This is a genomic window from Bradyrhizobium sp. YCK136 (genome assembly GCF_044570075.1).
GTDB lineage: Bacteria > Pseudomonadota > Alphaproteobacteria > Rhizobiales > Xanthobacteraceae > Bradyrhizobium > Bradyrhizobium diazoefficiens.
This window is the reverse complement of the sequence record NZ_CP172424.1, coordinates 5761787-5992472: the sequence shown is the minus strand read 5'-3', so window position 1 is coordinate 5992472 and position 230686 is coordinate 5761787. Positions and strand designations below refer to the sequence as shown.

Here is a 230686-nt window from a genome sequence, read left to right as displayed (position 1 = left end):
GGCAGGCGCTGCGCAATTGGGATCTCAAGGGGCTCGCCTGGATCACCGGATCCGTGATCCTGTTCGGCGCCTTGCTGTTTCCGCTCGGTCTGGTCGGCGCCCTCTTCGTCCTGATCATGGTGTCGAGCCGGGCCAGCCCCGAGTTCACCTGGATGGGCGCGCTGACAAACGCTGCGGTGCTCATCGCGCTGTGTCTGGCCGTATTCGTCTACGGTCTCGGGCTGCAACTGCCCGTCTGGCCGTCTCTCCTCAACTGAACGAGCCGATCGATGGATCTCTTCCACAATCTGGCGATTGGCTTTGCGACGGCAGCCCAGCCCGCCAACCTGCTCTATGCCTTCCTCGGCTGCCTGCTCGGCACCTTGATCGGCGTGCTTCCCGGCCTCGGCCCGCTCGCGACCATCGCGATGCTGCTGCCGATCACCTATGCGCTGCAACCGGACGCCGCGCTGATCATGCTCGCCGGGATCTATTACGGCGCGCAGTATGGCGGCTCGACCACGGCGATCGTGGTCAATCTGCCTGGGGAGTCTTCGTCGGTCGTGACCACGATCGACGGCTACCAGATGGCGAAGCAGGGGCGCGCCGGCGTGGCGCTCGCGACCGCTGCCATCGGCTCGTTCTTCGCCGGATGCGTGGCAACGCTCGCCTTGGCGGCCCTTGCGGGCCCGCTGACCACGACCGCCTTGCTGTTCGGCCCGAAGGAATTCTTCGCGCTCATGATCCTGGGGCTGATCCTCGCCTCGGTGCTGTCGAGCGGGCCGTTCATCGAGGGCATCGGCATGGTCGTGCTCGGCATGCTCCTGAGCCTCGTCGGCACCGACCTGAACAGCGGCAGCCAGCGTTTTGCCTTCGGCGTTCCCCAGCTCTTCGACGGTCTCGATTTCGTGCCGCTGGCGATGGGCATCTTCGGCTTCGCCGAGATCGTCGAGAATCTCGAGCAGGACGACAAGCTGTCGCTGGTCACCCAGAAGATCACCAATCTGTTTCCGACGCGCGACGACTTCCGTCGGATGGTGCCGGCGATGCTGCGCGGCACGGCGCTGGGGACGCTGCTGGGAGTCCTGCCCGGCGGCGGCGCCGTGCTCTCGTCCTTCGCGTCCTATACGCTGGAGAAGAAGCTGTCGCGACATCCCGAGCAGTTCGGCAAGGGCGCCATCGAGGGCGTTGCAGGCCCGGAGTCCGCGAACAACGCCGGCGCCCAGACCTCGTTCATTCCGCTGCTGACGCTCGGGGTTCCCTCCAATGTCGTGATGGCCCTGATGGTGGGCGCCATGAACATTCACAACATCCACCCGGGTCCGGAGGTGATGACGAAGAATCCGACCCTGTTCTGGGGCCTGATCGTCTCGATGTGGGTCGGCAATCTGATGCTGCTGATCCTCAATCTTCCGCTCGTCGGGCTGTGGGTGAAGCTGCTCACCATTCCCTACCGCTATCTGTTTCCCGCGATCATGGTGTTCTGCTCGATCGGCGTCTATTCCATCAACAGCGGAACGTTCGAGGTCTACGAGGCGGCCGTGTTCTGTGTGTTCGGCTACGTTCTGATCAAGCTGCAACTTCCGGCGGCGCCGCTGCTGTTGGGCCTGGTTCTGGGTCCGGCCATCGAGGAGAATTTCCGCCGCGCCATGGTGCTCTCGCGCGGCGACGCCACCGTGCTGCTGACTTCGCCGCTCTCGGCGAGCCTGCTGGCCGCGGCCGCCATCGCGATCCTCCTGATCATGTTGCCGACGATCCGGGCGCGGCGAGAGGAAGCGCTCCAGTATTGATACACCGCGATTCCCATGCAGGCAGGTTCGCCCTGATCATGCCCGACGTCAGCCGATCAGATCGCCGTATCCGCTCGGGTACTTGATCCAGATCAAGATCGCAACGCTAAAGCGCCGACTACGCTGCCTTTGGACTAGATCTGGACACGGCCTTGAAGACACTTCGCCAGCTTCTCACCGGAGAGGACGTGATCCAGCTCGTGATCAGGCTCGGATTGCTCGCTCTGTTGATCTTCTGGACTTTGTATCTGATCCGCCCGTTCGTTACGATTCTGGTCTGGGCCCTCGTGCTCGCAGTTGCGTTCAATCCGATCTTCCTCGTGCTCGCCAAAATCCTGGGAGGCAGGGCGAAACTCGCGGCGGGGCTTCTCACCGCGATTAATCTCGCCATTGTCATCGGGCCGGCGGCTTGGCTAGGTCTCGGTGCGGTGGACGGGATCAGGGACTTCGCCGGTGAACTGGCCGCGGGCGATCTGGTCATCCCTTCACCGCCCGCAGCGATCAAGACCTGGCCGCTGATCGGAACGCCGCTCTACGAGTTCTGGGATCAAGCCTCGACCAATCTCCGTTCGGTCGTGCAACGGATTGCGCCGTATCTGAAGCCGTTCGCGGGTACGCTCCTTGGCATCGCGGGCGATGCCGGTGTGGGCACCATCAAGTTCCTGCTGTCAGTCGTCGTCGCCGGCTGCCTGTTTCCCTATGGACCGCAGCTCGTGGCGGCGGGCAGGAGCTTCCTGTCGCGGATCGTGCCCGAGCAGAGCGAGCACTTCCTGGATCTCGCGGGCGCGACCATCCGTGCGGTAGCCCAAGGTGTGATCGGCATCGCCGTCGTTCAGGCGCTGCTGGCCGGTATCGGCTTCAAGTTGGCGGGCATTCCGATCGCCGGCTTGCTTGCGCTCCTGGTGCTGTTGCTCTCCATCGTGCAGATCGGCGGAGCCATCATCATGCTCCCCGTGATGATCTGGATCTGGACCGACAAGGATGTCACTGTCGCAGTGCTGCTGACATTGTTCCTCGGAATCGTCAGCATTCTCGACAACATACTGAAACCGTTGGTGATGGGACGCGGCCTGACGACGCCGGCGCTCGTCATCCTGATCGGCGTGATCGGCGGAACGCTGGGCCACGGAATAGTCGGCCTTTTCATCGGACCTATTGTCCTGTCGGTGGCTTGGGAGCTCACCGTGGCCTGGATCAGGACCGATCGCGCCAGCGCGGCGTCGCAGGCGACCATCGACCGTTGACCTAAATCAATGTCGGACGCCTCGGAGCGCCTTGGATGGCGTCGCGCGACGACGAGGTCGGAACATGTCAATGGAAAATCCCAACCTGCCGGGCGGCCCCTTGTCCGGACTTGTCGCTTCGGCCGTGGAATACATGGTCGACGCGAGCCAGCGGAGTGTGCTGTTCCTGGACATCATGCGCCAGCGCGGCGATCAATACCGGGAGCACGTTGCACAGACGGCGCCGCATGTCCTGCAATACGCTGCGGAACTGATTATGGACGGCCGCAAGCTGGACGAGCCGGTCAACTACGCGCTGGTCCGTATCATCCCGCCCAAGGACGTGGAGATTGATCTCAAGCGACGGCCGTTTGTCGTGATCGATCCGCGCGCGGGCCATGGCCCGGGCATCGGTGGCTTCAAGGCCGATAGCGAGATCGGCGTCGCGATGAAGGCCGGGCATCCCTGTTACTTCATCGGCTTCCTGCCGGAGCCGATGCCCGGTCAGACCATCGAACGCATCGCGCGCGCCGAAGCCATTTTCATCGAAAAGGTCATCAGCCGTCATCCGGACGCGGACGGAAAGCCTTGCGTGATCGGCAATTGTCAGGCCGGCTGGGCCGTCATGATCCTGGCGTCACTGCGGCCGGAACTGTTCGGGCCGCTGATCATCGCGGGGGCGCCGCTTGCCTATTGGGCGGGCGTGCACGGCAAGTATCCGATGCGTTATTCCGGCGGCCTTTTGGGTGGAAGCTGGCTCACCGCGCTGACCAGCGATCTCGGCGCCGGAAAGTTCGACGGTGCCTGGCTGGTGCAGAACTTCGAGAACCAGAATCCATCGAACACCCTGTGGACCAAGCAGTACAACGTCTATTCCAAGGTCGATACCGAGGCGAACCGCTATCTCGAGTTCGAGCGATGGTGGGGCGGGCATGTCAACCTGAATGCCGAGGAAATCCAGTTCATCGTCGACGAGCTCTTCATCGGCAATAATCTCGCCGCCGGCAAGATCGAGATGTCCGACGGCCGCAGGGTGGATTTGCGCAATATTCAGTCGCCGATCGTGGTGTTCTGCTCGGAGGGCGACAACGTCACGCCGCCGCAACAGGCGCTGGACTGGATTCTGGATTGCTATGCGGACGTCGATGAGATCAGGGCCTATGGGCAGACGATCGTCTATACCGTCCACAAGAGCATTGGGCATCTCGGTATCTTCGTGTCCGGCGGCGTCGCCAAGAAAGAGCACGCTGAGTTCTCGAGTAACATCGACCTGATCGACGTGCTGCCGCCGGGGCTCTATGAGGCGACATTCGAGGCCAAGGGTGAGGAGACAACGAGTTCCGATCTCGTGGTCGGCCAGTGGGTGATGCGCTGCGAGGCGCGGACGCTCGACGACATCCGCGCCATGGGTGGCAATTCGCCCGAGGACGAGCGGCGCTTCGCTGCCGCCAAACGCGTCTCGGAGCTTAACCTTGCCGCCTACCAGAAGTTCGTGCAGCCCTGGATCAAGACGCTGGTCACGCCGCAGATGGCAGAGACGATGCGCAACCTGCATCCCCTGCGGCTGCAGTACGAGGCGCTCAGCAGCCAAAATCCGTGGATGACGGCGGTGAAGTCGGCCGCGGAGGACATCGAGGACAATCGCAGGCCGGTCGCCCAAGACAATCCGTTCCTTGCGTTTCAGGAGCAGATGTCCAAGCAGATCGTTCACGCACTCGACAGCTGGCGTGACGCACAGGAGGCATTGAGCGAAGCGATCTTTCTCAACCTCTATGGCTCGCCAGCGGTGCAGACTGCGCTCGGGATCGATCCGAAGTCCGAGCCGTCGCGCCGGCGCGAAATGTCAGCCGAGCATCGCGCCATGCTGGAGAAGCGGGTCGCGCAGCTGAAATCCGGGATCGGCGAGGGCGGCCTGCGCGAGGCGGCCATTCGCAGTCTGCTTTACATCGGGTCGGCGCGGGGAATGGTTGATGAGCGTAGCATTGAGGCGCTGCGCCGGATCCGTCGCGACTACAGTGGACAGCGAATGACGCTTCCGAAGTTCAAGATGCTGGTCCGCGAGCAGTTCTTCATGCTGCTGATCGATCGGGAAGGTGCCTTGGCAGCCATTCAGAAGCTGTTGCCCGAGGATGTCAACCAGCGGCGTGCGGCCTTCGCGGCGATACGCGAGGTGCTCTCCGCAAGCAACGAGATCGCGGGGGAACGCGCAAGTCGCCTGCGGCGCGTCGCCACGTTGTTCGGCGTCGATACAGGTGAAGGGGAATCGAACGTCGCCCCTTTCGATCCAAAGGCGAAGGCATCGTAGGTCTGTCTGGAGGGATTGGGAGCGAGATCATGTCAACCGAAGGAAGGCAAACGCAGTCTCCCAGCAAGTATGACCGGTTGATTGCGGCAGCAAAGGCGGTGCCGCCGGTTCCGACTGTCGTGGTGCATCCTTGCGATGAAACCTCGCTGCGCGGCGCCGTTGAGAGTGCTGAGGCCGGCATCATCCGGCCGATTCTGGTCGGGCCCGCGAGCAAGATCGGCGATCTCGCGCGCAGGTGTGGCCTCGACATCTCCGGCTTCGAGATCGTCAACGCCGCACATAGCGAAGAGGCAGCCGCCAAAGGTGTCGAGCTGATCCACGCAGCCAAGGGCGAAATGCTCATGAAGGGCAGTCTTCACACCGACGAGTTGATGCGCGCGGTGACCGCAAAAGTCGGCGGCCTGCGCACCGAACGCCGTATCAGCCATGTGTTCGTGATGGACGTGCCCGCCTATGCCGAAACCCTGCTTGTGACGGATGCCGCGATCAACATCTTTCCCGATCTCGACGCCAAGCGCGACATCATCCAGAACGCCATCGATCTCTACAACGAGGCCGGATTCGGCAAGACGCCGCGGGTGGCAATCCTTTCGGCGGTGGAGACCGTGACGTCCAAGATTCCCTCGACGATCGAGGCGGCCGCGCTCTGCAAGATGGCTGATCGCGGGCAGATCACCGGCGGCGTGCTCGACGGCCCGCTCGCGTTCGACAATGCCATTGATCCCGAAGCCGCGCGCATCAAGGGCATCAAGTCCGAGGTCGCCGGCCGGGCTCAGATCCTCGTCGTTCCCGACCTCGAATCGGGCAATATGCTGGCGAAAAATCTGGCCTACTTTGCCGAGGCCGACGGCGCCGGCATCGTGCTCGGCGCCCGGGTGCCCGTCGTGCTGACGTCACGGGCGGACTCGCCGCGGGCGCGCATGGCATCCTGCGCGGTGGCGTCGCTCTATGCCAATGCCCGGCGTCAACACGCCCCGACAGTTGCTGCGTGACCATCATGGATACGATCCTCGTCGTCAACGCGGGCTCCTCGAGCGTCAAGTTCCAGGTCTTTTCGGTCGAGGGAGAGGGCAGGCTGCGGCGGCAGCTCAAGGGCCAGATGGACGGCATCGGCAGCCGCCCACGGTTGAGGGCGAGCGGCGCGAATGGCGATCCGCTCGCCGACCGCGCCTACCCGATCGAGACGGTCCCCGATGTTCCGGCCGCGATGGGCGTCGCCGGGGAATGGTTGCGGGACGAGCTTCGTATTCACCCCATCGCCGTCGGACATCGTGTCGTGCATGGCGGTCCCGAGTATGACCGGCCGGTGCTGATCGACCACGGCGTCGTCGCCCGCCTGGAACGGTTCGTCAGCCTCGCACCGCTGCATCAACCGCACAACCTGTCGCCGATCCGCTCGATCCTCGCGGGCTTCCCGACCTTGCCGCAGGTCGCCTGCTTCGACACCGCCTTTCACCGCACGCATAGTGCAGTTGCAGATCACTATGCGATCCCGCATCAGCTTCACGCCGAGGGCGTGCGGCGCTACGGTTTTCACGGGCTGTCCTACGAATACATCGCGAAGACCCTGCCGCAGACCGCGCCCGGCGTTGCGAAGGGCAGGGTGATCGTCGCCCATCTCGGTAGCGGCGCCTCGATGTGCGCGCTGAAGGGAGGACAGAGCGTCGAAAGTACCATGGGCTTCACGGCGCTGGACGGGCTTCCGATGGGAACGCGCCCCGGCCAGATCGATCCCGGGGTCGTGCTCTATCTGATCTCGGAAAGGGGAATGTCGGCATCGAACGTGCAGAACTTCCTCTATCGCGACTGTGGACTGAAGGGACTGTCCGGCGTCAGCAACGATATGCGGGAGCTCGAGGCCAGCCAGGATGCCAAGGCGAAACTGGCGATCGACTATTTCGTGTATCGGATCGGCCTCAACGCCGGCATGCTTGCTGCTGCGTTGCAGGGCCTGGATGCCTTCGTTTTCACCGCCGGCATCGGCGAGAATTCCGCGAGCATACGCGCCCGCGTGGCCGAGCAGCTCGGTTGGTTCGGTGTCAAGCTGGATCCGACCGAGAATTCCCGCAACGCGCGGCTGATATCGCGTCCCGACAGTCTCATTCCCGTCTATGTCGTGCCGACCGACGAGGAACTGATGATCGCACAGCACACGCTGGCGCTGCTGGTCAACGCGCCATCGACCAACCCCAGACAAGAGAGGGTGTCATGATTCCCGTGTTCCCGGATACCAAGGTTGCCCTGAAGGGGAAAAAAGGCCTCATCGTCGGTGTCGCCAACGACCAGTCCATCGCCTGGGGATGCGCCAGGGCGTTTCGTGGGCTCGGGGCTGAACTCGCCGTCACCTATCTGAACGACCGCGCCAGAAGGCACGTCGAACCGCTCGCGCAGGCGCTGGAAGCGCCGATCTTCATGCCGCTCGACGTCATGGTGGAGGGGCAGACCGAGGCGGTGTTCGAGCGGATCGGGAGGGAATGGGGCCAGCTCGATTTCCTGCTGCACTCGATCGCCTTCTCGCCGAAGGAGGCGCTGCACGGCCGCGTGGTGGATGTCGGCCGCGACGGATTCCTGAAGACGATGGACGTCTCCTGCTGGTCGTTCCTGCGCATGGCGCATCTCGCCGAGCCGCTGATGAAGAACGGCGGCACGATGTTCACCATGACGTACTATGGCAGCCAGATGGTCGTGGAGAACTACAACATCATGGGCGTGGCCAAGGCGGCGCTTGAAGCAGCCGTTCGCTATGCCGCCGCCGAATTGGGGCCGAAGGGCATCCGCGTGCACGCGATTTCGCCGGGACCGCTCGCCACCCGCGCGGCGTCGGGCATCCCGGAGTTCGACGAGCTGATGGACAAGGCTCAATCGAAGGCGCCGGTGCGCAGCCTCGTCAGCATCGACGATGTCGGTAATGCCACGGCGTTTCTGGCACTCGACGGCGCCAAGCTGATCACCGGTGGCGTGCTCTATATCGACGGTGGATATCACATCATCGACTGAACGAAAACGACGGGCGCCTCGTGCGCCGCTCAGCGATAGTGCAGTGCGATCAGCTCGGCGACGCAGGCCGGCTTCTTGCCGCCTTCGATCTCGATCACGAGATGGTAGTTCACGCGCAGGCCGTCGGGTGGAACGTCCTCGGCCTCGGCGACGGTGACACGACCGCGCAGCTTCGAGCCCGCTGGCACCGGTGCCAGATATCTTATCCGGTCTGCGCCGTAATTCAGGGTGTTGCGTAAGCCCTTGAGGCCCATCACCGATCGAATGAAGAGCGGTGCAAGTGCAAGCGACAACAGGCCGTGGGCGATGGTGGTGCCGCCGGGCGATTCCTTCCTGGCGCGCTCCTGATCGACATGGATCCACTGCTGGTCGCAGGTCGCCTCGGCAAACTGGTTGATGCGATCCTGCGTCACCTCGACCCAGTCGCTGACGCCGATCTCGGTGCCGACGGCAGATTTGATTTCGCTGAAGTCGCTGAATATCCGCATGTCGGTCACCTGCTCAGATCTTCATTTCCGGGATATTGTCGTGTACGACAAGTTCGGCGTCCGTCACCGCCATGACCTCGCCGACACTGATGCCGGGCGCGGTCTCCAGCAGGGTGGCCCTGCCGTCGGGGAACGCGATCACCGCCATGTCGGTCACGACCAGGTGCACCGGTCGCGCCGATGTCAGGGGCAGAGAGCATTTGGCGACGATCTTGGACTTGCCCTTTGCCGCGTGCTGCATGGCGACGATGACCCGCCTGGCGCCGCTGACGAGATCCATGGCCCCACCCATGCCCGGCACCATCTTGCCGGGGATCATCCAGTTGGCGAGGTGGCCCTGCGCATCGACTTGCAGGCCGCCAAGGACGGTGACGTCGACATGGCCGCCGCGGATCAACCCGAACGACATCGCGCTGTCGAACGTGCTGGCACCTGGCAGCGCACTGATCGGGCGCCCGCCCGCGTCCGTCAGCAGGGGATGGCTCAACCCCTGCTCGGGGATTGGTCCGGTGCCGATCAAACCGTTTTCCGACTGAAAGAACACCTTGAGATCAAGCGAAACGTAGTTGGCGACCAGCGTTGGGATGCCGATCCCCAGATTCACGAGGTCGCCGGAATGAAGCTCCTGCGCGACGCGCCGGGCGATGATCTCCTGTGCGTCCATGTTTCACCCGTTCGGGTTCGTAATGAGGTAGTCGACGAGCGGCGCCGGTGTCAGCACGTGGTCGGGTGCGATGACGCCGACGGGCACGATGTGCTCCGCTGTCACGATCACGGTGTCGGCCGCCATCGCCATGACCGGATTGAAGTTGCGTGCCGTGAGCGCGTAGGAGAGGTTGCCGAGATAGTCGGCGAGGAAAGCGTGGACCAGAGCGAACTGCGCCCGCAGTGCGGTCTCGAGCAGGAACGGCCTGCCGTCGATCTCGATCTGGCGCTTGCCTTCGGCGACCAGGGTGCCCACACCTGTCGGTGTGAGCACGCCGCCGAGGCCGCACCCGCCTGCGCGAATGCGCTCGGCGAAGGTGCCTTGCGGGATGAGATCGACGGCGATCTGATTGGCCAGCATTTGCTGCTGCGCCTTCGGATTGAGGCCAATATGGGTCGCAATGAGGCGCGAGACGAGAGCCGCGTCGAACAGCTTGCCGACACCTTTTCCGGGCGTCGCCGCGTCGTTGCTGATAACCGAGAGACCGGTCTTGTGTTGTCGCACAACCTCGTCGAGCAGGCGCTCCGGCGTTCCGACGCCCATGAAGCCGCCGACCATGATGCTCGCACCGGACGGGATCATCGCAACGGCTTCTTCGACGGAAACGGCCCTCATGATGGGAACTCCAGTCAGCAAAGGCGATCAAACGAAGGCGACGGTGAGACGATGTTGGCGCGCGGTCGGCGCACTCCTTTGATCTGCGTCAAGGCTTCTCATCGTCCCCACGTCAGGTGGTGATGCCGATGCTCTCAAGGACTTCCGCCCATAGTCTTCGGACTTCCGCGTGGCGCCGCTCAAGCGCCGTGTTGACGGCGTCTCGAAACGGCACGAGGCTCTCGCCTTTCAGGAAGAGAATTTGCGCCTGCAACAGCCGGCCGCTCTCGAATTCGATGCGGCGCAATGCCGACACGAAGGGATCGTCGGCATTGGCGCCTAGCGGCAGCAGGGCCGCCGGGCGGATTCCTGCGTGAACGGCGTGGGCCAGCGTCGCAAGATCGATCGGTAGGGCCAAAGGTAGATTGGTTATCCCCTCGATCGGCTTGGGAAACCAGGCCGTTTCCCAGGAGGCCGCCATGTAGCCCAAGGCGATGTCGGGCACCCAGGAGGCCGTGCGCTGCAGGAGCGAGACTATCTCGGACTCCCGATAGAATTGCGCGTTCAACTCGGTCTGCCAGGCAGCCTCGATGCGCATGGGCAAGGCCATTGCGAACTGCCGCGCCAAGGCGCCGTGCGCCGAGATCAGGAATGCGGCTACGCGTGTCTGCTGGTGCGACGGCACGCGGCCTTCGGAATCGAGCGGTCCGAGAAATCTGCTCATGGCGGCGCTGCCCGAACCGGGATGGCCCGCAAATGATCATAGCCGGCGGGAAATGGCGTGAGCTCGCCGCCGGCTTCCTCCGGCGCAATCCAGACGGCCTTGTTGCCCTGCCAGCGTCCGGCCAGCACGTCGTCCGCAAAGCGCGCGAGTAGGTCGGCGGTGAGCGCGCCCTTCTCGAGCGTGAAGGCATGATAGGCCTTGGGAATGATCACGAGCGAACTATCCGGGATTTCGGCGCGCAGAGTCTCGTGCAAGGCCCGCGGCGTCAGGAAGTCGAACTCGCCGTTCAGGATCATTGTCGGCACGGCGATCGAGGACAGGCGCGGCGTCAATGGCTGGAAATCGAGGAACGATTCCATCAGGTTCTGAAGCGCGTACAGGTCGTTGACCAGCCAGCCCTGCCGCTTGACGCTGTCGAGCTTGTCGAGCAGCGGCTTCAGCCAGTGATCGGACAGGTTCATCGGCAGCAGGAGATCCTGGAGATAGCCGGTGCCGCCGAGGATCAGCCCGGTTCGCAGCGCATTGCCGAGCAGAAGGAGCTGCGGCGACAGCTCCGCAAAGCAGCTCATCGGCGCAAGGCCGGAGAGACGTTCGCCGTGCTCGATGGCGTAGCGCAGCGCAATCAGCCCGCCGAAGCTGATGCCGCTGAGGAAAATGGGGCCGTCGCCGAGCTCGCCGATCAACAGGTGGAGCGCGGTTACCTGGTCGTCCTGGCTGATGAAAAGGGCCGGCTTGTCGGAGGCGCCCTGGCCGAGCAGATCGAAAGTCGCGACGCGGAAGCGGCGCGCCACCAAGGCCTCACGATAGGCATTCCAAAGCTCGGCATATTGCGTGAGCCCGTTGACCAGCACATAGACCGGCGCGCCAGCGGGTCCGTCGAGCTCGTAGCGGATCCGGTACGGACCGTGGGTGAGGAAGGGCATTTGCGCGAGCTGGCTGGTAATTCGGTGCGCAGATATCCTCCGCCGGAGTTTCGGAATTCCGTTGAGTTATATCAATGGATGCGTCGCCCCTGCTCCTAGCGTTCGATCAAAATCACCGGAGGAACGCGCCATGATCGGCCGATACGCCATTCGGCGATACGTCATCAGCCTGCTCTTGCTGCTGATCGGCACCTCGCTCGCGGTTGCACAACCCTTCACTCGCCGCTCCTCGCAAGTGAAGCATGACGAGTTGAAAAAGACGTACGAGATCGCCAACTTCCGTCTTGGCGGCAAGTACGACCTCAACAATCCCTCCAAATGGGAGAATGGCGGGGAGGGCGGCGTCACCCTGGAATCACTCGGTGCCGGCAAGCTGCGTACCGCCTATATCGCGATCGGCAATGCGCGGCGCAACGCCGCCGGCGAGATCACCAACGCGGTCGTGATCAATTCCTACTATTCTGGTGATTCCACCGACATGTACGAGCAGTGGGTCGTCGGTGCTCCGCTGTCCGGCAGCGTGCCGATCATCGGTCCGAGCCGGCCAATCGATACCGACAAGTACTACGTCATCATGGTCGATCCGCTGGGCACTTGGGGTGCCAGCAAGCCGTCGGACGGCCTCGGCATCAAGTTTCCTCAGTACAGCTACTACGACATGGTCCAGGCCAACTACCGCCTGCTGCGCGACGGGCTGAAGGTTGCGCGTGTGGCACTTGTCGCCGGCGTCTCGATGGGCGGCACGCAGACCTATGTCTGGGGCGTGATGCATCCGGAATATGTGAGCGCCTTGATGCCGATCGGCGGCACCACGCAGTCGGACGGCGATGACCCCGTCGGCAACTGGACGTTCCAGATGATGACGGCTGCGATCGAGTCCGATCCCGTCTGGCAGGCGACCAAGGGCGACTACTACAAGCAGCCCAAGGAGAAGCATCCGGTGCCGGGCGTTGCCTTCGGCTGGTCGATTCTGGGCATGACGGGCTACGACTTTTCCTATCGCACGACCCAGAACTGGGCCGCAGTGCAGCCTGAGATCTTCTACTGGGATTCCCCGAACGAGAAAGCCGGTTTGAACGTCGTCAATCGCGCCAAGCTCTATGACGCCGTCGACCTCGTCTGGCGCAACCGGGTCGGCGAGACCCACAACATCAATCCCTATCTCGGCCGCATCCAGGCGCGCACGCTGGTGATGCACATCACCAACGATCTCTGGCTGAACTTCAAGCTGGCGCAGAAGGCCGTCGATCGCGTGCCCGGCGCGGACCTGATCGCCCAGGAGAGTCCGGTCGCACACTACGGGGTGTTCCCGATCATCAACCAGCGCAAGAACGATCCGAAGTTCGTCGCCTTCATGGACGACGTCGCGGCGCTCGATCGCGCGCAAAAATTCGTTGACAAGAACTATCGCGTACCCGGCGTTGCAGAGAAAATCGATCCGAACAAATCCTTCTGGAAGGATTTTGTGACCTATCCCTACCCGGTCAAATACGCCAATGCCAAGGACGCGCGCGGCACCACCTGGCAGATCGGCTACATGGATGAGTATGCCGGCACCGACAGGGATCCGAAGGTGCTCGTCATCATCCACGGCAAGGGTGCGTTCGGTGGGCACTACGGCAACGTTATGCAGTATGCCCTGCGCAGCGGCCTGCGCGTGATCGTGCCTGACCTGCCGCACTACGGCATGTCCGGTCCCGGCAATCTCGACAAAAGTCCGGCACGCACCATGCAGGACATGCGCGAGGTGATCTATGACCTCGTGGTCAATCAGCTTGGCGTCAAGAAGGCCTATTATCACGGCCACTCACTCGGCGGTCAGTTCGTGGTGGGTTATGCCCTGACCTGGCCCGACGCGGTGCAAGGCCTCGCGCTCGAGGCGCCGTCAGGCCTCGAGGAATATCCGCGCGAGATCACCATCGCCAAGGACAAGAAGGCGCCGCTGTTCGAGCAGGGCCTCGGCCGCGACTTCGACAAGTGGAAGGAGGTCTGGGACCAGACCGGTATCCTGGCCGCGGAGAAGGCCCGCAGCGAGCAGAACATCCGCGACTTCTTCTACTTCAAGAAGCGTGACGCTGACACCGGCGCGGTGTCGGCGGCCAAGAGCGGCTATTTCTTCAGCGACAGTGAATACGCCCGCTTACACACCGAGCAGCGCGTCGGGCTCACCAAGGGCAATCCGAAGGAGCTCGATCAGTGGTGCAACATCTTCATCTTCGACATCTACACGATCGGGGCGGAACTGCAGCAGAATGACCCGAAGAACCTGTACGAGCGCGTCACCCAGATCAAGGCGCCGATCTTCCTGGCGTTCGGCGATAAGGAGCCGTTTATCCCGACGCCCGCATTCAACGGGCTGACGGATCTCGGACGCGACGTCATCACGCCGTTCATGACGCGTATGACCAACGCCGGCAACCGGCCCATGCTCAAGATCTATCCGGAGACCGGACACTTCATCCATACGGACAATCCGGTGGAATACTCCGCTGACGTCGTGGACTTCGTCACCAAGGGAACGGTCGACACCTCATCGCCGCTCGGCACCGATCGCATGATCAAGGGCGCCGTGGCATCGGCCATCCCGGTCGCCCCGACGCCGCCGGGTGCGGCGCCGACGGCCGGTCTCAACAAGTAGGGTCGGTTCATGCCAAGGGTGCGGGCGGGCGAAGTCGAGCTGGGCTGGCGGGAGTGGGGACGAGGCGACGTTACCGTCGTCTTCATCCATGGCAATCTCGCCAGCAAGGACTGGATTGAGCTTGCCGCGCCTATGTTTCCGAGCGGGCTGCGGGTGATCGGGATCGACTGGCGCGGCTGCGGCGAAAGCGACCGGCCAAAGCCCGCCGCAGACTACTCCAACTATTCGATGCAGCGGCACGCGCACGACATGCTGACGGCGCTCGATACGCTGGACATCGGATTTTGCCATCTGGCAACCCACTCCACCGGTGGCATCATCACCGCCCGTATGCTGTTGATGCAGCCGCAACGGTTCGGGCGGGTGTTCGCGCTCGATCCGGTGACGCCGCTTGGCATGTCCTTCAATGCCGACCAGATCGGCCTCTTCCGGGCGATGATGGCAAGCAAGGAGCTGACGCGGACCGTGATGGCGACAGCCGCGTCCTCGCTGTTCGTGCCGGATAGCATGGCCCCGAACGCGATCCCGCGCTTCCGTGAAGGGCTCGGCGAAATCGAGGCGCTGTTCGACCGGGTCATCGAGCAGACCTTTGGCGTCTCCGAAGGCATCTGGATCGGAACGCCGGTCAATCTCACCCGAGAGCGGGAGAGCAGGGAATTGGAGCGCCGTATGTCGGAGATCCGGCATCCGCATCTGGTGCTGTGGGGGGAAAGGGACGGTTGGATCCCGCCCGCCGACCTGCGCGCCATGGCCGAGGCGATGCCGGATTGCCGGCTCGTGGTCGTCCCAAACATCGGACATTCGATGAACCTGGAAGTGCCGGCCCTCTACGCCGGCTATTTCGGCGCCTGGTTCGGGGGGCTCGCGGCATAATCAGAGGGAGTAACGTCATGGCAGAGATCAATCCATCCGCCGAGAACATCCGCGGTATGCTCACCGAAGCGCTTGTGCGGTTGCGAAAGGCCAATGCGGAGTATTTTGAGCTGCTGGAGAGGGGACTCAGTTCCTCGCCGCTACCGATCGCGGACCAGGCCAAGCAGTTTTGCAGTTTCATGCAGCGCAACGCCAGCGCGACGTTCGACTTTGGCGACAAGCTCGTTCAAGCCAAGGACGTTCAGGACGCGCTCAAGCTTCAGTCCGAATTCTTTCAGGGGCAGATGCAGGCCTTGACCGATCAGGCCAGGAGCATGGGCGAGTCGGCCATGAAGGCGGCGACGGGCGCGTTCACGCCCAAAAACTGAATGGACTGAACCCAGGCGTGAGGCGATGAACAGCCGTCCGCCTTGCCCATGCGAGCACAATGGCGCTTCAATTCATCGTCGGCGCGATCGTCAGCGTCATCAACATCATGATCCACGCCCTGGTGACGGTGGGAGCCATCGGTATCGCCCGCACAGCCGGGCTGCGGCATGATGCGTGGCCGCGGCTGCATCTGATGGCCGTCATGGTCGCAACAGCGTCGGCGCTGATGGTGGCGCACACGATGGAGGTTCTGGTCTGGGCGCTGGCCTATGCCTTGGTCGGTGCCGCGCCTGCGGGCAGCGACCTGATCTATTTCGCCTTCGTCAACTACACCACGCTGGGCTACGGCGACATCACGCCCATACAGGCGTGGCGGCTGACGGGTCCGATGACCGCGATGAACGGCATCTTGATGTTCGGCTGGTCGACCGCAGTCCTGTTCGAGGTCTTGCGCAAGACGCTCGACGATCTCGGAGTGACGAGGCTGCCGGACGGCAGGTGATCTGATGCTGACGAATGGCAGTTCCATGGATCGACTGCAACATTGGCGCTAGCCAGTGTGGTGTGCAGCTTTTACCGCTTGCCGACAAGGCCACTCTGCGGCAGCCAAGACGCAGGTAAGTGCCCGCTCTCAGGCGCTCAGTGTTGCAGGTCGAGACTGGCGAGCTGCTGCCGGTTGAGCAGCACGATCTGGCGCTGGGTATTGCCGATGAAGCCGAGGACGCCGAGATCATGAAGGTGCGATATCGCCCGCGAGACGGTCTCCAGCGTCAAGCCGAGGTAATCGGCAATATCGCGCCGGGACATCGGAAGTGCCATGACATTGACCCCGGAGAGCCGCTTGTCCATTTCGAGCAGGAAAGCGGCGACGCGCTCCAAGGACGTCTTCCGGCCGAGCAGGAGCATGTGGTCCTCTGCGTGTTGCAGGTTGCTGGTCGTCATGTTGAGCAAGTTGCGCGCGACCATCGCGTCGCTCTCCGCCACCAGCTCCAGGCTTTGCCGCTTGATCAGCCGGACGGTGGTATCCACGATCGCCTCGGCGGTGAACCGATGCTCGCTGCCGTTCTCAAGTCCGAAAATGTCTCCGGCGAGGTGGAAGGCGCCGATCTGCCGGCGACCGTCCGACAGGAGTTTATAGCTTCGCACTGCACCAGACTTGACCTGGTAGACGTAATCTGCAGGTTCCTTCTCGCCGTAGATCTCAGTGCCCTTTTTATATGTAAATTCGTTTAAACTGACGATTGGATTTGAATCGCTCGTCATGCCGAGGTCTTTGAGCGAATTGGGGCGGGGAGACGCGTCTGTCGTGATGCGAACAAACATAGGCCCAACTCCTCAACTGATCGCTGAATTGGTCTGCCAGGCTGATATTTCGCCAGGAGAGGTGCCGCCGATGTCGCACTCCGGCTCGGGTCGGTTTACGACTAACGGCGTATTCTTCACCATTGTCTCATGGTTCATTGTACCAAGGGACAGGTCGGTGGGATGGATGCGCGGAATGAGAAGAGCGGGCTCCTGCGTCGGATCAAGCTTCGCGCCACAAACTCCGGCCTGCGAAACCTTCGGCATTAACGGGATGGCTAGAGCTCAAGCCCATCCAGGTGTTAGGTAAGCGGTTAAAGCAGATTGCAGGAAGCAGAGAGGGTCCATTGCCCGGCCTTGTTCACGTGGTCGACGACGATGCCTCGTTTCGAACAGCGATCGAGCGTCGGCTTAAACTTGCGGGCTACGACGTCGCGACCTATGCATCCTCGCAGGACCTGCTCGATCATCTGCCCCGCGATGAGCTGCCGAGCTGCATCCTCCTCGATGTGCAGATGCCGGGCCTGAGCGGACCGGATCTACAGAAACGTCTTAGTGAGCTTGGATCGACCGTCCCGATCGTGTTTCTCACCGGACACGCCGATACCGCGACGACTGTGCGGGCGATCAAGGCCGGCGCCGAGGATTTCTTGACCAAGCCGGTATCGTCGGGGCAACTGATTGAAGCGATCGAGCGGGCCTTGTCACAACAGGAGACCGCGCGCGGGCTGCGCAGCCGGCTCGATTCGCGTCGCGCTCATGTCGCGTCGCTGACGCCACGCGAGCGGCAGGTGTTTGACCTCATTGTGCGTGGGAAGATCAACAAGCAGATCGCGTATGAATTGGGAACGACCGAACGCACGGTCAAAGCACATCGACACCAGGTGATGGAGAAGATGCAGGTGAGCTCGCTCGCGGAACTGGTTTCAACGGCGCAGCTGCTTGGTATGCTGGATCCCGAGAGCGGCTCACACGGCTAGGCGATAACTAGTTCGCAGGTTCCCCCTGTGACTTGCACCAAAGGTCAATGGAAATCTCCCTGAGAGGGGTATTTCAACAAGCCGACGTGTTGGCTCCCCGGGAGACGAAGAACCGCGAGGCGCTTGACGCGTTCACGCAAGTCCATCGTGTTCTGCCAAGCTTTCCCTGTATGGAGTTGAGCCACTTGCAGCGCCGCAAGTCCATTTTCGTTGTCGATGATGACCCTTCCATGCGCAGGAGCATGAAGCGGCTGCTGCAGGAGCACGGCTTCGAGGCAAAGCTGTTCGAATCCGCCGAGGCGCTGGTAAATCATGGCAACTTTCAGCAGGCATTCTGTATCATTCTGGATATCAATCTGGATGGAGAATCTGGAATTGATTTGCGACGCTGGCTTGCGGAACAGCAGGTCCAGGTTCCGATTGTCTTTGTCACCGGCAACGACACTCACGAAAGCCGCGCGGCGGCAATTGCATCGGGATGCATCGCCTATTTGACCAAGCCCTTTGCCGCGGCCTCGCTCATCGATGTGTGGAGAGAGCCTGGGGCAGCTAGGCTGGACAAGTCAGCTGCGCGCTATTCGTCGATCTGCTGGTCGAACGTTTGGGCCGGCGGCCCCTTGTGAGCAGATGCGAACTGAGCAAGTGGCAGGGAGGCGGTAACCGACAGCATGTTGGGGTCGACAACCTCCAGCGCGAGCGTCTTGCCCGTTTCCATCTCCCTTATCAGGCCGGGTTTTGCCACATCGGCGGCTATGCAGGCGTTGTTCAGGCACCATGTGTACGGTACGGCATAGGTGTTGCCTTTGTCGACCGTGAGCTTGACGGGCACCTGGACAAACATGCCGACCGGCACGAACATCTGGAGCCGTGCCGTGCGGTCGCCCTCACGTTCGATCAAGTCCAACCGAACCGCCGTCTGCCCCGTGTCGAACGTGCCGGTGATCGAGGTCCGGCACACGGTCTTGGCGCCGCCCGGCTTGAAGCATAGTTTTCGCCAGTCGCCGTATTTGATATCATTCGCCATGCGCTGCCCCCGCGGTGAAATCTCGGCGGAGGCCGGCATGGTGGTGGTGGCGACGAGCAGCAGAAGCGCGAACTGCGCGGTCGCGTGATTGCGTGTCATCCGGATGGATTGACGATGTGAGCGTGCCATTGTGTCGCCTCCGGAAATCGAGCGCGTCGTCTATTTGATTTCGTCGAGAAATCTGCTCACGAGTGGCGACCAGATCGGAATGGCATCCGGCGAGCCGACGAAGAAATGCCCCTCATCGCCGAACGGCGGAACCAGATGGTATTGCGCCTTGCCCCCGGCCGAGGTGAAGGCCTCATGCATCCGCTTCGACAACGCGGGGCCGAAGAACGTGTCATTTTCGATATAGATCCACAGCATCGGCACCCGGGAGGTGCGACCGAAATCCATCGTCGCCTCGACCAGTTTATCCGGGGCGCAATTATTGTTCGGCTTGCCGCCGACACGCCCACCGCGGCCAGCGGCAAAGGTGATGATCGCTCCGATCTGCGGCGGGTTCATGCTGGAAAGCGCGATGGATGCCCAGCCGCCCGCAGACTGACCGACAACGACGACATCCTTCGGTGTGATGCGTTTTTCGGCAGCCAGGAAATCGATGATCCAGAGGTCGACCTGTGCCACCGCGAGGCCGGCGTCATGGAAATTGGGATTGGAGCACTTGCCGACCTTGGAAAAGAACGGTCCATAGAGTCCGCGTTCGGGAATATCGATGGCTGAGGCGCCGTAACCGGTGCCGACGGGAGCGACCACGAAGTAGCCGCGCCTTGCGAACCATTTCGCCGCGTCGCGGAACTCGACGAGTGGAAAGAAGCTGCGCTGTTTAGGGTCGAGCGATACGCCGTGGTTCATGATTGCGAGCGGGAACGGGCCATCGCCGACGGGTCGAACGACATAGGCGAACATCGGCAACGGTAACGGCAATGCCCACACTTCCTCCTGGATGCGGCGCGACGCGGCCTCATTGTCGGCCCATGACGGTGCAATCAAGGAGGACGCAAGCAGCTGCACGACCACCAGTAGCGGCTGGATCCATGTCCGTGGCTGCATTTCGTCCTCCCTCAGCCAACAAAGGTGCAAGCTACGATAATCGGCCCGAGCACGGTCAGAACCACATTGCCGACGGCGTAAGGCACGGCAACGCCGAGCACCGGCGTCTGGCTCTCGGCGATCTCGCAAGCCCCGGTCACGGCTGCATCGACCGTCATGGCGCCGGCGAGGGCTCCACAGGTGATGACCGGGTTCATGCGCAGGACGTGATAGGCAAACAGCGTCGCGACGACCAGCGGCACCAGTGTGACCACGAGGCCCATGCCGACCAGCAACAGGCCGTGCGCCTGGATCGCGACCCAGGCGGCGTGACCGTTGGCCAGGCCGATCGCCGCGATGAATCCACCGAGGCCGAGATCGCTCAGCGTCTGCTGCGCGGCCGGCGGCATTGCGCCCATCGTCGGCCGGCGCGAGCGCAGCCAGCCACAGAGGAGACCCGCGATCAGTGCGCCGCCACCGCCGCCGAGCGTCAGCGCGATGCCGCCGACCTTGAAGCTGACGAGCCCGGCCAGCAGCCCGGCGGCAATACCCGCCGCAAGGAAGGCAATGTCAGTACGGTCGCCGGAGCGTACGATCTGCCCGACCTGCTTCGCCGCGCGCTCGATGTTGCGGGTGCTGCCGACCAGCGTCATGACGTCACCGACATAGACACGCGTGTCCGCGCTCAGCGGGGCTTCGCGCCCATGCCGCGTCAGGGCGCGCAAAAACACACCGCGTGCATCGCCGCCGATGCGATCGGCCACATCCCGGATGGATCGGCCGTGGAGGTTGCGGTTGTCCACCAGCACGTCAAGCACATTGCCGGGGATCGCCTTCAGGATCTCGTCGGCATCGATCTCGGTGCCGATGATCGGCTTGGCGGCGACAATGGCGGCAGTTCGACCGGCGATGACGATGTCGTCGCCAGCCTCGAGCACGGTGTCCAGACGCGGTTCGATATCGGCGCCCTGGCGCACGATCCGTTCGATCACCGTGCGGCTGCCGATGTCCTCCTCGATCGCCTTGACGGTTCGGCCGGCCGCAGCCGTGACGCGATAGGCGCGAGCCTGGAACTTGCGATAGGATAGGTTCTCGGTCTTCGGCGGCGCGCCACCTGAAAGCTCGACCTCGAGCTTTTTCGCCTCGTCCTTGAGATTGACCCCCATCAGTTTCGGCGCCGCGAAGGGGACGTAGAGCAGTGTCAGAATGTAGCCGAGCACATAGGTGACGGCATATCCCGCTGCGATATTCGCTTCCTGTTGCTCCAGCACGGTCTTCGGCAATCCGAGCTGCGCCAGCGCGCCCGAGGCCGTGCCGATCACGGAAGACTGCGTCAGCGCGCCAGCCGCAAGCCCGGATGCCGTGCCGGGATCGAGCTTGAAGGCGAACGCAAAGGCCAGCACGATCACGAGACCAGTCCCGCCGAGCACGAGCGCCATGGCAACTTGGGCCAGGGTGCGGACACTCAACGAGGCGAAAAACTCCGGTCCGGATTTGTAACCGATCGTGAATACGAAGAGACTGAACAGCACGATCCTCAGCAGCGCGGGGAACGTAAAGGTGCCGAGTTGTCCGATCAGGACGGACGCGATCAGGATGCAGGCCGTGGTGCCGATCGCGAAGCCGTGGATCTTGACGCGTCCAAGCATGGTGCCAATGGCAACCGCAAGCAGCAGGAAGATCTCCGGAGCGGTGGAAATGATCCACCTGACAGTATCCATGATCGCAAATTCCCGGGCGCAATGATTGATGTCGAATTCGCGCCCGGGAACCGGGCGACTGCTTGATTTAGATCAATCCCAAGCCATCCTCGCTGCGGCGTCTTTTGGCCGATGCAGGATCTGCGACATCCGAAGTCCGCGCCATGAGCACTCTGGATCTAGCTGCGAGCGCATCGTTGCGGCGCAATGAGGCGCTTGAGGTCGCGCTGCTGCTCGCCTTCGCCGACGGCTATCTCGACGCCTACACATGGATGATCCACGGCGTCATGGCGAATGCCCAGACCGCCAATCTGGTCCTGCTCTGGGTCTATGGTTCGGTGGGCAATTGGGCCGCGGCGCTCCATTTCGTGCCGCCGATCCTGTCATTTGCGATCGGTGTCCTGGTTGCGGCATGGCTGCGCCACGCGACGGGAGATCGGGCCAGTGTCATCAGCACGCTGATCGAGATACTGCTTCTGATCGCAATCGGAATTCTGCACAACCGGCTGCCCGATCTTGCGGGCACGCTGGGCATTTCCTTTGTCGCGGCGATGCAGACCGCAATTTTCACCAAGGTCGAAGGCGTGGTCTACAGTTCGGTGATGATCACCGGTAACATGCGCCAGGCGATTGAGGGCGCGTTTGCGGCGGTCGTCGGCGGAGGTCCGCCGGGACCGCTTCGCCGCTCGGGCATGTTTGCAGCGCTGTGCGTCATGTTCGGCGTGGGAGCGGCGGTCGGGGCCTTCGCGACAAAGTCCTTTCCGAACCTGGCGCTCGGCATGCCCGTGATCGCCTTGCTGATCGTGTTGCTGCGCTGCGAGGTGGATCGCAGCGAGGCCCGCGCATGAGCGCCCCGTCTGGGCTGCAGGGGAGCTGGTTGCGGTACTTTCCGCCGTCGAGCTGGCTTGCGACCTATCGCAGGTCGTGGTTGCCATCGGATGCTGTCGCCGGCGTCACGCTTGCCGCTTACGCAATTCCGGTATCGCTGGCCTACGCCGCGCTGGCCGGGCTGCCGCCGCAGGTCGGGATCTACGGCTACATGCTCGGCGGCTTCGGTTACGCCTTGTTGGGCTCGTCGCGCCAGCTTGCGGTCGGCCCGACTTCGGCAATCTCGCTGATGATCGTGGGCACGGTAGGGCCGCTCGCCGCGGGCGATCCGGTGCGTTATGGGCAAATTGCAAGTCTTGCTGCCTTCGCGGTCGCGGTGTTGTGCCTCATCGCCTGGCTGTGCAAGCTCAGCGTCCTCGTCCGTCTGGTCAGCGACAGCATTCTCGTCGGCTTCAAGGCTGGCGCCGGGCTCACCATCATCATGAGCCAGCTGCCGAGCCTGTTCGGTGTTGCCGGTGGAGGCCATGACTTCTTCGAACGCGGCATTGAGCTCGCCGGGCAGCTCGGTGACGTGAATCCGCTGGTGCTCGCCGTCGGTCTGGTGGCATTCCTGCTTCTGCTGACCGGCGAGCGGCTGCTCCCCGGTAGGCCGGTCGGGATCGCGGTTGTGGCGCTGGCGATCGCGGTGGCAACCGCGCTCGGTCTGCCGGCTCTCGGCGTGCCCGTGACGGGAAGAATCCCCCAGGGCCTGCCGGTGCCTGGCTTGCCCACGTTCGGCCTGCTGGAGTTCGACGATCTCTTTCCGCTTGCCGCCGGATGTGTGCTGCTCGCCTACATAGAGGGTGTTTCGGCGGCTCGGAGCTTCGCCGCCAAGCATGGTGACAGCCTTGACGTCAGGCAGGAGTTCTTGGGCCTCGGTGCGGCCAATCTCGCTACGGCCTTAGGTCATGGCTATCCTGTGGCTGGCGGGTTGTCGCAATCCGCCGTCAACGACAGCGCGGGTGCCCGCACACCGTTGGCGCTGGTCATTTGCTCTGGGACGCTGGCGCTGTGTCTCTTGTTCTTCACAGGGCTACTGACCAATCTGCCCAAGGCGGTGCTGGCCGCCATCGTCTTTGCCGCCGTGTACCGGCTCGTCGACATCCGTACGTTGGCGCGGATGTGGCGCGTCAGCCGCATCGATTTCTACGCGGCGGTGATCGCATTGGTATCCGTCCTGCTGCTCGGCATCCTGCAAGGTGTCCTGCTGGCGTCGATCGCCTCCATCTTCCTGCTGCTGGCGCGCGCGTCACAGCCGAATGTGGCATTTCTCGGCAGGCTCCCGGGCAGCGGCCGGTACTCCGACAGCGCCAGGCACGAGGACGTGGAGCCGCTGGTTGGAATCATCGCGTTCCGCCCCGAAGCCTCGCTGCTCTATATTAATGCCGAGATGATCCTGGACGTCGTTCTGAATGCGCTCCAGAGGTCGTCGGATGTCAGGCTCGTTGCCTGCGACCTCTCGGCGTCGCCCTACATCGATCTGGCCGGCGCGCATATGCTCCGGAATCTCCACGACGAACTTGCGTCACGCCATGTCGCGTTCTGCATCGCCGGCGCGCATGCGCAATTGCGCGATTTGCTGCGCGCCGAGGGGCTCGCCGAGAGGACCGACAGCGGGCAATGGTTGCGCTCGCTCGACAACGTGCTCGGCGACAACCAGGCCAGATAGCGCCCGGGACATTTGCCGATCTCCGGCGCGACTTTCGTTCAGTCGCGCGTCCGTGTTGCATCGCGAAGCGTGCACGCTGCTCGCAGGCCGACTGATTTCATGCGCGACCGTTGACTTGGATCAATGGAGCTCTCCCGCGCGATACCCACGATCCGCCATCACCTTCGCCTCAAGAGCCAAGGATGGGGAGAGACATGCCCAAGGACGCCAAGCCTGCGCAGCAGCGCATCGATCAGTTCTTCTCCGGGCCCGGCGGACGGGCGGACAATTGGCGCGATCTGGTCGACGCGGCCAAAGCATGGTCCCGTGGCGGAGACCGTGCGAAGTATGACGCTGCGCTGGCCGATCTCTCCGTGACGGAGGAATTTCACGGCTATCCTGGCTTGCAGCTCATGGCAGCCTTGCGGGAGGCAGCCACGACTGGTGATGCGGCGACTTCGCTGGCGCTCGCAACACGGTTGGCGCAGGCTCTGACGACGAGATCGTTCCGTCAGCATGCGGGCGACTGGAATACGAATGACGAAGGCAACGGCGAGACGCCCGATCTGGTGCCGCAGATGTTCGGTCCGCACGCGGCGCGCCGTCCCTATTTCGAGACGTTGATCGTCACCGGCCTCACGTCCGGAAGTTGGCCCGCGCTCGCCAACGAATGGCGCAAGCTTCGGCGTCCGGTTGATCAGTTTGCCTATGAACCGGTTATCGTCGGCAGCCTCGAAGACGCTTTTTGCGCCGCTATGCTGAACCCCAATCTTGCAGCCGTCGTCATCAACGAAGGCTTTGCACTGCGCTCGCGCCATGACGCGCCCGTACTCCGCGCGATGACCGCGTCGGCCGGATTGAAAGACGAGTCCGATGCCTCGGCGCTGCGGCTCGCCCATATCATCAAGCGGGTCCGCCCCGAGCTCGACCTCTACCTGATGTCCAATCGCAATGTCGAGGAGATGGCCGGAAATCCCGAGGCCGACGTCGTCCGCCGGATCTTCTATTCGGTCGAGGAGCTGCTCGAACTGCATCTCTCGATCCTTGAAGGGGTGCAGGATCGCTATGACACGCCGTTCTTCGACAATCTCAAGAAATATGCACAGCGTCCGATCGGAACGTTCCATGCGCTGCCGATCGCGCGCGGCAAATCGGTCTTCAAGTCGGACTGGATCCGAGACATGGGCGAGTTCTACGGCCTGAACCTGTTCCTGGCCGAAAGCAGCGCGACCACCGGCGGCCTGGACAGCCTGTTGGAGCCGACCGGCAACATCAAGAAGGCGCAGGACAAGGCCGCACGCGCACTTGGCGCCGATCGCGTGTTCTTCGTGACCAACGGCACCTCGACGTCGAACAAGATGGCGGTGCAGGCGCTGATCGGACCGGGCGACATCGCCATCGTCGATCGCAATTGCCACAAATCGCATCACTACGGGATGGTGCTGGCCGGCGCGCAGCCGCTCTATGTCGAAGCCTTCCCGATGACGGAATATTCGATGTACGGCGCCGTGCCGCTGAAGACCATCAAGCAGGCTTTGTTGAGCGCCAAGGCCGACGGCCGGCTCGACCGCGTCAAGCTGCTGGATCTGACCAACTGCACCTTCGACGGTCATATCTACAATACCCGCCGGGTGATGGAGGAGTGCCTCGCCATCAAGCCCGACCTGATCTTCCTGTGGGACGAGGCCTGGTTCGGCTTCGCGCGCTTCTCGCCGTTCCTGCGACGGCGCACCGCGATGGGCGCCGCTAGCGAGATCGAAGCCTGGATGCACGACCCGAAATCGGTTACGGCCTACGAGGCGCAGCAGGCCGAGCTCGGCAAGAATCCGTCGGACCAGGTGCTGCTCAAGACCCGGCTGATCCCCGATCCGCGCCAGATTCGTCTTCGCGTGTACCAGACCAATTCGACCCACAAGTCGATGTCGGCGATCCGGCAGGGCTCGATGCTGGCGGTCAAGGACGTCGAATTCCACACGGTGGAGCAGCAGTTCAAGGAAGCCGTGTTCACGCACGCCTCCACCAGTCCGAACCAGCAGCTGATCGCGAGCCTGGACGTCTCGCGGCGCCAGATGGAGCTCGAGGGTTACGGTCTCGTGGCCAATGCGATCGAGATCGCGCTCGCCATCCGACAGGCAGTCAACACCAATCCGCTCATCTCGAGATATTTCCGTATCCTCGGTGCCGACGCCATGGTGCCGGCACAATACCGGCAAAGCGGGTTTACCGACTATTTGGCGGCCGGAACGAACTGGGCGAGTGCCCTGAAGAGCCTGGACGATGACGAGTTTTGCCTCGATCCAACCCGCATGACGCTGGTGTGCGGCACGGCCGGCTTCGACGGCACGCAGTTCAAGGGCATCCTCGCGAACGACCACAACATCCAGGTCAACAAGACCTCGCGCAACTCGGTGCTGCTCCAGTCCAACATCAACAACACGCGCAGCGACGTGGCACATCTTGTCAGGGTGCTGGCGGAGATCGCCGGTGAGGTCGACCGTGGCCTGACCCAAGGCGGAGCCAATGCGAAGAAGACCTTCGAGGCGCGGGTGAAGAGCCTGATGACCGACGTGCCCGACTTGCCGAACTTCTCGCATTTCCACCAGAGTTTCCGCGGCGATGCCGGCGCCAAAACCAACGAAGGTGATATCCGCAGTGGCTTCTACGCGGCCTATGACGCGGCAGGATGCGAGTACATCCGGCTCGCCGATCCCGAGATCGACCGGCGCCTGAAGGCCGGTCCCGACCTGGTCTCCGCTAGTTTCGTGATTCCTTATCCTCCGGGCTTCCCGATCATGGTGCCGGGTCAGGTCATCACCCAGGAAACCATCGACTTCATGCGCAAGCTCGATGTGAAGGAAATCCATGGCTATGACGCCAAGGAAGGCCTGAAGCTCGTGCGGACCGAAGCCTTGGCGAAGATCGGCAGGCCCAAGCCCGGCGCGCAGCCGAAGTTGAAGGCCGCCTCATAAACAGGGGACGAACATGCAGGGCTTTTTTACCTTCCTGCAGCAGAATCCGTATCTGCTGCTGTTCTTCGTCGTCGGCGTCGCAGTCTACATCGGGCGGGCGAGCATCAAGGGTTACGGCCTCGGCATGGTCGCCGGCGCCATCGTGGTCGGCGCGGGACTGTCGGTATGGGCCTCGACTTACGGCGTCAAGCTCGAGTTGAACAATTTCGCCAAGAGCCTTTTCTACTATCTCTTCATGTATGGAGTCGGCCTGCGGGTGGGACCGTCCTTCATCAACAGTCTGAAGGGTGACGGGCTCAAATTCTGCATTCTGGCGGTGGTGTCGAGCGTGATCGGACTGACGCTTGTCGTGCTCGGAGCGAAATTGTTCGCATTGCCGACCGGAGCGGCCGGCGGCATGCTGGCGGGTTCTCAGACCATGTCGGCCGCGATCGGTTCGGCCGAACAGGCGATCACCTCCGGTGTGGTCAAGCTGCCTGAGGGCATGAAGCCCGAAGAGGCGTCCGGCATGATCGCGCTGTCCTATGGCATCACCTACATCTGGGGCACCGTCGGAATCATCCTGATCTGCAAGTATCTGCCGCGCTGGTGGGGTGTCGACGCCAAGGCCGCAGCCAAGAAGTACGAGCAGGATTTTGGCGTCAAGGATCTCGAGGGCGGAGGCCTCACTGGCTATCGGCAGTTCGGACTGCGCGCCTACCGGCTCGAAAACTCGGCGCAATTCGGCACGAGCATCGCCAAATTCCGCAAGGTCAATCCCGAGTACCGCATCGTCAACGTGGCGCGTGGCGGCGAATTGTTGGGAGCCGATCCCGACCTCGTGCTGCAGAAGGGCGACGTCGTCGCGCTCGGCGGCTCGACCGAGCATCTGACCGACAAGATGGGCTTGATCGGGCCGGAGGTTGCGGATGCCAAGGTGCTGGGCATTCCCATGGATCAGGCGGACATTCTCATCACCAACAAGAACATGGTCGGACGGACCTTCGAATCCTTCCGCGAGACGGCGATCGCTGGGCAGTTGCAGGTCACCAAGGTCGAGCGTGGTGGCGTTGCAATCCCGGCCGGTCTGAAGACCGAGCTCCAGCGGATGGATATCGTCTCGGTGGTCGGCCTGAAGTCCGCCGTCAACGAGCTCGGCGAGATGTGGGGGCGCATTGCGCGGACCAACACCTCGACCGACCTCCTGACGCTCGCCGTCGGCATGATCATCGGCTTCTTGATCGGCATGATCGAGTTTCCGGCCTTCGGCGCCAAGATCGGCCTCGGCAATGCCGGCGGCCTCCTGCTGTCAGGCGTGATCGTCTCCTCCTTGGTCTCCCGGTTGCGCTTCTTTGGCAACACGCCGAATGCGGCGCGGAATGTGCTCGAGGACCTCGGCCTCGTCGTCTTCGTCGCCATTGTCGGCGTTAATGCAGGCGCGGGCTTGCTGGCCCAGCTTACGGGCGCGGTGGCGCTGAAGATCTTCATCGTCGGATTTATCGCCTGTACGATCCCGCCTTTCATCGTCTGGGCGATCGGCTTCCACGTTTTCAAGATCAACCCGGCCGTGCTGATGGGCGGCGTCGCCGGTGCTCGTTCGCATTCGGGGCCGTGTCGCGAGGCTGCGGTCGAGATCCAGAGCTCAGTGCCCTGGATTGGCTTCCCGGTCGGTTACGCCGTCTCGGGCATCCTGCTCACGGTATTCGGTTACTTCGCGATGATCCTGGCGCAATAGCGCGGCATCTTCATTCAAGGGACAACAGACATGAAAAGACTTGCTGCTTGCGCCGCGCTCGCCACTCTCCTTTCCGGAGCCCTCGGTTCCAGCACGCCGACGCATGCCGAGACCGGGCAGGTGGCAGTCGTCTTCACCAAGGGTGGCTTCATCGTCGGCGTCGGCGGTGGCGAAGGTGTTCTGCTCCTTCGGGGTAAGAAATATCCCTTTACCGTATCCGGCATGAGCGTCGGCTTCACGATCGGCGCCTCGACCACCAAGCTGGTTGGCCGCGCCCTCAATTTGAGGGGACCGGCATCCATCGAGGGCTCTTACGCGGTGGGCGGAGCGGGCGGCGCCATTGCGGCGGGTGCGGGAGCCGTTCAACTGCAGAACGCCAACGGCGTGATCCTACAGCTCAGCGGTCCGAAGGTCGGCGCCGAAGTGTCAGCTGCCGTGGGTGGTGTGACCATACGTTTGAAATAGACGCGGAGCGATCGGGCCGCCTCAGCGCGGCGCGATGCGCGCGGTCGAGGGGCGGCGTCCCTCCTGATCGAGGTCGAGCCAGGGAGTCGCCGGACATATTGCCATTTGGGTGCCGTCCGCGATTTCGCGAGGCATCGTCGAAGGGCGGATCACGGCACCCTAATATCGAGGGAGGACTAGCCATGCTTCGTTATCTTCTCGCAGCTGTTGCGGCGTTCGTTCTTCTCACCGCTACTCTCATCCCCGATGATGCCTACGCCCGTCGTGGCGGCGGTGGTGGCGGTTATCGCGGCGGTGGAGGAGGCATGCGGGCCGGTGGCTTTCACGGTGGCGGCTATCGTGGCGGCGCGGTTCACGCCGGACGGATCCACGGCGGTGGCGGGCGCGGCTATCGCGTCGGAGGCCCACGACCGAGCCATCCGATCGCCGGTCGTCCGGGCCGTCCAGGTTACCCCGTTGCCGGTCGGCCAGGCCGCCCGGTCGCCGGTTATCCCCGCTACGGCTACCGCGGCGCAGCCTACGGTGCCGCCGCCGGGGCCGCCGCAATCGGAGCCTATGGATACTACAACAACAACTACAACAATGGCTGTTATCAGGACACCTACGGCAATTGGGTCTGTCCGCAGTATCCTAACCAGTATCGATACTGAGAACGCGCTGCTGACGGTCGGGACGGTGGTCCGTCAGCGGTGAGGGTTCCGGCGTCGAGCGATCGGGCCGCATCATCGCGCGGCCCGATCCTCGTCAATATCGTTCAGCGACGAAATTCATCCCGCGCAAGCTTGCCTGGTCATTGTAGCGGCCCTTGTCCGAGCGCCTCGGCAATTTGACCTTGTCCTTCTTGATGCGCTTGCAGGGAATTGACTTCAGCACATGTGCGATACAATTCAGCCTTGCGCGGCGTTTGTCGTCGGAGCGGATGATGTACCATGGCGCGTGCTTGGTGCTCGTCTTCCTGAGCATCAGGTCGCGGGCCCGCGAATAGTCGTACCAGCGCCGATAGGATTCCAGATCCATCGGGCTCAACTTCCATTGCCGCACCGGATCGTCGATGCGGGCCCTGAAACGGCGCTCCTGCTCGTCCATCCCCACTTCCAGCCAGATCTTGATCAGGATGATGCCGCCGTCGATGACGTATTTCTCCATCTGCGGACAGAGCGAGAGAAAGCGCTCGTGCTCGGCGGGCGTGCAGAACCCCATCACATACTCGACGCCGGCGCGGTTGTACCAGCTCCGGTCGAAGATCACGATCTCGCCGCCGGCGGGAAACTGCTGCATGTAGCGCTGGAAGAAGAGCTGCGTCTTCTCTCGGTCGGATGGCGCCGGCAATGCAACCACGCGGAACACGCGCGGGCTGACTTTTTCGGTGATGGCCTTGATCGTACCGCCCTTGCCGGCGGCGTCGCGGCCTTCGAACAGGATGATGACCCGTAGCTTGTTCGCTCGGACATAGTCCTGGAGATGACACAGCTCGACCTGGAGCTTCTCCAATTCCTTCTCGTAGTCCTTGCGCTTCATCCGCTCGGCAGGCTTGTCCTTGGCCATGCTCGCCCTTTCGCCGTCAGGTCTCAGCTGGCGGTCCCGCGCTCAATCACCCCAGGAAATCGTGATGCCGATGTCCCCCGGCACGCCGCCGGGAAAATCGATGATCTGGTAGGCGATGCGATAGCCACGTGGCTTCAGATGGTCGGTCCAGAGTTGGAAGATTTCCTTCGGGATGCCGGTCAACGTGCTTTCCCAGCCCTTCTCCATCTGATTGATGGCGCGGCCCTTGTCGGTGCATAGCGTGTTGGGGAAGCGATAGACCTGAACCTCGGTCAAGCCATTTCGCACCGCACGCTGGATGATGGTCGAGGCGAGCTTGACCTTCTCCTCTTCGGTCTTGCCAGAAGGCTTGCTGAGGCGTTCAATCAGGGCCCGCTTCTCGGCTTCGGCGGCGGCGGCAAGCCGCGCATATTCGTCCGCCTTCTCGGCCTCCTTGACGGCTGCTTCCTTGCGGATCTGCGTGGCACTGGGGATGAGGTCATCGATGCCGGGCATGGCGGGCGGCTCCTGTTGGGCTGTTGCGCGTCGGCTTTCAGGCGAGGCTAGGTAGGGCCGCTCCAGGTCCGTTGATTCAGATCAAGCAATTGCGAGACCCGGTACCGACACTGCATTCGCCGCATTGACGTGAACACGCGGGCCGAAAGGGAGAGACCGTTGAGCGAGCAGCTTCATCCGATGGCCCCGCATCATCTGCCGTTCTATCTCGCGCCGGGAAGCGGGGTGGACACGCTGATGGTCGTGATGGGCATCTTCCTGATCGGTACCGTGCTCTGGGTTGGCACGCTTTATTGGAAACTGCACAGCCTGCCCGAGCGGATGGCACACAAGTCACAGAAGCTGCAATTCGAATTCGTAGCCGTGCTCGGCCTGATCTCGCTCTTTACCCATATGCATATCTTCTGGGTGGCGGGCCTGTTGCTTGCGCTGATTGATCTCCCCGATTTCGGCACGCCGCTGCGCAGCATTGCCGGCTCCGTTGAGAGGATTGCTGACGCAACGCCGGGCGAAGCAGGCGACGTGGTGGCCGAGTCCCGATCGGACGCCGGGGCCGGTATACCGCCGACGGGGAAATCCGGTCCCGCGAAGGAGAAGGAGCACAGCCATGTTTGAGCTCATGTTCTGCTCTCTCCTCACGATCCTGCCCGACTATCTCTACCGCCGCTATGCCCAGGGCAAGCGCTTCGGCAAGGAGATCACCTTCTTCTCAATCTGGTACGAGCTGAGATGGGGCATCACGGGCTGCCTGATGCTGACGGTGTCGCTCATCACCATGATCTTCTACTTCCATCCTTCCACTACGTCGGCCGCGCTCTATTTCCGCACCGTGCCGATCCTGCCCGAAGGGGCGGGGCGGGTGGCCGAGGTCAAGGTTGGTTTCAGCGAACCGGTGAAGCAGGGTGACGTGCTGTTTACGCTCGACAGCTCCAGGCAGCGGGCCGCGTTCGAGACCGCCGCGCGCAAGGTCGCCGAGGTCGACGCGTCCATGTTGGCGGCGCAATCCGACGTGGTCAGGGCCGAAGCTCAGATCCAGGAGGCCAAAGCCAATTATCAGCAAGCCAGGGATGAGCTCGACACCAAGTCCGACCTTCAGCGCCGCAATCCCGGCATCGTGCCGCAGCGCGACATCGAGAAGCTTCAGGTGCTGGTCGATCAGCGCCAGGCCGGCGTTGACGCGGCGACAGCCGTAAAGCAATCGGCGGCCTTGCAGGTCTCGACGCTCATTCCGGCGCAGAAGGCGAGCGCCGAAGCGGCGTTGGCTCAGGCCCAGGTCGATCTCGACAAAACCGTCGTTCGCGCCGGCGTAGACGGCCGTGTCGAGCAGTTCCTGGTTCGCACCGGCGACGTCGTCAACCAGTTGATGCGGCCGGCCGGCGTGCTGATCCCGGAAGGCGCCGGCCGCGGGGCCCTACAGGCGGGCTTCGGCCAGATCGAGGCGCAGGTGATGAAGGAAGGCATGCTGGCCGAAGCCACCTGCATCTCGAAGCCCTGGGTGATCATCCCGATGGTTGTGACGACGGTGCAGGACTACATCGCGGCCGGACAGTTCCGCTCCGGCGAACAGTTGATCGATCCGCAGAACATCGCGCGGCCCGGCACCATCCTGGTTTATCTCGAGCCGCTCTACAACGGCGGCCTTGATGGCGTGACGGCGGGCAGCAGCTGCATTGTCAACGCCTATACCAGCAATCACGAGGAGATCAGCGCAAAGGACACAGGCACCTTCCGCAAGATCGCGCTGCATGTGGTCGATGGCGTCGGCCTTGTGCACGCGCTGCTGCTACGTATCCAGGCGCTGCTGCTGCCGATCAAGACGCTCGTTCTGAGCGGACATTGATGCGGCGAGCCCCCCGCGGGCGCCAGCAAGGTCGACCTTGACTCCGCTGCCATGGCCGATTTCGACGAAATTACACCGGGCACACCGTCAGGAGCGAAGAAATGACCCAGTCGCGCAAATTCATCGTTTGCGCGTCCGCGGCACTCGCCCTTGCCGCGGGATTGTCCATGAATGGGACAAACCGTCTCGCTGACGGCGCCCTCTTCTCAGAGGCGCAGGCAAGAGTAGGGTGGCCGCTGACCCCCATGAGCTATGCCGGGATGGCCCGTCGAACGACCCGACTGGCGGTGGCTGTTGCGCAGCGGCGGGTGCGGCGGGAGCCTATTATGGCTCGTCCTGCGTGCAGGTCGTGGACGCCTACGCCCGGGTCACAACGCGCTGCTGATGCGATGGCGCGAGGAAGATTGGCGCCTGCACGATTTGCGCTAGAGTGTGGCCGGGAGGCGGTTACTCTCGTGGAGAAAGCATGAGCGGGCGCATCGCTATGGCCCCGATCAAGTCAAGCTGGCCGATCATCGTTGCACGTCTCAGTCTGTGTTTGCTGGTCTGGGGCGCAATGGTGCCGGCGGCCCTTGCCGCCGATCGCAACGAGCCAAAACGGCTCCTGCTGCTCCATTCCTTCGGCCGGGATTTTCGTCCTTGGAGCGAATATGCCCGGAGCATCAAGGCCGAGTTCGAACAGCAATCCTCGTTTGCGCTGGACATCCAAGAGCACACGCTTCTCTCAGCGCGGTTCAACAGTCCCGGACCGGAGGCGCCGTTCGTCGATTATCTGCGCTCGCTTTACCGGGCCAGTCCGCCCGACCTCGTGATGAGCCTCGGAGCGCCGGCGGCGCGGTTCGTTCAGAAATATCGCGAGCAGCTCTTCCCGGATACACCGCTGGTGATGACGGCGGTCGAGCAGCGGCTGGTGAACCGGGGGGCACTGACCCAAAACGATGTCGTCATTCCGGTTCGCAACGACTTCACAGCATTCTTCGGCAGCATTCTTCAGGTGTTGCCGGAAACCCGGACCGTTGCCGTCGTCATTGGCGCCTCGCCGCTGGAGAAGTTCTGGCTCGACGAAGTCAAACGGGAGGCTAAGCCCTTCGAGGACCGGTTCGAATTAATCTGGTACGCAGACCTGTCGTTTGAGGAGATATTGAAGCGCGCCTCCACGCTGCCTCCACATACGGTGCTGTTCTGGCAACTGATGTCGGTCGATGGTGTCGGCGTCGCCCACGAAGGTGATCTAGCATTGCGCCGGCTGCACGCGGTCGCCAACGGGCCGATCTTCTCCTATCAGGAAGCATTTTTTGGCCGCGAGACCGTCGGCGGCCCGATGCACTCGATATCCGAGTCCAGCAAGGCGACTGTCAGCGCGGCGCTTCGCATCTTCGCGGGCGAAAAGCCGGGCGACATCAAGATCGAACCGATCGGATTTGCCGCGCCGAGATACGACTGGCGCGAGATGCAGCGTTGGGGCATCAGCGAGAGCGATTTGCCGACGGGAAGCGAGGTTCTATTTCGCGAGCGGGGGCTCTGGGAAAGATATCGTTGGCAAATGGCAATGATCGCAGCAGCGTTCCTAGTCCAGGCCGGGCTGATCAGCGGGCTACTCCACGAACGTCGCCGGCGCCGTCTGGCGGACGTCGAGTCGCGGCAGCGCCTGGCGGAGCTCGCGCATCTCAGCCGCTATGCGGCCGCCGGGGAGATGACGACCTCCATCGCGCACGAGCTGAACCAGCCGCTCGGCTCGATCCTGACCAACGCCGAGACGGCGGAGCTCATGCTGAAGAGCGCCTCGCCGAACCTCGATGAACTCAGAGCCATCCTGGCCGACATCAGGCGCGACGATCAGCGGGCAAGCGAAGTGATTCGACGGCTGCGCAGCATGCTGAAAAAAACGCCCTTTGAAATTCGAGACATTGAACTAAACAATACCGTGCGGGATGTCATCGGGTTCGTCGCAGATGTGGCCAAGGGACGCGGCGTCGTGTTGAACTACCTTCCGGCGACGGCCGAACTTCGTGTCCGGGGCGATCCGATTCACCTGCAACAGGTTGTTCTCAATCTCGTTGTCAACGCCTTGGACGCGATGTCCGAAATTCAGACAGGCAAACGCGAAATCAACGTAACGACGAACGTTTCCGGTGCTTGGGCGGAGATCCGGGTTGGCGACACCGGCGCCGGCATTGCGACGGATGATCTCAAGAGCATTTTCAATCCATTTTTCACCACCAAGCCGCAGGGCATGGGCATGGGCCTGGCCATAGCCCGCACCATCGTCGAGGCGCACCACGGCACGATTTCCGCCGCGAACGCGCCCTCCGGCGGGACGCTGTTCAAGATCAAGCTCCCGATCGCGCGCCAGGCTTTCGCGTTGCAGCAGCACGATTAGCGCAGCCGGGACGCAGCCATTTCCCTTGATCTTTGTCAAAGAACGGTCGGGCCGCGGACCGATCCTCCAAATTGTGACTCCGATGGAGGATGTGATGCTTCGCTGTGCCAGGACCGTGATCGCGCTTGCGCTGTTGATGGCCATCCCGTCCGTCGCCTCGGCGCAGACGGCCGACAAACCTGCTGCTCCAACCGCTCAGCCGCAAGCGGCAAGCCAGGCGCCAAGCGCCGAGCTCCTGAAGCCCGAGCAGCTCGAAGCACTGGTGGCGCCGATCGCGCTCTATCCTGACGAGCTGCTGGCCAATGTGCTGGCCGCGTCGACCTATCCGCTGGAAGTGGTGCAGGCCGATCGCTGGCTCAAGGAACACAAGTCGCTGAAGGGCGATGCGCTCAAGACCGAGGTCGAGAAGCAGGCCTGGGACGACAGCGTCAAGGCGCTCGCCAGCACGGCGGACGTTCTGACGATGATGAGTGACAAGCTCGATTGGACCAAGAGCCTGGGTGATGCCGTGCTCGCGCAGCAGCCGGACGTGATGGATGCGATCCAGCGATTGCGCACCAAGGCCTATGACAACAAGAAGCTCGTTACGACCAAACAGCAGAAGGTCAGTGTTCAGACGCAGGAAAACAAGCAGGTGGTCGTCATCGAGCCGGCCGAGCCGGGAACGATGTACGTGCCGTACTACGAGCCGGCCACCGTTTACGGGGCCTGGCCCTACGCGGACTACCCACCTTATTACTTCGGGTATCCGTCCTATATCGGCGCAGGCGTGATCGCGGGGGGGCTCGCTTTTGGGACCGCCTGGGCGATCGGACGCTGGGGCAATTACTGGGGCGGCGGCTGCAACTGGGGCAACCGCAACGTCTATGTCAATCACCGGACCACCAACATCGGAAATGGCTGGCAGCACAATCCGGCGCACCGCCAGGGCGTGCGTTACAACAACACCAATGTTCAGCAGCGTTTTGGCAACAACAATCTGAAGGCGGGCGCCGCGGACCGGATGGATTTTCGCGGCCGCGACGGCCAGCCGGTACTCAAGGATCGTCCGGGCGCCGGTGCCGCTGATCGTGCAGGAGATCGAGCGGGTGACCGCACCGGCGACCGCGCGGGTACGCGGGACCGGCCCGGTGGCGGCGATCGCGCCGGCGCTGCGGACCGCGCCAAGGGGAGTGCGAAGGGCGGAGGCGATCGAGCCAAGGGCGGTGGTGACCGCGCCAAGGCCGCCAACCGCGGCGGCGCTGGTGCCGGCAACCGCGCAGCGTCTGCCAATCGCGGTGGTGGAGGTAGCCGCGGCGGTGCCATGAACGTTTCCTCTGGCCGGGCGGCTGCAGCGGCCTCCGCCCGCGGGCGGTCGAGTATGGCGAGCATGCCCCGCGGTGGCGGTGGGGCGAGCTTCGCCGGGCGTGGCGGTGGCGGCATGTCTGCCGGAGGCGGCTTCCGAGGAGGCGGCGGCGGACGGGGAGGCGGCGGCGGCCGGCGCTCCGACATTGCGCTGAAGCACGATGTCGTCTTGCTCGGCTATCTCGCCAACGGCCTCGGCTATTACCGCTTCAGCTATCTCGGCAGCCACAAGGCCTATGTCGGTGTCATGGCGCAGGAGGTCGAACGCGTGAAGCCGGAGGCGGTGACCCGCGGCAACGACGGTTATCTGCTTGTCCACTACGACAAGCTCGGATTGAAATTCCGAACCTACAGCGATTGGCTCGCCCGTGGTGCGAGGATCCCTGCGGAGGTCGCGCCATGAATGTTCTGAAGTCACTTCATCGCGCGGCGTTGCCAGGCATCATGGCGCTGGTACTGCTGAGTTCGACGGCGCCCGCGCAGCAATCCTTTTCTACGCCCGAGGATGCAGCGGCAGCGCTTGCCTCTGCGGTCAAGGGAGGTCCGGCCGATATTCTCAAGGTGCTCGGCAGGGCTGCTGACGACATCGTCTCGTCCGGCGACGAGGTCGCCGATGCAGACATACGCCAGCGCTTCACGTCGATGTATGATGCCAAGCATTCGATCAAGGCGGAAGGCAACAAGAAGGCCACGCTGATGCTGGGGCCGGACGACTTCCCGTTCCCAATTCCACTCGTCAATGCAAAGAGCGGCTGGGAGTTCGACACGGCCGAGGGACGGATCGAGGTTCTCTATCGTCGCATCGGCCGCAACGAGCTCGACGCGATCCAGACTGCGCTCGCCTATGTCGATGCCCAGAATGAATATGCCGACAAGGATCGCGGCGAGGGCGTGGGCGTCTACGCGCAACGCATCGTCAGCAGCCCGGGCAAGAAGGACGGCCTGTTCTGGCGCGACGATAGCGACCCGAGCCCACTCGGTGCACTGGCGGCGGAAGCCTCGGCCGAAGGCTATAAGGCCGGAAGTGTAGAGCCGAGCCCATATCATGGATACTATTTCCGTATCCTGAAGGGGCAAGGGGCGGATGCGCCCGGCGGTGCTCTCAACTACGTCGTCAAGGGCAAGATGATCGGTGGCTTCGCCCTGATCGCCTGGCCAGCCGAATACGGCAATTCCGGCGTCATGACCTTCCTGGTCAATCACGCTGGTACCGTCTACCAGAAGGACTTGGGAGAGCGCACCGAATCTATCGCCCAGCGCACGACGCTGTTCGATCCGGACCAGACCTGGAAGAAGGTCGATGCCGCAAAACCCTGAGAGCAGCAGGCGAGCGTGGCTGCGTTGGATTGCCCGGTACCTGGCAGCAATCGCGTTGCTCGCGTTCATCATTCCCGCCACGCCGTCACATGCGCAAGCTAGTGGTCACGTCGAGGTCAAAATCGTGAAGGCGGGATTGCTGATCGGCGGTGGCGCCGGCAGCGGGGTACTGACCTATCGAGGGCGCGTCTATCCCTTCAGGGTGTCGGGCCTGAGCTTCGGCATCACCGCCGGCGCAACCGTCGGGCGACTGGCGGGGCGGGCGTCAGGCATCAGAGAGGTGCGCGATTTCGCCGGCACCTACACCTCCGTCGGCGGCGGAGCCGCCCTCGTCGGCGGCATCAACGGCGCTCACCTGCGCAACGAAAAGGGCGTCACGATCGTGCTGCAAGGTCCCAAGGCGGGCATGGAATTCGCCGCCAATCTCAGCGCAATCACGATTACGATGAGATGAGGCGGTTTTGAAATGGTGCTGTCGCCGGTCCTGCGCAAGACCGGATCACATCTCGCGTCATGTCGCGATCGGACTTGCGAGCGTCTTTGGGAGCAGTCAGGATAAGCGAGCTACGGTAATCAATTCCAAACCGGAAGACGCTGATGCGAACACTCTTTCCATTCTGTGTCGCCCTGGCCTGTCTCTGGGCAGCGATGACCCTGAGCTCGTCCAGCGCGAATGCAGTATTCTGGCGTGGCCTGACCGCACCAACCAACATCGACTACCACGGCTACACAATCATCAAGGAGCCTCGGCCAAGCCCCTGCCAGTGGATACGGGTCAACGGCTATTACGTCCGCCAATGCGTAGGCTAGCTGCTGTCCGTGCTTCGTGTGAAGTGCCGGCGATTGGTCATCTCGGTGCTGTCCGCTATTCAAGGTCGGGAATGGCTGGATTCGGCCGATCGGTAGAACAGAGCGCACCGACATTGGCGGCTGAATAGCGCCCTCAGTCCGCGATTGCGTTCAACTCCTCAACGCTCTCTCTGCGATCGACAACGCCGTGCATCGTCAGGCCCACGATGGCTGAGCGATCGGCAAGCGCCAGCGCGTTGTCGCGCGTCGACCGAACGCCGGCCACTCGGCGAAATGGTTAATCGAGCGAGGAGTACCCCTTATGCTCCGCATCACCCCTCTATGGAGCACGCGAAACCCTCCGAGCGAACATTATAAAAGAATCCAGTTGGCGCAGGGGTTTTTCGCCAACGAACATTCCGAAGTCTGTCATCTCCAAGGAAGGGATCCTCCTATGTTGACGTACTATATTGAGACGAGAGAAGCGTTGAAGCGTCTGCGCACGGACCAGGACGGCGTGGTGTCGTTCGAGTACATTATCGTCGCAGTTTGCATCATCGGCGCAGTCTCGGCTGTGTTCGGTGGCGGAGCTGCCGGCCAGATCGGGCTGGCGCTGGGGGGCGGGATCACCGCTATCACCAACGCTTTCACTGCGGCTGTTTGATACGGCCATCTGAAGCCAGAGGGGGGCATCGGAACGTGTCCCCCTCTTGAATGCGCTCCTTCCATTTTTGGTGTGCCTTCCTCCTCTTTGAGGCATGCATTTTCATGAGCTGGATTTCTTACATAGCCTCGATACTGGAAATTCTGTTGTTGCTGTATGTCGCAACGCTCGATGTCGCGACCCGCTTGATCCGCAATGACATCTGCCTGGTGCTGGCGCTCCTTGGGATCGCCGGTCAACTTGCCAGCCCGATGCAGCTCGTCGAATCGCTGATTGCCACGACGATCCTGTTCTTGCTGCTGTTCACGATTTACCAGCGCGGATGGATTGGCGGCGGCGACGTCAAGTTGCTGGTTGCTTTGTCGATTGGTCTGCCACTGGCAGGTGTGATGCAGTTGTTGACGACAACCACGTTGGCCGGCGGCGTTCTTGCCCTTGTGCATCTGATGATGCGCGTCCTGCCATATCCGAAGCTGGCGCCGGTCGGATCGTCGTTCGCACGCCGCGTCTATGCGATCGAGCGGTGGCGCCACGTGCGACACGCTCCCCTGCCTTACGGCGTAGCCATAGCGTGCGGTGGCATCTGGACCATCTTGAGCAAAGGATTTTGACATGTCGTCCGCGTTGCGTCTCTCAATCATCCTGGTGCTGTTGCTCGCAACCACTGCGTTCGGGTTGATTGCCTACAACATGAACCTGCCGAAGCAGGTTCCGGTAGCGGTCATGGAGCAGGGGCCGGCGCCTCCTTCGACTGTCGGGTATTTTGTTGCGGCACGTCCGCTGTCGAAAGGTACATTGGCCCGCGAAGAAGATTTCGTAGTACGCTCGGTGCCGCCTGAGCGGCTTCCGGCAGGGGCGATTCTTGAAACGTCCGACTCGAAGGCCGGACTTCCCGGCTCTCTGGTTCGCAAGTTCGTCGACGCTGGCAGTCCGATCACTTTGCAGGACGTATTGCGACCGCGAGATCGGGGTTTCCTGGCCAGCGTCCTGGCACCGGATAGCCGTGCGATCAGCATCAAAGTGGACGAGGAGTCCGGCGTCTCGGGGCTGATCAGGCCGGGTGATTATGTCGATGTCCTACTGACCCAGGTGTTCGAGAAGGCAGATCCCGCGCGTCGGGCCATGAGCGAAACCGTTCTGGCAAATGTTCGAGTCATTGCGATTGACCAGGAAATTGTGCAAGGCGGGCGAACCATAACCTCGGTGGCCGGCAAGCAAGCGCAAACTGTTTCGTTGGAGCTTGCGCCAGACCAGGTCAAGAAGGTCACGGTCGCAAAGCAGATCGGTACGCTCTCCCTGGCTGTACGGGCAGCAGTCGAACAGTGGGATACGGTGGACACTGGCGCCATGTCCAGCTGCGATGTGTCGCCGGAAATCGCCCGCCAGAACGCAATTGCCGGCCGGACTGCAGCGATAGTCGTTCATTCTGGCGGACAGACAAAGCAATACTCAGTCAAGAGACAGGACACCGGCGACGGCGACACCATCGTCAACTGCGATGGGTCGGAAGTTTCCCGCCGGGGTGCGACGATGGTGGTTCAGGCAGGCAAGTTGCTGGAGAAACGTTGATGAGCGTTAACATTGCAGTCGTCAGTTCGCCTGAAGAAGCTCCATCGGTAGTAGCACGCAACCGGATCGTCTGTTTTGTAAACGACGAGCTTAGTGCTGCGGCGCTGCGCAAGGGCCTCGAGGGCAGCAACATATCGATCAAGCGTGGCACGATCCGCAATGCGATACGGATGCTCGAAACCGACACCGAATTATTCGCATTGGTGGCGGACATCAGTGGAATCGATGATCCATTTGACGAACTAGCAAGGCTGGCCGGCGTCTGCCCACCCGATGTCCGGGTGGCTCTGATCGGTGAGAGCAGGGAGATCACCTTCTACCGCGAGCTTATGGAACTCGGCTTGACCGAGTACCTGCCGAGGCCGCTCACGCGGGACATGGTGCTGGACCAGCTCCGCCCGAAGCTGCTTGGCGACGTGACGCACGGTTCGGTTGATCGTGGCGGACATGTGATCTCGATCTGTGGTGCGCAGGGTGGTGCCGGCGCAACGAGTATCGCCATCAATCTCGCGCTGCAGCTTGCCGAGACCACCAAGGCCAAGGTCGCGCTGCTCGACCTTCATCTGCAAGGCGGCGAAACGGCGGTGATGCTGGGTGTTCAGCCCGGACCAGGGCTGCGCATCGCATTGGAGAACCCGATGCGGGCGGACACGTTGTTCCTCGAGCGCGCCGCAATCGAGGTCAACGAGCGGGTTTGCCTGATTTCCGCCGATGAGGAGTTGGATGCGCAGCTCGACATCACTGAAGCGGGCGTGAGGCACGTGTTGGGCCTGCTCCGCCAGCGGTTCAATTACATCGTTGTCGATGTTCCGGTCCCGTTTCCGCCGTCCATCCATCCGGTGATCACTCTTTCTCGTCACGTGCTGGTGCTGCTGGAAGCCGAGGTAACCGGACTTCGCAATGCCCATGCACTGCGCGCCGCCGTCACCAACATTGCCGGGAAGGATCGGGTCTTCACCTTGCTCAACCGCGCCGGTCGGCCCGGGGGCCTTCCCAGGGCTACGATTGTCAAGGCTCTGGGCGCAGAGCCGGACATGGTGGTTCCCGATCTCGGAAAGGGAATGACCCAGGCTGTCAATCTCGGAATTCCAGCGCTGAAGCACGTATCAGGACTGCGACGTCACCTCGCCCCGATCGTACGGGAGATCACGGGGCTCGGCGTCGAGCGAAAGGGATGGGTGAGGAGGTTGCTCGGACTATGAAGATCTTTGGTAGGCGCGACGACGATACGCCAGCTCGTTTGCCTGCATTGACGCCGTTGCCTGCGTCGATGCCGAGCTTGCCTGCATCCGGGCCCAGGCACGAACCTTCGCTTCCGCAGCCCCTGATGTCAGCGTCGCTCCGCGAGCGGGTCATCGAGCAGATTGAGCCAGCGGTGGCCGCGACTGTTTCGCGCGATGTTCTTCGGCGGCAGATCGAGGAAATCATCCATGGAATCGCCAACGAGGAACGGCTCGAGCTTTCGGGGCGTGAACAGCTTCAACTGGCGGATGAGATTGCGGACGACATGACCGGCTACGGGCCGCTGCGTCCGCTTCTGCTCGATCAATCGATCAACGACATCATGATCAACGGACCGAGCAACGTTTATGTCGAACGAGCCGGCAAGCTGGAGCGGGTCGCGGTGCGATTCCGCGACAATGATCACATTGCATCGGTGGCGCAGAAAATCGCCGCGCAAGTTGGTCGGCGCATCGATGAATCCAGTCCGATGGTGGATTGCCGCTTGCCGGACGGCAGCCGGGTGAACATCATCTTTCCGCCGCTGGCGATCCATAGCCCCTGCATTTCGATCCGAAAATTTCCGAGCCGCCGTCTGGACCTCGCCGGGATGGTCGAAAACGGCTCAATGACCGCGGCCGTCGCACAATTGCTGGAGATTGCCGCCCGATCTCGGCTCAATGTTCTGGTCTCGGGCGGCACCGGGTCCGGCAAAACGACGCTGCTCAACGCCATGAGCCAGTTCATCGATCACAGCGAGCGCGTCGTCACCATCGAGGATGCGGCCGAGTTGCAGCTTCAGCAGCCGCACGTGATCAGCCTCGAGACCCGGCCTCCCAGCCTCGAAGGCACGGGGCTGGTGACACAACGCGATCTCTTGTGGAATGCCCTGCGCATGCGTCCTGACCGGATCGTCGTGGGTGAGGTGCGCGGTGCTGAAGCGTTTGACATGCTGCAAGCAATGAACACCGGCCATGATGGTTCGATCTCCACGGTCCATGCCAACAGCGCCCGCGATGCCCTGACCCGCATCGAGAACATGGTACAGATGGGACAGGTCAATCTGCCGTCGCGGGCCATCCGAACCCAGATCGTCGCTGCGCTGGATATCATCGTGCAAGTCGAACGCATGCGCGATGGACAGCGTCGCATTATTCAGATCAGCGAGGTGATAGGCCTGGAAGGGGACGTGATCACCACCAATGACATCGCAGCCTTCGAGTACCACGAAGAGGATGAGCACGGGCGGATATCGGGCACCTACAGGTCCACCCTGGCAGTCCCGAAATTCAAAAGCCGTCTTGTCTATTTCGGGCTTGATCGCGCTTGGGCCGAGGCCGTGAGGGAAATATGATATCGGAGTCGGTGATCTTCGCTGTTCTGGCACTCGCGATGTGCGCGGCAGTCAGTTCGTTGTGGCTCGATGGTCGAGAACGACGCATGCAGCGCCAACTGGCGATAGCTCTACCGGCCTCCCATCCGGCCAACCTGCCATCCATTCGCCGGTCGGAGACCGGAGCCCGGTCCCTGTTTCTCCGCCGCCTGGCCAATTACAGGCCCGAGATGGTTCACACCTGGCATCCGGCGTATGTGCTAGTTGCCGCCGCCATCACGGTAGCCGCAATCTTTTATGCTAACGGCCAGCTGGGATTCTCCATTCTCTACGCGTCTGTCGTAGCTGCAATTGCTGCCTTGGTGGTCGTGCGAGGTCTGTTCGGATTGCAGCAACGTCGCTTCGCCGTTCAACTTTTTCGACAGCTGCCTGACGCGATCCAGCTGGTGACAGGTACGGTTCGATCGGGTCTGCCTGTGCATGAAGCATTTCGCACCATCGCGCGCGAGATGCCGCAACCAACGGCTGGGCAGTTTGCCATCGTATGCAGCGAAATGAATCTGGGGAGAGCTCCGGAGGAGGCCGTCGAAGCAGTCTATCAGCGATCGCAAGTGGCGGAGTATGCGATGTTTGCGGTGACACTCGCAGTCCAATTGAAGTCAGGCGGCAGCTTGGCCGAAACCTTGCAGACGCTGGGAGACACCGTGAGTCAGCGTGTTGCGCTGGCGGCTCGCGCCAAGGCACTGGCAGGAGAGGTGATCTTTTCCTCACGAGCACTCGCAATCTCGCCCGTGATTGCGGGTGGGGTGCTCTACACGGCCAATCCGCAGAATGTCGATCTATTGTTCTCTGATCCGACTGGAAACAAGCTCCTTGCTTACGCAGTGGCCTCAGTGCTTGTCGGGCACCTGGTGATAAGTTGGATGGTCAGACGGGAAACAGAACTATGACCTTTGGTCTCAGTTTGGTGGCTCTCGCGTTGGCAGCTGGGACGGCGACCTGTGTGTTGATCATCCGCGAGATGCACGTCCGTGCATTGGATACACGGGTGTCAAACGCCGTGCTGGGCATGCCTTACCGGTCAGCACCCTTCCAGGACGTGACCGGTTGGTTTTCATGGCTCGGCATGCGGTATCGGCGCTTCTACGCCGAGGAGAATCTGGATCAGCTGCGAACGATCCTTCACTCATCCGGTTTCAATCATCATCGAACCTTGCCGACCTGGATCGGCGTCAAGGTCGTCAGCATGTTCCTGTTCCCGGTCATTGCGCTGCTTCTTGCGAAGCTTTCGGGAAGGGCACTTGCCGATGTGGTGATCTTCACGCTCATGGGCGTGGTGGTCGGAATTATGGGGCCGCGCTTGATTCTGTCGGTGATGAAACGGCGTTTTGATGCCGCCATTCGGCAAGGCACGCCGGACATGATTGATTTGCTGGTTGTGTGCAGCGAAGCGGGAATGGGCATGGAGGGCGGGCTGGGACGTGTCGCGGAAGAGATGAAACCGTCCAATCCCGCCATGGCCTGGGTGTTGCACCGTCTCCTTGAGGATCTGCGGATGCTGCCGAATCGCATCGACGCATTCGATAATTTGGCAGCTACCTCAGAGGGGCTTCGCCGGTTCGGCACAATGATCAGCCAAAGCCTGCAATACGGAACGCCGTTGAGCCAGGCGCTACGCAGTATCGCCGTCGACCTGCGGCGGGAACGTATGACCAAGCTCGAAGAAAGGGCGCACAAGTTGGGCGCCAAGCTGACCATCCCGATGGTGCTGTTCCTGCTTCCGGCCATGTTCGTCATCATGGGAGGAAGTCCCATTCTGCACCTCGTGCGTTCGTTCGCCAGCTTCGGGAAGTAGCCATGAGCACAGTCGCCCTGTCGAAAAACTGTTCTTACGATCGGATCATGCAACTGTTCGGCAGCCTGTGGTTCATGCTGCTGGCACTTTGCGTCGCCATCAAGGTTGGGTCGTCGCTTGCCGATCCATGGCCATCGCTTCTGTCGGGCTTTTGCCTTGGCATTTTCTACGTGCTCCTGGCGCTGTTGATCATGACCCGCTCGCCGGCAAAGGCGCACGCAGATGGCCTGCTTCCAAGAATAGCGGCGTTCGTCGGCAGCTATTTGCCATGGACCATCAGCTTCCTGGGCAAGACCGACGAAACGCTGCCAAACCTAGCATCGACAGCCTGCGTGCTGGTCGGCACGATCATGATGCTTGTCACTATCCGGCATCTAGGTCGATCGTTCAGTCTGGTGCCACAGGCGCGTTCGGTGGTGCAGACCGGTCCGTATCGATGGATCAAGCACCCGCTCTATGCCGCAGAAGAAATCGTGGTGCTGGGCGTCGTGCTGCAATACCTGACACCGGTCACGGTGATCGTGCTGGTCCTGCATATCAGCATCCAGGTATGCCGAATTCTTTACGAGGAGGACCTGCTTCGACGCACTTGCCCGGAGTATTCCAGCTACGAAGCGTCGCGTTGGCGAATGGTCCCTTATATTTGGTGAGTGGCTATGCGTGGCCGAATTGTCATGGAGATCGTCCAAATCGCTGCCCGGACTCGGCGATCGGAAGTGGCGAGTAACGATCGAGGCAGGCGCGCGTGTCGTAAAAAGCCTTTTATCACGGATCAACGCGGCGCCGTCGCGTTCGAGACAATCATCGTCTACATTTTCTTGGTGTCGTTCCTGCTCATGCCGCTCGCCGACGTGGCCGCTGCCAGCTTCCGGTTTATCTCTGCCTGGTCGGCGTTGCGCAGCTTCGGGCAATATGTCCAATACTACAATCCGCTCGGCCCCGACGGCACGGTGACCTGGAGGTCAGGGCTACAGACGACAGTCGCCGGTTATACGATCGGCAACATCCAGGTTAAATGCGGTGATGCAGGCGCTACCTGCTCGCCAGGCAATATTGCTTCTCCCAAGTACATCACATTTTCGACGACGGTCACTTTGGCGCCGATTGTCTTGAGATCGGTGCTGTGCCCCAGCAGTTGTACGTACACGTTGCCTTCCTCTGAACGCTTCCAGTAGGTGCTTCCATGCGCAATCTGCTCCGTTCCAGACGAGGCTCGGTCGCATTCGTAACAGTCATCGCCCTTGTGCCGCTCATCGGCGTGGTCGCACTCGGGGCCGAGGCGGGATCGTGGTACGTCACCAAGCAGCACACGCAGAACGCCGCCGACGCGGCCGCCTACTCGGGCGCCTTGCGGCTTTCATGCAATATTGCCAATGCGGCCTGCGATGCACAATCAGTGGATTATCGCGGCAAGCAATTCGCGGCACAGAACGCGTTCTGCAACGCTGGCGACACCGCCTATCCGGGCACCAATTGTGCGACGAGCCTTCCGAGCAGAATCTCGCGGGCAGTGCAGATCGATATCGGCGATTACAATGCCGGTACGTTCACAACGCCGGCCGCGGGCGTCGGCAACGCCGTTCGCGCCAGGGTCAGCCAGCAACAGCCCGCCTACCTGGCGGCAGTGCTGGGTTTGACGACCGTCAACATCCCCTCCCAAGCCATTGCGCTGGTCCAGCAGCCGACCAAGGTGTGCGCCTTGGCGCTTGGACCCGACTCGGGCGCGCTCAAGCTTGCTGGTAACCTCAGCAACAACGGAACTGGCTGCGCGATAATGTCGGACACCAGTGTTCAACTTGCCAGCACTCCGTCCTTCACCGGTTCGGGATGGGCCATTTATGGTGCAAGTGGCTGCACCCCCTCAGGCTCCTGTAGCAATGTCAGCGTGCCGCACAATTATTTCATGCCGTACGCAAACAATCCGCTCAGCAAACTGGACACCAAATCGTTCAACAGCAGGACTGGCAATACAAACCCGGTATGTCCTGTTCAGGCGGATGGGTGGAAGCATTGCGCGCCGAATAGCGCGGGGAGTGGAGCTTACGGTAACTTCACGGTGTCGAACGGGGATAAGTACGTTTTGGACCCGGGAACATATTTCTTCTACAACGCAACTATAAAGATGACCGGCGGACAACTGAAAGGGACAGGCGTAACCCTCGTACTGCTCGGAGACACGAAGCTTTCCATCACCGGGGGCACAGTTGACCTCTCCGCACCTGCGACCAACAGTTTCTCGTCGGATCTGAATGGCGTCCTGATTGATGATCAGGCTCCGAACAAGACCAGCAATAAGGTCACCATAAACGGTAATGGTCTGGTTAGCCTGGGCGGGACCGTGTACTTCCCCCACGTCGACGTTAGCTGGGCCGGAACGACTGCCAGTACCAATACGACCTGTTCACAAGTGATCGCGAAAACGCTCGACATGAGCGGTGGCGGCTACCTGAGCACGCAGGGGTGTGATCCGGCCACCATCGTTCACACTCAAGTTGTCGCGTTGGTGCAATGATGAGGAAGCTCGACAATCGCGGCTTCGCGGCCTTCGAATTTATCCTCGTCTTCGTGTCGTTCTTCACATTGATCTTCGCCATCTTCGATCTTGGACGCTATGCAATCACGATGCAGTCTTTGCGGATGCTCGCGAGCGCCGGCGCCCGGGCGGTCATGATCAACTGCTACACGCCTGCCGTGCTTCAAAGCCCGCCTCAGTCGCCGTCCTGCACCGGCGATCCCCTGTCCCCAACCGGCAAGCAGAACGCGGCGCCGTTCCTGTATCGCGGCGGTCTCTCGCCGGCGCTGAACACGACGACTGGAGCCTCCGCACTGACGGTTACGGCATCGCAGCCGAGTTTCAACATGCTGATGCCGATCTGGGGCACGGCGTTGAACGCGCCGAGCGCGTCCACCACAATCCCCTTTTAGTGGAACCAGGCAACCATTCCAGAAAGCGTCTGGATTTCGGCAAGAGGAAGCGTGAGTCGCGGTTGTCCGAACGGATCTTCCGAAAATTGCCAAGGAACTCGCCAAAGCGGGGCGCCTGCGCGCTTGTGCAGCAGGAGGGTTCCAAGCAAACGGGGAAAAGTGGTGCAGGCTGGCAACATCGGAGAGTTTTCTCAGCTGTTGCCGCAGTGCGGTAAGCCTCTCTTCTTGCAAGGAGGCTGAATGAGGGGTGTGATCTTGGAAATACGTAATAACGATTTGTAATCGGATGGAATGTAAACTCTGCGACGTGGTGCGCGGAGGGAACTGTTAGGGGCGTCGAGCACGTAGATTCGCGGGGGATTGCCGCGGATCGCGGCGGGGGGACTCGAATGGGTGGCGGTCGCGTTTCAGGTAAGACGGTAGGGGGGCTTCCCGCCTTCGGCGTGATGGCTCTCGGCGCCACGCTTGCCCTGTTCAATTCCGTTGACAGCGCCACGGCCGCAGATCGGCGCGGCTCCTCTGGCGGCGGCGTCTTCGTCAGCGAAATGAACGACGTCCAGCGGGTCAAGGTGGTCGTCAACAAGTCACGCACCTTCAAGGTCGATACGGCTTTTGCGACGATTGTCGCGGGCTCGCCTGACATCGTCGACGTGAAGTCGCTGAGCGATCACCTGATCTATGTCCAGGGCAAGCAGACTGGCACTACCAACGTCATTTTGTTCGACAGCTCGATGAAGCAGATCGGGATCCTCGACGTCGAGGTCGTGATCGACACCGGCAATCTGCAGCAGAACATCCGGACCGGCACCGGCATGCAGGGTGTTCGCGTCTCGGCCTCCGAGGGCCAGGTGGTGCTGAGCGGAACCGCCGTCGATGCGGTTGCGGCCGAGCGGGCCATGGCAATTGCTACCAGCACTGTTGCGAAAGGTGGAACTGTCGTCAACGCGATGAGCGTCGCGGCGCCGCAGCAGGTGATGCTCGAGGTGCGCTTTCTCGAGGTCAACCGGGACGCCGGCCGAGATCTCGGCGTCAACCTCTATGCGGCGAATGCCAATGGCACCAACGTCGGTATTACCGGGCAGGGCGGTGTCACCGCCGCCGGTCGAAGACCGATTGGGGGTCTCAATACCGCCACTGGTCCCCTCGGCGCGGGTGGGACTCCTGTCGGCACGCCGCCGACGGGGAGCCTGCCGGTGCTTGGAACATTGGGTACGCTCATTGGCACTGCGGGCGGTGTCGCCCCGGCCCCGTTTGGGAGCTTGTTGACCAGCATCATCCGAACCAGCAATGGCGGCTCGGTGGACTTGTTGATCTCGGCGCTGGAAACCAAGGGATTGGCTCGCCGGTTGGCGGAGCCGAACTTGACCACGCTGTCCGGTGATGCCGCCCGCTTCCTGGCCGGCGGTGAATTCCCAGTGCCTGTGGCGTCCACGGCCGGTACCGCTGGCCTCGTGCCAACCGTGACTATCGAATTCAAGAAGTTCGGCGTTGAGCTGGCTTTCGTGCCCACCGTTCTCTCGCGCGGCGTGATCAACCTTCGGGTCGAGCCGTCGGTCAGCGAGCTTGATTTCGCCAATGCGGTGCAGATTGCGGGGACGATCATTCCGGCGCTGACCCGCCGCGACGCGCGGACCACGGTCGAGCTGCGCGACGGCCAGAGCTTTGCGATCGCCGGCCTGCTCCAGACCCGCAACCGCCAGGACGTTTCGCAATTGCCCTGGATCGGCTCGGTGCCGGTGATCGGAAGCTTGTTCAGCAGCAAGTCGTACCAACAGCAGGAAACGGATCTCGTCATCATCGTCACGCCGCGCCTGGTTGCGCCGGCGGCGCCCGGTCAGCAACTGGCATCTCCGCTCGACTCCCGTCTTCCGGCCAATGACGTCGACTTCTTCCTCAATGGCCAGATGGAAGTCCGCAAGCGCTACAACGATTACGTCAATTCCGGCGGCGACGTGAAGGGCCCGTACGGCCACATCATCGCTCCTGAGCTCCGGACGCCCGTTCCACCCCCGGCCGCCGTTGTCGACCAGCCGGTCGTAAAGACCCTCAACTAGGAGCGAGAGATGACCATAAGGTGTCTGGTTCTGTTCGCGCCCTTGCTGCTCGGGGGATGTTACGGCCTCGCCGGTCATGACGAGATGGACCGCTATTTCCAGCGCTCCGATACCCTCACGATGACCGCCGGCGATGCCAAGCAGGTCAACGCCGTCACCCATACGATCCATCCATGGCCGCGAAACGTCGGTGACCGCAGGATCGCGTACGACGCTCGGCGCGTTGGCGCCGCCGTGACTCGTTATGGCAAGACACAACAGCCGGTGGATCAGCTTCCCGACATCAGCGATGCGACGAGGCAACTGGGCGTGCGGACGACGCCGACGCAGAACGTCAACATCGAAGGATTGCCGCCTGGAACGGCCAGTGGCGTATCGGTGCCGGTCGGCGGCGCACCGAGCAGGTAAAGGGGCCAAGGGGCCTGAGCTTTGGGTAATTCAACGATGATATTTCAGTGATTCCGATGGGCCGGGCGGGGACAAGATTTATGCGGCGCATCATCTTTATGCTGACCTGTTGCTGGTTGGCGACCGGCCTTGCGGGGTGTGAGACCACGCTGAGAGACGCGGCGATCGTCGCTCCCGTGGAGCCGCCGGGCGGAGACCCCGTGCAGGAGCCGACCGACGTCAAATATTATCCTTCGGACGAGCCCGTGCGGCTGGGGCTGGAGCATTTCAACCGCGGCAGTTACGGGATCTCCCAGCGCTATTTCAAGGACGCCGTCGAGAAATCGCCGAAGGACGTGACGGCCTGGGTTGGGCTCGCGGCAAGCTATGACCGCCTGCGTCGTTTTGACCTGGCTGATCAGGCCTATGCCCAGGCGATTCGGCTCGGGGGCGAGACCGTTCAGATCCTGAATGATCAGGGTTATTCGTACATGCTGCGCGGCAATCTGAATGCGGCGCGACGGAAGCTTGAAAAAGCCTATTCGCTAGATCCGGGTAACCCGGTTATCGCCAATAACCTTGAGCTTCTCAATGGTAGCCGTCGGTTCATTGAAAGGCCGCCGAATAATCAGCCATAGGTGGAATAACTACCAGCAAAGGGCGGATGCTGGTCGGATATGCACGCTAACGTGCTTTGGGAGGCTGCACGTGGCGTGAGCGGCCTCTCATCAATTGGGCCCGATCACAACATCAGCGTGACGGCTGCCGATTCGGGTGATGACGATCACGCCGTTGCGGATGGTAAATCTCGCGCCGAGTAGTTTGCGGACCTTCTCCGTGATCGGAGAGGGGAACGGGATTGTTTCTCCCGTGACGGGATCGCCGACCTTGATCTGTTCGGTCGCGGAGCCCGCAACCGGGGCGGGCTTGATGTAGTCGCGGATCAGCTGAATCTCTTCGCGCGACAGGACGAGAGCAGTTTGGTCGGGGCGATTCTCGGCCGGCGGCTTGGGTGCTTCGGTGCTTGGCTTGTCGCGGGCCTCATTGGCGCTTGCGATCTGATCGAGCCTGGCTACGCGTAGCTTGAGCGCGATGATTTCGCGTTGCAGCGTGGCGATCTCCGCTTTGAGCGCCGTGGCCTGCATCAAGACAATGGTCGCGCAGACGCAACTCACGATGACGAGAACGCTCAGCAACGCGAGCAACCAGCGCTCGATGTTTCCCATCGACCCTCCGGTTGCCTCGGGAAGTTGATCGCGTTGAAGGTGCCCGCGCCAGATGCGGCGTCCTCGCTGCATCCAATTCGCGATCGCTGTCACATGTCCGGACTCCTCCTGCCCGGAACCGAAGTGCGCGGACGACAAGGCGGGGGCCTCGTGAGGCGGGTGAATTATGGGCGCACTGTTGCCGTGATCGGTGCGTGGCTGCGGCCCTCGGTCCTCGGCGACGTGATCGTCAGCCGGTGGATGAGCGGCGGCGTGCGGATGAGGGCGGGACGGATCATCCTCCATCTGGTGATTAAGCCGGCCCGTATCCGTTCTCGATGGAGCCATCTACCAACTTCAGCGGTTGTTCCGCCCGGAGCATCAAATGAGGCGGTCGTGTTGCACGCTGCGCGTTTGCGGGCCGACGCCGCCGGATCTGCAAATCATTCCAGCATGGATATGGACGTAAACCGTGCCGATAAGCGAGCCCTGTGTCAATTGAGGAAAAGGGCAGCAGCATCGAACCGGGACATCCGCAGATGATCTCAGTCGCGCCAGCCCTGGGCGCGGGGCCGCGCACGACGGTTCACCCTAAAGACGCGCACGGCCAGATCGAGGCCTCGGAACATCTGTGTCTGTCAAAAATCAACCCGGACGAGGCGTCATCCTGCGGTTTGATCCGAGATTGGGAGAATCGGTCTCTGGTTCCGTTTCGCGTTCGCGAACCCGTGAGGAGACTTCATTCGCCCGCGCGAAGACGAAACAAATAACATCGGATTGAAACCACTTTCCAGCAACCTCGAAGTCAGGGAAACACATTGCCGAGTTAGTGTCTCAAAGTCTTCTAACCGGGAGAGCCAGCAATGCGATCTCACCAAAACCCCGCGGGTCACTTCAAATTCCTCCGGGTGTGGTCAGTCAAATTCCTCCACCCGCGAGGCAGGACAAGGGACTGTTAGTTTGAGTTTGTTTCCCGGGCAAGAGCTTCAGCGGCTTCTTTGAGCCGATAGCTGCGTCCGTCGAACTCAAGCAGATGGCAATGATGCATAAGGCGATCGAGGATCGTCGTGCTCATAGTGTTGTCCCCAAGGTATGCCCCCCAATCCTGCACGACGCGATTGGAGGTGACGATGACGCTGCGGCGCAGTTTGTAACGCTGATGGATCAGGGTCTGCAGCAAAGTGCCGGCGTCGTCGGGGATGGCGCGTGCGAGGAATAGATCGTCCAGCACGAGGAGATCGCAGTCGATGATGGTTCGCAGCCGGACCTCGCGTTGTGCCGGAGAGTTCAGGGCGTAGCGGTGGAAGAAGTCGTCGGTCTCAAGATACTGGACCTTGTGGCTTTGCAGGATCGCCTGATAGGCAATCGCCTTGGCGATGTGCGACTTCCCGGTGCCAGGTTTGCCAACAAGCAGAGCGTTCTCGCCAGCGGCAATGAACGCCAGGGTGTGGAGCTGGAAGCAGGTCTGACGTGGCAGTTTGGGATTGAAGGACCAGTCGAACTCGGCGAGCGTCAGCTTTTCGTCGAGCCCGGATTGCTGGTATCGCCGCTCGATAAGACGGGACTGACGACGGTCCAGTTCATCCTGCAGGATAAGGGAGAAGGTCTCGAGGAAGGGCTGGTTGGCGCCCTGCGCCTGGAGCACGCGCGTCTGCAGCGTGTCGCGGACACCCGACAGGCGCAGCTGTCGTAGGCAACGCTCAATTTCCGGCATGGTCATCATGTGGCTAGGTCTCCAGTTTAAGGTGAGAAGGTGCAGCGGGAGCGCTCGTGGCGCCGGAGTTGGCCGGGGTTGCGCAGGCGACACGAGCGCGGATTGCCGTGGCGTGATCGTCGTGAGCCTCGGCCTGCCGACCATTGTCGTCGGCGTCGCGCCGCACAGCGCGGCTGAAGAGGTCGCCGTATTCCGCGGGGGTACGGATCAGCGGATGATCCTGGGTGAGCGGCGATGCCGGCTGTGGCGTCACTCCAACCTGCTCGATCGCCTGTTCGAACAACCGCTCGACGGTCGCACGCACGTGCTTGTAGCGGTAGATGCGGTTGTCGATGGCGTGCGCGCAGGCCTGCTCGACCAGCCGCGCCGGGTACTTCCGGCCCAGCCCGACAATGCCCCACATCGCGCGCTGTCCGGGGCGCCCTTCGGTGTCGAACACCTGCTGGCACAAGGCCCTGGTCTGCGGTCCGATGCGCTCGGCGCTCGCCAGCAGCACGGCGGTTTGCCGCGACGGGTTGAACGGCCGTTCGCTGGTCGGCAGGACGACAGAACCGGGGTGCGCCATCCGGGAATGAACACGCAGCAGCGCACGGGTGTGGCGATCACGGATCTCGATCGTGGTGGTGTAGATGCGCACGACGACCTGGCTGCCGATCGGCGCGGGCCGCGCGGCGTAATAGCTGTTGTCGACGCGTACGGTGGTGTCGTCGCAGACAGTCCGGACGACTTCGGTGAAGATGCGGAAGGGAGCGACAGGCAGCGGCCGCAGGTGCGGCTTCTCTTCCTGGAACATCGCCTCGACCTGACGGCGCGTGCTGCCGTGGATGCGTTTGGAAGCCCAGTTCTCCTCCCAGTGCCTCAAGAACTCGTTTTGCGCCTCCAGCGTCTCGAAGCGCCGTCCGGCCAGCGCAGTGCCCTGGGTATGTTGAATCGCATTCTCGACGCATCCTTTCCGATTTGGATCGGCCACGCGCGCGGGATCGGCGACCACGGCGTAATGAGCCAGCATCGCGCTGTAAATCGGGTTGAGCTGGGGCTCGTACAAATCCGGCTTGAGGACGCCTTCCTTCAGGTTGTCGAGCACGACATAGCTGGGGACCCCGCCAAAATACCGGAACGCCTCTTCGTGGAGCTGCGCCCAGACTTGTTGGCTGGACTTCCAGACTACCCGCCGGAAGCTGCGCCGCGAGTAGCGTAGCGTCATCACGAACAGGCGGGGACGACGGTACCGCCCGCTCTTCGGATCAACCGTCGGCGCGCCCTCGCCATAGTCGACCTGAGCTTCCTCGCCGGGGAGGAACTCAAGACGATCAAACTGCTCAGGATCAGCGTGCCGCAACCGGCGCACAAACCGCTTGACACTCTGGTAGCTGGACGGAAAGCCAAATTGATCAACCAGGTCCTGGTAAATCGCCTGCGCGTTCCGCTTCAGCCGGACCTGTTCTTCGATCCACGTCCGATGCGCTTCGCAAGCCGAACGGGCCAGGCTGCTGGTGACCGTCGCTTCCGATGTCCCAAAAGCCGGTGGTCGGGGTGGAGGAATTTGGCCGTCCGCGCTCACCGAGCCGGTGGTCACTTCCCCGGGGGAATTTGCCTCCGCACCGGCCCGCAGCGCCTGATAACGCCGGATCGTCTTGCGATCGACACCCGTCAGCCGGTGAATCTCGCGCTGGCTGGTGTTGCGATCAAGTAATGTAAGTACGGTGCTTTGCAGATGTCGCTTCAAGACGTTCAACTCCCCGGCCCCTTGCTGGCTAAAGGGGTCGAACATAAACGTCCTGCCTGACCGGCTACTGCTGTTCAGCGGCGCTGACGGCGATCATCAGGTGGGGGAGTTTCAAGTGACCATACCCGGGGGATTTTGACCGACCCACGGGGCCAAAATTTAGTCGCGCCAGTCATCATTCTGTGCTGCTCGGCTTTGAGCATCGCCACTCTTGTGATGGTCGGAGCGTGGTGAATCCTTGGCCACACATCCATGCGTGAGGAATTCACATCTCTTGCTTTCTTGGCGGTTACGCTCGCGGGCGTCGCTTTGCTTGGCTCCGGCCTGCTCGCGCTGGTAATCGTGGGGTAGAGCGCGGCCCGACGCACGCTGCTGGCGCCAAGGAGTGATATCCGAGAGGGAAGCTGGCGCGCTGCCGATCTGCCGCGGCGACGGCCCCTCGCTACGAAGCCGAATTTCGTCTCCACATGATGACGCCGATCGCCATGAACGTCGGACAAGCCAGCATGTCGGCCTGGTCAATGTACTTCTGGACGCAGTACCAATCAGTGGGAGCGTGTCGGTAGTTTGGGAAGTCTGTGCGGGTTGAACGTCGTCGGCATCAATCCGGGAATTGTTTCCGGCTCCCATCGATGAGCTTGATCGACACGGCTCCCATTGACGGCGACGGTTTTTATTCGGGTTGAATGGTACGCGTCTGCCGCTTTTCATCCCGCCGCGCACGTTCGCGAGAGTTGAGTGGGGCGGAAAATGCTTCGGTGCAGAAGCGGTGGTTTTCCACTACGTCGAGACGCCGAACAGCTTGCGCACTGCTGGCAGCCACTCGCCCGTCATCGTGAACTCAAGCCCGAGCCGCGCTCCGACGGCAATCGCCAGCATTGTGATCGGCGCCGAGAGAGCGAGTGTTGAGAATGCGGTCAATCCCTGGCCAATGGTGCATCCCATTGACATGATCCCGCCTATCCCCATCAGAAGCGCGCCGCTCATGTGACGCTTCAATTCACGGGCGTCGTCGCAAGCCTCCCAGCGAAAGCCGCGCCCGAGCATGGCGGCCGCAAACGAGCCGGCGACGACGCCGGCGACCGAGCCGATGCCAAAGTTCAACCGCGCGCCGGAAAAGGTGGCAATGTAAAGGATAGTGTCGCCAAGCGGGGCAACGAAGGTGAGCGAGGAGACGCGCGCGGGATCGAATTCGTCATCCGCGAGCCACCCCGTCGCGAACCATCCGAACGCAATCGCGGCGCCGACGGCAAGACCGGAAACCAATAGTCGCGGCGACCGGATCAGCCGGCCATCCGCGAGTGCCCAGAAAGCGAGCGCGGCGGCAATCGACACGACGAGGATTGCATGCGTCGTGCTGCCGGCCCCGAACAGTGAAGTCAGAGTCTGGTTGTTGCCTTCGGCGAGGCGCACCGACAATGGCTCGATCAGCTTCACGCGGAGCATGCCGGTGATGCCGCGCATAGTCGCGAGCGCGGACAGGCCGAGCACGAGAAAGACCACGATGGCACGCAGATCGCCACCGCCGACGCGCACCAGCGTGCCGAAACCGCAGGTGCCGACCAGCGCCATGCCGACGCCGAACATCAACCCGCCGATGATCGCGCCGCCCAGGCCGATCGATGCTGTGAGATAGATCGATCGCGACAGGTCTATGATGCCGAACTCGGCCAGCGCTTGGGTCGTAAGCAGGGCGACCGCCGCGGCCAGAGCAAAGGATCTGAGCCGGCGAAAATCCGATCCGAAGAACGCATCCTCGAGCATTGCGAGCGTGCAGAAGCGGCCCGCACGGCCGGAAACGCCGAGCACGGCACCGGCGGCAAGCCCGCATGCAAACGCTATGGTCGAAGGGCCTAGCATTCCTCCCGGGGATGTTCGTTCTGCTTGTTAGACAGTCTGCGCCGGGAAGGCGCGAAAATCCAGAGCGGAAAATTACCGGCGGCGCCGCCGCACCGGCTCGCAGAACACGTCGTAGACGGCGGTGAGAATCTTGCGGACGTCCTCGTTGGCGAGGCTGTAGTAGATCGCCTTGCCGTCGCGGCGGGTGGTGACCAGCCGATCGAGTCTGAGCCGCGCGAGCTGCTGGGAGACGGTTGACTGCCGTTCGCCGAGGAACTGCTCGAGCTCGGTCACCGATTTCTCGCCCTCGGCGAGGATGCAGAGCAGCAGCAAGCGGGACTCGTGCGATAGCGCCTTGAGCATGTCGCTCGCCTCGCGTGCCTTCTCCATCATCTGCTCGAGCTCGGCGGAGCCCTCGATCTCCTTCAGCTTTGGCAGTGGCATCGTCTCAAATTCCCCTGAGTAAAATCCTTGAGAGCAGTCACGACCTGCCCGGTTCGGATCCTGTGCTGGACAGGATCCGGTCCAGGAGGCCGAAGAAGAAGGCATCCCCCGGATAACCGCGAATGCGCCCGATCTCACGGCCCTCTTTTACCACGACGAAGGTCGGCGTGAAGGCGCCGGGATCGATTCCGGCGAGGTCGGCGGGCAGGGGCCTATTCAGGTCGACCCGGCGCAGCGGCGCGATCTGGCTTTCCTCGGTCTTGCCATAGATCGGCGCGATCTCGGCATTGAAGCGTGCGCACCATACGCAGCCGGCCCGTTCGAACATGACGAGCTCGGCCGCGCGCGATCCCGTTGCGGACAGCGCGAGCGCGACAATGACTGCGAGCCAGGTGATGATTCTGTTCATCCTGCGTAACGGACCTCTGGACTTCCTTGGCGCTTTATATCATTAAATTCGCATATGTTCTAGGGATGAGACGCAATGACCTTGGACGTCACGCTGGGGGCGGCCTTTGTCGCGGGGCTGTTGTCGTTTCTGTCGCCCTGTATCCTGCCCCTGGTCCCGCCCTTTCTCTGCTACATGGCCGGCGTCTCGGTCAACGATCTCTCCGGTGGCAAGCCCGACCTGCGGCCGCGCATCCTGGTCTCCGCACTCGCTTTCGTGGCGGGCTTCTCGCTGGTTTTCGTCGCGCTCGGCTCGACCGCCTCGCTCGCGGGACGCCTCATCTCCGAGCATCTCTCAACGCTAGGCATCGTCGCCGGCGGCCTGATCATCGTCATGGGCCTGCATTTTCTAGGTGTGCTGAGGATTCCGCTGCTCTATCGCAGTGCGACGGTGCAGGTCGACAACCGGCCGGCCGGGGTGGCGGGGGCCTTCGTCATGGGCCTGGCATTCGCGTTCGGCTGGACGCCCTGCGCAGGCCCCATTCTCGCCGCTGTCCTGCTGATGGCAGGCTCGGAGGACACGACTGGACGAGGAGCCCTGCTGCTTTTCGCCTATTCAATCGGGACCGGCATTCCGTTCCTGATCGCGGCCGCGTTCACCGGTAGGTTCATTGTCGCGCTTGGCCGCGCGCGCCGGCATCTTGGCCTGGTCGAGAAGACGATGGGCGTCTTTCTAGTCGCGACCGGCCTGATGTTCTTGACCGGTCTAATGCCGGCGGTTTCAGAGTGGCTGCTGGAGCGTTTTCCGGGGCTGACCACCATCGGCTGAGCTAGTACCCACTTTTCTTGGAACGTGAGTCGTGATTCAAGGTCGGGATGATACCCGAAGCAAGAGAAGTCCACCTTTCGAGGAAAGATCGCAAGGTGCTTGAGGCGTGCTGTCGCTCACCGGTGACGTTGCAGCGCGATTTGAAGCGGGCGCGGATAGTTCTGTTGGCGGCGGATGGGCGCAGCACCCGGTCGATCGCCAAGGAAGTTGGGGTCCAGCCGCGGATTGTCAGCCTTTGGCGGCATCGCTATGCCGACCATGGCCTTGAAGGGCTGCAAGACAAGCCGCGGCCTGGCAAGCAGCCGATCTATACGAAGACGACCGACAAGCGGATTCTGAAGCTGCTGGATAAGCCGCCACCGCAAGGGTTTGCGCGCTGGACCGGCCCCCTGCTGGCCGAGGCGCTGGGCGATGTCGATGTCCAATATGTCTGGCGGTTCCTGCGCAGCCACAAGATTGACCTGGTGGCTCGCAAGTCCTGGTGCGAGAGCAACGACCCGAACTTTACGGCCAAAGCCGCCGATGTTGTCGGCCTCTATGTCGCGCCGCCGGCGAAGGCCATTGTGCTGTGCGTGGACGAGAAGCCCTCGATCCAGGCTTTGGAGCGAGCGCAGGGTTATCTGAAGTTGCCCAATGGCCGCGCCTTGACCGGCCAAAGCCACGATTACAAGCGGCATGGCACCACAACATTGTTTGCGGCGCTCGAAGTCGCCACCGGAAAGATCATCGCGACCCATTCAAAACGCCGGCGCCGCGTCGAGTTTCTCGATTTCATGAACAGCGTCACCGCGGCTTTTCCGAACCGCAAGCTTCACGTCATCCTCGACAACCTCAACACCCATAAAAAGAACGAGGACTGGCTCAAGGCCCACCCCAACGTGCAATTTCATTTCACGCCGACAAGTGCGTCATGGCTCAATCAGGTCGAAGTATGGTTTTCCATCTTGCAGGGGCAGTCGCTCAGCGGCACCTCCTTCACGAGCCTCAAGCAGCTTCAGGAACACATCGATGCCTACGTCAACGCATACAACGACAGAGCCGAGCCCTTCGTCTGGACCAAGAAAAAGGTCCGTCAACGCCGTTTCAAAGGCCGCCGTATCACTCAGCTCTGATTCCGGGTACTAGCCGTAGCGGAAATCGAGCAGTTGGGCATAGGACTGCAGTTCGATCAGGTAACGATGCACGAGCGGCCCTTCGCCGGCCATCGCTGCATGGGCGATCTCTCCACTGCTCGCGATCGCGCCGTCTATGAGGCGGCGGAACTCGCCTTGTCCGGCGATCTCGGTGCTTGCCCATTCGTTGCAGCGCTGCAGACGATCGCGGAATGCACTTGCGGCGGCAACGGTTTCCTCGGCGTATGCCTGCGCCGGCTGCTGGCCATACCGCGTGGCCGCCACCCGTAGCTTTTCCATGGCCGGCGCGATCTCGAATACGCAGTCGCCGAGATCGTAGAGGCCCGAACGACGCCTGAGTTCATGAAAGGACCTGCGCAGCGCAAGCAGTTCGCGACCGGCGGCGACATTGTCGCCGCCGTCCAGCGCGCGCGTTGCGGCCGCGAGCCGTTCACCGCCGTCACCAAGAAATTCCGCCAGTGCGGCCGGAGCATAAGCGGGCAGGGGACCGGACGCGCTTGGCTCAAGCCGTTTCCACGTGGCCGCCGCCGCGTCGGTCTCCATCTGTGCCAGCGCGATGCTTCCGGTGCGCGCATAGCTCGCCGCGCTGCGCAGATTATCCATGATCGGCCCCATCACCGATACGAAATCCGTGGGTTTGCCGGCCTCCGCGCCGAGAACGAGCGCGCTCGACGTCAGCCATGCCAACAGGGTGATGATGCAGCGCAAGATCGGAAATCCTTGTCACATTCGTAGATATGAATATCATAATGAAAGTGACCGATGCGCAAGATCCTTCCAAAGCACAAATCCCTGACGTCGCCCGGCTGGCTGACGCGACGCGGCTTTCTCGCATTGGCATCGGGCGCGGCTCTTGTCGCCCGCCGTGGCGAGGCGGCCGCTGAGCCGGCCCTTGGAGAAGATGGGCTCTATCACGAGCCCTGGTTTCTGCAGAGCTTCCTCGATCTGCGCGAGGACCTCGAAGGCGCTGCCGCCGGCGGCAAGCGCCTTGCGATCATGTGGGAGCTGCGCGGCTGCCCCTATTGCCGTGAGACGCATCTGGTAAACTTTGCCGATGCGGCGATCACGACCTACATTCGCGACAATTTCGAGGTGTTGCAGCTCAATCTGATCGGCTCCCGCAAGGTTACGGATTTCGATCGCCAGGAATTGTCCGAGAAGGATCTGGCCCAGAAATACGGGATCAGGTTCACCCCGACATTCCAGTTCTTTCCTCCACCGTCCAACGGCATTGAGGCAAAGGAGCCGATGGCACGGGAGGTGGCGCGGGCACCCGGCTATCTCAAGCCGCAGCATTTCCTGGCGATGTTTCGCTTCGTGCGGGAGCGGGCTTACGAGCGCGGCTCGTTCCGGGATTTTCTTACCACAAACGGCTAGCCGACACCGGCCCTGCGAATTTGTCTTGACGCCGCTCCTTATATTAACATATCATAATAGCTGAATTTGATGGATTGTGAGTCCATCGCAAACGAGGCGGGCGTCACCTCGCCATCAAGGGTAGGGAACATGCGGCGCTCGCTCGCGGCTGCGTTTGCGCTATGTCTTTCGGCCGGAAGCGCCTGCGCGCAGGAGCCGATCAAGCTCGACGTCGTCAATGACGCTCTGCCCAAATCGCTGACCGGCGCACCCGGCAATCCCGATGCCGGCAAGAAGGTGTTCCTGACGCGCACGCTGGGCAATTGCCTCGCCTGCCACCAGGTCACCAGCCTGAAATCCGAGGAATTCCACGGCGAGTTCGGCCCGTCGCTCGACGGCGTCGCCGGCCGCTACAGCGAGGCGCAGTTGCGCCTCATCGTCGCCGATCCCAAGCGCATCTTCACCGACACGGTCATGCCGGCGTTCTTCAAAAGCGACGGCTTGAGCCGTGTGCGCCCGGAGTTCGTCGGCAAGTCGATTCTGTCGGCCGCGCAGGTCGAGGACGTGGTCGCTTATCTCAAGACGCTCAACTGACGGCGAGGAGGATCTGGAATGAAAGCCATCAATCGACGGCAGGCATTCGCGCTCGGGGGTGGCTTCGTCATGCTGACCCTGATGCCGATGGCGGCCGATGCCGAAGTGAGCAATGACGCCGCGAAGTGGATCGAGAAGTTCACCGGCGGCAAGCAGCCGGTGAAGGGCAAGATCGCGCTCGACCTGCCGGAGATCGCGGAGAATGGCAATACCGTGCCGCTGTCGCTCACGGTCGAGAGCCCGATGACCACGGAATCCTACGTCAAGGAAGTCATGATTCTCGCCGACGGCAATCCGAACGCCGGCGTCGCGACGCTGATGTTCACACCGGTCTCGGGCAAGGCGGAGGCCTCGATCCGGATCCGGCTCGCGGCCACGCAGAACGTGGTTGCGATCGCGAAGATGAGCGACGGCGCGCTGTTCACGGAGCAGAAGACCGTGAAGGTAACGATCGGCGGCTGCGGCGGCTAGGGCGCAAGGAGAGAACAATGGCAGACAAACCACGCATCAAGCTTCCCAAGGAGGCGGCCAAGGGCGAGGTCATCCAGATCAAGACCCTGGTCTCGCACGTCATGGAATCGGGCCAGCGCAAGGACGCGCAAGGCAAGCCCATCCCGCGCAGGATCATCAACAGGTTTGCCTGCGAATTCAACGGCAAGCCGGTCTTCGCCTGCGCGCTCGAGCCAGCGATCTCGGCCAACCCCTACATCCAGTTCGATGCGAAGGTGGAGGAAGCCGGGACCTTCAAGTTCTCCTGGACCGATGACGACGGCTCGGTGATCACGGCCGAAGAGAAGATCGCGCTCAAGGCGTAATGCCGGAGAGCTTCGAGGGAGACAGCGGATGCTTTCGCGATACGTTGGACTCGCCGTTGCGATCGTCGCGGTCGCATCGCTTGCGACGCGTGCTTTCGCGCAGGAGACCGAACGCAAAGGCATCTCCGCGCCGCCTGGACACGTCTTCAAGACGATCGTCTCCGGCTACCAGTTCCGCAGCAAGGAAACGCGGGCGCTGCAGGACGACGACCTGGAGAACCCCGGCTTTCTGGCGGTGGAGCGTGCCGCCGACGTCTGGAAGAGGGCGGAGGGCAGCGAAGGGAAGTCATGCATGAGCTGTCACGGCGAGGCCGAAACGAGCATGAAGGGCGTCGGAGCCGCCATACCGAAATGGGACGACAAGCGGAAGAGGCCGGTCAATCTCGAGCAGCGCATCAACATCTGCCGCACCGAGCACATGAAGGCGGAGCCCTGGAAATTCAAGTCCCAGGAACTGACCGACATGACCACCTTCGTGCGATACCAATCGCACGGTATGCCGGTGGCGGTGAAGACCGACGGTCCGATGTCGCCCTGGTTCGAGCGCGGCAAGCAGATCTATTACACGCGCTACGGCCAGCTCGATTTGGCCTGCGAGTCGTGCCACGAGCGCAACAACGGAAAATTCATGCGCGCCGATTTTCTCAGCCAGGGCCAGACCAACGGCTTTCCGACCTATCGGTTGCGCGACCAGCGCCTGGTGCCGCTGCATGAGCGCTTCGAAGGCTGCATGTTCGATGTACGCGCCGAGCCGTTCAAGCCGCTCTCCGACGAGTTTCTCGCGCTTGAGCTCTATGTCGCCTGGCGCGGCATCGGGCTGCCGGTCGAGACGCCCTCGGTGCGCAATTGAAACGATGAGCCTGCAGGAGCATTGCGCATGATCTCTCGTCGCGAGTTCATCCAGGTTGCTGCAGCAACGGCGACACTGGCGACCAGTACCGGTTCGAGCCTGACCCGGGCGTTCGCCCAGCAGCGCCTGACCCAGAAGGAATTGCTGGCCTTCGAGCCGCTCGGTAACGTCACGCTGGTGCATGTGACCGACATTCACGGCCAGCTCATGCCGCTTTACTTCCGCGAGCCTTCGACCAATCTCGGCGTCGGCGAGGCGAAGGGGCTGCCGCCGCACGTGACGGCCAAGGAGTTTCTCGCCCGCTTCGGCATCGCACCCGGTTCTTCGGCCGCGTACGCACTGACGTCGGAGGATTTCGAGGCGCTGGCCAAGACCTACGGCAAGATCGGCGGGCTCGATCGGGCCGCCACCGTGATCAAGGCGATCCGCGCCGAGCGCGGCGACAAGGTCGCGCTGCTCGACGGCGGCGATACCTGGCAGGGCTCGTGGTCTTCGCTGAAGACGCGGGGCCAGGACATGATCGACTGCATGGCCCTGCTCAAGCCCGACGCCATGACCGGACATTGGGAATTCACCTACGGCACCGAGCGGGTCAAGCAGGCGATCGAGGGGCTCGGCTTCCCCTTCCTCGGCCTCAACATCCGCGATACCGAGTGGAACGAGGCGGCGTTCGAGCCTTCGACTATGATCGAGCGCGGTGGCGTCAAGATCGCGGTGCTGGGCCAGGCGTTCCCTTACACCCCGGTCGCCAATCCGCGCTGGATGATCCCGAACTGGTCGTTCGGAGTCCGCGAGGAGGACGTGCAGGCCCAGGTCGACAAAGCGCGCAAGGACGGGGCGCAGCTCGTCGTGCTGCTCTCGCACAACGGCTTCGACGTCGACCGCAAGCTGGCCTCCCGCGTCAAGGGCATCGACATCATCCTGACCGGCCACACCCATGACGCGCTGCCCGAAGCGGTCAAGGTCGGCAAGACCCTGCTGATCGCGTCGGGCTCGTCCGGCAAGTTCGTGTCGCGGCTCGACCTCGACGTCCGCGACGGCGAGGTCAAGGCCTACAGCTTCAAGCTCATCCCGCTGTTCTCCGATGTGATCGCGGCGGATGCCGAGATGGCCGCGAAGATCGCCGAGGTACGCAAGCCCTTCGCGCCCGAGCTATCGAAGGTGCTCGGTAAGACGGATTCGCTGCTTTATAGGCGAGGCAATTTCAACGGCACCTTCGACGACCTGATCTGCCAGGCCCTGTTGCAGGAGCGCGACGCCGAGATCGCGCTCTCGCCGGGCTTCCGCTGGGGCACAAGCGTGCTGCCGGGACAGGACATCACCTTCGAGGACGTCACCAACGCGACCGCGATCACCTATCCGGCGGTCTATCGCATGGGCATGACGGGTTCGCGGTTGAAGGAGATCATCGAGGACGTCGCCGACAATCTCTTCAACGTCGATCCCTACTATCAGCAGGGTGGCGACATGGTGCGCATCGGCGGTCTGTCCTATGCGATCGATATCGCGAAGCCGCAAGGCAGCCGCATCTCGGATATGCAGCTGCTCAAGACCGGTGCGCCGATCGATCCCGCGAGGGAATATCAGGTCGCAGGTTGGGCCAGCGTCAACGAAGGGACCGAAGGGCCGCCGATCTGGGAGGTCGTGGCCAATTATCTGACCCGACAGAAGACGGTTCGCCTCGAACCCAACAGAGCTGTCAAAGTGACGGGAGCGTGAGAAGCGATGTCGAAGATGGACAGTCCCCAGCAATCCCGACGCAGTTTCCTGGCCGCTGGCGCCGGCGTTGCGGCGTCGGTGCTCGCGAAGCCGGCCTTGGCCGGCGGCGGCAATCCGGCGAACCAGCCTCCCAACGTCCCGGAATGGACCAAGTCGCTCGGCGAGGGCGTCGCCGTGCGCCCCTACGGCAGGCCTTCGAAGTTCGAGAAGGATGTCATCCGGCGCGACGTCGAATGGCTGACCGCCTCGCGCGAGTCCTCGGTGAGCTTCACCCCGCTGCACGAGCTCGAAGGCATCATCACGCCGAACGGCCTCTGCTTCGAGCGGCATCATGGCGGCATCGCCGAGATTGATCCGGCCGATCATCGCCTGATGATCCATGGGCTCGTCGAGCGTCCGCTGATCCTCACGCTTGAGGAGTTGAAGCGCTATCCGCGCGTCAACCGCATTCACTTCATGGAATGCGCAGCAAATTCCGGCATGGAGTGGCGCGGCGCGCAGCTCAATGGCTGTCAGTTCACCCACGGCATGATCCATTGCGTGCAGTACACCGGCGTGTCGCTGCGTACGCTGCTCGAAGAAGCAGGGGTCAAGACCAACGGCAAGTGGCTGCTGGTCGAGGGCGCCGATGCGGCCGCGATGGATCGTAGCCTGCCGATCGAGAAGGCGCTCGACGACTGCATCATCGCATACAAGATGAACGGCGAGGCGCTCTATCCCGAGCAGGGCTATCCGATGCGGCTCGTGGTACCGGGCTGGCAGGGCAATCTCTGGGTCAAGTGGCTGCGCCGCATCAAGGTCGGCGATCAGCCCTGGCACACCCGCGAGGAGACATCGAAATATACCGACTTGATGCCCAACGGAAAGGCACGTCGGTTCACCTGGTCGATGGACGCCAAGTCGGTGATCACGAGCCCTAGTCCGCAGGCGCCGATCAGGCACGGCAAGGGCTTCACCATCGTCTCCGGGCTGGCCTGGAGCGGAAACGGCAAGGTCAGGCGCGTCGACGTGTCGCTCGATGGCGGCCGCAACTGGTGGCCGGCACGGCTCGACGGCCCCGTGCTCGACAAGGCACTGACGCGCTTCTACTACGAGTTCGACTGGAACGGCGAGCCGCTGCTGCTGCAATCGCGCGTGCAGGACGAGACCGGCTACGTGCAACCGAGCAAGGCCGAGTTGCGCAAGATCCGTGGCGTCAACTCCATCTATCACAACAATGGCATCCAGACCTGGCATGTGCAGGCCAATGGTGAGGTCGAGAATGTCGAAGTCGCTTAAGTTTGCTGCCGCGGCACTGCTCATTTGCGCAATGTGCGCACCCGCGCTCGCGCAGCAGAAGACCGATGCCAAAGCCGGTCCGCGCTATCACATCGGCCGCGCGCCGACCGCGGCGGAAATCCGCGGCTGGGATATCGACGTGCGGCCCGACGGTCAGGGCCTGCCGGAGGGCAAGGGCACGGTCGCCCAGGGCGAGAAGCTCTTCATGGACAACTGCTCGACCTGCCACGGCGAGTTCGGCGAGGGTAACGGCCGCTGGCCAGTGCTGGCGGGCGGCAAGGGTTCGCTGACATCAGACAATCCGGTCAAGACGGTGGGCTCGTACTGGCCCTACGCTTCGACCGTGTTCGACTACGTCCGTCACGCCATGCCTTACGGCAATGCGGAGTCGCTCTCGGTCAACGAGTATTATGCGCTGGTCGCCTACGTCCTGTACCTGAACGACGTTGTCACCGACCAGAATTTCGAGCTGACCAACAAGAACCTTGCCACGATCAAGATGCCGAACGAGCAGGGCTTTGTGATGGACGATCGGGCGACGAGCGAGAGATCGTTCTGGCAGAAGGACCCCTGCATGAGGGATTGCATCGAGCCGGTGAAGATCACCGCGCGCGCTGCCGTCATCGACGTGACCCCTGAGGATACCAAGGACGGAAAGTCGCGGGGCGTGGAATGATCCGCGGCCGGGCGAGCCGCCGTGGGTTGCTTCGCAGTTTGTTCGCTGCCGCCTTCATCATGACAAGTCCGGCCGCTCCGTCCCGGGCGACCGAACCGCACCGGCTCGCGCTGCAGATCAGCGACGACGACCCGGCCAAGATGCGCGCCGTCCTCGATGTTGCGGCGAACGTCTCGCGGCATTATTCCGGGCAGGGCGACGACGTCGAGATCGTGGTGGTTGCCTTCAATGGCGGCCTCGACATGCTGCTCGACGACCGCTCGCCGGTGAAGGAGCGCCTGTTGAATTTCCTGAAATCGATGCCCAATGTGAGCTTCATCGCCTGCGGCAATACCCTGGAGACGCTTGCGGTGAAGGAAGGCAGGCGACCGCCGCTGATCGAGGGCATCAGCGTCACCCGGGTTGGTGTTGCCGCACTGATGGATCTTGCGGAAAAGAACTGGACGATTGTCCGACCGTAAGGAGAGAGCCGCCGATGCGATGGTTGATGGGATTGGCTGTCTTGCTCCTTCTCGCGCCGCCCGCCGGCGCGGCCGAGCAGGAGCTCGAACTGTCGGCCGGCGGCCGCTCGACCCTCGCGACACTGCGCACACCTGCCTTGATAGGACCGGATACGCCGTTGGTCGTGATGACCCACGGCACGCTCGCCCACAAGGACATGGAAGTCATTCAGGGCGTCGCGAAGGCGCTTGAGCAGCGCGGCATTGCTTCGCTCGCCCATACCCTGTCGCTGGGGCTCGACCGCCGCAAGGGCATGTATGACTGCGCGGTGCGGCACGACTATGTCGTTGACGATGCGGTTGCTGAGATCGGTGCCTGGGTGACCAAGGCGAGGGGCATGTCGCGGTTCGTCTTCACCCTCGGTCACTCGCGCGGCGGCAACCAGGTCGCGCGCTATCTGGCGGCGGGCGAACCCCCGCCGGTCGCGGGTGCCGTGCTGCTGGCGCCGGTGACGGCGAAAGCCGAGGCCGACTTGCGCGCCTCCTATGCCCAGACCTACGGCAAGCCGCTCGAACCGTTCATGAAGCAGGCGACGAGGACCGTCGCGGCGGGCCGCGGTGGCGAGTGGATGGACGTGCCAGGCTTCATCTATTGCCGCAACGCGGTGGTGACGGCGCGCGCCTTTGCCTCCTTCTATGCCGCCGACACCGGCCAGGACGCCGCGGCGCTCGTGGCGCGGCTCAAGCTCCCTGTGCTGGTGCTCGCCGCGACCAAGGATACGGTCGTGCCCGACGTGGTAGCGTCCTTTGCACCGCTTGCCGATTCGAGCGGCGGCAGGGTGCAGCTCGATAGAATCGAGGACGCCGATCACTTCTTCCGCGACCTGTTCGCGGAAGATGCTGCCGATCGTATCGCCGAATTCATCAAGCAGACACGTTAGGAGGGACCATGCAGCGTCGATCCATGCTTGGCGCGAGCCTTGCCGGACTATTTGGTGCTCTTGCCGTGCGCGAAGCGGCAGCGGCGACGGAAACACCGGCGCGACAGCGCGTCGTCTATCACCTCGCCGATGCCGACCGCGTCGTCTTCGTTCTGGGCAACCTCCAGAACCATGTCGATGGCGTTGGTGGCCCCGGCAAGGCCGATATCAGGCTGGTCGTGCATGGGCCCGCGCTTCGCGCCTTCCACGCGCTCGCCGCCGAAGATCACACCGTTGCGATGATGAAGAAGCTCGCCGACGCTGGCGTCGGATTTGATGCCTGCGCCAACACCATGAAGGCGCAGGGGGTCAAGCTCGACGACCTCACGCCCGGCTTCGTGGTAGCCGAGAAGGGCGGCGTGGTGCGGCTCGCCGAGCTGCAACAGCAGGGATATGCCTATCTGCGGCCCTGAGCAGGCGTGGCGCCGATGCGGCCGGGCCTTGATTTGGCTCATACGGCGCGACCGCAGCGAGCGATAGACTTGGCAGACCTCAAAGGAACACTGAGGCGGCCGTGCTGACGACACTCATCGATCTCCTGGGGGAAGACCGCCTGTCATGGCTCGGCGGCCTTCTGGTCGGCGGCGTCTTTGGATTCTTCGCCCAGCGCAGCCGCTTCTGCCTGCGCGCCGCCGCCGTCGAGTTCTCCCGCGGCGAGGGCGGCCCGCGCCTTGCGGTCTGGCTCCTGACCTTTGCCGCGGCGCTGGTGGGCACGCAGGCCTTTGTCGCGCTCGGTCTGCTCGACGTCTCCGAGGCGCGCCAGCTCGCGCAGCAGGGCAGCATCTCCGGTGCGCTCGTGGGCGGCATGATGTTCGGCTGCGGCATGATTCTGGCCCGCGGCTGTGCCAGCCGGCTGCTCGTGCTCTCGGCCAATGGCAATCTCAGGGCGCTGCTGTCGGGCCTGGTGTTTGCGGTGACGGCGCAGGCTTCTTATCGCGGCCTGCTGTCGCCTGCGCGCGAGTGGGTGAGCAATCTGTGGCTTGTCGACGGCGGGCCGTCGCGCGACATCATGGCGGCGTTCGGCGGCGGTACGCCCGAGAAGCTCGCTTTCGGTGGACTATGGCTGATCGCGGGGCTCACCTTCGCCTTTCGCAGCCATTTGCCGCGCCGGCTGATCTTCGCCGCGCTGGCGACGGGCGTAGCCGTCGTCGCCGGCTGGCTCTTCACCTACCAGCTGTCGCAGGCCTCCTTCGCACCGGTGACGCTGAAAAGCCTCACCTTCAGCGGACCGTCGGCCGAATTGCTGATGCTGGTCTTGAACAGCTCGCAGATCCGGCTCGGCTTCGACCTCGGCATCATTCCCGGCGTGTTTCTCGGCTCGTTCGTCGCTGCGGCAAGCGCGCATGAGCTGAAGCTCGAGGGGTTTTTCGACGGGCTCGGCATGCGGCGCTATCTGCTCGGCGCGGTGCTGATGGGTTTCGGCGCGATGCTCGCCGGCGGCTGCGCGGTCGGCGCGGGCGTGACCGGCGCCTCGATATTCGCGCTCACCGCCTGGCTCGTGCTCGGCGGCATGTGGCTCGGGGCTGGGCTCACCGACCTCTTCGTCGACCGTGCCGGTACGCCACAACCGCAGCAGGCCGCTGGCTCGCCCGCAGCGGGCGCGTGATCAGATATTTTATGGTTTGCTAAATTACATTTTTTGAATATGATTTTCGCAAATGCGGGCCGATTGCGCCGCAACAATGCGGGCGCGCCGCCCTCGGGGAAACGCACATGACCACCATCACGGAAAGCTACGTTCGCGAAGCGCCGCGCACTGCGCGCATCGACTGGTCGCCCTATCTCGTCGGCGCCGGGATCGGGCTGTTGAGCTGGATCGCCTTCGCAGTGTTCGGCGATCCGCTCGGCGTCACCACCGCCTATTCGCGCGTCGCCTCGCTGTTCGCCGTCCCGGTGATCGGGCCGGAGGCTGTGGCGCAGAATTCCTACTGGAAGAGCATGCCGCTGAAGTGGGACTACGGCGTCTGGTTCCTCGTCGGCATCCCGCTCGGCGCATTCCTCTCCGCAGTGATGTCGGGCACGTGGCGGCTCGAGCTCGTGCCGGAAGTCTGGAAGGAGCGGTTCGGACCATCGATCGCCAAGCGCTTTGTCGGCGCGTTCCTCGGCGGCATCGTGATCATGTACGGCGCACGGCTTGCCGGCGGCTGTACAAGCGGACACGGCATTTCCGGCGGTTTGCAGCTCGCGGTGTCGAGCTGGCTGTTCCTGGCGGTGATGTTCGCCACAGGACTCGGTATCTCCGCGCTCATGTTCCGCAAACGGTGAAGGGAATCGAGATGACCGCGATGATGACAATCCTTGGCCCCGTGCTAATGGGCGCTGCCTTCGGCTTCCTGCTGCAGCGTGGCAAGGTGACGAACTGTAATGTGATCGAGAACCAGTTTCGCCTGCGCGATTTTACTGTGCTGAAGGTGATGGGCACGGCGATCGTCGTCGGCGGCATCGGCGTGCTGCTGCTCGTCGATACCGGCAACACGAAGTACTATGTGAAGGATGCCAACATGCTGGCGATCGCGCTCGGCGCCGCATTGTTCGGTATCGGCATGGTGGTCTATGGCTATTGCCCGGGAACGGCGCTCGGCGCCATCGCCACCGGCAGCATCCATGCCTTGGTCGGCGCGCTCGGCATGGTTGCCGGTGCTATCCTTTACGCGCTGAGTTTCGATTGGCTGAAAGCGCACGTGCTCAACGTCTGGGCGCTCGGCAAAGTCCGCCTTCCGGACGTGACGAACATCCCGGACATCATTTGGTTCGCCGCTCTTGCAGTCGGCGCCGGACTGTTCTTCTGGTGGATCGAATCTGTGGAAGCTGAGCAGAAGCGGATGTAGCAGATCACAGGTCACCGTTTTGGTGTCTTGCAGAAGAGCCTGTGCAGCGTTGAAAACAGCTCTTCGATCCTCCGGTCTGCGACACGGTACCACATCGTCTGACCATCGCGCCGACAGGCGACGATGCGCTGTGTCTTCAGCTTTGCAAGGTGCTGCGATAGGGCCGAAGCGGAAAGGCCGACATCCTCGGCAAGCGCGCTCGCGCTGATTTCGCCATATTCGACGAGCTTGCAGACGATGAGCAGACGATGCTCATTGGCAAGCATGCGCATCAGGGCGGCCACCCCCTTTGCCTGCCTTTCGAGTTCGTTCGTATTCATTCGGCGCATGACGGTGTTTCGTTAGCACTTGCGTGCCAGCCGTTAAATATGAGAGCGAAATCCGGGTTTGGCCGGTTAATGAATGGCCCGCGATTGAATCGGCGCAGCATAAGCATGCGAATTATACTCACATCGCTGAATGAGTATAACCGAAGCCCATCGTTCTCAAGGATCTCTGACATACGCCATACGAGTGACGTGTGCACTCCCGCTCCCGGTCCAATCACATGAAGGACTGATCTGAGTTAAAATACCTCAATAAAATGAATACGTTAGACCGAAAATTTGCCGCAGCGCGCATGATGGACTGGAGCGATGGTGTTTTTCAACTGGTTAGAGGGCGGCATGTGCACGACGTGTGCACCTGGAGATCAAGAAAAACCTGACGACAGCCAATGCGGGCAGGTCTTCTACACAAGAGCTTGGCTCACATCGGCTCGATGCCGATCTTCTTGATGACCCCGATCCATTTCGTCGTTTCCGAGGTCATGAAATTCTTCAGGCCCTGGGGATCCATCACCAGCGGCTCGGCGCCCTGTTCGACGAAGAGAGCGCGCACCTTCGGATCGTTTACGGCTTCGACCATCGCTTTGTAGAGCTTGTCGACGACGGCCCTATCGGTGTTCGCCGGCGCAAGAAGCGCAAGCCAGGCGGCGCTCTCGTAATTCTTCAGGCCGGCTTCGGCCGCAGTCGGGACATCAGGCACCGCCGTCATGCGCTTGTCACTGGCCACCGCGAGCGGGCGCGCATCGCCGCTTTTGATCAGGCCGAGGACGTTCGGCAGGAGCTGGAATCCGAGCGGGACCTGCCCTGCGATGAAGTCCGGCGTGTAAGCTGCGATGTTGCGGTAGGGAACGTGCGTGAGCTCGGTGCCTGTGAGCTGCTCGAAATAGGCGGCCGCCAGATGCTGCGAGGAGCCGACCCCGACCGTCCCGTAGTTCAGTTCGCGAGGATGTCCTTTCGCGTAGTCGATCAGCTCGCGCAGCGATTTCGGCGGCAGCTTCGAATTGATCACGATGACATTCGGCAGCGTCGCGAACAGGCCGATCGGGGCGAGGTCCTTCAGCGGATCGTAGGGGAGGTCCTTGTAGAGCGCCTTGTTCGCAGCCAGCGGGCCGGAGGTGCTCATCAGCAAGGTGTAGCCATCAGGTGCAGCATGCGCCGCGGCAGCGGTGCCGATATTGCCGCCAGCGCCGGGACGATTGTCGACCACGAAGGCCTGTCCAAGTGACGTGGACATGCGGTTGAGCAGGATACGGGTGATCACGTCGCTGGCGCTGCCGCCGGCGAAGGGCACGAGCACCTGGATCGGTCGGGCGGGATAGTCTTGGGCGTTCGCAGCCTGCATCCCCGCGGCTGCGAGCAGGGCACCACCGCCGAGTGCGAGCAGCGACCTCCGGTGAGGATGAAATCCCTCGCTCTGCCGCTGAGAAATGTCCGTGATCTTGCTGCGACCGAACTTTGTCATCTCGGACTGAATCTCCCGACTGTGTCTTGTTCTGCGAGGCCAGGGAGCGTCCGTGACAAGAGCCGTCGGGGATGAGCGCCAGGTCGCGATTATTGCGCCTGGACCGTAGTTAGCGGCTTGATGCGACTGCCATGCCGGCTGGTCTCAAAACTTACCAACCCGTCTCATTTTGCGGCGGGCGCGACATCTTGTCCGAGCCGAAATCCTGCATCTAAGAGATCGTTTTCCGCCGCGGCTTTCTGCGCCTTTTTCGGGAGGACGAGCTTGTGCCACCGGAGGTAGGCTCCACGAACTCCTTTGCCACGGCGGCGGCCTGCGCGAGGTCGCGGCTGATGACGTCGAGCACGGCCTTCGCCGCGACCGACACCGTTCGCCGCGGGTGATGCACCCAGGCAATCGAGCGCACGATCCGTTGCTCGTTGAAGCGATGCGCCCGGATGGCTCCGCTCGCGAGCGATTGCCGGAGTGCGATGGTCGGCAGCACGGTTGCGAAATCCGTGGTGGCGATCACATCGCAGAGCGCAGGCAGGGTGTCGAGTTCGAGACGCGGCCTCAGGTCGATGCCGACGGCGGCGGCGTGCTCGTCCAGGATTAGCCGCAGGTCGTGCCGTTTCGAGGGCAGCACGAGGTCGACATTGGCGATGTGGTCGAAACGCAGTTTTGCCGGCGGCTTGATCGGGCCGTCCTTACGGCAGGCGAACACCATCTCCTCGTCCATGACGTGATGCGCGGCCAGCGGAGTCCTGCGGCGCGGCACGTTGATCAACGCGAAATCGAGCTGGCCGGTGTTGACCCAGTCGACCAGCGTCTCGGTGTAGCCCTCGCAGACCGACAGCGTGATCTCGGGATAGCGGCTGGCGACGGTCGCCGACGACCTCGCCATCGTGCTTTGCGCCACCGACGTGATGAGGCCGACCGAGACGCGGCCCGAGATGCGCCCGCCGAGCTGTGCCATCTCCTGCCGGGCATATTCGGCATCGCGCACGATCGGCGCCGTCAGCCGCACCAGCGCTTCGCCGGCGCTGGTCAGCGTCATGCCCTGGACGCTGCGGTCGAACAGTTTTTGCCCGAGCTCGGCCTCGAGCTTGGCGATCTGCATGCTCAGCGCCGGCTGCACGATATTGAGCTGGCGCGCGGCCCGGGTGACGTTCTTTTCCTCGGCCAGGCACAGGAAATATTGCATCTGCCTGAGTTCCACGGGGCTATCCTTCGGTCGCTGATCCTGCTCGCGAGCCATCATCTCAGGTGATCGAATATATAATCAATCATTATTTGTGATGATGGTTGTGATTGCCTAGTACCCGGAATCAGAGCTGAGTGATACGGCGGCCTTTGAAACGGCGTTGACGGACCTTTTTCTTGGTCCAGACGAAGGGCTCGGCTCTGTCGTTGTATGCGTTGACGTAGGCATCGATGTGTTCCTGAAGCTGCTTGAGGCTCGTGAAGGAGGTGCCGCTGAGCGACTGCCCCTGCAAGATGGAAAACCATACTTCGACCTGATTGAGCCATGACGCACTTGTCGGCGTGAAATGAAATTGCACGTTGGGGTGGGCCTTGAGCCAGTCCTCGTTCTTTTTATGGGTGTTGAGGTTGTCGAGGATGACGTGAAGCTTGCGGTTCGGAAAAGCCGCGGTGACGCTGTTCATGAAATCGAGAAACTCGACGCGGCGCCGGCGTTTTGAATGGGTCGCGATGATCTTTCCGGTGGCGACTTCGAGCGCCGCAAACAATGTTGTGGTGCCATGCCGCTTGTAATCGTGGCTTTGGCCGGTCAAGGCGCGGCCATTGGGCAACTTCAGATAACCCTGCGCTCGCTCCAAAGCCTGGATCGAGGGCTTCTCGTCCACGCACAGCACAATGGCCTTCGCCGGCGGCGCGACATAGAGGCCGACAACATCGGCGGCTTTGGCCGTAAAGTTCGGGTCGTTGCTCTCGCACCAGGACTTGCGAGCCACCAGGTCAATCTTGTGGCTGCGCAGGAACCGCCAGACATATTGGACATCGACATCGCCCAGCGCCTCGGCCAGCAGGGGGCCGGTCCAGCGCGCAAACCCTTGCGGTGGCGGCTTATCCAGCAGCTTCAGAATCCGCTTGTCGGTCGTCTTCGTATAGATCGGCTGCTTGCCAGGCCGCGGCTTGTCTTGCAGCCCTTCAAGGCCATGGTCGGCATAGCGATGCCGCCAAAGGCTGACAATCCGCGGCTGGACCCCAACTTCCTTGGCGATCGACCGGGTGCTGCGCCCATCCGCCGCCAACAGAACTATCCGCGCCCGCTTCAAATCGCGCTGCAACGTCACCGGTGAGCGACAGCACGCCTCAAGCACCTTGCGATCTTTCCTCGAAAGGTGGACTTCTCTTGCTTCGGGTATCATCCCGACCTTGAATCACGACTCACGTTCCAAGAAAAGTGGGTACTAGTCTTGCTGATCGAGGGGCGCGTGCCCCAGGGAGCGAGACCAAAGATATGCAGGACGTCAGCCCCAAGCGGATGATCATCGGCATTTCCGGCGCTTCGGGCGTCACCTATGGTGTGCGCCTGCTCCAGCTCCTGCGCAATGCCGGCGTCGAGACGCATCTGGTGATGTCGAAGACCGCCGAGCAGACGTTTGCCTATGAGACCGACCTGAAGATCGCGGAGGTGAGGGCGCTCGCCAATGTCAACCATGCGATCGACGACATGGCCTCCGCCATCTCCAGCGGCTCGTTCCGCACCGCGGGCATGATCGTGGCGCCGTGCTCGATGCGCTCGATGTCCGAGATCGCGTCGGGTGTGACCACGACACTGCTGACACGGGCTGCCGACGTCGTGCTCAAGGAGCGCCGGCGCCTGGTGCTGATGGTGCGCGAGACGCCGCTGCACACCGGGCATCTCCGGACGATGACGGCACTCTCGGAGATGGGCGCGATCATCGCGCCGCCCGTGCCGGCCTTCTACGCCAAGCCCGAAAGCCTCGACGACATGGTCGAGCACACGGTCGGCCGCGTGCTCGACCTCTACGACATCGATATTGGCGTCGTGCGCCGCTGGGGCGAGGACGAGGCGCTCAAGCGCCGCTCGCCGTCGCTGCGCAAGATCGCGCCCTGACCTGAGACCTCAAGGAAAGACCCGTATGCGAATGGAAGATGTTGCGAGGAAGGGTTCGCCCGCCGATCTGCGCGCCTGGCTCGCTTATCTCGCCGAGCGCGGCAAGCTCGCGATCGCGCACGAGGGCGTTGCGCTAGCGGACGAGCTCGCCGCCATCGCCAAGCGGCTGGAGCGCGACAGCGCCGTGCTGTTTCCGCGCCCCGACGGGCACGCGATCCCGGTCGTCGCCAACCTCTTTGCCGGCCGCGACTGGGTCGCAGAGTCCATCGGCGTCACCGAGGACCAGCTGCTGCCGCGGCTCCTCGCTGCCGCGAGCCATCCGCTGCCGACACATGAAGTGGCGAGCGGGCCCGTGCAGGAGGTCGTGCATGAGGATATCGATCTGCTGCGCCAGCTTCCGGTCCCCAAGCACAATGAGCGCGACAGCGGCCCCTACATCACCGCGGGCCTCTTGATCGCCCGCAATCCCAAGACCGGCGTGCAGAACGTCTCGATCCACCGCTGCCAGATATCTGGCAAGAACCGCATCGGCGTGCTGCTGCTGCCGCGGCATACATTCTCCTATTACCGCCTCGCGGAAGAGTTGGGCCAGGCGCTGGAGATCGCGATCGTCATCGGCGCGCATCCAGCCTTGCTGCTTGCATCCCAAGCCATCGCTGCGCTCGACGAGGACGAAATGGCGATTGCCGGTGCTCTGCTGGGCGAGCCGGTGGACGTCGTCAAATGCCGCACCAATTCGGTCCGCGTGCCCGCGCATGCGGAGATCGTGATCGAGGGACGGATTTTGCAGGGCGTGCGCGAGCCGGAAGGCCCGTTCGGCGAATTCCCCCAATATTACGGTCCGCGCGCCAATCGCGAGGTGATCGAGGTCGATGCGATCACGCATCGCAAGGCGCCGATCTTCCACACCATCGTCGGCGGCGGTTTCGAGCATCTCATCCTTGGCGGCGTGCCGCGCGAGGCTACGCTGCTGCAGCATCTGCGCCGCAGCTTTCCTGGCGTGATCGACGTCCGCCTGACTCGCGGCGGCACCTGCCGCTATCATCTCGCGATCAAGATCGACAAGGCCAATGACGGCGAGCCCAAGAACGTCATGATGTGTGCCTTCGGCGCGCATTACGACATCAAGCAGGTCATCGTGGTGGACAAGGACGTCGACATCTCCTCGTCCGAGGAGATCGAATGGGCGGTGGCGACGCGCTTCCAGGCCGATCGCGATCTCATGGTCGTTTCGGGCGCGCTCGGCTCGAAGCTCGATCCGACCACCGATAATGGCATCAGCGCGAAGATGGGCCTGGACGCGACCGCGCCGGTCAGCGCCCCCGAGCTCGCCTTCAAGCGCATTCGCGTCAAGGGCGAGGAGGAGGTTGATCTCGCCACGGCCTTGCAGGCCGATCCCAGCGCCGCGGTCGCGCGGTTGCTTGCGGGGGCGCGCGCATGAGCCGATTACCGCGAGAAGGCAACTTGCGTCCGTTTGCGCGGTTGGAATATGTAGCTGACGCCGCTTATAGTGCCGCGCCAGCTAGCCAATCGTTTTGCAGCGCAACGCTGGGAGGAAGGAACTGATGTCGACGGCCCTGCGCATCGCTCACGGCGCTTTCGGCAGGGTCGCTCTGCTCGACATGGATCGTTCGCTGGTCCGTCACGCCCATCATCATTGCCACGTCCTGCTCAAGGTCGAGGGCGCCGACACCCAGTTTCTGGTTGGCGATCAGGTCACGCCGCTCACGGACATGGCCGCCGTGCTGGTCGACGGCTGGAAGCCGCACGCCTATGTGCACGACGCCAGCCGTCCGCGCACGCTCATCATGGCGCTCTATATCGAGCCCGAATGGCTGAAGGAGTTCCGACCCGGATGGGCCGCGAGCGGCGCGCCGGGCTTTTTCGAACGCCCCTCGGGCGAGGTGTCGCCGCGCATCCGCCAGCTCACGCTGCATCTCGCAGCCGAAATGATGGCGAATCCGGACGCGGTGCGGACCCACGAGCAGACACTGTCGGATCTCATGATCGCGGTGATCGAACGCTTCACGCCCTGGCGCAGCTTCCCGACCTCGATCCGCGGCATGAGGGCGGTGAGCTGCGACTGGCGCATCCGCCGCGCGATGGACGCGATGCGTGTGCAGGATTCCTATGGCAGCGTCGATCAGTTCGTGAAGGGCGCAGGGCTCTCGCGCGCGCAGTTCTTCCGCCTGTTCGAGACCTCGCTCGGCGTCTCGCCAAAAATCTATTTCAACGTCGTCCGCATGGAGCGCGCTCGATGCCGTCATGCGCGAGGACACGCCGCTCGGCGAGCTCAGCGAGCGCTTCGGCTTTCCGGAGCCGGCGCATTTCACGCGCTTCTTCCGCGACCATGCCGGCGTCAGCCCGCGCGAGTTTCGCAACGTCTCGCGTCTTGCGGGCTGAGTCTAGCGGCCGATATTGCGCTGCACGCGCTCGAATGAGACGATCTGGTAAGTCGTGAGAGCGGGCGGTATGGCCCGCGCAGCCCCTGTCCTGACAAGTGTCACCGTCGCGTCAGAGAACGCGTCGGGAGGTATGCCGGGACATGTTGCAGGCGGTCAAATCCGCAAATTCGGGAAGTAGCGATGAGCCGTGGGTCGGGCGCTCGATCGAGCGCGTCGAGGACGCCGCGCTGCTCTCTGGCCGCGGTCGCTTCATCGACGATCTCGGTGTCCAGCCCGGCACGCTGCACGCGACCATCCTGCGCTCGCCGCACGCGCATGCCGACATTCTTTCCATCGATGCTGAAGCTGCAAAACGCCTGCCGGGCGTTGCCGCGGTTCTGACCGGCAGCGACGTCAAGGCCGTCACGACAAGCCTGGTCGTCGGCGTGAAGGCGCCGGTCGAATGCTGGCCGATCGCGACGGACCGTGTGCGCTATGTCGGAGAGCCGGTTGCTGTGGTCGTGGCCACCGACCGCGCCCGAGCCGAGGATGCGGCCGAGCTGATCAACGTCGAATATCGCCCGCGCGGCGCCGTCGTCGATCCGCTTGGTGCAATCGCACCGGGGGCGCCGGTGCTGCATGACGGCTTTCCCGGCAATCTCGCCAGCGACCGCTCATTTCGCTACGGCGATCCTGAAGAAGCCTTCGCGGATGCGCCGCATCGCTTCTCCATCGACATCCGATATCCCCGCAACTCCTGCACGCCGATCGAGACCTATGGCGTCGTCGCCTCGCACGATGCGGGCGAGGACGCGTTCGAGGTGCTCGCCAATTTCCAGGGCCCGTTCAGCATCCACACGGTGATCGCGCGTGCGCTGAAAGTGCCGGGCAATCGCTTACGGCTGCGCACGCCGCCGGATTCCGGTGGCAGCTTTGGCGTCAAGCAGGGCGTGTTTCCCTATATCGTGCTGATCGCCGCGGCGGCGCGCGTCACGGGGCAGCCGGTCAAATGGATCGAAGACCGGCTCGAGCATCTTACCGCTTCGGTGTCGGCGACCAATCGCGCGACGACGCTGTCGGCGGCGGTTGGCGTCGATGGAAAGATCCTCGCGCTCGACTGGGACCAGGTCGAGGATTGCGGCGCTCATCTGCGCGCGCCCGAGCCGGCGACGCTTTATCGCATGCACGGCAATCTGACCGGCGCCTACGACATAAGCCACGTCAAGGTCCGCAACCGCGTCGTCGTCACCAACAAGACGCCGACCGGCCTCAACCGCGGTTTTGGTGGTCCGCAGGTTTATTTCGCGCTCGAACGGCTGGTGCAGCGCATCGCGATCGGCCTCGGGCTCGATCCGCTCGACGTCATCAAGCGCAATCTGATCGAGGCGAACGCGTTTCCCTATCGAACAGCGATGGGCGCGCTCCTGGATTCCGGCAACTACCAGGAAGCGATCGCGCGCGCGGTCGAGCAGGGCCGGCTTGCCGAACTGAAAGCACGGCGCGACGAGGCGCGGGCAGAGGGGCGTCTCTACGGCATTGGCTTCACCGCGGTAGTCGAGCCCAGCGTTTCCAACATGGGCTACATCACCACCGTGCTGACGGCGGCCGAGCGCCGCAAGGCCGGACCGAAGAACGGCGCGCGGGCGACCGCGACCGTCGGGCTCGATCCGGTCGGCAGCGTCACGGTGCATGTGGCGTCCGTGCCGCAGGGGCAAGGCCATCGTACTGTGCTGTCGCAGGTCGTTGCCGACGTGTTTGGCCTCCAGCCCAGGGATATCCGCGTCAACACCGAGATCGACACCGCCAAGGACGCCTGGTCGATCGCATCGGGAAACTATGCGAGCCGCTTTGCGGCGGCGGTGGCCGGCACCGCGAAGATTGCGGCCGAGCGCGTCGCCGGCAAGCTCGCGCGCATCGCCGCCAGCCAGTTGAACGTCGAGGCGTCGGACATCGTGTTCGCGCGGGGATTCGTCGCATCAAAACACAATCCCGAGAACCGGATCGCGTTCTCGCGCGTCGCCGCGCTCAGCCACTGGTCGCCGGGTTCGCTACCCGACGACGCAGGCCAGACCATCCGCGAGACTGTGTTCTGGACGCCGCCGGAGCTGACACCGCCGGACGATGAGGACCGCATCAATTCCTCGCTTTGCCACGGTTTCATCTTCGACTTCTGCGGCGTCGAGATCGACCGCACGACGCTGGAGACGCGCATCGACCGCTACGTCACCATGCACGATTGCGGCACCATTTTGCATCCCGGCATGGTCAACGGCCAGATCCGCGGCGGCTTTACTCAGGCGCTCGGTGCCGCACTCTTTGAGGAATATGCCTACGCCGAGGACGGCAGCTTCCTGACGGGAACGTTCGCCGACTATCTGCTGCCGACCACGACCGAGGTGCCGGAGCCCGAAATCATCCACATGGAGACGCCGTCGCCGTTCACCCCGCTCGGCGCCAAGGGCGTCGGCGAAGGCAATTGCATGTCGACGCCGGTGTGCCTTGCCAATGCGGTCGCGGATGCGCTGGGCGTTGCCGACATCACCTTGCCGCTGGTGCCGGCGCGCCTTGCGGAGATGGTGCGCGGCGCCGAGCCGCCGCCGCCAGCAGGCGGTGCGACCGCAGCGCCCGTGCGCGAAGGCGACCGGCGGCTGCGCGGCGAGGGGCAGGCCTCGGTCAAGAGCGCGCCGGAGCAGGTCTGGGCCATGCTGCTCGATCCCGCGACGCTGCAATCGGTCATTCCCGGTTGCCAGAGCGTCGACAAGGTCACCGAGACGCATTTTCGCGCCGACGTGACGCTCGGCATCGGCCCCGTCACCGGCCGCTATCGTGCCGATGTGGAATTGTTCGATCTCGATCCGCCGCATGCAGTGACCTTGCGCGGCGGTGCCAGCGGCGCGCTGGGTTTTGGCAGCGCCGATGGACGCATCACGCTCGCGCCCGACGGCAACGGCGGAACGAAGCTCACCTACAGCTATGACGCTGCCATCGGCGGCAAGGTCGCCAGCATCGGCGGGCGGCTGCTCGATGGCGCGACGCGCGTCATCATCGGCCAGTTCTTCACCGCGCTGGCCCGCAAGGCCGGCGGTGGTGGCGCGGAGGGCGGAGGTTTCTCGCTGTTCGCGTTGCTGGCCAGCCTGTTCGGGGGGCGCCGATGAAGCCGCCCGCATTCGACTATCTCCGCGCCGAGAGCATCAGTGATGTCCTTGATGGACTGGCACAGCAGGGCGGCGATGCCCGCGTGCTCGCGGGCGGGCAGTCACTGATGGCGATGCCCAACATGCGCCTTGCCAAGCCAAAACTGTTGATCGACATCATGCGCCTCAGGGAGCTGCGCCAGATCGAGCGGAAGGGCGACGCCGTCGTCATCGGCGCCGGTGTACGCCAGGCCGATCTCCTGGCCTGGCCAGATCTTGCCGAGACCCTGCCGCTGGTGGCGCTGGCGCTGCCCTGGGTCGGGCACATGCAGACCCGCAGCCGTGGCACCATCTGCGGTTCGCTCGCGCATGCCGATCCCAGCGCCGAGATGCCGCTGACGCTGGTCGCGCTTGGCGGTGAGGTGTTCTTGCGCAACGCTAAACGACGCCGCCGCGTGGCGGCAAAGGACTTCTTCTCCGGCATGATGCTGACCGCGCGCGCTGATGATGAGTTGATCGAAAGCATATCGCTGCCTGTCATCAAGGGATCGCGCGTCGCTTTCCGCGAGGTCGCGCGCCGGCACGGTGATTTCGCGATCGTCGCCTGCGCAGCCATGAAGACGCCAACGGGTGTGCGCCTCGCTGTCGGGGGCGTCGCGGATGTGCCGACCGCGCGCGATTGGCCGCGGCTCGATGGGACCGCGCTCGACGACGCCCTCAACGCCTTCGCTTACGAGCTTGGCGCCCACGACGACGTCCACGCGACCGCGCGCTACCGCCGCGACCTCGTGCGCATGATAGGCCGCGACCTGATCGGCGAGGTGCTGCAATGACCCGTCTCAAGGCGGACCGCCGCCATGCCGTCCGTTTCGCGCTCAACGGCAATCCCGTCGAGGGCGAGGCCGAGCCGCGGATGCTGCTCTCGGATTTTCTGCGCCACCAGCTGGGGGCGACCGGCACCCATGTCGGCTGCGAGCACGGTGTCTGCGGCGCCTGCACAATCGTCGTCGACGGCATGCTGACGCGGTCGTGCCTGACGCTCGCGGCGCAAGTCGATGGCTGCGAACTGAAGACGGTCGAAGGGCTCGCGCCGTCGGCCGATCGGCTTGGCGTGCTGCAGCAGGCCTTCCGCCGCAACCACGCGCTCCAGTGCGGCTTCTGCACCGCCGGCATCTTGATGTCGCTGGACCATTATCTCGCGAATAACCCGGCGCCGACCGAGGCGGAGATCCGGGATCTTCTCAGCGGGCATATCTGCCGCTGCACCGGCTACACCCCAATCATCCAGGCGGCGCTCGAAGCCGCCGCCGAACTCGCTTCATCCAAAAATGAGACGTCCGATGCTTGATCTCGCCAGCAGCTTCATGGCCAGCGCCGCGCGCGATCCCAATGCGATTGCCTTGGTCGACGGCGACCTTCGTCTGACCTATCGGCAATGGTACGACAAGATTTCCGCGCTGGTGGCGTCGTTCGACCGCCTCGGCCTCAAGCCCGGCGATCACGTCGTCACGCTGCTGCAGAACCGCTGGGAGGCGGCGACGCTGCACTGGGCCTGCCAGATCGCGGGCCTCGTGATCACGCCGATCAACTGGCGCGCCAAGGCCGACGAGCTCGATTATTGCATCGAGAACGCCGAGGCCTGCGCGGTCTTCCATCAGGACATCTCTGCCGAGGCCGTGCAGGGTTTGGCGCTGGCAGGCAGGCTGCTGCGCGTGTCCGTCGATCCCGGGACCGGTGAGGCCACCAGCTTTTCTGACCTGATCAAGGACCGCGCGCCCGACGCGGAGCCGCGTGTCGGTGCCGATGCCTGGTCGATCATGCTCTACACCTCGGGCACGACGTCTCGGCCAAAGGGCGTGCCGCGCCGGCACCGCGCCGAGCGGGCCGCAGCGATCGCCCATGTCGCGCAGAATCTCTACGGCCGCGGGGAGCGCACGCTCGGCGTCATGCCGCTCTACCACACCATGGGCGTCCGCTCGCTGCTGGCGATGTCGCTGATCGGCGGCACGTTCATCTGCCTGCCGCGCTATGACAGCCGCCAGGCGCTGGCGCTGATCGAGAAGGAGGAGATCACCAACCTCTATCTGGTGCCGACGCTCTATCACGACCTCGTCCATCACGAGACGTTTGCCGGGACCAACGTCTCCAGCGTGCGCAAGCTCGGTTTCGCCGGCGCCTCGATGACCGATGGCCTGCTGAAGAAGCTGAACGAGGCGTTCAAGCCAGACCTGTTCGTCAATCACTACGGCAGCTCCGAGATCTACACGTTTACGATCGACCAGAACGCGGCCGCAAAGCCCGGCTCGGCTGGCAAGGCGGGATTGAACCAGCACGTCAAGGTCGTGCGCATCGGCGCGAAGTCGGTCGCGGATATCGCCGCGGTCGGCGAGGAGGGCGAGATCATCTCCACGCTCAAAGGCGACGAGGCCTTCGAAGGCTATTGGCGCCGTCCCGAAGCCGACGCCAAGTCGCTGCGCGAGGGCTGGTACTTTACGGGCGACACCGGCTACGTCGATCCCGACGGCGACCTGTTCGTCACCGGCCGCGTCGACGACATGATCATCACCGGCGGCGAGAACGTCTCGCCGGTCGAGATCGAGAGCTGCCTGTCGCTGCATCCTGATGTCGACGAGGTCGCCGTGGTCGGTGTCGCCGACGAAAAATGGGGCAAAATCGTCGCCGCCTTCGTCAAGCGCAATCGCGCGGTGTCGGAAGGAGAGCTGGAGCAGTTCTGCCGCACCTCGGGCCTTGCCAATTTCAAGCGGCCGCGCCGCTACGTCTTCGTCGACGCGATCCCGAAATCACCCGTCGGCAAGCTGCTGCGGCGGCTGCTCGTCGCCGGAGAATACGAGGCCGAGCGCCTGCCGCCGTCGGACGCGGCCTGAAAAATCGGCCATCAACAGAAGGAAGCCAAAATGCCGTCACCCTATACATTTTCCGATCCCCGGCTCGCCAAGCTCGACGCGTTCAAGGTCGAAATCGACGAGGCGCATGAGCGCGCCGACATCATCTTAGGGAGGCCGCCCTACAATGTCGTGTCGATGCCGCAGCGCGACCAGCTGCGCCTGACCTTCGAGACGCTGGATGAGGATCCGCGCGTGCGCGTCATCGTGGTGCGCGGCGAGGGCGAGCATTTTTCTAGCGGCGGCAATATTGGCGGCTTCATGGAGGCAAGCCCGGAGCATGTCTCCAGGCTCGCCTGGAACATCGCCGCGCCCGCGCGCTGCGCCAAGCCCGTGATCGTCGCCAACCGCGGCTATTGCTTCGGCGTCGGCTTCGAGTTGTCGCTGGCCTGCGACTTCCGCATCGCATCCGAGACCACGCAATATGCGCTCCCGGAGCAGAAGCTCGGCCAGATCCCGGGCTCGGGCGGCTCGGCCCGCCTGCAGAAGATGGTCGGCGTCACCCGCACCAAGGACATCGTGATGCGCTCCAAACGCATCTCGGCCAAGCAGGCCTATGAATGGGGCATCGCCACCGAATGCGTGCCGGATGCCGAGCTGGAGAAGGCGACCGACAAGCTCGTCGACGAGCTTCGTACCTTCTTGCCGCTGGCGCAGCGCACCGCCAAGAAGCTCCTCAACGACACCGAGGACTCGACGCTCGCCATCGCCATCGAGCTCGAAGGCCATTGCTACAGCCGCCTGCGCCAGTCGGAAGACTTCAAGGAGGGCGTCGAGGCCTTCAACGCCAAGCGTCCGCCGAGATTCGTCGGCCGCTGAGACGCGACGCAAGCGCAATGCCGCGGTTCGCAATGGCGCGGACCGCGGCCTTCAAACGGGGGAGGTAAAACAGCATGGCTGAGATGGATATGCCGGTCGCCGGTGCACAGGCATCGGCTGACAACAAGCAGATGGTCAATGCGATCATCGCATCGGTGCTCGGATGGGCGCTCGATCTGTTCGATTTGTTCATTCTGCTCTACGTGGCGCCGGTCGTCGGCGCGCTGTTCTTTCCGTCGAGCAATGCCGCGCTTTCGCTGGCCGCGGTCTATGGCTCGTTCGCGGTCACGCTTTTGATGCGGCCGCTCGGCTCGGCGGTGTTCGGCCATTATGCCGACGTGCACGGCCGCAAGCAGGCGATGCTCATCGCCATTGTGGGCGTCGGCCTCAGCACGGCGGCGTTCGGCCTGCTGCCGACCATCGCGCAAGTCGGCGTGATCGCGCCGATCATGTTCCTGATCCTGAGGCTGATCCAGGGCATCTTCGTCGGCGGCGTCGTGGCGTCCACCCATACCATCGGCACCGAGTCCGTGCCGCCGCAATGGCGCGGCGCGATGTCGGGCCTGGTCGGCGGCGGCGGCGCGGGCATCGGTGCGCTGCTCGCATCCTTCATCTTCCTGATCACGTCCTCGGTCTTCCCCGGCGATGCCTTCGCGGTCTGGGGCTGGCGTTTCATGTTCTTCTCGGGCCTGCTGAGCTCGCTGCTGGGCTGGTTCATCTTCCGGAACCTCGAGGAATCCCCGTACTTCAAGGAGCTGAAGCGCCAGCAGGGCAACAAGCAGGCGAAGGTCTCGAAGGCGCCGGTGAAGGACGTGTTCTCCGGCCAGTATCGCGGCGTGCTGCTGGTCAATTTGCTCATCACCTTCGGCGGTGGAGCCGGCTATTACCTGACCTCGGGCTACCTGCCGAGGTTCCTGAAGGTCATCAACGCGGTCCCGAACCAGACTTCGTCGCTGATCCTGATGGGCGCGAGCGTGTCGGCGTTCTTCTCTGCGGTGCTGGTCGGCGCGCTGAGCGACCGCATCGGCCGCAAGAAGACGTTCCTTCTGATCGGCGCACTGGCGGCAGTGCTGCTGCCACTGTGCTATCTCAATCTCGCTGCGACAAAGGAGACGACGCAGATCACGGTCTACGCGCTGGCAATCGCCTTCATCGGCAATGCCGGCTATGCGCCGGTGCTGATCTTCCTGAACGAGCGCTTTCCGACTGCGCTGCGCGCGAGCGGCACGGGCTTGTCCTGGAACATTGGCTTTGCGCTGGGCGGCATGATGCCGACCTTCGTCTCGCTGGTGAGCGGCAGCCCCGCGGAGATTCCGATGTCGTTGGCCTATTTCGCGGTCGGCGTGTTCGTGATTTATCTGATCGGCGCGATCGTGATCCCGGAGACCAAGGGCAATTTCCGCTAGGCCAAATCGGCGCGGCTGCACCCGGCCGCGCCGATCCATCGAATTGCGCAACGAGACGGGTATGGATGGACTGCATTAGACGACCTGATCGTCGGCGGCGGGGCGGCGGGCTGCGTGCTCGCTAACCGGCTTTCCGCCGATGGGCACCGCCGCGTTCTCCTGATCGAAGCCGGAATGGACATGCCGCCGGGAGCAAGCCGGTCGCCCGTGTCTATGAGCAGGGCCGGTGATGGGCGGCGGCTCCAGTATCAATGTGCAGTCGGCCAATCGTGGCTTGCCGCGCGACTATGACGAATGGCGCGATCTCGGAGCGCGAGGCTGGGGCTGGGCGGACGTGCTGCCGTACTTTCTCAAGCTCGAGACCGATCTGGATTTCGACGGCCCGTTGCACGGCCGAAGCGGCCCGATCCCGGTCCGCCGCATCGCGCACGAGGCGATGCCGCCGTTTGGCCGCGCCGTCGGCGAGGCGTTGTCGGCGACGGGCCGCCGTTCCGAGAGGACCAGAACGGCTAATTCGAAGACGGTATCTTCCCACCGGTCGAATGCCGGACGAAGGAACGCCGAGCGTCCGCTCGGACCAATATCGCGGCGCCAAGCTCTATTGTTTATTTGATATATCATGTATCAATGCTGGCGCGGTGGTGTGAAATCGTGTAAGGGCATCATGAAACCAGTTTTTGGGGGGGTGGCGGACGATCTAACCGGCGGTATGGAGACCGCCGCCATGCTCATCGCTGCCGGTATCGACTGCGCGTTTGTCACCGACCCCGAACTTGTTGCGACGATCGGCGACATCCCCGCCATCGTGGTTGCGCAAAAAACGCGCGTCATCCCGGCTGACGAAGCTGTTGCCAGGAGCGGGAAGGCGGCGCGGGCTTTGCTCGCGCGTGGCGCGCGTCAGATCTTCTTCAAGTATTGTGCGACATTCGATTCCACCGACCGCGGCAATATCGGTCCCGTGGCGGACATGCTGATGCAGCTCACGGGCGCGGACCACACTGCGTTTTGCCCCGCCTCTCCCTCGCTTCGTCGCACCGTCTACAACGGCCATCTCTTTCTCGGGACCGAGCTGATCTCGGACTCGCCGAAGCGCAACGATCCGCTGACGCCGATGACGGATCCCGATCTCGTTCGCGTGTTGCAGAGGCAGACGCCAACCAGGGTTGGCCTTCTTGCCCATCCTTTGGTCAGTGCCGGCCCTGCACATTTGGAGCAGGCTATCGCGTCCGCGACCGGGCAGGGTGTTCGCTACTTCATTACGGATGCGATCTATGATCGCGATCTCGATGTGCTCGCCGAGCTGACTTCCGACTGGAAGTTGATGACGGGCAACGCAACTATCGTTCAGCACTACCCTGCGATCTGGAAGGCGCAGGGGCTCGTCGCCCCAACGAGCAACCGGGCGCGCTTGCCCGCAGTGGATGGCAGCGGGGTGGTTCTTGCCGGCAGTTGCGCGGAACGCACGCTCGAGCAACTCGCCGAATTCGAACGACACCGCCCAGTGCTTCGGATGAATCTCCTGGCGGCCGACGATGTCGGGTCAGCAGTCGGGGTGGCGCTCGACTGGGCGCGACCGCGGCTGAAGGACGGGCCTATCGCCATCTCAACCTCGGAGTCTCCCGAAGTCGTCAAAATGGTCCAGGAGCGATATGGGCGCGAAGGTGCTGCGCAACTTGCCGAGACCATCCTCGGCCGTCTCGCTGTTTCTCTTCGTGGTGCCGGAGTCCGCCGCTTCGTCGTCGCCGGCGGCGAGACCTCGGGTTCGATCGTTGATCACCTTGGCATTCGAAGCCTGCGGGTTGGCCCCTATGGCGGCCCGGGCATCGGCACGGCCACGACCGACGACGCGGATCCGATCGCCCTTTGCCTCAAGTCCGGCAAGCTCGGGCCGGTCGACCTGTTCATGACGACGCTGAAATCGATGCTGAATCCGGAGGATGCCAATTGAACGAGCTCGAAACCAGGCAATCGCTGCTAAACATCGTCGAGACGCTTGAAAAGAAGGGGTTCAATCACGGCAGCAGCGGCAATGTAAGCTGCCGCCTCGGGGAGGACATTCTCATCACGCCGAGTGGTGGCAACAGCGGCAACACGACGCCCGATCGCCTGGTGCGGCTGAAGCACGACGGAACCGTGCTCGGCGGCGGCCTGCCGTCCAGCGAATGGCATATGCACCTCGCCATCCTCAAGGCCTATCCGCACGTGAATGCGGTCGTACATACACATGCCGACTGCTGTGTCGCGCTGGCATGTCTTGCGAAGCCAATTCCGGCGTTCCACTACATGGTCGCCGGTTTTGGCGGGAACGACGTGCCGTGCGTTCCCTACGCGACATTTGGAACACGAGCGCTCGCCGAAGGCGCGGTCGCCGCGCTTCGGAAGCGCAAGGCCTGCCTGCTGGCCAACCACGGGATGATCGCCGCGGGCGCAAGCCTGCAGGCGGCTTTCGATCTCACCGTAAAGCTTGAGACTCTTGCCAGGCAGTATCTGCTCGCCTGTCAGGCCGGCGCGCCGACGATCCTTCCCGATGATGAAATGGCGCGGGTGCTCGAACGCTATGCGAGCTACGGCCGAGTTGCTTTACCAGCCTGATCGAAGGAGGGCCCATGGAGATCACCGGCAAGACCAAGATCATGTTCGTGCTGGCGCACCCGGTCGACCATGTTCGCGCAAGCGCTGTCTTGAACACCTATTTTCAGTCCATCGACGACGACGTGGCGGTATCGCCGCTTCATGTGCTGCCGGCCGATCTGGGGGCAGTTCTCGCGAGCGTCAGGCTGATGCGCAATGTCGTCGGCTTTGGTGTCACGATCCCGCACAAGACAGGCGTGATCGAACATCTGGATGAGACGACGCCGACGGCGGCGCTCATCGGCGCCGTCAATTTCGTCAAGCGAACGGCTGACGGACGCCTCATCGGCGACAATCTGGACGCGCGGGGTTTTGTCGCCAGCCTTGCGCAGCATCAGATTGCGGTTCGTGGCCGGAAAGTGCTCCAGGTCGGAGCAGGCGGTGCGGGGCGCGCAACCGCATTCGGCCTGGCCGAGGCCGGCGCACGCGAACTGACCATCATGAATCGGGATGGAGCGAAGGCGCATGCGCTCGCCGAGGCGGTGTCACGGCGCTATCCGGAGACGAAGGTCAATGCCGGGCGCGCGGAGGCACGCGCGTTCGACCTCATCGTCAATACGACGTCGCTCGGCATGAAGACGGATGACCCTCTGCCGCTCGATATCGAGGGAGTGGGTCCCGCGACCGCCGTCAGCGACATCATCGTCACCCCCGAGGTGACCCGGCTTCTGGAACAGGCCGCAGCTCAGGGCGCGAGAACCATCGGCGGCAAGCCGATGCTCGACGCGCAAATGGCCCTTGTCGCGCGCTCTATTGCGCGATAGCCTGATATATCAAATATTATATCGAGAGCAGCCGCCGTGGATCGAGGTCCCCGGCATCAGTGTAAGGGGCATTTGCCTCCCGCGTCGTACCAGGCGGACAGATGGGAAACGAGATCTTCGTGAAGGCTGCATCGACCACACCGGCAACAGCGGGCGCATCCATCCGCATCAGCCGTCTGGAAAAACGCTTCGGCCCGGTTTTTGCCGTCGACGGCGTGGATCTCGATATTGCCGCCGGCGAATTCATCGCTTTGCTTGGACCTTCCGGCTCCGGCAAGACCACCATCCTGATGAGCGTTGCGGGGTTCGAGTTTCCGACAAGCGGCACCATCCAAGTGGATTCCGAAGACCTCACCTATGTGCCCTCGAACAGGCGCAACCTGGGAATGGTCTTTCAGAACTACACGCTGTTCCCGCACATGACGATCTTGGACAACGTCGCCTTTCCTCTGAAGATGCGTGGACTGCCGAAGGCCGAGCGTCATGCGCGCGCCGAAGCTGCGCTCGAAACGGTGCGTCTGGGCGGTTACGGCAACCGTCGTCCCAACGAGCTCTCCGGCGGCCAGCAGCAACGCGTGGCGCTCGCGCGTGCCATCGTCTATCAGCCGCGCGTCCTGTTGATGGACGAGCCACTCAGCGCACTCGACAAGAATCTGCGTGAGGACATGCAGCTCGAGATCAAGCGCCTGCATGCCGAGCTCGGCGTTACCGTCATCTTCGTCACTCACGATCAGAGTGAGGCCCTGACCATGGCCGACCGGATCGCCGTCCTGAAGGATGGTAAGATCAAGCAGATCGGGCCGGCACGCGAACTCTACGAGAGGCCCGCAAATCTCTTCACTGCCGGCTTCATCGGCGAGATGAATTTCGTTGACGTCACGGTCGAAAGCGTCGGCGACGTTGTCTCGGTGGGGCTGCCATGGGGTGAGACGTGGCAACTGCCGGCGACCGCGGCGGTCGATGCAGTGAAGGCCGGCGAAGCCGCGGTGATGGCCGTGAGGCCCGAGCGGCTACGGCTCGGCGCGAGTGCGGCAGGGCAAATCGTCAACGTCACGCTGAGCGACATCGTCTATGCGGGGTCAGCCATGCTCCTGATTGGCCGCCTGCCGGATGGCACCGAGGTGCGTGCGCGCATTCCGGGCGAATCGCAGCTCAGCTCCCTGGCTCCCGGAGACGTTGCGTCCTTCACCGTGCCTGCGGCGGCGATCCTGCTCTACCGAGGGAAGCGGTGATGACGAAGGAGGTGCGATCGCAGTTCTGGTACTCCGATGGCCGCAGGCTGAGCGGCCTGTCGACGCTGCTGCTGTTGCTACCGTTCTTCGCCGTCATCGCCTTCGTCTTCATCTATCCGATTGCGCAGCTCCTCCTGATCAGCTTCTTGGAGCCGCATCCGACTTTGGACAACTACGCCCGCGTCGTCGACAACCCGGTTCACGCGCGCGTCCTGATGCGCACGCTCTGGACTGCTGCGCTCGTGACAGCCCTATCCGCGGTTCTCGGCTTCCCGGTAGCCTACTATATGAGCCGGACGAAGGGGGCGCCCGCCGCCCTTGTCGCGGTCTGCGTGATCCTGCCGCTCTGGTCGAGCGTACTGGTGCGCACCGCCGCCTGGTCTTTCCTGTTCCAGCGCAATGGGCTGATCAACTCGGCGCTGATGGCCCTCGGCCTGACCTCGCAGCCGTTCAAGCTGCTCTACACCCAGAGCGCGGTGGTCATCGCCATGACTCACGTGTTGCTGCCGTTCATGATCCTACCGATCTACGGCGCCTTGCGCAGCATTCCGAACGACTATGCGCGGGCGGCCGCCGTGCTCGGCGCGACGCGCCTGCGGACCTTTCTCGAAGTCATTCTTCCATTGAGCCTGCCGGGCGTCGTTTCCGGATCGCTGCTGGTGTTTCTCACGGCGCTTGGCTTCTTCATCACGCCCGCGCTTCTCGGCTCACCGCAGGAGATGATGATCTCGACCCTCGTGTCAAAGCAGATCCGCGAGGTCCTTGACTGGCCCTTCGCCGCCGCATTGGTGGGGGGCTGACGTTCTTCGTGACCTTGCTCGCGATCGTGTTCAGCAAGACGTTGCGTTTCGACCGGCTGATGGGGAGCGCCTCGTGAAACCGCCGACCGACCGAGGTTCCCTCGTGCTGGGCGCCTATGTTTATGCTGTGCTGGCATTCATCATTGTGCCGCTCGTCATCGTCATTCCAATGTCGTTCAGCCAGAACGACTACCTGGCATTCCCGCCGACCGGTTTCACCTTGAAATGGTACGCCGAGTATTTCGACAGCAGGCAGTGGCGTGCGGCCACCTGGCTCAGCGTGCAAGTGGCGCTTCTGACGGCAGCCTGTGCTTCGCTGATCGGAACCGCAGCCACCTATGCCATGGTCCGTGGTCGCAGCCGGCTCGTGACCCTGTTCCAGATCCTCCTGATAGGGCCGATCATCGTGCCGCATATCGCGCTCGCCGTCGGTCTCTACCTGTTTTTCCAGACGATCGGTCTCTCGGGAACCGTTCCCGGCTTTGTGCTTGCACATACGGTTCTGACCCTGCCGTTCGTCGTGTTCACGATGGCGGCGGCCCTGGGCAGCGTCGACGCCAATCTCGAAGCGGCGGCGATGAGCTGCGGTGCGACGCGCTTTCAGGCCTTTCGCTTCGTGACGCTGCCGCTGGTCCTGCCGAGTCTTGCGAGCGGCGCGCTGTTTGCCTTCATCATCTCCTTCGACGAACCCGTCGTGTCGTTCTTCCTGTCCGGCATACGCCAGAAGACGCTGCCGCGTCGTATGTTCGAGGACATCGAGCAGAATCTGACACCCATAATTCCTGCGATCGCGACGCTGCTGATCGTCCTGTCCATCGCGATCTTGCTGGGAGGCCATGCACTCAGGTCCCGCAGCAAGACTCAGTCAAGCGCCGGATGAGAGCTCAAAGAGGAGAACGTCGATGTCGAAGAAGACCTGGAAGCGGACCTCAGCACTGCTTGCGCTGGCTTCCGCTCTTTCTGTAACGTTGCCGGCTGCCGCTCAGAAGCTCGAAGATCAGCTGGTGATTGCCACGACCGGTGGTCTGATGGGCAACACGCTGGCGAAATACTTCTACGAGCCCTTCAACAAGGCCAGGAATGTCGAGGTCGTCCCGGTCGCGGTCGAAGTTCCCGACCAGTGGGCGCGCGCCAAGGCAATGCAACGAACCGGCAAGATGGAGTTCGACATCGTCACGGCAACCGGTCCAGATCTGGTCGGGCGCACCGACATGCTCGAGAAGATCGACTGCGCCAAGCTGCCGAGCGTCCAGAAGTTCGGCGTCTCCGATGCCTGCCAGCCCTACGGTGTCGCTCGCACGACCGGAGGCATGCTGATCACCTACAATACCGAGGCGTTCAAGGAGAAGGCACCGAAGACCTGGGCCGATTTCTGGGACGTCAAGCAATTCCCCGGACCTCGTGGCCTGCCTGATACCGGCGACAGCGACTGGTGGGTGCCCGTGGCCGCGCTCCTCGCCGACGGCGTCAAGGCGGACCAGCTCTTTCCGCTCGATCTCAATCGCGCCTACAAGAAGCTTGACGAGATTCGTCCCAATGTCTCCGTCTGGTGGAAAACAGGCGATCAGGTGCAGCAGATCATGCGCAGCCGCGAGGTGGTCTTGGCCATGAGCTATTCGGGACGCGCGCTCGCCGTCGTGAAAGAGGGCGCTCCGGTCGCCATGTCCTGGGATCAGGCCATTCGCGACACCGGCTATATGGCTGTTCTCAAGGGCGCGCCGGACCTCAACGCGGCCATGGCCTATCTCGACTTCTTCTATGCGAGCCCCGACGCCCACGTACCGTTCATGCGGGCCGTCAACTATGCAACTGCCAGCAAGTCGGCCATCGAGTTGCTGAAGCCGGAAGAGCGCAATCTCTATGCGACCTCGCCGGAAAACTACGAAAAGCTGGTCAAACCCGATTTCGCCTGGATCGGCGAGCACCGCAACGAATTGCGCGAGCGGTGGATGGCCTGGCTGACGCGCTGAGCCGCGACAGCGTCTCCCGCGGCTTCGCGTTCGCAAGATGAGGACGGACCATGGATCACACCAGTGACCCCAGTGCGATGCGCTACGTCATCGATCCGAGCAGGCTCGATCTCGTAGAGGAATTCCGCGCGAGCCCGCTCGGTGTGCACAGTCCGGAGCTCCGCAAGCTGCTGGCGCGGATGCGATGGGGCAGGCCGGAAGGGCGACTTGTCCTGATCGTGCTCGAGCCGGGCAGGGCCTGGCGGCTGTCGTGTATCCCCAAGCGGCGGGGCGATCCCATGCCTTTCGTCGATGATCGCGTCTTCACCTCTCTCGCTGAAGCGGAGTGGCATGTTTTCAAGCTGCGTTGGCAGGAAATGACTGGCGCGACGCTGCCTGCGGAGGTTTCGGGTGATTTATAGGACGAACGAGTATCTCGGCTATCCGGACCGCATCAGCGTTCCAGCAGGCGAGACGGTCCGCTTCCAGTTGAGCAGCAAGCGGCCGAACGTGAAGGTCGAGGTGCTGCGGTTGCGCTGCGGCGATGTCGATGTCAACGGTCCGGGCTTCAAATACGAGGTGATGACGAGCAACGTCGACGGCGAGCACGCCTGTCTCGATCAGCCAATCCGGCCGGGATCCAACGCGATCGTCGAGCACGATGGCGCTCTCGCTCCGACCGGGGGACACTGGTGCTTCGGCGCCTACGTCTGTCCGACGCGCATCGCCGACAATGCCAAGGCCGTGATGGGCAATTGGTGCGAGGCCTCGGGGCGCGGCTACGCTCTCGAGCTTGATGAGGAAGGATGCCCGGTTCTGGTCCTCGGCCGGTCAACCGGAGCGTCGGCCCGTTTTACCCTCGACGCGAAACTGCGACAGCGCGTCTGGGCGTTCGTATCGGTCGCGATCGATCTCGTACGGCGATCGGCAACGCTGTCGTTGATCGTTCCGGCGAATGGCGTTCAGCCGACGGTCGCCCACGCGAAATCATTCGCTCTGCCGCTGGCGCTTGCGCTCGACTCGGGATTGCCGTTCCTGATTGCGGCCCATCATCTGAACGGGGAGCAGCAATACGCGTCTCATTTCGACGGCAAGATCGAGGCGCCGCGGATCTTCTCGCGTCCGCTGGAGGCGGAGGCGCTGCGCGTGTTCGATTGCCAGCCGCGGACAGGTGCGACCGAGGCCGGCCTTGTCGCTTTCTGGGATTTTGCGGACGGGATCTCGACGCTGTCTGTCAAGGACCTGTCGCCCAACGGTCTGCACGGCAGCCTGCGCCAGCTGCCCCGCAGGGGCGTCACCGGCTTTCATTGGTCGGGGAGCGTCCATGACTGGCGGCTCTCGCCGCGCGAATATGCGGCGATCCATTTCCACAGCGATGACATCTACGATTGCGGGTGGCAGACCACGTGCGCGCTCGATGTGCCGGCCGATTGGCGATCGGGCGTCTATGCGCTGCGGTTGACGCCTGGCGGGAATGACCCTGAGGCGAACTGCGAAAGCTATGTCACTTTCTTCGTGACCCCCGGCAGGAAGTCCAGGCGAGCCGATTTCGTCATCGTCGCTTCGGTGGCGACTTATCTGGCTTATGCCAACAGTGCATTGCGGCTCTATCAGGTTCACTTCGAGACTCTGATGGAGCACGTCCTGTGGCTGCCGCAGGACGACGTCTTTATGCAGGAGAACCCGGAGATCGGGCAATCGACCTATGATTGCCATGTCGACGGATCGGGGCGCGCCTACAGCTCCTGGCTGCGGCCCATCCTCAACATGCGCCCGCGGGGCTACTGGTTCAATCTGATCAACGACACCCACATCCTCGATTGGCTTGAGGAGAAAGGGATTTCCTACGATCTGATCACGGATGTCGAGCTCGATCGCGAAGGGGCACGGGCGCTCGCGCCTTATCGGGTCGTGATGACGCCGACCCATCCCGAATACTACAGTTTCAGCATGATGAACGCGATCATGGCGCACCAAAACGCCGGGGGGCGGCACATCTCGATGGGAGGCAATGCGTTCTACTGGCGCTGCGGCTTTCATCCGGCCGCGCCCGCGGCGCTGGAGGTCCGCCGCGGCATGGCCGGAACGCGGACCTGGGAGTCGGAGCCGGGCGAGGTTCATCTTGCCGGCACCGGCGAGCCGGGCTCGTTGTGGCGGCACTCCGGCTTTGCACCGCAGAAGCTCGTGGGCGTCGGCTTTTCGGCGATGATCAACGACACCTGCGGCTACTATTTGCGCACGGCCGAGAGCGAGGACGCGCGCGCCGCCTTCATCTTCGAGGGTGTGGACCGCGACGAGAAGCTCGGTGACTTCGGCTTTCGCTACAATGGTGCGGTCGGTAGCGAGATCGACCGCTACGATCTCGATCTGGGAACGCCGCGGCACGCGTTACGGATTGCGACCTCCGAAGGTCTGGGGGCAGGCGCGCTCCCGACGCCGGAAGAGTTTCGTACCGTGGTTGACGGGCTTGACGGCACCCAGAACGCCTTGGTCCGCGCCGACATGGTGTTCTTCGAAACCGCCAATGGCGGTGCGGTATTTGCCACTGGCTCGATCACCTATGGCATGTCGCTGGGCCACAACAACTACGACAACAACATCAGCGCTATCACCCTGAATGTCGTGACACGGTTCCTTGATCCGGCGCCGTTCGTCATCCCCGCCCAGGCTTAGGGCACGGACACGGCTTCGATCAGAAGAGATCTCCCATGACTGACAAGCGCCATTTCCAATCTCCGGAACTGGGAGCCAAAACGTCGGGCCGCGAAAGGTGCGCCCGATGCATGCGGACGAGCATTGGGGTAGCCAGCCCTGGTACGAAGCGCCGCGCGAAGACCCCGAAGTGCCGGAGGTGTACACCTATACCGACGCGATGTCTTACGATCCGGGAGGGGAGGTTGCCTTCCATTCCAGCGCGACGGCGAAGACCTGGCGGTTGCAGGTCTATCGCGATGGCCTTGAGCCGGAAATGGTGCATGAGGTCGATGCACTGGACGGTGTGTTCGCACCCACGCCACCGGACGCCTACCGCAATGGATGTAACTGGCCGGTCACGCACCGGTGGAGATTGCCGTCCGATCTGCGCTCCGGGTTCTATCGCGTGATCTCGTCCTGCGAGCGGGCGAATGGCGGCCGATTCGTCCAGCATCACTTTTTCGTCGTGCGCCCAGTGGAAAGGACACGGCGTGCGAAGATCCTGATGATCCTGCCGACGGGTACCTGGACTGCCTACAACGATTTCGGTGGTGCCAATCACTACTTCGGCGTCGAAGGTCCGGGCCGGGACGAGCCGTCGCCGGTGTTGTCGCTCGAGCGACCATGGACCCGCGGCATGGTCTGGCTCCCCGCAGGTGCGCCCCGCATCTGCGCCGATCCTGCGCCCGAGATGGGCGATGCCCCGCGCTATCCGATGAAGGAGTGGGCCTTTGCCAATGGCTTTGGCCAGTATTACGCGGCGGCTGGCTGGGCCCAGTACGATCGTCATTTCGTGTTGTGGGCGGAGAAGGAAGGCTATGCCCTCGACATGATCACCCAGACCGATCTCCACTACAAGCCTGAATTGCTCGACGGCTATCCTTGCGTGACGATCATCGGCCATGACGAGTACTGGACATGGGAGATGCGTGAGGCGATCGAGCGCTATGTGGAAAGCGGCGGACGGCTCGCGCGTTTCGGTGCCAACTTCCTGTGGCAGATACGGCTTGAAGAGGATGGCAAGCGGCAGGTCTGCCACAAGTTCAAGGCGATCCACAAGGATCCCATCGCCGGCACGGGCAGGACGCATCTCATGACGTCGGCCTGGGAAGACCGTAACGTGCGTTGGCCCGGCGCCTCGACAGTGGGTGTGAACGGCGCACACGGCCTCTATGCGTCCTGGGGAGGTTTTGCACCGAACGGCCAAAAGGGCTTTACGGTCTATCGCCCCGAACATTGGGCCTTCGCCGGCACCGGGCTGCACTATGCCGACATCTTCGGCGACAAGCAGCACATCTTTGCCTACGAGGTCGACGGACTCGACTACACTTTCCGCAACGGCCGTCCGTTTCCCGTTCCCGCCGACGGGCAGCCCGAGACCATCGAGATATTGGCCATGGCACCTGCCGTCCTCGCCGAGGACGAGCCGCAAGGCGAGGGCTTTCGCTACTACGTGCGCAGCAGCGATCACGAGGGCCTGGTGGAATGTCTTACCGGCGAAATCACGCCGGAGGGACTTGCCCGCTACAAATACGGATCGGGCATGATGGTGCACATGACCCGTGGCAAGGGCGAGGTTCTGACCGCTGCGACCTGCGAATGGGTGATGGGGCTAAAGCGCGGCGACCCGTTCACGCAGCGGATCACCCGAAACATTCTCGACCGGTTCACGTCGTCGACGCCTGCTGTGCCGCGAGAGGAGAGGGCGTGATCGGGCAAGCCACGCGTGAACGACAGCCGGCGCCACGCACAACCGACATCGCGGAGTTTGAACCCATCGCGCGATCATCGGCGCTGTGAAGGAGGCGCGAAAGATGCGCCGCTGAGGTCAATCCTCCCCAGGCGTCATGTTGCGGGTGCCGCCATGCTTTTCCAGGAGCCGCACGAGGTTTTGGCCGCCCTCCATCATGTCGGCCTGGATCGCTTCCCGCACCTTATCGGGACGGCGTTGTCGCAAATAGTTGAGCACGGACAAGTGCTGATGCTCGTTCGGATAAATCGGTGGCGCGTGCGGATAGTGAAAATTCAGCAAGGGACCGTTGCGCATCCAGATATCGTCGAGAATGGCAAGCACCTCGGGAAGTCCAGATCCATCGTACAGGCCGCGATGGAATTGCCAGTTGGCGCGAACCGCGTCCGACCACCGGCGCTCTTTTTCGGCGCTGATCAACTCGTGATGGATTGCTTCCATCTTGTCGATGCCTGCTTCGGAAATGCGCGTCGTGGCGTGCTCCGCGGCGAGGCCTTCGAGAAACAGCCTCACGGTCCTGAGCTCGATATACTGCTTGGCTGTCATGTGAGCGACCATGATCGAACGGCCAGCCTGCATCTCGAGGGCGCGCCCGCGCACGAGTTGCATCAATGCCTCGCGAATGGGTGTCTCCGACACGTTCATCGTCGCAGCGAGCTCGCGGATCTTGAAGCGGTGGCCCGGCCAGAACCGGCCCTCCATCAGCGCCTGTCGCAGGTTGTTGTAGACAAGGCTTGTCAGGCTATCGCGGGCGACGGGACCAACTCCGCTCTCGCCAGGCTTCTGTTCCACGTCAGTCATTTCGGTCCCTCGCAACGGTTTGGCCGTTTGTGCCAACCCCGCCACCGCTCGAATCCACTTTATATATAATATAGGCAAGCAGATTTGCCGAAATCATTGCCGCCGGCGCCGATTCCGCCGAAAGGAGGTCACTCCTTGTGGTCGGGTTGCTCCACATCGGCATAGGGAGACAGCCACTTGCAATTCACTTTATAATATATGATATATCATCTTAGAGTTGGAGAGGGCCGTCATGCCGGGATTGAACCGAACAAGGGACACCACGCTGCGCGCACGCGCGGAGAAGGTCGTGCCGGGCGGGATGTGGGGGCACCTCCACGCGGCCAAGCTGCCGGACGGTTATCCGCAATTCTTCCGGCGCGGCGAGGGCGGGGTGCTCTGGGATGTGGACGGTAACCGGTACGTGGATTTCATGTGCAGTTGGGGACCCAATCTGCTCGGCCACCATCATCCCGAAGTGGAGGAGGCTGCCGAGCGTCAGCGCCGTGAGGGGGATTGTCTGAACGGCCCGGCGGAAGTCATGGTCGAGCTGGCCGAGCTCGTCGTGGATATGGTGGGTCACGCCGACTGGACGCAATTCCAGAAGAACGGCACCGACGCGACTACGACCTGCGTCACCATCGCGAGGGCAGCAACGGGCCGGCGAAAGATTTTGGTCGCCAAGGGCGCCTATCATGGTGCTGTGCCGTGGTGCTCCCCGTCGTTGCTCGGTGTGACTGCAGAGGATCGCGCCCATGTCGCATATTTCACTTTCAATGATGTCGAGAGTCTCGAGGTGGCGGCAAAGGCGGCCGGCGACGATCTCGCCGGCATCCTGATCTCGGCATACCGCCACGATCTCGGGCTCGACCAGGAACTTCCCACCGTGGAGTTCGCGCATGCGGCACGCCGCATCTGCGACGACAGAGGGGCTGCGCTGATCATTGATGAAGTCCGCGCAGGCTTGCGCCTGAACGCTGCCGGGAGCTGGGAAGGGCTTGGTGTCCGCCCCGACCTGTCCGCCTGGAGCAAGGCGATCGCCAACGGCTATGCCCTGGCGGCTGTCACCGGAGCCAATTGGCTCCGCGGTGCCGCGTCCCAGGTCTTTGTCACCGGGTCATTCTGGGCCGGCGCTGTCGCGATGGCTGCCGCCGTGGCGACGTTGAAGATCGTGCGCAGGGACAATGTGCCGAGCCGTCTTGCACAGCTCGGGCAAATGCTGCGTGAGGGCCTTGAGACACGTTCGCGCCAGTTCGGCGTGTCAATTCGCCAATCGGGGCCTGCGCAGATGCCGACTCTCCTGTTCGACCAGGATCCGGCTTACCGGAAGGGTTCGGCCTTCTGCAGCGCGATGTTGGGGCGAGGCGTTTACTTCCATCCCAAGCACAACATGTTCCTCTGCGCCGCGCACACCGAGGCGGACATCGCCGAGGCGCTCCAAGCCGCCGAACATGGCTTTGCTGTGGTAGCAGGGCTGTGATTCCTTGCTCTGCTTGCCGTTTCCATGTTTAGTCAGCCGTGCCGATGCGGGCCTTTAAGGCCATCCTCGCCTATTCGGATCGGGTGTTCGATCAGCTCCCGTTGGCTCCGGAATAATCTGCTTCAAGCCAGATTGGTCGGTGCAGAATCATCGGACCTGCGCCCAAATGGCGTCAGGGCCAGACTTGGAAGCTTATTGACGGCACCGCTAATGCCGATCCGGCTTCTGTAGATTCTCGTCCCGCACGGATGTGTTCATTGGCGAGCTCGATACCGGATACCTCGGTAGCTCCGCGCGGCTGGCAGTCATCAAGCGAGCGCCGCTACTGCTTTCGTGTGGGTTCTGGCCAGTATTTCCCTAGTTCGACGAAACGCTTGCGGCGGCGTTGCTGACCGCGGCGGCCGACGAGCGACGCGAAAAATCTGCACTCCAGGAGGCGATCCGGTTACTGCTCGGTGAGCGCGATATCTTCGGCGCCTACGACAAGGAGACTCTGGAGGACGCCTCTGACCGATCACTTCGGCAGAGTGCTCACGACGTGACCCAGACATTGTCGACCTCAAGGCTGATCGACATTGGCGTCCTCAGGGCAGATGCCATTCGTACGGAGACAGTAGGCAACCTGGCGGACCTAAGAACTCCATACTCTCCGATTCTATCAACTCTCTATGCAACAGAAAAATTCATAAGATGGAACTTCTAGCGTGTCACCCTTTGCCGTACTCATCGCCGGCTGGTTCGGCGTCGCGCCTGACGCCGTCCGGATGATCACGGACGGCGTCAACAAAACTCTTCGCGTCGTGAGCGATCATGATGACGTATTCGCACGCTTCTCGCCTACCTCCTTGCACAGTCGTGAAGCCCTTGAAAGCGCAACGCTCCGACACAGATTGGTCTTATAGAGGTCTATTGCTCAAATGCCTTCTTCGATTTTGCGCCATCGCGCCCCAATCGTGATCCGATAGCAGCAACGGTTGTTTCTTTCCTTGATCTATTGGAGTCGAATCCAGCATCGATCACATTCCTCGTTTCCGAGGCAAGTGCCGAGGTGGCAGGCTTTTCGGTCGCGCGAATAACAGTCCGTCGGGTCTGGGAGATCCAGATCGGTGCGCATGCTGCGCAAAGAAATCGTGGGATCGGAGGCGCATTAATGAGCTGGGGATCGTCAAAGCGCCTTTGGAAGTTTTCCAAACGCAGGCCAACTGGCTCGAGTCGTCAATGATCGAGGCATTCTAAGTCGCACCGCACGCATTTGCGTTGCGGTGACGATAGCGTCTCACTAGAGAAGCGATGCAGATAGTGAGCAATCGGACGTTGCCGATATAAACGCAGGCAACTGATCTGAATGCGAGTCCGCGGAGGAGCTGAATCACAAGCGATAAGCGTCGGCCGCGCGCGGACGCGGCGAGCCGATCTTGGATCCATGATCGTTGCAGGTCGAGCGTGGAGCCATTTCACGTTGGGCGACGTGTTGCTGTTGAGGGACTTTCTGGAAATGCGACGTGCAGTTGAGGTTGGGACGGCAGCTCGCTTTGGTGCGACACTGCTAGGTGGAGTGATGTTGCTGGCGTGGTTCGAATCGCCCGCTCAATCCAAAACCTCGCAAGGCGCCAACTCGCTTCCACCCGTTACTGTCGATGCTCCAACGCAACAGACGATCCATCGCACGCCGAGCAAACGAGATGCGTCTCGGGTTCGATCAACTTCACGGCGCGTCACGGCGCCTGGTGCCCTGCAAGCCGAAGCTGTCGCTGCGCAGTCGCAGCCGTCGCGGTCGGGTGTCGTGCCCGCCTACGCAGGCGGCCAGGTCGCTCAAGGCGCGCGACTAGGACTGCTCGGAAACACCGGCACGATGAAGTCACCGTTCAACGTAACGAGTTACACGGACAAATTCATTCGCGATCAGCAGGCAGCGACGGGGGCGGACGCCTTGATCCTCGATCTTTCCGTACGAAGTTCCCATCCAACGGGCGGTGTGCTCGATTCGTTTTACATCCGTGGCTTCCCGGTCAACGAAGGCAATAACGGTGAATTTGCCTTCGAGGGCCTGTACGGGATCGCGCCGACATACCGCATCTTTACGGATTACGTCGAGCGCATCGAAGTGCTCAAGGGTCCCTCAGCCGCGCTCTCGGGCATCGCGCCCAATGGCGGCGTCGGCGGCGTTATCAATGTCGTGCCTAAACGCGCGGGAGAGGATTTGACGCGCTTCATCGTGGATTACGGCTCGGCTGCACGGTTTGGCGGTCACTGGGATGTTGCGAGGCGTTACGGCGACAGCAAGGAATGGGGCGTACGCGCCAGCGTTAGCCTGCGCGACGGCGACACGCCCATCGATCGCCAGTCCGAAACGACCGGGGTCGGGTCGCTGGCCCTCGACTATCAGGGCGAACGGTACAGGTCCTGGCTCTACCTCATCGCCCAGACCGATCGGTTCGATGCTCCGTCACGTCCGTTCCTTATGGCTGCCGGCGTGCCGGTGCCAAAGGCGCCGGACGGCCGGCTGAACGTGACGCAGCCCTGGGAATGGTCGCGCATCAACGACCAATCGGTCTTGTGGCGCAACGAATACGATGTAACCGATCAGGTTACGCTGTTCGCCGACGTGGGCGGCTCGCGGACCAATGTCGAGCGATTCTTCGGTCTTCCGACGATCACCAACACCAGGGGCGACACGACCTCGACGCCCCAATTCTTCGGGCTCAGCATCGATCGACATACATATGATGGCGGCGTCCGGGCCCGCTTCGATACCGGGTTCGTTCGTCATGCCGTCACCTTCCAGGCCTCGGTCTATCACGACGAACTGTACCGGCGGCTTACCAATGGCACGCTGGTTACGTCGAACATCTATAGTCCGACAGTCGCGCCAACTCAGTTCGCAAACGAGATCGCAGGACGCCCTCGGCTTTCGGACAGTCAGCTCACAGGGCTATCGATTGCCGACACCTTGTCCGTTCTCGACGAGCGTGTCCTGTTGACGTTGGGTGTCCGGCGCCAGGGCGTCGAGGCGAACAACTATGTTTCCAATGTCGGAACGCTGGCGAACTCCTACGACAAGAGCGCGACCACTCCCGTGGTCGGCCTCGTCGTCCGGCCCCGAGACAACGTCTCCCTGTATGCAAACTACATCGAAGGTCTAAGCAAGGGCGATATAGCGCCGCAGCAGACGGGTGTTTCCAATGGCGGCGAGATACTCCCGCCCTACATCGCCAAACAGTACGAGGCCGGCGTCAAGGTGGATTTCGGGCGGGTCGCAACCACCTTCAGCGCCTTCGAAATATCGAAGGCGAGCGGCGAAACGTTGGCCGGGCGCTTCGGGGCGACTGCCGAAACGCAGGTGCGCGGGCTCGAATTCAACGTCTTCGGCGAGCTCAGGCCCGATGTTCGCGTCCTCGGGGGCGTTTCGCTGCTGGATGGTACCCTGACGAAGTCCGCCATCACGTCACGTGTGGGCAATACGCCGATCGGCGTTCCGAACGTGCAGGCCAATGTCGGAGCCGAGTGGGATCTCCCGTGGGCGAGAGGGCTCACCTTGAATGGCGCCGTCATCTATACAGGCCGGCAGTTCGTCGATGCGGACAACAAGCAGCCGATCCCGGATTGGACGCGGCTCGATCTCGGCGCCCGCTACACGACGGCGATCAACGGCAGGAAGACGGTGTTCCGCGCGAACATCCAGAACGTGACCGGTACGACTTATTGGTCCAGCGTGGCCTCATTCGGAACGTTCTTCCTGGGAGCACCGCGCACGTATCTGCTGTCGATGACCGTCGACATGTAATCGCTGCTCTCACAGAGCGGTGAGACGCTTCGGATCCTGCTGACAAAAAGCAGGCTGGCCGATGTGCAAGTGTGCCTTCTTCCGCCAACGTGCTCTGTCCCGACCGAAGAGGTAGATCCCGACAGGGTAGCGGAGCTCCACGCGCAAATTCGAAGGACGCCCTGTGCGTGATGGACAGTCTTCACCGGCTAACAGTCGCGCACCGTCTGCGACTGCCGCTGGTGCCAGTGGTTCTCTTGGACCTACCAGTCGGGCACGGGAACGCCTGCGGGCGATGAGGTCGGCGATCCGGGCGGCGGACCAAGATCACCGTCCGGTCACTGGTCCGCGGAGCGTTGCCGACATCCGCGATGAACTTCCGACTGTGAAGGACCGAAAGCGGGTTTGAAGATGTAATTTCGGCGCAGTGTCGGCAACCGGATTAGATGATGCGTGGGAGAACGTCGGTGCGCCGGTCCTTGTCGAAATAGCGGTGCTTCAACGCACCGGCGACGTGCAATATGACCAGAGCCAGCAGGCTGTAGGCGAGGGTCTTGTGCAAAAACTGGAACAGTCTGAATCGATCATCATCCTTCGGCAGAAGTTCAGGAAGGTGGATGCCGAAGAAGACACCCCGTCGCTGTCGGTGAAAGAGCTGGACATCGCATAGCCCATTAGCGGGACAAGCAGCAGCAGCGCGTACATCGCGACGTGCACGGCCTGCGACAGGAGTCTCTCCTGGGCGGGGAGCGGCGCCGGTCCGGGCAGGCGTGACATCGCGCGGATCGCAAGCTGCGCAAGAACGATCAGGAACACCAGCACGCCGAAGGATTTGTGCCAGGGATAAAGCAGGGTGAATTTCTCCGTGACGGTATCAGCCAGCACGGTCATCATCCAGCCGGCCGCGATGAGGCCCAAGGTCAGCAGGGCGCGCACCCAGTGCAGGATCCGCAGTGCCGCCGGATACTTATCGTTCGTTGGGGCAACGTCGTGAATCATGCTTTAGGCTCCTTGCCGGGAACGGTCTAGAATGCAGATGTGGACGGCCCCCCACTTGTCAGGATTGTAGCAGACTTTTGGCCAGATCGCTTGCTATCAGATGTCCGGCCTGTTTGCGCGGACAAAGCCCGCTGGCCGAGATGGTGTTCGCTACGCGCGCTCCAAGCACATGGGCGACATTCTTGTTGCCAGTGTAATCTTCGGAAGCTCGCGCGTATCGACCGATCGGTCCTTCCATCTACTGCGTCCTGCAAGTTCGTGGGCAATCCGCCGAGCAACCTGCTCGCGGGCCGATTTCAGATCAAGTCGGCATGACGGCTACCGGCTGCTTGTACACGCCGCCCGATATCATCAAGCGCCAAGCGATGCGGGCAAACTTGTTGGCCAAGGCCACCGCGACCAACTTTGGCGGCTTTCGCTCGAGCAGCGAAGCGAGCCATGGTGTGGGCTTATGACGGCCCTTTCGAATATGCCTCAGCAGTGCGGTCGCACCGACGATCAACGTCGATCGCAGTATAGAATCTCCAGCCTTTGTAATGCCGCCAAGCCTTTGCCGGCCGCCAGTTGAATGATCCTTAGGTGTCAGCCCGAGCCACGCCGCAAAGTCGCGACCCGATCTGAAGGTCTCGGGCGGCGGCGCTTTCATGCTTAGCATGGACGACCCAATCGGACCGACGCCGGGAATCGTCGCGATCCGCCTGCTGACATCATCGTCGCGGTGCCACCTCATCAGCTTGGCTTCGATCTTTGCCAGGCGGGCTTCGACCGCGGCATATTCCTCTGCTTGGAGTCGGAAGAGATCCTTTGCCATTTCCGGCAAGCTGTCATCCTCGAGTACCCGTTTGATAAGTTGCGCGACATTCTGCCGACCGGCGGGGCCGACGATGCCAAATTCAGCCGCATAGCTCCTGAAAGCATTGGAAAGCTGCGACTTCACGCTGACCAGGCGTTCCCGCACAGTCATTAACATGCAGGCCGCCTGCCGTTCCCTCGATTTGATCGGTACAAACCGCATACTCGGCCGGGTGACCGCCTCGCACAGCGCTTCGGCATCGGCCGCGTCGTTCTTGCCGCGCTTCACGTAAGCCTTCACGTACTGAGGGGGGATCAGCTTCACCTCGTGACCGAACGACTGCAGCAGGCGCGCCCAATGATGCGAGCTGCCGCAGGACTCGATGGCGACGAGAACCGGTGGAAGCCGCTCGAAGTAGCGGATCATCTCGGCTCGCCGGAACTGGCGGCGGACCACCACCACCTCATTCTCATCAACACCATGAAGCTGGAAAACCGACTTGGAAGTGTCCATACCGATGCGAACAGGAAGATTCATCAGACTTTCCTCTCATCTAGTTGTGACGCTGACAGCGCCATAGAACCGTGGGGATGAGAGGCCGTCCACACCAGCACATCGGGCAACGGGCGCGGTTCAAGTAATGTCGGTAGGGGGGTGAACATCCGTGAAGTCGGTTCTTCCCGCTTGGTGCGCGAGACATGTTAGGTTTGAATCGACGCGTCGGGTGCAACATTGGATTCATGGTCCTCAAGCGGAAGTGTGATCTCAAAAATGGCGCCTCCGCGTGAGGATGTCCGATACGCGACACGTCCGCCATGTGCCTCGGCGATGGCGCGAACGATGGACAGGCCCAGCCCAGATCCGCCATAACGTGGCGAGCGCGATAGGGCGCCACGTGCGAACGGATCGAATGCCCGCTTGGCAAACTCCGGCGGCATTCCGGGACCGTCATCCTCGACGCGAATGATGGCGGAGTTGCCAGACTTCAGAGTCGAGAGTTCGATACGGCCGGGCTTCGCGTAGCGTTGAACATTATCGAGAAGGGCGAGCAACGCCTGGCGAATGCGAATCCCGTCGCCGAGAGCGACCAAATCTGCCAGCGTGAGTTCGAGCGAGAATCCGGCGTTTGCGAGCACGGGCTCCAGCAGGTCGGCGACGTTTTGAATTTCCGCGGCGAGCGCGACCGGCCCTCTCCCAAGATCCAGGCGCCCGCTATCGGCCAGCGTGACTGTACGCAAATCGTCGACGAGCCGCGAGAGCCCGTCGATCTGCAGCAGCAGATTTCCGATTGACGCTTCATCGGGCGTGAAAACGCCGTCGGCGATGCCCTGTAGCCGGCCCTTCAGGATCGTGAGGGGCGTTCTGAGCTCGTGTGCGATCGCGGCATTCCAAGCGATCATGTCGTCTGCGTTATCTTGCAGCCTCTGTGCCATCGCGTTGAAATCGGCTACCAGATGAGCCGTCTCGCCGAGCGACCGATCGCCGGGGGACGCGCGCGCTGACAGGTCTCCTGCAGCTATTTTGCGCGCGGTTTCCGCCAAGGAGTTCAGCGGAGCCAGGATTCGTTTCGTCAGCCGGAGCGCGACAACGATCGCAAGGGCCAGTCCGACAAGAAGGAAGACTGCGATCATCACCAAGTCCGGCGCTTCTGGCAAAAGGGGAGGCGGCCCGGGTGGTGGCGGAAAATAGCTTAGATAAATTCCATAGAAGACGAATGAACCGACGAAGACGATCAGCATCGCGATGGTCGCCACGACGCTCATTGAGACGATGATCTGCTGACTTAGGCGATACCGCTTCATATCGCGGCCAAACGATAGCCGATGCCGCGAACACCGGACAGCATGCCAGGCGCGCCGGCCGCGTCCAGCTTTTTGCGAAGATTGCTGATATGGCTGTCCACCGTCCGCTCGAGGGCGTCGCTGCCGGGCAGGCAAGCATCGACCAGTTCACTTCGCGTGAAGGCTTTGGAGGGTGTTCGCGCCATGTGAGCCAGGAGACGAAATTCGGTCAGTGTGACCGGCAGTGGTTGTGCCGTTCCATCCACTTCGACCTTTACCATGTGGCCATCGAGATCAATAGCAACGCAATCGACGCGCAGCATGCCGCCGGCGCTTGACCGGCCAGCCCGCCGCAATACCGCTTTGGTGCGAGCAACCACTTCGACCGGATTGAACGGCTTCACGACATAGTCGTCAGCCCCGATGCGCAGTCCCTGCAATCGATCGATATCCTGGTCGAGCGCAGTGATCATAATGACGGGTGTATCGCCCCGGCGGCGGATCTCGGCCAACACCTCCCATCCGTCGAGGCGGGGCATCGTCACGTCGAGAAGGATGAGGTCCGGTTTCAGCGCAAGGTGCAGGTCGAGTGCGGCTCGGCCATCGCCGGCGCGGACCGTGCGGAAGCCCTCACGCGTTAGATAGGCGTCGAGAATTTCGCAGATCTGCGGTTCATCTTCGGCAATGAGGATAAGGGCGTTCATCGGAACACGAGGTCAGGCGTCACTGGATGGGGTCTCTTGGCATAGGGTGAGAGTCCCGTCGACCTATTACAGGCCTTCTCCACCAAGTCTCCATCAATTCTCCATGGTCGATCGACCGTTGCCAGCGATGACGCGGCATACCGGCCCTGCCCGGCGGGCTGGTGGAAGCCGAAGCCGCTCTTGGATCGCCGCGACGCTCTGTAAGGACCATTTCGCATGCGCATCGACCCTGTTCGCACCGCCATTTACGGACTTCCGGTGGTTTTGGCTATTACGCTCGTCTTCGCTATTGCGCTCGTTTTCGCGCGCGACGTCGCGGCAGGACGCACCATGCCGAGAACCGGTCCCTTTGGAGCCTGGCTGACTCAGGCGGGCGACGCCAAGGTGGTGGTGAAGCCCTGCGGCGCGGCAATATGCGGCAAGGTCGTGTGGCTGAAGCAGCCGATCGATAGCGCAACAGGCAAACCTCAGACAGACGACAAGAACCCGGATCCGTCTCTCAGAACGCATCGCATCGTGGGGCTTCAGCTCTTCCTCGATATGCTGCCCTCCACATCGAACTCATGGTCGGGGCGAGTCTATAACGCGGATGACGGCAAGAGCTACGCCAGCACAGTTACCCTGCTTGATGCAGCACGACTGGAAGTGCGGGGGTGCGCCGGTTCGGTGTGTGGGAGCGAAATATGGACTCGGGCTGCGCGATAGCCCCGGCATTTAGATGTGAGGTCGCATCATCGCCTGCGACGTCTTCCACAACAGTGGCTTCAGCGTGAAGTCCTCCACCAAATCCCAACTTGGCCTCGACTCTGCGTCAACAGCCGCGAGGCAATGCGCAGGGAGCGAGACGGTGGCCGGGCCGCAACCCACCTGGCGTGCCACTTCGATACTTTCCATTGGAGAAACTATGAAAAATCGCCCCATTGTCTATGCAACCATGCTGCTCCTGATCGCCTTTGCTGGCGAGGGCCATGCCGGAACAAACGACGGATATTCCGGCGTGAATCTCAACGTGCGGTCCGGACCGAGTGTTCGATTTCCCGCGGTCGGGAGGTTGATGGCCGGTTCATCGCTGACGATTCACGGATGCCTGGCACGCTATACTTGGTGCGACGTGAGCGCATCTGGTGTTCGCGGCTGGGTGTCGGGAGCGCATGTTCAGTTCGTTCACGAAGCGCGCCGCGTCTACGTTCCTGCCTACGCGGCGCAGGCGGAAATCTCCGTCGTAACGTTTAACCTCAGCAGCTATTGGCGTGACTACTATCGTGACTATGGCTTCTACGGCGAAGCCGACCGTTGGAACGACCATCGCTGGGAGGACGACGGCAATCCGCCCGGTTGGCGCGACAATTGGGATGATGACCATGTCGACCCCGAAAATGAGCCCGCGCCGGACAACCACTAGGCGGCTCGATACGCCCATCATCGTCATCTGGAGCGCGTACTCATGAATCGGACCGGAAGGTATGTCCGTAACTGATCGATCTCCTGGGTCTCATCGGCGTGCAACCACCCGTCATTCATTCAATGAAAGGCCCATCCATGAGTGACCTCCTCGTCCGCCTCTACGATCTTCCCGACGTTCGGACCGAGGAGAAGATCGCTTCCCACGGGATCACGGTTCGTCGCGCGATGGCTGCGGAGGCGCATATCGTGCTTCCCTGGATTGAGAGGCATTTCTACAATCCCTGGGTGAGCGAAGCGACACGCGCCTTCACGCGCTCCCCGGTCATGGTCTGGATCGCTGTGCGGCATAACGAGTTGCTGGGCTTCGCCTGCGCCGACTGCTCGATGCGCGGCTTCTTTGGTCCGACGGGAGTAGCGAAGGCTGCTCGTGGGCAGGGCATTGGCGAGGCGCTCCTCTTCACCACCCTGCGCGGCATGCGTGAAGCGGAATATGCCTACGCGGTCATCGGTGGCGTTGGGCCCGTGGCATTTTATCGAAAGCACCTCGACGCGATCGATATCCCGGGCTCCGAAGAAAGCATCTACGGTCCGATGCTGCACGACGACAAAGGGCGAGATTTCGACGACTTTTAGAGCGGCCAGCGCCGCACCGGAAGGAAGAAAGACGTTGCCTTCGTGAAGCGCGCCCGTGCGAACGTTCCGGACCACGCGTGGCTTGGACGCTCCGTTGCGATCGATATTGCGCTCCATTTCGAGCGGCCATTCTTCTCCGTCCTAGCTACAAACTTGATCCAAAACTAGGCCGCCGCACCGTGCCGCAGGAAATTGCCGACGACCTCGCCAAGCACGGCATTGTCTTGGACGTGGACACCGTGCGGAACTGGTTGAAGTAAGCAGCGGACTTACTGCCGGGGCGAATAGTTGGCATTCGCTCCGAATATACGCGATGAGGATGCGCTCCATCGAAGATCGCGATTAACCCGCCTTTAGGCCAGATGGAAATCGTGGTAGCTGACCAACGTTCCGGTCGTCTTGTCCGCCTCGATCTGGAAGCCGGTGGGATCAAACGTACCCAACAAAGCGATGTTGGCGGTATGGGCTCCGTCGGTGATGCTCAGAGTCCCGCCGCTGCTGTCCGCGTTGGGGGTGTAGTTCAGCGTCGGCGCGCTAGCGAAGTTGAAGTCGAGAAGATCAATATGATCGTCTGCGGTCATCCCGGACACGGTCCCTGAGAAGTTGAAGGAATCGCCAAGGATGAGGGTTCCGGTTGCGCCTGCAGCAAACGTGGTATTTTCCGCCGAAGCATGTGCAAACGCCAACGTCGCGGTCCCACTGATCAGCGCTGAACCGTTGCCGCTGACGTTGCCGTCGATCGTGACGTCGCCGTCGTTGGCCCACAACACGCCCGTATTGATGACATCGCTGTGGATGACAAGCCCGCCGGCGCCGGTTGCCTCGAAGGTTCCGGAGTTGGTGATGGCGTTGGTCCCGGTATCAATGTCGAGAGAATTGGTGCCGGTAGCGATAATGGTACTCTCATTGACGAGGGTCATCACTCCATCCCCAAGGTGTCCCGCGCCGGCGATGGTGTTGTCGACGTTCGTGAGCGTGACGTCCGCGACCGTTCCGGTGATCACGTTCTCGCTGCTGTCGGTAAGTTCAACATGGCCGCCGCCCTGCAGGGTGATGCCAAGCTCGATCAACTGCAGATCGGCCTCGTTTCCGGTTGAGTTCAACTCAATGGTGCCGGTGTTGTCGATGATGCCGGATAGCGGCAGGATCGCCCCGTCGCTGATCACCATGTGGCCTGGATTCTCGGTGACCGGCGTGTGATCGAAGACGAAGTCATCAGCAGTGAGCGAAGACGCATCGACCCCGTTCAGTGTGATCGACTGGCCATCGGCGAGCGTGATCACTGCATCCCCGGCAGCATCGTTGGCCATGTGCGCCTGGATGTCGCCAAAACCGGTGAAGTTGGCGTAGCCGATCAGATCGATCTGATCCGAGGCAGCGTCGAAGCTGTAGATCACGTCATGCCCGATCGGCTGGGAGAACACGAACAAGTCGTCGCCGGTGGAGCCGGTCAGGTTGTCGTCGCCTGAGAGCGCGAAGATTGGGGAGCCTTGTCCATAGGCTTCGACGTTGTCGGCGATCATGGCCAACCCGGTGCCGCCCGTAGAATCCGTCCAAGTTTGCGATATATGCAGCGACACCGCGCCCGCGTAATCATCAAGCGTGGTGATAGTGAGTGCGGTGACATCGTTTGTCTGCACCGACCAGGTCCCATCGCCGTTGTCGGTGCCCTCGCTCAGCGTCCAACCCGCCGGAATGCCACTGACGCTGACGCTGACCGTGCCAACGTGATCCACCGGGTTTGTCAGTCCAAGGTTGATGGCTTCGCCGGCAATGCCTGCGGGAGCGAGATGTGCCTGACTGATGTTGGTCAGGGTGACCCCTACGAGATCGACCAGGATGTCGCTAGCGGCGTTCGGAGTTGTGCCGACCTGCTCAAAGACATAGTTATGGGCAGTTCCGGCGATGTTCGCGACAAAAGCAACCGCTGCGCCGGTGCCGGTGGCTATATCGTTGTTGTGAAGGTACTGCACGACGGCTGCGACGTTAGCGGTGGACGTCAGGGTTAGTGCTGACGCAAAGGCATTGGCATCATCGAATGTGATGACGCCGTTCGTGATGGCATGCGATTTCACCGTCTGACCGGAAATGGTCAACGTGGAGTCAGTACCGTTAGTGCCGGCAGTATTGGCCGTCACGTTGGTGACCGGCAGATCAAGGATGTCGTTGGTGCCGGTCGTGGCGAAGTCGTTGATCGCGTCATAGCCGGAAATCGTGCCGGCATCCCCGGAGCCCCCAACGGTGCCGAGAGATTGTCCGCTGTTAATGACAAACGTGTCGCTACCGGCTCCGCCGGTCATTGTATCAGCGCCGCTGCCTCCAGTAATGCTGTCGGCGCCGGAGCCGCCGGCAAGCGTATCATTTCCGGAGCCGCCGATCAGCGTGTCATTCTGTGCTGAACCGGTGATGGCCGCCGCTGCGCCGGTGTTGGTGACTGTAAAGCCGTTGGCGCCGGTCGCCGCGCTCAAGTCAACGGCAAAGCCGTTGCTGCTCAGGTTTGCCGTACCAGCGTTGCTGGTCGATGACGTGGCCGTAAAGGCTGCAGTGACGGTAGCGTTGGCCGTGGCCCCTGCGCTTATGACAAGGACATCATTCCCTGAAAGATCGGTGACGCTGTCAGTGCCAGAATTGACGTTGAACGTGTCGTTGTCAGCACCACCGGTAAGGGTGTCGTTACCCAAGCCGCCGGTGAGGGTGTCGTCGCCGGAACCAGTCTTGAGAGTGTCGTCACTGTCTCCGCCGATAACAATGAAAGCTCCGGACGTGACTGCGCTTGCATCCAAATTGAGCTTTCCATTGCCACCGATACCAGTCGCGTCGACGGTCAGTGCCCCATTATTTTGGAAAGCTGAAAGGAACGTTACGTTGTCGGTATGATTTCCGCTGTTGGTGTCGACCAGTTTGAAAACTTCAAAATTTGTGAGAAAGAGGTTTCCCACGCCATTCCCAAATGTGAATGGTCCAGGGGAGCCGCCGGTGACGATGAGCGTGTCCGTGCCGGTTCCGCCGGTGATGCTATCTGTACCGTTCAAGGTCAGATTGGTTGCATTTACCGTGTTCGTGCCGCTGGCGTAGAAGATGACGTCGGTCGAACTCGTCGTCAGCGTACCCGGGTTAGGGCTGTCCTGATTGATGGTAACGGTGTCGCTATCGCTCAATCCACCCTGATCCGTCGTCGTGATCGTCAAAGTATCGGCGCCGACGAAAGTGTCGGTTGGATTGTAGAGAAGACCATTCAAGGCGTTGTTGATGTTCGCCGCCGTGCCGGAGAAGGTCATGGTCGCGTCGGTCGTACCGTCGCCGGTGGTGAACGAGAGGCCGGTGGTGCCCGATAGCGTCAGCGTGCCGTGCGCGACCGACAGCGTCACTGTCTCGGTCCCAGCGCCTACGTCAACGTCCGAGATTGAGATGAGTTTGGCGCCATTGAATGTCACGTTGGTATTTTGTACCACCTCCTGCGTACCGGGCACCGTATTCACCGGCGCATCGTTGGCGCCGTTGATGGTGACCGTGAGCACCGCGGTGTCGGTGAGATTGCCCGGGTCCTTTACGGCATAATTGAAGCTGTCGGTAATCGTCTGGCCGCTGTTGAGCGCCTGCACCGCCGAGTCGCTGTCATTCACAACATAGGTGTAGGAGCCGTTGGCGTTGAGCGTCAGCGTGCCGTGTGCACCCACTAGGCTGGAGCCTAGCGTGCCGGCCGTGCCGGAGCCTTCGACCGCCCCAGTGCGGATCGCCGATACCACCAGAGATGCGTTGGTGTTGTCGACGTCTGTATCGTTGGTCAGCACGTTGCCGGTCGCGTTCGAGCCCGCGGTGCCATTGCCGGTGCCGCCCGCCTCGGTGGCCGAGCCGGTGTCGTTGACGCCCACCGGCGCATCGTTGACCGGCGTCACATTGATCGTGTCGGTCACGGCCACGCTGTTGGCGGTCCCGTCATTGGTGATGATGGTGACAGTGCGGGCCAGGCCCGACGGGTTATCGCTGGTGTTGAGGTAGGTCACCGAGTCCAGCGCGGTCTGGTAGTTCGCGACGCTGGATGAACCGGTCAAGGTGAGCGTCCCGGTCGCCGCGTTGAACGATCCGGTGATGCCGTTCTGGTTGGTGAAGCCGAGCACGTCCTGGCCGGTGACGTAGTTGCCGGTGATCTGCACCGTCGCCGAGGACAGATTGGCACTGTCGACGTCGGACAGCGTCAGCGCCGGGTCGATCGCGGTGGCGGCCTGGTTTTCCGTGTAGTTCAGCGTATGACCAGCGACGACCACCGGCGCATCGTTGACCGGCGTCACGTTGATCGTGTCGGTCACGGCGACGCTGTTGGCAGTCCCGTCATTGGTGATGATGGTGACCGTGCGGGCCACGCCCGACGGGTTGTCACTGGTGTTGAGGTAGGTCACCGAGTCCAGCGCGGTCTGGTAGTTCGCGACGCTGGATGAACCGGTCAAGGTGAGCGTCCCAGTCGCCGCGTTGAACGATCCGGTGATGCCGTTCTGGTTGGTAAAGCCCAACACATCCTGGCCGTTGACGTAGTTGCCGGTGATCTGCACCGTCGCCGAGGCCAGATTGGCATTGTCGACGTCGGACAGCGTCAGCGCCGGGTCGATCGCGGTGGCGGCCTGGTTTTCCGTGTAGTTCAGCGTATGACCAGCGACGCCCACCGGCGCATCATTGACCGGCGTCACGTTGATCGCGTCGGTCACGGCCACGCTGTTGGCGGTCCCGTCATTGGTGATGATGGTGACCGTGCGGGCCACGCCCGACGGGTTGTCACTGGTGTTGAGGTAGGTCACCGAGTCCAGCGCGGTCTGGTAGTTCGCGACGCTGGATGAACCGGTCAAGGTGAGCGTCCCGGTCGCCGCGTTGAACGATCCGGTGATGCCGTTCTGGTTGGTGAAGCCCAGCACGTCCTGGCCGGTGACGTAGTTGCCGGTGATCTGCACCGTCGCCGAGGACAGATTGGCACTGTCGACGTCGGACAGCGTCAGCGCCGGGTCGATCGCGGTGGCGGCCTGGTTTTCCGTGTAGTTCAGCGTATGACCAGCGACGACCACTGGCGCATCGTTGACCGGCGTCACCGCCACTGTCGAAGTCACAATGTTGCTGGCGTGGTTTGCCGTCTGGCCGTCATCAACCTGATAGCTGATGGTGCGGGTCGTACCCGACGGGTTGTCGCTCGAATTGAAGTATGTCACCGACTCCAGCGCCGCCTGGTACTGGGCGACAGTCGCAGAACCGGTCAGCGTCAGCACGCCGGTCGATGCGTTGTAGCTGCCTGTGATGCCGTTCTGATTGCTGAAGCCGAGCACATCCTGGCCGGACGTGAAGTTGGCCGTGATCGACACCGTCGCCCCGGTCAGATTCGCACTATCGACATCCGACGCCGTTAGTACGGTGTCGATCGCCGTCGCCGCCTGGTTCTCGGTGTAAGGCAGCGATCCACCATTGGCGTTCAGCACCGGGGCGTCGTTGGTGCCGGTCAGCGTGATGGTCAGCGTCGAGGGGGCGCTGGCGCCGTGCTCGTCGGTGACGGTGTAGTTCGCCACCACGTCGGTGGTGGCGCCCTGCGCCAGGTGCTGGTAGGCGGCATTGGCCGCGTCAAGGCTGTAGCTGCCGTCCGGGTTCAGCGTCAGGCCAGCCACCGCCGCATCGAGGCTGTAGCTCAGAGTGGCGCCATCATCGACGTCGCTGTCATTGCTCGCGACCGTGCCGGTGATGGTGCTGTCTTCCAGGCCGCTGTCGGTATCCGCCACCGCAACCGGGGCGTCGTTGGTGCCGGTCAGGGTGATGGTCAGCGTCGAGTTCGAGGTCGCGCCATGCTCGTCGGTGACCGTGTAGTTCGCCACCACGTCGGTGGTGGCGCCCTGCGCCAGATGCTGGTAGGCCGCATTGGCGGCATCGAAGCTGTAGCTGCCGTCCGCGTTGATCGTCAGGCCGGCGACCGCGCTGGTCTGCGCGTAGGTCAGGATCGCGCCGTCATCGACGTCGCTGTCATTGCTCGCGACGGTGCCGGTGATGGTGCTGTCTTCCAGGCCGCTGTCGGTGTCCGCCACCGCGACCGGAGCATCGTTGGTGCCGGTCAGCGTGATGGTCAGCGTCGCGCTCGAGGTCGCGCCATGCTCGTCGGTGACGGTGTAGTTCGCCACCACGTCGGTGGTGGCGCCCTGCGCCAGGTGCTGGTAGGCGGCATTGCCGGCATCGAGGCTGTAGCTGCCGTCCGGGTTCAGCGTCAGCCCGGTCACCGCCGCATCGAGGCTGTAGCTCAGAATGGCGCCGTCATCGACGTCGCTGTCATTGCTCGCGACGGTGCCGGTGATGGTGCTGTCTTCCAGGCCGCTGTCGGTGTCCGCCACCGCGACCGGAGCATCGTTGGTGCCGGTCAGCGTGATGGTCAGCGTCGCGCTCGAGGTCGCGCCATGCTCGTCGGTGACGGTGTAGTTCGCCACCACGTCGGTGGTGGCGCCCTGCGCCAGGTGCTGGTAGGCGGCATTGCCGGCATCGAGGCTGTAGCTGCCGTCCGGGTTCAGCGTCAGCCCGGTCACCGCCGCATCGAGGCTGTAGCTCAGAATGGCGCCGTCATCGACGTCGCTGTCATTGCTCGCGACGGTGCCGGTGATGGTGCTGTCTTCCAGGCCGCTGTCGGTATCCGCCACCGCGACCGGAGCATCGTTGGTGCCGCTCAGCGTGATGGTCAGCGACGAGTTCGAGGTCGCGCCATGCTCGTCGGTGACGGTGTAGTTCGCCACCACGTCGGTGGTGGCGCCCTGCGCCAGGTGCTGGTAGGCGGCATTGCCGGCATCGAGGCTGTAGCTGCCGTCCGGGTTCAGCGTCAGGCCGGCGACTGCCGCATCGAGGCTGTAGCTCAGAGTGGCGCCGTCATCGACGTCGCTGTCGTTGCTCGCGACCGTGCCGGTGATGGTGCTGTCTTCCAGGCCGCTGTCGGTGTCCGCCACCGCGACCGGAGCATCGTTGGTGCCGGTCAGCGTGATGGTCAGCGTCGCGCTCGAGGTCGCGCCATGCTCGTCGGTGACGGTGTAGTTCGCCACCACGTCGGTGGTGGCGCCCTGCGCCAGGTGCTGGTAGGCGGCATTGCCGGCATCGAGGCTGTAGCTGCCGTCCGGGTTCAGTGCCAGGCCGGCGACCGCGCTGGTCTGCGCGTAGGTCAGGACCGCGCCGTCATCGATGTCGCTGTCATTGCTCGCGACCGTGCCGGTGATGGTGCTGTCTTCCAGACCGCTGTCGGTGTCCGCCACCGCGACCGGCGCATCGTTGGTGCCGGTGATGTCGATCGTGACCTGCTGGGTGGCGAGGCCGCCATGGTGGTCGTCGACCTCGACCGTAAAGCTGTCGGCGAGATGCTCGCCGGCGGCGAGCGCGTCGACGGCGCCGCTGTCGAGCACGGTGTAATGCCAGGTGCCGTCGGGGTCGACGGTGGCGGTGCCATGGGCGGCGGCGACGCTGACCGAGAGCGTGTGGGTGTCGCTGGCATCGACGTCGGAGAAGCTGACCTGGCCGATGGCGGTCTGGGCCGCGGCCGGGAGGTCGTCGCCTTCCGACACAGTGCCGGACTGCGCCGACGAGGTGATGACCGGCGCATCGTTGGTGCCGGTGATGTCGATCGTGACCTGCTGCGTGGCGAGACCGCCATGGTGGTCGTCGACCTCGACCGTAAAACTGTCGGCGAGATGCTCGCCGACGGCGAGCGCATCGACCGCGCCGCTGTCGAGCACAGTGTAATGCCAGGTGCCGTCGGGATCGACGGTGGCGGTGCCGTGGGCGGCGGCGACGCTGACCGACAGCGTGTGGGTGTCGCTAGCATCGACGTCGGAGAAGCTGACCTGGCCGGTGGCGGTCTGCGCTGCGGCCGGGAGGTCGTCGCCTTCGGACACGGTGCCGGACTGCGCAGCGCTGGTGATCATCGGCGCGTCATTGGTGCCGGTGATGTCGATCGACACGACCTGGGTGGCGAGACCGCCATGGTGGTCGTCGACCTCGACCGTAAAGCTGTCGGCGAGATGCTCGCCGGCGGCGAGCGCGTCGACGGCGCCGCTGTCGAGCACGGTGTAATGCCAGGTGCCGTCGGGGTCGACGGTGGCGGTGCCATGGGCGGCGGCGACGCTGACCGAGAGCGTGTGGGTGTCGCTGGCATCGACGTCGGAGAAGCTGACCTGGCCGGTGGCGGTCTGCGCTGCGGCCGGGAGGTCGTCGCCTTCGGACACGGTGCCGGACTGCGCAGCGCTGGTGATCATCGGCGCGTCATTGGTGCCGGTGATGTCGATCGACACGACCTGGGTGGCGAGACCGCCATGGTGGTCGTCGACCTCGACCGTAAAGCTGTCGGCGAGATGCTCGCCGGCGGCGAGCGCGTCGACGGCGCCGCTGTCGAGCACGGTGTAATGCCAGGTGCCGTCGGGATCGACGGTGGCGGTGCCGTGGGCGGCAGCGACGCTGACCGAGTGGGTGTGGGTGTCGCTGGCATCGACGTCGGAGAAGGTGACGTGGCCGGTTGCGGTGTGCGCTGCGGCCGGGAGGTCGTCGCCTTCCGACACGGTGCCGGACTGCGTGGCGCTGGTGATCACCGGGGCGTCATTGGTGCCGACAATCGTCACTGTCAAGGTCTGCACCGCGGTGCCACCGTGGCCGTCCGAGATCGTCACGTCGTACTTCTGAGTCAGCGTTTGGCCAGCCTGCAGATAATCGACGGCGCCGTCGGCGATCGAGAAGCTCCAGCCGATCGCGCCGCCATTGCCGGTGTCGTGGTTGGTGGTATCGAGCGTGAAACTGCCGAGGTAGCCGCCGCCCTGCGGCGCGAAGCTCGCGGTATGGCTGTCGAGCGTGTCGACGTCGGTGAAGGCCACGGCGCCGGAGGCGGTATGCGGTGTGTTGGCCGCCTCGGCCGCCGACATATCCGCCCACTCCGTCGCCAGGCCGCTCTGCGCCGACGAGATGATCACCGGCGCATCGTTGGTGCCGACAATCGTCACTGTCACGGTCTGCACCGCGGTGCCACCGTGGCCATCCGAGATCGTCACGTCGTATTTCTGGGTCAGGGTTTGGCCGGCCTGCAGATAATCGATGGCGTCGTCGGCAACCGAGAAGCTCCAGCCGATCGAGCCGCCATTGCCGGTATCGTGGTTGGTGGTATTGAGCGTGAAGCTGCCGAGATAGCCGCCGCCCTGGGGAGCGAAGCTCGCAGTGTGGCTGTCGAGCGTGTCGACGTCGGTGAAGGTCACCGCGCCGGAGGCGGTATGCGGCGTGTTGGACCCTTCGGCCGCCGACAGATCCGCCCACTCCGCCGCCAGGCCGCTCTGCGCCGACGAGGTGATCACCGGCGCATCATTGGTGCCGGTAACCGTGATGGTCAGGTTGGCAGTGCACGAGCCGCCATGATTGTCGGAATTGGTGTAGCTGAAAGTGTCGTAAACCAGCTGGTCTGCCGCTAACGCCTGCACATTGGCCTGGGCATTGTTGAGCGTATAGGTGTACGTGCCATCGGAGTTGAGGTGCAGCGTGCCGTAGGTGCCGACCACATCAGCACCGACCTTGGTGGCAGAGCCGTTGATGGCCGTGACGCTATGACTGTCGTGCGTATCGGCGTCGGTATCGTTGATGAGTACGTTGCCGCTGACTGAATTCGGCGCGGTGTCTTCCTTCACCGCACTTGTGTCGGCCGCTGCAACGGGGCCATCGTTGACCCCGGCAATTCTCACTGTGGCGGTCGCCCAGCTCAGCGTCCCATTGCCAAGTCGGATAGCGTAAATGAATGAATCTGTAAAAAAATCCCCTGCTGACAGGGCAGCGACTTGAGCGCTTAATGCTGACGCGTCATACCCGACTTTACCATCCGCCGTGATCCAGATTTTTGCGCCATTCAAGCTTGTATCGCTGCTGGTGGCTTCGACGCGCGCGGTATCCTGAGTCAGCAAATCAGCCGCACTATAGCCGCTCATGGCGCCGCTGTTATTAATGCCGTTGTCGATGGAAAAGAGGGTCTTGGCATTGCCCCCAAGGTCATTTCCCATGACATCGAAAAAGACAGGCTGAAGGTTATCCTCCGTCAGCGAAATGGATACACCGGCGGCGGTCAGGCCACTCGTAAAAATATCGTTCGTCGCTTGAGGTGTGTTGGAGAATGAAGTGGTGCTGCCGCCGCCGGTTGCCTGAGTAGCCATGTCTTCGACCTCAAAACGCGTAGAATATGAAAGTCATTTGGGAGCAACCCGAACACGGGTGAGCAACGTGACGGATTCGGGCGACCTTGAAGCGGCCCAGAACTCTGCAGTCGTGTCCTGACGAGGAGATAGCGAAGGTGCGCCGTCGCTCGACGAGGTCTGCAGATCGGTTGAATCGATCACCGGAGCCGCCGTCACCCGGGAGGCAATCGCAACTGCCATAGACAGCTCGACCGAAAGATCCGATGGTCGAGATGAACTCGAATTGTCCTTGAGGCGAGAATTAGTTTCAGACCAGCCGGCGGCTCGTAAAGACGTCGAGGTGAATAAGGCGCTGCTCACAACACACTCCACTCTGCCGATGCAGAGCAGGTGCAATCGCATTCGAAGAGCAACTCACAGGAGAGCGCCGGCAATGAGCGCCCGTTCAGCGCCTACGCGCCGCCGCCAGAAGAAACTCTGGCCTGTTGTGAAAAGATCCCGACGCCATTAACTCCTGCCCCGTTCGTGCTCGGCCTCCTGACGACCGCGCACGGCTTATGATTTTCCAATAACGTTTCTTGCTTTAGTAAGGTCCCTTCAGAGATCGAACCCGACAGTCGCCCGCGGCACAGGGGCGTTCGCACGTATGGATCAGCGTAAGAATCCCAATCCGGCTGGAAAACGCTGTGCGCATCCCCGCGTCGGCGATTCGTTTGAAATGTGAGACGAGCAATCGCGCAGCTCCTGCTTCTCGTACATCGCGATGCTCGCTAGGAATCTCGGTCGGGGCAACGGCCCAAGAGGGGTACTCCGTCGGGACCACGTAACACTACGGTTGCGCATGCTGATCGACCGCACCTGCGGCACATTATCGATGACTTCGCAGATCGTTAATTGGCGCTTCTTTGCCGCCCGGGGTCAGCAAGACTAAGTGCCGGCTTCTTAGTCTTGCTCAGTCTAAGCATGGCATCCGGCCCCAAGGCTTTCGCTTCCCGGTCAACGAGGAGCTGGCCGCGGAGTTCGGCGTGTCACGCGTCACGATCCGGCAGGCCGTCGAGCTGCTTTCAGCCGACGGCGTCATCGAGGCGCAGCAGGGCCGCAGCAGGCGCGGTGCGGCAGGACCGCTGGCTCAAGGTCGAAACTACGCTGTCGGTTTTCGCCGATATGTACCGCGACACCTCGCTGGAGATCGTCAACATCTCGGCGAGGCACAGCGACGCGCCGGTGTCTCCCGAGGACGGCAACGGCCGACTTCATGCGCCGGCTTCATTCGCCACTCGGTCCGTCGCACCGCGGCCGAAACAGGCCGTCATGCGATCAGTTGCCTAACTTGGCACAAATCGAGCCAAGCCTGACAAGTTGCTAGTGTGTTGCTGTACCTAGCTCAAATCGGCCCATGATCGATTGGAGCGAGAGTTCAAGTTCTTCAATTGCTTGGAAGGCGGCGTATGCACCGGGAGATCAAGAAAAATCTCGACACAGCCAATGTGAGCAGACCTCGTGAGATGAGATTGGGCTGCCTCGGGTCGGCGGAAGAGCATGCCCATTGTTTCCGAGGGCAGGGGAGATAGGTGGGTGCTGACGATCAGCACCAGTTGCTGGAAACATGAGGCGCCACCCTCTCATCTCGCTCCGTGCAGCCCCGCTGGTCGAACTTGCTGCACCCATGCTTGAGTTCGATAGCGTTAGCTGCGCTTTGGCGAGGTCGTTTCTGGGGCGAAACAGGTGTAGTCCGCGGCGATGGCAGACTTCGGCCGATGAGGAGACTGCTCACGCTCTTAATCGCTTTGTTGAACGTTCAGTAAAGCCATTTGCTAAACATACTTGGCGATGGCCAACTTCTGGCTCGCCGGTTATCCAGGCGGGCTGGATTGCTCCGCGGCGCCAGATCGGCAATCGAAGATTTCGACAAAATCCAGGCATTTTGCTGCGCTGCGAACATCCCGCTTGCGCGCGCGAACGTCGCGAATCTTTTCGCCAGGCCAGCGACAAACCGGCTTGACGGCTTCCAAAATTTAGTAATACGTTTAGTCTTATAAAAAAAACTAAACATCACGCATCGAGCCGATGTGTGGGAGGAGCCCAAGCCCTTCCGGACCCGTTTCCGGAAATGGTCCGTCTCGTTCTCCACTCATCGCTCCTCAAACTCGGTTTCAGGATCTTGGCGTCGTTCCGGCAGGGAGCGCCGAGCGGGTTGGATGCTTCAACGAGAGAGGAAACGGATATGCGGACATTCAATTGGCTAAGAAGCTCGGCGGCAACCACGGTCCTCGGGACGGCGCTGCTGGGGATATTTGGCGGAGGCGAAGCCGCAGCTCAGGGCAAGCAGCTTACGCTGTGCTGGGCGGCATGGGATCCGGCCAATGCGCTGGTCGAGCTCGGCAAGGACTTTACCAAGCAATCCGGCATTGAGATGAAATACGAGTTCGTCCCGTGGACGAGCTATGCCGATCGCTTCCTCAACGAGCTCAACTCCCACGGCAAGCTCTGCGACCTGATCATCGGCGATAGCCAGTGGATCGGCGGCGCCGCCGAGAACAAGTGGTACGTCAAGCTCAACGATTTCTTCGACAAGGAGAAGATATCGATGGACGACTTCGTCCCGGCGACGGTCGTCGGCTACTCGCAGTGGCCGAAGAACTCGCCGAACTATTGGGCGCTGCCGGCTATGGCCGATGCGGTAGGCTGGACCTACCGCAAGGATTGGTTCTCGCGGCCCGAGATTCAGTCCGCCTTCAAGGCAAAGTACGGCCGCGACTTGGCGCCGCCGAAAACCTATGACGAGTTGAAGCAGATTGCGGAGTTCTTCCAGGGCCGCGAGATCGACGGCAAGAAGGTCTATGGCGCCTATATCTTCACCGAGCGCGGCTCGGAAGGCATCACCATGGGCGTGACCAACGTGCTCTACAATTACGGCTTCAGCTACGACAATCCAAAGAAGCCGTATCAGATGCAGGGCGTCGTCAATTCACCCGAGGCGGCCAAGGGGCTCGAGTTCTACAAGGAACTTTACAAGTGCTGCACCGCGCCGGGCATGACCAACGCCTACATGCAGGAGGGGCTCGATGCCTTCAAGTCCGGCCAGGTGGCGATGCAGATGAACTGGTTCGCCTTCTTCCCCGGCCTCTACAAGGATCCGAATGTCGGCGGCGACAAGATCGGATTCTTCGTCAATCCGGCCGGCCCGAATGGACACTTCACGCAGCTTGGTGGACAGGGCATCTCCGTGGTGGCGACCTCCGACCGCAAGGACGACGCGCTCGCCTACATCAAATGGTTCGCGCAGCCCGCTGTGCAGCAGAAATGGTGGCAGCTCGGCGGCTACTCGGCCCTGAAAGCGGTGGTCGATGCGCCCGACTTCCCGAAGAGCGCGGCGTTCGCGCCGCAATTCCTGGAGTCGATGGGAATCGTGAAGGACTTCTGGGCCGAGCCGTCCTACGCGCAACTGCTACTCGACATGCAGAAGCGGGTGCACGATTACGTCGTCGCCGACAAGGGCACCGCGCAGCAGGCGCTCGATCTCCTGGTCAAGGATTGGACCAAGGTCTTCAAGGAGCAGGTCAAGCAGGTCGCGTCGCAATAGGCGCGGCGCTCGCATCAACTGAACCGGTCTCCCCGGGGGTGTCCCCCGGGGAAACCGAACCAGCCAGCCGATGGACCAGATGACGACGATCCTTCAACCTGATGATGCCACGATTGCCGGCATGAGCGAGCCCGCCAAATCTCGCGACGCACGGCGCGTGCGCGGCCTTTCCGACCGCACCATTGCGTGGCTGTTCGTTGCGCCGACGATCGCGCTGTTGCTGGCGATCAACATCTTTCCGCTGGTGTGGATGATCCGGCTGTCCTTCACCAGCCTCAACCTCAGCATGTCCTATCTGCCGCTGCGGTTCGTCGGGCTCGACAATTTCACCGACATCCTCACCGACGAGGACGTCTGGTTCCGGCTCCAGACCACGGCGCAATTCGTGATCTGGTCGGTGGCACTACAGGTGGTCATCGGCTATGGCCTGGCGCTGTTGATCAACTGCCAGTTTCGCGGTCACAGCTTCTGGACCACGATCATCCTGCTGCCGATGATGTTGTCGCCGGCGGTGGTCGGCAACTTCTGGACGCTGCTGCTGCAGCCGCAGATCGGGCCCTTCAACTACGTGATCAGCCTGTTCACGGGGGTGCCGCCGAGCTCGTTCAGCATGACCGGACAGGTCTCGCTCGCGTCCTGGACCATCGTACTGGTCGACACCTGGATGTGGGCGCCTTACGTCATGCTGATCTGCCTCGCCGGGCTTCGCTCCATTCCCCACTACATCTATGAGGCGGCCGAAGTCGATCGCGCCTCGCCCTGGCGGCAATTCTGGTCGATCACGCTGCCGATGACGGTGCCGTTCCTGATGCTCGCCGTGCTGTTCCGCGCAATCGAGAACTTCAAGATGTTCGACATGGTCAACCTCCTGACGTCGGGAGGCCCGGGATCGACCACGGAGCTCGTGTCGATCACGCTGAAGCGCGCGGCATTCGAGAAATGGCGCACCGGCTATTCCTCTGCGCTCGCCATCATCCTGTTCGTGACCGTGTTCGGTGCCGCCAACATCTACGTCAAAGCGCTCAACAAGGTGAAGCAACGATGACCGCCGCACTCGCCAAGTCAGTCCTGGCCAAGTCCACCGCTCATTCCATCGTCGAAGCCTCGCCGCGTTCGAAGGCCGTGGCAGGTGGCCTCGTCATTCTCTATGCCGTGATCACGATCCTGCCGCTACTCTGGATCGTCGCTACCGCATTCAAGTCGCAGAGCGACGCCATCGCCTATCCGCCCAAGGTGCTCTTCGAGCCGACCCTCGAAGGCTATGTGAACCTTTTCACCGTGCGCACCCGCCAGACGCCGGACTTCATCGCCAAGCTGCCGCCGCCGGAGACGTGGTACGACAAGCTCGTGCGCCAGCGGGACATGGTCATTGCCGGACCATCGAAGGTCGTGCCGCGCTTCGTGAACTCGCTGATCATCGGGTTCGGCTCGACGTTCCTGGCCGTGTTTCTGGGCACGCTCGCGGCCTACGCTTTTTCGCGCTTTCGCATTCCCCTAGCTGACGACCTGCTGTTCTTCATCCTCTCGACGCGAATGATGCCGCCGGTCGCGGTCGCGATCCCGATCTATTTGATGTACCGCCAGCTCAATCTGACCGACACCAGGCTCGGAATGATCCTGCTCTACACCGCCGTGAACGTCTCGCTCGCGGTCTGGCTGCTCAAGGGGTTCATCGACGAGATCCCGCGCGAGTATGAGGAGGCCGCTCTCGTCGACGGCTACACGCGACTCCAGGCCCTGCGCAAGGTGGTATTGCCGCAGGCCGTCACGGGAATTGCGGCAACCGCGATCTTCTGCCTGATCTTCTCGTGGAACGAATACGCCTTCGCGGTTCTCCTGACGAGCGGCGAAGCGCAGACCATGCCGCCATTCATCCCATTCATCATCGGCGAGGGCGGGCAGGATTGGCCGGCGGTGGCTGCCGCGACCACGCTGTTCGTTGTCCCGATCGTCCTGTTCACCGTGTTGTTGCGCAAACACCTGTTGCGCGGCATCACATTCGGAGCTGTGCGCAAATGAGCGGTTCTGCGGTTGCCAAGGGCGGAGTGTCTCGCTGGTTCCGTCGTGGGCCTTGGGAGGCCGGCGCGATGACCCTGATCGGAGGCGGCATCATCATGTTGGTGCAGCCCTGGACGATTGATCTGTACAGCTATTCCTTCGTGACGATCCTCATCGGCACGGTCGGCTACGTGATCGTGAGCCATTTTCCGGAATAGGGCGGTCAACATGGCACAAATTCGCGTCGAAAACCTGCGCAAGTCGTTCGATCAGTTCACGGCCGTGCAAGGCTCGAACTTCACGATCGACGACGGCACCTTTTTCGCGATGCTCGGGCCCTCCGGCTGTGGCAAGACGACCACGCTGCGCATGATTGCGGGCCTCGAGCTGCCGACCGAGGGCAAGGTCCTGCTCGACGGCGAGGACGTGACGTTCCGCCGTGCCGCGGCCCGCGACATCGCCTTCGTCTTCCAGCTTTTCGCGCTCTATCCGCACATGAATGTTGCCGACAATATCGGCTTTCCCCTGAGGTGCCAGGGCATGGGCCGGCGTGCGGTCCGCGAGCGCGTGCAGGAGACGGCGCGGCTCCTGCGGATCGAGCGTCTCCTGTCGAGCAAGACGTCAAAGCTGTCGGGTGGCGACCGCCAGCGCGTGGCGCTGGGGCGCGCTATGGTCCGGCGGCCCAAGGCCTTCCTGATGGACGAGCCGCTCGGGGCGCTCGACGCCGAGTTTCGGCATCTGATGTGCGGCGAGCTTCGCGACCTCCATGATCGCATTGGTGCAACTACGGTCTACGTGACACATGACCAGCTCGAGGCGATGTCAATGGCGGACCGGATTGCCGTCATGAACAAGGGGCGCGTCGAACAGATCGGCTCGCCGCAGGAGATCTATGACCGGCCCGCGAGCATGTTCGTGGCCGATTTCATCGGCTCGCCGTCGATGAACTTCTTGCGCTTTGAGGGCGGCCTACGATCCGGAGATCGGGCCATCGCCTTCCATGATGCCAGCATCGCGGTCCCTGAGATCCGCGAGGATCGCGCGAGCGCCCCGCTGGCGCTCGGGATACGCCCGGAGCATATCCGTTTCGCCGATGCAGCACCCGTCCGCGGCGAGGTGTTCGGCGCAGAATATCTCGGCACGACGCAGATCGTCACGGTCGACACGGCGCATGGACGCGTCGCTGCCCGGCTGCCCTCCAGCGCGTCGGTGCGGATCGGCGAGACGGTCGGTCTCGAATTCCATTCCGAACGACTGGCGTTGTTCGATGTTGGCAGTGGCATGGCGATCCGGACCGCCAATGAGGGGAGCCCGCGCCATGGCTGACGTCAGTCTGCGCAACATCAGCAAGCGCTTCGGCACAATAGAGGCGGTGCGCGAGCTCTCGCTGGCGATCAATGACGGGGAATTCCTGGTCCTGCTTGGGCCGAGCGGCGCCGGCAAGACCACGACGCTGCGGCTGATCACCGGGCTCGAGAGCCCCGACACCGGTTCGGTCATGATTAACGGCCATGACGTGACGCATGATCCGCCGGGATCGCGCGATATCGCCTTCGTCTTCCAGCAGTACTCGCTGTATCCGCATCTCACTGTCTATGACAATCTGGCATTCCCGCTACGCTCGCCCGCGCGGCGCGTGCCCGAGCCCATCATCCGCAAGCGTGTCGAACAGACGGCGGAGCTGCTGCATATCGCAAGCAAGCTGAACAACCGTGCAACCCGCCTGTCCGGCGGTGAGATGCAGCGGGTGGCGATCGGCCGCGCATTGGTTCGAGATCCCGCGATCTACCTGATGGACGAGCCGCTCTCGTCGCTGGATGCGAAGCTCCGTTCGGAGCTGCGTCTCGAGCTCAAGCGGATCCAGCTCGAGCTTGGCGCGACTATCCTTTACGTGACCCACGACCAGGTCGAGGCTATGACCATGGCCTCCCGGATCGGCGTGATCAAGGATGGCCAGCTCCTTCAGCTCGGCACGCCGCGGGAGATCTACGAAAGCCCCTCCAGCTCCTATGTCGCCTCGCGTCTCGGTACGCCGCAGATCAATTTCCTTCCGGCACGTCTCTTGTCCGACGTGTCGGTGCCGCCGGAAACGGAGACCGTCGGCATCCGTACCGAGCATCTGAAGGTCGGTGCGCGCAATGGCGGACGGATGGTCGGCCGCGTCCACCGGGTCGAGCACCTCGGCGAACAGAATCACGTTCATCTGGACTATAAGGGCGAAATGCTGGTGACGCTTGCGGATCCGCATCAGCAGCCGCTAAAGGCCGGTCAGGAGGTCGAATTGCACGTGGTACATCCGCTCTGTTTCGATCGCGCGGGGCGACGCATCCCCGCGATGATTCTCTAGAGGATCATGTCGATGTCGCTGCAACCTGGGACGTTCAAGTCGTTGATCAAGGTGGCCGCAGAGCAGGTCATCGCCAGTGCGCCGGAGCTGACGCGCCTGGATCAGGCGATCGGCGATGGTGACCACGGAATCAACATGAAGCGCGGATTCGAAGCGGTTCTGGGCAAGCTCGATGCGATCTCCGCGCAACCGCTCGACGAGGCGCTGAAGATGATCGGCAAGACCCTGGTGATGACGGTCGGCGGCGCGTCCGGGCCGCTTTACGGGAGCTTCTTCCTCGCCGCCGGCGAAGCGCTCTCGCACGACAAACACTTGCCGGACGACCTCGCGGACGTTTTCGGCAGTGGCGTGAACGCGGTGAGCGCGCGTGGCCGCTCGCAGGCCGGTGAGAAGACGATGCTCGACGTGCTTGTTCCCGTCCTGGAAACGCTGAAGACGGCGGCCGGCCAGCCGGATCTAATCGCGCGCGTCCGGACCACCGCTGCCGAGGCGGTCGAGCGGACCGCGCCGATGCAGGCCACCAAGGGGCGGGCGTCGTTCCTCGGGCCACGCAGCGTCGGGCACGTCGACCCCGGCGCCCGCTCGAGCTGCGTACTCGTGCAGGCGGTCTGCGCGAGCCTGGAGGGACAGCAATGACCGACACTGTGGGTATTGTGATCGTCTCGCACTCGAAGGACATCGCCAAGGGCACCGCCGACATGGTGCGGCAGATGGTCGGCAGCGAGGTCAAGGTGGCTTTTTGCGGCGGCAATCCCGACGGCGGATTGGGCACCAGCGTCTCCCTGATCATCGACGCCATTAATGATGCCTGGTCTGCCAAGGGCGTCGCAATCCTCGTCGACCTCGGCGGTGCCGAAACCAACAGCGAAATGGCGGTCGAGATGCTGGAGCCTGCGCGGCGCGATCTCGTTGTCGTATGCAACGCGCCGATCGTCGAGGGCGCCGTGATGGCGGCAACCGAGGCCGCAGGCGGCAGCTCACTGGCCCAGGTCAAGGCCGTGGCCGAGGAACTCTCTGCCGACTGAGACGTCGGCGAAGCGATGATGGAAGATGAGCATGCTGGACAAAGCGGACGGACAGAGTTTCACCGGAAATGTGCGGCTGGTGCACGCGGTTGGCATGCACGCGCGCCCCGCGGTCAAGCTGACCAAGCTCGCCAAGAAGTTCCAGGCCCAGATTTCCGTGCGGGTCGCAGGCGCGGCCGAGTGGATCAATGCCAAGAGCGTGGTCAAGATCATGGCGATGCGTGCGGCCCACGGCAGCACGATCGAGATCAGGGCGTCCGGCAGTGATGCGGAAGCCGCCGTTGCGGCGCTGGTCGACCTGATCGCAACCGATTTTCCGGACGGGGCTTAGCAGCATGCAGGGTAGCGCGACAGGACTGGCCTACCGCGGCAGAACCGCCTCGATCGGCTTTGCCCATGGCCCGCTCGTCCGGGTCGGCGCGGACAACAACGGCGAGCGTGTCGCGGGCAACCTGGCTGAAGAGGCGCTTGCTCTTCGTGCTGCGATTGACGCGGCAAGCGGGCAGATCGCGGATCTCGCCGGGATCGCCGGCGGCGAGGCTGCACAGATTCTCGAATTCCAGGTCGCGCTGCTGGAGGATGAGGATTTCATCCAAGCGATCTTCGCATCGATAGGCGATGGCGATCCGGCGGATGTCGCATGGCGTTCGGCGCTCGACGCGCAGATCGCGGACTACAATTCAGCCGCGGACGAATATCTGAAGGCGCGCTCTTCGGACCTCGCGGACCTGCGCGACCGCGTGATCAACATTTTGCGGGGCGATGGGGGCCCGGCGCTGGAGATTCCGAGCGGCGCCGTCGTCTGCGCCGACGATCTGCCGCCCTCGCGATTCCTGGAGATCGACTGGTCCGGCGGCGGCGGTCTGGCGCTCTTGCGTGGCAGTCCCACGAGCCACGTCGCGATGCTGGCGCGCGCGCGGGGCATTCCCATGGTCGTGCAACTCGGCGCCATTCCGGACGTCGGAGCCAACGCGCTGCTCGATGGTGAAGGCGCGACGCTCGAGCTCGATCCCAGCGCGGAGCAGGTTCGCCTGTTCGAGAAGCGGCGCGAAAGCCATCGCAAGAGCAGGGCGTCCGCCCGTGCGATCCTGCGGCGGCCCACCGCATCATGGCGCGGCGAGCGGATCAAGCTGTTTATCAACATCCAGCGCGTCGACGATCTCGAGCATCCCGACGCGCAATATGCCGATGGGATCGGCCTGATGCGCACCGAGTTTCTGCTGACGGAGAGGGGCAGTTTGCCCGATGAGGAGACACAGTTTCAGGCTTACGATGCGGTGCTGCGTTGGGCCGACCAGCGCCCGGTCACCATTCGCACGTTTGACGCGGGCGGCGACAAGCCGGTCGCCGGCTTTACGCTGGACGGCGAAGCCAATCCGTTCCTCGGAGTTCGGGGCTTGCGGCTTTGCCTGGCCCGGCCCGAGATCTTTGCCATTCAGCTCCGCGCGCTGGCACGGGCCGCCGTGCGCGGAAACCTCAAGGTCATGTTTCCGATGGTCACGTCTGCGGCTGAGCTCGAGGCGGGGCGGAAGCTGTTTGCCGATGTCGTGCAGCGCTTGCAGGCGGACGGCATTGCCGCGATGCTTCCCGAGCTGGGAATCATGGTCGAAGTCCCGGCGGCGGCCCTGGCTATTACGAGCTTCAAGACGTCCTTCTTCTCGATCGGCTCGAACGATCTCGCGCAATATGTCCTCGCCTGCGATCGTTCCAATGGAGCGCTTGCCCCCTTGATGGACCCGCTGCATCCGGCGGTGCTCGAATTGATCGCGCGGACCGCCGAGCATGGGCGGCGCGCCGCGATCAGCGTCAGCCTATGCGGCGACATGGCAAGCGATCCGCGCTGCCTTCCCGCATTGCTGAATTGCGGCTTGCGCGAGCTATCTGTGAATGCATCGGCGCTCGCGCAGATCAAGCAGACGATCGACCGGCTGAGCAGCGGAGGGGGCCTTGACTGACACGGCGATCGATGAGCCGGCAGAAGCCGGCGCTGTTGCAGTTTACAAGCGCATCTTCAAGGAAGTGCTGGAGAGCCGCCCCTCGGGCATGCGGCTGCGTCTGGCGCATGCCATTGGGAAGAACCGCAGCTTCGTCAGCCAGATCAGCAATCCCGCCTATCCGGTGCCGATACCCGTGCAACATCTCAATACGATCTTCGATGTCTGCCACTTCCCTCCGCAGGCGAAGACCGCCTTTCTTCGCGCCTATGCACGCGCGCATCCGCGCCGGATCGGCCGACTGACCGAAGGATCGCATGAGCGGACCTTGACGCTGCATTTGCCAGATCTCGGCAGTGCGAAGCGGAACGCCGAGCTCGATGCGCTGCTCCAGGAATTCGCGCGGCGCTTGATTGCCATCATGCGGGAAAAATAAGGCGTGAGGCCAAAGGGAAGAAGCGGGGAGGAGACAATGAAGAAGTTCATCAATTCGGTCGACGGCGTGCTTGCGGAGAGCCTCGACGGACTTGCGGCCGCGCATGCCGATCTCGTCGCGCTTGGGCCGGAGCGGAAATTCGTGCGGCGCCGTGAGCTGAACCCGAAGAAGGTCGCACTCGTCTCGGGCGGCGGCAGCGGGCATGAGCCGCTGCATGCGGGCTTCGTCGGCTATGGCATGCTCGACGCCGCCTGCCCGGGACAGGTCTTCACGTCGCCGACGCCGGACCAGATCGTCGAGGCCGCTCAGGCGGTTTCGGGTGAGGCCGGCGTGCTGTTTATCGTGAAGAACTACGCGGGTGACCGCATGAATTTCGAGATGGCGGCCGAGATCGCCGAGGGGCTCACAGCGACCATCGTCACCGACGATGACGTCGCGGTCGAGAACTCGACCCACAGCATCGGGCGTCGCGGCGTGGCTGGCACGCTCATCGTGGAGAAGATCGTCGGCGCGGCGGCCGAGAAGGGCGCCGACCTCAAAGGCTGCGTTGCGCTCGGCGAGCGCGTCAACGTGCGCACGCGTTCGATGGGCGTGGCGCTGACGAGCTGCACGGTCCCGGCTGCGGGCACGCCGACCTTCTCGCTCGGCCAGGACGAGATGGAGATGGGGGTCGGCATTCACGGCGAGCCTGGACGCCGCCGCGTCAAGCTGGAGCGGGCAGACGCGATCGCGGACGAGATGACGACGGCGATCGCGCAGGATCTCGACGCGCGCGACGGGGCCGAGGCCCTCCTGCTCGTCAACGGATTTGGCGGAACGCCAACGATCGAGCTCTATCTGATGTACAACGCGGCGCGCCGGATGCTCGAGAAGCGCGGCTTGCGCATCGCTCGCTCGCTGGTCGGCGGCTTCGTCACCTCGCTGGACATGGCCGGGTGCTCGCTCACCGTCAGCCTGCTCGATGCTGAGACGACCGCGCTCTGGGACCATCCCGTGCGCACGGCGGCATTGAAATGGTAATCGCGGTTGTGAGCGGCAGGTGATCGCTTTCGCGCCGGCGAAGGATCAGCGGCGACGGCCCACTCCCGCTTCGGATTGTGCCAGTCTTCCCTCACTGAAACTTGCCGCGTCTCGCGGACACGGCGTCTCTTTCGCATTGACTGGGAAGCGTCGATGCAAAGTGTGTTGCCTCAAAGAAAACGCAGCGATTTGGAAACGTACCCCTTGACGCCGATGTCGATCGCGGTTGCCACGAATACAGGATCGTCGTTGACGCTAAACATCACGATGCGCGCTTCGGCATCTCTTCCGAAGATCTGTCGAGCGAGCTCCATGCCGGAGACGGATGGCAGGTTGATGTCTATGGCGCAGACCTCAGGAGGTCCGGCAATAAAGGACGCCAATCCACTGGCCGCATCTGCCGCTCCTGTGACGATGAAGCCTGCCTCGTCGGCAAACAAGGCCTGGCAAGCAGCTATGATGATGGGATGATCGTCGACGATCAGTACTCGCATCAGGCTCCGTGCAGCGATATTGGTGGCCTAGACGATGTTGCAGTAACGCGCATCGCAGGCGGACATTACCGACGGATTACGACCGCGAGGCCCGCGCGGCCTCAACGTGCTGAAGGGATGCCGAGAATGATTGTTCTCACCATGCGTTGAAGTTGGTGACGAGTTGCTTATCCAAGGACAAGCTTTCCATGCCACTGGCAAGCAAAATACCGCTTCGGTTATGGTGTCCACTCCCGGGCATGTTTCGTTTGTGGTGCAAGAAGTGCCCGATCTCGTGCGCCATTACACCAATGAACGCTTCGCCAAGATCGAACACGGGTGGATTACCTTGGTCAACAACCACGAATACCTGCTCATCAGGTAGATACTCCCCAGCCGCCTCAGTATCCATTGCAGCATAATCACCGACCAGAAAGCAGGTGAGATCGGCGCCGTGCCTCTTCAATGGTGCGATATCCTTTCGAAAAACATCCCGCGAGATTTTTGGTCCTAAGGCTTTCTGGACCGTAATCCATTTGGCATCGACCAGCGTGAAAAAGATGTTCGTCTGAGCCCCGAAGACCCAGTTCAGCCTGGTGAGGAACCAGGGCACGTCATCCGGCGTCCATTTCGTGGCGTTGATGACTTTGCCTGACTGATCGAGCTGCTTGAGAAATCTGAACGCGATCGTGAAGTCTTTGCGCTGCAGAATGGCGACCTCCAACTTGATGGCCGTGTTGCCGCGCGCGGCTTTGAGTTCCGGAATACCTACACCTTTGGCAACGACCTTGAGGCCGCGCGCACTGCCATCCAGTCGCGCGGTGCCATACAGCGCTGTACGCAGGCGCAGCAATTGATCATCGCGCTCCTGACCTTTTTGCTCTCCATAGCGACTGTTGATGTATTCCTGAGCGACGCGTTCGACTTGCTCGAAGCGCACATCCTCAACCTGTAACCGGTCGCGATCATACGATAGGTGAACGTCCTTGCTGTCGCGCAGGCAGACCAAGTTGAAGCCTCCCGAGGAACGATCATGAAGCTTTGCGCCGCGTACACACCAGAATCCTGCAAGAACTGAGCGAAGCTTGCCATAGCTTTTCCAAACCTTAGATCACGATAGTGTCGAGCCCGGACCACCGCGCCGGGGATAACTATCCGTGACCATTGCTCGCCGGTTGAGCCAGCAACATACTGGAAATTAGCCATGCGGGGCAATGCGCTGGCGTCGATTTTGCGGTCTGGACTTCGTTGGTGGTTGCGAGGGCGAGCGAGTTGTACGTGGAGTGGAAGCTATTCTGACTGCGGATGCCGTTAGCTATTCACGCCTTATGGCGGTGACGGGCGCGGCGCGCTAGCGACGCAGAAAACCGTCTGCCAAGACGTCGTAGACTCAACGATTGCGAGCCACGGCGGGCGCATCATGAAGACCACCGATGACGAGTTGCGGTTCATTAGGTATACTGGCGATGCGTGCCGCCTGCTCTTCGACGGAACCATGCCTGGCGTTGGCGACACATGGAAACGCAGCAACACAACTGCCGATTTTCATCGGGGAACATCATACGCTCCCGGCTGGATGCGGGCCGCACGTGAAGGAGAATCCCGGCAAATCTTCCCGACTACACCGGCCGAAGTCCAGTTAGGAGTAACCTGCCGTTTCTTTTGCCGGAGCGTAGTCGGACGACTATTGCTCAACCACGCAAGGAAGGTAGGTCATGCCACTGACCGAAGGCGACGTCCTGGACACACTCAGCGACTCGGTTGCGCTTGGCATCGAGTTTTACGTCGACAAGATCCATATCAAGGGCGAATACTTGACGACAGTTCGCGATCACATTCGTGTCGGTAATATATTGGTGAAGGGCGGCACTCAGGATCTCGCCTTCTACGATCAGGCCACGGATATTCTCTTGACGCAGAAGAAGTCGCCTCCCGCAAATGATAGCGATCGGGCGCTACTCCTGCATGAATGCGTCCACGCCATGATCGACGTCTATGATCCTGACGGCGCTGTTACGCGCCACATGGGCGAACTGGCGGCCTACCTCACTCAAACGACATATAGCGTTCGCAGGAATCCGTCGTCTAACCGCAACGGCACCGCCCCCTGGGACAAATTCTGGTGCGACCTCTACGCCACGGTGCGCGCCAACAAGCTCGACACCAGCGCGGGCAATGGCGTGCGGATCCCGTCGGCGACGCTCGAAAGTCTGCGCCGGCAACTCGCTGCGCTGCCTTTTGTGAACTATGGAAAGTTCGCTAAAGAGGCGACCGGCGTGTCGGATGGGCTGATCCGCAGGAACTTATTTCTGTCGAGCGATGAACCTGTATCCATGCGATCATCGAGCGTTTCCCACGAAGCTTACGTTGATCCGAGCGATGACTATTTGATACGCACCCTGATGGAGGCCTACGCGAGCACCGATGTTAGAGGTTATGGCAGCCGCCTGCGCCGGCTACGTCGTGATTTTCTCTATTGCTCGCTGTCTCGCGCCTATGAGCTCCGGAAGAGGTTCTCGGTGCGGAAGCGTGGAGACCGGCTCTCCGAACTGTTTCACGATCGCCTGTCGCATGGCGGCCGCGCAATTCTTCTCCGTGTGCTTGCGCTGCGAAGCTGACCAGCACGCTGGACAAGTCGGAAAAGCGCTCTCGAGAGGAAGAATGCGCTACCGCACCGCGTCGAATTCTCGGTGTGTTGGTGCATCATTAAGTAGACTCCCGACCACGCCGTTGCTGCGGATTCTAGTCCAGGTGCCTTGTGCGCAGATCTTGAAGGTCCTTTTTCAATGCCACCAGATCCAGCCCGCGAGGAAAAGTGAGGCGTCCAGAGCGGATCACGAGCCGGACATACGGATACCGTTCTTCGGCAAGCATCGGAGAACTAATCTTGTACTTGTGCCAATCTTCGACGATGTGTGCCTGTTGTTCGACGTTGTATGAGTCCCAGCTATCCCCGGGCGTGTAGTCGTAGCCGGCACCGACCGTCTGCGCCCAGAAGGAGCGTGCCATTGTCCAGTTTGAATCGTTGAACGCCTGCCACACGTGGGTCATTTCGTGCACGAAGAGGTCGCAAATGCGACCGAAGTCGTCGCACAAGAGGCCGAAGGTGGGGCTAGGCGATGCCAGGTTACTGAACGCGACATTGCCAAGATTGATGGCATACCGCATGCTCGGCACCATGGGATTGCTTCCTCTAAAGAATGGTCCATCGTTCGTCCACGGTCTTCCGCCTGCTCCCAGGCCATTGGTAATCGCGATGGTCTCCCATGGCGGCAACGTCGGGCCAAAGACGTTGCGCGCGAAATCCCGTTCGCTGACGTCTAGGACGCGCGCGAAGTCGGGTCGGCTTCCTCCACATTCCGGCGGGGTCGGAGCCGCTGGGGTGGGCGCAACCGGTGGAGTGGGCGCAATCGGTGGGGGAGGCGGCGTACCTGGCGGCAGATAGATGAATCCCCCTCGCCATCCACCTTTCCCGCCGGTCGTACCGGATGAAAACGCAAAATTCTGGCGGTCGGGCGACATCGCGCGGCAGCCTACATACTCGGCCAGGTACCAGTTCACCGTAAGCGGAGCTTTTCTCCCATTTGATTGACTGGTTTCGCTTCGGCTTTCGCTCTGCGATCCTTGGCTTGTCAGAGAGCCGAGAGGAGACTGAAGGCGATGGAACAATCGGGGGAGGAAGCCGAAGCTGCTGGCTTTGTGGGGAAGCTTACGCGCCGGACGCGTTCTGGAGGCCGGTTATGGTCTGCGGAGATCAAGGGGCGCGCTGTTTTCGAGAGCATGAAGCCCGACGCCCGGGTATGTGATGTCGCACGGCGTTACGGTGTGAAGGCCCAGCAGTTGACGACGTGGCGCAGATTGGCGCGTGCTGGCCGGCTCGCATTGGTCACGGACGACGCGGCGGATTTCGTGTCGATCGAGCTGAGCGATCCAGTGGCGTCAGGCAAGAGCGAGGGGCCCGTCGAGATTACGATTGGCAAGGTTTCGGTCCGCCTGGATGCGGACGTGTCGGCGGTGCGGATCGCGGAGATCGTGACTGCGATCGAGCGCGGCGCATGATCATTCCGGCGCAGGGACTGCGGATTGTGCTTGCTGTGCGTCCTGTTGACTTCCGGTGCGGGCACGACGCGCTGGCCGGTCTTGTGCAAAACACGCTTGGGCTCGATCCGCATTCGGGCCTGATCGTGGTTTTTCGTTCGAAGCGCGCCGACCGGCTGAAGATTTTGCTATGGGACGGCACGGGCCTCGTTTTGGTCTACAAGCGCCTTGGCCGCGATGGTCGTTTCGAGTGGCCGCAGATCAGCGACGGCGTCATGCATCTGACGCGCGTGCAGTTCGAAGCGCTGTTCGATCACCCATGTTGATGCCCCTCCTTGTTAGGCTGACAGATTCTTAGATCAAGTTGCGCGATGACGTGGTTTCGAAGGTCTCCGATGGCGTGAAGAACGGATGGTGTATTCGGGAAGAGATAGGCGCCGCTGGGCTGGCGATCAATTAGCAAACGCTTGGTTCGGATCTGAACATAGAGCCAGTTTACTGGAATCTCGAGCCTTCGGGCCAGTTCGGGCGGGCTGAGGTATGAGTCGTCATGCTCCCATCGGCTGCGCTGGGCAGTTACCTTGATGGCGGCGGCACGACGGAGCCGCCCAACGGTGATAGGCAGCACCTTATCGGCGCAACGGGGAGAGCGGTGACCTTCCCGAGTAAGGATTGTGGCGATCTTGTCGTCTGGGACGCCGTCGCGAGCGAGCGTCAGAAGGCGTTCCCGCATCTCTGTGCCTCGCGTCAATCTGGTGACGGAGTTGACGCTCATCTTCACTTCGAGCTCCGTCACGGCGCCTCCCCGCCAGACGATCCTAGCCAGGGCCAAGTCGCGCTCACCGCGGTCGAGAACGACCTTTTCGATGAGACATCGCAACAACGCCTTGCGATGCGCATCCGAGATAGTCTCGTCACCCCATATCTGCGGGAGGCGGCCGGTGAGGCTGATGACCTTGTCGTTGAGCTCCTTGCTTATGGCCACTTGTGTGATGGCTTTGGGCGGCGTCTGTCGGGCAAGCGCCTCTTCGGCGGCGCGCACGTCGTTTAGCGCCGCTTCCCATCGACGCTCGAGTTCCGAGGCGACCAACCGATTATCTGGATCAGCTCGGTTGAACTGCCGTTCGGCGAGCGCCGCCGTGTATCGCTTGCGCTCGAGCTCTCGTTCTGCACTGGAGCGTAGCGCATTGTTCGTCTGCTGCTGCACCCGGCGGGAGCGCGACAAGGCATCGAGTTCGGCCGGCGCTAGTGCGGTTAGGAATGCGTCGCCAACGGCTGCATCGATATGGGCGGCGCGGATGTGTTGGCAGGTTGGCTGACCTTCCTGGGTACGCAGGTGATTGCATACATATTCGCCGCCGCCCTTGTAGCGGACGTACATCTTATGGCCACATCGTGCGCACCAGGCAATGCCGTGGAGCAGGAGCTCGCCATTGCGAGGCGCGCCGCGGGTTTTGATGCGCATGTATTCGGCTCGGTTATCTCTGATGACGGATCGGATTTTTTCATAAATTGGCCAGTCGATATAGGCTGGATATCGATCTTTAACGACGATCCGCCACTCCTCCATCGGCCGCGGAGCCTTTTGTGGCAGGGCCCCCTCCCGCTTCGGCGGCCGGAAGCGGGTTCGTCCATAGACAAAGGCGCCCGCGTATGCGGGGTTCTTCAAGATCGCCGCGACGGCAGCCAGCGTCGCGCGCGTCCAGCACAAATCGCCATATCGATCACGACGCGGCAGTTCCAGGTCACGCTCGTTCAACGCTCGCATGACCTTGGCAACGCTGCGCAGCTGCAGGAATAACTGGAAGACGAGACCGAGCCGCCCTTGCACGGCCATGTCGGGATCCTTAACGACCACACCGCTCGGGTCCCGCATCAGCCCGATTGGCAGCATAACCGCAAGTTCGCCGCGTTCGGCTTTGGCCAGCAGGCCGGCGGTCAGCCGGCTGCGGATCGTATGTAGCTCAAGCTCGGAGATCGAACCCTTCAGCCCGAGAAGCAACCGTCCGTTGGGAGTGCCCGGATCATAGACACCATCGCGGTCGGCGATCAGGCAGCCACGTAGACCACAGATATCCAGGAGCGGATACCAGTCGGTACAATTACGCGCCAAGCGGGTCACGTCGATCGACAGGATGAGTCCCACTTCACTCAGGCCAACACGGCCAACGAGTTCCTTGAAGCCGTTACGCTGTGCTATAGACGCGCCGCTCAACCCGAGATCGGCATCAATCACGTCGATGGCCGCCTCACGCCATCCGAGTTCGCGGGCGCGCTGGCGAAGCGCGTATTGAAGGCGCAGGCTCTCCTGATTGCTTACGACCTGATGGGGCGTCGACTGCCGGATGTAGACTACGGCTTTGCGCGCCAAGTGGCTTGGTGTGACCAGCTCGGACTTCATGAGGGATCTCCGCCAAAATTGCGGCGACGTCTTCGACGATCTGGCGTCGGAGCGCGGGCGTCAGCGTCGACCAAAGATCGGCTGGATCCATGCTCATGTGCGTCGGGACAATCCGCTGTCGATAAAAGCTCGAGTAGAGCCTCCATACTCAGCTTAATCTGATTTGCCTCTTGCTCATAATATTCGATTGCGGTTGCTTGAATCAGAAGACTGCTTCCTGCGCGATACTCAACTTCATACGAAGCGGGAATGCCTCGGCCTCGCTGACCGATCTTCCTAATCACTCGATATGAGCGCCCCCACAAAGGATGGTGGGGGTCCCGAACCTCGACCACCTCCGGAAATGATTCGTCAGACTCACTATCAGGGACATTCCTCAATCCCCTCGTTTGAAGGGCTGAACTGGAAGCGAGTGGGCGAACGGATTGTCGCGACGCCAGCTGCGGCGAACTGACTCAGACCCGACAACCTGTTTCGCGCGGGGCTTTGGGATGATAGCTTGCGGATGTGCCGCCGTCCCCCTTTGATCCCGCCCGTCTTGCAGCGCTGCCCGCCGATTTGCGCGCGCTCTTCCGCGCGCAGGAAGCGATGATTGAAGCCGAGCGTCGTCGCGCAGACGATGAATGCTCGGCGCGCCTTCATGTCGAGAGTGAACTGGCTGCGTCCAAAGAGAGCGTCGAACGCCTCGAACTGCTCGTGAAGGAGTACGAGCGCGCACGTTTCGGTAAACGCTCGGAAAAGTTCAATCCCGATCAGATGCAACTGGTTCTCGAGGACATCGAGATTGCCATCGCCGAAGTCCAGGAACGCCAGGACGATCGTGCGCGCCGCGCCGGCACGGCGCCGTCCAGCCGCCGGACCAGGCGCGCTGCCCGTGCCTTTCCCGCGCACCTGCCGCGCATCGAGCAGGTGATCGAACCCGAGAACCTCGAGTGTCCCTGCGGCTGCGGCCGGATGGTCCAGATCGGCGAGGATCGCTCCCGCCGTCTCGATGTCATGGCCGCCCAGTATCGTGTGATCGAGACGGTGCGACCGCGCTACGCCTGCGCAAAGGGCTGCACCGGTGTTGCTCAGGCGCCGGCGCCCGCCCATCTCGTGGAGGGTGGCATCCCCACCGAGGCGCTGCTGGCGCAGGTGGCGGTCGCCAAGTTCAGCGAGCACATGCCACTCTATCGTCAGTCGCAGGTTCTGGCTCGGCATGGCATCTTCATCGATCGCGCCGTTCTGGCAGACTGGATGGGAACGGTCGCCTTCCACCTCGCGCCGCTGGTCGAGCGCATGAGCGTCGTGATGAAGCAATCGGGCCGCTTGTTCATAGACGAGACCAGGGCGCCTGTGCTCGATCCGGGCCGGGGCCGAACGAAGACCGGCTATCTGTGGGCTGTCCTGCGCGACGATCGCGGCCACGGCGGCGCTGATCCACCAATCGTGGTCTACCACTACGCGCCAGGACGCGGTGGTGACCATGCTGAGCGCATCCTCGAGGGCTTCGACGGCATCCTTCAGGTCGACGGATACCAGGGCTATCATCGGCTCGCACGGCCCAAGCGCAAAGGCGGCGTGCCGCTGCGGCTGGCCGCATGTTGGTCCCACTCAAGGCGCAAGATCATCGCAGCGACTCCGAAAGCCGGCTCACCCATCGCCGAAGCCGTTCTCGCGCGCATCGCCGCACTCTATGCGATCGAGAAGGAGATCCGTGGCGCCGACGCCCCGGCTCGGCAAACGACCCGTAACGAGCGATCACGGCCGCTCGTCGCTGAACTCGAGAGGTTTCTGCGCGAGCAAGCCGCTCGCCTGTCGCCGGGCAGCGAGATGGGCAAGGCGATCGCCTATCTCCTGAACCATTGGGATGGCCTCACCTTGTTTCTCGACGATGGTTGCGTTGAGATGGACACCAATCCCGTCGAAAATCAAATCAGGCCGCTGACTCTGACGCGTAAAAATAGTTTATTTGCTGGTCACGACGAAGGTGGTCGTTCATGGGCGCGCATAGCTTCGCTCATCGCCACCTGCAAAATCAACAGCGTGGAGCCCTACGTCTGGATGAAAGCGACGCTCAAAGCGATCGCAACCGGTCACCCGCAGTCCCGGATCGACGAGCTCCTGCCCTGGTCGTTCGGCCGCACCTCGTAATTCTCCGTCGTTGCCGCCTCCATACCCCCCGCCAACGATTTGCAAACACGTTGATCAACAGACTGCAATCCCCACGCCAAACCTTTGCGAATGGGACGCGAACGTCGCTTACAGTTCACCTGCCGTGTGGCTTGTTGGAAATCGCGCTGTTTGACGAGCTTGATGCCCGGAAAATTGAACTCGATGAGGTCCCAAGGGTCGATGCCGATCCGCTTGGCGAGGGATATCCAGGTCTCGCCTGCCGTCACCGCATGCCGGATTCCTGCTGGCGGTACATAGCTTTCGACGATAGGCTTCAAGGGCCTTTCCTGGTTCGGCAATGTGAGATCTCCCCCCTGCTGGTTCCTGCGGAACTACGCGGTCTCGCCACCAATACCGTGGTCGCCGCTACCTCGAGGCGGTTCGATAGTTCCATTCATCCGAGCCACGGACTGGCAGTGGCAAATCGAGGAGCCTCATTCGTAGCTTGGAGGCGTAGACACGGAGCAATGCCGAACGAGCAATATCCGCTTTAGCGCCTGCCTTTCGACTTCGAACCGAGCAGATCATGCGTTCCGCTGATGCTCACCGTTCCCGAGCACTCGAAACCACCGAAAATTCCGCAGGAGCCGGTGACCGTAACGCGCAAGTCTTTGCGTTGGTACATGTCGACCGAAATGCCCACGCGCGAAAAGTCGTTCGCGCTGTTCGGCAGGATCAGATCGATGTGCTCCGCGGCCCATTGCGGTATATGCTTGTTGCTCTTCCAGAACAGTTCATTGCCGGCGTGATGCACGAAGTTCGGCCCGACCGTAAGCGCACCGTCCACGCCCTCGAACACGAAGCCTGTTTCGTCGATGTGCACGTTCACCCGATCGGGTGCTACGGCGAAATGCAGCGAGGTGATGTCCTGGGGCTGCGGGTCCTTGCCGAATTGCGAGCTGTAAGCGTCGCTCCATTGTCCGCGGTCGCGCCCGAGCCCGAAGCCGTGGCGGCCCGGAAGATCCCGCGTTGAGAGTGGCTTGTCGGACAGCTTTGGGCGCCAGATCTCCCGAAACCCCTTGCCGATCGTTGCCGCCATCGACAGATCGAGGGCCCAATGCGACGCCTTCTCCGGGCTTTGCCCTTCGGCGAATGCGTCGAATCCGTCCGTCGTCTTGGCAATGCGCAGCTTCTTGATCAGCTCTTCCCAGTCCTTGGGCAGGAAGGTGACGCCATCGAGCGTGGTCGTCGCGGCAGCGACACCATACTTCTCGAGTTGGTGTCGGATGTAGGGCTTCTCGTCATAAAGGCGCACATCCGGGTTGGGGCCGGCAAAGTAATTCTTCAAATCGATCTGCGGCCGAAGCATGGTCAGTCGCGCCGCGATCTTCCGGTAAGTGTCGGTCGTCGTCGGATCAGTCGTCGTCATGGAACGCCCTCCGAGCCAATCCTTGCCTCAGATTGGTCTCACCCGAACGGGCTCGGGTTCAATGCCGGCTCGCTCGATCAAGCTGCCGCCCGGCCCAGGTCATTCGAATTCCTGGCGCGCCAGCGCCGTGACTGTTTGAACCTGCCGATCGGAAATGGCGACCACCATCCGTGGGGTAGTGTGAACAACGAGGACGATCAAATGTCACTGCGGAGCAGGGTGTTAGACGTACTCAGTGGCCCGGCGGTCGCACGCATGCGGTTCCGGTTTCCGATCCGCGGCAGCCATGTGACGATTGCGCCGCAAACGTTCCATCACGTCGCCCGCGCTATCCGGTTGGGGCAGGTCACCGTCAGACCTCCGACGGATCTCGCGGCAGGCGTTGCTGCACAATACAACGATGTCGCGAGAACCAGGGCGGACGGCACAGCGGTTGCGGCGAACACGCTGGAGGTCGTGTCGGCGACGGGGCGGCTGGACGAGGCCTATATCGTCCACGAAAGCCTGCATGCGGCATATGATCTGTTGCGTACCGGCCTCGATGCCAATGCGGAAGAGGCGTCTGCGTACGTCTGCACGGCGCTCTATTGCCGCATGACAGGCCTGCCCCGCCCGCGCTGGGCCAACGGGCCGATCTACGCCAATGCCGCAGAGGTCGCCCGAACGCTGCTGTCCCAGTATCAGAAGGGCGATCCCGGGATTCCCTGGGTCGGCGAGCATGAATGGAAGATGCTGCGTGCAGGTGTTGGCCTCGATCCGGTCTATGCCAGCGGACCCGGCGGTATTCTCACGGGATGGCTCCTCGGCCAACAATATACCCACGACGGCTAGAGTGACGGGGGCCGCATCCGTTTCAGGAAATGGCAGGAGCTTCCAACTCCTGCCGTGCATCGCCAACGGAGCCGACGCACTTGAGCGCGTCATGCGACCAGCAGGCCCAGCTTGCCGACCATCGCAAGCGAGCGTTGAACACTTTCTCGCGTTGACAGCAACAACGGATCGGCAGGCTTCCCGGCACTATCCTTCTGGTCTACCTGGATGGTCGGGCCGAATTTTTCGGTCATTTCGGCCGTGATCTGGTCGATGGTCCGCGCACCGTCGAGCAATTGCAGAAAATCCCTGGTCCGGTCGTCCTCCAACTGTACCGTCTGGTGGAGGAGGTTGGTGACGAGCGGACCTGTTTGCGCTTGTCTTCGTGCGAGCAGGCTCGCCTGCGGATGCTCGGTAGCTTCCTTCAACAGAAATGGGCGCGACAGCAGGAAAGAGACTTCGCCGCTGCAAGCCAGGATGAACATTGCCTCCGTCAGCACCTTTTCGGCATCATCCGTGTGCCGGCCGCCCAGCAGCGCGCGGGCGCCATCGAGCAGCTCGCCAAATGATAATGCGCGCGGCCAGGACCGGCCGAGACATAGATACGCAGCCTTCAAGAGCGGATTGGTTACCGTGACCCTGCTGCCGTCCTGGTTCTCGAATTCCATCGCGGAATCGTCGGTCACGCAGGCGTCGGGGTCAACCGGGTTGGTCGTGCTCAGCAAATGGAACCTGGTGACGAAATCGAGGTCGATCTGGCGGGATAGCGAAATGCTGTCGTGGCAGAGCAATGTGCGCCGAAAGCCGTTGCCGTCGATGAAGTCCTGATATTGATCGCGCGCCATGAACTCGCTCTCCGGGAAACGCTGCAGCGTCGCGCGAACCTCCTCGGAATAGCCGGCAAGATAGCGTCGCGAGAAATCAGCGTCGCTCAGATATTGCAAGCCGTGGCGGCTTGCGTCTTCGGCAACCTCATGCAGCAGGAAGGCCTCGGCGCCATCATCGAGATCGTCGTGAAATAAGAGCTCGTCGGGGGACTTGAGGACGCGGTTGTACTGGTCGCGCATAACTGCGCCGTGCACCGAGTTGGCCTTCGAGCCGTCGCTCAGGAACTTCAAGATCGCGCGGGCCTGTCCTACCTTCTCCTTCATGTCGGTGAGACGGCGGGTGTGATACCGCATCATGTCGCGGACCAGGTCGCGAAGATGCGAGAACGGGTGCGCGTTGTAGCTGACGTAGCAGACCCCGCGCGGAGCCATGTTCTGCTTGAAGATCATCATCATCTTCTCGCGCACCGCCGGCGGAACCCAGGAATACACGCCGTGCGCTATGATGTAGTCGTATTGCCCGAAGCTTTCGTCGACATTCATGATGTCGCAGTGCAGGAGCTTGATGTTGCTGAGGCCCAATGTGGCGATATTTCGATGGCCGCGCTCGATCGTCACGCCGCTCAGGTCAACACCGACGAATTCGCTGTTTGGATATTGAAAGGCCATCGGCAACAGGTTGCCGCCAACGCCGCAGCCAAGCTCGAGCACCCGGCAACGCTCGACCGGAGCCGCCTGCATGCCGTAGACGGCAGCAATGGTAGCGAGATGGTTCGGATGAGTGAGCCCGTAGACGTGGCCAGGGTAGTAGACCTCGTCGTATGGCGTGGGACCGGTGCTCGGGTGGCGATGCTCGGTTTGAATGTTCATCGTCCTCAACTCCACGAATATGCGAACTTGTCGTTCTCGATCGAGACCCGCGCTTGCTTGACTTCTTCCTTGGCAAGCGACTTGCTGAGGAATTCGCGTGACAGCTCCGGGAGCAGGGTGTTGGTGATGATGTTGTCAATCATTCGCCCGCCGGAGTCCGGGTCGTTGCAACGTGACACAATGTGCTCCACGACCGCGTCATCGTAGCTGAATGCCGCGTTATGGTTGTCACGGAGGCGTCGTCCGATCCGGTCGAGCTGCAACCGAGCGATCCCGGCGAGCATTTCGTCGGATAGCGGGAAGTACGGTATCGAGACGATGCGTCCGAGCAGCGCTGCCGGAAACACCTTCAGCAATTCCGGCCTCAGCATCTTGGCGAGCTCTTCCGGTTCGCTGCGATACTTTGGATCTCGCGAGAGGCCCATGATCAGATCGGTGCCGACGTTGGTGGTCAGGATGATCAACGTGTTCTTGAAGTCGATCCGCCGCCCGTTGCCGTCCTCCATGGTTCCCTTGTCGAACACCTGGAAGAAGATCTCGTGGACGTCGGGATGAGCTTTCTCGACCTCGTCGAGCAGGATGACGCTATAGGGCTTGCGCCGGACAGCCTCGGTGAGGCGTCCACCTTCTCCATAGCCGACATAGCCGGGAGGCGCTCCCTTCAAGGTCGAGACGGTGTGCGCTTCCTGGAACTCCGACATGTTGATCGTGATCATGTTCTGCTCGCCGCCGTAGAGGGTCTCGGCAAGCGCCAGGGCGGTTTCAGTCTTGCCCACGCCGGATGGACCAGCCAGCATGAACACGCCGATCGGCTTCGACGGGTTGTCCAGTTTGGCGCGGCTGGTCTCGATTCGCTTGGCGATCATCGTCAGCCCATGGGACTGGCCGACGACGCGGCGGTTGAGGATCTCCGGTAGCTTCAGCACGGTTTCGATCTCGTCGCGCATCATCCGGCCGACCGGGATGCCAGTCCAGTCAGAGACAACGGACGCCACCGACTGCTGGTCCACATGGGCATAGACCATCCGCTTTTCCGGATTGATGCTCTCAAGCGTGTCGAACTTGCCGCGCAGCTCCGCGCGCCTGGCAGCCGGATCGTCGCCTTCCATCGGTTCGGACAGGATCTCCCGAATGCTCCGGATGTCCTTGACGAGCTCCTGCTCTGCGGCCCAATCGGCTTCGAGGTTCGTCAGCTTGTCCTTCAATGCTGCGATGTCGTTGTCGATCGCTACGATGCGCTCGTCGTCCTCAATCCCAAGATCGCTGTCGCTGACGAGTGCTGATCGCTCAGCTTCACGGGCGGCAATCGCAACGCGTGCATCCTCGATCAGGGCCGGAGTCGCGCTCTGGCTGATCGCCACGCGCGCCGAGGCGGTATCAAGCAGGCTGACCGCCTTGTCGGGCAACTGCCGTGAAGGAATGTAGCGGTGGGACAGGTTGACCGCTGCGACGATCGCGGCATCCGAGATGCGAACGCCGTGGTGCTTCTCCATCGGACCGAGGAGTCCGCGCAGCATGATGCAGCAGGTTTCCACATCGGGTTCATCGATCTGGATCGGCTGGAAGCGTCGTGTGAGCGCGGGATCTTTCTCGATATACTGGCGATATTCTGCCCACGTGGTGGCGGCGATCGTGCGCAGCGTGCCACGCGCAAGGGGAGGTTTCAGGAGATTGGCTGCATCACCGGTGCCGGCCGCGCCGCCGGCGCCGATCAGTGTGTGGGCTTCATCGATGAACAGGATGATGGGGGTGGGTGAGCTCTGGACCTCGTCGATCACCGACCGCAAGCGCTGCTCAAACTCGCCCTTCATGGAGGCACCGGCCTGCATCAGGCCGATGTCGAGCGCACAAAGCCTTACACCGCGGAGCGGTGGCGGCACGTCGCCGGCGGCGATACGCTGGGCGAAGCCCTCGACAACTGCGGTCTTGCCGACGCCAGCCTCGCCGGTGAGGATTGGATTGTTCTGCCGCCGACGCATCAACACGTCGATCAGTTGGCGGATTTCTTCGTCCCGACCAAGGATCGGATCCATCTCGCCCGATTTGGCCTTGGCGGTGAGATCCTGGGAGAACCGGTCGAGCGGCGTCGTCCCCTTGGGACCCGCTTGGGCCGCGCCTTCCGTGACGGCGCCGACCAGGCCCGAACCGTCCATCGGTCGCATGGTCTCCTCGTCGGAGCCGGCCCAGACGGCGCGACGCTCCGCGGCCAGTGCGTCGACGTTGACCTTGGAAAATTCCTGCGAGAGGTTGTTCAGCGTGCGACGAATATCGTTCGATTTCAGGCCTGCCACAAGCAGATGACCGGTGCGGATCTGGGTCTCGCCAAAGAAGAGCGTGGCATAATGCCAGCCCCGATCAAGCAGATCGATGACCGAATTGGCGACGCCCGGCATGTCGGTTTCGTTCTTACGAAAGCCATTGATCACGGCGGCAAGGTCCGACAACAAGCGTGCCCGGTCGAGCTTGTAATGATCGACCGAGAGGCTGAGATCGTTGCGTTCCTGCTGCAGGATATGAAACAGCCAGTGCGCAAGCTCGACGTTGCGATTGCCGGCGCTCTTTGCATGGCGCAGGGCCTGTAAGAGGGCATCATAGCCGGCCCGGTTCAGCTTGCCCGTTACAGCTTCAATGCTGATGTCGGTCACGGCGGCTCCTCCTGCTCAATTCCTCCGCGGATGCGTGCCATCATGCGGAAATTGCCTCAAATTCCATAGCATTAGGCGATCAGCGCGATGGATAGGTTCAAATCGCCGCGGCATTGGCTGCGGCACTCCGGCGGGCTCTCAATCGTTCGCCGAGCTGAAAGCGGGCATCGCGGCGATATTCTTCTGTGGAGGCCCAGTTCGGCGAGACCCAGGTGGTCCATCCAAGTCGCCCACTCTGTCCAAGCCTGACCGGGACGACCTCTCCCGCCGGAATGGCGAGCTCGACCTCCCATTCCAATTCGTCGCCGATATAGAAGAGAACGGCGTCGGCCAGCGGCGCCGACAGGTTGGGTGTTTCGGTCGGCAGGAATTGTTCGTACTGAGCAAAAGTTCTGACAAAGACCCGAACTCTGATCTTGTCCTCGACGCTGAACACACGCGAGCCGAGAAGGGCGTCCTGGCCGAGCCTCGCATGCGTTCCGCCGAGCCGGCTGCAGTGACTTGGGTCGAATGAGAGCCAGGTGCCGACGAATTCGTCGATCTCGACTTTGACGTCGAACAGTCCTTGCAGGAACCGCGTCAATCGTGATGCACACTTCGCCCTGGGCGCGACCAGTCCAGCGAAGCTGAGCTTCGCCATGTCCGGAACCGCATCGCGATCGGCGAAAACATCGGAGCCCAAGCCGGCGAAGGAGCCGACATAGGCAATGAAGCGATCGTCCGCCGGGCGGTCATGCTGCGCGATCGGGCGCGCGTCGGCCCAGGCACGAAAGAAGAGTTGCAGGAAGCGTCCGTTGAGGAGGTCGAGAAAGCGGGGGAAGGCGTCATCCCGCATCAGCCACCAGCTGAGGCTTTCATCGGTGGTGGCAAGGGGCAGGGCGCCCTGCGGGCCCAGGAGGCCGAGAAATTTGACGAGTATCCTGAGCCGGGCACCCTGGTCGTCCACCGCCGCGAGGTTCGAGGCGGGGAACTCCAGATAAGGCACCTGGCCGAGGTCGATATATTCGTCGCGACGCGCGGCACTGTCGCCGATCCGCGGTCGATCCGGGTTGGCGCGCTCGAACTGGCGTAACGTATGGAAGAAATCGAAGCGCCAGGGCTCGGCCTTCATCTGGTCGATCAGCGTCATAGCGGTCTCCGCGTGCCCATGCGCGGTGGCCACCGCATGATCTCGCCGCGCTCCGGCGTCGAGATGACCGTCTGAGTGAAGGTGTTGAAGCCCGAATAGTCGGCGAAGAAGCGCTCCAGTATTGCCCCGAGCAAAAACACGCCGCTGCCCTCAAATGCCTTCTCGTCGAGCGTAACGGTAATCTCCAGGCCCCGTGCTGCGCCGCTACCCGTGCGCTCGCGCACGCGCCGTACGACAGGTCGGCTTTCTATGCTGCGCACGCCGCGGATCTTGCGCTCCGTGGCGTCGTCGAACTGATCGGCGAACAAGGCCAGCATCTCGCGCAGCGCTCCGGCGTTCTTGCCGCCACCGCGTTCGACGAGGCCAAGATAGTTGAGGCTGAGCATGTTGATCAGCCGCCAGCTGACAATCCCACTGTTGGCGATTTCGCTGCGGCTGCGCAGTTGGGCAACCACCGGCTCACGCGGTGGCGTGGGACCAGCGACACACATCAGATCAAGGGAGGTATCGTCCAGCAGCCGAAAGTCGGCGCCGCCCTGGCCGACCGGCAAGTGCTCGGTGAGATGGCGATTGGAGCACAGAGCCCGGACGCTCAGTTCGGCGACGGAGCCTCCGCCACTCAATTCGCCGGGCTCAAGCAGCGACAGGAACATGTCCGTTCCGGTGTAGTCTGAGGAAGTACCGTATGTCTTCTCCTCTACTGTGCGGCGCCGGGGTAAGCGGCGGACGGTGAAATAGAGCCCGTCGACCGATCCGCTGGTCCGGTCGACGGCGGCCGAATAGAGCGGGCGCACGGGCCGCTTATCCTTCTCTGCCGGCAGGTGCGCGTAGACCTCGAGCACCTGGTGCGGTTCGTATTCCAGATAGCGGCTGCGATCTGGCACCACATGGTACTCGTAAGTATTCGACTTGACAGGAATGCGATCGCTCGTTTTCTCGAACAGATTGATCGCCGGTGCAGTATAGAGCCTGAAGGTCTCGGGGCGCACCGAGGCAGCCAGCCGCGAATTGTGTTCATCGAAAGCGAAGACAATATCGATCGATTTGCTGCGCAGTCGCGACATCACGCTGCGTAGTCCCGTTAGGTTTATGCCGAGGAACTTGCGCGGAAACATGAAATATTCTCGCAGCAGCTCCGAGCCGCGAAATATCCGATTGTCGTTAGGGAACAGCGACTCGTTTTCGTCGAAGCCAATTTGCTGCACGCAATCATGGGGCGCACGAGTCACCACCGGATCGCCGAAGTCGTCGAGATGCCGGAAGTAGACTCCCTTGCAATTCGAGATCAATTGCTCGTAGAGCGCGATGGCGTCGGATTCAGCGCCTGAGAGGTAGATCGAAAGTTCGCTCACGCGGCAGCCTGCGAACCAGGTTTCCGGCTTGGCTCGGGCCTCTGCGTCCGGTAGTTCCTCGTCGAGCCGGGCTGCGGTACGATGGGTCAGCGACAGCTTCAGCCCCGCGATGACGTCGCCTCCGACCGGGATCCCGAGCGCCTGCAGAGTGCCCGCTGTGGAGAAATACTCTGCGCTGGTGACGTCGAACGGCCAGAGCACGATGTCGCGGCAAAGTCGAAATCGGCAGGAAAGACTTCGTTCTCTCTCGCGGTAGGTCGCGTCGAAATAGGCGCCGCGTACAATCTTCTTGCCGTCGCGCAGCGCTGGGTCGGCGTAGGGTGGCCGTGCCGTGACGAGCATCGCCGACGGTGTGGGCGCAAGATAGTTGGGTACCAGCTGCTCAAGCAGGTTTGCAGTGAATTCCGGGAATTCGTGCTTGAGCTTGAGCTGAACGCGGGCGGCAAGAAACGCGGCGCCTTCCAACAGTCCCGTGATCATCGGGTCCGAGCGGTCCCGGATGAGGCCGCCGAGGCGCTCTGCGATGCCAGGATATTCTTCGGCGAAATCTCCTGCCTGCTCGTACAGCAATGACAGTTCACGATTGTAGAAATCGAGGAATTCGCGATTCATGCTAAAGTCGATTGATTTGGATGTCGCCGCTGTCGAGGTCGACGTCGGCGACAAATTCCACGGGGACGTTGAGCGGCTCTGCCTTGAGGTCGGCGTGAACGATGAAGCGCAGCTTCAGCTGCTCAGGACCGACCGAGCCGTCGCGACGGACCCGGATCGTCTTGCGATCGAGTCTTGGCTCGTACGTCGTCAGAGTCTCGCGCAGGGCGCCGGTGAGTTCGTCGTCCGTGACCTCGTCGATCGAACGGTGGGCGATATCGGGGAAGCCGTAGTTCAGGATCGAGGTTCGAACGCTATCCCGCCCGCTCAGATCCAAGGTCGATTCCAGAGCAATGGTATTGAGGAGCGTTTCAAGGTCATGGGAGACCTCCCGCCGCAACAACGTTTCCGAGATCGGAAAGCGGCCTGCGCTGCGCCGCCCGGCAATGATCCGCTCACCGAATTCATCGCGCAGATTGAGCTTCTTGCGCGCATCGCGTGCTTCATGAGCGGAGCGAAAGGCCAGCATAAATGGGGGAGAGAGCCGATCCCTCTTTGGAGCAATGGTCATTGACTGTCCCCAAGATGTCCGGCTCGCTATGCTGTTTCGCGGAGCAATAGCTGGTCTCCGGGATGATGTCGCCTCAGCAGGCGGTCGGGCCCGCAACCGGTCAAGTCGAGACTTGCGACCGCAATCGCATCGCCTGGCGCCGGTTCGCGCTTATCGCAACCGGCGCCAGGTAGGGCCGACAATCAGGCCCATTCCTTGTTGGCGGGAACGTCCCAGCCAAACACCGGCGCAGCTCCAGCGCCGCCTTTTTCTGTCTGGGTCTTGTAGGTCATCTTGACCTTCGCGAAGTTCAGACTCACGTTTTCGGTGAGGCGATCTTCACCGTGCGATCCGCCGGTCGATACGCTGGTGACTAGGATGTGCTTCATCTCGATCTTGAGATACTCCAGCGGATTTTCGCCCGCCTTGCGGACCGTGAGGATCGCCGTATCAATGTGCTTGCCGTTCGCGCAGACCTTGAAAAGCTCCGGCGTGGCCTTGTCGACGAAGTGCGTAAAGTGGAGATCCTGGACGCTGACCTTGCCGGCGCCGCCGCCCGAACCGCTGTGGAAAGTGCCTGACTGGCTTTCGCCGAAAGACCAGCTCAAAATATCGATTTCGTCCTTGTGCTTGTCGTCCAGCGACTCGCCCTTGATCGGATCGAGTTTCAAGAAGATGTCGACAGCCATAGCGTAGTCCTCTCAAATTTCTGCGTGGTTACGGTTGCGATGTTGCGGCATCAGGAAGCGGGGCCGGGTAGGCGTGAAACCAGGCTGAGGCCGACGTCCATCGCCTCCAACTGAAAGTGTGGACGAAGAAAGAAGCGCGCGTTGTAATATCCCGGATTCTCCTCGTTTGCGATGACTTCAACCTTCGCAGCGGCCAGTGGCTTGCGCGCTTTCTGAGCTTCTGACGAGAGGGCTGGGTTGGCATCAACGTATTCGTTGATCCAGGTTTGCAGCCAGATCGTCAGCTCATCCTTCTCCTTCATGGATCCGATCTTGTCGCGAACCATGCACTTCAGATAGTGGGCAAAGCGGGACACTGCGAACATGTAAGGTAGTCGTGACGACAAGTTGTCGGACGCGGTGGCATCCACGCCCTTTTCGCCGAAGTACTTCTTCGGCTTGTAGAGTGACTGGGCGCCGATGAAGGCGGCCTTGTCGGTGTTCTTGCGATGGATCAGCGGGATGAGGCCCGCCTTTGCAAGTTCGTGCTCGCGGCGATCACTGATGGCGATCTCGGTCGGGCATTTCAGGTCGACGCCGCCGTCATCGGTCGGGAATGTGTGCGTCGGCAGGTTGATGACTTCGCCACCGGACTGCACGCCGCGGATCCGCGTGCACCAGCCAAATTCCTTGAAGGCGCGGTTGATGTTGACCGCCATTGCGTAGGCGGCGTTGATCCAGCCGTATTTATCGCCGGTGTGTCCGTCCGTCTCCTCTTCGAAGGCGAACTCTTCCACGGGCTCCGATTTCGCGCCGTAGGGGAGGCGGCCGAGCGCGCGGGGCATGCACAGGCCGAGATAGCGCGAGTCGTCCTGATCGCGCAGCCCCTTCCATGCGGCATACTCCGGCGTGTCGAACACCTTACCGATGTCGCGAGGGTTGGACAGCTCGGTCCAAGAGTCCATTCCCATCAGCGTCGGCTCGGCGCCGCTGAAGAAGGGAGCGTGCGCGGCGCCGGCGATCTTGCTGAGATCGCGGAGCAACTGTACGTCGGTTGGGAGGTGGCTGAAATAGTAGTCGCCGATCAGGCAGCCAAACGGTTCGCCGCCCAGCTGGCCGAATTCATACTCGTAGATCTGCTTGAACAGGGGACTCTGGTCCCAGCGCGCATCGGGGTAAAGCCGCAGATTCCGATACAACTCGTTCTTGGAGACGTTCATCACCCGGATCTTGAGGTTGGCGTCGGTCTCGGAATTGAAGACGAGGTAGTGGAGGCCGCGCCATGCACTTTCGATTGACTGGAACTCAGGTGTGTGAAGAATTTCGTTCATTTGCGCGGTCAGCTTCTGGTCGATCCGCGCGATCATCTCCTCGATGGTGTCGAGGACGTCCGACTTGATGACGCTCGTGTCCTTCAACGCCTCTTGAACGAGCGTGGATACCGCGTTTTCGACTTCGGTCGCTGCGCGTTCTGTGCGGGGTTTGAAGCTTTGCTTCAGCAGAGTGGCAAACTCGTCAGCTTCGACGGTCTTGACCTGGGTGGTGCTCTCTTTGTGAACAGCTTCTTTTGCCATGGTCCCCATTCCTTCCTTAGCTCTCGGTGCCAGGTTCGGTCGACTGGCTTGTCGCGCGTTCCCGAAGCGCCGCCATCAGTTGAGGATCGGCGAGAAGTTTTTTGAGCTGGTCCTCGGCGGCCACCTTGCCATCCATGTAGCGCAGCAGGTTGGCGAGTTGTTCGCGCGCCTCGAGCAGCTTGGCAGCAGCCGGCACCTGGCGGGCGACGGCCACCGGCGTGAAGTCTGCCATCTTGTTGAAGCGCAGGTTGACCGAGATCTTTTCGTCGGATCCATCGCTGAGGCGATTGGCGACACGCGCCGTCACGCCGGGCTGGATTGCCGCCATGCGGTTGTCGAAATTGTCCATGTCGAACTCGAGGAACTTGCGCTCCTCGACCTTCGTCTTCTCGACGCCAGGGTTATTGCCGGAGAGGTCGGAGAGGACGCCCATGACGAACGGCAGTTCGATCAGCCGCTCGGCGTCGTAAGGATCTTCGTATGTGATGTGCACGCGTGGTGCGCGGTTTCGCCGAATGAATTTTTGACCGCTGTCTGTAGCCATGGTTCCCTCACTACGAAATCGCATTAGACATCGAAAAAGACATCGAATTTGCGCGACGCAGATTGGCTAGGGCGCTTCAAGTTGCTGCGGTCGGCAAACATCCTTGTGTCCAATTAGTGCCCTCGAGCGAAAGCTGGGTTCAATGCGATCTGTCGATTGTTTTAAGGGCTCCCTCAGGAAGAACATCATTCAAAAGGCTGAGAAAATCTCGTTGCGCGAGGTCGCGCGCGCGATCGACCAAAAAGGGGATGGGGCTGGACGGCTCCGCGGTTCGGAAAAACGACGCCACCTTCGTCAGAAGGCCTAAGGCCTGCGCCCTGTTTTCTATTGAAAATACAATATCTTGAGCGCTGCTCTCTGCCGTCGATGAGAGCGAGGTAGCGAGTTCCGCCATCCGTTCGATCGGCAGGTCGAAGACCTTGTCGCGCCCGATGTTGATCGCAGCGCTCTCCACGTGCGCAGGCACCAGCATCCGCATAACTTCAATGAATGACTTGCCCACCATCTCCTGCGCTTGACGCACCAGCAACAGTGCCGGGTTGGATGGTTCCATTCGGGCAAAATAGTCGGCCGCCGCTGCAAGCGCTGCAGATGCCTGTGCGGATGAAGTCACCACCCCGCTCGTGTCTGACGGCGCCTGTGTATCGACAGGACCGACATCTTCCGCGGTTGCAGCGATCGCGGCCGGATCGCGCAACGCGACAAGACCCGCAAGCCAGGCAGCCATGCCGTTAACCAGGCCGGAGAGCCTGTCGAGGCTGATCGGTTGCCCCGCGTTCAACTTCTCGTGCCAGGTTTGTTTGATACCCGCGATTTCAGCCGCGACCGCGGAGCACCGCGCGCTGGTTGCCTTGAGAGTGTCGAGATCCGTCTCGCTGACGATGCGCTCGATGGCCGCCAGATCAGGTCCGTCGGCGTCGGCGTCGCCGGCAGGAATTTCGCCCATGGCGACCTGATAAGCACGGTAGTTGAGGTTGCCGTGTCTGCGGTTCTCGATCAGGGGAAGGAACTGGAGCGGGTTGATCACGGTCGGGAACACGTCGATTGCCTCGACCGTGACGGCGCGAAGGGCGTAGTCGCCGTCCTCGCCCTTCGGATGCACCGCTTCCCACTGCTCGCGCAGCAGGAAGTTGGTCGCCTTCAGGCAGCAGAGAAAGCCGTCGAGATCGCGGTTGAGGATTGAAAACTTGGCCAGCAGCAGGTTTAGGCGCAGATCGCGGGTACGCTCCAGGAGGGGCTGCGCGGCGGCGAATTGGCCGGCAAAATCGACTGCCTTTGGATCGAAGCGTCCACGCTCTCCGTTGGCATTGACGACCTCGAAGAACGACATCGGCAGCAGCGATTCCGCACCTGCGAAGAAGTTCAGATACTGGATGTCTCCGATGGCGTCGAGATCCGGCCCGCAGGGATCGTCAGCGGCAACGGGGTGCGTCAGGGAGGCGACATCAAGCATACGACGATCGTCCATCTGCTCGGTCACGGCCCCGCTGCCGAGCCCGTGGCGACTGCCGGATCGCGGGGGGATCCATGATCCGAGTCTATATCCATGGGTCAGAAGCCTGCTGGTGTTGGTTCATTCCCGAAGATCATGCCATTTTCGCGTGAACCGGCAAGCTCTTGGAGCCGACTACTTGATGACCGGGGCGGTTCCTTGGACCGCTGTTGTGGAACGTCCGGACCAGCCCTGGGGCGGACCTGCCGGCACTGCCGGGGGCGGGCAGGATTTCCGTGGTTCTTGCATAGCGTCTGATCAGCTCTTCGCAGCGGGTCATTCGATCGAAGGAGGGAGTTTAAGCCCACATGGGCCAGCTTACTCAGGATACCCGCCTCTGCGAACTCAAGACGCCTCTTGGCAAGGACGTTCTGGTTTTTGCCGGGTTCGAAGGCTCGGAAGGTCTCAGCGAACTGTTCGAGTATCGCATCGAGTGTCTCAGTGAGGATGCCGACCTCGACTTCGATCGTGCCATCGGTCAGCAGTGTACGCTGACCATAAAGCTGCATGAAAAGGAGCGCGAGTTCAGTGGCATTCTGACGGAGGCCCAATGGCTCGGGGTGAAGAACGACTATTTCAGCTACCGGATCGTTCTGAGGCCCTGGTTATGGCTGTTGTCGCGGACAACTGATTGCCGGATCTTTCAGGACAAGAAGGCGCCCGACATCATCAAGGAAGTATTCAACGAACGTGGCTTCACCGACTATGAATCCAAACTGACCGAAGAGGGTTCCTATCCGAAGCTCGAATATTGCGTTCAGTACCGCGAGACCGACATGAATTTCGTGTGCCGGCTGATGGAGCAGCACGGCATCTCCTACTTCTTCAAGCATGAGGGCGGCAAACACACGCTGGTGTTGGCGGACTCCAAATCGTCGCACAGCCCGATCAAAGGTCTTGCTACGATTCCCTACATCCCGCTGACGGGTGCCGATCGTCGAGGCGAGCAGCACATCTATGAATGGGTGTCGGAGCGCCGGTTTCGCACCGGCAAGATCGAACTCAACGACTACAACTACCAGAAGCCAAACGCTCAGTTGATCAGCGATGCCAAGGGCTCCGAGCATTACACTCGGTCGGAGATGGAGTATTACGACTATCCCGGGAAGTTCAAGGAAAAGTCCGACGGCGAGCGCTACGCGAAGATCCAGCTCCAGGCGGAGCAGGCGATGGACCGGCGGCGTCGCGGCAATGGTGACGCGGTCAACCTGTTCCCCGGTGGGCTGACGAAGCTCGAAAAGCACTCCAAGGACTCGCAGAACGTGGAATATCTCGTGGTGCGAGCCACGCACTCGTTCTCGCTCGAATCTTACCGCACTGGCGGTCCCGGCGACGCCGGGCAACATGTCTATTTCGGTAGCTATGAGTTTCTGCCAAGCGATCGGCCGTTTCGAGCGCTGATGATGACGCCGAAGCCAAGGATTAACGGCATCCAAACGGCCAAGGTGGTGACCAAAGACGATAATTCGAACGAGGAAATCGACGTTGAATCGCTGGGCGAAATCTATGTCCGCTTTTTCTGGGATCGGAAGAAGAAGCGGTCGTGCCGGTTGCGCGTGGCTCAGGTTTGGTCTGGCAAGCGCTGGGGCGGCCAGATCATCCCGCGCGTCGGACAGGAAGTGGTTGTCGAATTCCTGGAGGGGGATCCGGACCGGCCCCTGGTGATCGGCACCGTGTACAACGACGAATACAAGCTGCCCTATGATTTGCCGTCGAAGAAGACGGTTGCAGGATTGAAGTCCGACTCCACCAAAGGTGGTGGCGGATTCAACGAGTGGAACTTCGAGGACAAGAAGGGATCCGAGAAGATCACGGTGCATGCTGAGAAGGACCACGACGTGACGGTCCGCGACACCGAGACACGGACCATCGGCGAAGCTGCATTCGGCGGCGACACCCGCAAAACCACGCTCAAGAAAGGCAATGATAAGCTCGATATCGAATTGGGCGGTCAGCACATCACGCTGGCCATGGACCAGTCTGTCAAAGCGGGCATCAGCATCACGCTCACGGCCAATGCCAATATCACCCTACAGGTTGGTCCCAGCCAGATTATCCTGAGCCCGGCGGGCATCGTCATCAACGCGCCGACGATCGCCATGACAGCGCAGGCCGGCATGGCGCTTGCCGCCGGCGGTCCGCTGGTCGCGCACGGCACTCCAACTCTTGTCGGCTGACGGTCATGGGGCAGGTTCGGTTCGGCACGGTACGGGATCTGTTTCAAGCCTATCCCTTGGCGCGTTATGATGTCGGCAAAGCCGATGCCGACAAGCCTTCGCTGGATTTCCTTCAGGAGGCCGCCGATGCCCGCAACTGGTACCAGGCCGTATCTTACTGCGCCTATCTGCTTCCCAGGCGCGTGGCGATCGCCTGGGGATGCCGCTCTCTGCGACGGATGTTCGACCATTTCGACGCCTACGACAGCAGGTCGCTGAATGTTGTGGAGACCTGGGTCCGGCAACCGGACGAGCAGTCCCGGAACAAGGCGCTGGCCGTCGGCAATGCCAACGATCCTGAGCAGCCAGCGACATGGCTGGCGCTGGCGGCCGGCTGGTCCGGCGGAAGCGTGGTTCCCCCGGAATTTGCGCCCGTGGAAGCCAAGCCAGATCAGGCCGCACGGGCGGTGCGTGCAGCGCTGCTGATTGGCCTCTGCCGGCTCCCCCGTGACTCCCGGGACCAGATAATGACGTCATGCCTGGAGGATGGTATTCAATTGGCACGCGGCGAACCGCGCCCTCCGCGCTAACGAGACGATGTGATGGTGCTTCGCTTTAATATCGAGAACGAACCGAACCTTCCGGACGGCGGACCTGTGTCGTTTACGGTCACCGGCAGGCGCTCGGTCGATATTGGCCGGGATCGTCACCTCGACTGGACGCTGCCGGATCCGGCGCGGACGATTTCCGGAAAGCACTGCGAAGTGCACTTTCGCGACGGCGGCTATTGGCTGCACGACGTCTCGACCAACGGCACCTTTCTCAATGGTGCCGACCAGCGCATGCGGGGGCCGCACCGCTTGCGCGACGGCGACCGACTGACGATCGGTCACTACATCATCGGAGTTTCGCTGGAGGATGAGGCTGGCGGGCGCAGCCCAAACCATGAGGCGCAACTGCACGACCCCTCGGTCCAGCAGCATGCCGATTACGGAGAGCTTTGGACGGCCGATCGTGACGTTCCGCCGCCGATCGATCCGCACCTGTTGAAGAAGCCACGCGAGGCTGCGCGGCCCGTTAATCCGGGGTTCCTGGATTGGGCGGCGAGCGTCCCGGCGCCGGGTGTAGACCCATTTCGACCGTCATCGCCGACGTCTCCGTACCAACCGTCCGTGCAGGACGACGACATGAACTGGGCAGCGGGTCCGGTCACCGCGCCGAAACCGCAAGTCGAGCGCCCCCCAGTGAAGCCGACCCCACGCCGGCCGTCGGTGTGGATCGATGATGAACCAGCCGGTGCACAGCCGCCGGCATCGCTATCACACCAAGAGGTTGCGACGCCGCGCAAAACGCAAGCAGCGGGCGAGGGGCCTGTCACGGCCAAGCCAGTCGGCGGTACCGAGTTCGCGCGACTGGTGGCGCGCGCTGCAGGATTGCCGGACAATTTCTTTGCCAACAAGTCCGACGCCGAACTCGCCGAACAGCTTGGCATCATCTTGCGTATGACCGTGGATAATCTCATGGCGCTGCTGCAAGCGCGAACCCAAGCCAAACAGCTGACCCGCAGCACCAGCCAGACCACCGTCCAAGCCCTCGAAAATAATCCGCTGAAATTCTCGCCGACCGCGGAAGAGGCGATGCGCATTCTCTTTGGGCCGCCGACGCGTAGCTACCTCGACGCACAGCGCGCCTTTGCACAGGGCTTCAGTGATCTCAAATCACATCAGTTGAAGACCTACATGGCGATGCAGCACGCTGTCCATGAGCTGATTGCGGACATAGATCCGACGCTGATGGCGCGCGAGCTCGAGCTTCAGCGTGGCGCAAGCTCCTGGCTCGGCACGAACAAGGGCAAACTCTGGGACGAGTTCTTGACGCGCTGGAAGGCGCATCTTGGCCGCGATAACAGCGCGCCGATCGAAATCTTTATGTTGCACTTCTCGGACTATTACGACCGCGGCGACAAGCCCGGTTCAAAGTAAGCTGTCGGCGACCATGCGGTCGCCGACATTTTCTAAGTGGATGTAGGAATGTCTTGGTACAGCAAGGTTTTCTGGTCGGAAGGTCTGTTTCTGCGGCCGCATCATCTGCAGCAGAACGACCGCTACATCGAACACTTGCTGGAAAAGCGCGTTCGCTACACGACACCATACCCCTGGGGCTTTGCCCAGCTGGAGATCGATAAGGATCTTACCGAACAAAGCAAGTTCGCGGTGCGCAATGCGTCCGGCGTTATGCCGGACGGTACGCCGTTCGATATCCCTGCGGACAGCCCAATTCCCGAAGCGATCGATGTGCCGGAGACGGCCGCAGGCCAGATCGTCTGGCTGATGATGCCTGTCGCGGCACCAAACACCCGCGAGGTCGACGAGGACCGCACCGACAGCGCCAGTCGTTATGTTCGTACTTCGGAAACCTTCATTGACTCGACCTCGGCGCTACGCATCGAGGAAGAGATCGACATCGCTTATCCGCGCTTGTCGTTCGAACTGCGCAAGACCAGCAAGCCCGGATACATGGGCCTCGGCATCGCGCGCATTCTGGAAGTGCGCGACAAGAACATCCTGTTCGACGACAAGTTCGTGCCGCCGATGCTGGTCTGCGCCGCGCATCCGATCATCGATGGTTGGCTCAACCGCATCATCGGCTGGGTTGAGACCAAACTCGACGAGCTGGCGCGTTACGCGGTCGATCCGTCATCCGGCGGTGGGTTGCAGAGCGTCGACTATCTGGTCCTGCAAGTGCTGAACCGTACCATTCCCGTGCTGACTCATTTCCAACGCTCCGGCAGCGTGCACCCCGAGCGCCTGTACGAGGAATTGCTGAGGTTCGCGGGTGAACTTGCGACTTTTTCCACGGCGGAACGGCGGGCGCGCAACTATCCGGCGTACGATCATGACGATCTCGAGAACGTCTTCACACCATTGGTGAGCGACATCCAGGACTTCTTGAGCGCGCGGCTGGGCCGGCGGGCGATCCGTCTGGAGATCATCGAGCGCGCGCAGAATGCGTTCGTATCGCCGATCCGCGATCGAGCGCTATTCCGAAATGCGACCCTGGTGCTGGAGGTTGCCGCACGGCGGCCACTCGTGGAGATCCAGAACGATTTCCCGCACCTGTTCAAGGTCGGGCCGAACACCAAGATGAACGAGATCGTGCACGCAAACTTGCCGGGCCTGACCTTGGTGCATTTGCCGACGCCACCGCCGCATATCCGGGCCATCACGGATCACGTCTATTTCTATCTCGACCGCAAGTCGCCGCTGTGGCCCGAGTTCAGCACGGCGGCCTCGATCGGAATGCACTTCTCCGGCGACTGGCCGGAGCTTGAGCTGTACCTTTGGGCTATCCTGGAAGACAGGCCATGAGCGACAGGGACAAGCCGGTCAATCCTTTCGGTCGGGGCGAACGGACGATCATCCGTCCCAACCCCGGCGGGAAGTTGCCGCCGGCGCCGACCTCTCAGCCTCCGCCGGGCGAGGGGCCTGCAGCACGTCCGGCCTATTCGCCGTCACCCGTACCTTCTCCCGGCGCGCCAACGCCACCATCATCCTTTTCGCCCGTTCCACAGGGCTCGAACTACGCCTCCGCGCCGGCCAGCCATCCAACCGAGGAATGGATCTCGACACCCGCGCAAGGCCAGGTGCCGCAACCCATGCTGCCGGCAGGGCCGCCGTTGCGCGTCGACGATCTCGTCGCGCCAAATGCCAATCCAGTGATGCGCGCTGCGGGCCCATTGCTGCAACTGCTCGGTCGGTTGCGGGTGGCGCTCATGCGCGCGTCATTCGCGAGCCTGATGGAGCAGGTCGCAGACGCTATCAAATTCTTTGAGAAGGACATCCGTTCAGCGGGCATTTCCGAGCACCAGGCCAACACAGCGAAATATATCCTGTGTGCCACTGCCGACGATATCGTGCAGCACATCCCGACCGAGGAGCGTCACGTCTGGACGCAATACTCGATGCTGAGCCGCTTCTTCGGCGAGCGTGTCGGCGGCGTCCGTTTCTTTGAGATCCTCGACCATTTGAAGATTGATCCACTGGTCAATTATCCGGTCCTCGAACTTCAGCACGCCTGCTTGGCGCTTGGCTTTCAAGGCATTCACCGGACGTCAGGGGGCGGACTTGCGAACCTGCAGCTGATCCAGCGTAACCTCTATGAATTGCTGCGCCGGGTCCGGCCGAAGACGATGACCGACCTGTCGCCCAACTGGCGCGGGCAGGCGCTGGCGGGGCGCCGGCAGCGTTTGCGTGTTCCGGTCTGGCTCGTGGCGGCCGTCGTCGCCGCGCTGCTGACCGGGTCCTATTTCGTCCTGCGGACGCTCCTCGCTGGCCGGGCAGAGAATGCTGCCGAGGTGGCGCTCGCGCTCCATCCGGCCGGCCCGATCGAGCTCAAGCGCCAGGTCGTTGCACCACCGCCGCCACCTCCGCCTCCGCCGCCACCGGATCGCATCACCCAGTTGCAACGCATCCGCAACGCGCTCGCGAAGGAGAACACAGCCTGTGCCATGACCGCGGACCAGACCCCCAGTTTCATCGTGATCAGGGTCTGCGATCTGGCCTTGTTTGCATCGGGCCAGGCGACCATCCTCGACGGTTTCAAGCCGATCGCACTCCGCGTCGCAGCAACCCTCGACAAGGAGCCGGGACGGATCCGGGTCGTCGGCCATACCGACAGTTCGCCGATCCGCACAGTCCGCTTCCCGACAAATTTCGAGTTGTCGGTCGAGCGCGCCAAGGCGGTTGCCGCGGCACTGAAGCCTGGCTTGACCGATGGTTCGCGCGTCGACGTCGAGGGCAAAGGAGCAGATGCGCCAATCGCCAGCAACACGACACCCGAGGGACGCGCCAAGAACCGGCGCGTCGAGATCTTTATCGAACGCAGCGAATAGGCAGATTCCACTGGGTCAGGTGGTTTGCGACAGGTACGGTTAGATGCTTGCCAAGGACATTCTTCGCATCGTTCTCTACGGGGTCGGGCTCAGCTCGCTCGGAGCGGTGATCTATTTCGCCGGTCCCTTCATTGCGTTCGGCGATTGGCGGCCGCTGGAGAACCATATCGTCCGGCAGATCGCTATTCTGCTGCTCACCACGATCGTCGCAGGCATCGTTGGCCTCAATCTGTTCAAGCGGCGCAAGGGTGCCAAGGAGATTGCCGATGGCATCGCTGGTGCGGACCAGCCCGTCAGCGATGAACCGGTGCTCAAGGAGCGCATGAAGGATGCGCTCGCGACGCTGAAGACCGCCAGCGGCAACAAATCGGGCTTTCTCTACGATCTGCCGTGGTACGTCATCATCGGTCCGCCCGGCGCCGGCAAGACCACGGCGCTGGTCAATTCCGGGCTCAAATTTCCGCTCGCGCGCGGGGCGACGCCCGCGGCGATCGCGGGGGTCGGCGGTACCCGCTACTGCGATTGGTGGTTTACCGAGGAGGCGGTGCTGATCGATACCGCCGGCCGCTACACCACCCAGGACTCCAATAGCAAGGCCGACAAGGACAGCTGGCTGGCGTTCCTGGACATCCTGAAGAAAAGTCGATCACGCCAGCCGATCAACGGCGTCCTTGTCGCCATCAGTATCGAAGACATTCTAACGCTGCCGAAGCAGGAGCTCGCACTTCACGCCGATGCCATCAGGATGCGCCTGCTCGAGCTGCATCAGAGGCTCAAGGTCAGCTTCCCGGTCTACGCGCTATTTACCAAAGCGGATCTCGTTGCCGGCTTCACCGAGTATTTCGCCTATCTCGGGGATGCCGGCCGCCGCCAGGTCTGGGGGGCCACGTTCCAGACCGCCGACAAGACCCAGAATCTGGTGGGGCAGATCCCGGTCGAGTTCGACCGTCTGCTGGAGCGCCTGAGCGAGGAGACGCTCGACCGTCTGCAGGACGAGCCGACGCCCCAGCACCGCGTGCAATTGTTCGGCTTTCCGGCACAGATGGCGCGGCTCAAGCCGCAGATCCACGATTTCCTCAACCTGATCTTCGAGCCGACGCGCTATCACGTGAACGCGAACCTGCGCGGTTTCTACTTTACCTCGGGTACGCAGCAGGGCACGCCGATCGACCAATTGATCGGGTCGCTGGCACGTACGTTCGGCGCTGAGGAGGTCGGTTCCGGATCCTATTCGGGCACGGGCAAGAGCTTTTTCCTCGCCGATCTGATCTCCAAGGTCATCATCGGCGAAGCCGACTGGGTCTCGACCGACCGTGCCGCGGTGCGCCGCGCGCTAATCCTGAAAACCGCGGCCCTGTCATTGATCGGCCTGGTCTCGATCGGACTGATCGCAGCCTGGCTGACGAGCTACAAGCGGAACTCCGATTTGATTGAGCAAAGCCTGCAGGCCGATAGCGAGTATGCAGCCGCCGGCGCACCAATTATCAAACAGACGCTGATTGCTGATCATGATCTAGACATGGTGCTGCCGCGACTCTACCGGCTGCGAAACGCCCCGGCAGGCTACGGATCGCGCGGCGAGTCGGTGCCTCTGTCGGCTCGCTACGGGCTCAGTCAGCACGCCCGGCTGCTGTCGCCCTCGAAGGCGGCCTATCATACGGCGCTTGAGCGCATGTTCCGGCCGCGGCTGCTGTATCGCCTGGAGGAGCAGCTCAATGCGCGCATAAACGAGCCTGCCTTTGTCTACGAGGCGCTCAAGGTCTATCTGATGGTCGGCGGCCTGCAGTCGCCGGACCGCGAGTTGATCCGCTCTTGGATGCAACGTGACTGGGCGGACAACCTCTATCCTGGCGCCACCAACGCGGAAGGGCGGCGTCTGCTCGACGAGAACCTCGTGGCAATGTTCGACCTCGAGACCGAACAGCAGCCGCTGGTCGAACTCGACGGCCGGTTGATCAAGCAGGCCCAGAGCTCCTTGGCGCGCCTGAGCGTGTCGCAACGTGCCTACGAGTTTCTGAAATCGGAGGCTCGCGCATCGACCGCTGGCGACTGGATCGCCAGCCGCCATGGCGGACCCGACATGGGTGTCGTGTTCGAAACCACGACGGGGCAGCCTTTGGACGCCGTGCGGGTACCCGAGTTCTTCACGTATAATGGCTTCCATCAGAAGTTCGTTGCCCGGCTGTCCGGATTGTCTGAGCGGATGAAGCGGGAGCGATGGGTTCTAGGGGATGCCGGCCAGCAGTCGGCCATCGACCAGCAGTACGACAATCTGGCCGGCGATCTGCTCAGCATCTATTCCAACGATTTCGTGACGACCTGGCGAACGGCGCTCGGGAGCCTGCGCCTGAAGAAGCTGCTCGCCGACAAGCCGAAATATGAGGTGCTGCGGGCGCTTTCGGCGCCGACCTCGCCGATGCGGCAAATTCTGGAATCGGTGCGCGACGAGACGGTGCTAACCAAGGAACGGGCGAAGCCGGCGAGCGCTTCGGCAGCCGCCGCCGCACCGGCGCCAGCACTCTTCACGAATGCCCAGGATGGACCGCCTGGCGCGATGATCGAGGCGCAGTTCAAACCTTACCACGCGGCGCTCGAAGGCGAGAGCACCCGCCGGCCGATCGACTCGATCGTCGCGAACCTGAACGACATCGCGCAGAACCTGACGCTGATCATCGAGAATCCCCAACTGACCGCACAGGCCACAGCTGCGCTTCAGACCCAGGTCGCAGCGCTCCGCAACAATGCCTCGCGCATGCCGCCGCCATTCTCCGACATGCTGCGAGCAGCAGCCGCGGAGTTCGAAGGCAGCATTGCGGCTTCAACCGCCGGGCAAATCCTTCAAACGTTGCGCGATCAGGTCACGCCGGTCTGCCAACAGACCGTGACCAACCGCTACCCGTTTATCCGCAGCAGCAGCCAGGAAGTCCCGCTGGCGGATTTTGCCAAATTGTTCAGTCCGAATGGTGTTATGGACAAGTTCTTCACCCAGTATCTGGCACCTTATGCCGACACGTCGCGATCGGACTGGGTTTGGCGAAAGGAGAGCCCCGTTGGTCGGTCGTTCTCGCCGGATACGCTCAAGCAATTCCAAAATGCGGCCTATATCCGCGACGCCTTCTTCCAGACCGGCGGCGGTTTGCCGGCGGTATCGTTCGCGATCCGGCCGCCTGGGGCAGCCGGGCCAGGCGTGACCGTCAAGACCGAGATCGGCGGCACCACAATTACAAGCCCAACCACACCTGGTCCAGCGACCTCATCCTTGTTCGGCGGTCCGCAACCTACGCCACCGCCACCGCCACCGCCACAGAGCAACTCGCCAACGACCGTCCTATGGCCGGGCCCCGCGCCGCGAACTGCAATTTCAGTCAGCAACGACACCGGCCCGCCATCCGTGCTTGAGCGCATTGGTCCCTGGTCGTTGTTTCGGATGCTGGAGGCTGGCTCGTTAGTGGTGAAAGCGGAAACGGCCAGCGCGACTTTCATCGTCGCCGGGCGCGAGCTCAGCTATCAAATTTCGACTGGATCGTTGCGCAACCCGCTGAATCTGTCAGTGCTGCGTGAGTTTCGTTGCCCGACCGGGATATGACCATGCGTTGTGGGTTATTCGGCAAAATCGGCGCGAAGCGTGACTTCATCGCGATCGCAACTCCGCGCAGCTTCCTGGAAGCTTGGGAGCCGTGGGTACAGGCTGCGCTGTCAGCAAGTCGCCACCAGCTTGGCCCAGGATGGCAGCAGGCCTTTCTGACCGCGCCGGTCTGGCGGTTTTGGCTCGGTGCCGCAATCTGCGGAACGACGGTGGCGGGGGCGATTATGCCCTCGCTCGACGGGGTGGGGCGATACTATCCCTTGACCCTGCATGCGGTGACCGGCGAGGCCGTCTCGCTGCCGCCGCCGAGCATTGATCCGCAGGACGAATGGTTCGGGCAAGTGGAGGCGTTCCTGCTTTCGACCCTGGATCGGGCCGCGACCTTCGAGCAGATCTCCGATGGACTGGACCGGCTTGCGGTGCCACGACTGCAGGAGACCATCGCCAGCGGTCCGCCGATCACGTCGCTTGGTACTGCGGCAATGGGGAGGGCTTCGGCGGTCGACGCCTTCGCGGGGGCGTTTGCAGCACTTTGCGCCGCCAACCCACAGGTCTACGCCGCGGCTAGCTTCTGGTGGACCGCCGGAGGGGAAGGCTTTCCGCCAATGGCGCTGAGTTGCCGAGGATTACCAGATCCGTTTCACTACATTACGCTGCTTACCGGTGATCCCGGCCTCGCGGCATCCGGGAATGGATGACGCACGATGGTGCATACCCCATCCTTGTTCGATGTTGGTAGCATTACCCATGCCGGAAGGGTGCGGGAGCGGAACGAGGATTCATGTTTGGTACGAACCGACGTTGGCCTGTGGGCCGTCGCCGACGGTATGGGTGGTCACGAGGCCGGCGATCTCGCCAGTCGCATTGTAGTGCAGTCGCTTGACGCGATCGGCACGCCAGAATCAGCCGCAGACCTGCTGGCGGAATGCGAGGAGCGGCTATTCAGCGCAAACCGGCAGATACTGGCGCTTAGTCGTGAACGACAGGGTGCCACCGTCGGGACTACAGCGGCGGTTCTGCTCGTTCGCGATAGCTACTATGCCTGCATATGGGCGGGTGACAGCCGGGTTTACTTGATCAGTCGCGGCGCAATTAGCCAAGTGTCGCATGATCACAGCGAACTGGAGGAACTGATCGCCGAAGGTGCGCTGTCGCGCGAAGACGTGAATGATTGGCTGAGCAATGCCATTACTCGCGCCGTCGGTGTCGCCGATGATCCGGAATTTGAGGTGGTAACAGGCCCGGCCGAGCCGGAGGATGTCTTCGTGATCTGCAGCGATGGCCTGACCAGGCACGTGCGGGACGACGAGATCCTGCAGCACGCGGCTACGCGACGCGCCCAGGCAGCTTGCGATGACATGCTCGCGCTGGCTCTTGATCGTGGCGGGCTTGACAACGTAACGATTGTGATCGTGCGACTGCTGACGCCACGATCTCAGGAGGCGACAAGATCTCCGCTTGATCGCGAGCCGCAACCATGACCCCGAACGATCCGTTCCGACCGTCCTATCAGGGCGTGCCCCCCGGCACCCGTCTCAACGGTATCTACGAGATCGAAGCGGTGATCGGCGCGGGCGGCATGGGTGAGGTCTACAAATGCCGAGAGATCCAAACTGGATCGCCTGTTGCCGTGAAAATGCTATTGTCCGACATGGTCGATAACGAGGCGGCGCTCGCGCTGTTCCGTCGAGAGGCCGCGGCACTCCACAATCTTCCGCATGACGCGATCGTTCGCTACTTCCTGTTTACGGTGGAGCCGGTGCTGCAGCGACCGTATCTCGCGATGGAGTTCGTGAATGGCCGCTCGCTCTCGAACATGCTCGACGATGGACCGTTGACTTTCGAGGCGCTGATCAAGCTGATGCTGCGCGTCGCATCGGGACTGGAGGCTGCCCATGAGCACGGCATCATCCATCGCGACGTTTCTCCGGACAACATCATTGTTCCGCTCGACGACGTCAGGCGGGCTAAGATCATCGACTTCGGCATAGCCCGGTCGACCCAGATGGGTGACAAGACCATCATCGGCTCGGGCTTCGCTGGCAAGGACAACTACGCATCGCCGGAACAGGTAGGGTTGTACGGCAATGACGTGACCGCGAAATCCGATGTCTACAGCCTCGGTCTTGTGCTGTTTCACGCTCTGACCGGACAGAAGCTCGACATGGGTGGCAGCCAGTTTCAACTGGTGGAGAAGCGCCGGCGTGTTCCCGATCTCGGTGCGGTGGATATGCGCATCCGGCCTTTGCTGGAGCGGATGCTGCAGCCTGATCCGGCATTGCGCCCGACCATGGGAGAGGTCGCCAGCTGGAAGCCGACCGGTTTGGTGCAGACGCCGGCCGCGCCGTTATATGGTTTCGATCCGCTGCGGCGGCCGGAAGGCGCGGCGCCGGTGCCGCAGGACAGGATGCCGTCGACCGCGCGGAGTCCGCGCGGCCGCTGGCTGGGGGCGGGCGTGGCGGCTCTGTTACTGCTGGTCGGCGGTGGTGGATATGCCTTCTACAAGCTGGTCTGGTCAGCGCCCGGCACCGCGGTCTTGCCGCCACCTCCAAAACTCGCCGGAACAATGGCGCCGCCGAAGGTCGAGCCCGCTGGACCACAGCCCGGGCGCCAAGAGCCGGAGAAGTTGTCTGCGCAGCCGACGGCGACGCCGTCTCCGGCACTCGATGGGGCGGGGCGAGCTGAGCGCATCCGCAAATACGTGGCCCAATATTCTGGCGGTGACTGCTTCTTTGTCTTGCCGATTGCCGTGAGCCCAAATGCCGCTGTCATCGAAGGGTTCGGTGCCTCGACCGCCCCATTCGACACCTTCGACAAAGCGTTTCGGCGTGAGCAGGGTTTCGAGGCTTCGATCGGCGTCAGGCAAGTGACCCAGGCGCAATGCCCAGCCGTCAGGTTCTTGAGTCAGGTCGGGAGCGATCAGGCGCGAATCCCACGCATCACCCTGTCAGCGACAGAGCTGAAGGGTGGTGAAGCCCTCAATGGGACCATTGAGAATTTTGCCAACCGCGTGGTCGAGCTGCTCATGGTGTCGGATCGCGGCGAAGTCCAGAGCCTGTCTTATCTTCTGAAGCCGGGCATCGACTCGCTTTCGTTTACGCTCCCGACAGCGCGCGCGAGCGGTCCGCAATTGCTGTTGGTCGTGGCGGTTCCGCAGGTTCTGGACTCATTGCGCCAGCCGCGACCGATAGCTGCCGATACGTTCTTCCTCCAGGCGCTGAGCGAGGCTCAGCGCAACAAGGTGACCATCATCGCGGCCGCGCGCTACGTGCTGCTCACCAATTGACCGGCACGCTCAGAATGTTCCGATCACCAGGATTTTCAGGTCGGCATCCGGCTTGAAGTCGTTTGCCGTATATTCAAGCCTATTTCCGGTAGCAGACGATGCCTTGAGCCGCCCAGGACAGAAGCTCACCAAGCGGTCGTTGCCGCCTGGGTCGATAGTCAGCTTGAACGACCGGATCGGCCCAGCCCAATTCGCGCCGGTCTTGAGCACGTATGATATGCGCCTCTCCTGCAGGTTTGCGCTGTTGATCTGGTTACTGCCCGCGCGCTTGTCGAGCTCGGCGAGGAACGTATCCTGGACGCAGTATTCTTTCCGGTAACGGGCGACTTGCTGACCCAGTGCGCTGCTGCGGCGTAGGCTCGGGCGCAGGATGGTGTCAGGACTGGAGCCGACGCTCGGCCGGTACTGGTGTTCGACCGTGACGGTGCGCATGGGCGGAAACACCTGCTGGCGCACAGCCGAGCTCTTGATAACCCAGCCTGGCGCATACTGCTGGCGACCGTTGTCGCTCATTCCGGCAGGCATCATAAGTCCGTCGTCCACGAGCCGGGTCCGAGTCGCCGCGGGCAGGTCGCTCAGCCGGATCTCGCGGCCACCAATCGGCAGCAGCGGTAGCTTGAGTTCGCGGAGCAGGGCACTGACATCCCTGTTGCCAACCATGGCGCGCTGATCGACGGTCAGCGGCGCCGGGCTGCCGTCGACCCTGGTCTCGAAGTCGACGAAGTTGATCGGATCATTTGAAGGTAGTGCAATGTTCTCAGCCTCCGACAGGTCGATGTCGGGCAGCGGAAAGGCAACAGTAAGCGTGACCGGCTTGGCAGTGACGTTGGCGAATTCGTAGCGAACACTGATTCTGTCGAGCCCGATACTAAGGTTCTCGCTCTCCATGGCCACGTCATTCGTGCGTACGAACTGGAGCCCGCCGATCGACAATTCCGCAGCCGAGTCGTTGGCGCGTGCCGGCCAGCCCGTCGCAACCAGCAGCGCGACCATCAAGGCCCGTATCCGGAACGACGGTCGGATGCAGGCTCCGTTCGGCAAGCTAGTCTCCATGCGGCGTCGCAACATATGCTGGTTCCATCCGATGCGGGTCAATCGATCGGCTGATAAAGATCGCCCCACTCGGACTTCCAGACCCCGTCTGGATCGCACACCACCAGCGCCAGCTTTACGTCGTTTGCCAGCCGGATCGCGCCGCGAAAAGCATCCTGCGCCGGCAATTGCGCGCTGATCTGGTCGGTGTGTCGGTGGTCAGCCGTCCCCGGCTCGCGGCGGCCGGCAGCACGATTGATCCGGAGGCGCCGTCATTGTCGCGTTTCAGGAGCAGCGTGATCGCGTCGGGCTGAACTTCGCTCACCTTCTCAAATCTATTCCGGGCCATGTTTTGCACCGCAAGCTGAAGAGAATTCGGACTATCACCGTCAAGTGATAGAATTGAACGTGATTGAGATTGCGCACCACTAATTGACGCGCAGCATTAACGGCATCTCGGATTAGTCGATCCGACGCGGCGATCGGTTCGGGGTACATTGAGGCGAACATGCTTCGTCCAAATCGTTGGATCTGGGTCTTCATCGTTGGCGCTGGCATTTTCGGAACCAATGCGCATGCCGACGATACTGTCGTCCGCAGCTTTGCCAGCGGTTTGGCTGCTTCCATGGTCGGCATCGTTCCGGCCAGCGAGGACGTGGAACTCGCGGGACCACAAGCACTCAGCGCCGACGGGCAGGGCAACCTGTTTGTGCTCGATCAGGTCAACGGTCGCATCCTGCAGTTTGACCCGAAACAGCCGAACTCAGATCCTGACGTCCTCAAGATGCCGAAAGACGTCCAGCCGACCGATCTCGTGGTCCACAACGACGACATCATGGTTTGGGACGGCGGCGTACGGACGCTGAAGGCGGCGCCAGGGCAGTCCACGCGCGGAATCGGTGGTGACGTGATCCAGCTTGAGGAGGTCTCGAGCCGTAGCGCGGACGATCAGGTCGCCGTCTCCGCTTTCGCCCAGATGGGATCGCAGGCGCCCGGCAGCGCGGCCGACTTGCTCGACCAGAATACCCGCGCGGCCATCGTCAAGACGACGCGGCAGCCCGACCGGCAATATGTGGCTTCTCGAAGTAAGGGCTCGGTGATCGCCGATATCGTTCCGGACAAGGGCAATGCCAGCGTAAGGGTCGAGATCCAGACCATGGTCACCAACGAGACGATCGGACAGCTAAGCCTGCGGGTGCGCAACCAGCTCGGAACGGTGGAGTTTCTTGAGATCGACAGCGGCGACCGCTTCTACGTGCTTGCCGAGGACGTTCCGCCATCGGGAAAGAACGCCTCCACGTTCGTCGCACGCTATGCTGCGAACGGCCGTCTCGAGGGAATCTATGAGCTTCCTTTGGAAAATACGCCGCTGACCCGGCGGTTCGTCACGGTTTCGGGCGATGGCGATGTCTATTTCCTCCGGACCAAGCCGGACGGAATTGAAGTGGTTGGCGTCGGCTTCCGGCCGCTGACCAACGCTTCCATTATCGACGTGCGGCCGTCGCGAACGGCAGCCGCGCCAGCACCGCAATCCGGCGTCAAATTCGACGCGTCGGCCGCTGTGAGACCTTCCAATCGCCAGCAGGCTATCGAGACCGCGTTTGCATTCGAGGGCATCCAGTGGAAGCTGACGCAGTCGAACTACGGCAGCGATCCCGACAGCCAATGCAGCGGCTTCAGTCGTATTCGGCGGCCGTGGTATCTGCAGGGCAAAGTGAACCAGGAGGTGCGCGGTGTGCCCTATTGCTGGGGCTGCCACGGTTCGCTCGCGAACTTCCGGCAGCGGATCGACAGCGGAGCGCTGGCTGGCAATGTGTGCACTCGCAACGCGCCAAGGCCGGATGTGGCTGGCGTCGACTGTTCGGCATTCGTCAGCGCCGCGTGGGGACTTTCTGTCCACTACACGACTGCCGCTATTCCTGCGATCGCAGCCCCCGTGGCAAATCCCTGGGACCTGAAGCCCGGCGATGCGCTGAACAAGCCGGGCTCGCACGTGATGTTGTTCCTGCGGTTCACGCCCGATCACAAGGCCGAGGTGATGGAATCCTCGACCGGTGGCTGCAACGGTCGCGTCTGCCGCAACGTCTACCCGTTGGCGAGCCTGCTTTCGCGTGGCTACGTTCCGGTCCGCTTTCGGGCGTTCGCGGATGACCAGGCGACAGTCTCAGCGAGCGCCTATCAAGAGGCCGAACCGCAGCCGGGCCGCAAGACGGCGAGCAAAAGGCGCTGAACCCGGTGTGTCGCTGGCGCTACAGAATGGATAGGAAGGATGTCGAGGTGGATCACGATGCGGATGCCCAGGGAACTTGATTGCGGGATCAAGCGGCTATGCGCCACCATCGGGCTCGCTGCGTTGATCGGGCTGATATCCCCGGACGCGCATGCGACAGGAGGATTGTCGATCAGCAATCCGGACGGGGCGGCGGTGCGCGCGCTCGTGATCGGGATCGATGACTATCAGCACGTGCGGAAATTGAAGGGCGCGGTCGCCGACGCCACTGACATCGTGACCAGCTTGAAGAGCATGGGGGTTGGCGACGTCGTCGTCCTGACTAACGCACAGGCCGACAGGGCAAGCATCTTGCGCGAGATCAGTTCACTGGTGGAGCGGACCAAGAACAACGACCTCATCTTTCTGTCGATCGCAGGTCATGGAACCCAGGAGCCGGAGCGCGTCAAGGGCTCGGAGCCGGACGGGATGGAGAACGTGTTCCTGCTGCCAGGCTTTGAAACCACGCCAACCGGGTCCATTGAACGTGTTCTGGGCAGTGAGTTCAACCATTTCATCCGGCAGTTCGAGCTTCGCGGAGCGAAGGTGATCTTCGTGGCTGATACCTGCCACGGCGGCGGTATGGTGCGCGATATCGATCCGCGTGCCGCTGAGATGAGCTTCCGGCAGGTGCCGCGTTACACATTGCTGGTTGACGAACTGAAGCCGGTGTCGGACAGCAACGATCCGAAGTCAGAACTCGATCTTGACCACACGGCGTTCCTGGCTGCGGTGGACCGCTACACCAAGGCGCCGGAAGTCCGCATCCCTGGCATCGATGGCTTGCGCGGGGCTCTCAGCTATGCGGTCGCACGGGCGGTGGAGGGTAGCGCGGACATCAATCACGATGGGAAGGTGACGCTCAAGGAGCTCTTCAGCAATGTTCGACAGGTGGTCTATCAGCTCTCGGACCAGCGCCAGAACATCGTGACCATATCATCGCCGCCTCAGACGCCGGATACCGACATCGCCTTCGAATTGACGCGCGGTGTCGTGCTGATTCAGGGGCCGGCCGCGAGAGCGGCCTCCGGCCAGGCCGGATCCGGGGCGCCCGTCGAGGGACAAGCGCCCGCGCCGGCTGTCACGGCCAAGGCACCAAACATTCCCACCCTTGCCGCGGCGGCGACCAAGGAACTTCCGACCGGCGACGCGCCGGCCCCCCTCCGTCTCGCTGCGCCAATCCGGCTGGCGGCGCTCGACGGCAAGACGAACTATTTTGCGAGCGTGGCGCCAAAGGATGTTCCCGTGCAGGCTGTTCAACCGACGGACAATCCCGACCTGATCTGGGATCCCGTGTCGCACGACGTGATCGCGTGGGGCGACGTAGTCGCCTACGGGATCGACGTTGCCAGCCTGCCGACGGTCGTTGACCGGACAGCGGCAATTCGTGAACTGAAGCGCATTGCGACCCGGTCGCCGCAGATCATGCGCATCTGGCCGGACGATCGCCAACAGCGTGCTGGCCAGACTGTCGAAGTTGATCTGTCTGATGTGGGGTCAAGAGCGGTGTTGCTGTTCAATGTGTCTGGCGATGGCACCATCCAATTGTTGTATCCGGTGGGTTCCGATGCGGCACTGGCCCGATCGGCGAGTTTGCGCCTACCGCTCAGGGTCGGCGAGCCATTCGGCGCGGAACAGATCGTTGCAGTGACCTCGCAGCAACGCATGGTCGATCTTGAGACAGTCCTGATGCAGCTCAACCGGCGCCGCGCTTCGGGGCAGGTGATCAAGAGCCTCGAGCGGTACTTGCCTGCGGACGCGCGGATCGCCTCGGTCGGCTTCTTCAGTGTTCCCTGACTTTTAGGGAGAGCAGGCCATGCCGTCATCGCTGCCGATCCGCCGGGAGCGACCATGGCTCGCATTCCTGCTGCTGCTGGCGGGTAGCGGAGCTTCGTCCGCAGCACCGTTGCCGTCGGCATCGCTGAATGTCGGCACGACGTATGCACCCTGGCTTTGGCCCGTACAAGCGGCGCGCAGGCAGGCCAATACCGCGAGTGTGTCCCTTCAGATCCTGCCGGGTCAGACCGTCAACCTCGGCGGCAAGGTCACGTTCGGCGTCACCGCGAGGAAGCCGGGATATCTCATTCTCGTCGACGTCGACGCGGAAGGGCGAATGTCCCAGATCTTTCCGACTCCCGAGCTATTGGCGCAGTCGGACGGACGCGACATCAATCTCGTCAAGCCCGGCGTCGAATTTGTCGTTCCAACCCCGGCGGCTCGGCAGCGTGGTTTTGAATATGTCGTCTCACCGCCGACTGGGTCAGCCGTGATGATCGCCATCCTGAGCGAGCGGCGGCTGCAGTTGCTCGATTTGCCGGACTTGCCGCGCAAGCTACAAGATCAGGCCGAGGCGTTGAGCTATCTAACGGCCTGGACCAGTGAGCTGCGCGTGCCGGACAACGGCAGCGGAAAGCTGGTGACGAATAATTGGTCGTTCGACGTCAAATCCTATTCCATCAAGTGAGCCCGGCAAGGCCAAGGCCTGTGAAGGCTAAAGCTTGCTCAGCCGACTGAAGAAGCCACCCCGGGCGATCATGTAATGAATGTCCTTTGGAAAGGGAAAAGCGCTGCGAACGTTGGAAATCGCGCCCTGAAGGAATTCCCCGTGCTGTGGCGCCGGCTTGTGGTGCAGACGCGGCTGGTCAGCGACCTGCGGTATCATGAAGCGATCCACGTAAGCCGGGTCCAGGTCGTTGACCCTGACCATCTGGCCAAATGCCGGGAACAGGTCGTAATGACCGACCCTTACGCTAAGGTTCTTGAGAGCAGGGCGTTGTGGCTGCGCTTGATTGCCATCGGCCGTCGCCAGCCCGCGCCCGATCAGGTCCAGCTTCACCGATTGCGGGAGAGTTGATGGACCATACACGATCTCGAGCGCGCGGCCGCTCTGTCCAGACAACCACTGATACCAGAAGGTCGCATCGTCGGGCCGCGCATTGGCACCGTAGAGGCAGTCAAATCCCCAACAGGCCGTCAGCTTGCCCTGGTACTTTCCAAGGTTCCCGACGAGATTGCGCATGCCGTTACCGCCGCCGGAGTGGCATGCGATGATGAGCTTACCGATCTGGAGCTGAGGAATGGACGTCGAGGAGAGACCCAGGAACCTGGCAAGAGCTCCAAGGACCTCCTCGAGATAGCGTTCGCCCCAGCTCGCGGTTGCCAGGTCAGACACGTTGTAGTTTCCGGCAAAGGTGTCGCCAACGGCATATTCGTAGCCCAGGAACGGCGCGATAAGAACCACGTCCTTGCCGGAATCCCGGACCTGTTCGCGCAGCCGCGCTGGATCGTTGTGGAATAGGAATTCATGGTTTTTGACATAGAAGCCGTGAAGCCAGATCACGACATCGAACTTGGTGGCAGCTGTTGGGTGCTTTGGCGGAAGATAAACCGCCGTCGGCTTCATGCCGGGTGCCTGCCGCTTCGTGAAGAGCGTCACCCCCGGAAAGGCGTTGGCGTCCTTTTGCTCAAGCTCACACGCAACCACGCAGGTCGCTCCGCTTCGGCCAATCCAGGCAAGGACCTGGCTGACCTGGTGTTAAGCTCTGCTGCCCGTCACACATTCTCGACACCAAAATCCGCGCGGCCTCCTGGCCTTCCATGACGCCGTGGCAGCCTTGCGCGTTGCTAGCGGCAGGACTCGACATTACCTACGTTGCCCCCGGGGCCGCCCCCGCCGCGGTATTCGAGGTGGCAGCCGCGACTGACCTGACGGCACAGAGATTGATCACAAACGATCTGACCACTGCCGCCGCCGCTGTTCTTCACAGTTGCTTGCCGCCGCGGAACGTCGGCTGTTGGCTCCGGTCTCTCGCGGGCCGAACGATCCGCACGTGACGGACGCTCGTCCGTGTTGCGCTTCGCAACCGGTTTCTTCCCGCGTCGCTTCTCGCATTCATTGTCGTCGTTGAGGAACGAACCCTCGGCACAGGTGATCCTACTGCACTGGTCGCCGTCGGGCCTGTAGCCGCGATCGCAGATCAGCGGGCAGACCCGCGATGGCCTAAGCTTGATCGCGTCAAGAGCATCCAGACTTGCAAGCTTGACGTCCAGTTTGGTGCCTGCGTGCCGGTTGAAGAGAGCCAACGAGCGCTGCGAGGCCGCATTCCATTGGCCATCGACGGGGCCGGCGAAGCAGCCGACGCGGTTCAATTCGCCTTGTACGGACTTGGCGATATCGGCTCTTGCGATATCGGTCTGGCGCGGCTCGTCGCTCAGTGCCGCAAGCTTGGGCGTCTTGCTGTCCTCACCGGGCGCAGCGGCCGTAGGGTTATCCGCGACGGTACTCTCAACGGCCGGCTTATTCCCGGAGAGTGCAGCGACGATTGTAGATTCGGATGCAGTCCGTTTCCGTTCCGCCTCGGTGGCCTGCTCCTGCGCCGCTTGCTTCGTCCTCTCGGCGGCAATCCGGGCCTCTTCCGCAGCCTTCAGATCCGCGGCCGCCTTCTCCTGTTCGGCGCGCTGGGCGCCCTGGGACATCAGGCGAGCTTGTTGCTGCTCGGCCTGCTGCGCTTTCGCCGTCGCCGCGACGCGTGCGTCCTCGGCCTCGAGCTGATTAAGCTGCAGCTTTGCCAGATTTGAGTAGTATCCGTCTGGATGCTGGGTCAGGAACGCGTTCAGAGCGGGCTTGTTGCGGAGCTGCAAGGCCAATTCGTAATCGCGACGAATTTCCGACTGGGGGTTGGCTGCTTGTATCGGCTCCTCGGCCTTGGCAGCCGGAACAAGTGCAACGTCTTCGCCGCCCAGCGAGCCGTAGACATAGGGCTCCTGTCGGTTGCCCGTGGCTTGCAAGACATCGTCGCGGACGAAGCCGAAAGCCCTGCGCAAGTCGAGCCCCGGCTTTGCAATATACTTCACGAGAGCCGTCGCGTACGGACTATTCTTGCTGTTGCCATCGAGTGCGGTTAGTCCGGCTTTCGCCGCAAACGCGATCAGTGTGTTGGAGACGGTGGGTTCGACCCTGGCCAGCCCGCGGCTGATTGATCGCGAGGCAACTGTACGCTTCATTGAGTCGGCAAACGGATTATTGCGGCACGCGTCGACGATCACAACGCGCAGCTGCCTCGCAGGCTCGATCGCCAGCAGGACACGGTCGAGCGAGAATGCTTCGTCATAGATATCCGTGTCACGCTCGAGTCTGGCGTCTGTCGGGATCAGATAGTTCGTCCCGTCGATCTCGATACCGTGGCCAGCATAGTACACCAAGGCAATGTCGGCATTGCGGGCCTGATCGGCGAATTCTCTCAGGGCCCGCCGCATGTCGGTCGCGGCGAGGTTGAGCCTTGAGTCAACCACATCGAAACCTGCGCCCTTTAAGGTCGCGGCGATGGCCGCAGCGTCATTGGCCGGGTTTGGAAGCAGTGGGGCGTTTTGATAGCTGGAATTGCCGACCACCAAAGCCACGCGCTTTGTCGCCCAGGCTGGCTGAGAGGCCAGGAACAGCGAAGCGGCGAGAAGAAGACAAACCCGGAGGTGCCTGTACAATCTCATGGCGAACACCCAACCTATGCCCGTAGAATGGTGACGTCGCGAGGACGGCCGCGTAAGAAATAATTCCTGAATTCGTACGCTACTGGCGGCTGCCTGTCTGCATACAGTACCGATCTCGAGCCCGATCCATTCCTATGTGTTGTTTTGAAATGCGGAGGCGTTCAAAAGGTGCGGAGGATTATTGCGGCCGGGCGTTGTGCGCCGATTCATGTGGATGATCGGCGCCTGCCAATGTTGTGCTGTCGTGCGACCTCGGTATAAGATGTTGATGTAAAACAATTATTGTATTTTTGCTGGCCTGCACGCGGCAGCGCACCAGAAGGCTCTGACGTGGTTCAAACGAAAGTTCCGCTGACGGCGATCGAGCGGACGTGAAGTCCAAGGACGGGCTCGCGGATCGACCGTCTCGGTCGCAGCTTGCAATCAGGTCAACAGCGCGGAGCAAGGCCGTCAGTTCGGCTTCGGGCAGTGATGGACTTTGCGAAGAATTCGACTCGTCCATCGAGCTATGGCTTGGCGACCACGAAGCCGTAGAAGTTCTCCAGGAACTGATCCTCCGTGAGAGAGGACGTTCTTGTGGCCTTTGTACTCTTCCTCTTCCCAAATGAAGACCGTCAGTTTCAAGTTCCCGCCGAAGCGCTCGATCTTCGAGCGCAGGACGATCCAATGACGAGCTTGAGCCACATCGAGCCCGACGTCGCCTGATCCGACGCGTCGAGCAAACTGGGCGTCGATAAGCAAACAGACGCGGTAGCCCGCGGCAAATAGCCGGCTCGCCCTATCTATACTGCCGGTGCCCGACGGTGAAACACGAGATCGTCTTCTTGGAAGTCGGTGTAGCCGGCGCGGTGAATCTCCATCGGGGGCATGTCCCCCCGGACATTGTTCCTTCGGTAGAGTCGAAATGAAATCAGTCCTCCGAATTGCGGAGGACAGCGCGCGGAGATACAATCGCAAATTCCGAACTTCGGAGAAGCTAATGCCTATTCCCTTGAGGATTTACATCACGCCATTTGCCGAGAGAGGGGTCGTTGAGCCCAGGCAATGGAGCAGCGACACGGCCAAGAAGGCGCTCGACGTGGTCAATACGATCTGGTCAAAGGCCAAGATCGCGTTCGTGATCAGCGATTGCTTGATGGAGAAGCCGCTCGACATGGCAAAGAGCGCACGCAGCAATGATCAGCGATTGCTGGGTGTTCTTACCTCTCGGCACGATCCGGACAATGCCATCCACATCTACCTCGTCAATTCGATCGAAAATCTGTCCGCTGGCGGAGGCTCATACCCCAATAGCGAACCCGAGCCGGCAAGCTTCGTCCAGTGGTATGGCAATGACCACGCCAATGGACGCGCCTGGGCTCACGAGCTTGGTCATCTGATGAGCCTTGATCACGTCGAGATCGATTATTCCAATGAGAAGCAGGCGGCGCAGCGCGTCAAGAACCTCATGACGATAGGATTGAGCGCCGGCTCCAACTTGACTGGCCAGCAGATCGATGCAGCCAAGGGCTCAAAGCTGGTCAAGCGATTTGGTGGATAAGTCGTTGGCCGACCGCAGAAGTCGTCGCCTCCGTCGTCCTGCAGATCGCGCGTCCGCGCGAAACGGTCCGAACGTCCTCTGCGCGAGGCGGTCTCCACTGAATTCAGCCAAACGATCACATTGTGGCAATCGACGCAGTCGTGTGCTCCCCGCCCGACGTCGAGGCGGCAAGTTCCATCGCGCCGGGCCTCGTAGGCGGAGCCCTTGGCGAGCCCCTTGTCGGAAATCGAAAAGCAACTGAATGACTGCGTTTCGCGCATGGCAGCGACAGCCTTAGTGAGAGTAAATCGAGGAACCGACGCCAGGTTCCTGTTCGCGAGAACCTCGTCGCTCCAGCTCAGAGGTTTAGCGCGAGAGTCCATGATTGCGATCACAGAACCGGTGACCACTTCGCCTGCTTTGCGCAAAGCCATCCGCAATTGACACGCAATGCCAAATCACCAACGAGCACACCAAGTGCTTCCGCGATATTGCGCTGCGGTTGCTGGGCGACGCCTACCGTTTCGCTTTGTTTTTGATGGGGATCAGGCAGACGCAGAGCAAGCCGGCAAAAGTACTATCTAGATGCGCTGTCGCTTTGACAGCGGTCGGGTAGGGGCTTCGAGGTCTAGGGAAATTCCGCGAAGTCGTCGTGCTGTACGAGTTCCACGGCCTGTCCTACCGCGACCCCTCCGAGGTCGTCACTGCTCCGATCGCGACAATGATGTCGCGTTGCACAGCGCACACTGCTTCGGCGCCAGATCGAAATGGGAAGAAGATCACAACCTTCGTTGTAGCTGCCGATTTCATGAACTTCTCTTCTCTTGCCCGCACTAAAAACAAGGCGGTCCTGCGCCGTCCGGCCGATCGCCGACGAGTTGCTATCTGTTCACTGCAGGTCGAAGAGACATGTTTCACAAAACTGGTCCGGGCAGGGTTGACGTCGATCTGGATTTTTCAGGAGTGGGGGTTCTGCACGCGCGGCTCTGGAATTTCGATTTCGATGACTTTGCCGGCTACCAGTTTCGGGGCTTGAAGAAAGAGCATTCCGAATTTCTGAAGAACGAAGTGGTACCCCTACTCGAGGATGACGCCGGTCAGATCTGGATGACGGGCTCCGCGAGCCGGATCGGTGCGGCCGATTGGAATATGACGACGTCGGCCAACCGCGTGATTACAGTCGCGCGGTCTCTGTCCGAGATGGGCATCCACCCGGAGCAAATGCAGACGCACGCCATCGGCAATACGCAGACGGCAAATCACAGGCTGGACGAAGACAGCGATAGATCAGTGGTCCTTTGGGTGCTCCCGAAGGTCTATTTCGAACCGATCATAAAGCCAGACTTGCCGCGACCCGTTCCGCCGAAGCCAAAAGTCAGTCGAAATTTCAAGATAGCCATGCTGCTTGAGGTCGACGGTTCGATCTCGTTCGCCGCGAGAGCGGCCATCAAGCGCATCGTGAAGGGCAGGGCTGGAGCCGGGATTGCGTTTGCCAGCGCCTTGTTCTCCATATGGGACACGGAAAACAATTTGAAGTGCACCTACGTCTATGCGGCGGTCGGCCTGGGCTTTGGCTTGAGCCTTCCGAAGACTGGCGGTAGATCGGGTACCCTGCATGGCCCGTGGAATTCGTTTACGACTGAAAAGCCAATCTCCTGTTCGCAGTTCGGCAAGTCGATGCGCTTTACGACAATCGGCATAGGCGATGTGAGCAAGAACTGGATCCTGCTGGAAACGCCCAAGGGGGTGAAGGACGTCTACTTGAGCATCAGCACCGGCACGACCATAGGCGGCGGCGCGTCGACATACCCAGCCCATCTGAGCGCTTTCATCCCGCTGGAGAGACCAAAGTCGTTTGGCGGGCCGTGAGCATGCCGAGGCCGACCAAGCCCGCATACAGCGGTTCATGTCCCGAGCTAGCTTTTGTTGGCTGGACCTAGTTCAAACTTCCCCATGATGGATTGGAGCGAGAGTTCAAGTTTTTCAATCGGTTAGAGCGCGGCGTGTGCACGACGTGTGCACCGGGAGATCAAGAAAAATCTTACGACATCTAACTTGAGCAAGCGTGCTGAAGTGCGGGCGCAGGGCGCCCCTTTCTGGCGCCGCATTCGCGCAGCAGAACTTGCAGCTTAATAGATCAATGATGCGGAAACCTGGGATTGGAGCGGCTGACTCTTAATCAGCGGGTCCCAGGTTCGAGCCCACCAAATCAATAGCTTGGCGAGCAAAACCGTTTGAGCAGCTGATTTTTCAAACGGTTCTTTCTTGCGGACAACGCACTGCCGAGCAGGCGGGGACGACGTTGACCGGGCAAATGTCGCCTGGCTACATCCGATCGCCGTTCTCGACGTGGAAAGCCCTCAGCATCGCAAGACAGGCGCTCGTTGCAGCGCCCACTTCCAACGCGTTGGATACGGCGGCCGACAGTGCTTGCACGTTTGCGATCGTCACGGTGATGAAACCGGGCTTGGCAACCAGACCCGCTGCGACGGCCTCCGCGATAGCATGCTCGTTCGATGCATAGGAAAGGAGCTTAGAGTTCTGGTCGGCGGCAAGCTGGGCCGCATCAATGAGATGCTGTCCAGGCGCGCGCGCGTCGCCATCGGCCGGAAGGACCGCAAGCAGGTTCATCGCTTGCGACAAGCGTTCGAGAATGAAATAGCCGCCCTTGGCATCCGCGAGCACCTCGACGGGATGCGGCCGCTCGAGAAACTGTCCACCGAACTCACCGATATCCGGGTAGGTGAATCGTAGACCGCGTTGTGCGCGACGGTTCACGCGACGAAACAGCTCTTCGATGAGACTGCTCGTCAGGACGCAAGGTTTCAATTCGCCCGGCAATCCGTCATTCCAGCCAGCGGGCGTGGACACATAGGCGGTGGTTGCCGCCATCGCGCCTGCGCGCAGGAGCTGAAGGCCGCTCGACTTATTCTGCGGCATGAAGCCGAGCGCGACGGCGCCGCCGCGCTCGGCAATCCGCCGCATCGCTTCCGATATCACGTGCATGTAGGCGCCGCGGGCGGACTTGACCGGAAGCGACCACGCCGCCGTCAGGATTCCGGCCAGCAGAGTTCCGCCGTCGGGCGTGATCATTCGCCGATAGGAGATGCCCGTTCCAGCAATCGCAGCACCGTTCACCTCGGCGACGACGATATCGGCCGGTTCGGACAAGGATGACCGCGCAAAACACCACCGCCAGCGGCGCCCGTCGCCCCAATCGCCGAACGATCGGTTCAGGGCGGCGAGATGCTCGGCTTCAAAGCCTGCGGGGTTGATGCTGACCTTCACAGATCATTCGCCTTGCCAATGGATGCCTGCGGCAGCGCCGCAACGCAGCGCGCGGCAATCTCGCCCATGCTGGTCCACCAGAGGTCCTCGCCGACTGTCTCCAGGTAATCAAACACAGCATGCAGGTGATCGCAATATTCTTCGCCGAGCCCATCCAGCGCAACATAGGATCCGGCCCTCTTGATGACATGCGCCTTGATCGCAAGCAGACCACCGTGATCGATAATTGACCTTGCCCGGTCGATGGTCGACGTCGCCTGATAGTTGGTCGTGAAGTTCAACAATCCACCGGATATCCATTGTGGCGCGATCAGTGACGTACCGGTGAGCCCGCTCATACCGCTCCGCGCTTCACGATGCACGGCGCTCACGAGGTCGCGCGAGGAGCCGACGAAGGTCAGGCCGGCGTCCCGCATTGCCCTCGCAAGTCCATGGCTCAGGTACCAGCCGGGCGGCGACATTCCCGGCACGAACGCCAGGTTGGCGGCGTGAAAGATTTGGAAGATCCCCGCCAGACTGCGCCGGCATTCCTCCTCGCTCGCATCCAGATATTCGAGATGCGTGGGGTGGCGTCCGCGGTTGTGCGTGAGGCCGTGCAGCCCGATTTCAACCCTTGGCAGGTTCTTGAGGAATTCGATGAAGCGCGGAAACCTGTCGATGCGCATCGTGCCTTCGGGCAACGTATTCCATTCGCACCAAAGACGCCGCACACCGGGAATGTGCATCAGCAGCGGGTGCGAAACGGATGGGTGTTTTGCGCGCCAATCGGCCGTCACGAACAGAGTAGCGCGCAGCTTCGAATGAGCGGTCAGCAGGCGGATCAGAAAACGAAGCTGCCCATGGTCGAGAGAGCTGGCCCCGCAAATTCGGACAGTAGCTTGAGTGGATTTTCTGCCTGACAGCGGCGAGGATTCTTGCTGCGAATCAGGAGCGAAGATGACGAAGAAGAGCCGCCGGACGCATTCTCCGGCATTCAAGGCGAAGGTTGCTTTGGCTGCGGTCAAAGGCGACAAGACACTGGCGGAGCTGGCGCAGCTGTTTGATGTTCATCCGAACCAGATCACGATCTGGAAAAACCAGCTCCTGGAAGGCGCCGCCGGCGTGTTTGGGCATGACAAGACATCGGCCGAGACGCCGGTCGATTTGAAGGCGTTACATGCCAAGATCGGCGAGCTGGCGTTGGAAAACGATTTTTTGTCCGGCGCGCTCACCAAGGCGGGCCTGCTGAGCGCAAAGCGATGATCGACCGCGATCATGATCTTTCTATCGTGCGCCAGGCGAAGGTCCTGAAGCTGGCTCGCAGCACGGTCTACTATGAACCTCGGCCAGTTTCGGCCGAGGACCTTGCCTTGATGCGTCGGCTCGATGAGCTGCATCTCGATTATCCCTTCGCGGGAGCGCGTATGCTGCGATCGTTGCTGCGGCGGGAGGGCGTATACGCCGGTCGCCGCCACATCGCGACGCTGATGAAGCGCATGCGGATCGAGGCGGTCTATCGTCGCCCGAACACGAGCAAGCCGGCTCCGGGTCACAAGATCTACCCGTACCTGTTGCGCGGATTGAAGATCGAGCGGCCCGACCATGCGTGGGCAATGGACATCACCTACATTCCGATGCGGCGTGGCTTCGTCTATCTCGCGGCGGTCGTCGATGTGTTCAGCCGACGGGTCCTGGCCCATCGCGTCTCGATCACAATGGAGGCGGCCTTCTGCGTCGAAGCGGTCCAGGAGGCGTTGGCGAAGCACGGCAGGCCCGAGATTTTCAACACGGATCAGGGCAGCCAGTTCACCAGCCTCGAGTTCACCGATGTGCTGCTGGACGCGAAGATCGCCATCAGCATGGACGGCAAGGGCGCCTGGCGCGACAACGTGTTTGTCGAGCGGCTCTGGCGCACGGTCAAATACGAAGAAGTTTATCTCCGCGCCTACGACAGCGTGTCCGAGGCGCGAGCGTCAATTGCCAAGTATCTGGCCTTCTACAATCAGGGACGCCCTCACTCGAGCCTTGACGGGCGCACGCCCGACGAGGCTTACTTCGGCACGCAAGCTATGGTGATGGCCGCATGACCGTCGCCGACGGTTTTGTCGTCGCTCTGGTCGGGCTACGCCCTCCCGACGCAACGACAAAACCGTAAAGCCCCGCGTTCAGCATAACCCGGCAGGAATCCACTTAAATCCAGCGGGGCGCTGTCCAAACAACCGGGGCCAGCTCTGGGCGCCGTTTCGCGGAGAGTGTGGCCCCCGGTTACGGGGCCGTGTGCTGCACATCAAAAAAGTATCGGTTGCACATTGAAATCGTGGTGGCGGGCCCGGATACCGGTCGCTACGATCCCTAATGAGAGGAAGCGCTGAGCAATTCAGCCGATAAGGGGACAGGGGCGGATCATCAAAAACCGCACCGGCCCGAAGGGAGCGGATATGGAACCGGACCTGGAAGTTGTCCAGATACGGCGCGGCGAATCGTTCAAGGCGTGGTCGCACGGCTACCCATTCCACACGGTCCGTTGGCATTTCCACCCTGAATACGAGCTGCACCAGGTCGTGGCGAGCTATGGCGGAATCTGGGTGATGACGGTGTGAGGAAGGCGGCGTATCGAGGCGGGTGACGAGCCTGCCAGAACCTCTCGAGGAGAGCGATACGCCATGACCGAGACTACCAATGTTCTTGCTTTCCGTCAGCCGTCCGCGGTTGATGATCCACTGACCGATATCGTTCGAGCCGGCGCGCGGGACCTGCTTGCCAGGGCGATCGAGATCGAGGTTGGCGCGTTTCTGGCCAGCACGGCCAATCTGACGCTGCCCGACGGTCGAGCGCGCCTGGTCCGACATGGGCACGGTCCGGTGCGCGAGATTGCGACCGGCATCGGTCCGGTGGAGGTCGCTCGTCCCAAGGTCCGCGACCGCGGAGCGAGCGGGCCAGGCGACCGCCTCCGCTTCAGTTCGGCAATCCTGCCGCTATGGGCGCGGCGGACGAAGAGCCTGGATGCCTTGATCCCGGTCCTCTATTTGCGCGGCATCTCGACCGGCGACTTCCAGGAGGCGCTCTCGGCGCTGCTCGGCAAGGATGCGCCGAACCTGTCGCCTTCGGTGATCGCCGGCCTGAAGGCCGATTGGCAGGTCGAGTACGAACGCTGGCAGAGACGCGATCTGTCGGCGCGTCGCTATGTCTACATCTGGGCCGATGGCGTGTACCTGCAGGCCCGCATGGAAGATCACAGCGAATGCATGCTGGTGCTGATTGGCACCACGCCGGAAGGCAAGAAGGAGCTGATCGGCTTCCAGGTCGGCGTGCGCGAGAGCGCGCAGAGCTGGCGCGAACTCCTGATCGACCTGCGGCAACGCGGGTTACGGATTGCCCCGCAACTCGCCATCGGCGACGGCGCCCTCGGCTTCTGGAAGGCACTGGACGAGGCCTTTCCCGGCACGCGGCACCAACGATGCTGGTGCCATAAAGTGAGCAACGTACTCGACAAGGTCGCCAAATCCGTGCAGGGCCCCATGAAGAACGACCTGCGGAACATCTATCTGGCCCCACACCGGGCCGAAGCTGAAACCGCGATCGACGTCTTCGTCGAGAAATACCACGTCAAATACGGACGTGCGGTGGAGTGCCTGATCAAGGATCGCCATGCGCTGCTCGCCTTCTTCGACTTCCCTGCTGAGCACTGGATCCACCTACGCAGCTCGAACCCGATCGAGAGCGTCTTCGCCACGGTGCGCCACCGAACGGTGCGGACCAAGGGATCGCTGTCGCAACAAACTGCGAAGCTGATGGTGTTCAAGCTCATCGACGCCGCATCGAAGACCTGGCGGCGATTGAAGAGCACGAACCAGTTGCCGAAAGTCATCGCCGGTGTAAAGTTCATCGACGGAATCGAAGTCATTCCGAACACTGAAAGCCACGCCGCCTGATCAGGCCGCGTCACCCAAAATCAGCCATAGCTCGGTCGTGGCAACCAGCGGTCGGTATTTCGTCGGCGACTTCATCGGCGAGTTCGAGCCGGGCAATCTCGTGCTGACCGGCCCCAACCTGCCGCACAATTGGGTGAGCGATCTGCCGCCGGGGAGCACCATCCCGCTGCGCGGACGCATCCTGCAGTTCAGCGAGGAATTCATCGGCGACCTCACGAAGGTCATGCCCGAGCTCTCGGGCCTTGCTGCGCTGCTGGAATTCTCTCGGCGCGGCGCGCTCTTCACCCGCAGCACCAGCGACAAGATTGCTCCGCTGATGGAGGAGATCGCGGCGGCGAACGGTGTGCGCCGGATCGAGCTGTTCCTGATGATCCTGGGAACGCTCTCCCGCGCCCGAAGCGCGCGTCCGCTCTCCAGCCCGAACTATTTGCCTGACCCCTCGGGATACATGTCCGCAGGGATGAACAAGGCGCTCGCCTTCATCCGGCAGAACCTGACGCAGCCTTTCGGTGAAGCTGAGCTCGCGGCGATCGCAGGCCAGTCGCAAAGCGCGTTCTCGCGTTCCTTCCGCCGGCACACCGGCATGTCGCTGGTGCAATACGTCAAGCGGCTTCGCATCAATCTCGCCTGTCAGATCCTGATGAGCGACGAGCAGGCGTCCATCACCGACATCTGCTTCGAGGTCGGCTTCAACAATCTCTCCAATTTCAACCGGCAGTTCTTGGCCGAGAAAGGCATGCCGCCTTCGCGGTTCAGGCGATTGCTCGCGCAAAACAGCAATACGGCCCGCGCGGCCTAGCCGGCGAAAATAGCAAAGGAGGACGACCACACCGGGAAGAATGACGTGGGCATGCCGATGGCAGCCCGCGACAGGAATCGCTTGTCCAGGAATTCGCCGCGCAGCACCGGCACTCAATCACCGACCGCGACGGAAGCACGCATCTCCAAGGATCAACCACGTCACTCCAGTTCTGGAAAGGAAAGTCCGAATGAAAAGCTTCTCCCCGAAACATGCGGGCAGGCTGGCCCTGGCCCTCTCGCTGCTCGGCACCACGGCGATGCACTCGCAGGCCGCCGAGGTAAAGGACGGAACTGTTGCCTTCCTGATGCCGGACCAAGCCTCGACCCGCTACGAACAACACGATTATCCGGGCTTTGCCGCAGAGATGAAGAAGCTCTGCGAGAGCTGCAAGGTGATCTACCAGAACGCCAGTGCCGATGCCGCGCGGCAGCAACAGCAGTTCAACGCGGCGATCTCGCAGGGCGCCAAGGTCATCGTGCTCGACCCCGTCGACTCCACCGCTGCAGCGTCCTTGGTCAAGATGGCACAGTCGCAGGGCATCAAGGTCATCGCCTATGACCGGCCGGTCCCCGACGCCAAGGTCGATTTCTACGTGTCCTTCGACAACGAAGCCATTGGCAAGGCCATCTCCGAATCGCTCGTCAAGCATCTCAAGGCCGCCAACGTCACGGCGAAGGAGGGCGAGGGCGTGCTTGAAATCAATGGATCGCCGACCGATGCCGCCGCCGGACTCATAAAGAAGGGCATTCACGCCGGTCTCGACAAGAGCGGCTATCCCATTCTGGCCGAATACGACACGCCGGACTGGGCGCCGCCGAAGGCGCAGCAATGGGCTAGCGGCCAGGTCACCCGCTTTGGCAAGAAGATCCTCGGCGTCGTGGCCGCCAATGACGGCACCGGCGGTGGCGCAATTGCCGCCTTCAAGGCCGCAGGCATCGATCCAGTGCCGCCGGTGACGGGCAACGATGCGACGATCGCCGCGCTTCAGCTCGTCATCTCCGGCGATCAGTACAACACGATCTCCAAGCCCAGCGAGATCGTGGCCGCTGCGGCCGCCCAGGCGGCGGTGAGGTTCCTCTCCGGCGAGACGCCCAAGGCGGAAACCACGCTCTTCAATGCGCCATCGAAGCTGTTCGTGCCGGCGGTCGTCACCCAGGAGAACCTGAAGGCGGAGATCATCGACAAGAAAATCCAGACGGCCGATCAGCTCTGCACCGGCCGATATGCCGCCGGCTGCAAGAAGCTTGGCATCACGCAGTAACCGCGCCTGTCCCGGCCGCGCGCGGCGGCCGGGACAGGCGACGAGAGGACGGACTGGCACATGACCACGGTCTCGGATGTCGATCCCACGCAGGACGGGCTGCGCAAGCCCGTCTTGAGTCTTCGCGGAATCTCCAAGCATTTCGGCGCCGTGTCCGCCCTGACCAACGTCGATCTCGACGTGCATGCCGGCGAGGTCGTGGCGCTCGTGGGCGACAACGGTGCTGGCAAATCCACCCTCGTGAAGATTCTGGCCGGCGTGCATCAGCCCACCTCAGGAACGATCGCATTCCGTGGTGAACATGTCGTCCTGTCCGATCCATCCACCGCACTCGGCCTCGGCATCGCCACCGTTTTCCAGGACCTGGCGCTCTGCGAGAATCTTGATGTGGTCGCAAATATCTTCCTCGGCCGCGAGCTCAATCCAGTGCGGCTCGACGAGGTCTCCATGGAGCTCCGCGCCTGGACGCTGCTCAACGAATTGTCGGCGCGGATCCCGAGCGTGCGTGAGCCCGTTGCGTCGCTGTCCGGCGGCCAGCGCCAGACCGTGGCGATCGTGCGTTCGCTGTTGACCGAGCCGAAGCTCATCCTGCTCGACGAGCCGACTGCCGCGCTTGGCGTCGCCCAGACCGCGGAGGTGCTCGACCTCGTCGAACGCGTTCGCGCCCGCGGCCTCGGCGTCATCATGATCAGCCACAACATGGAGGATGTCCGCGCGGTCGCCGACCGGATCGTGGTGCTGCGCCTCGGCCGCAACAACGGCGAGTTCGAGCCCGGCGCGTCCAACCAGGATCTCGTCACCGCGATTACCGGTGCGGATGAAAATTCGGTCTCGCGCCGCGCCAGCCGGCGCCACGCCCAGCAGTCGCCGGAGCTTGGTCGATGATCGACGACACGCAACAGGCTCCGACGGGGCGGCTGTTCGACCGCAGTGACGAACGGGTCAAGCATGCGGACACGCTTGGAAGCGCCATCGGCGCTTTCGTCGACCGCGTGCGGTCGGGCGACCTCGGTTCGCTGCCGGTGGTCGTCGGGCTCGTCGTCATCTGCACGGTGTTCGAGAGCCTCAATCCTGTATTTCTCGCGCCGAACAATCTGGTCAATCTGCTGTTCGATTGCTCGACAGTGGGCGTGATCGCTCTCGGCATTGTCTGTATCCTGATGGTCGGCGAGATCGATCTGTCGGTGGGGTCGGTCAGCGGATTTGCTTCGGCGCTCGTTGGCGTGCTCTGGGTCGGTCAGGATTGGCCGGTCGCCGTGGCAATCGCCACGGCGTTGGTGCTGGGCGCGGCCATCGGTGCGCTCTATGCGTTCCTGTTCATCCGTCTGGGAATGCCGAGCTTCGTCTCGACGCTGGCCGGCCTGCTGGGGTGGCTCGGGCTTCAGCTTTATCTGCTCGGCTCCTCCGGCTCGATCAACCTTCCGTATGGATCGCCGTTGGTGAATTTCGGGCAGATGCTCGTGATGCCGCCGATCGTATCCCATGTGCTGGCGGCGGTGGCGAGCCTGATCGTGTTCGTGACCGGCTTCCGGACGGCCGCGCGCCGGCGGGCGGCGGGGCTATCGGCCAGCTCGCTGGGCCGCATGGTGCTGAAGGCACTGCTGGTCACCATCGTGCTCGAATTCGTCGTCTATTATCTCAATCTCGGGCGCGGCATTCCCTGGATGTTCGGTCTGTTCGTCGGCCTGTGCGTGGTCATGAACTACGCATTGACTCGAACCAAATGGGGCCGCTCGATGTCTGCCGTCGGCGGTAACCGCGAGGCGGCCCGCCGGGCCGGCATCAACGTCCGCCGTGTCTATGCGACGGCGTTCGTGTTGTGCGCCACGCTGGCAGCCGCCGGCGGAATTCTCGCCGCAGCGCGGCTGGCATCGTCCAGCCAGCAGGCCGGGACCGGGGATGTGAACCTGAATGCGATCGCAGCCGCGGTCATCGGCGGCACGAGCCTGTTCGGCGGCCGCGGCAGCGCCTATTCCGCATTGCTCGGCGTCATCGTCATCCAGTCCATCGCGAGCGGTCTCACGCTGCTCGATCTATCGTCGTCGCTACGGTACATGATAACGGGCGCCGTCCTCGCCATTGCGGTCATCGTCGATTCGCTGGCAAGGCGCTCACGCCTTTCCCATGGCCGAGCTTGAATAGCGCTCACAAGAAAAGGACAAGCCTTGGCCCAGGAACTTGCAGGAAAAGTTGCCGCGATCACCGGCGCCGCGTCGGGCATCGGTCTCGAATGCGCCAGAACAATGATCGCGGCAGGGGCGCGGGTGGTGCTGATCGACCGGGCCGAGGAGGCGCTGAGCCTCGCCTGCGCCGAGCTGGGCGCGCAGGCGATCCCGCTGCGCATCGACCTCACGGATCCCGCGAGCGTGGCAACCATGATGCCGCAGGTGCTGCAGAAGGCGGGCCAACTGGACATCTTCCACGCCAATGCCGGCGCCTATGTCGGCGGCGAGGTCCTTCTCGGCGATCCCGACGCCTGGGACCGCATGCTCGATCTGAACATCAATGCGCTGTTCCGGTCGATTCATGCGGTGCTGCCGCATATGGTCGAGCGCAAGAGCGGCGACATCATCGTCACCAGTTCGATCGCCGGTCTCGTCCCCGTCGTCTGGGAGCCGATCTACACCGCGTCCAAGCACGCGGTGCAGGCCTTCGTGCATACCCTGCGCCGGCAGGTCGCCAAACACGGCTTGCGCGTCGGTGCCGTTGCGCCCGGTCCGGTCGTGACCGCACTCCTCAAGGACTGGCCCAAAGCGAAGATCGAGGAGGAGATGGCGGCAGGTGGCTTGATGCAGCCGGTGGAAGTCGCAGAGGCGGTGCTCTTCATGTTGACGCGTCCGAGGAACGTCACCATCCGCGACCTCGTCATTCTGCCGCAGAGCAACGACCTGTAGCAGCTTCCGATCGGCGATCCAGATGACCAAGCAATCCGGTAACCGCTGTTTTCTCGGCATCGATGTCGGCACCGGCAGCGCCCGCGCCGGCGTGTTCGATCGCTCCGGCAGACTCCTTGCGAGTGATAGCGCGCCTGTCGCGCTTTGGCGCGAGACCGGCGACGTGGTCGAGCAGTCGAGCGAGGACATCTGGCGAGCCGTATGCCGCAGCGTGCGCGGCGCGGTGGCGCAGGCCGGCATTGCGCCGGACAGTATCGTGGGCATCGGCTTCGACGCTACCTGCTCACTGGTGGTGCTGGGCGAGGGGGGCGCGCCGCTGCCCGTTGGCCTGTCGGGCGATCCTGCTCGCAACGTCATCGTATGGATGGATCACCGCGCCGCCGATCAGGCGCGCCGGATCAACCAGACGGGCGAGACGGTTCTCGACTATGTCGGCGGAACGATCTCGCCCGAGATGGAGACGCCGAAACTGTTGTGGCTCGCCGAAAACATGCCCGACACGTTTTCCCGTGCGTGGCAGTTCATGGACTTGACCGATTTTCTCACCTGGCGTGCGACGGGGAGCCTGTCTCGCTCCATCTGTACCGTGACGTGCAAGTGGACCTATCTGGGTCATGAAAACCGATGGGACGATCAATTCTTCCGCAGGGTCGGCCTCGGCGTGCTGGCGGACGAGCAGTTCCGCAGGATCGGCACCGAGATCGTGCCCGGCGGAACGGGGTTGGCGGCGGGCCTGACGGCGGAGGCTGCGGCCGATCTCGGACTCGCGACGGGTACGCCGGTCGCTGCCGGCCTCATCGATGCACATGCCGGCGGTGTTGGTACGGTGGGTGCGCGCGGCCCAGCGGGCACGGTGCTGACGCGCATGGCCTATGTGTTCGGAACGTCCGCCTGTACCATGACGACCACGCCGGATCCGTCCTTCGTTCCCGGCGTTTGGGGACCCTATTACTCTGCCATGGTGCCGGGGCTTTGGCTCAATGAAGGCGGGCAGTCGGCGGCTGGCGCAGCGATCGAGCATCTGTTGCAGATGCATCCGCATTCCGCGCAAGCAACGCAGGCTGCCAACCAGAAGCAGCAGACGCTTGCCGATTGGCTCGCTTCGGAAACCGAATCCCGCGGCGGTGACGGAATGATTCCGCAATTGGTCGGCGAGGTTCATGTCGTCCCGGAATTCCTCGGCAATCGCGCGCCGTTCGCGGACCCTGACGCGCGTGCGCTGATTGCGGGGCTCGATACGCGCTCGGATCTGGAGAGCCTGGTGGCGCTTTATCTTGCCGGGCTGTGCGGTCTCGGTTGCGGGGCCAGGCAGATCGTTCGTGCCCAGCAGGACAAGGGCATCGCGGTCGATACGATCGTGGTCAGCGGTGGCGCCGCAAAGAGCCGCCTTGTGCGGCAAGTCCTCGCCGATATGACGGGTTTGACGGTGGCTGCGTCGGCATCCCCGGAGGCCGTCCTGCTCGGCTCCGCGATGCTTGGATCAGTTGCATCGGGCGACCATGCCAATCTCGGCGAGGCGATGCAGGCGATGTCGGTTATGGGAGACATCTCTCGACCCCAGGCCGCTCTCGCAGACTGGGCCGATCGGCGCTTTCGAGCCTTCGAGGCCCTGCAGAAGGTCGGTCGGGCCATAAGAAGTGCTACGTAGCCCCATTGCCAGCTGGACCGGGCGTACTCAGGCACGGCTTGCATCCAACGTCGGGCGCGGCCTGCGTTGGAGAGGACATTCGACCCTCTTTCATCATCTCGACACATATGTCATTATAAAAATACAAATGTATAATCCGGGTCTTTTTGCCCGGCGAGGGAGGGCTGCCCATGGGTAGGAAAGTCGCATTCATTGCGGCCTTGTTCGGCGCGTTGGCATTGGTTGGTCCGGCGCAGGCGCGGGTCGAGGTCCAGTGGTGGCACGCCATGAGTGGCGTCCTCGGCGACCGGCTCAATGAGCTGGTCGAGAAGTTCAACAAGTCGCAGGACAAGTACACGGTCGTCGCGGTTGCCAAAGGGAACTATGATGAGGTGACCAACGGCGTGATCGCCGCCTATCGCGCCAAGCGGCCGCCGGAGATGGTGCAGATCGCCGAGCGCGGTTACATGACGATGCTGCTTTCAGGGGCCATTGTCCCCGTGCAGGATCTGGTGGAGCAGAAGGGTTACAAGATCGACTTCTCGGACTTCGTCAAACCCGTGGCAAGCTTCTGGAGCTACAAGGGCCGGATGTCGGCGATGCCCTTCAACTCGTCGACGCCGATCTTCTGGTACAATAAGGATCACTTCCAGAAGGCGGGCTTTGACAAGCCGGCCGACACCTGGCAGCAGCTGGAGAAGCAGCTCTATACCATCAAGTCCAAGGGGATCAGCGAGTGCGGCACGGTGCTGCCCGGCGACTTCTATTGGAGCCTGCTCGAGAACTACAGCGCCATCAACAACCAGCCTTACGGTACGCTCGCGAACGGTTTCGACGGGCTCGGCACCGAGTTCGTCTACAACAAGACGAAGGTAGTCTCGCAAGTCGCACGGCTCAAGAAATGGCTCGACGACGGCGTGATGCAGATCGCGGGCCAGGGCTTCAGTCCCGAACAATTGTTCACGTCGGGCCGGTGTTCTGCCTTCGTCAATTCGACCGCATCGCACGGCAACATCGAGCGCAATGCGACCATCAATTGGAGCGCCACCTTCCTGCCGCACGAGAGCGACATCAATCCGCCTCTCAATAGCACCATCGGGGGTGGGGCCATCTGGGTCATGAAGGGCCACACGCCGGAGCGATACGAGGCCGTCGCAGCCTTTCTGGATTTCGTCGCGCAGCCGGAAACCCAGGTCTGGTGGCATGGCGCAACCGGCTATGTTCCCGCCACCAATCGCGCCTATGCGCTCGCACGGGAGCGGGGCTATTACAAGGATCATCCGACCAGGGAGATCGCGGTGCTGCAACTCTCGCGCGGCACGCCGAACGAGAACTCGCGCGGCTTCCGCTTCGGCAACTTCGTGCAGACGATGCTGGCCCAGCGCCAGGAGGTCGAGGCGGTGTTCGCCGGTCAGAAGCAGCCGCAGGAGGCCATGGATGACGCAGTCAAGCGGGGTAACGAGATCCTGCGGCAGTTCGAAAAGCTGAATGCCGGGAAGACTCCGGAAGCCGATCGTCCATGACGTCGCGCCTGTCCATCCCGTGGCGCGAGGCACGCGCACCCGTGCTTCAGGGAAGGCACAGGGGCGGTGGGTCCAAGGCCGTGCCGGCGGCTGCCGCCGGCAGATCGCATACGTCAGGGAGAACGCGGCGGCGTGAGGAGGCCGGGCTGAAGCGGGCCAATTTCGGCGACGGTCCCGGCCTGCCGACGCTGCTGTTGCTGCCGCAATTGCTGATCCTGCTGTTCTTCTTCTTCATTCCGTCGCTGCGGGCGCTGATGCAGTCTGTTCTGCTCAGCGATCCGTTCGGGACCAACGTCCAGTTCGTGTGGTTCGACAATTTCAAGACGCTGCTTGCGAGTAACGACTACCGCCAGTCGATCGCGGTGACGTTCTGGTTCACGGTGGCGCAGAACGTGCTCACATTGGGCAGCGCGCTCGTGCTGGCCTTTGCCACTGACAGGATCGTACGCGGCCGTTCGGCCTATCGCACGATCATCCTGCTGCCATATGCCATCGCGCCGGCGATCGCCGGCATCCTGTGGGCCTTTTTGTTCAATCCGGCGGTCGGCCCGCTCGCGCAGGTGCTGCACGGGCTCGGTATTGCATGGGACCCCAACCTCAATCCGACCGATGCGCTGATCCTGGTGACGCTGGCCGCGTCATGGAAGCACATCTGCTACGACTACATCTTTCTGGTCGTGGGGTTGCTCGCGGTGCCGGTGTCGCTGATGGAGGCTGCCGCCGTGGATGGCGCGGGACCGATCCGCCGCTTCGTCTCGATCGCGCTGCCGATGCTCGGGCCGACCATCTTCTTCCTCACGGTGATGAACTTCATCTATGGCTTCTTCGAAACCTTCGCCATCATCGATGCCGTGACCAAAGGCGGCCCGGCCGGTGCAACCAACATTCTGGTCTACAAGGTCTTCGTCGACGGCTTCGTCAATCTCGATCTCGGCTCTTCGGCTGCACAGTCGGTTCTCTTGATGAGCTTTGCGCTGATCTGCACGCTGCTGCAATTCCGCTACTTCGACCGCAAGGTCAACTACGGGGTCTAGCCGCATGGTGGAACGCTCACCGGTCCTTAACATGCTCTGCCACGCGATCTTGATCGCCGGCGCGCTGATGGTCTGCGTACCGCTGTATTTCGCGTTCGTGGCTGGCTCGCTCACGGTGGCCGAGGTGCAGAAAGTGCCGTTGCCATGGCTGCCGGGAGGCCAGTTCTTCGACAATCTGCAGTTGGCCTGGAGCAAGGGCAATTTCAGCCGCACCTTCGCCAATTCGATTATCGTGGCGCTCGGCATCACGGCCGGCAAGATCGCGGTATCGCTGCTCTCGGCCTTCGCCATCACCTACTTCCGATTCCGCTATCGAATGCTCGCATTCTGGCTGATCTTCACGTCGCTGATGCTGCCGATCGAGGTCCGGATCGTGCCGACCTTCGAAGCCGTGGCAAATGCGGCGCTGCCCCTGCAATGGCTCTTGGACACGCTGCATGCCGCGGATCTCTGGGGCTGGATCAGTGGTCACGACGTCGCGATCACGCTCGAATGGAACATGGTCAACACCTATCCGGGGCTGATCCTTCCGCTGATCGCCTCAGCCACTGCCACGTTCCTTTTTCGCCAATTCTTCCTGACGATCCCGGAGGAGCTGTGCGAGGCGGCGAGGCTGGATGGCGCCTCGCCGCTGCACTTCTTCTGGAGCATCCTGCTGCCGCTGTCCGTTCCGAACATGATGGCGCTCGCCATCATCCTGTTCCTGTTCGGCTGGAATCAATATCTCTGGCCATTGCTGTTCACGACCGATAAGGACATGGTAACGGCGGTCATTGCGTTGAAGGGCCTGATCCCCCGCTCCGACAGTGAGCCGGCCTGGAACATCGCCATGAGTGGTGCGCTCCTCACGATGTTGCCGCCGGTGTTGGTCGTCCTATTGTTGCAGCGCTGGTTCATCAAGGGTCTTATCGACAGCAGCAAATAGGGACTGATCATGGTTTTCATTGCCGGGCATCGCGGCGGACGCAATCTTTGGCCGGAGAATAGCCTGACGGGCTTCCGCAACCTGTGCAAGGAGGGCGTCGATGCGGTCGAGTTCGACGTCCATCAGAGCACGGACGGCGGGCTTGTCGTGATCCATGATCCGCTGCTCGACCGCACCACATTCGAGAGCGGACCGGTGGGCGAGCGCAGCCTGCGACGCTTGACGGCAACACGTCTTCGCGATGCCGGTGATGAGTGCATTCCGACCCTGGACGAGGTGCTCGACGTGTTCAGCGAAACCGAGCTCGAACTCCACATCGAGATCAAGACGGATGCGCTTGGCAATTCCTATTCGGGCCTCGAGGCGCGGCTGATCAGCGAGATCAAGCGCCGGGGCCTGGAACGGCGTGCCGTCATCACCTGCTTCGTGCCCGGCGTGATCGAGACCGTGCTCCGGCGGTGGCCGGAGGCGCGGGTGCTCGTTTCGCTCGACCGTCGTTCGGCAGAGATGATGGGCGGAATTAAGCCCGCGTTTGCTCAATTGGCCGCCATTCCCGGCTGCATCGTCGCGGTCGAAAAATCACTCCTGGGGCTCGCGTTGCCGCTCGCCCTCAAGATGCTCGGATCCGAGCGTCTCGGTGCATGGGTGACCAACGAGCCAGAGGAGATCGCTTACTGGCTTGCCCAACCGGTGCGGCAGATCACGACCGATCGGCCGGATCTCGCCGTGAGCATTCGCCGCAGGCTCGAAACGATGCCGGCGCGCCCATGATTCCCCGCCGTCGCTTTCTCGTGGGATCGCTGGCGAGCGCCGCCTTGGCCGCGCCCGCCGGGTTCGTGCGGGCAGCGCCGGTCTCATTCAGCGCAGATCCTTTCACGCTCGGCGTCGCCTCCGGATGCCCGCGTGAGGATCGCGTCATCCTGTGGACCCGCCTTGCTCCGCAGCCGCTCGAGGGCGGCGGCATGCGGGACGCGGCAGTGGACGTCGAATGGCAGGTTGCGGAGGACGAGGCCTTCTCGCGCGTCGCCTCCCACGGCGTCGTGCGGACGACCGCGGAGCTTGCGCATTCCGTGCATGCCGAGGCGACGGGGCTGCGGCCGGACCGCGTCTACTGGTATCGCTTCCGTGCCGGCCCGGCGCTCAGCCCGGTCGGGCGCACCCGCACCGCGCCCGCCAGGGCGGCGCGGCCTTTACGTTTTGCTTTCGCATCCTGCCAGCAATACGAGCAGGGCTATTTTACCGCCTACCGCGACATGGCCGCGCGCGATCTCGACTTCGTCATGCATCTGGGCGACTACATCTACGAGAAATCCTGGGGATCGCGCCACGTCCGCCAGCATGGCGTTGGAATTCCGACGACGCTCGAGGAATTCCGCAACCGCTACGCGCTCTACAAGGGCGATCCCGACCTGCAAGCGGCGCACGCCGCCTTTCCCTGGCTCTCGGTCTGGGACGACCACGAGGTAATGGACGATTATGCCAATGATCGCTCCTACACCGTGCGCGATGCCGCTCAGTTCCTGAAGATCCGCGCGGCCTCCTATCAGGCCTATTACGAGCACATGCCGCTGCCGCCCTCGGCGCGGCCCCGCGGTGCGGACGCCACGATCTATGAGCACTACCGCTTCGGCGAGACGCTCGACGTGCTGTTGCTCGACGATCGGCAGTATCGCTCGACATCCGCCTGTGTCGGAAGCGGGCGGCCGACTTGGGTGAGGGACTGTGCAGGCCGGACCGACGAAGCGCGGACGATGTTGGGCCAGGAGCAGGAGCAATGGCTCGATGCGCGCCTGCGCGATTGCCGCGGCCGCTGGACCATCGTCGCGCAGCAGACATTGATGGCGCAGGACAAGCGGGAAGGGGACGATGGCGCGCATTTCTGGATGGACGGCTGGGATGGCTATCCCAATGCACGCCGCCGTCTTCTTGATTCGCTCGTGGCGCATCGCCCGCGCAATCCGATCGTGATCGGCGGCGACCGCCACGCCTTCTTTACCGCCGATCTGAAGCATGATTTCGCCCGGCCGGATGGACCGACCATTGCGACCGAGTTCGTCGGCACGTCGATCACCTCAGACGGTCCGAGCGAAGCCAGCGTGCGCAAGGCGCTGGCGGAGAATCCACATCTGGTCTATGCGCGTGGCGACAAGCGGGGCTATGCGACCGTGGAGCTCGACGCCCGGCATTGCACTGTGGGATTCGAGGCGCTCGACGACGTCAAGGACGCGGGAAGCGCCGTGCGCCGGCTGACGAGCTTTGTGGTCGAGGATGGCGTGCCGGGCGCGAGGGCCGCATGACGAAATCCGCATGGCAGAGATTTGACGACCAACGAAAGATCGCCTCAAATGCTCCGACGTCCGACTGTGCCTTGAGGCCGCTGCGGGGGGCTGCGCCGTGACTGATCAAACCATCCTGCGGGTCGCTTGGCTCTACTACATGGAGAACCTGACCCAAGCCGAGATCGGCGAGCGGCTGGGGCTGACCCGCGCTCGCGTCAATCGCATGCTGTCGGATGCCCGGCAGACCGGTATCGTCAACATCCGCCTCAACTCCGCCTTTGCGAGCTGCACGGAGTTGGAGCACCGCTTGCGCCGGGAATGCGGTCTCGAGGACGCGGTCGTCATCCCGAGCCCGGAGAATCCCGAGCAGGTCGGCAGCCTGATCGGGATGGCGGCGGGCGCGTATTTATCGAAGTTCCTCGAACAGAAGCGGCCGCGCATCATCGGTATCGGCTGGGGCGCGACCTTGCGCGAGACCATCCGCTACGTCACGCCGGCGGACTATCCCGAACTGTCGATCGTCTCCATGATGGGGGGCCTGTCGCGCGGACTCGAGCTCAACACCTTCGAAATTGCCGGTGAGCTTGCGCGCCGGCTGCACGCCCAGTGCAGCTATCTGGCCGCCCCGATCTTTGTCAGCAGCCGGCGCTCGCGCGACACCTTCCTGGCCCAAGAGGTCTATCAGGAGGTGCTGAACAGCGTTGAGAAGATCGATCTAGCGCTGTTGAGCATGGGAGATCTGACGCCGCGCTCGCTGCTGATGCGGCATGGGCTGCCGCCGGACGTTCGTGCCGAACACCTGCGGGCGGCAGGTGCCGTCGGCGACGTCCTGGCGCAGTTTCTCGACAAGACCGGCCGGCCCATAGATCACGGCATCAACAGCCGCGCCATCGCGCTGCCGCTCGAGAAGCTGGCACGCGTGCCGACGTCGATGCTGATCGCCGGGGGGCTCAACAAGGCGCCGATCATCGCCGCGGTGCTGCGCGGCCGGATCGGCAAGGTGCTGGTGACGGACGAGAACACCGCCGTCGCCGCGCTGAAACTGATCGACAAGCAAAAATAGCCGCATTCTCGCAACGGAGACGGGATCCCGCGCCTTCAGCACCGGGTGCGACAGCCCGCGCGCGGGCCGAAACGCCTGCAAAAGCATTTGTCACTCCATGGTTACATATGTAATATAGGGGAGACAATTGCTCAGAAGGATGGCGTCGACATGCGCGCTGCGGTGCTCCAGGACATTCGTGATATCCGCGTCCTCGATATCCCCGAGCCGAGGCCGCTAGCGGAGGACGAGCTCATCGTCCGCGTCAAGGCCGTCGGCGTCTGCGGCAGCGACTTGCATTCCTATCTCGAGGGCGGAACAACTGGCCCGACGCGCGTCAGACCATTCGTCCTGGGCCACGAGTTCTCGGGTGTCCTCACGCCGGACTCGGCGCGAAAAGCGGGGTTCTCGGCCGACGCGTTGGTGGCGGTCGATCCTTCCATTCCCTGCGGCCGTTGCGAATGGTGTCACCGCGGTCACACCAATCTCTGCCCCAACGTGAAATTCCTGGGCTACGCGCCTCACAACGGCGCCATGGCCGAATTTGTCTGCGTGCCCCGATCCGCCGTGCATCTGGTGCCTGACAGCATCGACCCGGCCGGCGCGGCGATCTTGGAGACGCTTGGCGTCGCGATCCATGCGATGGATCTGGCGCACCCGCGGCTTCTGGAAAGCGTGGCGGTGCTCGGCTGCGGGCCGGTGGGATTGCTGCTCGTGCAACTGGCGCGGCTTGCAGGTAGCGGAAAGATCATCGCGATCGACCCCGTCGAGCAGCGTACTGAACTGGCCTGCGACCTCGGGGCGGACGTAGCATGCCGCAGCTACGCCGAGGTCGGTGACGCCACCGAAGGCCGCGGCGTCGATCTGGTGATCGAGGCAACCGACTCATCGCACGGCTTCGAGCATGCGGCGCGCTGCGCCCGTATCGGTGGCCGGGTCGTCCTCGTCGGCATCCCGGAGAATAATCAGTACATCCTCAGCGGCGCGGAGTCGCGTCGAAAGGGCCTGTCGATCAAGTTTTCACGACGCATGCCGGAAGTTTATCCGCGCGCCATCGCGCTTGCGCAAGGCGGGCAGGTCAAGCTGGCGCCGCTGGCCACGCATCGATTCTCGCTCGACCAGACGCCTGCCGCGTTCGAGCAGCAGGTCGCGCGGCGCGATGGCATCATCAAGGCGATCATCTGCCCGTAGATTGAGCACTATCTCGCAAGTGCTCGGCAGGACTGGTGCCAATGGCGAAATCGTCGAAGTTGGTCGTCGCAAAAAAAGGGCGCGTTCTCATGGTGCGCCGCAGGCGCGACGGGCTCTGGATGTTTCCCGGCGGCCGAAGGAGAGCAGGCGAGAGCGACAGGAGCTGCCTTCGTCGTGAGATCAAGGAGGAGCTTCCCAAGCTGAAGCTCGGGCCGTTGAAACTATGGAAGGAAGTGAAAGCGAGAAAGAGCCGAACCGGCCGGCGGATGAGTGATGCGATCTTCCTGGCCAAGAAGGTGTCGGGGCGCCTGAAGGTCGGCGACAAGAAGGAGATCGATCGAGCGGTTTGGCGCAAGCCGCGCGGCGCCAGACTGACCCCGACCTCGCGCTACATCCGCGATAAGCTGTTTCCGAGATAAGCCCGGTCACTCCAGCGCCTGGCGCAACAGCGCCAGCAATTCCTCGTGGATCAATCCGTTGGAGGCGATCTGGTCGAGATCGTCGTTGCGGCACGGACGCCCCGTCAGTGTCGTGGCCTTCCCGCCGCCGGCCCACACCATCGGCAACGCGGCAGCGTGCGAAACGATGTCGGCTTTCAAGGAGACAAAGCCGTCCAGGCGACCCGAGGCCACCATCGTCGTCTCGAAGGCGCCCGAGACGACGATACGCACGCCGCGCGCCACTTTGCCGAGCAGTTCGATGACACGTGTCGTCCGCTGGACTTCGTCGAGCGAGAAATGCGAGGTCAGAATCACCGAGACGACCGCATCCGACAGCGAACGCGTCGTGGAGACGCGGGCGGGCACGCCATCGATCGTTGCACCTTCCCCCGCGAGATAGCGCGCAGTCAGTCCGATCTTGGGAGCGTTGATCAGGCCAAGTTTCGTCTCACCGCCGACCTCGTAGGCGACCGTCACGGAAAACCACGGCAGTCCCCGCGCGTAGTTGATCGTGCCGTCGAGTGGATCGATGATCCAGCGCGCAGCATTGTCCCCTTGGCTCGCGCCGCTCTCCTCGGCCAGGATGCCGGCATCGGGCGTCAGCGCCTTCAAGCCCGCGACGACGATCGCCTCGGAGGCAAGATCCGCCTCGGTGACGATATCGAGCCCGTCCTTGCGCTCTGTGCGCAACGGGGTGGATTGCATCGCGACCAGCCTGGCCGCAGCCTCGGCAACAACGGCCTCTGCGCGCCCTAACAGCGTCGGAAGGCTCTTGCGCTCCTCGATTCCCGGATCGTCCTGATCGGGCGCGATGTCGAACGGGCGACCATAGTCTCCGATCGGAACGAGATGGCTGCTGACGCCCATGTCCGGCCGCCAATGGTGCAAGGCAAATCCCGGCGGCTCCTTGATGAAGCGGTTACCACGGCCGGGCCGCAGGTCGAGCGCGACCTGGTGCGCGGTGCTTGGCGCCACGTAGCCCACGGTCCCCGCGTAGCGCACCGTGATCGAGCGGTGATAGTGACCGCACAGCACGCGTTCGATATCCGGATGGTCCTTGATGATTGCGTTGAGCGCTGCAGCCTCGCTGATACCCAGCTCGTCCATCCCGTCGGCTCCGACGAGGAACGGCGGATGATGAATGATAATGACCGTCGGCTTGCCGCCTCCAGCCGCGAGCACTTCGCGTAGCCACTGCTGCCGTGCCGCGCAGAAAGTCCCGTGGGTCCGTCCGGCCTCGACGCTGTCGAGGAAAATCAGCCGGACCGGGAAATCGTTCACGACAAAGTTGATGAAGCCGCCGGACGGAAGATAGCGGTGGCGTGGTCGCAGCGACTGTATGAACCGCTCGCGCCGATCGTGGTTGCCGGGAATGACGAATACCGGCATCGGTAGTCTGGCCAGCCCAGCCGCGACAATCTCGTATTCCTCCTCGAGCCCGCAATCCGTCAGATCGCCGCTGACCACGACGCAGTCGGGTTGCGGATCGAGGTTCAGCACGGCGTCGATCGCGTCGTGAAACATCGCGTTGGTATCGATGTCGCCGTAAGCTTTCTTGCCATGCGGACGCACATGGAAATCGCTCAGCTGGGCAATGATGAACACGGGAGTCCTGTTCCGGGGAGAAGGGCCTTTACCAGCGCTTGGCCACCTGCTGTGGCCGGCTGTCCGTTGCTTACGAACTCTTCATCAAGGCGTTGCTTTCCTTGACCATGCGATCGAGCCCGGCCTCGGCGGTCGTCTCGCCGCGCATGACGGCATGGATGATCTCGCGCTGCGTGCGCCAGATCTTAACGGACTGTCCGCCTGGATAGCCCTGCCATGGCTTCGCGCGCTCGATCTGCTGCGAGACGGTGCGGAAGTTCGGGTTCTTGTCGTAAAATGGAGCCAGGAAATCGGGCCCCGAGGCGCGCAAATTGGTCGGCATGTAGCCCGTGGTCTCAACCACGATCTTCTGCGCTTCCGGTCCGCTCACGAATTTCAGGAACTCCCAGGCGGCCTGCTGCTTCGCCGGATCTTTCGCCGTGATGATCGCCGCGTTGCCGCCGGTGGGCAGCCCACCCTTTTGCTTGTCGTCGATCGGGAAGGTGCAGGTGCGCAAGGTGAACTTGTCGCCGATCAGGTCGGTGACCTGGCGCAACCGGGCCGGCGTGTCGGCGAAAATGCCGATCTTCCCGGCGATGAACTGCTGACGCGAGGAGTCCCAATCAATCAACGGCATCTTGGCATCGGCTACGAACTTCCGACAGTGAGCGAGCGCGTTGCGCCCGGCGTCGTTGCCGAAACCGGCAGCGGTTTCCGACGCATCGAGCATCTGGCCACCACCTTGCAGGATCAGGGAACGGAACAGCCAGTCGTCGGGCCAGTCATGGATGTTATAGGCGATGCCGGCGACATCGGACCCCTTGCTCTTGATGTTGACGGCGAGGGCGATCATGTCCGTCCAGTTGTCGGGCATCTTGTCCGGATTGCCGCCCGCCTCCTTCACGAGCTGCGCGTTGAAATAGATGACCGGCAGCGACGCGTTGAAAGCGAGGCCGTAGATCTTGCCGTCGACCGCCCCGAGGGTCAGGATCCCGTCGGAGTAATTGGCCTTGCGCCAGGCGGCGTCCTCCTTCTGCAGCAGCGAGGCGACCTCGGTGATCTGGTTTCGTTTCACCAGCGTGCGCACGAGCTCGGCGAGCAGGTGGTAACCGGAATAGTACACGTCCGGCAGCTGGTTGGTGACGGCCTGCCGCAGCATGGTCTGATGACCTTCGTCATAGCTCGCCGCCGGTGCCCGGAACTGGATCTTTATGCTCGACTGCCGCTTCATGAACTCCTGTGCGATCGGCTCATGGAACTTGGCGAAAGCGGGAAAGGCATAAAGCACATCCAGCGTAACGTCCTGCGCGTAGGCCGACCGCGTCAGAAACGGACTTGAAAGCGCGGTCGTCCCGACGGCCGCGGCACTCTTCAGGAGGTCTCGGCGATGCAGCATGGCGGTGTCTCCCCTGGCGGTGGTTGAAGTCATTTGATTCCGGTCATCGTGATGCCGGCGATGAAATGCCGCCGTGCAATTAGGAAGGCGATGACCAGCGGCGCCGTGATGATGGTGGCGCCGCGGCGAGCGCCCCGTAATTCGAGCCCAGCTCGGAATCGGCGAAGTACATCATGCCGAGCGGTGGCGTTGCGAGCTTGGTGTCGGAGACGACGATGAGCGGCCAATACAGGTCGTTCCAGTGCGCCACGACAGAGAAGATCGAAAACGCCGCGATGGCCGGCCAGACGCTCGGCACGACGATGCGCCACACGATCTCGAACTCCCCGACACCGTCCAGCCGAGCGGCCTGGATGATCTCGTCCGGATAGGACTTGAAGAACTGGCGGAACAGGAAAATCGCGAACACCGACAGGAAGAACGGCATCATCATCGAGAGGTAAGTATTGAGAATGCCGAGCTCGGCGAACGCGATGTAGAGCGGGAGCGAGGGCGCCTGGACCGGAATGCAGAGTCCGAGCAGGACCAGCGAAAACAAGATCGGCCGTCCCGGAAATTTCAGCTTGGCGAGCGCATAGGCGCAGGGAATCGCGACCAGCAGCTGGACGACGAGGATTCCGCCGCAGACGATGAGACCGTTGAGCAGAAAGCGCAGGAGTGGCGCGGTGCTCAGGGCAGATTCGAAGTTCTGCCATCCGTAGAACTGGCGCGGCCAGAGCCGGAACGTCGCCTCGAAGATCTCGCCCGGCGGCTTGATGGCGCTCGTCAGCATGAAGACGAACGGCAGCAGCATGAAGACGGCACCGCCGATCAGCACCGCGTGGACGAGCGCAAGCGACACGAGGCGCCGCATCCGGATCGCCACCGGTGTAGGCGGACGGGCGATCGTGGCCGATGTACGCGTCAATAATGCACCCGTCGATCAAGGATGAAGGTTTGCAGCACCGAGAACACCAGCGTAAACGCCAGGAAGACGAGTGTGAGCGTCGCCGCATAGCTCATGTGAAAGTACTGAAATCCCTCCAGATAGATGGCATACAGGAGCACCTCGGATGCGCCTCCGGGGCCGCCACGCGTCATCACCGCAACCGTGTCGAAGATCTTGAACGCGGTGATGAAGGTCGTCACGGTCACGAACATCGTCGTCGGACCGAGCATCGGCCACGTCACCTTCAGGAAGCGGTCGATGGGATGGCTTGCGCCGTCAATATCGACGGCCTCATAGAGATCGCGGGGAATCGCCGAGAGGCCGGCAAGGAACAGCACCATGTTGAAGCCGACGAGCTGCCAGATGCCGATCGCGGCGAGCGTCGGGATGACGAGGCGCGGCTCGCTCAGGAAAGCTGTCTCGGCGAAACCCAGCCCCTTGAGAGTGTGATTGATCAGCCCCAGGGTCGGGTGCAGCAGGAACTGCCACATCGTGGCCATCGCGATGAGCGTCGAGGTGACAGGAAGGAAGTAAATAACCTCATAGAGGCTGCGCGTGCGCTTGCGCTGGTGGATCAGGATTGCGACGAGCAGCGAGATCAGGACGCCACCCGGCACGACAATCGCCACGTAGAGCAGCGTGTTAGTCACCGAGCGCCGAATCACGGGATCCTGCAGCGCCGCGCTGAAGTTCTTGAGGCCGACGAACGAGAAATCGAGCGCGCCCAACTCGTAGTTGGTGAAACTCAGGAAGGCGAGTGCAGCCAGCGGCGCCAGATTCGTGAGGACCAGCAGGATGAAGGCCGGAGCGGAAAAACCGAGGCCCGCGAACCGCTCGACCCATCGCTGGCGGCTGGCCGGCGGCGCCGCGTCGAGCGGAGTGATTTGAGCCGCGACCGTGGTCATCGGACCTCGCTCGCGCGGCGCACATCGCGGCTGGCCGCCGTACGGCTTTCCACTTCGATGCGCCGGCCGCTGTGGTCGAATACGTGACAATCCCGCGGCTCAAAGGCGAGCGTGGCCTCGCCCTCGGGTATCGGCATGTCGTTGTCGACCCGGCAAAGCACCGCGACCTCCGGAGAGGCCACGAGGTCGAAGTGAAGGATGCTTTCCGAGCCGAGATTTTCGCGGCGCCGGAATCTGCACGTGACGACGCACGGTCCGCTTCCGATCCGCATCGCTTCCGGGCGCACGCCGACCGTCAGTTCCGGCGCCGGCGCGTTGCGAACATCGATCGGCAGCGTCCGGCCGAGCAGCTCGACCTGGCCGCTGGGCCCCACGCGGGCCGGAAATAGATTAATCGCAGGACTGCCAATGAACTGCGCGACCGCGATCGTAGCTGGCCGTTCATAGACATCGGCGGGGGTGCCGAGCTGGAGTATGTCGCCGTGATCCATCACGGCGACGCGATCGGACATCGTCATCGCCTCGATCTGGTCGTGTGTCACGTAGATCATCGTGACGCCGAGACGCGCGTGCAGCTCGGTCAGCTCGCCGCGCATGTGCACGCGCAGCTTGGCGTCGAGGTTCGACAAGGGCTCGTCCATCAGGAAAGCCTGCGGATGACGCACCATTGCGCGGCCGAGCGCGACGCGCTGCCGTTGGCCGCCCGAAAGCTGTCCGGGGCGGCGGTGAAAGAAAGCTTCGATGCGAAGCTGCTCGGCGACGGCTCGCACCTCACGCGCGATCTCGCCCATGACGCGCCTGCGGCGAGGCGACAAATGACGCATCAAGGGCAGGCGCTCGAACAGGTTGAGGCGCGTCATGGTGAGCGGCAGTGCTATGTTGTCGAACACCGACATGTGGGGATAGAGCGCGTAATTCTGGAACACCATGGCGATTCTGCGCTCGTGAGGCCGCATATGGTCCACCGAAGTCCCTCCGATCGACACCGAGCCGCGGTCCTGAGATTCGAGGCCGGCGATGATGCGCAGGAGCGTCGACTTGCCACATCCGGAGGGGCCAACCAGCGTCAGAAACTCGCCGTCCGCAATATCGAGGTCGATGTCGTTGAGGACGGATGTGTCGCCGAAAGCCTTATGGATGCCGCGCAATGTGAGGCCGGCCATCGCAGATCACGCCTCAGCTTCGCGCGGCGGATAGACTTCGTGCACGACGTCGTCGATCCAGTAATCGGTGAGGCCGGGCACCGGACGAATGCTCACGTCGATATTTTCGCCGTCGATGTCGTAGACCACCGCCCCGAGCCGTGCAGCGCCGCCCATCGGCGGCGCCAGTTTCTGACCGACCAGAAAGCCGGCCGCCGGCCCCCAGACGTAGTGCGTGCCGTTCAGCCGGATCTCGTGCCAGCGATGAAGATGGCCGCTGGCCACGATCTCCACCCGGTAGCGTTGCAGCAGATCGAGAAGGGCGCGGCGCGGCTCCGGCTTGACCGACCAGTAACCGGTGTCGGCCTCGGCCGGTGACTCGATGAACAGCGGCCGGTGCGTGAACCAGGCAAGGCGACGCCCCGCAGCATCGGCCATCGCGGCCTCGAGCCATTCGGTCTGCCGCGCGTCTTCGGAGCCGCCGCCGAAGATCATCGAATTGAGGCCGATCAGGCGCCAACCGTCCGCATCGCGTAGCCAGCGGTCGTCACCGAAGTGGCGGCGAAAGCGATCGAGCCGCTCGCTATTTACCGGCTGATGCGGATTGCCGACCTCGCCAACGTCATGATTTCCCGGAACTGTCACGACAGGGACGCCGAGCGAGGCCAGTTGAGCCGCGCAATATGCCGCGTCGGTCTCTTGATCGGCCCCGTCGACCGTCACGTCGCCGGTATGTATGACGAGATCTGGCTTATGCTGCCCAATCCAACGGGCAAGCGGCCTCCAGTTTGCCTCGAAGTGCTGCTTGCTCGGGCTGAGATGCGTATCGGAAATCTGAATAACTCGGACCATGACGCCTCTGCTTTAGGTCGCGTGTCATGCCGTGCGTTGGGCGCGCAGCGGTCTCTCGCTCGAATCAAACGCCTTACTTCTCGCTGCGCGAGGTTGGGATAGTCATCGCAGTCGCTTGACGTGAGGTTTCTGGCGCTCTCCCGTCCCTTGACGCCGCTAAACGGCTTGGATGCGCTCGATAATTATACATATGATCGCCGATGGAGACAAATGTAATTTCAAGGCCGGAGTCTGAAGGACGTAGATCACCAGGGCGCGAGCAGCAGATTGTCACGATCGGCGGGCTATGATGTCCGAGCCGCGCATCCTGACGATCGGCGAGGTCTCGCTCGGATTGATGCAGAAGAAGAAAGTCGGCATTTGCTTACGACGCGATCAGAAGCATCATTGTAGCAACGGAGCGGGCAAATGACGATCGAGTTGAGCCGACGAGGATTTTGCATCGGAACCGCTCTGATTGAGCTTCAGGCCATCTCCTCCGGTGCCTTCGAGCGGACCGAGGAAGGCACCGTCAAGCTCGGTTTGGTCGCGCCAATGAGTGGTCCGAATGCCCGTTACGGCGCCTTCTCGCTGCGCGGCGCGCAAATCGGCCCGCTTGTCAGCTCACTCAAAATGATCCGGCCGCCTCACACGGAATTGACCTGCTGGACCATCTTTGCTGAGGCCGCTCCTAGGCTCTTGTCATTAGCTCATTCCTGACCGGCGTTGCTTCTCTCTTGCCCCGCCGCGGTTTTCATTTCGGCTGAACAGGAAGCGCTTACGGGGCAAAGATATGCGCGTGCCGCTTTGTAATCGCGCTCACTCGGGTGACCGGGCGCACCCTTGCGCGGATGCTTCAGTCTCAGCGGGCCGGTCGGGTGGCGGCATCGCGAACCCTTCTGTCGGGGCGGTCCGATATTTCGGGCGGTCGCTCTGGCCGGTTTTCCGGAGCTTCAGACGGATCCGGCCCGAATGCCCTCGCGGGAGCAGTCAGCTATCCGGTAAAACCAAGCAAATTGAACGACATCGCTGAGAATACCGTACTTTCCGTGGGCTGGCATGAATGCTGCTTAATAACCTGTCAAAAGAAGCGACAGCTCTAAAATAAACCGTGCGAGGGGACGTTCAGATGCCAGCCAACATTCAACTCACGACCTAACGCGACCGGGATATCGCCCGTTCGGCATTGTGCGCGTCCGCATGAACGCGGGCCGCAATGGACGTCGGCGCTCGACTTCGGCTCGGCATGCAATGGAGAAAGTAATGACGCTCGCGGACGCTCACGATCAGGACCCGCAGGAAACCCGGGAATGGCTTGATGCCCTGTCGGCGGTCCGCGGGCACCGCGGCAATGAACGCGCCGAGTTCGTCGTCAATGCGATGCTCGATGCGGCGCGACACAGCGGCCTTCAGATCGAACAGTCGCTGACGACGCCTTATTGCAATACAATCCAGCCGGATCAGCAACCTGCGCTGCCGGGCGACCGCGCGATCGAGCACAAGCTTCGCTCCATCATCCGCTGGAATGCGCTGGCGATTATTCTGCGCGCCAACAAGGAAAGTTCGGAGCTCGGCGGCCACATCGCGAGCTTCCAGTCCGCTGCGACGCTCTACGACATCGGCTTCGGCCATTTCTGGCACGCGCCGACCGATGCCCATGGCGGCGATCTGATTTTCGTTCAGGGACATTGTTCGCCCGGTATCTACGCGCGCGCCTTTCTCGAGGGGCGGTTGAGCGAGGAGCAACTTCTCAGCTTCCGGCAGGAGACGAGCGGCAAGGGTTTGTCGAGTTATCCGCATCCTTGGCTGATGCCGGATTTCTGGCAGTTCCCGACGGTGTCGATGGGCCTGGGGCCGCTGATGGCGATCTATCAGGCGCGGTTCCTGAAATATCTCGAGAACCGCAAGCTGGCCGAGACGTCCAACCGGAAGGTCTGGGCGTTCATGGGCGACGGCGAAACCGACGAGCCGGAATCGCTCGGCGCCATCTCACTCGCCGGCCGCGAGAACCTCGACAATCTGATCTTCGTCATCAACTGCAACCTGCAGCGGCTCGACGGACCCGTTCGGGGCAACGGCAAGATCGTTCAGGAACTCGAAAGCGTATTCCGCGGTGCGGGCTGGAACGTCATCAAGGTGCTATGGGGCTCCGGGTGGGACCGCCTGCTGGAGAAGGATAAGAGCGGGCGGCTGCTCAGGCTCATGGAAGAATGCGTCGACGGCGAATACCAGGACTTCAAAAGCAAGAGCGGCGCCTACATTCGCGAACACTTCTTCGGCAAGTACGAGGAAACGAAGCAACTGGTATCTGATATGAGCGACGACGAGATCTGGCAGCTCGCGCGCGGCGGCCATGATCCCGAGAAGGTCTTCGCCGCCTACACCGCCGCCGTAAACCACAAGGGCCAGCCAACGGTCATTCTGCCGAAAACCGTCAAGGGGTACGGCATGGGCGAATCCGGCGAAGGCCAGATGATCGCCCATCAGGCGAAGAAGATGACGCAGGACGCGCTGCGTGGCTTTCGTGATCGCTTCCAGGTGCCGGTCGCCGACGCGGACCTTGCCAAGGTGCCTTTCCTCCGGCTGCCGGAAGATAGTCCGGAAATGAAGTATTTCCGGGCGCAGCGTGAAAAGCTCGGCGGCTACCTGCCGCAACGCCGGCGGAAATCCGCGTCCTTGCAAATTCCACCGCTCTCGACGTTCCAGCGCTTGCTCGAAAATACCGGCGACCGCGAGATCTCGACGACGATGGCCTTCGTGCAGTTGCTCGGCACCCTTGTGCGCGACAAGGTGATCGGCAAGCACATCGTGCCGATCGTGCCGGACGAATCTCGCACCTTTGGCATGGAGGGCATGTTCCGGCAACTCGGCATCTATTCGTCAGTCGGCCAGCTCTACAGGCCGCAGGATGCCGACCAGCTGATGTACTACCGCGAAGACAAGAGCGGGCAGGTATTCCAGGAGGGCATCAACGAAGGCGGTGCGATGTCGAGTTGGATTGTCGCTGCAACGTCTTACTCGACGAACAACGTGCCGATGATCCCGTTCTACATCTACTACTCGATGTTTGGCCTGCAGCGTGTCGGCGATCTCGCCTGGCTTGCAGGCGACATGCGCGCACGCGGCTTCCTACTCGGCGGCACGGCCGGCCGAACTACGCTAAACGGCGAAGGCTTGCAGCACGAGGACGGCCACAGCCACGTGCTCGCGGCCACGATCCCGAACTGCATCTCCTACGATCCGACCTTCGCCTATGAAGTCGTGACCATCGTGCGCGAAGGCATGCGCCGCATGTATGAGGCGCAGGAGGACGTCTACTACTACCTCACTCTGATGAACGAGAACTATCCGCATCCAGCGCTGGCCGATGCAGGCGAAGGGGCGGAGGAGGGGATTCTCAAGGGGCTCTATCTCCTGAAAAACGGAGGCGAGACCGCGAAGAAGGGCCTCCGCGTCCAGCTAGTCGGGTCGGGCACGATCCTGCGCGAGGTGATCGCGGCCGCCCATCTGCTCAAGGCAGACTTCGGCGTGGCCGCGGACGTCTGGAGCGCAACCAGCTTCAACGAGCTGCGTCGCGATGGCATGGCGGCGGAGCGCTGGAACCTGCTGCATCCGACCGAGCCACGTCGCGAGAGCTGGGTTGAATCGCAGCTCAAGGGATATCCGGGGCCGGTCGTGGCGTCCACCGACTATATGCGCAACTACCCCGACCAGATCCGGGAATATGTACAGGCGGCGGGGCGCCGCTACGTCGTGCTCGGCACCGACGGGTTCGGCCGTAGCGACTATCGCGTGAAGCTGCGCAAATTCTTCGAGGTCGACCGGCACTACGTCGCGGTCGCCGCCCTCAAGGCGCTCGCCGATGAGGGAGCGATCAAGCCCGCGGTCGTGGCCGAGGCCATCGCCAAATATCAAATCGATGCCGGGCGCGCTGCGCCGTGGACCGTGTGAGGCTGGGAGCCGAGGGCAGAGCAATGAGTGGGCTGATCGACATCAAGGTTCCCGATATCGGCGACTTCAAGGACGTCCCGGTGATCGAGGTCTTCGTCAAGCCGGGCGACAAGGTAAAGGCCGAGGACCCGCTGGTCGCGCTCGAGTCCGACAAGGCGACCATGGAAGTGCCGTCACCGCGCGATGGCGTGGTGAAGTCCGTGGTCGTCAAGGTTGGCGACAAGGTAAGCGAAGGTGCGGCGATCGTGCAATTCGAGGGCGCGGGCGCCGAGCAGGCCGAAACGCGCCCGGTCGTCAGTGCGCCGCCGTCGCCGGTCAGCGCGCCGGCCGGTGTGGCCGAGGTACGCGTCCCCGACATTGGTGACTTCAAGGACGTGCCGGTCATCGAAATCTTCGTGAAGCCCGGCGATAGCGTCAAGGCGGAGGATCCGCTGATTGCGCTCGAATCGGACAAGGCAACGATGGAAGTGCCGGCTCCGCTCTCGGGTACGGTGCGCGAGATCAAGGTGAAGACGGGTGACAAGGTCAGCGAGGGCGCGATTATCCTCGTGCTCGCGACCGGTGACGCATCCGCTGCGGCGAACGCTGCCGCGCCCGCACTGGCACCCGCATCACAGGCGACAGCCGCGGCATTGGCGGTGCAAGCCGCCGGGGTCGACGAACAAGCCTTCGCGCTGGCCTATGCCGGTCCGGCGGTGCGCAAGTTGGCGCGCGAGATGGACGTCGATCTCGGCAAGATCAAGGGCTCGGGCAATCACGGCCGGATTGTGCGTGAGGACGTCGAGGCCTCTGCCAAGGGTGGTGCGCCCGCCGCCAAGCCGCAGGCTGCGGCGGCGAGCGGAGGCGGTGTCGGCAGCATCGATCTTCTGCCCTGGCCCAAGATCGATTTTGCGAAGTTCGGGCCGGTCGAGCGCAAGGAGCTCGGCCGCATCAAGAAGATCTCGGCAGCCAATCTGCATCGCAACTGGGTCGTCATTCCGCACGTCACAACTCATGACGAGGCCGACATCACCGAACTCGAGCAGTTCCGGGTCAAGATGAACAAGGAGCTGGAGAAGAGCGGCGTCAAGCTCTCGCTGCTGCCGTTCATGGTGAAAGCGGCCGTTGCGGCGTTGAAAAAGTTTCCGAAGTTCAACGCCAGCCTCGACGGCGACACCCTGGTCTACAAGAATTACTGGCACATCGGCTTTGCAGCGGACACGCCGAACGGACTGATGGTGCCTGTCATCCGCGATGCCGACAAGAAGTCGTTGCCGGAGATCGCCAACGAGATGAACGCGCTCGCCAAGCTTGCGCGCGAGGGCAAGATCAAGCCGGACCAGATGCAAGGGGGCACTTTCTCGATCTCGTCGCTCGGCGGCATCGGCGGCATCTACTTCACGCCGATCATCAACGCGCCGGAAGTCGCGATCATGGGCGTATGCAAGGGATACTGGAAGCAGCATTCGCCTGACGGCAAGACTTGGGCCTCGCGCCTTACCTTGCCGTTGTCGCTGTCCTGGGATCACCGGGTCATCGACGGCGCGGCCGCCGCCCGCTTCAACGTCTACTTCGCCAGCGTGCTCGCCGATTTGCGGCGGGTGCTGTTCTGAGTTCGGGGGAGAGCAGCATGGCTCAGCAGATCGAAGTGAAGGTTCCTGACATCGGCGACTTCAAGGACGTCGCGGTGATCGAGGTCATGGTGAAGCCCGGCGAGACCGTGGCGGTCGACACCAGCCTCATCATGGTCGAGTCCGACAAGGCGTCGATGGAGATCCCGTCCTCGCATGCCGGAATCGTCAAGGAGGTCAAAGTCAGGGTTGGCGACAAGGTCAGTGAAGGCTCGATCATCCTCGTGCTGGAGACTGCGGGGGCCGCGGCCGCTCCGCCGCCTGCGCCGGCGTCAAAGCCTGCCGCTACGTCGTCCGCAGCTGCGCCTGTCCCGGCATCTCATTCCGGCAAGGCGGATATCGAATGCGAGATGCTGGTGCTCGGCGCCGGGCCCGGCGGCTATTCGGCCGCTTTCCGCGCCGCCGATCTCGGCATGAAGACCGTGCTGGTTGAGCGTTACGACACGCTCGGCGGCGTCTGTCTCAATGTCGGCTGCATTCCAAGCAAGGCGTTGCTGCATACGGCGTCCGTCGTCGATGAGGTCAAGCATCTCCCGGACCACGGAATCTCGTTCGGTGCGCCGCAGATCGACCTCGACAAGCTGCGCGGGTTCAAGGACGGCGTGATCAAGAAGCTGACCGGTGGTCTCGCCGGGATGGCCAAGGCCCGCAAGGTCGAGGTGGTGACCGGCGTCGGTGCCTTCCTCGATCCGCATCATCTTGAAGTGGTCACTGCGGGCGGCAAGAAGACGATCAAGTTCGCCAAGGCGATCATCGCTGCTGGCAGCCAGGCGGTGAAGCTGCCGTTCCTGCCCGAGGATCCGCGCATCGTCGACTCGACGGGCGCATTGCTGCTGAAGTCGATCCCGAAGCGCATGCTGGTGATCGGCGGCGGCATCATCGGGCTCGAGATGGCGACGGTCTATTCGGCGCTTGGCGCGCGCATCGACGTGGTCGAAATGCTCGACGGCCTGATGCAGGGCGCCGACCGTGACCTGGTCAAGGTCTGGGAGAAGATGAACGCGAAGCGTTTCGACAAGGCGATGCTGAAGACCAAAACCGTCGGCGCGAAGGCGACCGAGGCCGGAATCGAGGTCAGCTTCGAGGGCGAGCAGGCGCCGTCCGGGCCGCAGGTCTATGACCTCGTTCTGGTAGCCGTCGGCCGAAGCCCGAACGGCAAGAAGATCGGCGCCGAGAAGGCTGGTGTCGCGGTGACCGATCGCGGCTTCATCGACGTCGACAAGCAAATGCGCACCAACGTGGCGCACATCTTTGCGATAGGCGACATCGTGGGCCAGCCGATGCTGGCGCACAAGGCCGTGCATGAAGGCCATGTGGCTGCCGAAGTCGCCCATGGCGAAAAATCCTATTTCGACGCGCGACAGATCCCGTCGGTCGCCTATACCGATCCCGAAGTCGCCTGGGCCGGCAAGACCGAGGACGAGTGCAAGGCCGAGGGCATTAAGTTTGGCAAATCGGTCTTCCCCTGGGCGGCGTCCGGCCGCGCCATCGCCAATGGCCGCGACGAGGGTTTCACAAAGCTGTTGTTCGACACGGCGACGCATCGCGTCATCGGCGGCGGGATCGTCGGCACGCATGCGGGCGATCTGATCAGCGAGGTCTGCCTTGCGATCGAAATGGGGTGTGAGCCGGCCGATATCGGCAAGACCATTCATCCGCATCCGACGCTCGGCGAGTCCATCGGAATGGCAGCGGAGGTCTTTGAGGGCCACTGCACCGATCTGCCGCCGCAGAAGAAGAAATAGCGCGGGCTGCTAACGCAGGACACAGCGAGATCACGGAGGAGACACATGTCTGTAGCGACCACCGCGGCGTCCGGAGCGATAGCTGCGACGCATAAGAAGCCGTTCTACCGAGTTCTCTATGTTCAGGTTCTCGCGGCGATCGTGCTCGGCGTCATCGTCGGCTGGCTTTGGCCGGATATCGGCAAGAACGACTGGATCAAGGCGATGGGCGACGGGTTCGTCAAGCTCATCAAGATGGCCATTGCGCCGATCATCTTCTGTACGGTCGTCTCCGGCATTGCGCACATTTCCGAAGTGAAGAAGGTCGGCCGCGTCGCGGTCAAGGCGCTCATCTACTTCGAGGTCGTTTCGACCTTTGCCCTGGCGTTGGGCTTGGTCGTCGCCAACGTGCTGCGTCCGGGAGCGGGTTTCCAGGGGCAGTCGAATGCTGCGGCCGTCGCCGGTTATGCGAAACAGGCGAGCGAGATGAAGTCGGTGGACTTCGTCCTCCACATCATCCCGGACACGGTGGTCGGGGCCTTCGCGCAAGGTGAGATCCTGCAGGTCCTGCTGTTCGCCATCCTGTTCGGCTTTGCGCTGATGGGGCTCGGCGAGCGGGCTCATACCGTCCGCTCGTTCGTGGACGATGTCGCCCACGCGATGTTCGGCGTCATCTCGATCGTGGTCAAGGTCGCGCCCATCGGTGCCTTTGGTGCGATGGCCTATACGATCGGTCGCTATGGCCCCCAGGCGCTCGGCAATCTCGCCGGCCTGATCGCGACTTTCTATCTCACTGCGTTTCTGTTCGTGGTCGTTGGTCTCGGGATCATCGCCCGTATCGCCGGCTTCTCGATCTTCAAGTTCCTTAAATACATCAAGGATGAGCTGCTGATCGTGCTCGGCACGTCGTCCTCGGAGAGCGCTCTTCCGCAGATGATGGAGAAGCTGGAGATTCTCGGTTGTTCGAAGTCCGTCGTCGGACTGGTCGTGCCGACCGGCTACTCGTTCAATCTTGACGGAACCAACATCTACATGACGCTGGCGACGCTTTTCATCGCCCAAGCGATGAACGTCGATCTCTCGTTCGGTGAGCAGATGACGATCCTCGTCGTTGCGATGCTGACGTCGAAGGGCGCTTCCGGCATCACGGGCGCGGGCTTCATCACGCTTGCCGGTACGCTCGCCGCGGTCAGGCCCGAGTTGCTTCCCGGCATGGCGATCGTGCTCGGCATCGACAAGTTCATGAGCGAGTGCCGGGCCCTGACGAACCTGTGCGGCAATGGCGTTGCCTGCGTCGTCGTCGCCTGGTGGGAGGGTGAGCTCGACCGCGAGAAGCTGCGCGTCGCACTCGATCGCAACGTCGATCCGACCGACCTCGAGGTCGCCGTAACGACGGGCTAAGGGCACGATGGTGCCAACCGATCACCGCCCGGACATCACGGGTTATCAAGGGAGTTGGTCATGACGGATGTGGTAATTGTCTCCGCGGCGCGGACGCCAGTCGGTTCCTTCAACGGGGCGTTCGGCGCGCTGTCCGCACACGAGCTCGGATAGCTGTCGCAATCAAAGGCGCCCTGGATCGCGCGAAGGTCTCGCCCGAGGATGTCGACGAAGTCATCCTGGGGCAGGTGCTATCCGGTGGTGAGGGGCAGAACCCCGCGCGGCAGGCCGCGATGGCGGCCGGCATTCCGCAGGAGAAAACGGCATGGGGCATGAACCAGCTCTGCGGCTCGGGCCTGCGGTCGGTCGCGCTTGGGCTGCAGCAGATCGCCAATGGTGATGCCAGGATCATCGTCGCCGGCGGCATGGAGTCCATGTCGATGGCGCCGCATCTGTCGCATCTGCGGAACGGCACCAAGATGGGCGACGTCAAGTTCGTCGACTCCATGCTGAAGGACGGCCTTATGGACGCCTTCCACGGCTATCACATGGGCGTCACGGCAGAGAACATCGCGGCCAGATGGCAGATCACCCGCGAGGAGCAGGATGCGTTCGCGACCAGCTCGCAGAACAAGGCCGAGGATGCGCAGAAGGGCGGCCGGTTCAAGGATGAGATCGTTCCGGTCACCGTCAAGACCAGGAAGGGCGACGTCGTCGTCGACCAGGATGAATATATCCGCCCCGGCACGACGCAGGAGTCGCTGGCCAAGCTGAAGCCCGCTTTCAACAAGGAAGGTTCGGTGACGGCGGGCAACGCTTCGGGCCTCAACGACGGCGCGGCCGCTCTGGTGTTGATGAGCGCGGACGAAGCCAGCAAGCGCGGCCTGGCGCCTCTTGCCAGGATCGTCTCGTGGGCCACGGCCGGCGTCGATCCGGCGGTGATGGGTTCGGGGCCGGTTCCGGCCTCGCGCAAGGCGCTGGAAAAGGCTGGCTGGAGGGTCAAAGATCTCGACCTCGTCGAGGCCAACGAAGCCTTTGCGGCCCAGGCCATCGCCGTCAACAAGGACATGGGCTGGGATCCGTCGATCGTGAACGTGAACGGCGGCGCCATCGCCATCGGCCATCCGATCGGTGCATCCGGCGCCCGCGTGCTGACGACGCTGCTGTTCGAGATGCAGAAGCGGGGTGCGAAGAAGGGGCTTGCCACGTTGTGCATCGGCGGCGGCATGGGTGTCGCCCTAACGGTCGAACGCTAGAAGAGCAAAGCCGGTTTTTATAGAACCGGAGAGAATCGCGGACGGCACCACGCCTTCCGCGAACGACAACGGCTGGCCGAGCGCCGGCAAATAGAGATTGAACCGACCAGGATCAGGAGGAGATCATGTCCAGAGTTGCGGTGGTGACCGGCGGAACGCGCGGTATCGGCGAGGCGATTTCGATCGCGCTCAAGGCGGCCGGCTACAAGGTAGCGGCGAGCTATGCCGGTAACGACGAGGCGGCTGCGAAGTTCAAGAGCCAGACCGGCATCAACGTCTACAAATGGGACGTCTCGAACTACGACGCCTGTGCCGCGGGTCTCAAACAGGTCGAGGCTGACCTTGGTCCGGTGGACGTGCTGGTCAACAATGCCGGCATCACCAAGGACGGCATGTTCCACAAGATGACGCCGGAGCAATGGTACGCGGTCATCAACACCAATTTGAACTCGCTGTTCAACATGACGCGGCCAGTGTGGGAAGGCATGCGCGAGCGCAAGTTCGGCCGGGTGATTTGCATCTCCTCGATCAATGGTCAGAAGGGCCAGATGGGTCAGGTCAATTATTCCGCCGCCAAGGCAGGTGATATCGGCTTCGTGAAGGCGCTGGCTCAGGAAGGGGCTCGCGCCGGCATCACCGTCAACACGATCTGCCCCGGCTATATCGCGACCGAGATGGTCAAGGCGATCAATCCGGAGATCGTGGCCAAGAACATCCTGCCCCAGATTCCGGTCGGTCGCCTCGGCGAACCACACGAGATCGCGCGCACGGTCGTGTTCCTCGCCTCCGACGATGCCGGCTTCATCACGGGATCGACGATCTCGGCGAATGGCGGCCAGCACATGATCTGAGGCCGCTTGAGAGCAGAGGGAGGCCGCGTATCGGCTTCCCGAACGAGGGAATCAAGTCGAGGGATACGATGGACCAGGATCTGAAGGAAGCCGCACTCGAATACCATCGCCTGCCGACGCCGGGAAAGATCTCGGTGGTGCCGACCAAGGCGATGGCCACCCAGCGCGATCTGGCGCTGGCCTACTCGCCCGGCGTGGCGGAGCCCTGCCTGGTCATTGCGGAGGATCCGTTGCAAGCAGATGTGCTGACGGCGCGCAGTAACCTCGTCGCCGTCGTCACCAATGGAACCGCCGTGCTCGGCCTTGGCAATATCGGCGCATTGGCTGGCAAGCCGGTCATGGAAGGCAAGGCGTGCCTGTTCAAGAAATTCGCGGGGATCGATGTCTTCGACATCGAACTCGCCGAGGAGAATCCTGATGCGCTGGTCGAGACGATCGCCAGGATGGAGCCAACCTTTGGCGGTATCAACCTGGAGGACATCAAGGCGCCGGAATGCTTCTACATCGAGAAGAAGCTCCGCGAGCGGATGAAGATCCCGGTCTTTCACGACGACCAGCACGGCACTGCGATCATCGCCGCGGCGGCGATCCTCAATGGACTGAAGCTGGTCAAGAAGGACATCGCCGACGTCAAGCTGGTGTGCTCCGGCGCGGGCGCTGCGGCGCTAGCCTGCCTCGATCTGATCGTGAGCCTTGGACTGCGCCGCGAGCGGATCATCGTGACCGATGCCAAGGGCGTCGTGTATGCCGGCCGCGCCGAAAGCATGGACGATAACAAGGCGCGCTATGCTGTGAAGACGGAGGCGCGCAAGTTAGATGACATCATTCAGGATGCGGACATCTTCCTTGGCCTGTCGGCCGGCAAGGTGCTGACCCCTGAGATGGTCAAGAAGATGACGCGCGATCCCCTGATCTTCGCGATGGCCAATCCGATTCCGGAGATCATGCCGGAGGACGCGCTGGCGGTCCGCCCCGATGCGATCATCGGCACGGGACGTTCGGACTACCCTAACCAGATCAACAATGTGCTGTGCTTCCCGTTCATCTTCCGCGGCGCGCTCGATTGCGGCGCGACCACCATCAATGAGGAGATGAAGCTTGCGACGGTGCGCGCGCTGGCGGACCTGGCTATGGCTGAGGTGCCAGAGGTGGTCGCCACAGCCTACAAGGGCGAGGAGCTTCGCTTCGGGCGCAACTATCTCATTCCAAAGCCGTTCGATCCGCGACTCATCGAGATGATTGCGCCGGCGGTAGCTAAGGCGGCTGCCGATACGGGTGTTGCCAGGCGTCCGATCGTCGATATGGACGCTTATCGGCAGAAGCTGAGCCGATTCGTCTACCAGTCCGGCAATGCGATGCAGCCGGTCTTTTCGGTGGCGAAGGGGAGCGGAAAATCCCTTGTTCTGGCGGAGGGCGAGGATGAGCGCGTGCTGCGGGCCGCACAGGTCATCGCCGACGAGCGGATCGCAAAGCCGCTGCTGCTTGGCCGGCCGGCGACGATCGAACAGCACATCAAGGCCTTCGGTCTCCGGCTCAGACCCGGACAGGACTGCGAGATCATCGATCCGCACGATGCGCAGGTCTATTCCAAATGCGCCGATGTTTATCATGCGCGCAGGAAGCGCGACGGCGTGTCGGCGGCCCTTGCGCTGTCGGAGACAAGGAGCAACGCGACCGTGCTCGCCTCGATCCTGCTCGAGCGGGGGATCGGCGATGCGATGCTTTGCGGGGTGATCGGGCGAACCGCCGATCACTTGGCCGCGATCAAGAACGTGATCGGGACGAGGGACGATGTGCGGACCCTCGCCGTGATGCAGATGCTCATTCTCCCGCAGCATCAGCTGTTCATCTGCGACACGCACTGCAATCTCAATCACCCCCTATCTCGATGCCGAAGGCCGTGAGGTGACGCCGAAGCGGAGCTTTGACTATGACGTCCTCGTCATCGCTGTCGGCAGCCAGAACAACGATTTTGGCACGCCGGGCGTCGCGGAGCACGCGATCAAGCTGGAATCGCAGGCAGATGCGAAGCGCTTTCACGAGCGAATGGTCAATGCGTGTATCCGCGCCCATGCCCAATCCTCGCCCCTTGGGGAACACCAGTTGAAGGTCGCGATCATCGGCGCCGGCGCGACCGGTGTCGAGCTTGCGGCGGAGCTGCACCGGACGACGCGAGAAGTCGTGGCCCACGGACTAGATCAGGTCGATCCGCAGAAGGACATCAGAATCACGCTGATCGAAGCCGCGGACCGGGTACTTCCCGCGCTGCCCGAACGGGTTTCAAAAGAGACGGAAAAGTTGCTCGTCAGGTTGGGCGTTAATGTGCTCGTGGGTGCCAAGGTCTCCGTAGTCGGCTCCGACCATGTGAGCCTGACAGACGGGCGAACGATTCCCGCCGAACTGATCGTCTGGGCTGCTGGCGTGAAGGCGCCCGATTCCCTGAAGGAGATCGCAGGCCTCGAAACCAACCGCATTAATCAGCTTGTCGTACGGCCGACGTTGCAGGCCACGCGCGACGATAACATCTTTGCGATCGGCGACTGCTCGGCCTGCTCATGGGGCGACCGGGGCAACGTGCCGCCGCGTGCGCAGGCGGCGCATCAGCAGGCGTCCCACCTTTACTCGCAGATCCCGCGGCATCTGCGGGGCGAGGCAATCAAGGACTATCGCTACCGTGACTTCGGATCCCTGGTCTCGCTCGGCGAGTTCAGCACGGTCGGCTCGATGATGGGGGCGCTGGTGGGCGGCAGCCTGGTCTTCGAGGGGCTGTTCGCGCGGATGATGTACCTGTCGCTGTACAAGATGCACGAGCACGCCCTGCATGGTTCGGTGAAGGTAGCGCTCGACACGTTGGCCCGCCTGATCACGCGGCGGACCGAACCGCATGTGAAGCTCCACTGATTGCGGTCGCGGAGAGAATGGATGTCGTGTGGGCCGTTATGCACATGGCGCGGTGCCTGACCTGGAGAGGATGCTGATGGACGCCGTGTTCCTCGCGCGTATCCAGTTCGCCGCGAACATCACGTTTCATATCCTGTTTCCGTCGATCTCGATCGCACTGGGCTGGGTGCTGCTGTTCTTCCGCCTGAGGCATCTGCGCGCAACCGACCCGCAGCAGAAGCTGGACTGGCTGCGCGCCTATCGGCTGTGGACCAAGGTGTTCGCATTGACATTTGCGCTCGGGGTGGTCAGCGGCGTCACTATGAGCTTCCAGTTCGGCACCAACTGGCCGGGCTACATGGAGCGGGTCGGCAATATTGCAGGCCCGCTGCTGGGCTATGAGGTGTTGACCGCGTTCTTCCTGGAAGCGGGCTTTCTCGGTGTGATGCTGTTCGGCCACCGCCGCGTCGGCGAGATGATTCATCTGGGGGCGACCTTTCTGGTCGCGCTCGGCACGTTGATGAGCGCGTTCTGGATCCTCGCCCTCAATTCATGGATGCAGACGCCGGCCGGATACGAGATCGTCGACGGCCAATTCCATGCGAAGAATTGGCTGGAGATCGTCTTCAATCCATCCTTTCCTTATCGCTTCGTCCATATGGTATTTGCATCGTCGCTGACTTGCGCGTTCCTTTTGATCGGGATCAGTGCTTGGCAGCTTCTGAAGGGCGCTGCGACAACGAGCGTGTCGCGTGTGCTGCGAACGGGGCTTGTGTTCGCAGCGCTGGCGGCACCCGCACAGATCGTGGCCGGCGATTTTCACGGGCTCAACACGCTCGAGCATCAGCCGCAGAAGATCGCGGCCGTTGAAGGCATCTGGGAAACCACGCGTGGCGCGCCGCTACTGCTGTTTGCGATTCCCGACGATGCGACGCGGTCGAACCGTTTCGAGCTGCCGGTGCCAAAGCTCGCGAGCCTGATCCTACGTCACGACCCTGACGGGGAGCTCAAGGGGCTGAACGAGTTTCCATCTGCCCATCCGCCGGTGCTGCCGCTGTTCTGGTCGTTCCGAATCATGGTGGGAACGGGCATCCTGATGCTGCTGGTCAGTTGGGTCGGCCTCTGGCGGCATTGGCGCGATGGTTGGGATTTTTCCCTTATGCCGCGACCACTGCTCAAACTGTTCGCGGGGATGACCTTCGCCGGGTGGGTCGCAACCATCGCAGGCTGGTACGTGACGGAAATCGGGCGCCAGCCCTTTATCGTATCAGGCCTGATTCGAACCAGCGAGGTCGTCTCGCGTGTTCCATCAGCGAGTATCGCGCTGACCCTGGCAATCTACGTCACGCTCTATGTCGGCCTGCTGGCGGCCTATGTCGGCGTGCTCAAATACATGGCGGAGAAGCCGGACAAGAGCACGGCGTCGGTCATGTCGGAGGAGTTTGCGGAGGACCCGCATCGGTATCAGGGCCGCGGAGAGTTCGCATGATGGTGATGTCCTTCGACGAGATGCTGCCACTGATCTTCATCGGGCTGATGGGGGTGTCGCTGCTCGTCTATGAGAGCTGGCCCCGCAAATTCGGACAGTAGCTTGAGTGGATTTTCTGCCTGACAGCGGCGAGGATTCTTGCTGCGAATCAGGAGCGAAGATGACGAAGAAGAGCCGCCGGACGCATTCTCCGGCATTCAAGGCGAAGGTTGCTTTGGCTGCGGTCAAAGGCGACAAGACACTGGCGGAGCTGGCGCAACTGTTTGATGTTCATCCGAACCAGATCACGATCTGGAAAAACCAGCTCCTGGAAGGCGCCGCCGGCGTGTTTGGGCATGACAAGACATCGGCCGAGACGCCGGTCGATTTGAAGGCGTTACATGCCAAGATCGGCGAGCTGGCGTTGGAAAACGATTTTTTGTCCGGCGCGCTCACCAAGGCGGGCCTGCTGAGCGCAAAGCGATGATCGACCGCGGTCATGATCTTTCTATCGTGCGCCAGGCGAAGGTCCTGAAGCTGGCTCGCAGCACGGTCTACTATGAACCTCGGCCAGTTTCGGCCGAGGACCTTGCCTTGATGCGTCGGCTCGATGAGCTGCATCTCGATTATCCCTTCGCGGGAGCGCGTATGCTGCGATCGTTGCTGCGGCGGGAGGGCGTATACGCCGGTCGCCGCCACATCGCGACGCTGATGAAGCGCATGCGGATCGAGGCGGTCTATCGTCGCCCGAACACGAGCAAGCCGGCTCCGGGTCACAAGATCTACCCGTACCTGTTGCGCGGATTGAAGATCGAGCGGCCCGACCATGCGTGGGCAATGGACATCACCTACATTCCGATGCGGCGTGGCTTCGTCTATCTCGCGGCGGTCGTCGATGTGTTCAGCCGACGGGTCCTGGCCCATCGCGTCTCGATCACAATGGAGGCGGCCTTCTGCGTCGAAGCGGTCCAGGAGGCGTTGGCGAAGCACGGCAGGCCCGAGATTTTCAACACGGATCAGGGCAGCCAGTTCACCAGCCTCGAGTTCACCGATGTGCTGCTGGACGCGAAGATCGCCATCAGCATGGACGGCAAGGGCGCCTGGCGCGACAACGTGTTTGTCGAGCGGCTCTGGCGCACGGTCAAATACGAAGAAGTTTATCTCCGCGCCTACGACAGCGTGTCCGAGGCGCGAGCGTCAATTGCCAAGTATCTGGCCTTCTACAATCAGGGACGCCCTCACTCGAGCCTTGACGGGCGCACGCCCGACGAGGCTTACTTCGGCACGCAAGCTATGGTGATGGCCGCATGACCGTCGCCGACGGTTTTGTCGTCGCTCTGGTCGGGCTACGCCCTCCCGACGCAACGACAAAACCGTAAAGCCCCGCGTTCAGCATAACCCGGCAGGAATCCACTTAAATCCAGCGGGGCGCTGTCCAAACAACCGGGGCCAGCTCTATGTCGTCAGCGACGGCTACGACCTCGGGGTCGGCATGCTCATGCACCGCGCGACGCCCGAGGAGCGCGATACTATGGTCGCGTCGATCGGCCCGTTCTGGGACGCCAACGAAACCTGGCTCGTGCTTGGCGTCGGTCTGCTGCTGGTCGCGTTCCCGAAAGCGCATGGGCTGGTGCTGTCGGAATTATATCTTCCGACCGCGCTGATGCTGGTCGGCCTGGTCCTCCGCGGCGCAGCGTTTGATTTCCGGGTCAAGGCAAAGACCGGCCGGAAGGCAATGTGGGATCGCATGTTCATCGCCGGGTCGATGCTGGCGTCCATCTGCCAGGGCTGGATGCTTGGCCGCTACATCAGCGGGTTCGGCGAAGGCTGGAATTATCCGATCTTCGCTGGCGCAATTGCGGTGGCGCTTCCGATGGCCTATGCGCTGCTCGGCGCGACATGGCTCGTTATGAAGACGCAGGGTGAACTGCAGGAGAAGGCGATCGAGTGGAGCAAGATCGCTTGGGCACCCATGGTCCTGGGCCTGATCCTGATCTCGATGGCAACGCCATGGATCAGCGAGACCGTCCGCGTCAGGTGGTTCACGCTGCCGGCGATCATCGCGGTGGCGGCGATCCCGATCACGTCCGGCGTTGCGCTGCTGGCAGTTCGCCTTCTGCTGGGGACGCCAGCCGTGCGCGGGGCACTGTGCTGGCTGCCCTTCGTGCTGCTGGTCCTGGTCTTCTTCCTGAGCTTCCTCGGGCTCAGCTACAGCATCTATCCGTTTGTCGTGATCGACCGGCTCACGGTCTGGCAGGCCGCCAGCAGCCCGGAGTCGCTGAAGGTGATCTTGATCGGGGTCTGCGTGACACTGCCGGTCATCATCGCCTACATCGGATTTTCCTATCGCGTATTCCGAGGCAAGGCCATAGAGTTGGACTATGCGTGAGCCGTCGTCCGCAGTGGCCGGTGCTCCACAGTTTGTGCTGGTTCAGGAGATGACGGAGCTTCTATCCCTGGTGAGTGTCAAGGGACCTGCCAAAGTCAGTTCGGTGGTGCCGGTTTCCACGCGTTGGCTCGTTCGTGGCGCATTTGCCCTCGCGCTGGTCGCCGCGGCGGCGTGGCTGGGATACATGGTCACGTTCCGCCGGGGACTGGACCATCTGCACGCCGCGGCCCAGCAGCGGCTGACCGTCGAGGCCGCGAGGCTCGACGGCTACCTGTCGAGATTTGAATATCTTCCGTCTCTCCTGGAGACATCGCCCAGCGTGTTCCGGCTGCTCGAGGCGCCCAGCGATCCTGCACTGCAGCAAAACGTCAGCTTGTATCTGAAGTCGATCAACCTGCTTGCGGGAGCCGACAATCTCTATGTCCTTGGCGTCACCGGCGCGACATTGGCCGCGGCTGATTTCGACCAGCCCGGCACGCCCTTCGGCGAAAACCTGTCGTATCGCCCCTATGTGAGCGAAGCGCTCTCGAATGGCCGCGGCGCCTTCTTTGGTGTCGGTATCACGACCGCGCGCGCCGGCTACTATCTGTCCTATGCGCTGAAGGACGGCGGAACGACAAAGGGGATCGCGACCGTCAAGGTCAATCTGGATTCGTTCGAGCGGGCGTGGCGCAGCACCGACAACGACATTCTTCTGGTCGACGAGCGCAAGGTGACGATCCTTGCCGCCCGCGACGAGTGGCGCTATCGCCCCATGGCGCCGCTTTCGGTTCCAACACGTGATGACATTGCGCGATTCAAACCCTACGGAAACCACGATCTTGTGCCACTTGGATGGACGCTCGTCGATCAATCTGAGAACGGCACGGCACGGATCATAGCGGAGAACGGTACCGCCTATACGGTCAGCGAGGTCCCAATCAACCGCGGTCTGTGGAAGCTCGTGCTTCTCGACGACGAGGCGCCCACGCGGCAGACCGCGCTCATCATCGGGATCATATCGGGTCTCGCCGCCCTCGTCGCGCTGCTGGCGCTTGGTCTTGTCGAGCAACGCCGCCGGGAGATCAAGCAACGCTTGGCGAGCCAAGCCGCGTTGCAGGCGGCCAACGACATGCTCGAGACCAGGGTGCAGGAGCGCACCGCCGAATTGCGGGCTGCGCAGGATGAACTCGTTCATGCCGGCAAGCTGGCAGCCCTCGGCCAGATGTCGGCCGGCATCGTGCACGAGTTGAACCAGCCGCTGGCGGCCCTGCAAACTGCCGCCGACAATGCGGTCCTGCTCGTTGATCGCGGATCGATTGGCGATGCTCGCGGAAATCTCACCCGAATTGGCGAATTGGTGCGGAGGCTCGGCCGCTTGACCAGCCAGCTCCGCGTGTTCGCGTACAAGTCGAGCAGCCCGCTTGGCGCGGTGTCCGTCGAGCATGCAGTGGCTGAATCGCTCAAGATATTGGCCGGGCGTGTCAAGGAGGGCGGTGTTGCCGTGGCGACAGAGATCGACGCTAAGCTCTTCGTCATTGCCGATCAGACACGGCTGGAGCAGCTGCTGTGCAACATCGTGGCCAATGCGCTGGATGCCGTGGAAGGTGTCGAGCGGAAGTCGATCCTGATCCGGGCGGGCAGGGAAGAGGCGCAGACCGTCCGCTGCCGCATCGTGATCAGCAACAGCGGGCCGACGATCGCCTCCGACGTCCTGCAGCGCATGTTCGAGCCGTTCGTGACAACCAAGCCCGCGGGAAAGGGGCTCGGCCTTGGCCTGATGCTTTCTAATCACATTGCACGCTCGTTCGGCGGCGAACTGCATGCGCGAAACCTGACGCCTGATGGTGCCGAATTCGTCGTGACCCTTCCATTGGCAGAGATAGCAGAGGCGGCCTCGCATGGGTGATGACCAATCGATCGGCGTGATCTATGTCGAGGACGACGACGACGTCCGGATCGGCGGCGTCCAGGCGCTCGAGCTCGCAGGATTTTCCGTTTCCGGATTTGCCTCGGTTGAGAGCGCCAGCGGCTCCGTTCGGGCAGATATGCCTTTTGTCGTGGTCTGCGATGTGCGCCTGCGCGGGCGTAGCGGTCTCGACTGGCTGTCCGATCTGCGCCGACTGGACCAGGATCTGCCTGTGATCCTGATCACGGGTCATGGCGATATTTCGATGGCCGTGCAGGCAATGCGGACCGGCGCTTATGATTTCATCGAGAAGCCCTGCTCCTCGGAGCAGTTGATCTCAGTGGTGCGCCGGGCGGCGGAGAAGCGGCGGCTGACGCTCGAGGTGCGATCGTTGCGGTCCGCCTTGGCGGACCGCAACGGAATCGAGGCGAGCTTGCTCGGCCGATCACCGCAGATCCAGGAGGTGCGCCGGCTCGTCTCCACCTTGGCGGCGACCAATGTCGACGTCACGATCTATGGTGAGACCGGAACCGGCAAGGACGTCGTCGCGCGCTGCCTGCAC

The 230686-nt window shown here is 62.3% G+C and carries 192 protein-coding genes and 8 pseudogenes (2 of these 200 cut by a window edge); 144 read left to right on the top strand and 56 right to left on the bottom strand.

Annotated features, from left to right (window positions below; genetic code table 11):
- From ACFLEY_RS29120 to fabI, 7 genes are all read left to right on the top strand, one after another.
- Positions 1 to 257 carry the 3' portion of a tripartite tricarboxylate transporter TctB family protein gene (locus tag ACFLEY_RS29120; protein ID WP_211433526.1) on the top strand. 211 nt of this gene lie to the left of the window's left edge, so the window shows 257 of its 468 coding nt (coding positions 212–468); its start codon lies beyond the left edge, outside the window; the stop codon is at positions 255 to 257.
- Between the two features lie 12 nt (positions 258 to 269).
- A complete protein-coding gene (locus tag ACFLEY_RS29115) occupies positions 270 to 1769 on the top strand; it encodes a tripartite tricarboxylate transporter permease (protein ID WP_060911401.1) in 1500 nt (499 codons plus the stop codon).
- A gap of 152 nt (positions 1770 to 1921) precedes the next feature.
- Entirely contained in the window at positions 1922 to 3013 is a 1092-nt protein-coding gene (locus ACFLEY_RS29110) for an AI-2E family transporter (protein ID WP_028171974.1), read from the top strand.
- 64 nt (positions 3014 to 3077) lie between these two features.
- Positions 3078 to 5297, top strand: coding sequence for a DUF3141 domain-containing protein (locus ACFLEY_RS29105; RefSeq protein WP_060911402.1), 2220 nt, complete (start codon positions 3078 to 3080; stop codon positions 5295 to 5297).
- Positions 5298 to 5326: 29 nt separating this feature from the next.
- On the top strand, positions 5327 to 6289 hold the full coding sequence (locus ACFLEY_RS29100) for a phosphate acetyltransferase (RefSeq protein ID WP_060911403.1): 963 nt from the start codon (positions 5327 to 5329) through the stop codon (positions 6287 to 6289).
- A 5-nt stretch (positions 6290 to 6294) separates the two neighbouring features.
- The gene (locus tag ACFLEY_RS29095) at positions 6295 to 7509 is read left to right on the top strand and encodes an acetate/propionate family kinase (RefSeq protein WP_060913024.1); all 1215 of its coding nucleotides are present in this window, start codon (positions 6295 to 6297) and stop codon (positions 7507 to 7509) included.
- Positions 7506 to 8294, top strand: a complete 789-nt coding sequence (gene fabI, locus ACFLEY_RS29090) for an enoyl-ACP reductase FabI (protein ID WP_060911404.1) — start codon at positions 7506 to 7508, stop codon at positions 8292 to 8294. Before ACFLEY_RS29095 ends, fabI begins: the two co-directional genes overlap by 4 nt.
- A 29-nt stretch (positions 8295 to 8323) precedes the next feature.
- Here fabI and ACFLEY_RS29085 read toward each other — a convergent pair whose 3' ends face one another.
- From ACFLEY_RS29085 to ACFLEY_RS29065, 5 genes are all read right to left on the bottom strand, one after another.
- Positions 8324 to 8782: a MaoC family dehydratase gene (locus ACFLEY_RS29085; RefSeq protein WP_011086244.1), complete on the bottom strand. Its 459-nt coding sequence runs from the start codon at positions 8780 to 8782 to the stop codon at positions 8324 to 8326.
- Between the two features lie 13 nt (positions 8783 to 8795).
- Complete coding sequence (locus ACFLEY_RS29080; protein ID WP_211433527.1) at positions 8796 to 9446, bottom strand: 3-oxoacid CoA-transferase subunit B; 651 nt, start codon at positions 9444 to 9446, stop codon at positions 8796 to 8798.
- A gap of 3 nt (positions 9447 to 9449) precedes the next feature.
- Complete coding sequence (locus ACFLEY_RS29075; RefSeq protein ID WP_011086246.1) at positions 9450 to 10103, bottom strand: CoA transferase subunit A; 654 nt, start codon at positions 10101 to 10103, stop codon at positions 9450 to 9452.
- Positions 10104 to 10215: 112 nt separating this feature from the next.
- Positions 10216 to 10806: a hypothetical protein gene (locus ACFLEY_RS29070; protein WP_028171968.1), complete on the bottom strand. Its 591-nt coding sequence runs from the start codon at positions 10804 to 10806 to the stop codon at positions 10216 to 10218.
- Positions 10803 to 11729 carry an alpha/beta fold hydrolase gene (locus ACFLEY_RS29065; protein ID WP_060911406.1) on the bottom strand — a complete coding sequence of 309 codons (927 nt, stop codon included), beginning with the start codon at positions 11727 to 11729 and terminating at the stop codon, positions 10803 to 10805. The genes ACFLEY_RS29070 and ACFLEY_RS29065 overlap by 4 nt, the downstream gene beginning before the upstream one ends.
- Positions 11730 to 11859: 130 nt before the next feature.
- Between ACFLEY_RS29065 and ACFLEY_RS29060 the strand changes: the two genes are divergently transcribed.
- Genes ACFLEY_RS29060 through ACFLEY_RS29045 form a run of 4 tightly spaced genes read left to right on the top strand, consistent with a single transcriptional unit; the run spans position 11860 to position 16111 of the window.
- Positions 11860 to 14367: an alpha/beta hydrolase gene (locus ACFLEY_RS29060; protein WP_028171966.1), complete on the top strand. Its 2508-nt coding sequence runs from the start codon at positions 11860 to 11862 to the stop codon at positions 14365 to 14367.
- 9 nt (positions 14368 to 14376) lie between these two features.
- Complete coding sequence (locus ACFLEY_RS29055) at positions 14377 to 15240, top strand: alpha/beta fold hydrolase (protein WP_211433528.1); 864 nt, start codon at positions 14377 to 14379, stop codon at positions 15238 to 15240.
- A 17-nt stretch (positions 15241 to 15257) separates the two neighbouring features.
- Complete coding sequence (locus tag ACFLEY_RS29050; RefSeq protein WP_011086248.1) at positions 15258 to 15608, top strand: phasin; 351 nt, start codon at positions 15258 to 15260, stop codon at positions 15606 to 15608.
- 59 nt (positions 15609 to 15667) lie between these two features.
- The gene (locus ACFLEY_RS29045) at positions 15668 to 16111 is read left to right on the top strand and encodes a potassium channel family protein (protein ID WP_011086249.1); all 444 of its coding nucleotides are present in this window, start codon (positions 15668 to 15670) and stop codon (positions 16109 to 16111) included.
- Between the two features lie 137 nt (positions 16112 to 16248).
- On the opposite strand, the gene ACFLEY_RS29040 is transcribed toward ACFLEY_RS29045, so the two are convergent.
- Positions 16249 to 16932 (bottom strand): helix-turn-helix domain-containing protein, encoded by a 684-nt coding sequence (locus ACFLEY_RS29040; protein WP_011086250.1) that lies wholly within the window; start codon positions 16930 to 16932, stop codon positions 16249 to 16251.
- A gap of 326 nt (positions 16933 to 17258) precedes the next feature.
- Between ACFLEY_RS29040 and ACFLEY_RS29035 the strand changes: the two genes are divergently transcribed.
- Complete coding sequence (locus ACFLEY_RS29035) at positions 17259 to 17891, top strand: response regulator transcription factor (protein ID WP_162185827.1); 633 nt, start codon at positions 17259 to 17261, stop codon at positions 17889 to 17891.
- Between the two features lie 47 nt (positions 17892 to 17938).
- The gene (locus tag ACFLEY_RS29030) at positions 17939 to 18514 is read left to right on the top strand and encodes a response regulator transcription factor (RefSeq protein WP_060911409.1); all 576 of its coding nucleotides are present in this window, start codon (positions 17939 to 17941) and stop codon (positions 18512 to 18514) included.
- Here the strand turns inward: ACFLEY_RS29030 and ACFLEY_RS29025 are convergent.
- From ACFLEY_RS29025 to ACFLEY_RS29015, 3 genes are read right to left on the bottom strand one after another with little or no spacing between them, the layout of a single operon-like run.
- Entirely contained in the window at positions 18466 to 19044 is a 579-nt protein-coding gene (locus tag ACFLEY_RS29025) for an invasion associated locus B family protein (RefSeq protein WP_028171962.1), read from the bottom strand. The two genes, ACFLEY_RS29030 and ACFLEY_RS29025, sit on opposite strands and share 49 nt — an antisense overlap.
- Before the next feature lie 30 nt (positions 19045 to 19074).
- Entirely contained in the window at positions 19075 to 19968 is an 894-nt protein-coding gene (locus ACFLEY_RS29020) for a S9 family peptidase (protein WP_028171961.1), read from the bottom strand.
- A gap of 11 nt (positions 19969 to 19979) precedes the next feature.
- Positions 19980 to 21668 carry an aspartate:alanine exchanger family transporter gene (locus ACFLEY_RS29015; protein WP_211433530.1) on the bottom strand — a complete coding sequence of 563 codons (1689 nt, stop codon included), beginning with the start codon at positions 21666 to 21668 and terminating at the stop codon, positions 19980 to 19982.
- 143 nt (positions 21669 to 21811) lie between these two features.
- Between ACFLEY_RS29015 and ACFLEY_RS29010 the strand changes: the two genes are divergently transcribed.
- The 6 genes from ACFLEY_RS29010 (at position 21812) to ACFLEY_RS28985 (ending at position 29960) form a co-directional block, all read left to right on the top strand.
- Positions 21812 to 22495: a YoaK family protein gene (locus tag ACFLEY_RS29010; protein ID WP_211433531.1), complete on the top strand. Its 684-nt coding sequence runs from the start codon at positions 21812 to 21814 to the stop codon at positions 22493 to 22495.
- Positions 22492 to 24183, top strand: a complete 1692-nt coding sequence (locus ACFLEY_RS29005) for a SulP family inorganic anion transporter (protein ID WP_161535523.1) — start codon at positions 22492 to 22494, stop codon at positions 24181 to 24183. Before ACFLEY_RS29010 ends, ACFLEY_RS29005 begins: the two co-directional genes overlap by 4 nt.
- A 194-nt stretch (positions 24184 to 24377) precedes the next feature.
- Positions 24378 to 27131 carry a decarboxylase gene (locus tag ACFLEY_RS29000; protein WP_028171958.1) on the top strand — a complete coding sequence of 918 codons (2754 nt, stop codon included), beginning with the start codon at positions 24378 to 24380 and terminating at the stop codon, positions 27129 to 27131.
- A gap of 13 nt (positions 27132 to 27144) precedes the next feature.
- Positions 27145 to 28845 carry an aspartate:alanine exchanger family transporter gene (locus tag ACFLEY_RS28995; RefSeq protein ID WP_060911412.1) on the top strand — a complete coding sequence of 567 codons (1701 nt, stop codon included), beginning with the start codon at positions 27145 to 27147 and terminating at the stop codon, positions 28843 to 28845.
- Between the two features lie 30 nt (positions 28846 to 28875).
- The gene (locus tag ACFLEY_RS28990; protein ID WP_028171956.1) at positions 28876 to 29310 is read left to right on the top strand and encodes a hypothetical protein; all 435 of its coding nucleotides are present in this window, start codon (positions 28876 to 28878) and stop codon (positions 29308 to 29310) included.
- 182 nt (positions 29311 to 29492) lie between these two features.
- Entirely contained in the window at positions 29493 to 29960 is a 468-nt protein-coding gene (locus tag ACFLEY_RS28985) for a hypothetical protein (protein WP_011086263.1), read from the top strand.
- Positions 29961 to 30054: 94 nt separating this feature from the next.
- On the opposite strand, the gene ppk2 is transcribed toward ACFLEY_RS28985, so the two are convergent.
- Both ppk2 and ACFLEY_RS28975 read right to left on the bottom strand, forming a co-directional pair.
- Positions 30055 to 30855 (bottom strand): polyphosphate kinase 2, encoded by an 801-nt coding sequence (ppk2, locus tag ACFLEY_RS28980; protein WP_011086264.1) that lies wholly within the window; start codon positions 30853 to 30855, stop codon positions 30055 to 30057.
- Positions 30856 to 30897: 42 nt separating this feature from the next.
- The gene (locus tag ACFLEY_RS28975) at positions 30898 to 31350 is read right to left on the bottom strand and encodes a hypothetical protein (protein ID WP_060911414.1); all 453 of its coding nucleotides are present in this window, start codon (positions 31348 to 31350) and stop codon (positions 30898 to 30900) included.
- Between the two features lie 180 nt (positions 31351 to 31530).
- On the opposite strand from ACFLEY_RS28975, the gene ACFLEY_RS28970 reads away from it, so the two are divergent.
- The 20 genes from ACFLEY_RS28970 to ACFLEY_RS28875 all read left to right on the top strand — a co-directional run bounded on the left by ACFLEY_RS28970 (position 31531) and on the right by ACFLEY_RS28875 (position 51666).
- Complete coding sequence (locus ACFLEY_RS28970) at positions 31531 to 31965, top strand: hypothetical protein (RefSeq protein WP_060913025.1); 435 nt, start codon at positions 31531 to 31533, stop codon at positions 31963 to 31965.
- Entirely contained in the window at positions 31958 to 33190 is a 1233-nt protein-coding gene (locus tag ACFLEY_RS28965; RefSeq protein ID WP_060911415.1) for an HlyD family secretion protein, read from the top strand. The genes ACFLEY_RS28970 and ACFLEY_RS28965 overlap by 8 nt, the downstream gene beginning before the upstream one ends.
- Before the next feature lie 466 nt (positions 33191 to 33656).
- The gene (locus ACFLEY_RS28960; protein ID WP_039184186.1) at positions 33657 to 35570 is read left to right on the top strand and encodes a HAMP domain-containing sensor histidine kinase; all 1914 of its coding nucleotides are present in this window, start codon (positions 33657 to 33659) and stop codon (positions 35568 to 35570) included.
- Positions 35571 to 35664: 94 nt separating this feature from the next.
- Complete coding sequence (locus ACFLEY_RS28955) at positions 35665 to 37317, top strand: DUF3300 domain-containing protein (RefSeq protein WP_211433532.1); 1653 nt, start codon at positions 35665 to 35667, stop codon at positions 37315 to 37317.
- A complete protein-coding gene (locus tag ACFLEY_RS28950) occupies positions 37314 to 38231 on the top strand; it encodes a DUF2950 domain-containing protein (RefSeq protein ID WP_028171950.1) in 918 nt (305 codons plus the stop codon). The genes ACFLEY_RS28955 and ACFLEY_RS28950 overlap by 4 nt, the downstream gene beginning before the upstream one ends.
- Positions 38215 to 38685, top strand: coding sequence for a hypothetical protein (locus ACFLEY_RS28945; protein ID WP_028171949.1), 471 nt, complete (start codon positions 38215 to 38217; stop codon positions 38683 to 38685). Before ACFLEY_RS28950 ends, ACFLEY_RS28945 begins: the two co-directional genes overlap by 17 nt.
- Positions 38686 to 39474: 789 nt before the next feature.
- Entirely contained in the window at positions 39475 to 39684 is a 210-nt protein-coding gene (locus tag ACFLEY_RS28940) for a hypothetical protein (RefSeq protein ID WP_028171948.1), read from the top strand.
- 104 nt (positions 39685 to 39788) lie between these two features.
- Positions 39789 to 40295, top strand: a complete 507-nt coding sequence (locus tag ACFLEY_RS28935; protein ID WP_060911416.1) for a prepilin peptidase — start codon at positions 39789 to 39791, stop codon at positions 40293 to 40295.
- Position 40296: 1 nt separating this feature from the next.
- Positions 40297 to 41253: a Flp pilus assembly protein CpaB gene (gene cpaB / locus ACFLEY_RS28930; RefSeq protein WP_060911417.1), complete on the top strand. Its 957-nt coding sequence runs from the start codon at positions 40297 to 40299 to the stop codon at positions 41251 to 41253.
- Complete coding sequence (locus ACFLEY_RS28925) at positions 41253 to 42455, top strand: AAA family ATPase (protein WP_060911418.1); 1203 nt, start codon at positions 41253 to 41255, stop codon at positions 42453 to 42455. The genes cpaB and ACFLEY_RS28925 overlap by 1 nt, the downstream gene beginning before the upstream one ends.
- Positions 42452 to 43828 (top strand): CpaF family protein, encoded by a 1377-nt coding sequence (locus tag ACFLEY_RS28920; protein ID WP_060911419.1) that lies wholly within the window; start codon positions 42452 to 42454, stop codon positions 43826 to 43828. Before ACFLEY_RS28925 ends, ACFLEY_RS28920 begins: the two co-directional genes overlap by 4 nt.
- An 86-nt stretch (positions 43829 to 43914) precedes the next feature.
- Positions 43915 to 44757, top strand: coding sequence for a type II secretion system F family protein (locus ACFLEY_RS28915; RefSeq protein ID WP_249162844.1), 843 nt, complete (start codon positions 43915 to 43917; stop codon positions 44755 to 44757).
- Entirely contained in the window at positions 44754 to 45662 is a 909-nt protein-coding gene (locus ACFLEY_RS28910) for a type II secretion system F family protein (RefSeq protein WP_028171942.1), read from the top strand. Before ACFLEY_RS28915 ends, ACFLEY_RS28910 begins: the two co-directional genes overlap by 4 nt.
- Positions 45663 to 45664: 2 nt before the next feature.
- Positions 45665 to 46312 (top strand): isoprenylcysteine carboxylmethyltransferase family protein, encoded by a 648-nt coding sequence (locus ACFLEY_RS28905; protein ID WP_028171941.1) that lies wholly within the window; start codon positions 45665 to 45667, stop codon positions 46310 to 46312.
- A gap of 24 nt (positions 46313 to 46336) precedes the next feature.
- Positions 46337 to 46837: a hypothetical protein gene (locus ACFLEY_RS28900; RefSeq protein ID WP_231166680.1), complete on the top strand. Its 501-nt coding sequence runs from the start codon at positions 46337 to 46339 to the stop codon at positions 46835 to 46837.
- A gap of 8 nt (positions 46838 to 46845) precedes the next feature.
- Positions 46846 to 48174, top strand: a complete 1329-nt coding sequence (locus ACFLEY_RS28895; protein WP_028171939.1) for a pilus assembly protein TadG-related protein — start codon at positions 46846 to 46848, stop codon at positions 48172 to 48174.
- Positions 48171 to 48587 carry a TadE/TadG family type IV pilus assembly protein gene (locus ACFLEY_RS28890; protein WP_060911421.1) on the top strand — a complete coding sequence of 139 codons (417 nt, stop codon included), beginning with the start codon at positions 48171 to 48173 and terminating at the stop codon, positions 48585 to 48587. Before ACFLEY_RS28895 ends, ACFLEY_RS28890 begins: the two co-directional genes overlap by 4 nt.
- Positions 48588 to 48976: 389 nt before the next feature.
- Positions 48977 to 50641 (top strand): type II and III secretion system protein family protein, encoded by a 1665-nt coding sequence (locus tag ACFLEY_RS28885; protein WP_028171937.1) that lies wholly within the window; start codon positions 48977 to 48979, stop codon positions 50639 to 50641.
- Between the two features lie 9 nt (positions 50642 to 50650).
- Positions 50651 to 51049 carry a hypothetical protein gene (locus ACFLEY_RS28880; RefSeq protein ID WP_028171936.1) on the top strand — a complete coding sequence of 133 codons (399 nt, stop codon included), beginning with the start codon at positions 50651 to 50653 and terminating at the stop codon, positions 51047 to 51049.
- 80 nt (positions 51050 to 51129) lie between these two features.
- Entirely contained in the window at positions 51130 to 51666 is a 537-nt protein-coding gene (locus ACFLEY_RS28875; RefSeq protein ID WP_171901247.1) for a tetratricopeptide repeat protein, read from the top strand.
- Positions 51667 to 51756: 90 nt separating this feature from the next.
- Here the strand turns inward: ACFLEY_RS28875 and ACFLEY_RS28870 are convergent, their stop codons facing one another.
- The 6 genes from ACFLEY_RS28870 to ACFLEY_RS28845 all read right to left on the bottom strand — a co-directional run bounded on the left by ACFLEY_RS28870 (position 51757) and on the right by ACFLEY_RS28845 (position 58365).
- Complete coding sequence (locus tag ACFLEY_RS28870; RefSeq protein ID WP_231166682.1) at positions 51757 to 52254, bottom strand: hypothetical protein; 498 nt, start codon at positions 52252 to 52254, stop codon at positions 51757 to 51759.
- A 934-nt stretch (positions 52255 to 53188) separates the two neighbouring features.
- A complete protein-coding gene (gene istB, locus ACFLEY_RS28865; RefSeq protein ID WP_038952109.1) occupies positions 53189 to 53956 on the bottom strand; it encodes an IS21-like element IS1631 family helper ATPase IstB in 768 nt (255 codons plus the stop codon).
- A 4-nt stretch (positions 53957 to 53960) separates the two neighbouring features.
- Positions 53961 to 55718, bottom strand: coding sequence for an IS21-like element IS1631 family transposase (gene istA / locus ACFLEY_RS28860; RefSeq protein ID WP_100214066.1), 1758 nt, complete (start codon positions 55716 to 55718; stop codon positions 53961 to 53963).
- Between the two features lie 735 nt (positions 55719 to 56453).
- A complete protein-coding gene (locus tag ACFLEY_RS28855; protein WP_060911423.1) occupies positions 56454 to 57533 on the bottom strand; it encodes a YeeE/YedE family protein in 1080 nt (359 codons plus the stop codon).
- 72 nt (positions 57534 to 57605) lie between these two features.
- Complete coding sequence (locus tag ACFLEY_RS28850) at positions 57606 to 57956, bottom strand: metalloregulator ArsR/SmtB family transcription factor (RefSeq protein ID WP_011086290.1); 351 nt, start codon at positions 57954 to 57956, stop codon at positions 57606 to 57608.
- A gap of 37 nt (positions 57957 to 57993) precedes the next feature.
- Complete coding sequence (locus ACFLEY_RS28845; RefSeq protein ID WP_060911424.1) at positions 57994 to 58365, bottom strand: thioredoxin; 372 nt, start codon at positions 58363 to 58365, stop codon at positions 57994 to 57996.
- A 75-nt stretch (positions 58366 to 58440) separates the two neighbouring features.
- On the opposite strand from ACFLEY_RS28845, the gene ACFLEY_RS28840 reads away from it, so the two are divergent.
- Together ACFLEY_RS28840 and ACFLEY_RS28835 are read left to right on the top strand one after the other, a co-directional pair.
- On the top strand, positions 58441 to 59172 hold the full coding sequence (locus tag ACFLEY_RS28840; RefSeq protein WP_211434566.1) for a cytochrome c biogenesis CcdA family protein: 732 nt from the start codon (positions 58441 to 58443) through the stop codon (positions 59170 to 59172).
- 47 nt (positions 59173 to 59219) lie between these two features.
- A complete protein-coding gene (locus ACFLEY_RS28835) occupies positions 59220 to 60284 on the top strand; it encodes an IS630-like element ISRj1 family transposase (protein ID WP_026192128.1) in 1065 nt (354 codons plus the stop codon).
- 9 nt (positions 60285 to 60293) lie between these two features.
- Here the strand turns inward: ACFLEY_RS28835 and ACFLEY_RS28830 are convergent, their stop codons facing one another.
- Positions 60294 to 61013 carry a hypothetical protein gene (locus ACFLEY_RS28830; protein WP_249163404.1) on the bottom strand — a complete coding sequence of 240 codons (720 nt, stop codon included), beginning with the start codon at positions 61011 to 61013 and terminating at the stop codon, positions 60294 to 60296.
- A gap of 54 nt (positions 61014 to 61067) precedes the next feature.
- Here ACFLEY_RS28830 and ACFLEY_RS28825 point away from each other — a divergent pair, with 54 nt between their 5' ends.
- The 14 genes from ACFLEY_RS28825 to ACFLEY_RS28760 all read left to right on the top strand — a co-directional run bounded on the left by ACFLEY_RS28825 (position 61068) and on the right by ACFLEY_RS28760 (position 71841).
- Positions 61068 to 61682: a thioredoxin family protein gene (locus tag ACFLEY_RS28825; RefSeq protein ID WP_082756513.1), complete on the top strand. Its 615-nt coding sequence runs from the start codon at positions 61068 to 61070 to the stop codon at positions 61680 to 61682.
- Between the two features lie 129 nt (positions 61683 to 61811).
- On the top strand, positions 61812 to 62255 hold the full coding sequence (gene soxX, locus ACFLEY_RS28820; RefSeq protein ID WP_028171929.1) for a sulfur oxidation c-type cytochrome SoxX: 444 nt from the start codon (positions 61812 to 61814) through the stop codon (positions 62253 to 62255).
- Between the two features lie 18 nt (positions 62256 to 62273).
- A complete protein-coding gene (gene soxY, locus ACFLEY_RS28815; RefSeq protein WP_011086296.1) occupies positions 62274 to 62726 on the top strand; it encodes a thiosulfate oxidation carrier protein SoxY in 453 nt (150 codons plus the stop codon).
- Positions 62727 to 62743: 17 nt separating this feature from the next.
- A complete protein-coding gene (soxZ, locus tag ACFLEY_RS28810) occupies positions 62744 to 63070 on the top strand; it encodes a thiosulfate oxidation carrier complex protein SoxZ (RefSeq protein WP_011086297.1) in 327 nt (108 codons plus the stop codon).
- 28 nt (positions 63071 to 63098) lie between these two features.
- Positions 63099 to 63920 (top strand): sulfur oxidation c-type cytochrome SoxA, encoded by an 822-nt coding sequence (gene soxA, locus ACFLEY_RS28805; RefSeq protein ID WP_011086298.1) that lies wholly within the window; start codon positions 63099 to 63101, stop codon positions 63918 to 63920.
- A gap of 27 nt (positions 63921 to 63947) precedes the next feature.
- Positions 63948 to 65639, top strand: a complete 1692-nt coding sequence (soxB, locus tag ACFLEY_RS28800; RefSeq protein WP_060911426.1) for a thiosulfohydrolase SoxB — start codon at positions 63948 to 63950, stop codon at positions 65637 to 65639.
- A 6-nt stretch (positions 65640 to 65645) separates the two neighbouring features.
- Positions 65646 to 66917: a sulfite dehydrogenase gene (gene soxC / locus ACFLEY_RS28795; RefSeq protein ID WP_060911427.1), complete on the top strand. Its 1272-nt coding sequence runs from the start codon at positions 65646 to 65648 to the stop codon at positions 66915 to 66917.
- A complete protein-coding gene (locus tag ACFLEY_RS28790; RefSeq protein ID WP_060911428.1) occupies positions 66901 to 67593 on the top strand; it encodes a c-type cytochrome in 693 nt (230 codons plus the stop codon). The genes soxC and ACFLEY_RS28790 overlap by 17 nt, the downstream gene beginning before the upstream one ends.
- Positions 67594 to 67652: 59 nt before the next feature.
- Complete coding sequence (locus ACFLEY_RS28785; protein WP_231166726.1) at positions 67653 to 68054, top strand: DsrE family protein; 402 nt, start codon at positions 67653 to 67655, stop codon at positions 68052 to 68054.
- 14 nt (positions 68055 to 68068) lie between these two features.
- Complete coding sequence (locus ACFLEY_RS28780; protein ID WP_060911429.1) at positions 68069 to 68974, top strand: alpha/beta hydrolase; 906 nt, start codon at positions 68069 to 68071, stop codon at positions 68972 to 68974.
- A gap of 8 nt (positions 68975 to 68982) precedes the next feature.
- Positions 68983 to 69426, top strand: a complete 444-nt coding sequence (locus ACFLEY_RS28775; RefSeq protein ID WP_060911430.1) for a DsrE family protein — start codon at positions 68983 to 68985, stop codon at positions 69424 to 69426.
- A gap of 101 nt (positions 69427 to 69527) precedes the next feature.
- Positions 69528 to 70619, top strand: coding sequence for a YeeE/YedE family protein (locus ACFLEY_RS28770; protein WP_060911431.1), 1092 nt, complete (start codon positions 69528 to 69530; stop codon positions 70617 to 70619).
- 107 nt (positions 70620 to 70726) lie between these two features.
- Positions 70727 to 71278 carry a YeeE/YedE thiosulfate transporter family protein gene (locus tag ACFLEY_RS28765; RefSeq protein WP_011086306.1) on the top strand — a complete coding sequence of 184 codons (552 nt, stop codon included), beginning with the start codon at positions 70727 to 70729 and terminating at the stop codon, positions 71276 to 71278.
- An 11-nt stretch (positions 71279 to 71289) separates the two neighbouring features.
- Entirely contained in the window at positions 71290 to 71841 is a 552-nt protein-coding gene (locus tag ACFLEY_RS28760) for a YeeE/YedE thiosulfate transporter family protein (protein ID WP_011086307.1), read from the top strand.
- Positions 71842 to 71852: 11 nt separating this feature from the next.
- On the opposite strand, the gene ACFLEY_RS28755 is transcribed toward ACFLEY_RS28760, so the two are convergent.
- The 4 genes from ACFLEY_RS28755 to ACFLEY_RS28740 all read right to left on the bottom strand — a co-directional run bounded on the left by ACFLEY_RS28755 (position 71853) and on the right by ACFLEY_RS28740 (position 76001).
- A complete protein-coding gene (locus ACFLEY_RS28755; RefSeq protein ID WP_011086308.1) occupies positions 71853 to 72170 on the bottom strand; it encodes a helix-turn-helix transcriptional regulator in 318 nt (105 codons plus the stop codon).
- A gap of 418 nt (positions 72171 to 72588) precedes the next feature.
- Positions 72589 to 73629, bottom strand: a complete 1041-nt coding sequence (locus ACFLEY_RS28750) for a tripartite tricarboxylate transporter substrate binding protein (protein ID WP_028171920.1) — start codon at positions 73627 to 73629, stop codon at positions 72589 to 72591.
- A 211-nt stretch (positions 73630 to 73840) separates the two neighbouring features.
- Positions 73841 to 74812, bottom strand: coding sequence for a LysR family transcriptional regulator (locus tag ACFLEY_RS28745; RefSeq protein ID WP_396604985.1), 972 nt, complete (start codon positions 74810 to 74812; stop codon positions 73841 to 73843).
- A gap of 124 nt (positions 74813 to 74936) precedes the next feature.
- Positions 74937 to 76001: an IS630-like element ISRj1 family transposase gene (locus ACFLEY_RS28740; RefSeq protein WP_026192128.1), complete on the bottom strand. Its 1065-nt coding sequence runs from the start codon at positions 75999 to 76001 to the stop codon at positions 74937 to 74939.
- 92 nt (positions 76002 to 76093) lie between these two features.
- Between ACFLEY_RS28740 and ACFLEY_RS28735 the strand changes: the two genes are divergently transcribed.
- The 21 genes and pseudogenes from ACFLEY_RS28735 (at position 76094) to ACFLEY_RS28635 (ending at position 99141) form a co-directional block, all read left to right on the top strand.
- Positions 76094 to 76714: a UbiX family flavin prenyltransferase gene (locus ACFLEY_RS28735; RefSeq protein ID WP_028171919.1), complete on the top strand. Its 621-nt coding sequence runs from the start codon at positions 76094 to 76096 to the stop codon at positions 76712 to 76714.
- Between the two features lie 25 nt (positions 76715 to 76739).
- Positions 76740 to 78155 carry a UbiD family decarboxylase gene (locus ACFLEY_RS28730; RefSeq protein ID WP_028171918.1) on the top strand — a complete coding sequence of 472 codons (1416 nt, stop codon included), beginning with the start codon at positions 76740 to 76742 and terminating at the stop codon, positions 78153 to 78155.
- Between the two features lie 124 nt (positions 78156 to 78279).
- Positions 78280 to 79117, top strand: a pseudogene (locus tag ACFLEY_RS28725) (helix-turn-helix transcriptional regulator).
- A gap of 142 nt (positions 79118 to 79259) precedes the next feature.
- A complete protein-coding gene (locus ACFLEY_RS28720; RefSeq protein ID WP_060911433.1) occupies positions 79260 to 82253 on the top strand; it encodes a molybdopterin cofactor-binding domain-containing protein in 2994 nt (997 codons plus the stop codon).
- Positions 82250 to 83065: a xanthine dehydrogenase family protein subunit M gene (locus tag ACFLEY_RS28715; protein ID WP_060911434.1), complete on the top strand. Its 816-nt coding sequence runs from the start codon at positions 82250 to 82252 to the stop codon at positions 83063 to 83065. The genes ACFLEY_RS28720 and ACFLEY_RS28715 overlap by 4 nt, the downstream gene beginning before the upstream one ends.
- Complete coding sequence (locus tag ACFLEY_RS28710) at positions 83062 to 83580, top strand: (2Fe-2S)-binding protein (protein ID WP_011086317.1); 519 nt, start codon at positions 83062 to 83064, stop codon at positions 83578 to 83580. Before ACFLEY_RS28715 ends, ACFLEY_RS28710 begins: the two co-directional genes overlap by 4 nt.
- Positions 83573 to 85117 (top strand): AMP-binding protein, encoded by a 1545-nt coding sequence (locus ACFLEY_RS28705; RefSeq protein ID WP_060911435.1) that lies wholly within the window; start codon positions 83573 to 83575, stop codon positions 85115 to 85117. Before ACFLEY_RS28710 ends, ACFLEY_RS28705 begins: the two co-directional genes overlap by 8 nt.
- Before the next feature lie 30 nt (positions 85118 to 85147).
- On the top strand, positions 85148 to 85954 hold the full coding sequence (locus tag ACFLEY_RS28700; RefSeq protein ID WP_060911436.1) for an enoyl-CoA hydratase/isomerase family protein: 807 nt from the start codon (positions 85148 to 85150) through the stop codon (positions 85952 to 85954).
- Positions 85955 to 86028: 74 nt separating this feature from the next.
- The gene (locus ACFLEY_RS28695; RefSeq protein ID WP_396604268.1) at positions 86029 to 87360 is read left to right on the top strand and encodes an MFS transporter; all 1332 of its coding nucleotides are present in this window, start codon (positions 86029 to 86031) and stop codon (positions 87358 to 87360) included.
- A gap of 114 nt (positions 87361 to 87474) precedes the next feature.
- Positions 87475 to 87651, top strand: coding sequence for a hypothetical protein (locus ACFLEY_RS28690; RefSeq protein ID WP_370163106.1), 177 nt, complete (start codon positions 87475 to 87477; stop codon positions 87649 to 87651).
- Complete coding sequence (locus tag ACFLEY_RS28685; RefSeq protein WP_373565384.1) at positions 87590 to 87973, top strand: GMC family oxidoreductase N-terminal domain-containing protein; 384 nt, start codon at positions 87590 to 87592, stop codon at positions 87971 to 87973. Before ACFLEY_RS28690 ends, ACFLEY_RS28685 begins: the two co-directional genes overlap by 62 nt.
- A 51-nt stretch (positions 87974 to 88024) precedes the next feature.
- Positions 88025 to 89308 carry a 3-oxo-tetronate kinase gene (gene otnK, locus ACFLEY_RS28680; protein ID WP_063824286.1) on the top strand — a complete coding sequence of 428 codons (1284 nt, stop codon included), beginning with the start codon at positions 88025 to 88027 and terminating at the stop codon, positions 89306 to 89308.
- Positions 89305 to 89952 (top strand): class II aldolase/adducin family protein, encoded by a 648-nt coding sequence (locus ACFLEY_RS28675; RefSeq protein WP_011086324.1) that lies wholly within the window; start codon positions 89305 to 89307, stop codon positions 89950 to 89952. The genes otnK and ACFLEY_RS28675 overlap by 4 nt, the downstream gene beginning before the upstream one ends.
- A gap of 14 nt (positions 89953 to 89966) precedes the next feature.
- Entirely contained in the window at positions 89967 to 90755 is a 789-nt protein-coding gene (locus tag ACFLEY_RS28670; RefSeq protein ID WP_060911440.1) for a shikimate dehydrogenase, read from the top strand.
- Positions 90756 to 90856: 101 nt separating this feature from the next.
- Positions 90857 to 91987, top strand: coding sequence for an ABC transporter ATP-binding protein (locus tag ACFLEY_RS28665; protein WP_060911441.1), 1131 nt, complete (start codon positions 90857 to 90859; stop codon positions 91985 to 91987).
- Positions 91987 to 92864 (top strand): annotated as a pseudogene (locus tag ACFLEY_RS28660) (ABC transporter permease). The gene ACFLEY_RS28665 and the pseudogene ACFLEY_RS28660 overlap by 1 nt, the downstream one beginning before the upstream one ends.
- Entirely contained in the window at positions 92861 to 93667 is an 807-nt protein-coding gene (locus tag ACFLEY_RS28655; protein WP_011086328.1) for an ABC transporter permease, read from the top strand. The pseudogene ACFLEY_RS28660 and the gene ACFLEY_RS28655 overlap by 4 nt, the downstream one beginning before the upstream one ends.
- 22 nt (positions 93668 to 93689) lie before the next feature.
- Complete coding sequence (locus tag ACFLEY_RS28650) at positions 93690 to 94757, top strand: extracellular solute-binding protein (RefSeq protein WP_028171909.1); 1068 nt, start codon at positions 93690 to 93692, stop codon at positions 94755 to 94757.
- A 50-nt stretch (positions 94758 to 94807) separates the two neighbouring features.
- Positions 94808 to 95158, top strand: coding sequence for a hypothetical protein (locus ACFLEY_RS28645; RefSeq protein ID WP_028171908.1), 351 nt, complete (start codon positions 94808 to 94810; stop codon positions 95156 to 95158).
- Positions 95148 to 97409 carry a N,N-dimethylformamidase beta subunit family domain-containing protein gene (locus ACFLEY_RS28640; protein WP_211434088.1) on the top strand — a complete coding sequence of 754 codons (2262 nt, stop codon included), beginning with the start codon at positions 95148 to 95150 and terminating at the stop codon, positions 97407 to 97409. Before ACFLEY_RS28645 ends, ACFLEY_RS28640 begins: the two co-directional genes overlap by 11 nt.
- Positions 97410 to 97515: 106 nt before the next feature.
- A complete protein-coding gene (locus ACFLEY_RS28635; RefSeq protein ID WP_249163261.1) occupies positions 97516 to 99141 on the top strand; it encodes a N,N-dimethylformamidase beta subunit family domain-containing protein in 1626 nt (541 codons plus the stop codon).
- Positions 99142 to 99258: 117 nt separating this feature from the next.
- Here ACFLEY_RS28635 and ACFLEY_RS28630 read toward each other — a convergent pair whose 3' ends face one another.
- Positions 99259 to 99981: a GntR family transcriptional regulator gene (locus ACFLEY_RS28630; protein ID WP_060911444.1), complete on the bottom strand. Its 723-nt coding sequence runs from the start codon at positions 99979 to 99981 to the stop codon at positions 99259 to 99261.
- A 232-nt stretch (positions 99982 to 100213) separates the two neighbouring features.
- Here ACFLEY_RS28630 and ACFLEY_RS28625 point away from each other — a divergent pair, with 232 nt between their 5' ends.
- Both ACFLEY_RS28625 and ACFLEY_RS28620 read left to right on the top strand, forming a co-directional pair.
- Positions 100214 to 101440 carry an aminotransferase class III-fold pyridoxal phosphate-dependent enzyme gene (locus ACFLEY_RS28625; protein ID WP_211434087.1) on the top strand — a complete coding sequence of 409 codons (1227 nt, stop codon included), beginning with the start codon at positions 100214 to 100216 and terminating at the stop codon, positions 101438 to 101440.
- A 1423-nt stretch (positions 101441 to 102863) separates the two neighbouring features.
- Entirely contained in the window at positions 102864 to 105224 is a 2361-nt protein-coding gene (locus ACFLEY_RS28620; RefSeq protein ID WP_060911446.1) for a TonB-dependent siderophore receptor, read from the top strand.
- A 477-nt stretch (positions 105225 to 105701) separates the two neighbouring features.
- Here ACFLEY_RS28620 and ACFLEY_RS28615 read toward each other — a convergent pair whose 3' ends face one another.
- The 4 genes from ACFLEY_RS28615 to ACFLEY_RS28600 all read right to left on the bottom strand — a co-directional run bounded on the left by ACFLEY_RS28615 (position 105702) and on the right by ACFLEY_RS28600 (position 109480).
- Positions 105702 to 106202, bottom strand: coding sequence for a cytochrome b (locus ACFLEY_RS28615; protein ID WP_396604267.1), 501 nt, complete (start codon positions 106200 to 106202; stop codon positions 105702 to 105704).
- Positions 106203 to 106503: 301 nt separating this feature from the next.
- Positions 106504 to 107532: an IS110 family transposase gene (locus ACFLEY_RS28610; RefSeq protein WP_060908347.1), complete on the bottom strand. Its 1029-nt coding sequence runs from the start codon at positions 107530 to 107532 to the stop codon at positions 106504 to 106506.
- 164 nt (positions 107533 to 107696) lie between these two features.
- Complete coding sequence (locus ACFLEY_RS28605) at positions 107697 to 108797, bottom strand: ATP-binding protein (protein WP_011086340.1); 1101 nt, start codon at positions 108795 to 108797, stop codon at positions 107697 to 107699.
- Positions 108794 to 109480, bottom strand: a complete 687-nt coding sequence (locus ACFLEY_RS28600; protein WP_060911448.1) for a response regulator — start codon at positions 109478 to 109480, stop codon at positions 108794 to 108796. The genes ACFLEY_RS28605 and ACFLEY_RS28600 overlap by 4 nt, the downstream gene beginning before the upstream one ends.
- Positions 109481 to 109696: 216 nt before the next feature.
- Here ACFLEY_RS28600 and ACFLEY_RS28595 point away from each other — a divergent pair, with 216 nt between their 5' ends.
- From ACFLEY_RS28595 to ACFLEY_RS28585, 3 genes are all read left to right on the top strand, one after another.
- Positions 109697 to 110185, top strand: coding sequence for a DUF2147 domain-containing protein (locus tag ACFLEY_RS28595; protein ID WP_011086342.1), 489 nt, complete (start codon positions 109697 to 109699; stop codon positions 110183 to 110185).
- Between the two features lie 199 nt (positions 110186 to 110384).
- A complete protein-coding gene (locus ACFLEY_RS28590) occupies positions 110385 to 110882 on the top strand; it encodes an SH3 domain-containing protein (protein WP_060911449.1) in 498 nt (165 codons plus the stop codon).
- 137 nt (positions 110883 to 111019) lie between these two features.
- Positions 111020 to 111517, top strand: a complete 498-nt coding sequence (locus tag ACFLEY_RS28585; RefSeq protein WP_060911450.1) for a GNAT family N-acetyltransferase — start codon at positions 111020 to 111022, stop codon at positions 111515 to 111517.
- Between the two features lie 353 nt (positions 111518 to 111870).
- On the opposite strand, the gene ACFLEY_RS28580 is transcribed toward ACFLEY_RS28585, so the two are convergent.
- The gene (locus ACFLEY_RS28580; RefSeq protein ID WP_396604266.1) at positions 111871 to 121686 is read right to left on the bottom strand and encodes a VCBS domain-containing protein; all 9816 of its coding nucleotides are present in this window, start codon (positions 121684 to 121686) and stop codon (positions 111871 to 111873) included.
- A 1092-nt stretch (positions 121687 to 122778) separates the two neighbouring features.
- Between ACFLEY_RS28580 and ACFLEY_RS28575 the strand changes: the two genes are divergently transcribed.
- The 13 genes from ACFLEY_RS28575 to dhaK all read left to right on the top strand — a co-directional run bounded on the left by ACFLEY_RS28575 (position 122779) and on the right by dhaK (position 134011).
- Positions 122779 to 122997, top strand: coding sequence for a hypothetical protein (locus ACFLEY_RS28575; protein ID WP_028170678.1), 219 nt, complete (start codon positions 122779 to 122781; stop codon positions 122995 to 122997).
- An 895-nt stretch (positions 122998 to 123892) separates the two neighbouring features.
- Complete coding sequence (locus ACFLEY_RS28570) at positions 123893 to 125251, top strand: ABC transporter substrate-binding protein (protein ID WP_211434252.1); 1359 nt, start codon at positions 123893 to 123895, stop codon at positions 125249 to 125251.
- 70 nt (positions 125252 to 125321) lie between these two features.
- Positions 125322 to 126296, top strand: coding sequence for a carbohydrate ABC transporter permease (locus ACFLEY_RS28565; RefSeq protein WP_082756530.1), 975 nt, complete (start codon positions 125322 to 125324; stop codon positions 126294 to 126296).
- On the top strand, positions 126293 to 127270 hold the full coding sequence (locus ACFLEY_RS28560) for a carbohydrate ABC transporter permease (protein WP_060911452.1): 978 nt from the start codon (positions 126293 to 126295) through the stop codon (positions 127268 to 127270). Before ACFLEY_RS28565 ends, ACFLEY_RS28560 begins: the two co-directional genes overlap by 4 nt.
- The gene (locus tag ACFLEY_RS28555) at positions 127267 to 127467 is read left to right on the top strand and encodes a hypothetical protein (RefSeq protein ID WP_011086351.1); all 201 of its coding nucleotides are present in this window, start codon (positions 127267 to 127269) and stop codon (positions 127465 to 127467) included. Before ACFLEY_RS28560 ends, ACFLEY_RS28555 begins: the two co-directional genes overlap by 4 nt.
- Positions 127468 to 127477: 10 nt before the next feature.
- Positions 127478 to 128575, top strand: coding sequence for an ABC transporter ATP-binding protein (locus tag ACFLEY_RS28550; protein ID WP_028170682.1), 1098 nt, complete (start codon positions 127478 to 127480; stop codon positions 128573 to 128575).
- The gene (locus ACFLEY_RS28545) at positions 128568 to 129596 is read left to right on the top strand and encodes an ABC transporter ATP-binding protein (RefSeq protein ID WP_028170683.1); all 1029 of its coding nucleotides are present in this window, start codon (positions 128568 to 128570) and stop codon (positions 129594 to 129596) included. Before ACFLEY_RS28550 ends, ACFLEY_RS28545 begins: the two co-directional genes overlap by 8 nt.
- 12 nt (positions 129597 to 129608) lie before the next feature.
- Positions 129609 to 130232: a dihydroxyacetone kinase subunit DhaL gene (gene dhaL, locus ACFLEY_RS28540; protein WP_060913033.1), complete on the top strand. Its 624-nt coding sequence runs from the start codon at positions 129609 to 129611 to the stop codon at positions 130230 to 130232.
- A complete protein-coding gene (gene dhaM, locus ACFLEY_RS28535; protein WP_011086355.1) occupies positions 130229 to 130621 on the top strand; it encodes a dihydroxyacetone kinase phosphoryl donor subunit DhaM in 393 nt (130 codons plus the stop codon). The genes dhaL and dhaM overlap by 4 nt, the downstream gene beginning before the upstream one ends.
- Positions 130622 to 130646: 25 nt before the next feature.
- Entirely contained in the window at positions 130647 to 130952 is a 306-nt protein-coding gene (locus tag ACFLEY_RS28530) for an HPr family phosphocarrier protein (RefSeq protein WP_060911453.1), read from the top strand.
- A gap of 4 nt (positions 130953 to 130956) precedes the next feature.
- A complete protein-coding gene (ptsP, locus tag ACFLEY_RS28525; protein WP_211434253.1) occupies positions 130957 to 132576 on the top strand; it encodes a phosphoenolpyruvate--protein phosphotransferase in 1620 nt (539 codons plus the stop codon).
- Entirely contained in the window at positions 132569 to 132991 is a 423-nt protein-coding gene (locus ACFLEY_RS28520) for a hypothetical protein (protein ID WP_049832361.1), read from the top strand. Before ptsP ends, ACFLEY_RS28520 begins: the two co-directional genes overlap by 8 nt.
- Positions 132992 to 133027: 36 nt before the next feature.
- Positions 133028 to 134011, top strand: a complete 984-nt coding sequence (gene dhaK / locus ACFLEY_RS28515; RefSeq protein WP_060911454.1) for a dihydroxyacetone kinase subunit DhaK — start codon at positions 133028 to 133030, stop codon at positions 134009 to 134011.
- A 170-nt stretch (positions 134012 to 134181) separates the two neighbouring features.
- Here the strand turns inward: dhaK and ACFLEY_RS28510 are convergent, their stop codons facing one another.
- A complete protein-coding gene (locus tag ACFLEY_RS28510; RefSeq protein WP_011086360.1) occupies positions 134182 to 134505 on the bottom strand; it encodes a response regulator transcription factor in 324 nt (107 codons plus the stop codon).
- A gap of 136 nt (positions 134506 to 134641) precedes the next feature.
- Complete coding sequence (locus ACFLEY_RS28505) at positions 134642 to 135493, bottom strand: hypothetical protein (protein ID WP_060911455.1); 852 nt, start codon at positions 135491 to 135493, stop codon at positions 134642 to 134644.
- A 706-nt stretch (positions 135494 to 136199) separates the two neighbouring features.
- On the opposite strand from ACFLEY_RS28505, the gene ACFLEY_RS28500 reads away from it, so the two are divergent.
- Positions 136200 to 137102 carry a hypothetical protein gene (locus ACFLEY_RS28500; protein WP_060911456.1) on the top strand — a complete coding sequence of 301 codons (903 nt, stop codon included), beginning with the start codon at positions 136200 to 136202 and terminating at the stop codon, positions 137100 to 137102.
- A gap of 124 nt (positions 137103 to 137226) precedes the next feature.
- Here the strand turns inward: ACFLEY_RS28500 and ACFLEY_RS28495 are convergent, their stop codons facing one another.
- Positions 137227 to 137664 carry a hypothetical protein gene (locus tag ACFLEY_RS28495; protein ID WP_249163357.1) on the bottom strand — a complete coding sequence of 146 codons (438 nt, stop codon included), beginning with the start codon at positions 137662 to 137664 and terminating at the stop codon, positions 137227 to 137229.
- 480 nt (positions 137665 to 138144) lie between these two features.
- Here ACFLEY_RS28495 and ACFLEY_RS28490 point away from each other — a divergent pair, with 480 nt between their 5' ends.
- Together ACFLEY_RS28490 and tnpB are read left to right on the top strand one after the other, a co-directional pair.
- Positions 138145 to 138543 carry a transposase gene (locus ACFLEY_RS28490; protein ID WP_082757112.1) on the top strand — a complete coding sequence of 133 codons (399 nt, stop codon included), beginning with the start codon at positions 138145 to 138147 and terminating at the stop codon, positions 138541 to 138543.
- Positions 138540 to 138848 (top strand): IS66 family insertion sequence element accessory protein TnpB, encoded by a 309-nt coding sequence (tnpB, locus tag ACFLEY_RS28485; RefSeq protein WP_060907863.1) that lies wholly within the window; start codon positions 138540 to 138542, stop codon positions 138846 to 138848. The genes ACFLEY_RS28490 and tnpB overlap by 4 nt, the downstream gene beginning before the upstream one ends.
- Here the strand turns inward: tnpB and ACFLEY_RS28480 are convergent.
- Positions 138836 to 140923 carry a recombinase family protein gene (locus ACFLEY_RS28480; RefSeq protein ID WP_049810452.1) on the bottom strand — a complete coding sequence of 696 codons (2088 nt, stop codon included), beginning with the start codon at positions 140921 to 140923 and terminating at the stop codon, positions 138836 to 138838. The genes tnpB and ACFLEY_RS28480 overlap by 13 nt on opposite strands.
- Before the next feature lie 588 nt (positions 140924 to 141511).
- Between ACFLEY_RS28480 and tnpC the strand changes: the two genes are divergently transcribed.
- Positions 141512 to 143056, top strand: coding sequence for an IS66 family transposase (gene tnpC, locus ACFLEY_RS28475; RefSeq protein ID WP_224517700.1), 1545 nt, complete (start codon positions 141512 to 141514; stop codon positions 143054 to 143056).
- Here the strand turns inward: tnpC and ACFLEY_RS28470 are convergent.
- Both ACFLEY_RS28470 and ACFLEY_RS28465 read right to left on the bottom strand, forming a co-directional pair.
- Entirely contained in the window at positions 142999 to 143355 is a 357-nt protein-coding gene (locus ACFLEY_RS28470) for a hypothetical protein (protein WP_129557549.1), read from the bottom strand. The two genes, tnpC and ACFLEY_RS28470, sit on opposite strands and share 58 nt — an antisense overlap.
- A 212-nt stretch (positions 143356 to 143567) precedes the next feature.
- Positions 143568 to 144446 carry a hypothetical protein gene (locus ACFLEY_RS28465; protein ID WP_028170692.1) on the bottom strand — a complete coding sequence of 293 codons (879 nt, stop codon included), beginning with the start codon at positions 144444 to 144446 and terminating at the stop codon, positions 143568 to 143570.
- Between the two features lie 255 nt (positions 144447 to 144701).
- Between ACFLEY_RS28465 and ACFLEY_RS28460 the strand changes: the two genes are divergently transcribed.
- Positions 144702 to 145277: a hypothetical protein gene (locus ACFLEY_RS28460; protein WP_236842224.1), complete on the top strand. Its 576-nt coding sequence runs from the start codon at positions 144702 to 144704 to the stop codon at positions 145275 to 145277.
- An 89-nt stretch (positions 145278 to 145366) separates the two neighbouring features.
- Here ACFLEY_RS28460 and ACFLEY_RS28455 read toward each other — a convergent pair whose 3' ends face one another.
- The 9 genes from ACFLEY_RS28455 to ACFLEY_RS28415 all read right to left on the bottom strand — a co-directional run bounded on the left by ACFLEY_RS28455 (position 145367) and on the right by ACFLEY_RS28415 (position 157459).
- Complete coding sequence (locus tag ACFLEY_RS28455) at positions 145367 to 146953, bottom strand: methyltransferase regulatory domain-containing protein (RefSeq protein WP_060911457.1); 1587 nt, start codon at positions 146951 to 146953, stop codon at positions 145367 to 145369.
- 5 nt (positions 146954 to 146958) lie between these two features.
- The gene (gene tssH, locus ACFLEY_RS28450) at positions 146959 to 149598 is read right to left on the bottom strand and encodes a type VI secretion system ATPase TssH (RefSeq protein ID WP_211433980.1); all 2640 of its coding nucleotides are present in this window, start codon (positions 149596 to 149598) and stop codon (positions 146959 to 146961) included.
- A gap of 97 nt (positions 149599 to 149695) precedes the next feature.
- A complete protein-coding gene (gene tssG, locus ACFLEY_RS28445) occupies positions 149696 to 150760 on the bottom strand; it encodes a type VI secretion system baseplate subunit TssG (protein WP_060911459.1) in 1065 nt (354 codons plus the stop codon).
- Entirely contained in the window at positions 150724 to 152691 is a 1968-nt protein-coding gene (gene tssF, locus ACFLEY_RS28440) for a type VI secretion system baseplate subunit TssF (RefSeq protein ID WP_060911460.1), read from the bottom strand. The genes tssG and tssF overlap by 37 nt, the downstream gene beginning before the upstream one ends.
- A 1-nt stretch (position 152692) precedes the next feature.
- Positions 152693 to 153241: a type VI secretion system baseplate subunit TssE gene (tssE, locus tag ACFLEY_RS28435; RefSeq protein WP_082756541.1), complete on the bottom strand. Its 549-nt coding sequence runs from the start codon at positions 153239 to 153241 to the stop codon at positions 152693 to 152695.
- A gap of 182 nt (positions 153242 to 153423) precedes the next feature.
- On the bottom strand, positions 153424 to 153909 hold the full coding sequence (locus ACFLEY_RS28430) for a type VI secretion system tube protein Hcp (RefSeq protein ID WP_011086373.1): 486 nt from the start codon (positions 153907 to 153909) through the stop codon (positions 153424 to 153426).
- Between the two features lie 50 nt (positions 153910 to 153959).
- Positions 153960 to 155462, bottom strand: coding sequence for a type VI secretion system contractile sheath large subunit (gene tssC / locus ACFLEY_RS28425; RefSeq protein ID WP_038967726.1), 1503 nt, complete (start codon positions 155460 to 155462; stop codon positions 153960 to 153962).
- A gap of 16 nt (positions 155463 to 155478) precedes the next feature.
- Positions 155479 to 156006: a type VI secretion system contractile sheath small subunit gene (tssB, locus tag ACFLEY_RS28420; RefSeq protein ID WP_063713277.1), complete on the bottom strand. Its 528-nt coding sequence runs from the start codon at positions 156004 to 156006 to the stop codon at positions 155479 to 155481.
- Between the two features lie 139 nt (positions 156007 to 156145).
- On the bottom strand, positions 156146 to 157459 hold the full coding sequence (locus ACFLEY_RS28415; protein ID WP_038967724.1) for an ImpA family type VI secretion system protein: 1314 nt from the start codon (positions 157457 to 157459) through the stop codon (positions 156146 to 156148).
- 347 nt (positions 157460 to 157806) lie between these two features.
- Between ACFLEY_RS28415 and ACFLEY_RS28410 the strand changes: the two genes are divergently transcribed.
- Genes ACFLEY_RS28410 through ACFLEY_RS28370 form a run of 9 tightly spaced genes read left to right on the top strand, consistent with a single transcriptional unit; the run spans position 157807 to position 171417 of the window.
- Positions 157807 to 159675 carry a type VI secretion system Vgr family protein gene (locus ACFLEY_RS28410; RefSeq protein ID WP_060911461.1) on the top strand — a complete coding sequence of 623 codons (1869 nt, stop codon included), beginning with the start codon at positions 157807 to 157809 and terminating at the stop codon, positions 159673 to 159675.
- Between the two features lie 5 nt (positions 159676 to 159680).
- The gene (locus tag ACFLEY_RS28405; protein ID WP_011086378.1) at positions 159681 to 160244 is read left to right on the top strand and encodes a DUF6931 family protein; all 564 of its coding nucleotides are present in this window, start codon (positions 159681 to 159683) and stop codon (positions 160242 to 160244) included.
- A 12-nt stretch (positions 160245 to 160256) separates the two neighbouring features.
- The gene (gene tagH / locus ACFLEY_RS28400) at positions 160257 to 161636 is read left to right on the top strand and encodes a type VI secretion system-associated FHA domain protein TagH (RefSeq protein ID WP_038967723.1); all 1380 of its coding nucleotides are present in this window, start codon (positions 160257 to 160259) and stop codon (positions 161634 to 161636) included.
- Positions 161637 to 161684: 48 nt separating this feature from the next.
- A complete protein-coding gene (tssK, locus tag ACFLEY_RS28395; protein WP_027548748.1) occupies positions 161685 to 163022 on the top strand; it encodes a type VI secretion system baseplate subunit TssK in 1338 nt (445 codons plus the stop codon).
- Entirely contained in the window at positions 163019 to 164545 is a 1527-nt protein-coding gene (tssL, locus tag ACFLEY_RS28390; RefSeq protein ID WP_060911463.1) for a type VI secretion system protein TssL, long form, read from the top strand. Before tssK ends, tssL begins: the two co-directional genes overlap by 4 nt.
- 43 nt (positions 164546 to 164588) lie before the next feature.
- Positions 164589 to 168131 (top strand): type VI secretion system membrane subunit TssM, encoded by a 3543-nt coding sequence (tssM, locus tag ACFLEY_RS28385; protein ID WP_060911464.1) that lies wholly within the window; start codon positions 164589 to 164591, stop codon positions 168129 to 168131.
- Positions 168128 to 168829: a type VI secretion system-associated protein TagF gene (gene tagF / locus ACFLEY_RS28380; RefSeq protein WP_011086383.1), complete on the top strand. Its 702-nt coding sequence runs from the start codon at positions 168128 to 168130 to the stop codon at positions 168827 to 168829. The genes tssM and tagF overlap by 4 nt, the downstream gene beginning before the upstream one ends.
- Positions 168830 to 168835: 6 nt before the next feature.
- Entirely contained in the window at positions 168836 to 169612 is a 777-nt protein-coding gene (locus tag ACFLEY_RS28375) for a PP2C family serine/threonine-protein phosphatase (RefSeq protein ID WP_028170703.1), read from the top strand.
- Positions 169609 to 171417 (top strand): serine/threonine-protein kinase, encoded by a 1809-nt coding sequence (locus tag ACFLEY_RS28370; protein WP_211433982.1) that lies wholly within the window; start codon positions 169609 to 169611, stop codon positions 171415 to 171417. The genes ACFLEY_RS28375 and ACFLEY_RS28370 overlap by 4 nt, the downstream gene beginning before the upstream one ends.
- Before the next feature lie 9 nt (positions 171418 to 171426).
- Here the strand turns inward: ACFLEY_RS28370 and ACFLEY_RS28365 are convergent, their stop codons facing one another.
- Both ACFLEY_RS28365 and ACFLEY_RS28360 read right to left on the bottom strand, forming a co-directional pair.
- Complete coding sequence (locus ACFLEY_RS28365; protein ID WP_060911465.1) at positions 171427 to 172410, bottom strand: DUF4424 domain-containing protein; 984 nt, start codon at positions 172408 to 172410, stop codon at positions 171427 to 171429.
- 98 nt (positions 172411 to 172508) lie between these two features.
- Positions 172509 to 172637 carry a hypothetical protein gene (locus ACFLEY_RS28360; protein WP_283822767.1) on the bottom strand — a complete coding sequence of 43 codons (129 nt, stop codon included), beginning with the start codon at positions 172635 to 172637 and terminating at the stop codon, positions 172509 to 172511.
- A 320-nt stretch (positions 172638 to 172957) separates the two neighbouring features.
- Between ACFLEY_RS28360 and ACFLEY_RS28355 the strand changes: the two genes are divergently transcribed.
- The 3 genes from ACFLEY_RS28355 to ACFLEY_RS28345 are packed head-to-tail and all read left to right on the top strand — an operon-like array spanning position 172958 to position 177182.
- Positions 172958 to 174679, top strand: coding sequence for a hypothetical protein (locus tag ACFLEY_RS28355; RefSeq protein ID WP_396604265.1), 1722 nt, complete (start codon positions 172958 to 172960; stop codon positions 174677 to 174679).
- Between the two features lie 39 nt (positions 174680 to 174718).
- On the top strand, positions 174719 to 176515 hold the full coding sequence (locus tag ACFLEY_RS28350; protein ID WP_211433984.1) for a caspase family protein: 1797 nt from the start codon (positions 174719 to 174721) through the stop codon (positions 176513 to 176515).
- Between the two features lie 19 nt (positions 176516 to 176534).
- Positions 176535 to 177182 (top strand): DUF4384 domain-containing protein, encoded by a 648-nt coding sequence (locus tag ACFLEY_RS28345; protein WP_060911467.1) that lies wholly within the window; start codon positions 176535 to 176537, stop codon positions 177180 to 177182.
- 27 nt (positions 177183 to 177209) lie between these two features.
- Here the strand turns inward: ACFLEY_RS28345 and ACFLEY_RS28340 are convergent, their stop codons facing one another.
- Entirely contained in the window at positions 177210 to 178202 is a 993-nt protein-coding gene (locus ACFLEY_RS28340) for a hypothetical protein (protein ID WP_028170710.1), read from the bottom strand.
- Positions 178203 to 178342: 140 nt separating this feature from the next.
- Complete coding sequence (locus ACFLEY_RS28335; protein ID WP_249163196.1) at positions 178343 to 180205, bottom strand: caspase family protein; 1863 nt, start codon at positions 180203 to 180205, stop codon at positions 178343 to 178345.
- Positions 180206 to 181184: 979 nt separating this feature from the next.
- Here ACFLEY_RS28335 and ACFLEY_RS28330 point away from each other — a divergent pair.
- Positions 181185 to 181745 carry a hypothetical protein gene (locus ACFLEY_RS28330; protein ID WP_060911469.1) on the top strand — a complete coding sequence of 187 codons (561 nt, stop codon included), beginning with the start codon at positions 181185 to 181187 and terminating at the stop codon, positions 181743 to 181745.
- A gap of 888 nt (positions 181746 to 182633) precedes the next feature.
- Positions 182634 to 183593 carry an OmpA family protein gene (locus ACFLEY_RS28325; protein ID WP_060911470.1) on the top strand — a complete coding sequence of 320 codons (960 nt, stop codon included), beginning with the start codon at positions 182634 to 182636 and terminating at the stop codon, positions 183591 to 183593.
- 456 nt (positions 183594 to 184049) lie between these two features.
- Here the strand turns inward: ACFLEY_RS28325 and ACFLEY_RS28320 are convergent, their stop codons facing one another.
- Together ACFLEY_RS28320 and ACFLEY_RS28315 are read right to left on the bottom strand one after the other, a co-directional pair.
- On the bottom strand, positions 184050 to 185012 hold the full coding sequence (locus ACFLEY_RS28320; RefSeq protein WP_028170734.1) for a hypothetical protein: 963 nt from the start codon (positions 185010 to 185012) through the stop codon (positions 184050 to 184052).
- Positions 185009 to 186016, bottom strand: coding sequence for a hypothetical protein (locus ACFLEY_RS28315; protein WP_396605010.1), 1008 nt, complete (start codon positions 186014 to 186016; stop codon positions 185009 to 185011). Before ACFLEY_RS28315 ends, ACFLEY_RS28320 begins: the two co-directional genes overlap by 4 nt.
- Here ACFLEY_RS28315 and ACFLEY_RS28310 point away from each other — a divergent pair.
- From ACFLEY_RS28310 to ACFLEY_RS28255, 12 genes and pseudogenes are all read left to right on the top strand, one after another.
- A protein-coding gene (locus tag ACFLEY_RS28310) for an IS3-like element ISRj2 family transposase (protein WP_085967151.1) occupies positions 185949 to 187078 on the top strand; the annotation gives its coding sequence in 2 pieces (ribosomal slippage) (positions 185949 to 186201 and positions 186201 to 187078; 1131 coding nt in all). The two genes, ACFLEY_RS28315 and ACFLEY_RS28310, sit on opposite strands and share 68 nt — an antisense overlap.
- Before the next feature lie 351 nt (positions 187079 to 187429).
- Positions 187430 to 187579, top strand: a pseudogene (locus ACFLEY_RS28305) (AraC family transcriptional regulator); the annotation flags it as partial.
- Between the two features lie 75 nt (positions 187580 to 187654).
- Complete coding sequence (locus ACFLEY_RS28300; protein ID WP_038952271.1) at positions 187655 to 188923, top strand: IS256 family transposase; 1269 nt, start codon at positions 187655 to 187657, stop codon at positions 188921 to 188923.
- A gap of 13 nt (positions 188924 to 188936) precedes the next feature.
- Positions 188937 to 189722, top strand: a pseudogene (locus ACFLEY_RS28295) (helix-turn-helix domain-containing protein); the annotation flags it as partial.
- A gap of 190 nt (positions 189723 to 189912) precedes the next feature.
- Positions 189913 to 190986 (top strand): sugar ABC transporter substrate-binding protein, encoded by a 1074-nt coding sequence (locus tag ACFLEY_RS28290; RefSeq protein ID WP_028170792.1) that lies wholly within the window; start codon positions 189913 to 189915, stop codon positions 190984 to 190986.
- Positions 190987 to 191046: 60 nt separating this feature from the next.
- Positions 191047 to 191871 (top strand): ATP-binding cassette domain-containing protein, encoded by an 825-nt coding sequence (locus ACFLEY_RS28285; RefSeq protein ID WP_060911498.1) that lies wholly within the window; start codon positions 191047 to 191049, stop codon positions 191869 to 191871.
- Complete coding sequence (locus tag ACFLEY_RS28280; protein WP_396604264.1) at positions 191868 to 193124, top strand: sugar ABC transporter permease; 1257 nt, start codon at positions 191868 to 191870, stop codon at positions 193122 to 193124. The genes ACFLEY_RS28285 and ACFLEY_RS28280 overlap by 4 nt, the downstream gene beginning before the upstream one ends.
- 27 nt (positions 193125 to 193151) lie before the next feature.
- Positions 193152 to 193880: an SDR family oxidoreductase gene (locus ACFLEY_RS28275; RefSeq protein WP_028170795.1), complete on the top strand. Its 729-nt coding sequence runs from the start codon at positions 193152 to 193154 to the stop codon at positions 193878 to 193880.
- A 22-nt stretch (positions 193881 to 193902) separates the two neighbouring features.
- Positions 193903 to 195528, top strand: coding sequence for an FGGY-family carbohydrate kinase (locus tag ACFLEY_RS28270; RefSeq protein WP_211434204.1), 1626 nt, complete (start codon positions 193903 to 193905; stop codon positions 195526 to 195528).
- Between the two features lie 170 nt (positions 195529 to 195698).
- Positions 195699 to 197030, top strand: coding sequence for an extracellular solute-binding protein (locus ACFLEY_RS28265; protein WP_211434205.1), 1332 nt, complete (start codon positions 195699 to 195701; stop codon positions 197028 to 197030).
- On the top strand, positions 197027 to 198064 hold the full coding sequence (locus tag ACFLEY_RS28260; protein ID WP_080667992.1) for an ABC transporter permease subunit: 1038 nt from the start codon (positions 197027 to 197029) through the stop codon (positions 198062 to 198064). Before ACFLEY_RS28265 ends, ACFLEY_RS28260 begins: the two co-directional genes overlap by 4 nt.
- A gap of 4 nt (positions 198065 to 198068) precedes the next feature.
- Positions 198069 to 198989: an ABC transporter permease subunit gene (locus ACFLEY_RS28255; protein WP_028170799.1), complete on the top strand. Its 921-nt coding sequence runs from the start codon at positions 198069 to 198071 to the stop codon at positions 198987 to 198989.
- On the opposite strand, the gene ACFLEY_RS28250 is transcribed toward ACFLEY_RS28255, so the two are convergent.
- On the bottom strand, positions 198939 to 199145 hold the full coding sequence (locus ACFLEY_RS28250) for a hypothetical protein (RefSeq protein ID WP_396605009.1): 207 nt from the start codon (positions 199143 to 199145) through the stop codon (positions 198939 to 198941). The two genes, ACFLEY_RS28255 and ACFLEY_RS28250, sit on opposite strands and share 51 nt — an antisense overlap.
- Between ACFLEY_RS28250 and ACFLEY_RS28245 the strand changes: the two genes are divergently transcribed.
- The 5 genes from ACFLEY_RS28245 (at position 199053) to ACFLEY_RS28225 (ending at position 203920) form a co-directional block, all read left to right on the top strand.
- A complete protein-coding gene (locus tag ACFLEY_RS28245; RefSeq protein ID WP_232585915.1) occupies positions 199053 to 199760 on the top strand; it encodes a glycerophosphodiester phosphodiesterase family protein in 708 nt (235 codons plus the stop codon). The genes ACFLEY_RS28250 and ACFLEY_RS28245 overlap by 93 nt on opposite strands.
- On the top strand, positions 199757 to 201286 hold the full coding sequence (locus tag ACFLEY_RS28240) for an alkaline phosphatase (protein WP_060911500.1): 1530 nt from the start codon (positions 199757 to 199759) through the stop codon (positions 201284 to 201286). Before ACFLEY_RS28245 ends, ACFLEY_RS28240 begins: the two co-directional genes overlap by 4 nt.
- A gap of 97 nt (positions 201287 to 201383) precedes the next feature.
- A complete protein-coding gene (locus ACFLEY_RS28235; RefSeq protein ID WP_198046586.1) occupies positions 201384 to 202331 on the top strand; it encodes a sugar-binding transcriptional regulator in 948 nt (315 codons plus the stop codon).
- A gap of 150 nt (positions 202332 to 202481) precedes the next feature.
- Positions 202482 to 203501, top strand: a complete 1020-nt coding sequence (locus tag ACFLEY_RS28230) for a zinc-binding dehydrogenase (protein ID WP_060911501.1) — start codon at positions 202482 to 202484, stop codon at positions 203499 to 203501.
- 41 nt (positions 203502 to 203542) lie between these two features.
- Complete coding sequence (locus ACFLEY_RS28225; protein WP_028170804.1) at positions 203543 to 203920, top strand: NUDIX hydrolase; 378 nt, start codon at positions 203543 to 203545, stop codon at positions 203918 to 203920.
- A gap of 6 nt (positions 203921 to 203926) precedes the next feature.
- Here ACFLEY_RS28225 and ACFLEY_RS28220 read toward each other — a convergent pair whose 3' ends face one another.
- From ACFLEY_RS28220 to ACFLEY_RS28195, 6 genes and pseudogenes are all read right to left on the bottom strand, one after another.
- Positions 203927 to 205546 (bottom strand): inositol monophosphatase family protein, encoded by a 1620-nt coding sequence (locus ACFLEY_RS28220; protein WP_063824288.1) that lies wholly within the window; start codon positions 205544 to 205546, stop codon positions 203927 to 203929.
- A gap of 70 nt (positions 205547 to 205616) precedes the next feature.
- Positions 205617 to 206921 (bottom strand): ABC transporter substrate-binding protein, encoded by a 1305-nt coding sequence (locus ACFLEY_RS28215; protein WP_028170805.1) that lies wholly within the window; start codon positions 206919 to 206921, stop codon positions 205617 to 205619.
- A 29-nt stretch (positions 206922 to 206950) separates the two neighbouring features.
- Positions 206951 to 207774 (bottom strand): annotated as a pseudogene (locus tag ACFLEY_RS28210) (carbohydrate ABC transporter permease).
- Between the two features lie 50 nt (positions 207775 to 207824).
- A complete protein-coding gene (locus ACFLEY_RS28205; RefSeq protein ID WP_060911502.1) occupies positions 207825 to 208754 on the bottom strand; it encodes a carbohydrate ABC transporter permease in 930 nt (309 codons plus the stop codon).
- A complete protein-coding gene (locus ACFLEY_RS28200) occupies positions 208751 to 209917 on the bottom strand; it encodes an ABC transporter ATP-binding protein (protein WP_060911503.1) in 1167 nt (388 codons plus the stop codon). The genes ACFLEY_RS28205 and ACFLEY_RS28200 overlap by 4 nt, the downstream gene beginning before the upstream one ends.
- A 6-nt stretch (positions 209918 to 209923) precedes the next feature.
- On the bottom strand, positions 209924 to 210748 hold the full coding sequence (locus ACFLEY_RS28195; RefSeq protein WP_060911504.1) for a metallophosphoesterase: 825 nt from the start codon (positions 210746 to 210748) through the stop codon (positions 209924 to 209926).
- A gap of 408 nt (positions 210749 to 211156) precedes the next feature.
- Between ACFLEY_RS28195 and ACFLEY_RS28190 the strand changes: the two genes are divergently transcribed.
- The 14 genes and pseudogenes from ACFLEY_RS28190 to ACFLEY_RS28125 all read left to right on the top strand — a co-directional run.
- Complete coding sequence (locus tag ACFLEY_RS28190; RefSeq protein WP_060911505.1) at positions 211157 to 211447, top strand: hypothetical protein; 291 nt, start codon at positions 211157 to 211159, stop codon at positions 211445 to 211447.
- A gap of 543 nt (positions 211448 to 211990) precedes the next feature.
- Positions 211991 to 214678 carry a pyruvate dehydrogenase (acetyl-transferring), homodimeric type gene (aceE, locus tag ACFLEY_RS28185; RefSeq protein ID WP_171901251.1) on the top strand — a complete coding sequence of 896 codons (2688 nt, stop codon included), beginning with the start codon at positions 211991 to 211993 and terminating at the stop codon, positions 214676 to 214678.
- A 23-nt stretch (positions 214679 to 214701) separates the two neighbouring features.
- Positions 214702 to 216270 carry a dihydrolipoyllysine-residue acetyltransferase gene (locus ACFLEY_RS28180; protein ID WP_060913041.1) on the top strand — a complete coding sequence of 523 codons (1569 nt, stop codon included), beginning with the start codon at positions 214702 to 214704 and terminating at the stop codon, positions 216268 to 216270.
- A gap of 17 nt (positions 216271 to 216287) precedes the next feature.
- Positions 216288 to 218033 carry a dihydrolipoyl dehydrogenase gene (gene lpdA / locus ACFLEY_RS28175; protein ID WP_060911507.1) on the top strand — a complete coding sequence of 582 codons (1746 nt, stop codon included), beginning with the start codon at positions 216288 to 216290 and terminating at the stop codon, positions 218031 to 218033.
- A 45-nt stretch (positions 218034 to 218078) separates the two neighbouring features.
- Complete coding sequence (locus ACFLEY_RS28170; RefSeq protein WP_060911508.1) at positions 218079 to 219413, top strand: dicarboxylate/amino acid:cation symporter; 1335 nt, start codon at positions 218079 to 218081, stop codon at positions 219411 to 219413.
- A 60-nt stretch (positions 219414 to 219473) separates the two neighbouring features.
- Positions 219474 to 220648: pseudogene (locus ACFLEY_RS28165) on the top strand (acetyl-CoA C-acetyltransferase).
- Between the two features lie 125 nt (positions 220649 to 220773).
- Positions 220774 to 221499 carry an acetoacetyl-CoA reductase gene (gene phbB / locus ACFLEY_RS28160; RefSeq protein ID WP_011086506.1) on the top strand — a complete coding sequence of 242 codons (726 nt, stop codon included), beginning with the start codon at positions 220774 to 220776 and terminating at the stop codon, positions 221497 to 221499.
- Positions 221500 to 221567: 68 nt separating this feature from the next.
- Positions 221568 to 223373: pseudogene (locus ACFLEY_RS28155) on the top strand (phosphate acyltransferase); the annotation flags it as partial.
- A pseudogene (locus ACFLEY_RS28150) lies at positions 223366 to 224400 on the top strand (NAD(P)/FAD-dependent oxidoreductase); the annotation flags it as partial. The pseudogenes ACFLEY_RS28155 and ACFLEY_RS28150, both read left to right, overlap by 8 nt.
- Positions 224401 to 224476: 76 nt before the next feature.
- Positions 224477 to 225868, top strand: a complete 1392-nt coding sequence (locus tag ACFLEY_RS28145; RefSeq protein WP_171901252.1) for a cytochrome ubiquinol oxidase subunit I — start codon at positions 224477 to 224479, stop codon at positions 225866 to 225868.
- A gap of 160 nt (positions 225869 to 226028) precedes the next feature.
- Positions 226029 to 227158 (top strand): IS3-like element ISRj2 family transposase gene (locus tag ACFLEY_RS28140; RefSeq protein ID WP_129557324.1). Its coding sequence is split into 2 segments (ribosomal slippage): positions 226029 to 226281 and positions 226281 to 227158, totalling 1131 coding nucleotides; the frame shifts between segments, so codons are not numbered across the junction.
- A 181-nt stretch (positions 227159 to 227339) separates the two neighbouring features.
- Complete coding sequence (locus ACFLEY_RS28135) at positions 227340 to 228236, top strand: cytochrome d ubiquinol oxidase subunit II (protein ID WP_396604263.1); 897 nt, start codon at positions 227340 to 227342, stop codon at positions 228234 to 228236.
- Positions 228229 to 230124, top strand: coding sequence for an ATP-binding protein (locus ACFLEY_RS28130; protein ID WP_028170820.1), 1896 nt, complete (start codon positions 228229 to 228231; stop codon positions 230122 to 230124). Before ACFLEY_RS28135 ends, ACFLEY_RS28130 begins: the two co-directional genes overlap by 8 nt.
- A protein-coding gene (locus ACFLEY_RS28125) for a sigma-54 dependent transcriptional regulator (protein WP_011086512.1) crosses the window boundary here: on the top strand, positions 230117 to 230686 show its 5' end (the start). 807 nt of this gene lie beyond the right edge of the window; 570 of the gene's 1377 nt are visible here — the first part of the coding sequence; it begins with the start codon at positions 230117 to 230119; its stop codon lies beyond the right edge, outside the window. Before ACFLEY_RS28130 ends, ACFLEY_RS28125 begins: the two co-directional genes overlap by 8 nt.

Excerpts from the sequence above, each read along its gene's own strand:
- ACFLEY_RS29115 (WP_060911401.1), top strand. The coding sequence starts at position 270 with ATGGATCTCTTCCACAATCTGGCGATTGGCTTTGCGACGGCAGCCCAG.
- ACFLEY_RS29105 (WP_060911402.1), top strand. The coding sequence starts at position 3,078 with ATGTCAATGGAAAATCCCAACCTGCCGGGCGGCCCCTTGTCCGGACTT.
- ACFLEY_RS29100 (WP_060911403.1), top strand. The coding sequence starts at position 5,327 with ATGTCAACCGAAGGAAGGCAAACGCAGTCTCCCAGCAAGTATGACCGG.
- ACFLEY_RS29095 (WP_060913024.1), top strand. The coding sequence starts at position 6,295 with ATGGATACGATCCTCGTCGTCAACGCGGGCTCCTCGAGCGTCAAGTTC.
- fabI (WP_060911404.1), top strand. The coding sequence starts at position 7,506 with ATGATTCCCGTGTTCCCGGATACCAAGGTTGCCCTGAAGGGGAAAAAA.
- ACFLEY_RS29085 (WP_011086244.1), bottom strand. The coding sequence starts at position 8,782 with ATGCGGATATTCAGCGACTTCAGCGAAATCAAATCTGCCGTCGGCACC.
- ACFLEY_RS29080 (WP_211433527.1), bottom strand. The coding sequence starts at position 9,446 with ATGGACGCACAGGAGATCATCGCCCGGCGCGTCGCGCAGGAGCTTCAT.
- ACFLEY_RS29075 (WP_011086246.1), bottom strand. The coding sequence starts at position 10,103 with ATGAGGGCCGTTTCCGTCGAAGAAGCCGTTGCGATGATCCCGTCCGGT.
- ACFLEY_RS29070 (WP_028171968.1), bottom strand. The coding sequence starts at position 10,806 with ATGAGCAGATTTCTCGGACCGCTCGATTCCGAAGGCCGCGTGCCGTCG.
- ACFLEY_RS29065 (WP_060911406.1), bottom strand. The coding sequence starts at position 11,729 with ATGCCCTTCCTCACCCACGGTCCGTACCGGATCCGCTACGAGCTCGAC.
- ACFLEY_RS29060 (WP_028171966.1), top strand. The coding sequence starts at position 11,860 with ATGATCGGCCGATACGCCATTCGGCGATACGTCATCAGCCTGCTCTTG.
- ACFLEY_RS29055 (WP_211433528.1), top strand. The coding sequence starts at position 14,377 with ATGCCAAGGGTGCGGGCGGGCGAAGTCGAGCTGGGCTGGCGGGAGTGG.
- ACFLEY_RS29050 (WP_011086248.1), top strand. The coding sequence starts at position 15,258 with ATGGCAGAGATCAATCCATCCGCCGAGAACATCCGCGGTATGCTCACC.
- ACFLEY_RS29045 (WP_011086249.1), top strand. The coding sequence starts at position 15,668 with ATGGCGCTTCAATTCATCGTCGGCGCGATCGTCAGCGTCATCAACATC.
- ACFLEY_RS29040 (WP_011086250.1), bottom strand. The coding sequence starts at position 16,932 with ATGTTTGTTCGCATCACGACAGACGCGTCTCCCCGCCCCAATTCGCTC.
- ACFLEY_RS29030 (WP_060911409.1), top strand. The coding sequence starts at position 17,939 with ATGGAAATCTCCCTGAGAGGGGTATTTCAACAAGCCGACGTGTTGGCT.
- ACFLEY_RS29025 (WP_028171962.1), bottom strand. The coding sequence starts at position 19,044 with ATGGCACGCTCACATCGTCAATCCATCCGGATGACACGCAATCACGCG.
- ACFLEY_RS29020 (WP_028171961.1), bottom strand. The coding sequence starts at position 19,968 with ATGCAGCCACGGACATGGATCCAGCCGCTACTGGTGGTCGTGCAGCTG.
- ACFLEY_RS29015 (WP_211433530.1), bottom strand. The coding sequence starts at position 21,668 with ATGGATACTGTCAGGTGGATCATTTCCACCGCTCCGGAGATCTTCCTG.
- ACFLEY_RS29010 (WP_211433531.1), top strand. The coding sequence starts at position 21,812 with ATGAGCACTCTGGATCTAGCTGCGAGCGCATCGTTGCGGCGCAATGAG.
- ACFLEY_RS29005 (WP_161535523.1), top strand. The coding sequence starts at position 22,492 with ATGAGCGCCCCGTCTGGGCTGCAGGGGAGCTGGTTGCGGTACTTTCCG.
- ACFLEY_RS29000 (WP_028171958.1), top strand. The coding sequence starts at position 24,378 with ATGCCCAAGGACGCCAAGCCTGCGCAGCAGCGCATCGATCAGTTCTTC.
- ACFLEY_RS28995 (WP_060911412.1), top strand. The coding sequence starts at position 27,145 with ATGCAGGGCTTTTTTACCTTCCTGCAGCAGAATCCGTATCTGCTGCTG.
- ACFLEY_RS28990 (WP_028171956.1), top strand. The coding sequence starts at position 28,876 with ATGAAAAGACTTGCTGCTTGCGCCGCGCTCGCCACTCTCCTTTCCGGA.
- ACFLEY_RS28985 (WP_011086263.1), top strand. The coding sequence starts at position 29,493 with ATGCTTCGTTATCTTCTCGCAGCTGTTGCGGCGTTCGTTCTTCTCACC.
- ppk2 (WP_011086264.1), bottom strand. The coding sequence starts at position 30,855 with ATGGCCAAGGACAAGCCTGCCGAGCGGATGAAGCGCAAGGACTACGAG.
- ACFLEY_RS28975 (WP_060911414.1), bottom strand. The coding sequence starts at position 31,350 with ATGCCCGGCATCGATGACCTCATCCCCAGTGCCACGCAGATCCGCAAG.
- ACFLEY_RS28970 (WP_060913025.1), top strand. The coding sequence starts at position 31,531 with ATGGCCCCGCATCATCTGCCGTTCTATCTCGCGCCGGGAAGCGGGGTG.
- ACFLEY_RS28965 (WP_060911415.1), top strand. The coding sequence starts at position 31,958 with ATGTTTGAGCTCATGTTCTGCTCTCTCCTCACGATCCTGCCCGACTAT.
- ACFLEY_RS28960 (WP_039184186.1), top strand. The coding sequence starts at position 33,657 with ATGAGCGGGCGCATCGCTATGGCCCCGATCAAGTCAAGCTGGCCGATC.
- ACFLEY_RS28955 (WP_211433532.1), top strand. The coding sequence starts at position 35,665 with ATGCTTCGCTGTGCCAGGACCGTGATCGCGCTTGCGCTGTTGATGGCC.
- ACFLEY_RS28950 (WP_028171950.1), top strand. The coding sequence starts at position 37,314 with ATGAATGTTCTGAAGTCACTTCATCGCGCGGCGTTGCCAGGCATCATG.
- ACFLEY_RS28945 (WP_028171949.1), top strand. The coding sequence starts at position 38,215 with ATGCCGCAAAACCCTGAGAGCAGCAGGCGAGCGTGGCTGCGTTGGATT.
- ACFLEY_RS28940 (WP_028171948.1), top strand. The coding sequence starts at position 39,475 with ATGTTGACGTACTATATTGAGACGAGAGAAGCGTTGAAGCGTCTGCGC.
- ACFLEY_RS28935 (WP_060911416.1), top strand. The coding sequence starts at position 39,789 with ATGAGCTGGATTTCTTACATAGCCTCGATACTGGAAATTCTGTTGTTG.
- cpaB (WP_060911417.1), top strand. The coding sequence starts at position 40,297 with ATGTCGTCCGCGTTGCGTCTCTCAATCATCCTGGTGCTGTTGCTCGCA.
- ACFLEY_RS28925 (WP_060911418.1), top strand. The coding sequence starts at position 41,253 with ATGAGCGTTAACATTGCAGTCGTCAGTTCGCCTGAAGAAGCTCCATCG.
- ACFLEY_RS28920 (WP_060911419.1), top strand. The coding sequence starts at position 42,452 with ATGAAGATCTTTGGTAGGCGCGACGACGATACGCCAGCTCGTTTGCCT.
- ACFLEY_RS28915 (WP_249162844.1), top strand. The coding sequence starts at position 43,915 with ATGCAGCGCCAACTGGCGATAGCTCTACCGGCCTCCCATCCGGCCAAC.
- ACFLEY_RS28910 (WP_028171942.1), top strand. The coding sequence starts at position 44,754 with ATGACCTTTGGTCTCAGTTTGGTGGCTCTCGCGTTGGCAGCTGGGACG.
- ACFLEY_RS28905 (WP_028171941.1), top strand. The coding sequence starts at position 45,665 with ATGAGCACAGTCGCCCTGTCGAAAAACTGTTCTTACGATCGGATCATG.
- ACFLEY_RS28900 (WP_231166680.1), top strand. The coding sequence starts at position 46,337 with ATGGAGATCGTCCAAATCGCTGCCCGGACTCGGCGATCGGAAGTGGCG.
- ACFLEY_RS28895 (WP_028171939.1), top strand. The coding sequence starts at position 46,846 with ATGCGCAATCTGCTCCGTTCCAGACGAGGCTCGGTCGCATTCGTAACA.
- ACFLEY_RS28890 (WP_060911421.1), top strand. The coding sequence starts at position 48,171 with ATGATGAGGAAGCTCGACAATCGCGGCTTCGCGGCCTTCGAATTTATC.
- ACFLEY_RS28885 (WP_028171937.1), top strand. The coding sequence starts at position 48,977 with ATGGGTGGCGGTCGCGTTTCAGGTAAGACGGTAGGGGGGCTTCCCGCC.
- ACFLEY_RS28880 (WP_028171936.1), top strand. The coding sequence starts at position 50,651 with ATGACCATAAGGTGTCTGGTTCTGTTCGCGCCCTTGCTGCTCGGGGGA.
- ACFLEY_RS28875 (WP_171901247.1), top strand. The coding sequence starts at position 51,130 with ATGCGGCGCATCATCTTTATGCTGACCTGTTGCTGGTTGGCGACCGGC.
- ACFLEY_RS28870 (WP_231166682.1), bottom strand. The coding sequence starts at position 52,254 with ATGGGAAACATCGAGCGCTGGTTGCTCGCGTTGCTGAGCGTTCTCGTC.
- istB (WP_038952109.1), bottom strand. The coding sequence starts at position 53,956 with ATGATGACCATGCCGGAAATTGAGCGTTGCCTACGACAGCTGCGCCTG.
- istA (WP_100214066.1), bottom strand. The coding sequence starts at position 55,718 with ATGTTCGACCCCTTTAGCCAGCAAGGGGCCGGGGAGTTGAACGTCTTG.
- ACFLEY_RS28855 (WP_060911423.1), bottom strand. The coding sequence starts at position 57,533 with ATGCTAGGCCCTTCGACCATAGCGTTTGCATGCGGGCTTGCCGCCGGT.
- ACFLEY_RS28850 (WP_011086290.1), bottom strand. The coding sequence starts at position 57,956 with ATGCCACTGCCAAAGCTGAAGGAGATCGAGGGCTCCGCCGAGCTCGAG.
- ACFLEY_RS28845 (WP_060911424.1), bottom strand. The coding sequence starts at position 58,365 with ATGAACAGAATCATCACCTGGCTCGCAGTCATTGTCGCGCTCGCGCTG.
- ACFLEY_RS28840 (WP_211434566.1), top strand. The coding sequence starts at position 58,441 with ATGACCTTGGACGTCACGCTGGGGGCGGCCTTTGTCGCGGGGCTGTTG.
- ACFLEY_RS28835 (WP_026192128.1), top strand. The coding sequence starts at position 59,220 with ATGATACCCGAAGCAAGAGAAGTCCACCTTTCGAGGAAAGATCGCAAG.
- ACFLEY_RS28825 (WP_082756513.1), top strand. The coding sequence starts at position 61,068 with ATGCGCAAGATCCTTCCAAAGCACAAATCCCTGACGTCGCCCGGCTGG.
- soxX (WP_028171929.1), top strand. The coding sequence starts at position 61,812 with ATGCGGCGCTCGCTCGCGGCTGCGTTTGCGCTATGTCTTTCGGCCGGA.
- soxY (WP_011086296.1), top strand. The coding sequence starts at position 62,274 with ATGAAAGCCATCAATCGACGGCAGGCATTCGCGCTCGGGGGTGGCTTC.
- soxZ (WP_011086297.1), top strand. The coding sequence starts at position 62,744 with ATGGCAGACAAACCACGCATCAAGCTTCCCAAGGAGGCGGCCAAGGGC.
- soxA (WP_011086298.1), top strand. The coding sequence starts at position 63,099 with ATGCTTTCGCGATACGTTGGACTCGCCGTTGCGATCGTCGCGGTCGCA.
- soxB (WP_060911426.1), top strand. The coding sequence starts at position 63,948 with ATGATCTCTCGTCGCGAGTTCATCCAGGTTGCTGCAGCAACGGCGACA.
- soxC (WP_060911427.1), top strand. The coding sequence starts at position 65,646 with ATGTCGAAGATGGACAGTCCCCAGCAATCCCGACGCAGTTTCCTGGCC.
- ACFLEY_RS28790 (WP_060911428.1), top strand. The coding sequence starts at position 66,901 with ATGTCGAAGTCGCTTAAGTTTGCTGCCGCGGCACTGCTCATTTGCGCA.
- ACFLEY_RS28785 (WP_231166726.1), top strand. The coding sequence starts at position 67,653 with ATGACAAGTCCGGCCGCTCCGTCCCGGGCGACCGAACCGCACCGGCTC.
- ACFLEY_RS28780 (WP_060911429.1), top strand. The coding sequence starts at position 68,069 with ATGCGATGGTTGATGGGATTGGCTGTCTTGCTCCTTCTCGCGCCGCCC.
- ACFLEY_RS28775 (WP_060911430.1), top strand. The coding sequence starts at position 68,983 with ATGCAGCGTCGATCCATGCTTGGCGCGAGCCTTGCCGGACTATTTGGT.
- ACFLEY_RS28765 (WP_011086306.1), top strand. The coding sequence starts at position 70,727 with ATGACCACCATCACGGAAAGCTACGTTCGCGAAGCGCCGCGCACTGCG.
- ACFLEY_RS28760 (WP_011086307.1), top strand. The coding sequence starts at position 71,290 with ATGACCGCGATGATGACAATCCTTGGCCCCGTGCTAATGGGCGCTGCC.
- ACFLEY_RS28755 (WP_011086308.1), bottom strand. The coding sequence starts at position 72,170 with ATGCGCCGAATGAATACGAACGAACTCGAAAGGCAGGCAAAGGGGGTG.
- ACFLEY_RS28750 (WP_028171920.1), bottom strand. The coding sequence starts at position 73,629 with ATGACAAAGTTCGGTCGCAGCAAGATCACGGACATTTCTCAGCGGCAG.
- ACFLEY_RS28745 (WP_396604985.1), bottom strand. The coding sequence starts at position 74,812 with ATGCAATATTTCCTGTGCCTGGCCGAGGAAAAGAACGTCACCCGGGCC.
- ACFLEY_RS28740 (WP_026192128.1), bottom strand. The coding sequence starts at position 76,001 with ATGATACCCGAAGCAAGAGAAGTCCACCTTTCGAGGAAAGATCGCAAG.
- ACFLEY_RS28735 (WP_028171919.1), top strand. The coding sequence starts at position 76,094 with ATGCAGGACGTCAGCCCCAAGCGGATGATCATCGGCATTTCCGGCGCT.
- ACFLEY_RS28730 (WP_028171918.1), top strand. The coding sequence starts at position 76,740 with ATGCGAATGGAAGATGTTGCGAGGAAGGGTTCGCCCGCCGATCTGCGC.
- ACFLEY_RS28720 (WP_060911433.1), top strand. The coding sequence starts at position 79,260 with ATGTTGCAGGCGGTCAAATCCGCAAATTCGGGAAGTAGCGATGAGCCG.
- ACFLEY_RS28715 (WP_060911434.1), top strand. The coding sequence starts at position 82,250 with ATGAAGCCGCCCGCATTCGACTATCTCCGCGCCGAGAGCATCAGTGAT.
- ACFLEY_RS28710 (WP_011086317.1), top strand. The coding sequence starts at position 83,062 with ATGACCCGTCTCAAGGCGGACCGCCGCCATGCCGTCCGTTTCGCGCTC.
- ACFLEY_RS28705 (WP_060911435.1), top strand. The coding sequence starts at position 83,573 with ATGCTTGATCTCGCCAGCAGCTTCATGGCCAGCGCCGCGCGCGATCCC.
- ACFLEY_RS28700 (WP_060911436.1), top strand. The coding sequence starts at position 85,148 with ATGCCGTCACCCTATACATTTTCCGATCCCCGGCTCGCCAAGCTCGAC.
- ACFLEY_RS28695 (WP_396604268.1), top strand. The coding sequence starts at position 86,029 with ATGGCTGAGATGGATATGCCGGTCGCCGGTGCACAGGCATCGGCTGAC.
- ACFLEY_RS28685 (WP_373565384.1), top strand. The coding sequence starts at position 87,590 with ATGGGCGGCGGCTCCAGTATCAATGTGCAGTCGGCCAATCGTGGCTTG.
- otnK (WP_063824286.1), top strand. The coding sequence starts at position 88,025 with ATGAAACCAGTTTTTGGGGGGGTGGCGGACGATCTAACCGGCGGTATG.
- ACFLEY_RS28670 (WP_060911440.1), top strand. The coding sequence starts at position 89,967 with ATGGAGATCACCGGCAAGACCAAGATCATGTTCGTGCTGGCGCACCCG.
- ACFLEY_RS28665 (WP_060911441.1), top strand. The coding sequence starts at position 90,857 with ATGGGAAACGAGATCTTCGTGAAGGCTGCATCGACCACACCGGCAACA.
- ACFLEY_RS28650 (WP_028171909.1), top strand. The coding sequence starts at position 93,690 with ATGTCGAAGAAGACCTGGAAGCGGACCTCAGCACTGCTTGCGCTGGCT.
- ACFLEY_RS28645 (WP_028171908.1), top strand. The coding sequence starts at position 94,808 with ATGGATCACACCAGTGACCCCAGTGCGATGCGCTACGTCATCGATCCG.
- ACFLEY_RS28635 (WP_249163261.1), top strand. The coding sequence starts at position 97,516 with ATGCATGCGGACGAGCATTGGGGTAGCCAGCCCTGGTACGAAGCGCCG.
- ACFLEY_RS28630 (WP_060911444.1), bottom strand. The coding sequence starts at position 99,981 with ATGACTGACGTGGAACAGAAGCCTGGCGAGAGCGGAGTTGGTCCCGTC.
- ACFLEY_RS28625 (WP_211434087.1), top strand. The coding sequence starts at position 100,214 with ATGCCGGGATTGAACCGAACAAGGGACACCACGCTGCGCGCACGCGCG.
- ACFLEY_RS28620 (WP_060911446.1), top strand. The coding sequence starts at position 102,864 with ATGATCGTTGCAGGTCGAGCGTGGAGCCATTTCACGTTGGGCGACGTG.
- ACFLEY_RS28615 (WP_396604267.1), bottom strand. The coding sequence starts at position 106,202 with ATGATTCACGACGTTGCCCCAACGAACGATAAGTATCCGGCGGCACTG.
- ACFLEY_RS28610 (WP_060908347.1), bottom strand. The coding sequence starts at position 107,532 with ATGAATCTTCCTGTTCGCATCGGTATGGACACTTCCAAGTCGGTTTTC.
- ACFLEY_RS28605 (WP_011086340.1), bottom strand. The coding sequence starts at position 108,797 with ATGAAGCGGTATCGCCTAAGTCAGCAGATCATCGTCTCAATGAGCGTC.
- ACFLEY_RS28600 (WP_060911448.1), bottom strand. The coding sequence starts at position 109,480 with ATGAACGCCCTTATCCTCATTGCCGAAGATGAACCGCAGATCTGCGAA.
- ACFLEY_RS28595 (WP_011086342.1), top strand. The coding sequence starts at position 109,697 with ATGCGCATCGACCCTGTTCGCACCGCCATTTACGGACTTCCGGTGGTT.
- ACFLEY_RS28590 (WP_060911449.1), top strand. The coding sequence starts at position 110,385 with ATGAAAAATCGCCCCATTGTCTATGCAACCATGCTGCTCCTGATCGCC.
- ACFLEY_RS28585 (WP_060911450.1), top strand. The coding sequence starts at position 111,020 with ATGAGTGACCTCCTCGTCCGCCTCTACGATCTTCCCGACGTTCGGACC.
- ACFLEY_RS28580 (WP_396604266.1), bottom strand. The coding sequence starts at position 121,686 with ATGGCTACTCAGGCAACCGGCGGCGGCAGCACCACTTCATTCTCCAAC.
- ACFLEY_RS28570 (WP_211434252.1), top strand. The coding sequence starts at position 123,893 with ATGCGGACATTCAATTGGCTAAGAAGCTCGGCGGCAACCACGGTCCTC.
- ACFLEY_RS28565 (WP_082756530.1), top strand. The coding sequence starts at position 125,322 with ATGGACCAGATGACGACGATCCTTCAACCTGATGATGCCACGATTGCC.
- ACFLEY_RS28560 (WP_060911452.1), top strand. The coding sequence starts at position 126,293 with ATGACCGCCGCACTCGCCAAGTCAGTCCTGGCCAAGTCCACCGCTCAT.
- ACFLEY_RS28555 (WP_011086351.1), top strand. The coding sequence starts at position 127,267 with ATGAGCGGTTCTGCGGTTGCCAAGGGCGGAGTGTCTCGCTGGTTCCGT.
- ACFLEY_RS28550 (WP_028170682.1), top strand. The coding sequence starts at position 127,478 with ATGGCACAAATTCGCGTCGAAAACCTGCGCAAGTCGTTCGATCAGTTC.
- ACFLEY_RS28545 (WP_028170683.1), top strand. The coding sequence starts at position 128,568 with ATGGCTGACGTCAGTCTGCGCAACATCAGCAAGCGCTTCGGCACAATA.
- dhaL (WP_060913033.1), top strand. The coding sequence starts at position 129,609 with ATGTCGCTGCAACCTGGGACGTTCAAGTCGTTGATCAAGGTGGCCGCA.
- dhaM (WP_011086355.1), top strand. The coding sequence starts at position 130,229 with ATGACCGACACTGTGGGTATTGTGATCGTCTCGCACTCGAAGGACATC.
- ACFLEY_RS28530 (WP_060911453.1), top strand. The coding sequence starts at position 130,647 with ATGAGCATGCTGGACAAAGCGGACGGACAGAGTTTCACCGGAAATGTG.
- ptsP (WP_211434253.1), top strand. The coding sequence starts at position 130,957 with ATGCAGGGTAGCGCGACAGGACTGGCCTACCGCGGCAGAACCGCCTCG.
- dhaK (WP_060911454.1), top strand. The coding sequence starts at position 133,028 with ATGAAGAAGTTCATCAATTCGGTCGACGGCGTGCTTGCGGAGAGCCTC.
- ACFLEY_RS28510 (WP_011086360.1), bottom strand. The coding sequence starts at position 134,505 with ATGCGAGTACTGATCGTCGACGATCATCCCATCATCATAGCTGCTTGC.
- ACFLEY_RS28500 (WP_060911456.1), top strand. The coding sequence starts at position 136,200 with ATGCCACTGACCGAAGGCGACGTCCTGGACACACTCAGCGACTCGGTT.
- ACFLEY_RS28495 (WP_249163357.1), bottom strand. The coding sequence starts at position 137,664 with ATGGTGCCGAGCATGCGGTATGCCATCAATCTTGGCAATGTCGCGTTC.
- ACFLEY_RS28490 (WP_082757112.1), top strand. The coding sequence starts at position 138,145 with ATGGAACAATCGGGGGAGGAAGCCGAAGCTGCTGGCTTTGTGGGGAAG.
- tnpB (WP_060907863.1), top strand. The coding sequence starts at position 138,540 with ATGATCATTCCGGCGCAGGGACTGCGGATTGTGCTTGCTGTGCGTCCT.
- ACFLEY_RS28480 (WP_049810452.1), bottom strand. The coding sequence starts at position 140,923 with ATGAAGTCCGAGCTGGTCACACCAAGCCACTTGGCGCGCAAAGCCGTA.
- tnpC (WP_224517700.1), top strand. The coding sequence starts at position 141,512 with ATGATTGAAGCCGAGCGTCGTCGCGCAGACGATGAATGCTCGGCGCGC.
- ACFLEY_RS28465 (WP_028170692.1), bottom strand. The coding sequence starts at position 144,446 with ATGACGACGACTGATCCGACGACGACCGACACTTACCGGAAGATCGCG.
- ACFLEY_RS28460 (WP_236842224.1), top strand. The coding sequence starts at position 144,702 with ATGCGGTTCCGGTTTCCGATCCGCGGCAGCCATGTGACGATTGCGCCG.
- ACFLEY_RS28455 (WP_060911457.1), bottom strand. The coding sequence starts at position 146,953 with ATGAACATTCAAACCGAGCATCGCCACCCGAGCACCGGTCCCACGCCA.
- tssF (WP_060911460.1), bottom strand. The coding sequence starts at position 152,691 with ATGAATCGCGAATTCCTCGATTTCTACAATCGTGAACTGTCATTGCTG.
- tssE (WP_082756541.1), bottom strand. The coding sequence starts at position 153,241 with ATGACCATTGCTCCAAAGAGGGATCGGCTCTCTCCCCCATTTATGCTG.
- ACFLEY_RS28430 (WP_011086373.1), bottom strand. The coding sequence starts at position 153,909 with ATGGCTGTCGACATCTTCTTGAAACTCGATCCGATCAAGGGCGAGTCG.
- tssC (WP_038967726.1), bottom strand. The coding sequence starts at position 155,462 with ATGGCAAAAGAAGCTGTTCACAAAGAGAGCACCACCCAGGTCAAGACC.
- tssB (WP_063713277.1), bottom strand. The coding sequence starts at position 156,006 with ATGGCTACAGACAGCGGTCAAAAATTCATTCGGCGAAACCGCGCACCA.
- ACFLEY_RS28415 (WP_038967724.1), bottom strand. The coding sequence starts at position 157,459 with ATGCTTGATGTCGCCTCCCTGACGCACCCCGTTGCCGCTGACGATCCC.
- ACFLEY_RS28410 (WP_060911461.1), top strand. The coding sequence starts at position 157,807 with ATGGGCCAGCTTACTCAGGATACCCGCCTCTGCGAACTCAAGACGCCT.
- ACFLEY_RS28405 (WP_011086378.1), top strand. The coding sequence starts at position 159,681 with ATGGGGCAGGTTCGGTTCGGCACGGTACGGGATCTGTTTCAAGCCTAT.
- tagH (WP_038967723.1), top strand. The coding sequence starts at position 160,257 with ATGGTGCTTCGCTTTAATATCGAGAACGAACCGAACCTTCCGGACGGC.
- tssK (WP_027548748.1), top strand. The coding sequence starts at position 161,685 with ATGTCTTGGTACAGCAAGGTTTTCTGGTCGGAAGGTCTGTTTCTGCGG.
- tssL (WP_060911463.1), top strand. The coding sequence starts at position 163,019 with ATGAGCGACAGGGACAAGCCGGTCAATCCTTTCGGTCGGGGCGAACGG.
- tssM (WP_060911464.1), top strand. The coding sequence starts at position 164,589 with ATGCTTGCCAAGGACATTCTTCGCATCGTTCTCTACGGGGTCGGGCTC.
- tagF (WP_011086383.1), top strand. The coding sequence starts at position 168,128 with ATGACCATGCGTTGTGGGTTATTCGGCAAAATCGGCGCGAAGCGTGAC.
- ACFLEY_RS28375 (WP_028170703.1), top strand. The coding sequence starts at position 168,836 with ATGGTGCATACCCCATCCTTGTTCGATGTTGGTAGCATTACCCATGCC.
- ACFLEY_RS28370 (WP_211433982.1), top strand. The coding sequence starts at position 169,609 with ATGACCCCGAACGATCCGTTCCGACCGTCCTATCAGGGCGTGCCCCCC.
- ACFLEY_RS28365 (WP_060911465.1), bottom strand. The coding sequence starts at position 172,410 with ATGGTCGCGCTGCTGGTTGCGACGGGCTGGCCGGCACGCGCCAACGAC.
- ACFLEY_RS28355 (WP_396604265.1), top strand. The coding sequence starts at position 172,958 with ATGCTTCGTCCAAATCGTTGGATCTGGGTCTTCATCGTTGGCGCTGGC.
- ACFLEY_RS28350 (WP_211433984.1), top strand. The coding sequence starts at position 174,719 with ATGTCGAGGTGGATCACGATGCGGATGCCCAGGGAACTTGATTGCGGG.
- ACFLEY_RS28345 (WP_060911467.1), top strand. The coding sequence starts at position 176,535 with ATGCCGTCATCGCTGCCGATCCGCCGGGAGCGACCATGGCTCGCATTC.
- ACFLEY_RS28335 (WP_249163196.1), bottom strand. The coding sequence starts at position 180,205 with ATGAGATTGTACAGGCACCTCCGGGTTTGTCTTCTTCTCGCCGCTTCG.
- ACFLEY_RS28330 (WP_060911469.1), top strand. The coding sequence starts at position 181,185 with ATGCCTATTCCCTTGAGGATTTACATCACGCCATTTGCCGAGAGAGGG.
- ACFLEY_RS28325 (WP_060911470.1), top strand. The coding sequence starts at position 182,634 with ATGTTTCACAAAACTGGTCCGGGCAGGGTTGACGTCGATCTGGATTTT.
- ACFLEY_RS28300 (WP_038952271.1), top strand. The coding sequence starts at position 187,655 with ATGACCGAGACTACCAATGTTCTTGCTTTCCGTCAGCCGTCCGCGGTT.
- ACFLEY_RS28290 (WP_028170792.1), top strand. The coding sequence starts at position 189,913 with ATGAAAAGCTTCTCCCCGAAACATGCGGGCAGGCTGGCCCTGGCCCTC.
- ACFLEY_RS28285 (WP_060911498.1), top strand. The coding sequence starts at position 191,047 with ATGACCACGGTCTCGGATGTCGATCCCACGCAGGACGGGCTGCGCAAG.
- ACFLEY_RS28280 (WP_396604264.1), top strand. The coding sequence starts at position 191,868 with ATGATCGACGACACGCAACAGGCTCCGACGGGGCGGCTGTTCGACCGC.
- ACFLEY_RS28270 (WP_211434204.1), top strand. The coding sequence starts at position 193,903 with ATGACCAAGCAATCCGGTAACCGCTGTTTTCTCGGCATCGATGTCGGC.
- ACFLEY_RS28265 (WP_211434205.1), top strand. The coding sequence starts at position 195,699 with ATGGGTAGGAAAGTCGCATTCATTGCGGCCTTGTTCGGCGCGTTGGCA.
- ACFLEY_RS28260 (WP_080667992.1), top strand. The coding sequence starts at position 197,027 with ATGACGTCGCGCCTGTCCATCCCGTGGCGCGAGGCACGCGCACCCGTG.
- ACFLEY_RS28255 (WP_028170799.1), top strand. The coding sequence starts at position 198,069 with ATGGTGGAACGCTCACCGGTCCTTAACATGCTCTGCCACGCGATCTTG.
- ACFLEY_RS28250 (WP_396605009.1), bottom strand. The coding sequence starts at position 199,145 with ATGGATCACGACAAGCCCGCCGTCCGTGCTCTGATGGACGTCGAACTC.
- ACFLEY_RS28240 (WP_060911500.1), top strand. The coding sequence starts at position 199,757 with ATGATTCCCCGCCGTCGCTTTCTCGTGGGATCGCTGGCGAGCGCCGCC.
- ACFLEY_RS28230 (WP_060911501.1), top strand. The coding sequence starts at position 202,482 with ATGCGCGCTGCGGTGCTCCAGGACATTCGTGATATCCGCGTCCTCGAT.
- ACFLEY_RS28225 (WP_028170804.1), top strand. The coding sequence starts at position 203,543 with ATGGCGAAATCGTCGAAGTTGGTCGTCGCAAAAAAAGGGCGCGTTCTC.
- ACFLEY_RS28215 (WP_028170805.1), bottom strand. The coding sequence starts at position 206,921 with ATGCTGCATCGCCGAGACCTCCTGAAGAGTGCCGCGGCCGTCGGGACG.
- ACFLEY_RS28205 (WP_060911502.1), bottom strand. The coding sequence starts at position 208,754 with ATGACCACGGTCGCGGCTCAAATCACTCCGCTCGACGCGGCGCCGCCG.
- ACFLEY_RS28200 (WP_060911503.1), bottom strand. The coding sequence starts at position 209,917 with ATGGCCGGCCTCACATTGCGCGGCATCCATAAGGCTTTCGGCGACACA.
- ACFLEY_RS28195 (WP_060911504.1), bottom strand. The coding sequence starts at position 210,748 with ATGGTCCGAGTTATTCAGATTTCCGATACGCATCTCAGCCCGAGCAAG.
- ACFLEY_RS28190 (WP_060911505.1), top strand. The coding sequence starts at position 211,157 with ATGACGATCGAGTTGAGCCGACGAGGATTTTGCATCGGAACCGCTCTG.
- aceE (WP_171901251.1), top strand. The coding sequence starts at position 211,991 with ATGACGCTCGCGGACGCTCACGATCAGGACCCGCAGGAAACCCGGGAA.
- ACFLEY_RS28180 (WP_060913041.1), top strand. The coding sequence starts at position 214,702 with ATGAGTGGGCTGATCGACATCAAGGTTCCCGATATCGGCGACTTCAAG.
- lpdA (WP_060911507.1), top strand. The coding sequence starts at position 216,288 with ATGGCTCAGCAGATCGAAGTGAAGGTTCCTGACATCGGCGACTTCAAG.
- ACFLEY_RS28170 (WP_060911508.1), top strand. The coding sequence starts at position 218,079 with ATGTCTGTAGCGACCACCGCGGCGTCCGGAGCGATAGCTGCGACGCAT.
- phbB (WP_011086506.1), top strand. The coding sequence starts at position 220,774 with ATGTCCAGAGTTGCGGTGGTGACCGGCGGAACGCGCGGTATCGGCGAG.
- ACFLEY_RS28145 (WP_171901252.1), top strand. The coding sequence starts at position 224,477 with ATGGACGCCGTGTTCCTCGCGCGTATCCAGTTCGCCGCGAACATCACG.
- ACFLEY_RS28135 (WP_396604263.1), top strand. The coding sequence starts at position 227,340 with ATGCTCATGCACCGCGCGACGCCCGAGGAGCGCGATACTATGGTCGCG.
- ACFLEY_RS28130 (WP_028170820.1), top strand. The coding sequence starts at position 228,229 with ATGCGTGAGCCGTCGTCCGCAGTGGCCGGTGCTCCACAGTTTGTGCTG.